The organism is Aeromicrobium stalagmiti (assembly GCF_013283745.1).
Classification (GTDB): Bacteria; Actinomycetota; Actinomycetes; order Propionibacteriales; family Nocardioidaceae; genus Aeromicrobium; species Aeromicrobium stalagmiti.
On sequence record NZ_JABSTZ010000002.1, the window covers coordinates 393136 to 622584 of the forward strand.

Annotated in this window: 209 protein-coding genes and 4 tRNA genes (2 of these 213 cut by a window edge); 119 read left to right on the plus strand and 94 right to left on the minus strand. The window is 68.8% G+C overall.

Annotation, left to right across the window (positions count from 1 at the left end; all coding sequences use genetic code 11):
• Positions 1 to 649, minus strand: partial view of a YhgE/Pip domain-containing protein gene (locus HQK15_RS10940; RefSeq protein WP_173491492.1) — the 5' portion only. Its footprint begins 1361 nt before the window's first position; the window shows 649 of its 2010 coding nt (coding positions 1–649); its start codon is at positions 647 to 649; its stop codon lies beyond the left edge, outside the window.
• Positions 649 to 3543, minus strand: a complete 2895-nt coding sequence (locus HQK15_RS10945) for an MMPL family transporter (protein ID WP_173491493.1) — start codon at positions 3541 to 3543, stop codon at positions 649 to 651. Before HQK15_RS10945 ends, HQK15_RS10940 begins: the two co-directional genes overlap by 1 nt.
• An 88-nt stretch (positions 3544 to 3631) precedes the next feature.
• On the opposite strand from HQK15_RS10945, the gene HQK15_RS10950 reads away from it, so the two are divergent.
• Positions 3632 to 4267: a TetR/AcrR family transcriptional regulator gene (locus HQK15_RS10950; protein ID WP_173491494.1), complete on the plus strand. Its 636-nt coding sequence runs from the start codon at positions 3632 to 3634 to the stop codon at positions 4265 to 4267.
• Here HQK15_RS10950 and HQK15_RS10955 read toward each other — a convergent pair.
• Positions 4248 to 4658 (minus strand): YkvA family protein, encoded by a 411-nt coding sequence (locus tag HQK15_RS10955; protein ID WP_173491495.1) that lies wholly within the window; start codon positions 4656 to 4658, stop codon positions 4248 to 4250. The two genes, HQK15_RS10950 and HQK15_RS10955, sit on opposite strands and share 20 nt — an antisense overlap.
• Before the next feature lie 113 nt (positions 4659 to 4771).
• Here HQK15_RS10955 and HQK15_RS10960 point away from each other — a divergent pair, with 113 nt between their 5' ends.
• Positions 4772 to 5341, plus strand: coding sequence for an HhH-GPD-type base excision DNA repair protein (locus HQK15_RS10960; RefSeq protein WP_173491496.1), 570 nt, complete (start codon positions 4772 to 4774; stop codon positions 5339 to 5341).
• On the opposite strand, the gene HQK15_RS10965 is transcribed toward HQK15_RS10960, so the two are convergent.
• Positions 5330 to 5926 (minus strand): hypothetical protein, encoded by a 597-nt coding sequence (locus HQK15_RS10965; protein WP_173491497.1) that lies wholly within the window; start codon positions 5924 to 5926, stop codon positions 5330 to 5332. The two genes, HQK15_RS10960 and HQK15_RS10965, sit on opposite strands and share 12 nt — an antisense overlap.
• A gap of 72 nt (positions 5927 to 5998) precedes the next feature.
• Here HQK15_RS10965 and HQK15_RS10970 point away from each other — a divergent pair, with 72 nt between their 5' ends.
• Both HQK15_RS10970 and HQK15_RS10975 read left to right on the plus strand, forming a co-directional pair.
• Positions 5999 to 6943 carry a hypothetical protein gene (locus tag HQK15_RS10970; protein ID WP_173491498.1) on the plus strand — a complete coding sequence of 315 codons (945 nt, stop codon included), beginning with the start codon at positions 5999 to 6001 and terminating at the stop codon, positions 6941 to 6943.
• A 74-nt stretch (positions 6944 to 7017) separates the two neighbouring features.
• Positions 7018 to 7704, plus strand: a complete 687-nt coding sequence (locus tag HQK15_RS10975) for a class III extradiol ring-cleavage dioxygenase family protein (protein ID WP_173491499.1) — start codon at positions 7018 to 7020, stop codon at positions 7702 to 7704.
• A gap of 13 nt (positions 7705 to 7717) precedes the next feature.
• Here the strand turns inward: HQK15_RS10975 and HQK15_RS10980 are convergent, their stop codons facing one another.
• Positions 7718 to 7936 (minus strand): antitoxin, encoded by a 219-nt coding sequence (locus HQK15_RS10980; protein WP_173491500.1) that lies wholly within the window; start codon positions 7934 to 7936, stop codon positions 7718 to 7720.
• A 75-nt stretch (positions 7937 to 8011) separates the two neighbouring features.
• Here HQK15_RS10980 and miaA point away from each other — a divergent pair, with 75 nt between their 5' ends.
• From miaA to hflX, 3 genes are read left to right on the plus strand one after another with little or no spacing between them, the layout of a single operon-like run.
• Positions 8012 to 8929 carry a tRNA (adenosine(37)-N6)-dimethylallyltransferase MiaA gene (miaA, locus tag HQK15_RS10985; RefSeq protein ID WP_173491501.1) on the plus strand — a complete coding sequence of 306 codons (918 nt, stop codon included), beginning with the start codon at positions 8012 to 8014 and terminating at the stop codon, positions 8927 to 8929.
• 10 nt (positions 8930 to 8939) lie between these two features.
• Positions 8940 to 9773 carry a diaminopimelate epimerase gene (gene dapF / locus HQK15_RS10990; protein ID WP_173491502.1) on the plus strand — a complete coding sequence of 278 codons (834 nt, stop codon included), beginning with the start codon at positions 8940 to 8942 and terminating at the stop codon, positions 9771 to 9773.
• A complete protein-coding gene (gene hflX, locus HQK15_RS10995; protein WP_173491503.1) occupies positions 9770 to 11176 on the plus strand; it encodes a GTPase HflX in 1407 nt (468 codons plus the stop codon). Before dapF ends, hflX begins: the two co-directional genes overlap by 4 nt.
• Here the strand turns inward: hflX and HQK15_RS11000 are convergent.
• Positions 11158 to 12267 (minus strand): SLAC1 family transporter, encoded by a 1110-nt coding sequence (locus tag HQK15_RS11000; RefSeq protein WP_173491504.1) that lies wholly within the window; start codon positions 12265 to 12267, stop codon positions 11158 to 11160. The genes hflX and HQK15_RS11000 overlap by 19 nt on opposite strands.
• A gap of 93 nt (positions 12268 to 12360) precedes the next feature.
• Between HQK15_RS11000 and HQK15_RS11005 the strand changes: the two genes are divergently transcribed.
• From HQK15_RS11005 to galE, 5 genes are all read left to right on the plus strand, one after another.
• Entirely contained in the window at positions 12361 to 13290 is a 930-nt protein-coding gene (locus HQK15_RS11005; protein WP_367649142.1) for a LysR substrate-binding domain-containing protein, read from the plus strand.
• A gap of 129 nt (positions 13291 to 13419) precedes the next feature.
• Positions 13420 to 15288: an ATP-dependent DNA helicase gene (locus tag HQK15_RS11010; protein WP_254450959.1), complete on the plus strand. Its 1869-nt coding sequence runs from the start codon at positions 13420 to 13422 to the stop codon at positions 15286 to 15288.
• Positions 15289 to 15330: 42 nt separating this feature from the next.
• Positions 15331 to 17274 carry a carboxypeptidase-like regulatory domain-containing protein gene (locus tag HQK15_RS11015; protein ID WP_173491505.1) on the plus strand — a complete coding sequence of 648 codons (1944 nt, stop codon included), beginning with the start codon at positions 15331 to 15333 and terminating at the stop codon, positions 17272 to 17274.
• Positions 17275 to 17361: 87 nt separating this feature from the next.
• A complete protein-coding gene (locus tag HQK15_RS11020) occupies positions 17362 to 19299 on the plus strand; it encodes a carboxypeptidase-like regulatory domain-containing protein (protein WP_173491506.1) in 1938 nt (645 codons plus the stop codon).
• A 24-nt stretch (positions 19300 to 19323) separates the two neighbouring features.
• Positions 19324 to 20289 (plus strand): UDP-glucose 4-epimerase GalE, encoded by a 966-nt coding sequence (gene galE, locus HQK15_RS11025; RefSeq protein ID WP_173491507.1) that lies wholly within the window; start codon positions 19324 to 19326, stop codon positions 20287 to 20289.
• Between the two features lie 18 nt (positions 20290 to 20307).
• Here the strand turns inward: galE and lexA are convergent, their stop codons facing one another.
• The gene (gene lexA, locus HQK15_RS11030; RefSeq protein ID WP_173491508.1) at positions 20308 to 21045 is read right to left on the minus strand and encodes a transcriptional repressor LexA; all 738 of its coding nucleotides are present in this window, start codon (positions 21043 to 21045) and stop codon (positions 20308 to 20310) included.
• An 83-nt stretch (positions 21046 to 21128) separates the two neighbouring features.
• Here lexA and HQK15_RS11035 point away from each other — a divergent pair, with 83 nt between their 5' ends.
• A complete protein-coding gene (locus HQK15_RS11035) occupies positions 21129 to 21965 on the plus strand; it encodes an SDR family oxidoreductase (RefSeq protein WP_173491509.1) in 837 nt (278 codons plus the stop codon).
• Between the two features lie 18 nt (positions 21966 to 21983).
• Here the strand turns inward: HQK15_RS11035 and HQK15_RS11040 are convergent, their stop codons facing one another.
• Complete coding sequence (locus HQK15_RS11040) at positions 21984 to 23009, minus strand: YihY/virulence factor BrkB family protein (protein WP_173491510.1); 1026 nt, start codon at positions 23007 to 23009, stop codon at positions 21984 to 21986.
• A 281-nt stretch (positions 23010 to 23290) separates the two neighbouring features.
• Between HQK15_RS11040 and HQK15_RS11045 the strand changes: the two genes are divergently transcribed.
• From HQK15_RS11045 to HQK15_RS11070, 6 genes are all read left to right on the plus strand, one after another.
• Positions 23291 to 23686, plus strand: coding sequence for a LysM peptidoglycan-binding domain-containing protein (locus HQK15_RS11045; protein WP_173491511.1), 396 nt, complete (start codon positions 23291 to 23293; stop codon positions 23684 to 23686).
• Positions 23687 to 23850: 164 nt separating this feature from the next.
• Entirely contained in the window at positions 23851 to 25083 is a 1233-nt protein-coding gene (locus HQK15_RS11050) for an amidohydrolase (RefSeq protein WP_173491512.1), read from the plus strand.
• Between the two features lie 182 nt (positions 25084 to 25265).
• On the plus strand, positions 25266 to 27179 hold the full coding sequence (locus HQK15_RS11055) for a penicillin-binding transpeptidase domain-containing protein (RefSeq protein ID WP_173491513.1): 1914 nt from the start codon (positions 25266 to 25268) through the stop codon (positions 27177 to 27179).
• Positions 27176 to 28153, plus strand: a complete 978-nt coding sequence (locus HQK15_RS11060) for a hypothetical protein (protein WP_173491514.1) — start codon at positions 27176 to 27178, stop codon at positions 28151 to 28153. The genes HQK15_RS11055 and HQK15_RS11060 overlap by 4 nt, the downstream gene beginning before the upstream one ends.
• Before the next feature lie 14 nt (positions 28154 to 28167).
• Positions 28168 to 28845: a type 1 glutamine amidotransferase gene (locus tag HQK15_RS11065; RefSeq protein ID WP_173491515.1), complete on the plus strand. Its 678-nt coding sequence runs from the start codon at positions 28168 to 28170 to the stop codon at positions 28843 to 28845.
• On the plus strand, positions 28842 to 29069 hold the full coding sequence (locus HQK15_RS11070) for a hypothetical protein (protein ID WP_173491516.1): 228 nt from the start codon (positions 28842 to 28844) through the stop codon (positions 29067 to 29069). Before HQK15_RS11065 ends, HQK15_RS11070 begins: the two co-directional genes overlap by 4 nt.
• A gap of 68 nt (positions 29070 to 29137) precedes the next feature.
• On the opposite strand, the gene HQK15_RS11075 is transcribed toward HQK15_RS11070, so the two are convergent.
• Together HQK15_RS11075 and HQK15_RS11080 are read right to left on the minus strand one after the other, a co-directional pair.
• Positions 29138 to 30409 carry a choice-of-anchor P family protein gene (locus tag HQK15_RS11075; RefSeq protein WP_173491517.1) on the minus strand — a complete coding sequence of 424 codons (1272 nt, stop codon included), beginning with the start codon at positions 30407 to 30409 and terminating at the stop codon, positions 29138 to 29140.
• A gap of 246 nt (positions 30410 to 30655) precedes the next feature.
• Positions 30656 to 31228, minus strand: coding sequence for a Dps family protein (locus HQK15_RS11080; RefSeq protein ID WP_173491518.1), 573 nt, complete (start codon positions 31226 to 31228; stop codon positions 30656 to 30658).
• Positions 31229 to 31386: 158 nt separating this feature from the next.
• Between HQK15_RS11080 and HQK15_RS11085 the strand changes: the two genes are divergently transcribed.
• Entirely contained in the window at positions 31387 to 31647 is a 261-nt protein-coding gene (locus tag HQK15_RS11085) for a GlsB/YeaQ/YmgE family stress response membrane protein (RefSeq protein WP_173491519.1), read from the plus strand.
• A 65-nt stretch (positions 31648 to 31712) separates the two neighbouring features.
• On the opposite strand, the gene HQK15_RS11090 is transcribed toward HQK15_RS11085, so the two are convergent.
• A complete protein-coding gene (locus HQK15_RS11090; RefSeq protein ID WP_173491520.1) occupies positions 31713 to 33284 on the minus strand; it encodes a hypothetical protein in 1572 nt (523 codons plus the stop codon).
• A 105-nt stretch (positions 33285 to 33389) separates the two neighbouring features.
• Between HQK15_RS11090 and HQK15_RS11095 the strand changes: the two genes are divergently transcribed.
• The 7 genes from HQK15_RS11095 to HQK15_RS11125 all read left to right on the plus strand — a co-directional run bounded on the left by HQK15_RS11095 (position 33390) and on the right by HQK15_RS11125 (position 41803).
• Positions 33390 to 33821: an SRPBCC family protein gene (locus HQK15_RS11095; protein WP_173491521.1), complete on the plus strand. Its 432-nt coding sequence runs from the start codon at positions 33390 to 33392 to the stop codon at positions 33819 to 33821.
• A gap of 74 nt (positions 33822 to 33895) precedes the next feature.
• A complete protein-coding gene (locus HQK15_RS11100) occupies positions 33896 to 34756 on the plus strand; it encodes a hypothetical protein (protein ID WP_173491522.1) in 861 nt (286 codons plus the stop codon).
• 16 nt (positions 34757 to 34772) lie between these two features.
• Positions 34773 to 35579, plus strand: coding sequence for a hypothetical protein (locus HQK15_RS11105; protein ID WP_173491523.1), 807 nt, complete (start codon positions 34773 to 34775; stop codon positions 35577 to 35579).
• A 103-nt stretch (positions 35580 to 35682) separates the two neighbouring features.
• Positions 35683 to 36465 (plus strand): DnaB-like helicase C-terminal domain-containing protein, encoded by a 783-nt coding sequence (locus HQK15_RS11110; protein WP_173491524.1) that lies wholly within the window; start codon positions 35683 to 35685, stop codon positions 36463 to 36465.
• Between the two features lie 373 nt (positions 36466 to 36838).
• Entirely contained in the window at positions 36839 to 37339 is a 501-nt protein-coding gene (nrdR, locus tag HQK15_RS11115; protein WP_173491525.1) for a transcriptional regulator NrdR, read from the plus strand.
• A 131-nt stretch (positions 37340 to 37470) separates the two neighbouring features.
• Positions 37471 to 40401 (plus strand): vitamin B12-dependent ribonucleotide reductase, encoded by a 2931-nt coding sequence (locus HQK15_RS11120; RefSeq protein WP_173491526.1) that lies wholly within the window; start codon positions 37471 to 37473, stop codon positions 40399 to 40401.
• A 106-nt stretch (positions 40402 to 40507) separates the two neighbouring features.
• Positions 40508 to 41803, plus strand: a complete 1296-nt coding sequence (locus HQK15_RS11125; RefSeq protein WP_173491527.1) for a DNA cytosine methyltransferase — start codon at positions 40508 to 40510, stop codon at positions 41801 to 41803.
• Here the strand turns inward: HQK15_RS11125 and HQK15_RS11130 are convergent.
• Together HQK15_RS11130 and HQK15_RS11135 are read right to left on the minus strand one after the other, a co-directional pair.
• Complete coding sequence (locus tag HQK15_RS11130; protein ID WP_173491528.1) at positions 41793 to 42215, minus strand: very short patch repair endonuclease; 423 nt, start codon at positions 42213 to 42215, stop codon at positions 41793 to 41795. The genes HQK15_RS11125 and HQK15_RS11130 overlap by 11 nt on opposite strands.
• A gap of 27 nt (positions 42216 to 42242) precedes the next feature.
• Positions 42243 to 42536 (minus strand): hypothetical protein, encoded by a 294-nt coding sequence (locus HQK15_RS11135; RefSeq protein WP_173491529.1) that lies wholly within the window; start codon positions 42534 to 42536, stop codon positions 42243 to 42245.
• Positions 42537 to 42844: 308 nt separating this feature from the next.
• On the opposite strand from HQK15_RS11135, the gene HQK15_RS11140 reads away from it, so the two are divergent.
• Positions 42845 to 43387 (plus strand): HNH endonuclease, encoded by a 543-nt coding sequence (locus tag HQK15_RS11140; RefSeq protein WP_173491530.1) that lies wholly within the window; start codon positions 42845 to 42847, stop codon positions 43385 to 43387.
• Between the two features lie 100 nt (positions 43388 to 43487).
• Here HQK15_RS11140 and HQK15_RS11145 read toward each other — a convergent pair whose 3' ends face one another.
• From HQK15_RS11145 to HQK15_RS11155, 3 genes are all read right to left on the minus strand, one after another.
• On the minus strand, positions 43488 to 44546 hold the full coding sequence (locus tag HQK15_RS11145) for a hypothetical protein (protein ID WP_173491531.1): 1059 nt from the start codon (positions 44544 to 44546) through the stop codon (positions 43488 to 43490).
• Positions 44543 to 47077 carry a Z1 domain-containing protein gene (locus HQK15_RS11150; RefSeq protein WP_173491532.1) on the minus strand — a complete coding sequence of 845 codons (2535 nt, stop codon included), beginning with the start codon at positions 47075 to 47077 and terminating at the stop codon, positions 44543 to 44545. Before HQK15_RS11150 ends, HQK15_RS11145 begins: the two co-directional genes overlap by 4 nt.
• Positions 47078 to 47310: 233 nt before the next feature.
• On the minus strand, positions 47311 to 49998 hold the full coding sequence (locus HQK15_RS11155; protein WP_173491533.1) for a DUF262 domain-containing protein: 2688 nt from the start codon (positions 49996 to 49998) through the stop codon (positions 47311 to 47313).
• A gap of 157 nt (positions 49999 to 50155) precedes the next feature.
• Here HQK15_RS11155 and HQK15_RS11160 point away from each other — a divergent pair, with 157 nt between their 5' ends.
• The 6 genes from HQK15_RS11160 (at position 50156) to HQK15_RS11185 (ending at position 61268) form a co-directional block, all read left to right on the plus strand.
• Entirely contained in the window at positions 50156 to 50725 is a 570-nt protein-coding gene (locus tag HQK15_RS11160; protein WP_173491534.1) for a hypothetical protein, read from the plus strand.
• A complete protein-coding gene (locus HQK15_RS11165) occupies positions 50722 to 51771 on the plus strand; it encodes a hypothetical protein (protein ID WP_173491535.1) in 1050 nt (349 codons plus the stop codon). Before HQK15_RS11160 ends, HQK15_RS11165 begins: the two co-directional genes overlap by 4 nt.
• A gap of 42 nt (positions 51772 to 51813) precedes the next feature.
• Positions 51814 to 52638 carry an HNH endonuclease gene (locus HQK15_RS19115; RefSeq protein WP_173491536.1) on the plus strand — a complete coding sequence of 275 codons (825 nt, stop codon included), beginning with the start codon at positions 51814 to 51816 and terminating at the stop codon, positions 52636 to 52638.
• A 343-nt stretch (positions 52639 to 52981) separates the two neighbouring features.
• Positions 52982 to 55114 carry a GmrSD restriction endonuclease domain-containing protein gene (locus tag HQK15_RS11175; RefSeq protein WP_217361593.1) on the plus strand — a complete coding sequence of 711 codons (2133 nt, stop codon included), beginning with the start codon at positions 52982 to 52984 and terminating at the stop codon, positions 55112 to 55114.
• Positions 55114 to 58434 carry an SNF2-related protein gene (locus HQK15_RS11180; protein WP_173491538.1) on the plus strand — a complete coding sequence of 1107 codons (3321 nt, stop codon included), beginning with the start codon at positions 55114 to 55116 and terminating at the stop codon, positions 58432 to 58434. Before HQK15_RS11175 ends, HQK15_RS11180 begins: the two co-directional genes overlap by 1 nt.
• Positions 58431 to 61268, plus strand: a complete 2838-nt coding sequence (locus HQK15_RS11185; protein WP_173491539.1) for a class I SAM-dependent DNA methyltransferase — start codon at positions 58431 to 58433, stop codon at positions 61266 to 61268. The genes HQK15_RS11180 and HQK15_RS11185 overlap by 4 nt, the downstream gene beginning before the upstream one ends.
• 539 nt (positions 61269 to 61807) lie before the next feature.
• Here HQK15_RS11185 and HQK15_RS11190 read toward each other — a convergent pair.
• From HQK15_RS11190 to HQK15_RS11240, 11 genes are all read right to left on the minus strand, one after another.
• Positions 61808 to 63364, minus strand: a complete 1557-nt coding sequence (locus tag HQK15_RS11190; protein WP_173491540.1) for a GTPase — start codon at positions 63362 to 63364, stop codon at positions 61808 to 61810.
• Positions 63365 to 63485: 121 nt separating this feature from the next.
• Entirely contained in the window at positions 63486 to 65678 is a 2193-nt protein-coding gene (locus HQK15_RS11195) for a GTPase (RefSeq protein ID WP_173491541.1), read from the minus strand.
• Between the two features lie 27 nt (positions 65679 to 65705).
• Entirely contained in the window at positions 65706 to 67610 is a 1905-nt protein-coding gene (locus tag HQK15_RS11200) for an AAA family ATPase (RefSeq protein ID WP_173491542.1), read from the minus strand.
• A complete protein-coding gene (locus HQK15_RS11205) occupies positions 67607 to 70960 on the minus strand; it encodes a DEAD/DEAH box helicase (RefSeq protein WP_173491543.1) in 3354 nt (1117 codons plus the stop codon). Before HQK15_RS11205 ends, HQK15_RS11200 begins: the two co-directional genes overlap by 4 nt.
• Before the next feature lie 503 nt (positions 70961 to 71463).
• Positions 71464 to 74952, minus strand: coding sequence for a TM0106 family RecB-like putative nuclease (locus tag HQK15_RS11210; protein WP_173491544.1), 3489 nt, complete (start codon positions 74950 to 74952; stop codon positions 71464 to 71466).
• Positions 74953 to 74958: 6 nt separating this feature from the next.
• Complete coding sequence (locus HQK15_RS11215; RefSeq protein WP_217361594.1) at positions 74959 to 75984, minus strand: HNH endonuclease signature motif containing protein; 1026 nt, start codon at positions 75982 to 75984, stop codon at positions 74959 to 74961.
• A gap of 75 nt (positions 75985 to 76059) precedes the next feature.
• Entirely contained in the window at positions 76060 to 77085 is a 1026-nt protein-coding gene (locus HQK15_RS11220) for a PGN_0703 family putative restriction endonuclease (protein ID WP_173491545.1), read from the minus strand.
• The gene (locus HQK15_RS11225; RefSeq protein WP_173491546.1) at positions 77078 to 77584 is read right to left on the minus strand and encodes a hypothetical protein; all 507 of its coding nucleotides are present in this window, start codon (positions 77582 to 77584) and stop codon (positions 77078 to 77080) included. The genes HQK15_RS11220 and HQK15_RS11225 overlap by 8 nt, the downstream gene beginning before the upstream one ends.
• Positions 77577 to 78107: a hypothetical protein gene (locus tag HQK15_RS11230; protein WP_173491547.1), complete on the minus strand. Its 531-nt coding sequence runs from the start codon at positions 78105 to 78107 to the stop codon at positions 77577 to 77579. The genes HQK15_RS11225 and HQK15_RS11230 overlap by 8 nt, the downstream gene beginning before the upstream one ends.
• A complete protein-coding gene (locus HQK15_RS11235) occupies positions 78104 to 79198 on the minus strand; it encodes an N-formylglutamate amidohydrolase (RefSeq protein WP_217361595.1) in 1095 nt (364 codons plus the stop codon). The genes HQK15_RS11230 and HQK15_RS11235 overlap by 4 nt, the downstream gene beginning before the upstream one ends.
• Positions 79199 to 79382: 184 nt before the next feature.
• Positions 79383 to 80678 carry a vWA domain-containing protein gene (locus tag HQK15_RS11240; RefSeq protein ID WP_173491548.1) on the minus strand — a complete coding sequence of 432 codons (1296 nt, stop codon included), beginning with the start codon at positions 80676 to 80678 and terminating at the stop codon, positions 79383 to 79385.
• Positions 80679 to 80751: 73 nt separating this feature from the next.
• Between HQK15_RS11240 and HQK15_RS11245 the strand changes: the two genes are divergently transcribed.
• The 5 genes from HQK15_RS11245 (at position 80752) to HQK15_RS11265 (ending at position 86662) form a co-directional block, all read left to right on the plus strand.
• Positions 80752 to 81231: a helix-turn-helix transcriptional regulator gene (locus tag HQK15_RS11245; RefSeq protein WP_173491549.1), complete on the plus strand. Its 480-nt coding sequence runs from the start codon at positions 80752 to 80754 to the stop codon at positions 81229 to 81231.
• An 81-nt stretch (positions 81232 to 81312) separates the two neighbouring features.
• On the plus strand, positions 81313 to 82431 hold the full coding sequence (locus HQK15_RS11250; RefSeq protein ID WP_173491550.1) for a T3SS (YopN, CesT) and YbjN peptide-binding chaperone 1: 1119 nt from the start codon (positions 81313 to 81315) through the stop codon (positions 82429 to 82431).
• A complete protein-coding gene (locus HQK15_RS11255) occupies positions 82428 to 82919 on the plus strand; it encodes a TY-Chap domain-containing protein (RefSeq protein ID WP_173491551.1) in 492 nt (163 codons plus the stop codon). Before HQK15_RS11250 ends, HQK15_RS11255 begins: the two co-directional genes overlap by 4 nt.
• Positions 82920 to 82932: 13 nt before the next feature.
• Entirely contained in the window at positions 82933 to 84591 is a 1659-nt protein-coding gene (locus HQK15_RS11260) for an NERD domain-containing protein (RefSeq protein WP_217361596.1), read from the plus strand.
• A 304-nt stretch (positions 84592 to 84895) separates the two neighbouring features.
• Positions 84896 to 86662: a hypothetical protein gene (locus tag HQK15_RS11265; protein ID WP_173491552.1), complete on the plus strand. Its 1767-nt coding sequence runs from the start codon at positions 84896 to 84898 to the stop codon at positions 86660 to 86662.
• A gap of 39 nt (positions 86663 to 86701) precedes the next feature.
• On the opposite strand, the gene HQK15_RS11270 is transcribed toward HQK15_RS11265, so the two are convergent.
• Positions 86702 to 87295 carry a DUF2510 domain-containing protein gene (locus HQK15_RS11270; protein WP_173491553.1) on the minus strand — a complete coding sequence of 198 codons (594 nt, stop codon included), beginning with the start codon at positions 87293 to 87295 and terminating at the stop codon, positions 86702 to 86704.
• A 21-nt stretch (positions 87296 to 87316) separates the two neighbouring features.
• Complete coding sequence (locus HQK15_RS11275; RefSeq protein WP_173491554.1) at positions 87317 to 87919, minus strand: DUF2510 domain-containing protein; 603 nt, start codon at positions 87917 to 87919, stop codon at positions 87317 to 87319.
• 220 nt (positions 87920 to 88139) lie between these two features.
• On the opposite strand from HQK15_RS11275, the gene HQK15_RS11280 reads away from it, so the two are divergent.
• From HQK15_RS11280 to HQK15_RS11300, 5 genes are all read left to right on the plus strand, one after another.
• Positions 88140 to 88388, plus strand: coding sequence for a FitA-like ribbon-helix-helix domain-containing protein (locus HQK15_RS11280; RefSeq protein ID WP_217361597.1), 249 nt, complete (start codon positions 88140 to 88142; stop codon positions 88386 to 88388).
• Positions 88385 to 88810 carry a type II toxin-antitoxin system VapC family toxin gene (locus tag HQK15_RS11285; protein ID WP_173491555.1) on the plus strand — a complete coding sequence of 142 codons (426 nt, stop codon included), beginning with the start codon at positions 88385 to 88387 and terminating at the stop codon, positions 88808 to 88810. Before HQK15_RS11280 ends, HQK15_RS11285 begins: the two co-directional genes overlap by 4 nt.
• 119 nt (positions 88811 to 88929) lie before the next feature.
• A complete protein-coding gene (locus tag HQK15_RS11290) occupies positions 88930 to 92298 on the plus strand; it encodes a DEAD/DEAH box helicase (RefSeq protein WP_173491556.1) in 3369 nt (1122 codons plus the stop codon).
• A 44-nt stretch (positions 92299 to 92342) separates the two neighbouring features.
• On the plus strand, positions 92343 to 92807 hold the full coding sequence (locus HQK15_RS11295; RefSeq protein ID WP_173491557.1) for a hypothetical protein: 465 nt from the start codon (positions 92343 to 92345) through the stop codon (positions 92805 to 92807).
• Complete coding sequence (locus tag HQK15_RS11300) at positions 92804 to 93724, plus strand: NADP-dependent oxidoreductase (RefSeq protein ID WP_173491558.1); 921 nt, start codon at positions 92804 to 92806, stop codon at positions 93722 to 93724. The genes HQK15_RS11295 and HQK15_RS11300 overlap by 4 nt, the downstream gene beginning before the upstream one ends.
• 33 nt (positions 93725 to 93757) lie before the next feature.
• Here the strand turns inward: HQK15_RS11300 and HQK15_RS11305 are convergent, their stop codons facing one another.
• Complete coding sequence (locus HQK15_RS11305; RefSeq protein WP_173491559.1) at positions 93758 to 94321, minus strand: hypothetical protein; 564 nt, start codon at positions 94319 to 94321, stop codon at positions 93758 to 93760.
• 61 nt (positions 94322 to 94382) lie between these two features.
• On the opposite strand from HQK15_RS11305, the gene HQK15_RS11310 reads away from it, so the two are divergent.
• Positions 94383 to 96140, plus strand: coding sequence for a hypothetical protein (locus tag HQK15_RS11310; RefSeq protein ID WP_173491560.1), 1758 nt, complete (start codon positions 94383 to 94385; stop codon positions 96138 to 96140).
• A 32-nt stretch (positions 96141 to 96172) separates the two neighbouring features.
• Here the strand turns inward: HQK15_RS11310 and HQK15_RS11315 are convergent, their stop codons facing one another.
• Positions 96173 to 96907, minus strand: a complete 735-nt coding sequence (locus tag HQK15_RS11315) for a hypothetical protein (protein ID WP_173491561.1) — start codon at positions 96905 to 96907, stop codon at positions 96173 to 96175.
• Positions 96908 to 97041: 134 nt separating this feature from the next.
• Here HQK15_RS11315 and HQK15_RS11320 point away from each other — a divergent pair, with 134 nt between their 5' ends.
• Complete coding sequence (locus HQK15_RS11320) at positions 97042 to 98052, plus strand: FhaA domain-containing protein (RefSeq protein WP_173491562.1); 1011 nt, start codon at positions 97042 to 97044, stop codon at positions 98050 to 98052.
• A 90-nt stretch (positions 98053 to 98142) separates the two neighbouring features.
• On the plus strand, positions 98143 to 99690 hold the full coding sequence (locus HQK15_RS11325) for a serine/threonine-protein kinase (RefSeq protein WP_173491563.1): 1548 nt from the start codon (positions 98143 to 98145) through the stop codon (positions 99688 to 99690).
• 84 nt (positions 99691 to 99774) lie between these two features.
• On the opposite strand, the gene HQK15_RS11330 is transcribed toward HQK15_RS11325, so the two are convergent.
• From HQK15_RS11330 to HQK15_RS11340, 3 genes are read right to left on the minus strand one after another with little or no spacing between them, the layout of a single operon-like run.
• Positions 99775 to 101622: a carbohydrate-binding domain-containing protein gene (locus tag HQK15_RS11330; RefSeq protein ID WP_173491564.1), complete on the minus strand. Its 1848-nt coding sequence runs from the start codon at positions 101620 to 101622 to the stop codon at positions 99775 to 99777.
• Positions 101619 to 102434, minus strand: a complete 816-nt coding sequence (locus HQK15_RS11335) for a polyphosphate polymerase domain-containing protein (RefSeq protein ID WP_173491565.1) — start codon at positions 102432 to 102434, stop codon at positions 101619 to 101621. Before HQK15_RS11335 ends, HQK15_RS11330 begins: the two co-directional genes overlap by 4 nt.
• Positions 102431 to 103027: a DUF4956 domain-containing protein gene (locus tag HQK15_RS11340; protein ID WP_173491566.1), complete on the minus strand. Its 597-nt coding sequence runs from the start codon at positions 103025 to 103027 to the stop codon at positions 102431 to 102433. Before HQK15_RS11340 ends, HQK15_RS11335 begins: the two co-directional genes overlap by 4 nt.
• A gap of 159 nt (positions 103028 to 103186) precedes the next feature.
• On the opposite strand from HQK15_RS11340, the gene HQK15_RS11345 reads away from it, so the two are divergent.
• Both HQK15_RS11345 and HQK15_RS11350 read left to right on the plus strand, forming a co-directional pair.
• Complete coding sequence (locus HQK15_RS11345; protein WP_173491567.1) at positions 103187 to 103552, plus strand: hypothetical protein; 366 nt, start codon at positions 103187 to 103189, stop codon at positions 103550 to 103552.
• 162 nt (positions 103553 to 103714) lie between these two features.
• Positions 103715 to 105010 carry a DUF222 domain-containing protein gene (locus tag HQK15_RS11350; protein WP_173491568.1) on the plus strand — a complete coding sequence of 432 codons (1296 nt, stop codon included), beginning with the start codon at positions 103715 to 103717 and terminating at the stop codon, positions 105008 to 105010.
• Positions 105011 to 105016: 6 nt separating this feature from the next.
• Here HQK15_RS11350 and HQK15_RS11355 read toward each other — a convergent pair whose 3' ends face one another.
• Positions 105017 to 105994, minus strand: coding sequence for a serine/threonine-protein kinase (locus tag HQK15_RS11355; protein WP_173491569.1), 978 nt, complete (start codon positions 105992 to 105994; stop codon positions 105017 to 105019).
• 45 nt (positions 105995 to 106039) lie between these two features.
• Here HQK15_RS11355 and HQK15_RS11360 point away from each other — a divergent pair, with 45 nt between their 5' ends.
• From HQK15_RS11360 to HQK15_RS11370, 3 genes are read left to right on the plus strand one after another with little or no spacing between them, the layout of a single operon-like run.
• Positions 106040 to 106612 carry an RNA polymerase sigma factor gene (locus HQK15_RS11360; protein WP_173491570.1) on the plus strand — a complete coding sequence of 191 codons (573 nt, stop codon included), beginning with the start codon at positions 106040 to 106042 and terminating at the stop codon, positions 106610 to 106612.
• 33 nt (positions 106613 to 106645) lie between these two features.
• Positions 106646 to 107329: a hypothetical protein gene (locus HQK15_RS11365; RefSeq protein ID WP_173491571.1), complete on the plus strand. Its 684-nt coding sequence runs from the start codon at positions 106646 to 106648 to the stop codon at positions 107327 to 107329.
• Between the two features lies 1 nt (position 107330).
• Positions 107331 to 108254 carry a hypothetical protein gene (locus tag HQK15_RS11370; RefSeq protein ID WP_173491572.1) on the plus strand — a complete coding sequence of 308 codons (924 nt, stop codon included), beginning with the start codon at positions 107331 to 107333 and terminating at the stop codon, positions 108252 to 108254.
• Here HQK15_RS11370 and HQK15_RS11375 read toward each other — a convergent pair.
• On the minus strand, positions 108251 to 108859 hold the full coding sequence (locus HQK15_RS11375) for a DUF2238 domain-containing protein (RefSeq protein ID WP_173491573.1): 609 nt from the start codon (positions 108857 to 108859) through the stop codon (positions 108251 to 108253). The two genes, HQK15_RS11370 and HQK15_RS11375, sit on opposite strands and share 4 nt — an antisense overlap.
• 112 nt (positions 108860 to 108971) lie before the next feature.
• Between HQK15_RS11375 and HQK15_RS11380 the strand changes: the two genes are divergently transcribed.
• A complete protein-coding gene (locus HQK15_RS11380) occupies positions 108972 to 109487 on the plus strand; it encodes a hypothetical protein (RefSeq protein WP_173491574.1) in 516 nt (171 codons plus the stop codon).
• 36 nt (positions 109488 to 109523) lie between these two features.
• Here HQK15_RS11380 and HQK15_RS11385 read toward each other — a convergent pair whose 3' ends face one another.
• Positions 109524 to 110981: an ADP-ribosylglycohydrolase family protein gene (locus tag HQK15_RS11385; RefSeq protein ID WP_173491575.1), complete on the minus strand. Its 1458-nt coding sequence runs from the start codon at positions 110979 to 110981 to the stop codon at positions 109524 to 109526.
• Between the two features lie 144 nt (positions 110982 to 111125).
• Between HQK15_RS11385 and HQK15_RS11390 the strand changes: the two genes are divergently transcribed.
• The 5 genes from HQK15_RS11390 to HQK15_RS11410 are packed head-to-tail and all read left to right on the plus strand — an operon-like array spanning position 111126 to position 116175.
• Positions 111126 to 111902 (plus strand): A1S_2505 family phage non-structural protein, encoded by a 777-nt coding sequence (locus tag HQK15_RS11390; RefSeq protein ID WP_173491576.1) that lies wholly within the window; start codon positions 111126 to 111128, stop codon positions 111900 to 111902.
• A 12-nt stretch (positions 111903 to 111914) separates the two neighbouring features.
• Complete coding sequence (locus HQK15_RS19120) at positions 111915 to 112604, plus strand: NUDIX hydrolase (RefSeq protein WP_367649144.1); 690 nt, start codon at positions 111915 to 111917, stop codon at positions 112602 to 112604.
• A 53-nt stretch (positions 112605 to 112657) separates the two neighbouring features.
• On the plus strand, positions 112658 to 113572 hold the full coding sequence (locus tag HQK15_RS11400; protein ID WP_173491577.1) for an alpha/beta hydrolase: 915 nt from the start codon (positions 112658 to 112660) through the stop codon (positions 113570 to 113572).
• A 31-nt stretch (positions 113573 to 113603) separates the two neighbouring features.
• Positions 113604 to 114881: a histidine-type phosphatase gene (locus HQK15_RS11405; protein ID WP_173491578.1), complete on the plus strand. Its 1278-nt coding sequence runs from the start codon at positions 113604 to 113606 to the stop codon at positions 114879 to 114881.
• Positions 114882 to 114906: 25 nt separating this feature from the next.
• Positions 114907 to 116175: a hypothetical protein gene (locus HQK15_RS11410; protein WP_173491579.1), complete on the plus strand. Its 1269-nt coding sequence runs from the start codon at positions 114907 to 114909 to the stop codon at positions 116173 to 116175.
• Positions 116176 to 116309: 134 nt separating this feature from the next.
• Here HQK15_RS11410 and HQK15_RS11415 read toward each other — a convergent pair whose 3' ends face one another.
• Positions 116310 to 118898 (minus strand): DEAD/DEAH box helicase, encoded by a 2589-nt coding sequence (locus HQK15_RS11415; protein ID WP_173491580.1) that lies wholly within the window; start codon positions 118896 to 118898, stop codon positions 116310 to 116312.
• A gap of 98 nt (positions 118899 to 118996) precedes the next feature.
• Between HQK15_RS11415 and HQK15_RS11420 the strand changes: the two genes are divergently transcribed.
• From HQK15_RS11420 to HQK15_RS11445, 6 genes are all read left to right on the plus strand, one after another.
• On the plus strand, positions 118997 to 119365 hold the full coding sequence (locus HQK15_RS11420; RefSeq protein WP_217361598.1) for a DUF3253 domain-containing protein: 369 nt from the start codon (positions 118997 to 118999) through the stop codon (positions 119363 to 119365).
• 36 nt (positions 119366 to 119401) lie between these two features.
• Positions 119402 to 119704, plus strand: coding sequence for a hypothetical protein (locus HQK15_RS11425; RefSeq protein ID WP_173491582.1), 303 nt, complete (start codon positions 119402 to 119404; stop codon positions 119702 to 119704).
• Between the two features lie 12 nt (positions 119705 to 119716).
• Positions 119717 to 120547, plus strand: a complete 831-nt coding sequence (locus HQK15_RS11430; RefSeq protein WP_367649155.1) for a serine hydrolase domain-containing protein — start codon at positions 119717 to 119719, stop codon at positions 120545 to 120547.
• A 52-nt stretch (positions 120548 to 120599) separates the two neighbouring features.
• Positions 120600 to 120980, plus strand: coding sequence for a hypothetical protein (locus tag HQK15_RS11435; protein WP_173491583.1), 381 nt, complete (start codon positions 120600 to 120602; stop codon positions 120978 to 120980).
• Between the two features lie 62 nt (positions 120981 to 121042).
• A complete protein-coding gene (locus HQK15_RS11440) occupies positions 121043 to 121864 on the plus strand; it encodes a dioxygenase family protein (protein WP_173491584.1) in 822 nt (273 codons plus the stop codon).
• Positions 121865 to 121913: 49 nt separating this feature from the next.
• Positions 121914 to 122702 (plus strand): MBL fold metallo-hydrolase, encoded by a 789-nt coding sequence (locus HQK15_RS11445; RefSeq protein WP_173491585.1) that lies wholly within the window; start codon positions 121914 to 121916, stop codon positions 122700 to 122702.
• A 34-nt stretch (positions 122703 to 122736) separates the two neighbouring features.
• Here the strand turns inward: HQK15_RS11445 and HQK15_RS11450 are convergent, their stop codons facing one another.
• On the minus strand, positions 122737 to 123774 hold the full coding sequence (locus HQK15_RS11450; protein ID WP_173491586.1) for an isopenicillin N synthase family dioxygenase: 1038 nt from the start codon (positions 123772 to 123774) through the stop codon (positions 122737 to 122739).
• Positions 123775 to 123956: 182 nt separating this feature from the next.
• Between HQK15_RS11450 and bluB the strand changes: the two genes are divergently transcribed.
• Complete coding sequence (bluB, locus tag HQK15_RS11455) at positions 123957 to 124646, plus strand: 5,6-dimethylbenzimidazole synthase (RefSeq protein WP_173491587.1); 690 nt, start codon at positions 123957 to 123959, stop codon at positions 124644 to 124646.
• The gene (locus tag HQK15_RS11460) at positions 124643 to 125326 is read left to right on the plus strand and encodes a lysozyme family protein (RefSeq protein ID WP_173491588.1); all 684 of its coding nucleotides are present in this window, start codon (positions 124643 to 124645) and stop codon (positions 125324 to 125326) included. Before bluB ends, HQK15_RS11460 begins: the two co-directional genes overlap by 4 nt.
• Here the strand turns inward: HQK15_RS11460 and HQK15_RS11465 are convergent.
• Both HQK15_RS11465 and trxA read right to left on the minus strand, forming a co-directional pair.
• A complete protein-coding gene (locus tag HQK15_RS11465; RefSeq protein WP_173491589.1) occupies positions 125323 to 125643 on the minus strand; it encodes a putative quinol monooxygenase in 321 nt (106 codons plus the stop codon). The genes HQK15_RS11460 and HQK15_RS11465 overlap by 4 nt on opposite strands.
• Positions 125644 to 125714: 71 nt before the next feature.
• On the minus strand, positions 125715 to 126095 hold the full coding sequence (trxA, locus tag HQK15_RS11470; protein WP_173491590.1) for a thioredoxin: 381 nt from the start codon (positions 126093 to 126095) through the stop codon (positions 125715 to 125717).
• Positions 126096 to 126317: 222 nt separating this feature from the next.
• On the opposite strand from trxA, the gene HQK15_RS11475 reads away from it, so the two are divergent.
• From HQK15_RS11475 to HQK15_RS11485, 3 genes are all read left to right on the plus strand, one after another.
• Positions 126318 to 127964: a DUF7669 domain-containing protein gene (locus tag HQK15_RS11475; RefSeq protein ID WP_173491591.1), complete on the plus strand. Its 1647-nt coding sequence runs from the start codon at positions 126318 to 126320 to the stop codon at positions 127962 to 127964.
• A 280-nt stretch (positions 127965 to 128244) separates the two neighbouring features.
• Positions 128245 to 129354: a PQQ-dependent sugar dehydrogenase gene (locus HQK15_RS11480; protein WP_173491592.1), complete on the plus strand. Its 1110-nt coding sequence runs from the start codon at positions 128245 to 128247 to the stop codon at positions 129352 to 129354.
• A gap of 82 nt (positions 129355 to 129436) precedes the next feature.
• Complete coding sequence (locus HQK15_RS11485) at positions 129437 to 129613, plus strand: hypothetical protein (protein WP_173491593.1); 177 nt, start codon at positions 129437 to 129439, stop codon at positions 129611 to 129613.
• An 85-nt stretch (positions 129614 to 129698) separates the two neighbouring features.
• Here HQK15_RS11485 and cspE read toward each other — a convergent pair whose 3' ends face one another.
• Both cspE and HQK15_RS11495 read right to left on the minus strand, forming a co-directional pair.
• Positions 129699 to 129902 (minus strand): transcription antiterminator/RNA stability regulator CspE, encoded by a 204-nt coding sequence (gene cspE / locus HQK15_RS11490; protein WP_056214575.1) that lies wholly within the window; start codon positions 129900 to 129902, stop codon positions 129699 to 129701.
• Positions 129903 to 130115: 213 nt separating this feature from the next.
• Positions 130116 to 130580 (minus strand): CAP domain-containing protein, encoded by a 465-nt coding sequence (locus HQK15_RS11495; protein ID WP_173491594.1) that lies wholly within the window; start codon positions 130578 to 130580, stop codon positions 130116 to 130118.
• Between the two features lie 218 nt (positions 130581 to 130798).
• Between HQK15_RS11495 and HQK15_RS11500 the strand changes: the two genes are divergently transcribed.
• A complete protein-coding gene (locus tag HQK15_RS11500) occupies positions 130799 to 133195 on the plus strand; it encodes an immune inhibitor A domain-containing protein (RefSeq protein WP_367649145.1) in 2397 nt (798 codons plus the stop codon).
• Positions 133196 to 133381: 186 nt separating this feature from the next.
• On the opposite strand, the gene HQK15_RS11505 is transcribed toward HQK15_RS11500, so the two are convergent.
• From HQK15_RS11505 to HQK15_RS11525, 5 genes are read right to left on the minus strand one after another with little or no spacing between them, the layout of a single operon-like run.
• Positions 133382 to 134671 (minus strand): MFS transporter, encoded by a 1290-nt coding sequence (locus tag HQK15_RS11505; RefSeq protein ID WP_173491596.1) that lies wholly within the window; start codon positions 134669 to 134671, stop codon positions 133382 to 133384.
• A complete protein-coding gene (locus HQK15_RS11510) occupies positions 134661 to 135086 on the minus strand; it encodes a MarR family winged helix-turn-helix transcriptional regulator (RefSeq protein WP_173491597.1) in 426 nt (141 codons plus the stop codon). Before HQK15_RS11510 ends, HQK15_RS11505 begins: the two co-directional genes overlap by 11 nt.
• Positions 135087 to 135107: 21 nt before the next feature.
• Positions 135108 to 136346 carry an APC family permease gene (locus tag HQK15_RS11515; RefSeq protein WP_173491598.1) on the minus strand — a complete coding sequence of 413 codons (1239 nt, stop codon included), beginning with the start codon at positions 136344 to 136346 and terminating at the stop codon, positions 135108 to 135110.
• A 1-nt stretch (position 136347) separates the two neighbouring features.
• Positions 136348 to 137163, minus strand: a complete 816-nt coding sequence (locus HQK15_RS11520; RefSeq protein ID WP_173491599.1) for an exodeoxyribonuclease III — start codon at positions 137161 to 137163, stop codon at positions 136348 to 136350.
• Between the two features lie 33 nt (positions 137164 to 137196).
• Positions 137197 to 137589, minus strand: coding sequence for a DUF1304 domain-containing protein (locus HQK15_RS11525; RefSeq protein WP_173491600.1), 393 nt, complete (start codon positions 137587 to 137589; stop codon positions 137197 to 137199).
• 91 nt (positions 137590 to 137680) lie between these two features.
• Here HQK15_RS11525 and HQK15_RS11530 point away from each other — a divergent pair, with 91 nt between their 5' ends.
• Positions 137681 to 139741 (plus strand): sensor domain-containing protein, encoded by a 2061-nt coding sequence (locus HQK15_RS11530; protein ID WP_173491601.1) that lies wholly within the window; start codon positions 137681 to 137683, stop codon positions 139739 to 139741.
• Position 139742: 1 nt separating this feature from the next.
• On the opposite strand, the gene HQK15_RS11535 is transcribed toward HQK15_RS11530, so the two are convergent.
• The gene (locus HQK15_RS11535; RefSeq protein WP_173491602.1) at positions 139743 to 140567 is read right to left on the minus strand and encodes an aldo/keto reductase; all 825 of its coding nucleotides are present in this window, start codon (positions 140565 to 140567) and stop codon (positions 139743 to 139745) included.
• 20 nt (positions 140568 to 140587) lie between these two features.
• Complete coding sequence (locus HQK15_RS11540; protein WP_173491603.1) at positions 140588 to 142240, minus strand: FAD-binding dehydrogenase; 1653 nt, start codon at positions 142238 to 142240, stop codon at positions 140588 to 140590.
• Between the two features lie 70 nt (positions 142241 to 142310).
• On the opposite strand from HQK15_RS11540, the gene HQK15_RS11545 reads away from it, so the two are divergent.
• Together HQK15_RS11545 and HQK15_RS11550 are read left to right on the plus strand one after the other, a co-directional pair.
• Positions 142311 to 142838, plus strand: coding sequence for a hypothetical protein (locus tag HQK15_RS11545; protein ID WP_173491604.1), 528 nt, complete (start codon positions 142311 to 142313; stop codon positions 142836 to 142838).
• A gap of 139 nt (positions 142839 to 142977) precedes the next feature.
• Positions 142978 to 143589: a hypothetical protein gene (locus HQK15_RS11550; RefSeq protein WP_173491605.1), complete on the plus strand. Its 612-nt coding sequence runs from the start codon at positions 142978 to 142980 to the stop codon at positions 143587 to 143589.
• A 155-nt stretch (positions 143590 to 143744) separates the two neighbouring features.
• Here HQK15_RS11550 and HQK15_RS11555 read toward each other — a convergent pair whose 3' ends face one another.
• Complete coding sequence (locus tag HQK15_RS11555) at positions 143745 to 144998, minus strand: geranylgeranyl reductase family protein (protein WP_173491606.1); 1254 nt, start codon at positions 144996 to 144998, stop codon at positions 143745 to 143747.
• A gap of 45 nt (positions 144999 to 145043) precedes the next feature.
• Between HQK15_RS11555 and HQK15_RS11560 the strand changes: the two genes are divergently transcribed.
• Positions 145044 to 145769, plus strand: coding sequence for a queuosine precursor transporter (locus HQK15_RS11560; protein WP_173491607.1), 726 nt, complete (start codon positions 145044 to 145046; stop codon positions 145767 to 145769).
• A gap of 249 nt (positions 145770 to 146018) precedes the next feature.
• Here HQK15_RS11560 and tgt read toward each other — a convergent pair whose 3' ends face one another.
• From tgt to HQK15_RS11620, 12 genes are all read right to left on the minus strand, one after another.
• A complete protein-coding gene (gene tgt / locus HQK15_RS11565) occupies positions 146019 to 147224 on the minus strand; it encodes a tRNA guanosine(34) transglycosylase Tgt (RefSeq protein WP_173491608.1) in 1206 nt (401 codons plus the stop codon).
• A 4-nt stretch (positions 147225 to 147228) separates the two neighbouring features.
• Positions 147229 to 147900, minus strand: a complete 672-nt coding sequence (locus tag HQK15_RS11570) for a M50 family metallopeptidase (protein WP_173491794.1) — start codon at positions 147898 to 147900, stop codon at positions 147229 to 147231.
• Positions 147897 to 148301, minus strand: a complete 405-nt coding sequence (locus HQK15_RS11575; RefSeq protein WP_173491609.1) for a tetratricopeptide repeat protein — start codon at positions 148299 to 148301, stop codon at positions 147897 to 147899. Before HQK15_RS11575 ends, HQK15_RS11570 begins: the two co-directional genes overlap by 4 nt.
• 50 nt (positions 148302 to 148351) lie before the next feature.
• Positions 148352 to 149014, minus strand: a complete 663-nt coding sequence (locus HQK15_RS11580; RefSeq protein ID WP_173491148.1) for a hypothetical protein — start codon at positions 149012 to 149014, stop codon at positions 148352 to 148354.
• 10 nt (positions 149015 to 149024) lie between these two features.
• Entirely contained in the window at positions 149025 to 149645 is a 621-nt protein-coding gene (locus HQK15_RS11585) for an NAD(P)H-dependent oxidoreductase (RefSeq protein ID WP_173491610.1), read from the minus strand.
• A gap of 39 nt (positions 149646 to 149684) precedes the next feature.
• Complete coding sequence (locus HQK15_RS11590) at positions 149685 to 150347, minus strand: DUF998 domain-containing protein (protein ID WP_173491795.1); 663 nt, start codon at positions 150345 to 150347, stop codon at positions 149685 to 149687.
• Entirely contained in the window at positions 150344 to 151513 is a 1170-nt protein-coding gene (locus tag HQK15_RS11595) for a cystathionine gamma-synthase (protein ID WP_173491611.1), read from the minus strand. The genes HQK15_RS11590 and HQK15_RS11595 overlap by 4 nt, the downstream gene beginning before the upstream one ends.
• Positions 151510 to 152883: a cystathionine beta-synthase gene (locus HQK15_RS11600; RefSeq protein ID WP_173491612.1), complete on the minus strand. Its 1374-nt coding sequence runs from the start codon at positions 152881 to 152883 to the stop codon at positions 151510 to 151512. Before HQK15_RS11600 ends, HQK15_RS11595 begins: the two co-directional genes overlap by 4 nt.
• Before the next feature lie 16 nt (positions 152884 to 152899).
• Positions 152900 to 153508, minus strand: a complete 609-nt coding sequence (locus HQK15_RS11605; protein ID WP_173491613.1) for a hypothetical protein — start codon at positions 153506 to 153508, stop codon at positions 152900 to 152902.
• A gap of 128 nt (positions 153509 to 153636) precedes the next feature.
• The gene (locus HQK15_RS11610; protein ID WP_173491614.1) at positions 153637 to 154167 is read right to left on the minus strand and encodes a DUF6318 family protein; all 531 of its coding nucleotides are present in this window, start codon (positions 154165 to 154167) and stop codon (positions 153637 to 153639) included.
• Positions 154168 to 154450: 283 nt separating this feature from the next.
• Positions 154451 to 156748 carry a protein translocase subunit SecD gene (gene secD / locus HQK15_RS11615; RefSeq protein WP_173491615.1) on the minus strand — a complete coding sequence of 766 codons (2298 nt, stop codon included), beginning with the start codon at positions 156746 to 156748 and terminating at the stop codon, positions 154451 to 154453.
• A gap of 56 nt (positions 156749 to 156804) precedes the next feature.
• The gene (locus HQK15_RS11620) at positions 156805 to 157146 is read right to left on the minus strand and encodes a hypothetical protein (protein WP_173491616.1); all 342 of its coding nucleotides are present in this window, start codon (positions 157144 to 157146) and stop codon (positions 156805 to 156807) included.
• Positions 157147 to 157315: 169 nt separating this feature from the next.
• Between HQK15_RS11620 and HQK15_RS11625 the strand changes: the two genes are divergently transcribed.
• Entirely contained in the window at positions 157316 to 158293 is a 978-nt protein-coding gene (locus tag HQK15_RS11625; RefSeq protein ID WP_173491617.1) for an aldo/keto reductase, read from the plus strand.
• Between the two features lie 325 nt (positions 158294 to 158618).
• On the opposite strand, the gene HQK15_RS11630 is transcribed toward HQK15_RS11625, so the two are convergent.
• From HQK15_RS11630 to HQK15_RS11645, 4 genes are read right to left on the minus strand one after another with little or no spacing between them, the layout of a single operon-like run.
• Positions 158619 to 159209: a hypothetical protein gene (locus HQK15_RS11630; protein ID WP_173491618.1), complete on the minus strand. Its 591-nt coding sequence runs from the start codon at positions 159207 to 159209 to the stop codon at positions 158619 to 158621.
• A gap of 52 nt (positions 159210 to 159261) precedes the next feature.
• Positions 159262 to 160134, minus strand: a complete 873-nt coding sequence (gene efeU, locus HQK15_RS11635; RefSeq protein ID WP_173491619.1) for an iron uptake transporter permease EfeU — start codon at positions 160132 to 160134, stop codon at positions 159262 to 159264.
• Between the two features lie 54 nt (positions 160135 to 160188).
• Complete coding sequence (locus HQK15_RS11640) at positions 160189 to 161448, minus strand: ribonuclease D (RefSeq protein ID WP_217361600.1); 1260 nt, start codon at positions 161446 to 161448, stop codon at positions 160189 to 160191.
• The gene (locus HQK15_RS11645; protein ID WP_173491620.1) at positions 161445 to 162038 is read right to left on the minus strand and encodes a DUF3000 domain-containing protein; all 594 of its coding nucleotides are present in this window, start codon (positions 162036 to 162038) and stop codon (positions 161445 to 161447) included. The genes HQK15_RS11640 and HQK15_RS11645 overlap by 4 nt, the downstream gene beginning before the upstream one ends.
• A 70-nt stretch (positions 162039 to 162108) precedes the next feature.
• On the opposite strand from HQK15_RS11645, the gene hemE reads away from it, so the two are divergent.
• The 3 genes from hemE to hemQ are packed head-to-tail and all read left to right on the plus strand — an operon-like array spanning position 162109 to position 165204.
• On the plus strand, positions 162109 to 163146 hold the full coding sequence (gene hemE / locus HQK15_RS11650) for a uroporphyrinogen decarboxylase (protein WP_173491621.1): 1038 nt from the start codon (positions 162109 to 162111) through the stop codon (positions 163144 to 163146).
• Positions 163147 to 163150: 4 nt separating this feature from the next.
• Complete coding sequence (gene hemG, locus HQK15_RS11655; RefSeq protein ID WP_173491622.1) at positions 163151 to 164482, plus strand: protoporphyrinogen oxidase; 1332 nt, start codon at positions 163151 to 163153, stop codon at positions 164480 to 164482.
• Complete coding sequence (gene hemQ / locus HQK15_RS11660) at positions 164479 to 165204, plus strand: hydrogen peroxide-dependent heme synthase (RefSeq protein ID WP_173491623.1); 726 nt, start codon at positions 164479 to 164481, stop codon at positions 165202 to 165204. The genes hemG and hemQ overlap by 4 nt, the downstream gene beginning before the upstream one ends.
• A gap of 34 nt (positions 165205 to 165238) precedes the next feature.
• On the opposite strand, the gene msrB is transcribed toward hemQ, so the two are convergent.
• Genes msrB through HQK15_RS11675 form a run of 3 tightly spaced genes read right to left on the minus strand, consistent with a single transcriptional unit; the run spans position 165239 to position 166885 of the window.
• Positions 165239 to 165667, minus strand: a complete 429-nt coding sequence (gene msrB / locus HQK15_RS11665) for a peptide-methionine (R)-S-oxide reductase MsrB (RefSeq protein WP_173491624.1) — start codon at positions 165665 to 165667, stop codon at positions 165239 to 165241.
• 51 nt (positions 165668 to 165718) lie between these two features.
• Positions 165719 to 166207 (minus strand): hypothetical protein, encoded by a 489-nt coding sequence (locus HQK15_RS11670; protein ID WP_173491625.1) that lies wholly within the window; start codon positions 166205 to 166207, stop codon positions 165719 to 165721.
• A gap of 27 nt (positions 166208 to 166234) precedes the next feature.
• Positions 166235 to 166885 (minus strand): pyrimidine reductase family protein, encoded by a 651-nt coding sequence (locus HQK15_RS11675; RefSeq protein ID WP_173491626.1) that lies wholly within the window; start codon positions 166883 to 166885, stop codon positions 166235 to 166237.
• A 54-nt stretch (positions 166886 to 166939) separates the two neighbouring features.
• On the opposite strand from HQK15_RS11675, the gene HQK15_RS11680 reads away from it, so the two are divergent.
• A complete protein-coding gene (locus HQK15_RS11680; protein ID WP_173491627.1) occupies positions 166940 to 167779 on the plus strand; it encodes a PPK2 family polyphosphate kinase in 840 nt (279 codons plus the stop codon).
• Position 167780: 1 nt separating this feature from the next.
• Here the strand turns inward: HQK15_RS11680 and HQK15_RS11685 are convergent, their stop codons facing one another.
• The 7 genes from HQK15_RS11685 to HQK15_RS11715 all read right to left on the minus strand — a co-directional run bounded on the left by HQK15_RS11685 (position 167781) and on the right by HQK15_RS11715 (position 175799).
• On the minus strand, positions 167781 to 168839 hold the full coding sequence (locus HQK15_RS11685) for an AbrB family transcriptional regulator (protein ID WP_173491628.1): 1059 nt from the start codon (positions 168837 to 168839) through the stop codon (positions 167781 to 167783).
• Between the two features lie 15 nt (positions 168840 to 168854).
• Positions 168855 to 170330, minus strand: coding sequence for a metallophosphoesterase family protein (locus HQK15_RS11690; protein ID WP_173491629.1), 1476 nt, complete (start codon positions 170328 to 170330; stop codon positions 168855 to 168857).
• Between the two features lie 122 nt (positions 170331 to 170452).
• Positions 170453 to 171211, minus strand: coding sequence for a sirohydrochlorin chelatase (locus tag HQK15_RS11695; protein WP_173491630.1), 759 nt, complete (start codon positions 171209 to 171211; stop codon positions 170453 to 170455).
• A 49-nt stretch (positions 171212 to 171260) separates the two neighbouring features.
• Positions 171261 to 171422: a hypothetical protein gene (locus HQK15_RS11700; RefSeq protein WP_173491631.1), complete on the minus strand. Its 162-nt coding sequence runs from the start codon at positions 171420 to 171422 to the stop codon at positions 171261 to 171263.
• 88 nt (positions 171423 to 171510) lie between these two features.
• Complete coding sequence (locus HQK15_RS11705) at positions 171511 to 173196, minus strand: nitrite/sulfite reductase (RefSeq protein WP_173491632.1); 1686 nt, start codon at positions 173194 to 173196, stop codon at positions 171511 to 171513.
• A gap of 327 nt (positions 173197 to 173523) precedes the next feature.
• On the minus strand, positions 173524 to 174150 hold the full coding sequence (locus HQK15_RS11710) for a hypothetical protein (protein ID WP_173491633.1): 627 nt from the start codon (positions 174148 to 174150) through the stop codon (positions 173524 to 173526).
• Positions 174150 to 175799 (minus strand): acyl-CoA dehydrogenase family protein, encoded by a 1650-nt coding sequence (locus HQK15_RS11715; RefSeq protein ID WP_173491634.1) that lies wholly within the window; start codon positions 175797 to 175799, stop codon positions 174150 to 174152. The genes HQK15_RS11710 and HQK15_RS11715 overlap by 1 nt, the downstream gene beginning before the upstream one ends.
• 17 nt (positions 175800 to 175816) lie before the next feature.
• Here HQK15_RS11715 and HQK15_RS11720 point away from each other — a divergent pair, with 17 nt between their 5' ends.
• Positions 175817 to 176713: a YihY/virulence factor BrkB family protein gene (locus HQK15_RS11720; protein WP_173491635.1), complete on the plus strand. Its 897-nt coding sequence runs from the start codon at positions 175817 to 175819 to the stop codon at positions 176711 to 176713.
• Between the two features lie 4 nt (positions 176714 to 176717).
• Here HQK15_RS11720 and HQK15_RS11725 read toward each other — a convergent pair whose 3' ends face one another.
• The 5 genes from HQK15_RS11725 to HQK15_RS11745 all read right to left on the minus strand — a co-directional run bounded on the left by HQK15_RS11725 (position 176718) and on the right by HQK15_RS11745 (position 178020).
• Positions 176718 to 177029, minus strand: a complete 312-nt coding sequence (locus HQK15_RS11725; RefSeq protein ID WP_173491636.1) for a hypothetical protein — start codon at positions 177027 to 177029, stop codon at positions 176718 to 176720.
• A gap of 369 nt (positions 177030 to 177398) precedes the next feature.
• Positions 177399 to 177629, minus strand: a complete 231-nt coding sequence (locus HQK15_RS11730) for a hypothetical protein (protein ID WP_173491637.1) — start codon at positions 177627 to 177629, stop codon at positions 177399 to 177401.
• 126 nt (positions 177630 to 177755) lie between these two features.
• Positions 177756 to 177827, minus strand: a tRNA-Val gene (locus HQK15_RS11735).
• Positions 177828 to 177850: 23 nt separating this feature from the next.
• Positions 177851 to 177921 (minus strand) — tRNA-Cys (locus HQK15_RS11740).
• 27 nt (positions 177922 to 177948) lie between these two features.
• Positions 177949 to 178020, minus strand: a tRNA-Gly gene (locus HQK15_RS11745).
• Positions 178021 to 178102: 82 nt separating this feature from the next.
• Between HQK15_RS11745 and HQK15_RS11750 the strand changes: the two genes are divergently transcribed.
• The 3 genes from HQK15_RS11750 (at position 178103) to HQK15_RS11760 (ending at position 180646) form a co-directional block, all read left to right on the plus strand.
• Positions 178103 to 178936, plus strand: a complete 834-nt coding sequence (locus tag HQK15_RS11750) for an aminotransferase class IV (protein WP_173491638.1) — start codon at positions 178103 to 178105, stop codon at positions 178934 to 178936.
• Positions 178937 to 178992: 56 nt separating this feature from the next.
• Positions 178993 to 179064 (plus strand) — tRNA-Val (locus tag HQK15_RS11755).
• 247 nt (positions 179065 to 179311) lie between these two features.
• On the plus strand, positions 179312 to 180646 hold the full coding sequence (locus HQK15_RS11760) for a sigma-70 family RNA polymerase sigma factor (RefSeq protein ID WP_173491639.1): 1335 nt from the start codon (positions 179312 to 179314) through the stop codon (positions 180644 to 180646).
• 3 nt (positions 180647 to 180649) lie between these two features.
• On the opposite strand, the gene HQK15_RS11765 is transcribed toward HQK15_RS11760, so the two are convergent.
• The 4 genes from HQK15_RS11765 to HQK15_RS11780 are packed head-to-tail and all read right to left on the minus strand — an operon-like array spanning position 180650 to position 183739.
• Positions 180650 to 181045, minus strand: coding sequence for a hypothetical protein (locus HQK15_RS11765; protein WP_173491640.1), 396 nt, complete (start codon positions 181043 to 181045; stop codon positions 180650 to 180652).
• Positions 181046 to 181104: 59 nt separating this feature from the next.
• Positions 181105 to 181704, minus strand: a complete 600-nt coding sequence (locus HQK15_RS11770) for an acetoacetate decarboxylase family protein (RefSeq protein ID WP_173491641.1) — start codon at positions 181702 to 181704, stop codon at positions 181105 to 181107.
• Positions 181701 to 183143: a flavin-containing monooxygenase gene (locus HQK15_RS11775; RefSeq protein WP_173491642.1), complete on the minus strand. Its 1443-nt coding sequence runs from the start codon at positions 183141 to 183143 to the stop codon at positions 181701 to 181703. The genes HQK15_RS11770 and HQK15_RS11775 overlap by 4 nt, the downstream gene beginning before the upstream one ends.
• A complete protein-coding gene (locus HQK15_RS11780) occupies positions 183140 to 183739 on the minus strand; it encodes a TetR/AcrR family transcriptional regulator (protein ID WP_173491643.1) in 600 nt (199 codons plus the stop codon). The genes HQK15_RS11775 and HQK15_RS11780 overlap by 4 nt, the downstream gene beginning before the upstream one ends.
• A 56-nt stretch (positions 183740 to 183795) precedes the next feature.
• Between HQK15_RS11780 and HQK15_RS11785 the strand changes: the two genes are divergently transcribed.
• The 3 genes from HQK15_RS11785 to thrS all read left to right on the plus strand — a co-directional run bounded on the left by HQK15_RS11785 (position 183796) and on the right by thrS (position 189798).
• The gene (locus tag HQK15_RS11785) at positions 183796 to 185508 is read left to right on the plus strand and encodes an FAD-dependent oxidoreductase (protein ID WP_173491644.1); all 1713 of its coding nucleotides are present in this window, start codon (positions 183796 to 183798) and stop codon (positions 185506 to 185508) included.
• A gap of 118 nt (positions 185509 to 185626) precedes the next feature.
• Positions 185627 to 187699 carry a PhoX family protein gene (locus HQK15_RS11790; RefSeq protein WP_173491645.1) on the plus strand — a complete coding sequence of 691 codons (2073 nt, stop codon included), beginning with the start codon at positions 185627 to 185629 and terminating at the stop codon, positions 187697 to 187699.
• Positions 187700 to 187821: 122 nt separating this feature from the next.
• Positions 187822 to 189798: a threonine--tRNA ligase gene (gene thrS / locus HQK15_RS11795; RefSeq protein ID WP_173491646.1), complete on the plus strand. Its 1977-nt coding sequence runs from the start codon at positions 187822 to 187824 to the stop codon at positions 189796 to 189798.
• Positions 189799 to 189808: 10 nt separating this feature from the next.
• On the opposite strand, the gene HQK15_RS11800 is transcribed toward thrS, so the two are convergent.
• Positions 189809 to 190531: an SGNH/GDSL hydrolase family protein gene (locus HQK15_RS11800; RefSeq protein ID WP_173491647.1), complete on the minus strand. Its 723-nt coding sequence runs from the start codon at positions 190529 to 190531 to the stop codon at positions 189809 to 189811.
• A gap of 113 nt (positions 190532 to 190644) precedes the next feature.
• Between HQK15_RS11800 and HQK15_RS11805 the strand changes: the two genes are divergently transcribed.
• From HQK15_RS11805 to HQK15_RS11950, 30 genes are all read left to right on the plus strand, one after another.
• Positions 190645 to 191190 carry an HIT family protein gene (locus HQK15_RS11805; protein ID WP_173491648.1) on the plus strand — a complete coding sequence of 182 codons (546 nt, stop codon included), beginning with the start codon at positions 190645 to 190647 and terminating at the stop codon, positions 191188 to 191190.
• A 9-nt stretch (positions 191191 to 191199) separates the two neighbouring features.
• Positions 191200 to 191838: a phosphatidylinositol phosphate synthase gene (pgsA, locus tag HQK15_RS11810; RefSeq protein WP_173491649.1), complete on the plus strand. Its 639-nt coding sequence runs from the start codon at positions 191200 to 191202 to the stop codon at positions 191836 to 191838.
• Between the two features lie 138 nt (positions 191839 to 191976).
• Positions 191977 to 193659, plus strand: coding sequence for a sigma-70 family RNA polymerase sigma factor (locus HQK15_RS11815; protein WP_173491650.1), 1683 nt, complete (start codon positions 191977 to 191979; stop codon positions 193657 to 193659).
• A gap of 109 nt (positions 193660 to 193768) precedes the next feature.
• A complete protein-coding gene (locus HQK15_RS11820; protein ID WP_173491651.1) occupies positions 193769 to 194377 on the plus strand; it encodes a class F sortase in 609 nt (202 codons plus the stop codon).
• Between the two features lie 145 nt (positions 194378 to 194522).
• A complete protein-coding gene (locus HQK15_RS11825; protein ID WP_173491652.1) occupies positions 194523 to 195149 on the plus strand; it encodes a hypothetical protein in 627 nt (208 codons plus the stop codon).
• A 159-nt stretch (positions 195150 to 195308) separates the two neighbouring features.
• Positions 195309 to 196334, plus strand: coding sequence for an AurF N-oxygenase family protein (locus HQK15_RS11830; RefSeq protein ID WP_173491653.1), 1026 nt, complete (start codon positions 195309 to 195311; stop codon positions 196332 to 196334).
• A gap of 4 nt (positions 196335 to 196338) precedes the next feature.
• Positions 196339 to 198003, plus strand: coding sequence for an FAD-dependent oxidoreductase (locus HQK15_RS11835; RefSeq protein WP_173491654.1), 1665 nt, complete (start codon positions 196339 to 196341; stop codon positions 198001 to 198003).
• 90 nt (positions 198004 to 198093) lie between these two features.
• Positions 198094 to 198990 carry a pyridoxal 5'-phosphate synthase lyase subunit PdxS gene (pdxS, locus tag HQK15_RS11840; RefSeq protein WP_437340248.1) on the plus strand — a complete coding sequence of 299 codons (897 nt, stop codon included), beginning with the start codon at positions 198094 to 198096 and terminating at the stop codon, positions 198988 to 198990.
• 249 nt (positions 198991 to 199239) lie between these two features.
• Positions 199240 to 199806, plus strand: coding sequence for an alternate-type signal peptide domain-containing protein (locus HQK15_RS11845; RefSeq protein WP_173491655.1), 567 nt, complete (start codon positions 199240 to 199242; stop codon positions 199804 to 199806).
• Between the two features lie 85 nt (positions 199807 to 199891).
• On the plus strand, positions 199892 to 200461 hold the full coding sequence (locus tag HQK15_RS11850) for a signal peptidase I (RefSeq protein WP_173491656.1): 570 nt from the start codon (positions 199892 to 199894) through the stop codon (positions 200459 to 200461).
• Positions 200458 to 201102 carry an LPXTG cell wall anchor domain-containing protein gene (locus HQK15_RS11855; protein WP_173491657.1) on the plus strand — a complete coding sequence of 215 codons (645 nt, stop codon included), beginning with the start codon at positions 200458 to 200460 and terminating at the stop codon, positions 201100 to 201102. Before HQK15_RS11850 ends, HQK15_RS11855 begins: the two co-directional genes overlap by 4 nt.
• Entirely contained in the window at positions 201089 to 201691 is a 603-nt protein-coding gene (locus tag HQK15_RS11860; protein ID WP_173491658.1) for a SipW-dependent-type signal peptide-containing protein, read from the plus strand. The genes HQK15_RS11855 and HQK15_RS11860 overlap by 14 nt, the downstream gene beginning before the upstream one ends.
• A gap of 2 nt (positions 201692 to 201693) precedes the next feature.
• On the plus strand, positions 201694 to 202671 hold the full coding sequence (locus HQK15_RS11865; protein ID WP_173491659.1) for a signal peptidase I: 978 nt from the start codon (positions 201694 to 201696) through the stop codon (positions 202669 to 202671).
• A gap of 73 nt (positions 202672 to 202744) precedes the next feature.
• Positions 202745 to 203284 carry a signal peptidase I gene (locus tag HQK15_RS11870; protein ID WP_173491660.1) on the plus strand — a complete coding sequence of 180 codons (540 nt, stop codon included), beginning with the start codon at positions 202745 to 202747 and terminating at the stop codon, positions 203282 to 203284.
• 395 nt (positions 203285 to 203679) lie between these two features.
• Positions 203680 to 204201: an alternate-type signal peptide domain-containing protein gene (locus HQK15_RS11875; protein WP_173491661.1), complete on the plus strand. Its 522-nt coding sequence runs from the start codon at positions 203680 to 203682 to the stop codon at positions 204199 to 204201.
• 84 nt (positions 204202 to 204285) lie between these two features.
• Positions 204286 to 204843 (plus strand): signal peptidase I, encoded by a 558-nt coding sequence (locus HQK15_RS11880; protein WP_173491662.1) that lies wholly within the window; start codon positions 204286 to 204288, stop codon positions 204841 to 204843.
• The gene (locus tag HQK15_RS11885; RefSeq protein WP_173491663.1) at positions 204840 to 205499 is read left to right on the plus strand and encodes an LPXTG cell wall anchor domain-containing protein; all 660 of its coding nucleotides are present in this window, start codon (positions 204840 to 204842) and stop codon (positions 205497 to 205499) included. The genes HQK15_RS11880 and HQK15_RS11885 overlap by 4 nt, the downstream gene beginning before the upstream one ends.
• Positions 205492 to 206097 (plus strand): TasA family protein, encoded by a 606-nt coding sequence (locus HQK15_RS11890; protein ID WP_173491664.1) that lies wholly within the window; start codon positions 205492 to 205494, stop codon positions 206095 to 206097. The genes HQK15_RS11885 and HQK15_RS11890 overlap by 8 nt, the downstream gene beginning before the upstream one ends.
• Positions 206097 to 207125 (plus strand): signal peptidase I, encoded by a 1029-nt coding sequence (locus tag HQK15_RS11895; protein ID WP_173491665.1) that lies wholly within the window; start codon positions 206097 to 206099, stop codon positions 207123 to 207125. The genes HQK15_RS11890 and HQK15_RS11895 overlap by 1 nt, the downstream gene beginning before the upstream one ends.
• A gap of 35 nt (positions 207126 to 207160) precedes the next feature.
• Entirely contained in the window at positions 207161 to 207760 is a 600-nt protein-coding gene (gene pdxT / locus HQK15_RS11900) for a pyridoxal 5'-phosphate synthase glutaminase subunit PdxT (protein ID WP_173491666.1), read from the plus strand.
• A 61-nt stretch (positions 207761 to 207821) separates the two neighbouring features.
• Positions 207822 to 208583 carry a YebC/PmpR family DNA-binding transcriptional regulator gene (locus tag HQK15_RS11905; RefSeq protein WP_173491667.1) on the plus strand — a complete coding sequence of 254 codons (762 nt, stop codon included), beginning with the start codon at positions 207822 to 207824 and terminating at the stop codon, positions 208581 to 208583.
• 93 nt (positions 208584 to 208676) lie between these two features.
• Positions 208677 to 209216 (plus strand): crossover junction endodeoxyribonuclease RuvC, encoded by a 540-nt coding sequence (ruvC, locus tag HQK15_RS11910; RefSeq protein WP_173491668.1) that lies wholly within the window; start codon positions 208677 to 208679, stop codon positions 209214 to 209216.
• Positions 209213 to 209803 carry a Holliday junction branch migration protein RuvA gene (gene ruvA / locus HQK15_RS11915; protein WP_173491669.1) on the plus strand — a complete coding sequence of 197 codons (591 nt, stop codon included), beginning with the start codon at positions 209213 to 209215 and terminating at the stop codon, positions 209801 to 209803. The genes ruvC and ruvA overlap by 4 nt, the downstream gene beginning before the upstream one ends.
• On the plus strand, positions 209803 to 210873 hold the full coding sequence (gene ruvB / locus HQK15_RS11920) for a Holliday junction branch migration DNA helicase RuvB (protein ID WP_173491670.1): 1071 nt from the start codon (positions 209803 to 209805) through the stop codon (positions 210871 to 210873). The genes ruvA and ruvB overlap by 1 nt, the downstream gene beginning before the upstream one ends.
• A gap of 117 nt (positions 210874 to 210990) precedes the next feature.
• The gene (gene yajC / locus HQK15_RS11925) at positions 210991 to 211296 is read left to right on the plus strand and encodes a preprotein translocase subunit YajC (protein WP_367649147.1); all 306 of its coding nucleotides are present in this window, start codon (positions 210991 to 210993) and stop codon (positions 211294 to 211296) included.
• On the plus strand, positions 211296 to 212939 hold the full coding sequence (secD, locus tag HQK15_RS11930; protein ID WP_173491672.1) for a protein translocase subunit SecD: 1644 nt from the start codon (positions 211296 to 211298) through the stop codon (positions 212937 to 212939). The genes yajC and secD (HQK15_RS11930) overlap by 1 nt, the downstream gene beginning before the upstream one ends.
• Positions 212939 to 214039 (plus strand): protein translocase subunit SecF, encoded by a 1101-nt coding sequence (gene secF / locus HQK15_RS11935; protein WP_173491673.1) that lies wholly within the window; start codon positions 212939 to 212941, stop codon positions 214037 to 214039. The genes secD (HQK15_RS11930) and secF overlap by 1 nt, the downstream gene beginning before the upstream one ends.
• Before the next feature lie 80 nt (positions 214040 to 214119).
• Positions 214120 to 214602, plus strand: a complete 483-nt coding sequence (locus HQK15_RS11940) for a hypothetical protein (RefSeq protein ID WP_173491674.1) — start codon at positions 214120 to 214122, stop codon at positions 214600 to 214602.
• Between the two features lie 81 nt (positions 214603 to 214683).
• A complete protein-coding gene (locus HQK15_RS11945; RefSeq protein WP_173491675.1) occupies positions 214684 to 215214 on the plus strand; it encodes an adenine phosphoribosyltransferase in 531 nt (176 codons plus the stop codon).
• 172 nt (positions 215215 to 215386) lie between these two features.
• Positions 215387 to 217693 carry a RelA/SpoT family protein gene (locus HQK15_RS11950; RefSeq protein WP_173491676.1) on the plus strand — a complete coding sequence of 769 codons (2307 nt, stop codon included), beginning with the start codon at positions 215387 to 215389 and terminating at the stop codon, positions 217691 to 217693.
• Between the two features lie 67 nt (positions 217694 to 217760).
• On the opposite strand, the gene HQK15_RS11955 is transcribed toward HQK15_RS11950, so the two are convergent.
• The 7 genes from HQK15_RS11955 to HQK15_RS11985 all read right to left on the minus strand — a co-directional run bounded on the left by HQK15_RS11955 (position 217761) and on the right by HQK15_RS11985 (position 226593).
• The gene (locus HQK15_RS11955) at positions 217761 to 218711 is read right to left on the minus strand and encodes a type IV toxin-antitoxin system AbiEi family antitoxin domain-containing protein (RefSeq protein ID WP_173491677.1); all 951 of its coding nucleotides are present in this window, start codon (positions 218709 to 218711) and stop codon (positions 217761 to 217763) included.
• Between the two features lie 131 nt (positions 218712 to 218842).
• Complete coding sequence (gene opgC / locus HQK15_RS19125) at positions 218843 to 221242, minus strand: OpgC domain-containing protein (protein ID WP_173491678.1); 2400 nt, start codon at positions 221240 to 221242, stop codon at positions 218843 to 218845.
• Between the two features lie 92 nt (positions 221243 to 221334).
• The gene (locus HQK15_RS11965; RefSeq protein ID WP_173491679.1) at positions 221335 to 221769 is read right to left on the minus strand and encodes an ATP-binding protein; all 435 of its coding nucleotides are present in this window, start codon (positions 221767 to 221769) and stop codon (positions 221335 to 221337) included.
• On the minus strand, positions 221762 to 222100 hold the full coding sequence (locus HQK15_RS11970) for an STAS domain-containing protein (RefSeq protein ID WP_173491680.1): 339 nt from the start codon (positions 222098 to 222100) through the stop codon (positions 221762 to 221764). The genes HQK15_RS11965 and HQK15_RS11970 overlap by 8 nt, the downstream gene beginning before the upstream one ends.
• Complete coding sequence (locus HQK15_RS11975; protein WP_173491681.1) at positions 222097 to 224055, minus strand: glycosyltransferase family 2 protein; 1959 nt, start codon at positions 224053 to 224055, stop codon at positions 222097 to 222099. Before HQK15_RS11975 ends, HQK15_RS11970 begins: the two co-directional genes overlap by 4 nt.
• A 3-nt stretch (positions 224056 to 224058) precedes the next feature.
• Positions 224059 to 225249 carry a PP2C family protein-serine/threonine phosphatase gene (locus HQK15_RS11980; RefSeq protein ID WP_367649157.1) on the minus strand — a complete coding sequence of 397 codons (1191 nt, stop codon included), beginning with the start codon at positions 225247 to 225249 and terminating at the stop codon, positions 224059 to 224061.
• Between the two features lie 108 nt (positions 225250 to 225357).
• Positions 225358 to 226593, minus strand: a complete 1236-nt coding sequence (locus tag HQK15_RS11985) for a DUF349 domain-containing protein (protein ID WP_173491682.1) — start codon at positions 226591 to 226593, stop codon at positions 225358 to 225360.
• Positions 226594 to 226657: 64 nt separating this feature from the next.
• On the opposite strand from HQK15_RS11985, the gene HQK15_RS11990 reads away from it, so the two are divergent.
• The 3 genes in view from HQK15_RS11990 to aspS are tightly spaced (each overlapping or abutting the next) and all read left to right on the plus strand, a layout consistent with a single transcriptional unit that may run on beyond the window.
• On the plus strand, positions 226658 to 227353 hold the full coding sequence (locus tag HQK15_RS11990) for an MBL fold metallo-hydrolase (RefSeq protein ID WP_173491683.1): 696 nt from the start codon (positions 226658 to 226660) through the stop codon (positions 227351 to 227353).
• Positions 227353 to 228663 carry a histidine--tRNA ligase gene (gene hisS / locus HQK15_RS11995; RefSeq protein WP_173491684.1) on the plus strand — a complete coding sequence of 437 codons (1311 nt, stop codon included), beginning with the start codon at positions 227353 to 227355 and terminating at the stop codon, positions 228661 to 228663. The genes HQK15_RS11990 and hisS overlap by 1 nt, the downstream gene beginning before the upstream one ends.
• A protein-coding gene (gene aspS, locus HQK15_RS12000) for an aspartate--tRNA ligase (RefSeq protein WP_173491685.1) crosses the window boundary here: on the plus strand, positions 228660 to 229449 show its 5' portion. It continues 977 nt past the right edge of the window; the window shows 790 of its 1767 coding nt (coding positions 1–790); it begins with the start codon at positions 228660 to 228662; the stop codon falls past the right edge of the window. Before hisS ends, aspS begins: the two co-directional genes overlap by 4 nt.

Consider the following 229449-nt stretch of genomic DNA (forward strand, 5'->3'; position numbering starts at 1 on the left):
CGGCGAGCTGGTCAGCGCCGTCGGCCAGCTTCGCCGCCCCGTCCGCCGCGTCGTCGAGCGCGATCTTGATGTCGGAGAAGCTCAGGTAGACGTTGTCGAGATAGGTCTCGGTGACCTGGGCGTTGAGCGCTCCCTTGGCGGCCCGCAGGATCGTCTGCGCGATGGTGCCGTTGATGTAGTTGACGGCGTCGTTGGTCTGCAGGTCGAGATTGCCCTGGATCGCGTCGGCCGGGTCGCCGCTGGTCGAGGTCGCCGCCTTCGACAGGTTCTCGGGGATCGTCAGGACCGCCTTGTAGTCGCCGTCGGCAAGCCCCTGCTGGGCGTCCTTGGCGTCGGTCAGCACCCAGTCGTAGTTGTCGTCGTCGTCGTTGCTCACCAGGTTGCCGGCGAGCTGGCGCCCGACGGCGACGGGCTGCTTCTTGCCGTCGCGGCCGGTGATCTCGACGAGCTTGTCCTCGTTGACGACGGCGGCCTTGACGTGGTCGAGCCGCCCGGTCGGGTCGAGGTTGGCCCAGACGTACATCGCGCCGTAGAACAGCGGCACCAGCATCACGGCGACCACGGCGGCGCGGGTCAGGCGGCTGCGGCGGAACCGCGCGAGCTCGAACCAGGGGAGCGTGGGGGACGGCCAACGATTCAGGAACAGCATCAGAGCATCAACTCGTGGAGGGTGCGGGAGGTGTCCAGCTCCAGGAGGTGGAGCCGGCTGGGCGCGGTGTCATCGGGTGGTGAGGGAGCGGCGGAGGCCGACTGGACGCTCGCGACGAGCGTGACGTCGCGGTCCTCGAGCAGCCATGCCAGGGCCGACCAGAGCAGGTCGATGTTCTCCGACGACCGCAGGTCGTCGGCGTCGTCGACGATCACGATGCGCGGGTCGTCGGTCAGGGCGAGGACGACACCGAGCAGCTTGCGCTCGAGCCGGGTCAGCGACGACACCAGGGCGGTGCCCGCGAGCGGCTCGTACGGGACGCCCGCGTCGTCGTGCGCCCGTTCCAGCGCGTCGTTGAGCTCGGCGAGGATCGGGGAGATCCGGCCGCGACTGACCCAGAGCCCGAACGAGCGGATCGAGAGGCGTTCGGCGATGTGCTGGTCGATGCTGAGGTTGTCCTCGAGGTCGTTGAGGCCGGTCAGCTCGGCGAGCGCGACGCTGTGCCGCACGCCGGAGGCCTCCTGTGGCAGCAGGAAGCCGTTGACCCGCAGCCGCCCGCTGTCGTACGCCATGCGGCCGGCGAACGTCAGCAGCAGCGCGGTCTTGCCGGCGCCGCTGGGACCGTGCACGACGAGCCAGTCGCCGCGATCGACCTCGACCGAGACGTCGTTGTAGACCAGGCCCTCGGGCCCCGACACCGTGAGCGCGGCGGCGGAGATGGCCGCGGTCGAGTCGGGTCGCGGCCAGGCCTGCAGCTCGACCCGGCGGTGCAGGCCCTCGCCCTCGACGTCGACGTGGGGCAGGCGACGGTCCAGCGCGGCGGGCAGCGTCCAGGCCCGTCGGCCGAACAGCTCGAGCACGGCGGGAGCGAAGAGCATGCGGATCAGGAACGCGTCGACGAACACGCCGACGGCCAGGGCGAACGCGATGGGCTTGATGTTGGGGTCGCCCTCGGGCACGAACGCGGCGAAGACGGCGAGCATGATGACCGCCGCGGCGGTCACGACCCGTGAGCTGCCGACGAAGCCGTCGACGATCGCGCGGTGCGGGTCGCCGGTGCGGACGTACTCCTCCTTCATGCGGGCCATGAGGAAGACCTCGTAGTCCATCGACAGGCCGAACAGCACGGCCATCAGGATGATCGGCAGGAAGCTGATGAGGGGCCCGGTCTCCTCGAGGTGGACGAGGTCCATCAGCCAGCCCCACTGGAACACCGCGACCACGGCGCCGAACGACGCCCCGGTCGACAGCAGGAAGCCGAGCGTCGCCTTGAGCGGCACGACGATCGAGCGGAAGACGATCATCAGCAGCAGCACCGACAGGCCGACCACGACGATCCCGAACGGCAGCAGCGCGCTCTGGAGCCGGTCGGAGACGTCGATGCCGCCGGCGGTCAGTCCGGTGACGGCGACCGGGACGTCGTACTTCTCCTGCCACTCGGGCTCGCGGTCGCGGATCTGCTGCACCAGCCGGGTCGTGCGCTCGTCGGTCGCGCCTGTCGACGGGATGACCTGGATGATGCCGGTGTCGGCCGTGCGGTTCGGCGTCGCGAGGCCGATGCCGTCGACGCCCTTCATCGCGCGCAGGTCGGCGGCGATGCCGTCCACGACGCCGACCGGGTCGGTCGAGGAGATGATGTCGACGCTGACCAGCAGCGGGCCGTTGTAGCCGGGGCCGAAGTGCTCGTCGACGAGGTCGTACGCCACCCGCTGCGTGCTGCCGGCCGGGGCGGTGCCGTTGTCGGGCAGGGCCAGCTGCAGGTCCTTCGACGGGATCGTGACGACGGCCAGGCCGACCACCACGATGACGATCGCCAGCAGCGGGAAGCGGGTCGTGACCTCGGCCCAGCGCCGCGAGAAGCCTCCCGGCGGGTGGTCCGCGCTGGGCGTGAGGCGGGCGCCGGCGCGTCCGAGCAGTGCAGGCAGCACCGTCAGCGCGACCGCCACGGCGACGACGACCGACAGGGCCGCGACGGCGCCCATGATCGTGAGGAACGGGATGCGCGCGATCGCGAGGCCCAGCAGCGCGATGACGACCGTCACCCCGGCGAAGACGACCGCAGACCCGGCCGTCGCCACCGATCGGGCTGCCGCCTCCTCGGGCTCGACCCCGTCGGCGAGCTGCTCGCGGTGCCGCGACACGATGAACAGGGCGTAGTCGATGCCCACCGCCAGCCCGATCATCAGGGCCAGCAGGGGAGCGGTCGCCGAGATTGTGATGAAGCCGGTCGCGGCGATCGTGATCGCCGTCGTGACCATGACCCCCAGCAGGGCCGTGACGATCGGCATGACGGCCGCGCGCAGCGACCGGAACATCAGGTAGAGCACGACGAACGCGACGATCACGCCGATGACCTCGGTGATCGACAGCTGCGGCCCGGTGCTGGTGAAGACGTCGCCGCCGAACGCGATCGTGTAGCCGGCCTTCTTCAGCGCGTCCCCGGTGTCGACCAGCTGGGCGCGGTCGTCCGCGGTGACGGCGGTGAGCTTGCGGTCGAACTGCACCTGCACCTGCGCGGCGACCTTGTCCTTCGAGACGCCGATCGACGTCATGTCGGAGTAGGGCGACACGACGTCGCTGACGCCGTCGACCTTCTTCATGTCCGTGATCGCGTCGTCGATCAGGCGCCGGGTGCGCTGGTCGTCGACGGTCCGCCCGTCCGGGGCGACGACGACGAGATAGGCCGAGGCGCCGCTGAGTTCGGGGAACGTCCGCCCGAGCGAGTTGATCGCCTCCTGCGACTCGGTGCCGGGGATGTCGAAGGAGTTCTGGGTGCCGCTGCCGAGGCCCAAGGCGGCGACGCCGGAGACCAGCAGGATCGCGACCCACGCTCCGAGCACGCGACGGGGATGGCGGAAGGCCCAGCGGCCGAGCGAATAGAGGGAGGTCGACACACCAACACGATACGGTTGTGTATCCAATACGTCAATGTATCGAGTATGATGTCCACGTCACAGCGAGGTCGAGGTCCAGGAAGGCGTCATGGCACAGGTGTCCACCGAACGGCCCGCGGTCCGTCGCCGAGCGGCGACCCGCGAGCGGCTGCTCGACGCTGCCCGCACCGTGCTGGCGCGCGAGGGCATCCAGGGCGCGTCCGTCGAGCACATCTGCGAGCAGGCCGGCTTCACGCGCGGCGCGTTCTACTCCAACTTCGCCAGCAAGGACGAGCTCGTCCTCGCCCTGTTCGACCGCGAGCGTGAGCAGATGTTCACGGTGCTGCGCGCGGCCGCCGACCCGTCGTCGTTCGAGGGTCTCGACACGCTCGACGCCGTCGGCGTCATCATGGACCGCTTCCTGCTGGGCCAGCAGCAGGATCGCGAGTGGTACCTCGTCCACGCTGAGTTCGAGCTGCGCGGCGTCCGCGACGACGCGGTCGGCCGTGAGTTCGTGGCGGCGTCCCGTCAGGTGCGCACCGACTTCGAAGCCTTCCTGACGTCGGCGCTCGAGGCGTTGGGCCGGCGCCTGACGATCGAGCTGTCGCACGCCGCGACGATCGTGATGGGCACCTACGACACGGCCCTGCGCGAGGCGCTGCTCGAGGACCGACCGATCGACCTCGGGCTGCTCAAGGGCACGCTCCCGGCCCTCCTCCTCGCGGTCACGGAGCCGGTGGGCTGACCCCAGCCAGGCGCCTGATCACCGCGAGTCCGTCGGTTGTCCCGCGCCAGTGCTGCTCCAGTGCGTCCGCGCCGGCGCGACGCACCACCGACCGCAGGGCGAGCGCGACGACCACGACGTCGTCGGCGTACCCGATCACCGGGATGAAGTCCGGCACCAGGTCGATCGGCATCAGCAGGTAGCCGAGCAGCAGCCACAGGCGCACCCGCACGCCGCGGGGGAGCGACCTGTTGCGGGCGAGACGTCCCAGCAGGGCGAGCACGTCTGGCACCAGCCGCATGGCGTCCCGGACCTGCGCGTCGCCGGGACGGCGCCACCACAGGGCGACCAGGAGCAGGAGCCACAGGACGAGCAGGCTGACGGCCACGGAGATGGCCACGTCCCGGATCACGCCGTCATCGTCCCACCCCAGCGCGAAAGTGTGCGTGTCTGCCCCAGAATGGCCGCCGGAACGGTGCAGACGCGCACAGTTTGTGGCTGGTGGGTGGATGGGAGGATGGGCGCATGCCGATCCAGATCGCCCAGGACCCTCACGCCGACGAAGTCCTGACCAACGACCCGTTCGCCCTGCTCGCGGGGATGCTCCTCGACCAGCAGTTCCCGATGGAGAGGGCGTTCGCCGGACCTGCCAAGGTGCTCGACCGGTTCGGGACGCTCGACCCTGCGGCGATCGCGGCTGCCGAGCCCGAGGCTTTTGCCGACCTGTGCGCGACGCCGCCGGCGATCCACCGCTACGGCCGCTCGATGGCCGGACGCCTGCAGGACCTCGCGCGAGTGGTCGTCGACGAGTACGACGGCGACACGACCCGCATCTGGACCGAGGCCAAGACAGGTGAGGCGCTGCTCAAGCGTCTCAAGGCGCTGCCGGGGTTCGGCGAGCAGAAGGCCAAGATCTTCGCCGCGCTGCTGGCCAAGCAGCTCGACGTCAAGCCGCGGGGCTGGACGACGGTGGTCGGCGACTACGGCCGCAAGGGCTACCGGTCGGTGGCCGACGTCGTCGATGCGGACTCCCTGGCCAAGGTCCGGGCCTACAAGCAGGAGCAGAAGAAGGCCGCCCGCGCGTCAGATGTCTGACGGCGCCTGGTCGGGATAGGGCGACAGCAGGGCCGCCGGCACCTCGCAGACGGTGGCACCCAGCCACACGTCGTTCATGCGCAGGTAGACCGGGTCGCCGTCCGCGTCGAGCGGCAGCTCGAAGTCCTCCGCCCCACCGGTGACGAGGTCGGCGGCGAAGCGGCTGCGGGCGTCGAGGATCGTCTGCCAGTCAGCGAGCCACTCCTCGGTGGGACGGTCGGCAGCGATCGCCGCACCGCCCCGGGCGCGGATGCGCTCCAGCATGCCCTCGACCGCCTCGTTCTGGTCGCCGATCGTGCGGGCCTGGCGCGTGGCGGAGCCCGAGAGCGGCATCGACTCGACGGTGGAGCGCATGAGCTCGCACTCGCGGTCGACGATCGACACGAGCGTGCCGTCCTCGATCAGCCCGGGGGCGTCCTTCCGGTCGAGCTCGACCAGCACGCTCACCAGGACCACTGCCACGACGAGCCCGAGCACCATCGCTGCGACGGCGATCCACTTCCACCGCTTCTGCACGGGCGGCGGCGGAAACTCCCAGACGTTCCTCGCAGGCGGGTAGGGCGGCAGGCCCTGGGTCTCCAACACGGGTGCCATCGTGCCATGCCGGCCGTCGAGACCTGCGACAATCAGGTCACGTCACGAGTCTCGGGGGACCTCATGCGACACATCACCGCGCTGCTGACCATCGCCGTGCTGGCACTCACGTCGGCCTGCGGGAGCGACGAGGCCGGCGGCGGCACCGCCATCGTGGGCGACCAGGGCCTCGACGTCTGCGGCCTGGTGTCGGACGAGACCGTGGCCGACCTGCAGGAGGGCTTCGGCGACGAGCCCGTGGCGCCCGCGGAGACCCTCAAGTCCGGTGCCGAGCTCTTCGTCGAGTGCCGGGTCGTCCCGAGCCCCGCCGTCGGGTTCGCCGTCCGAGCCGCGATGGGCGGTCCCGACCTGACGGCCCTGAGCGCGGGGACGGGCGTGAGCTCCGGCGTCGCGGCCGAGCCTCTCGCGGGCATCGGTGACGAGGCAATGATCTCGACCAACTCCTACGACGGGGTGCGCATCGTCGCTCGGGTCGGCGACCAGGACCTCATCGTTGACAGCAACGTCTACGACAACGGCGACTCCGACACGATCACCCGCGACGACGTCGTGGCACTGGCGAAGGAGGTGGCCGCCAACCTCGGTGACGAGAAGCCCGGGGCGGTGCGGCTGCCGAAGGCCTGCCCGTCCGCGACGGGCTCGACGGTGCAGGAGGCGGTGGGGACGGTCCTGGTGGCCCGCGGCTCAGCGGCGTCCAACGGCTCGTTGACGTGCACGTACGTCAGCGAGCAGCGCACCGCGACGCTCGCCTCGGTCGTCGGCAACCAGGGCATGAGCGTCATGGCCCAGGCCGACAGCCCGCCCGAGAACCGGATCGAGGTCGACGGCGAGCCGGCGCTCTACGACGACTCCGACGGCGTCGCGGTGTTCGTCGGCGACGAGTGCGTGATCGGTGCCTCGGCGAGCCCGGTCGGCTGGGCGCTCGCCGACCAGCGCCCGGAGTCCGAGCAGAAGGCCGAGGACGTCGCCCTCGCGACCTTTGTCAAGAAGGAGATCGGCTGCCCCTGACAGGGGCGTGACGAGAGGTCCGGCGGGCGCCGAGTGGACGGGCCGAGCCTGGCCGGCTGGTCTAGGCTCGCCAGGTGATCCTCGCCGCTGCCGTGTGCCCGCATCCTCCGGCCCTCGTCCCCGAGGTCGGTCCGGGCGTCGACGACGAGCTCGGCGCTGTGCGTCAGGCGTGCGACGACGTCGTCCGGACGCTGCTCGACTCGTCGCCCGACCGCGTCGTCGTCATCGGCGCCGGGCCGCAGGGTGCCGATCGCGACGAGACGGCCGGCGGCACGCTCGGCGCGTACGGCGTCGACGTCACGGTCGGCGGACCGACCCGCGAGCTGCCGCTCAGCCTGACGGTCGGGGCATGGCTGCTCGACCGCGCCGGGTGGACCGGGCCGCGGACGTACTCCACCGGGCGGCCCGCCGTCGACGGTCGGGTGGCCCTGCTCTTGATGGGCGACGGCAGCGCGCGGCGCTCGCTCCAGGCGCCGGGCTTCCTCGACGACCGGGCCGAGGCGTTCGACGCCGGCATCGCCGCGGCGCTCGCGGCAGGTGACGCCGGGGCGCTGTCGAAGCTCGATCTCGACCTCGGCGCCGAGCTGGCGGCCGCCGGGGCGCCGGCCCTGCGGACGCTGGGCGAGCTGGCCCTCGACCAGGCAGCCCACGATCACCCGGGCTCCGGTGGCACGAAGAAGGGCGCCGACGTCACCGCGCGGCTGCGGGTGGACGTGGCGCCCTTCGGAGTCGGCTACGTCGTGGCCGACTGGCTGTTCTAGCGGGTCGTTCCGGCTACTTCTTGCCGTCCTCGGCGAGCTTGTCGGCAGCGTCCTTGGCCTTCTCGGCCGCGCCGTCGATCTTCGAGTCGTACTTGCCCTTGGTCGCCTTGCTGGCGAGGTCGGCGGCCTTGTCGATGCCCTGGTCGATCTTGTCGTTCTGGCTGGCGGCGAGATCGGCTGCCTTCTCCTTGAGCTCAGGAGCCTTCTTCTTCAGCTTGTCGAGGAAACCCATGGCTTCTCCCCTTCGGTCCGGTCAAGGGCGCGACCGCCCCCGTGTGGGCATCAGACTACTGCGACAATCCGGGGTATGTCTGTGCCCGATCGCATCGTGGCCGTCGTCGGCCCGACGGCGTCCGGCAAGTCGTCGCTGGCCGTCGAGATCGCCCGCCGACTGGGCGCGGCGGAGGCGGTCAACGTCGACTCGATGCAGCTCTACCGCGGCATGGACATCGGCACCGCCAAGGCGCCGCTCGCCGAGCGGGGCGGGGTCGTCCACCACCTGCTCGACGTCCTCGACGTCACCCAGACAGCGAGCGTCGCGGAGTTCCAGCAGCTGGCCCGCGACGTCGTCGCCGACTGCCACTCCCGCGGCGTGACCCCGGTGCTGGTCGGCGGATCGGCGCTCTACGTCCGCGCGGTGCTCGACCGGCTGGAGTTCCCCGGCACCGACCCGGCCGTGCGCGATCGCTGGAAGGCCGAGCTCGCCGAGCGGGGGCCCGACGCCCTGCACGCCGAGCTCGCCCGCCGCGACCCGGCCGCCGCGGCACAGATCCTGCCGACCAACGACCGCCGCGTGGTCCGTGCACTCGAGGTCATCGAGCTGACGGGGGAGCCGTTCACCGCCACGATGCCCGGCCACGAGTCGATCTACGACGACGTCGTCATGATCGGGCTCGACGTGGCGCGCAGCGTCCTCGACGCACGCCTCGCCGAGCGGGTCGACGTCATGTGGGCCGACGGGTTCGTCGACGAGGTGCGCCGCCTGCTCCCGCTGGGGCTCGAGGACGGGATGACCGCGTCCCGGGCGCTGGGCTACCAGCAGATCCTCGCCCACCTGCGGGGCGAGACGACCGAGGGCGAGGCCCGCGACGCGACCGTCACCGGCACCCGCAAGTTCGCCCGGCGTCAGGACCGGTTGTTCCGCAAAGACCCCCGCATCCACTGGCTCCCGTACGACGCGGACGACCTCGTCGAGCAGGCCATGGCCCTCGTCGACGCCGAGTAGACTGGGAGACATGACCTTTCCATGGCTCAAGGGGCACGGCACGGAGAACGACTTCGTGCTGCTCCCGGACCATGACGGCTCCGTCCACGGCGATCTGGAGGGGGCCTTCGTGGCCGCCCTCTGCCACCGTCGGCGCGGCATCGGGGCCGACGGCGTCCTGCGCGTCATCCGCACGTCCGCGCTGGGCCGCACCGACCCCGGCATCGAGTCCGCGGGCGAGTGGTTCATGGACTACCGCAACGCCGACGGGTCCGTCAGCGAGATGTGCGGCAACGGCATCCGGGTCTTCGCCCTGCACCTGGTGCAGGAGGGGCTCGTCGACCCCACGACCCCGTTCGTCGTCGGGTCGCGCGACGGCGACAAGGTCATCACGATCGACGGCGACGCGATCAGCGTCGACATGGGGGTCCCGGTCGTGCAGGGCGTCTCCAAGGTGAGCGCCGACGGCACGACGTGGGAGGCCCAGGACGTCCGCACCGGCAACCCCCACGCCGTCGCGTTCGTCGACCGCCTCGACGACGCGGGCACCCTGCTCACGCAGCCCGACTACGACGAGTCGGTCTATCCCGAGGGCGTCAACGTCGAGTTCGTCGTCCGCGAGGGCGAGCGCCACGTCGCGATGCGGGTGCACGAGCGCGGCTCGGGCGAGACGCGATCGTGCGGCACCGGTGCCTGCGCCGTGGCCGTCGCGACCGCGGTGGCCGACGCCGCCGCCCACCCCGTCACCTACCGGGTCGACGTGCCCGGCGGCACCGTCCACGTCACGTGGGGCGCCGACGACCACATCACTCTCACCGGTCCCGCCGAGATCGTCGCGCGGGGCACCATGGATTGGACTGCATGACCGACACCTCGACGGGCTCCACGTACGAGCCGCAGGGCACCGAAGGCCTCGAGCTGGAGGAGCGCCACTCGCTGCGACGCGTCGCCAACCTGCGCACCGAGCTCGAGGACATCACCGAGGTCGAGTACCGCCAGCTGCGCCTCGAGCGCGTCGTGCTGGTCGGTGTCTGGACCGAGGGCACCGCCGAGGACGCCGACAACTCGATGGCCGAGCTCAAGCTGCTCGCCGAGACGGCCGGCTCCGAGGTGCTCGACGCCCTGATCCAGCGACGCCAGAAGCCCGACCCCGCCACCTACATCGGCTCGGGCAAGGTCGAGGACCTGCGCGCGGCGGTCGAGGCCAGCGGCGCCGACACGATCATCTGCGACGGCGCGCTCGCGCCGAGCCAGCTGCGCAACCTCGAGGACCGGTGCAAGGTCAAGGTCGTCGACCGCACCGCGCTGATCCTCGACATCTTCGCCCAGCACGCCAAGTCCAAGGAGGGCAAGGCGCAGGTCGAGCTGGCCCAGCTGCAGTACCAGACCCAGCGTCTGCGCGGCTGGGGTGGCAACCTCTCCCGTCAGGCCGGTGGTCGTGCCGCCGGCGGCGAGGGCATCGGTGGTCGTGGCCCCGGCGAGACCAAGCTCGAGACCGATCGTCGTCGCATCCAGATGAAGATGACCAAGCTGCGCCGCGAGCTCAAGGAGCTCGGCAAGGCCCGCGAGACCAAGAAGGGCAACCGCCAGCGGCACGAGATCCCGTCGGTGTCGATCGCGGGCTACACCAACGCCGGCAAGTCGAGCCTGCTCAACCGCCTCACCGACGCGGGCGTGCTGGTCGAGAACGCACTGTTCGCGACCCTCGACCCGACGACCCGGCGCACGCAGACCTCCGACGGACGCGTCTACACGCTCTCCGACACCGTCGGTCTGGTCCGCAACCTGCCGCACCAGCTGGTCGAGGCGTTCCGCTCCACGCTCGAGGAGGTCGCCGAGTCCGACCTCATCCTGCACGTCGTCGACGGGTCCGACCCCGATCCCGAGGGTCAGATCGCGGCCGTCCGCCAAGTCGTCCTCGAGGCCGGCGCCGCCGAGATCCCCGAGCTCATCGTCATCAACAAGGCCGACGTCGCCGACCCGCTGGTCATCAAGCAGCTGCTGGTGCGCGAGCCCCACGCGATCGTCGTCAGCGCCCGTTCGGGCGAGGGCATCGACGAGCTGCTCAGCGCGATCGAGGCCGACCTGCCGCAGCCGTCGGCGCACATCGACGTGCTGCTGCCCTATGCCCGTGGCGACCTGCTCAACCAGATCCACGTGCAGGGCGAGATCGAGTCGCTCGACCACGAGGCCGACGGCACGCACGTCGTCGCGCGGGTCAACGGCGCGCTGGCCAGCGAGCTCGAGCCCTACGCCGTCGAGGGCTGACCCGGGCCCAGCAGCCGACCGTTGCACGTGTCGCGCACGGTGAGGGCGGCCACGGTCGTCCAGGCGCCGAGCAGCGCCACGAACAGGACGGTGGCGACGACTCCGAGGGCGGGGGAGCCGGTCGCGGCGGCGACCGCCGAGGTGCCCGTCACGACGGTCCCGACCGGAAACGTGAACGACCACCAGGTGAGGGTGAACGGCAGCCCGGTGCGCGCCGTGCGCGCGACGATCGTCGCGGCGACGAGCAGCCACACCACAGCGAGGGCCAGCACCGGCACCCCATACGCAAGACCGAGACGGGCGTACGCCGGACCGGCCGCGTCGGTGACGGCGTGCGCCGCCGTGACCGACTGGCCGAGAGGCCCGAGCACGATGAACAGGGTCGGCACGGTCGCCGCTGCGCCGAGCTGTCCGCGCAGCGTGCGCCGCACGATCGTCACGAGCACCGGTGCGCTGGCGGCCACCGCCACGACGAACAGCACGGTGCACAGCGTGAGCATCGGCGTGCGGAGAGCGGTCGGCAGGTGAGGGACGGCGAGCGGACCGGTCGCGGCGCTGACCATCGGCGGCACGACCGGCATGAGCCAGCCGCCGAAGGCCGGGCCGCCGTAGGGGTCGCTGCGTCGTCGGGTCCGTCGGGGGATCGCGACCGTCGTCCAGAGACCGAGCGCAGTGCCGATCGTCCACAGCACTGCGTAGGTCACGAGGGCTGTCGCGTCGCCGACCAGGTCGTGGCCGACGAGCAGGGCGCCCGCGCCGACGGTCATGAGCGCCATGGCCGGTGCGCCGTGGAAGTGCGAGAGCACGGGGTCGTCGAGATAGGAGCGCGCGATGCCGGGATGGGCCAGCCAGTGCGCGACCGTCGCGGCGATCAGCACCGCCAGCAGCGCCGCCGCGCCGACCCACGCCGTGTGCGCGAGCAGGTCGAGGCCCGGCAGCCGCCGGGGGAGCGACGTCGCCGCGACGGCGACGATGCCGGTGCCCATCACGGCAGCGAACCAGTTGGGGCCGAACGTGACGACCCGGTCCGTGATGGGGGCGGTGCCCGGCGTGGTGCCGAGCGTGGTGCCGAAGGTGTCGATCGTGGCCATGGCTCCAGCGTGGTCCGCCGCCGTCCGTGCCGGTAGAGATCGCGATCCTGTGAGTCCACAGCCTTGGCCTGTGGCTGCTGTAAGGTCTGGCCTGTGACCCTCAGTCCGCACATGCCCGACCTGGCCGGGCTCGCCCTGCTGCTCGAGGTCGCGCGCGCCGGCAGCATCGGTGGGGCCGCGCGGGCGCTCGAGATCACCCAGCAGTCCGCGTCGGAGCGGCTGCGCACGGTCGAGGCCCAGGTCGGTGTCACGCTCGTACGCCGTGGTGCCCGCGGATCGACCCTCACACCGGCCGGCACCGTGCTGGTCGAGTGGGCGGCGCGGCTGCTCGACCTGGCCGACGAGGTCGACGGCGCGATCGGTTCGCTGCGCGCCGAGCGCAGCCGCGAGCTGCACCTCGCCGCCAGCATGACCGTCGCCGAGCACCTCGTGCCCCGCTGGCTCGTGCAGCTGCGCCAGCGACAGGAGGCCGAGCGGCGGCCACCGACGTCCGTCAGCCTGCTGGCGACCAACAGCCGCCACGTCGTCGAGATGGTGCAGGACGGGTCCGCCGACCTCGGGTTCGTCGAGGGCACCGGCGCTCCGGCCGGGCTCCGCAGCCGCGACGTCGGCCACGACGACCTCGTGCTGGTGGTGTCGCCGTCCGACCCGCTCGCGGCGCACCGGGTGAGCCTCACGCCGCAGCAGGTCGCGGCGATGTCGCTCACGAGCCGTGAGGTCGGCTCCGGCACCCGCGACGTGCTCCAAACCGCGCTCGCCGAGCACGGCCTGACGATGAACGACGCGGCCGTGGAGCTGACGACGTCGAGCGCCGTGCGCGCCTCCGTCCGCGCGGGTGGGGCACCCGCCGTGGTGAGCCGGCTCGTCGTCGGTGCCGACCTCGAGTCGGGGCAGCTGGTCGAGGTCCCGACCCCCGGGCTGCGGATGCGCCGGACGTTCCGGGCCGTCTGGTCGGGGCCCGCCGCCCCGCCTGCCGGGCCCATCCGCGAGCTGCTCGGGCTGATCGGCCGCTCGCGCGGGTGAGGGCTGTGGACTGCCCGACACGGCTCGTCGAGCCGCAACGATAACCTTCGGACTGTGCCTGACATCCGCGACGTCCTCCACGCCGCCGTCGAGGCCGTCGGGGGAGCCGACCGTCCCGGCCAGATCGAGATGGCCGAGGCCGTCAAGCAGGCCCTCGACTCCGGTGAGCACCTGCTGGTGCAGGCCGGCACCGGCACCGGCAAGTCGCTCGGCTACCTCGTGCCGAGCCTCCTGCACGGCAAGCGGGTCGTCGTCGCGACGGCGACCCTCAACCTGCAGCACCAGCTCGTCGAGCGCGACATCCCCGCGCTCAAGGAGGCCGCCCGCGCGACCCTCGACACCGTCCCGCACCACGCGGTCGTCAAGGGGCGCAGCAACTATGCCTGCCTGCACCGCGTCCGCGAGGGGGCGCCCGACGACCAGGGCACGCTGATCGACGTCCCCGAGGGATCGCTCGGTGCCGAGGTCGTCGAGCTGCGCGAGTGGGCCGAGGAGCAGGCGGCAGGCGGTCACACCGGCGACCGCGACTCCGCCCCGTCCCACAACGAGCGCGCCTGGCGTCAGGTCAGCGTCAACCACCGCGAGTGCCTCGGCGCCTCCCGTTGCGCGCACGCGCTCGAGTGCTTCGCCGAGCTCGCGCGCGAGGACGCCCACACCGCCCAGGTCGTCGTCACCAACCACGCACTGCTGGCGATCGACGCGATCGACGGCGTGCCGATGCTGCCGGAGTACGACGCGGTGGTCGTCGACGAGGCCCACGAGCTGGCGGCCCGCGTCACCCAGGCGTCCACCGACGAGCTCGACCCCGCGGTGGTCGAGCGCGCCGCGCGCCGCGCCCGCGCCCAGGTCGAGGGGCCCGAGGCCGACGACCTCTCCGACGCGTCCGACGCCCTCGCCGACGTGCTGGCGCGCACCGAGGAGGGTCGCATCGACGACCCGCCGCAGCCGCTGCGCGAGGTGCTGGCCTTCGTCCGCGACAGCGCCCGCGCCTGCCTCTCGGGCTTCCCCAAGGAGAAGGACAAGGGTGAGCCCGACGCCGCCAAGCTGCAGGCGCGCGGCATGGTCGACGACGTCCGCAAGATCGCCGAGCGCATGGCGGCCAAGGGCGACACCGAGGTGCTGTGGCTGAGCAGCGACCGCCGCGGCGACAAGCGGCTCCACGTCGCACCGATCGACGTCTCCGCGGCCCTGCGCGACAAGCTCTTCGCCGACAAGACGGTCGTGCTGACGAGCGCCACGCTCAAGCTCGGCGGCGGCTTCGAGCCCGTCGCGCGGTCGCTGGGCCTGTGGGGCGACGACCCGCCGTGGCGCTCGCTCGACGTCGGCTCGCCGTTCGACTACCGCAAGCAGGGCATGCTCTACGTCGCCCGCGACCTGCCGCTGCCGGGCCGCGACGGCCTCGAGGAGGCCCAGCTCGCCGAGATCACGACCCTGATCGAGGCGGCCGGCGGCCGTACGCTCGGGCTCTTCTCGTCGCGTCGCGGCGCCGAGAAGGCCGCCGAGCAGGTGCGCGAGCGCCTGCCCGACATCGACATCTGGTGCCAGGGCGACGCGCAGCTGCCCGAGCTGGCTCGCCGGTTCGCCGAGACGCCGAGCACCTGCCTGTTCGGCACGCTGAGCCTGTGGCAGGGCGTCGACCTGCCCGGCGACACCTGCCAGCTCGTGATCATCGACCGCATCCCGTTCCCGCGGCCAGACGACCCCCTGATGAGCGCGCGCCAGCGGCTCGTCGAGAAGCGCGGGGGCAACGGCTTCATGACGGTCGCCGCCAACCACGCCGCGCTCCTGCTCGCCCAGGGCACCGGACGGCTCATCCGTCGCTCGACCGACAAGGGGGTCGTCGCGATCCTCGACCCGCGCATCGTCACGGCCCGCTACGGATCGTTCCTCGCCGCGTCGCTGCCCGACATGTGGCGCACGACCGACCGCGACATGGCACTGGGTGCGCTTCGCCGGCTCGACGCCGCCGCAAATGCCTCTGAAGCCGCGGCCGACTGATAATCTGAGCCGGTTGCCCATCGAGAGAGTCCCGGGGATTTCATGAAGCACCGCATCATCCTGCTCGTCCCTGCGCTGATGGCCCTGGTGGCCGGGCTGCTCGTGGCGGCACCGTCCGAGGCGGCGAGCTACAACGCGTTCCTCAAGTCCAAGAGCATCGCGATCTCCACGGCGGGCAACGGCAAGGTCGCCATCTCCTGCCACTCCAAGAGCACCTGCAAGGGCAAGCTCCGCTTCCTCGGCTCGACCAAGATCACGAGCTACAGCGTCCCCGGCAACAAGACGACCTACGAGAAGGTCGCCGTCAACGACAGCTCGGCGGCCAACCCGCACAACGGCGGTCAGTCGGTCAACGGCGAGTACGACCGCAAGACCGGCGTCAAGCTGCGCATCGCCGAGAGCTCGCCCAAGAAGGTCACGCACGACTACACGGTGACCACCGAGACCTACAAGGCCAGCCAGCAGATCACCGGCACGGCCCAAGGCGTCGGTGGCAGCCAGGTCAGCCAGCTGCGCGTCGAGCTGCTCACGGTCGAGCGCGGTGGCAACACCCGGGTCAAGAAGTTCGACGACGACCTCAGCGACGGCTACTCCTTCTCGGTCCCGCTCGGCACCAACAACTCGCCGTCCGACACCTTCCGGCTGCGCATCAGCGGCAAGGACCAGGACGGCATCTCCCGCACCTGGTTCTGGCGCGGCAGCGACGACCAGTTCACCGGCGGCGGACGCTACCTGCGTGAGGCCAGCCCCATCCACGCCGTCAAGACCAGCAACTTCGATGCCGACTTCTTCTACTCCTCGATCCGCGGCAGCGCCGAGACCGGCACCAGCGTGACGGTCGTGGGCCAGCCCCGCAGCTACAGCGGCGGCACCGCGGTGCGCCGCGAGCTCGACTTCGTCGGCTGCGCCAACGTCTTCGGCGAGACCACCGCGACGGGCGGCAGCTACCGCATCGACTTCCTGCCCTACAGCACGACGTCGGCCGACAAGCGCTACATGGTCTCGGCCCGCAAGGGCTCGGTCGACGCCTGGTACGGCAGCCCGGCCACCGAACGTTTCGGGAGCTGCTTCGACGTGCAGGACTACGACTACTCGCGCAGCAACCTGCTCGCGATCGGTGGCGGGGCGTCCACGGTCCGCAACGTCGTGGTGACCCCCAGCGACAACGAGGTCTACGTCGACGGCAAGTTCTCGGGCTTCACCGGCACCAGCCAGGGCGACCGCTGGCTGCGCCTGCGCGAGAAGGTCCCCGGTGTCCCGATCCTCGACGCCCCCGTCGTCGCCGAGCGTTCCGCCAACTCCGCCGGCAACGGCCTGTTCAGCGACGTGCCCCCGGGCAAGTACTACGTCGAGATCGCCCGTCGTACCGGCTGCTCTGACTGGTACCCCAGCCGTTTCGCCGACAACGGCGCCTACTTCAAGGGCATCGACCGCACGTCGGAGAAGTGGAAGGCCTTCCGCACCCTCTTCTCGCTCAACAGCGGCTTCCGCGCGATCGCGCGCAACGCCAGCCCCAACCCGGCCGGCAAGGCCCAGGAGAAGAAGCCGTCCGGCTACGCAGGCTGGATGTATCGCGGGTTCTGCAAGGCCAACGGCGCCGGCAGCTACGTGACGGTCAACGTCACGGACACCGGCAACTCCGGCGCCGACCAGAAGCGCATCTCGGTGACGACGCTCAAGGGTGCGACCGTCCGCGGTCGCGTCACCCGCACGGGCGGTCGCACCAACAAGGAGATGATGGTGCGCCTGTCGTCGACCGACGGCAAGCGGGTCATCCGCACCGCGATCTCCAACGGCTCCGGCAGCTTCACGGTCACCGGACTGCCGTCCGGACGCTGGACGATCTCGGTCAACCCCGACTCGTGGCGCGGCATCGGCCGCTCGTTCTCCGGCAAGCACTCGATCTCGGTGACGCGCGGCAAGAGCTACAGTGTCGGCACGCTCCGCTTCAGCGGCAACGAGCGCGACTCCTCGTCGACCGACTGACCTGCCCGTCGTGAGTCGGTCGGAGTGCCGGAAGTTTGTTACCCTGCTGACATCCTGTCTGCTCGCACCACGTTCTCGGGGAACTGAATGAGACTCCGCACTCCCATCGTCCTGACTGCTCTTTTCGCTGTCGTCGCAGCGCTTTTGGCAGCCCTTCCGGCCGAGGCGGCGAGCTACAAGCTCTACGTCAAGTCATCGCGCATCGCGATCTCGTCGTCGGGCACCGGCAAGGTGGCGGTGAAGTGCTCCGGGTCCAAGACCTGCAAGGGCAAGATCTCCTTCGCCGACGACACCGGCACGCCGCGCACGCGCAGCTACTCGGTCAAGGGCGGCAAGTCCGTCTACGTCGCGATCGCGCTGCACACCAACGCGCCCGACAACCCGCACAACGCCCCGGCCGTGCCCGGCCGTGACTACAAGTCGGTCAGCAACGTGTCGGTCAAGGTCGACGAGGACTCACCGCGCAACATCACGCACTTCTACAACAAGATCTCCACCGAGACGCTCGTCTCGCGCCAGGAGATCACCGGACAGGTCACCGGCGTCGGGTCCGTGCTCGCCAAGAACATCCGTGTCGACCTCATCAAGACCCTGCGCGGCGGCAACGTGCAGATCGTCAAGGGCCAGGACGTCACCAGCAACGGCGGCTCCTACTCGCTGGCGGTCAACCTCGGTGCCAACAACTCGCCCAGCAGCTCCTACCGACTGCGCATCAGCGGCAGCGACCAGGACGGCATCCGCCGTTCCTGGTACTGGCGCGGTGCCGACGACAAGCCCACCGGTGGTGGAGCGCACCTGCGTGACGCCGTCGTGGTGCAGGCCACCAAGTCCAGCAACTTCGACGCCGACTTCGTCTACGGCTCGATCTCGGGCACCACGGCCGAGGGCGCAGACATCACGGTCGCCTCGCTGCCGCCGTCCTACAGCGGAGGGTCGTCGGTGCTCCGCGAGCTCGACATCCCCTACTGCGCCAACGTCTTCGGCCGCACCGAGGCCTCGGGCACCGGCAGCTACGCCGTGACGTTCCTGCCGATGACGTCCTCGCTCAACAACCGCTACATGGTCGGTGCGCGCAACGGCAAGACCCAGGCCTGGTACGGCGAGGGCAACGAGCGCTACGGCAGCTGCTACGACGCCACCGACTACAAGCCGACGCGGGCCAACCTCATCACGCTCACGGCACCGGTCACCGGCAAGTCGATCAGCGCCTTCCAGAGCGACAACAACATCAAGATCAACGGCGTCTTCTCGCCGTCCTACAAGCCGACCAGCCAGGGCGACCGCTGGATCCGTCTGCGCGAGAAGATCCCCAACCTGCCGATCCTCGACTCGCCGGTCGTGGCGGAGGGCCAGGGCGACAGCTCGGGCAACCGCACGTTCAGCAACCTCGCACCGGGCAAGTACTGGGTCGAGGTCGGACGTCGCACGGGCTGCTCGGACTGGTATCCCAGCCGCTTCCCCGACAACAGCGCCTACTTCAAGGGTCTCGACCGCAGCTCGGAGAAGTGGAAGGCGTTCAAGCGCCTGCGCGACCTGTCGGGCAACGCCGACGGCGGCTTCGAGTACATCGCGCGCACCGTGCAGCCCAACCCCGCCCGCGGGTCCGAGCAGAACCGGATCGTCAGCGGCTACAAGGGCTGGATGTACCGCGGCTACTGCAAGGCCTACGGCGCCGGCACCATCAACACGATGGACGTCAACGGCACCGGACAGTCGTTCACCAAGACCACGAGCCGCAACGGCAAGGGCGCCGTCGTCAAGGGTCGCGTGACCCGCACCGGTGGTCGCACGCCCAAGGAGATGATGGTCCGCCTGTCGTCCTCGGCCGGCACGCGGGTCATCCGCACCGACATCACCGACGGCAGCGGCGTGTTCTACATCGCGGGCCTGCCCTCGGGTCGCTGGACGATCTCGGTCAACTCCGACTCGTGGCGTGGCATCAGCCGCTCGTTCAGCGGACGCCACTCGGTGACGGTCAGGGCCGGCAAGGGCTACAACGTCGGCACCCTGCGTTTCAAGGGCTGACGCTCCACCTGAGAAGGTGGAGTCATGACAGTCCTCGTCACCGGCGGTGCCGGCTACATCGGCTCCCACATCGTCCGTGCGTTCGGTCTCGCGGGGCTCGAGTGCCTCGTCGTCGACGACTTCTCGAGCGGCCACCGCGAGTTCGTGCCTGATGACGTCGAGCTGCTCGACAGCAACATCCTCGACACCAAGATCGTGGCGAAGGCCATGGTCGAGCACGAGGTCGACGCGGTCGTGCACCTGGCGGGGTTCAAGTACGCCGGGGTCTCCGTGCAGCGTCCCCTGCACACGTACGAGCAGAACGTCCAGGGCACGGTCAGCCTGCTGCACGCGATGCAGGAGGCCGAAGTCGACAAGATCGTCTTCTCCTCCAGCGCGGCCGTCTACGGCACGCCCGACGTCGACCTGGTGACCGAGGAGACGGCGACGACGCCGGAGTCGCCCTATGGCGAGAGCAAGCTGATCGGGGAGTGGCTGCTGCGAGACAGCGCTCGCGCGTTCGAGCTGCACCACACCTCGTTGCGCTACTTCAACGTCGTGGGCTCGGCCGTCCCCGACCTCTACGACACCAGCCCGCACAACCTCTTCCCGCTGGTCATCGAGGCCCTGCTGGAGGGGCGGACGCCGCGCATCAACGGCGACGACTACCCGACACCCGACGGCACGTGCGTGCGCGACTACATCCATGTCGCCGACCTCGCCGACGCCCATGTCGTCGCGGCGCAGAAGCTGCTCGCCGGTGGTTCGCTCGAGCGGGTCTACAACCTGGGCAGCGGCGACGGCGTCTCCGTCCGCCAGATCATGACGGCCGTGGCCGAGGCGACCGGGATCGCCTTCGAGCCGGAGATCACCGAACGACGTCCCGGCGACCCGGCGCGCATCGTGGCATCGGGCGAGCTCGCGTCACGCGACCTCGACTGGACGATGCGCCACTCCGTCGAGCAGATGGTGCGCAGCGCCTGGGACGCCCGCCAGGCGCACCCCGTCTGAGGCGCGCCCGACCGAGAGTCAGACGCGGCGGATGACCGCTGTGACCTTGCCCAGGATCGTGGCGTGGGTGCCGTCGATGGGGGAGTAGTCGTCGTTGTGCGGGAGCAGCCAGACCTGGCCGTTCTTGCGCTGGAACGTCTTGACCGTGGCCTCGCCGTCGAGCATGGCGGCGACGATCTCGCCGTTCTCGGCGTTGGGCTGCTGGCGGATGACGACGTAGTCGCCGTTGCAGATGGCCGCGTCGATCATCGAGTCACCGGAGACCTCGAGCATGAACAGCGTGCCGTCGCCGACGAGCGACTTGGGCATCGGGAAGATCTCCTCGACGCGCTCCTCGGCCAGGATCGGCCCACCGGCGGCGATGCGACCGACCATGGGGATGTTGACCGCCGACGGGGCGGCGTCGTTGATGCCGGTCTCGTCGAAGCCGGCATCTCCGTGCTGGGCCTCGGGTGCCGCGCTCATCGAGCGGCGGGCCGCCATGACGTCGGGCAGGAAGATCTCGAGCGCCCGGGGACGGTTGGGATCGCGCTTGACGTAGCCGAGGCCCTCGAGGGCGCGCAGCTGGTGCGCGACCGACGACGTGCTGGTGAGGCCGACGGCCGCACCGATCTCGCGCATGCTGGGGGGATAGCCCCGCTTCTCGATCTCGTCGCGCAGGAACTCGAGCACCTTGCGCTGACGCGCGGTCAGTCCGGAGGAGTCGGCCGGCCCGTCGGGGAGCTCGGTGACGTCTGCGTTGCGATCATCGGTCATGCAGGCAGGCTAACCCGGATCACACCCCATGTTCAAACATATGTTCGATGGCGTGTCGCGGGGCGCGACCCTAGGTTGTGACGATGGCCAAGACCCTCGTGAAGCCCGGAAGCCCCCGTTCAGCCGTCGTGACCGGAGGGGCCCGGGGCATCGGCCGGGCCATCGCGATCGAGCTGCTCGGCCGTGGCTACGACGTCGTGGTCACCGACGTTGACGCCGCGGGTGCCGAGGCGACCGCGCACGAGATCGGCGCCTCCCTGGGCATGGGGCTCGACGTCACCGACCCGGCCGCCAACCGCGAGGTCGCCGCCCGCGCTTGCGAGATCGCGCCGCTCGGTGCGTGGGTGTGCAACGCCGGCGTCGCGACCGACGGCGACCTGACGTCGCTGTCGATCGACCAGGTGCGGCTGATGGTCGACGTCAACGTCCTGGGTGTCATGTGGGGCGTCCGCGCGGCCGCCGACGTCTTCCGCAACCAGGCGACCGAGGGCGTCAAGGGTGGCGAGATCGGCATCCTGGCCTCGCTCAGCTCGCACGCGCCGGTGCCCGGCCTCAGTGTCTATGCCGCCACGAAGGCCGCGGTCCTGTCGCTCGCGACCTCGGTCGCCGCCGAGGTGCACGCCGACAAGGTGCGGGTGCACGCGATCTGTCCCGACGGCGTCGCGACCGCGATGGTCGACGGCTTCGACGTCAACGGGGGAGCCCGCGAGATCCTCGCGGCAGGCGTCATGCTCACGCCTGCGCAGGTAGCGTCCGAGCTCGTCGGCATGTTCGGCACGCGCCGGGTCTACAAGACCCTCCCGGCCTGGCGCGGCGTCATCGGTCGGACGGCCTCGTTGTCGCCGGCCGTCGCCGTGCGGGTCGACCCGCTGATGCGCAAGGTCGGCGCACGTCGGCTCCGCAAGGCGGGACTGCGCTAGCGACACGGGCTGCGAGCGTCACCGGCGCGAGTCGGCCTGCTTGCGCCTGAACGGGTTGGGGATGCGCTTGAACACCGGAGTCGGGCCGGGCGGGGGCGTCTCGTCGACCGGCTCGTCGACGACCTCGACCTGCACCGCGTCGCCGTTGGCCTCTGCGCCGCGCAGGTCGGCGATCTCGGAGTCCTCCGCGACGGTCTCGGCGGTGACGACGTCCTCGCGGACCGCCTCGATCGTGGCCCCGAGCAGCACCGCGTAGATGCCGATCCAGAGCCACAGCAGCAGCACGACCACGCCGGCGAGCGCGCCGTACGTCTTGCCGTAGCTGCCGAAGTTGTCGACGTAGAGCGAGAAGCCGAGCGACACCACCAGCCACAGGGCGCTGGCGACGAGCACGCCCTTGGTGACCAGGGCCGTGGTGGGGGCGCGGTCGGGCGCGACCCGGAAGAGCACGCCGATCGCGACGGCGAGGGCACCGAGCAGCACCGCCCACCGGGCCAGCTCGAGCAGCACCCGGATGCCGGGCACGATGTCGATCGCGTCGAACACGGCGGGCGCCGCGGCCACGAGCGCGATGATGACGATGAGGAACACGATCGCCCCGCCGGTCAGGGCCAGGGCCACCAGCTTCTTCTTGACGAAGTTGCGCCCGTCGCGGATGCCGAACATCGCGTTGATCGCGGTGACCAGGTTGCCCACCCCGCCCGATGCGCTGTAGACGGCGAGCACGACCGCGATGACCAGACCCAGGCCGAGCGACCCGTTCGACGTCGACACCAGCGAGTCGAGCTGGCCGGTCACGAGCGACGCGGCGTCGGCCGGCAGCGCGTCGGCGATGTCGGCCGACTGGCGCTGCACGGTCTCGGGCGAGGCCACGATGCCGTACGTCAGCACGCCGGCGATCAGTGCCGGGAAGAGCGACAAGAACGTGTAGAACGCGACACCGGCCGCCAGCAGGGGAGCCTGCTGCGCCGACGCCTGCTTCCAGGCGGTCAGGAGCGTCTGCTTGAGGGCCGTGCTGTCCAGGGTTGCGCCTTTGATGGCCATGCCTCGACCGTAGTCGGGGCCGGGGACGAGTGCCTCCCGGCGAGCGCCGAGGCTGTGACGTGGGACAAATGTTCGACGACTTCTCCCTGCAATGACAGCAGATGGACATGGCCGTTCGAAATTCTGTTCGACAGGCGCTTCCTTTTGTCAGAGGCGTCCCCTATCGTCGTACATGTGTTCGATCGAACGCCTGTTCGCACCATCGAATGACATCGAGAGCAGCGTTCGCTCGAACACACCAAGACCATCCACACCGTCTCACTTCCCCCACGGAGGCACTCATGAGCACCATCACCCTCAACCAGTTCGAGGCCCGCGAGATGCGCCACCTGCGCGCCGTCCGCGCACCGCAGCCGGTCGCCCGGCAGGCGGGGTCCGCGCACGTCCGCCTGACCCGTCGCGGCAAGCTCGTCATCCTGTCCGTCGCGGTCGCCGCGATCGCGGTCCTGGCCGTCATGTTCGGCCCGTCCTCGACGGCGACCGGCGAGGCCGGCACGCCGCAGGAGACCACCTCGGTCCGCGTGATGGCTGGTCACACGCTGTGGGAGATCGCTGCCGAGGCCAACCCCAACGGCGACATCCGCAAGACCGTCGACGAGATCATCGAGCTCAACTCGCTCCCCAACGCCTCCGCCCTGCAGATGGGCTCGGAGATTGCGGTGCCCGTCTACCAGTAGACAGGTCCGTCACCACCGACGTCCGCGGCGCCAGCTTGGGGAAGATGGCATCGCGGACGTCGGCGTCTGTGCGCGTGTGCTGACCCGCTCGGTCGCTATCGTCGAGATGTGGGCCGTCCACGAGGACGCCGGCGGAAGATGGTGCCGTGGTGACTGTTGAGCCGATGAGCCTCGATCTGGCCGATCTCTACCGAGATCTCCATGCCCATCCCGAGCTGTCCTTCCAGGAGACGCGGACTGCCGATCTCGTCGCAGCCAGGCTCAGGGCGTCCGGACTGGAGACGACGACGGGAGTGGGCGGCACGGGCGTCGTCGGCGTGGTCCGCAATGGTCCCGGGCCCACGGTCATGCTGCGCGCCGACATGGACGGTCTGCCCGTCGCCGAGGACACTGGCCTGGCCTACTCGAGCACGTCGCGGGGCATCGACCTCGACGGTCGCGAGGTGCCCGTCATGCACGCGTGCGGCCATGACGTCCATGTGACCGCCTTGGTGGGTGCTGCCGAGCAGCTGGTGGCCGATCGGCGGACCTGGTCCGGCACGCTGGTCGTGGTCTTCCAGCCCGCCGAGGAGCTGGGACGCGGCGCGAGGGCGATGCTCGACGACGGTCTGCTCGAGCGTTTCGGAGCACCTGATGTCGTGCTGGGCCAGCACGTCGCGCCGCTGCCGGCCGGGATGCTCGCCCTGCGTGCAGGTGCCGCGTTCGCCGGCGCAGACTCGATCAAGGTGACCATGCACGGGCGGGGTGCCCACGGATCCCGTCCTGAGACGTCGGTTGATCCGGTCGTGATGGCTGCGTCGACGATCATGCGCCTGCAGACGGTGGTCTCACGGGAGGTCGCGGCGTCTGAGACCGCGGTGCTGACGATCGGCTCGGTGCAGGCTGGCGCGACCGGCAACATCATCCCCGAGCAGGCTGTCCTGCTCCTGAGTCTTCGGACCTTCGACGAGCAGGTCCGCGATCGCGTGCTGGCGGCGGTGAGGCGGATCGTCCAGGCAGAGGCAGTCGCCTCAGGGGCAGAGCGTGAGCCCGAGGTCGAGGTGCTCGACTCGTTTCCGGCGGTCGTCAACCACGTCGGTGCCTCGGCGCGAACCCAGATCGGCTTTGACGCGGCATTCGGCCCCGGGCGGGTGGTCGACCCCGGTCCGGTCACCGGCAGTGAGGACGTGGGCCTGCTGGCGACTGCGGCCGGGGCGCCGATCGTCTACTGGTTGTTGGGGGGCGCGGATCCGGAGCTGTTCGGCACGGCCGCCGACGTCGACGGCTTCATGCGGGTGATGCGCGATCTGCCGTCGAACCATTCACCACATTTCGCGCCGGTGATCGAGCCGACGCTCACGATGGGCGTCGGTGCGCTCGTCAGTGCTGCACGGACGTGGCTGGCTCCGGTCGTCTGAGGCCGGTCCACTGACTGGACGATCTCGTTCGCCAGACGATGCCGGTGGCCACAGGCCTGACGGTCTGCGTGCCGCTCGCGACGACGGACAAGGTGGTGCTCGGCGCAGCGTCGGCAGGCACGGAGCGACGAAACGTATCGGCGAACGTATCGGTGACGGCCTGCGCCGTGCAGAATGACCGGATGGGCATCACGGGGGATGGGTCATGGCACGCACGGCGACACGGCGGACAGCGGTTCTTCACGCTGGCGTGTGCCGCCCTGCTGGTCGCGACGACGGCGGCCGCGTGCTCGTCGGGTCGGCCGGATCCGCGCGACACCGCTGAGAATCTCGCGGCCGCACTGTCGAAGGCGTCGGTCAAGGGCGTCCCCGGCGCTGCGCAGGCGCAGGACGACCTGACCACGATCGTGCAGGGCATGAGCACCACCCGGGCGACGGTCACGGTCGGTGACGTCAGCACCGACGGCGACACCGCGACGGCAGACCTCAAGACCCGGTGGTCGTTCGCGGGCGACGACTGGGCCTACACGACACAGGCGAAGCTCTCCTACGTCAAGGACGCCTGGCAGGTCGACTGGAGCCCCGACATCGTGGCGCCCGACCTCGCCGCGGGCGAGCGCCTCACCATCAGCTCGGCTGCCGCGGCCCGTGGAGAGATCCTCGGAGCTGACGACGAGCCCATCGTCACCGAGCGCACGGTCGAGCGCATCGGCATCGACAAGTCACGGATCACGGCTGCCGAGGCGGCCGGCTCGGCGAAGGCGCTCGCGCGACTGATCGACATCGACCCCGACACGTTCGCCGAGCGGGTCGAGGCCGCCGGGCCACAGGCCTTTGTCATCGGGATCGTCGTCCGTGCTGACTCGGGCGCAACGCTCAGCGACGACGCGCTCGCCGGCATCCCGGGCGCGGCACAGCTCCAGGCGCAGCTGCCTCTGGCGCCGACGCGAACCTTCGGGCAGCCGATGCTCGGCGTGGTCGGCGAGGCGACGGCCGAGATCGTGGAGAAGTCCCAGGGCGCCGTGCGCTCCGGCGACATGGTGGGGCTCTCCGGGCTGGCCCGGCGCTACGACGCCCGGCTGCGCGGCACGCCCGGCGTCAGCGTCATGGTGCTGCCGGCCGACGACGGGGCGAAGAGCCGCGAGCTGTTCACCTCCGAGCCCGTCGCCGGCAAGCCGCTGCGCACCACGATCGACCTCGACCTGCAGGGAACGGCCGACGAGATCCTCGCCGACGTGAAGCCGGCGAGCGCGATCGTCGCGATCAGGCCGTCGACCGGCGAGATCGTCGCGCTCGCGAGCGGCCCGGGCGGCAAGGGAGAGGACACCGCGGCGGCCGGTCGCTATGCGCCGGGGTCGACGTTCAAGCTCGTGACGTCGTTGGCCTTCCTGCGCTCCGGTCTCGAGCCGTCCACGACGGTGCCGTGCACGGCGTCGATCACGGTCGACGGGCGCGCGTTCACCAACTACTCCGACTACCCGAGCAGCGCCATCGGTGACATCCCGCTGCGGTCGGCCATCGCCAACTCCTGCAACACCGCGATGATCGCGACCCGCGACCAGGCGCCGCAGGACGACCTGGCCGGGGCCGCTGCCGCGCTCGGTCTCGGTCCTGATCTCGACCTCGGCTATCCGGCGTTCCTCGGCTCGGTGCCGGCGAAGGCGTCCGGCACCGAGCGTGCCGCGTCGATGATCGGGCAGGGACGCATCGAGGCATCGCCGTTGTCGATGGCCGTGGTCGCCGCCTCGATCGCGAAGGGTGAGCGGGTCACGCCGACTCTGCTCGCTGATGCCTCGACCAAGCCCGCCGAGGCGGCCGCCGACCCGCTGACGAGCGGTGAGGCCAAGCAGCTGCGCGAGCTGTTCCGTGCGGTCGTCACCGACGGCAGCGGACGGTTCCTGTCCGACGTGCCCGGCGGACCGGTCTCGGCCAAGACCGGCACCGCGGAGTACGGCAGCGACACCCCGCCCCGCACCCACGCGTGGATGATCGCGACCCAGGACGACCTGGCCGTCGCGGTGTTCGTCGGTGACGGCGAGTCCGGGTCGCAGACGGCCGGTCCGCTGCTGGAGGAGCTCTTGAGGAGCGCGTCGTGACCACCGAGATGCCGGGCGTCGACCCCACCCAGCAGGTGCCGCCGGTCGGGGAGCGACCCATGGAGCGATCCCGACCGGCCGTGCCGCAGCTGCCCGCACCCGCGCTGATCCCGATCGCCGCCGTCGTCTGGTGGGTCGTCGGCTTCCTGCCGTGGATCCTCGACGGCCTGGGCGGCTCGATCCTCGGACGCATCGGCGTCTCGCGGACCGCTGTCCCGCTGTTCGCCGGCAACGTCTCGGCGCTGGTGATCGGTGGTGGACTCGGCGGGGTGGCCGCAGGCCTCGTCGTGCTGCTGGGGCGGGACGGGCGTGCCCGCAGTGCCCTGGCCATGGCGGCCGGTGTGGCGATCGCGCTGGTCGTCACGGTCGTGCAGTCGCGCGGCGTGCTGAGCGGCGCGGCCGACGGACGCTTCGACTCCGACCCCCGGGTGCTCAACGGCCTCACGACGGGTCTCGTCGCGATGACGGTGCTGGGCCTCGCGCTGGGGCTGCTCGCCCTGACGGGGTCGGTCGGCCTCGGGGTGGCGCTTGCCGCCGTCGCCGGTGCCGCGCCGGTCTGGACCTCGTCGGTGCTCGACCAGGTCGGGCTGTTCGGTCCCGGCAGCTACGACCAGGCAGCGACCCTCGCCCGCTGGGTCGGGGCGGCGTTCCTGGTGGCTGCTCTCGTGGCGATCGGCCTGCGACCGGCGCTGCGCCTCGTGGGGTGGCCCGTCGCGATCGTCCTGGCGTGGATCGTGGGTCCGTCGGTGACCGCCGCTGCGTACATCGAGCCGCTGCTGCGCCCCGGCATGGGTCTGCCCGACATGCTCGGCGACCACGTCTCGGCGTCGCTCGACGTCTGGCGGATGGCGGCATCCTTCGAGGCGCGGCCACTCACCCCGTGGGTCGTCGCGATCATCGCCGCGGCCGGCATCGCGTTCGCGCGGTCCCAGATGGCGAAGGACGGCAGGACGACGGACGCACTCCCGACGTAGGAGACAATGGGTCCATGCGGATTCACGTGGTCGCCGACGCGGCTGACAAGGACGGCGGCTACGTCGTCGACCGGCTCGTCGAGCGCGGGGGAGAGATCGTCGAGCTCGACCGCGACGAGCTGACGCCCTACGCCGACCTCGGTGGCACCGACCTGGTCCTGCTGCTGGGCTCCGACAAGTCCGCGCACGACGAGAAGTGGACCGAGTCGGTCACGGCCGAGATCCGGCTCGTCCGCGCGGCACTCGCGGCCGGCACCCCGGTGATGGGCATCTGCTACGGCGCTCAGGTCATGGCGCGGGCGTTGGGTGGCACGTCGTGGCGCGCCGACCAGGCCGAGCTCGGCTGGGCGCGCGTCGACACCACCGACCACGTGCTGTGCCCCGAGGGGCCGTGGGGCCAGATGCACAAGGACGTGTTCGCGCCCGGTCCGACGTCCCGTGTCATCGGCACGTCGTGGCGGGGCCCGCAGTGCTTCGTCGACGATGCGTTCGGCGCGCGGGCGATCGCGTGGCAGTTCCACCCCGAGGTGACCCCGCAGACCTATGAGCGGTGGGTCGACGAGGCCTACTTCGGCGACACGGGGCAGGACCCCAAGGACCTCGTCCGCCAGGCGTACGCCCATGCCCCCAACGCCCGCAACCTCGCCGACAAGCTGACCGACGCGGCGCTCGACTACCTGGGTGTCGCGTGAAGGGCCGGCCCAGCGGCTTCGAGTGGGTCGTGCGCGGCAAGGAGGTCGTCATCTCCCACCACGGCGTGGTCGCTGCGGTTCTGCGCGGCGAGAAGGCGCACCAGTTCGTCCGTGACGCCGAGTCGAGCGATCCCCAGCTGCTGATGGCGCGCCTGACAGGCAACTACAAGCGGGGCAACGAGCGCACCGCGAAGTCGCACCCGCGCAACCGCCGTCAGGGCTAGGCGGACCCAGACGTGAAGAGGCGCCCCCGGCCGAGTCCGGGGGCGCCTCCGCCTGGGGGAGCGGCCGATCAGTAGATCTGCGAGCTGGCGACGGCGACGTAGATGTCCGCGCCGGTCCTCAGGCCGCCCTTCGGCGCCAGCAGCGTCACGTGCAGCGCGGAGACGAGGTTGCCCGTCGCACTGGTCGACTGCTCGTTGACGACCACGCGGGCGACGCCCGGGATCGTGATCGCGGTGTTCGGTGCCACCGCGATCGGGATCTTCTTGCCGGCGATCACGAGGTTGACGATCTCGGTGGTCGGCGTGTTGATGCGCTCGCCGCCGGGCAGCTTCTGTGCCCGCGACGTCGCCTGGACGGCGTCGGCCCTGATGAGACCGCTCAGCAGGTTGACTCCGGCGACCCGGTTGCTGTGCGTCACGTCAGCGGCCGTCGGCGACGTCGTCGAGCTGGTCCTGGACTCGACGACGCCGACCTTGAGCAGCAGCGGCACGTTGACGGCGGCGGTGCTGTTGACGAGCTCGTAGCCGAAGGTGCCGCTCGGCGGCGAGGAGATCAGGGCGGTGGGGCCCGAGACCACGTTGACGGCGTTGGCGACGGTGGCGGTCACCTGGGTGCCGAACGCGTAGCCGCCGACGCCGATGCTGTCGGACGGCACGGACGGGGCGAGCGTCGCGGAGGTCGGGTTGACGATGACCGTCGTGCCGATCGGCGAGCCCTCATAGCCCTTGAGAAGCGTCACCTTGAGCGCCGATCCCGTCGTCGTGACCTTGCCGCCGACGATGTCGACCTTCTTCTCGTTGAGCACGACCGAGGCGATGCCCGGGATGTTGACGCCCGTGTTGTTGCCGACGGCGACCGGCAGCTTCTTGCCGTTGATCGTGACCCCGAGCAGCTCGGTGTCGCTGTCGCCGGTCAGGACGGTGCCGGTGCGCCTGGACTCGGTGACGGTCTTGACGGCGTCGACCTTGATGAGTCCCTTGAGCAGCGACACGTCGGCGGTCTCGGCCGACGACGTGGCGGTGATCGTGGTGCCGACCTTGTCGGCGGAGGCCTGGGTGGAGATCGCGCCGACCTTGAGCAGGGTGCCGACGTTGGACGAGGCCAGGGTGTTGGCCTGCGAGGCCGGATAGGTGGCTCCGCTGACGCCCGACGCCGACGTGAGGTCGGAGGAGACGACGCCGCCGACGAGTCGCACGAACGTCCCGCCGGCGGAGGCGGCGTAGCCGTACGGGGTGTCAGGGTCTGGGTCGGCGGCGTGGGCCGGCATCGCTGCCACGGCGAGTGTCACGGTCACCGCGGTGGCGGCCGCAGCGAGGATCTTGGGTCGTCGGCTGGACATGGGCGGACCTCCGGGAGTGAGCCTGCGCGGGCGGCACAGCGGGAGCGGAGCCGCGTACACCCTGTGCAACGACGGTCGTCGACTTATGTGACGGCTTGTTGCATGTGTTTTTTCGACGGTCGTACGACGTTCACGCGTGCGAGGGTCGTCGCGGCGGGTGCCCAGGTCGAGGTCGTCGTCGCGTGGTCCTCCGGACATGACGAAACCCCGACCCAGCGCATGGGTCGGGGCTCCGAGTCTGGTGTGTCAGTCGGTGACGTCAGCGGCGTCGTGCGCGGCAGCCGCGGCCTTCTTCTCCGACGTGGCGTCGGCCGTCGACAGCGTCCCGCCGGTGCTCTCCAAGTGGGCCCGGATGAACCAGTGGAACAGCTCGAGCTGACGCTGCTGGCCGATGATCATGTCCTCGGTCACCGGGTCGAGGTCGGAGGTGGCCTCCTGCGCCTTGCGGTGGTCCTTGAGGAGGTTGATGTAGACCTCGTCAAGGGCGCCGAGGTGCTCGTTGGTCGTGGCGCGTCCGAGGGAGTAGTCCTCCCACGTGCGGCCGTTGACGATCGCGCCGGGCGTGCCCAGCGGGGAGACGCCGAGCGTCGCGATGCGCTCTGCCGTCTCGTCGACCATGTCGCGGACCTCGTCGACGTGCGGGTCGATCATCTCGTGGACCGCGATGAAGTGCGGGCCGACGACGTTCCAGTGCACGTGCTTGAGCGTCAGCTGCAGGTCGTTCAGTGCGTTCAGCCGGTCCTGCAGGATGCCGGCGAGCTTCTCGCCCTCGGCGTTGGTGAGGCCGGGAATCGTGAATTTCGGGGTAGAAGTAGCCATGTCTGCCTATTACCCACGTCCGCCACGTTCACACGTCCTGCTGGATTGATGTGTTTGAGGTTGGCGCTGCGGTGTACCTGCCTTCTCGGCACCACAGGCCGCCGCGCGCTCACGAGGCGCATCCGCGGCGGCTTCACCACCAGGGAGGGAACCCCCCAATGGGCATCATCGGATTCATCATCGTCGGCCTCATCGCCGGATTCATCGCTCGCGCCGTCGTGCCGGGCAACGACAACTTCGGCATCATCGGCACGATCATCCTCGGCATCGTCGGCTCGTTCGTCGGTGGCTTCCTCGCGTCGCTGATCCAGGACGGTCCGGCCGAGCTCGGCGCCGCCGGCATCATCGGCTCGATCGTCGGCGCCATCGTCGCGCTGGTCGTCTACAACCAGGTCACGGGTCGCAAGAAGGTCGTCTGACCTCGCCGCACCACCCACGAACCGGGCCGCTCCTCACGAGGAGCGGCCCGGTTCTGCGTGCAGTCTCAGCGGATCGTGCTGGTCGACCGTGACAGCGACTTCGCCGTGACGTAGCCGGCCTTGCTGTTGGTCATGCCGAACGTCAGGCGGTGGCCGCGGTCGGCGCTGCGCACGACGTACGTCTTGCCGGTCGCGCCCGTGATCGGCTTCCCGTCCCGGTACCACCGACGGGTGTAGGAGCCGGGCCTCGACCACTCGCCCGACTGGCCGGTGAGGGTGCGTCCCGTGGCCCGGGCGCCCGTGATGACGGGTGCGCTGAGGGCCACCAGGCCGTCGCTCACGACGATGTCGCCGAGGTCGACGAGCTGGGACGCCTTCGGCGTGACCGGATCGGCTGTGGTCCGGCTCGACGTGCCGCCGACCCACTTCTGGACGAACAGGTTCTCCGCATCCGTGATGCGGATCTCGATCGGCTTCTCGGGCAGGGCGCTGAGCTCGAACCTCCCGGTCTCGTCGGTGCCCGCATACGCGAGCGGCTTCGCCGACCCCGGCTCGTACGCCGTGACGAGCAGTCCGCCGAGGCCGAAGCTTGCCCCACGGGTGCTCCGCACGCGGCCGGCGACGTCCCCGTGCGGCGGGACCGTGAAGTCGGCCCGCACGTCGGTCTCACCGAGGGTGAAGACCGTGGCGTCGGCGTGCGACGTCCCACCGACCCACGTCCCGTCGCCGAACCGCAGCTTGTAGCGGCCGGCGGACAGGTCGCGGATCACGAACTCGTTGTGGTCGTCGTCACCGATCTCGTCGCCGTCGGTGTCGATCGAGTAGAGGCTGCTCCAGTCGACCCAGTTGGTGTCGTCGTCGGCAGGGAAGGCGAACACGCCGGGACGGCCATAGTCGCCGTCGGACGTGCTGATGATGCCGCGCAGGTCTCCGCCAGACCGTCCTGCGGGGGCAGGAGTGGGGAGGGGGAGGATGCGCTCGAGGTCGAGCGACGGTGACGGGTTGGAGGTCGGCCCGTACGAGGCGAACGAGCTGCGCGGGCTCATCCAGCGGGACTTGTAGCGTCCGGTCGGATCGATGAGCAGGGCTCGGCGGGCCGGGCCGGCGGATGCGGAGATGGTCCCGGTGGGGCCTCCCGTCGCGCGTCCGAGCGCCTCGGTCGGGTCGACGCTGTCGTAGAACACCATGCGGACGAACGGCACGTGGACGCCGTTGCGATTGGTCGCCGCCTGGTAGACCGTGCCGGAGATCGGCACGTCGAGGTTGATCTTCGTGCGGCCTGGCTTGACCGTGATGACCTTGGCGGTCCGGAAGCTCTTGCCGCCGTACCAGCTCGTGCCGTCGACGACGAGCTTGAACGTGCCGGGGGCGACGACCAGCTGGCCGTCAGGCAGGTTGCCCGACACCAGGGCGGACGAGGCCGGGCCGTCGGGGTTGTCGGCGAAGAAGGCCGCCACATCGATCCCGATGTAGCCGGGGAGGTCGGTCGTGACGTGCACGTCGATCACCGCACAGGCCTGGTTGGACGGGTCGCCACACGTGGCAGCAGCGGCAGGCCGAGGCGCAGCGAGGAGCGCGGCGCCGACGACGGCGACGAGGGTGAGGACGAGGGCGCGGGGGGAGCGCGTACGGATCATGCGGGGGGTCCTCCGAGACAGGTTGTGTCATAGCAGGCTAGGGCCGCGCGGCGTAATCCGCACGAATTGCCCGATGGGGTGTTTGAGCCGGGGTACATCACTGTCATGAAGACCATCGAACGCATCGTCGCCGTCAACAAGCCCGCCAGCCAGGTGTGGGGCTATCTCTCGGACTTCCGCAGCACCAACGACTGGGACCCCGGCACGAAGGAGACGACCCGGGTCTCGGGCGACGGGGGAGTCGGCACGGTCTACAAGAACGTGTCGGAGTTCGCCGGCAAGGAGGTCGAGATCATCTACACGGTCACGGACTTCACGCCCGGTGAGTCGTACACGCTCGTCGGTGAGACGGACGCGCTCACGTCCACGGACACCATCACGGTGACCGGCACCGACGCGACCGCCGAGGTGACGTACCGCGCGGAGTTCGAGTTCCACGGCCTCACCAAGCTCGCCGACCCGTTCATGGGCCCGCCGGTCAAGAAGCTCGGTGACGACGCCCAGGAGCAGCTGCAGCAGGAGCTCGAGAAGCTCTAGCTACCAGACCCCCGCCCGCCCGCCGGTGCCCGGCTGCGGGCGGGGCGTGGGGGTCGACGGCATAGATTGGGGACGTGGCCCTGATCGTGTGTCCGTTGTGCGTCCGCGAGGACGACGTCTTCCTCATCCGCACCCTGCCGGACGGTCGCAAGGAGGCCCGGTGCGACGACTGCGACTTCGTGTTCACCTACGGCGCTCCGACGCCTGAGCCGAAGCCTGCGGCGACTCGCCCCAAGGCGGCGCCGCGGTCACGCGCCGCCGCACCGGCCAAGCCCGCGGCGCTGCCGATCGTGGTCGCGCGCAAGCAGTTCCCGACCGCCGCCGACGTGCCGCTCGAGGCCTCGCAGCGGGCGCTCCTACTCAAGCAGCAGTTCCTCGCGACGGTCGCCTACGCGCCTGACGCCGTGGTCGCCTCGCACTGGAAGAAGTACGGCTGGGTGTTCTCCGAGGCAGGCCTCGACAAGGCCGCCAACTACGACCTGCAGCAGTTCGTGCACGACCCCACCGGCGGCAGCCCCGGCAGCACCACCGAGCTCGACAAGGCCTGGAACCTCATGGGCGAGCTCGAGGGAGCACGCCGCATCCGGGCCACGATCCAGCACCTGCTGCGCGGCACCGGCAACGTGGAGGACCGCTTCACCGACCTGGCCGACGGCACCTGGTCACAGGCCATGACGGGCTTCGGCGAGGCGCTGCTGACCAAGACCCTCGCCGTCGCCGAGCCCTACCGGTTCCTCCCTGTGCTTGGCCTCGACGAGAAGCGTGCGATCGCCGAGGCGGTCTACGGCCTCGAGATCCCCGCCGCCGGTGTCGGCTCGTGGACCCTCGGACGCCTCGTGGTCTTCACCAACGACCTGCTCGTCGAGCTCGCCGGGGACGACTTCGACGACCTGCACCACGCGGCGCATTTCTTGCGCTGGGCGAAGGCGCAGTAGCGCGTACGGTGAGCGGATGGCTTTGATCGTCTGCCCGCTGTGCGTCCGCGAGGACGACGTCATCCTTCTCCAGACCTTGCCGGACGGTCGCAAGGAGCTGCGCTGCGAGGACTGCGACTTCGTTTTCACCCACGGCGAGCGTGCGGCTCAGGTCAAGACCGCCCCGACCGACACGGCCGCGTTGTTCAACCAGTTCCCGACCGCTGCTGACGTGTCGCCCGACCTGCTGGGCAGGTCGGGTCGTCTCAAGGCTTCGTACCTCACCGAGGTCAGCCCGCGTCCCGATCCACGAGTTGGGCCTTACTGGGCGAAGTACCGCGACCTCTTCAGTGGTGACGAGCTGGCGAAGGCGAGTCCGACGGACTTGAAGGCCTTCGGCAACGATCAGACCGGCCTCTATGCGGGGTTCATGACGGTTTTCAACAACTCGTGGAACTCGATCGGTGACGAGGAAGGCGCACGCCGCGTCCGAGCGGTCACGGAGCACCTGCTGCGCGGACCAGGAGACTTGGAGGACCGCTTCACTGCCTTGGTGAAGGGCGAACATCCTCGATCCATGGCTGGGTGGAAGGAGGCCTTGCTGACCAAGACGCTAGCGGTGTCTTTTCCGGATCGGTTCCTGTCGATCGTCACGTATGACCAGAAGCGCGAAGTGGCCGGGGCGGTGTACGGGCTCGATCTTCCGCCGGCCGACAAAGTGTCGTGGACGATTGGTCGACTCAGCATCTGGAGCAACGACCTGCTTCGCGAGCTTGTCGGCGACGGGTTCGCCCATGGCCAGCACGCTGCCGCCTTCTTGTGGTGGGCGAAGGACCAGCGCTGACGCGATCTGTCCCTTGTGATCCCTAGGCTCGACGGAATGACAGAGCATCTCGCGCCGTGGCGCGCCGCAACAGCCGATGACGTGATGGACGCGGCGCACGCGCATGAGCGACCTGCGGAGCTGGCGGGACGTCCGCTACCCCTATCCCGACCTGGACGCCGTGCTCGGCCCGATGATCCCGGGACAGGTCGTTACCGTGACGGGTTCACCCGGCTCCGGACGGTCGATGTTCGTCCACGACCTCTGTCGGGCCGCGGCGATCGCCCAAGGGCGCTCAGTTCTCTTGGTGACCGGACGGATCCCGGTCGCCGAGGTCGGCGTCAGGCTCCTGTCAGCCGAAGCCAGGGTGTCGCGGTCGCGTCTGCGCTCGGGTGAGCTGCACCAGCCCGACGACAACAGACTCGCCGCGGCCGAGGCAGCGATCCGAGCGTCCCGGCTCGTGGTGCTCGAAGCGCCGCCGGACGCCCGTCGGCTGATGAGCAGCATCCATCATGCGTGGCTGGCTCACGATCTCGACCTCGTGGTGATCGACGACGCCGACGACCTCGCGGCAGGCGGGCACGACCAGCCAAGCGTCGTGGCGGCCTTGGCTCGCGGAGCTACGAGCATGCAGCTGCCGATCGTCGCGACCGGCGGCCTCCGCCGTCTGGAGCCGGCGCCCGAGGAGCCGACCGAGCGCGAGGTGTGGGGTCCACCGGGTGACGACGGGGTCGCGGTCTCCGTCGCCATCCATGTCCCCGATCTGTTCAAGGGTGAGTCGGCCAGACCGGGGGAGGCGGACCTCGTCGTCCGTCGTCGAGACGCTGATCCAGTGACGATCTCCCTGTCCTTCCAAGCCCACTACTCACGTTTCACGGGCATGGCGCGTCCTAGTGGCGGCAGCTAGGGGTTGTCCCCAGATGTAGTGGTGCCCCAGATCACATCCACAGGTCGAAAGCCTGCAATGTGGCCGACACGGGAGTGATGAAAGTGGCCCGAGGGAAGATCGACACGCCGCGATTCTCGCCGCCAAATCAGGCCTGACCTGCGCAAATGCGAACCCGCAGAAAAAGTGTCGGGACCTTCGGCAATGGTGTTGCACGGGGTCACCTCGGCCGCGTACAGTTCCACTAGATCTAGTAGTTACACAGGTGTAGTTCTCCACATCTAGTTGCACAGGATGGCCGGGGTTACCCACCAAATGAGGTCGAAATCCACACGGTTTCCACACCTCTTGTCCCCAATAGGGGACAAACCGACACCCAGGAAGGAGCAGCCCGATGCACTGTCCGTTCTGCAAGCACCACGACACCAAGGTTCTCGACAGCCGCGTCGCCGACGAGGGCGGAGCGATCCGCCGGCGTCGTGCCTGCTCCGCGTGCGAGAAGCGCTTCACCACGATCGAGCAGATGCAGCTCACCGTGGTCAAGCGGTCCGGCACCACCGAGCCCTTCCTCCGCGACAAGGCCGTGTCCGGCGTCCGCAAGGCCTGCAAGGGCCGACCGGTTTCCGACGACGACCTGGCGCGTCTCGGCCAGCAGGTCGAAGACACGCTTCGCGACTCCGGATGTGCGGAGGTGCCGGCTCACGAGGTCGGTCTCGCCATCCTCGAGCCACTGAAGTCACTCGACGAGGTTGCCTACCTGCGGTTCGCCAGCGTCTACAAGGCGTTCGACTCCGCAGACGACTTCGCCGCCGAGATCGCCAGCCTGATGGCTGCCGGCGCCGACGGTGAGCTCGCCGAGCAAGCAGCACAGAACAAGCAGCACAAGAACACCTAGAACTTCTGGTGGTCCAGTGCCCGCGACGAACGGGCGCGCCACGACCACGCAGCAGCACAGCACCAATGAGCACGGCACGATCCAGCACCACCCTTCACCCACCGCGCACGACGTACACAAGGAGCACAGCAATGACGGAGACGGTCAACGGGCCTTCGGGGACCCCGCGCAAGACGGCTGGCAAGGCTGCACCCAAGGGCCTCAAGATCCAGCGCGTCTACACGACCGAGGGGGTGCACCCGTACGACGCCGTCACCTGGGAGCGTCGCGACGTCGTCCAGACCAACTGGAAGACCGGCGAGAACGTCTTCGAGCAGCGCGGCGTCGAGTTCCCCGACTTCTGGAGCGTCAACGCCTCCACGATCGTCACGACCAAGTACTTCCGTGGCGCCGTCGGCAGCCCCGAGCGTGAGCAGAGCCTGCGCCAGCTGCTCGACCGCGTCGTCCTGACCTACACGGCCGCTGGCCGCGAGCACGGCTACTTCCTCAACGAGGGCGACGCCGAGATCTTCGAGCACGAGCTGACGCACATGCTCCTGCACCAGGTCTTCAGCTTCAACAGCCCGGTGTGGTTCAACGTCGGCACGTCGAGCCCCCAGCAGGTCAGCGCCTGCTTCATCCTCGCGGTGGATGACTCCATGGACTCGATCCTCAACTGGTACAAGGAGGAGGGCCTGATCTTCAAGGGCGGCTCCGGCGCCGGCCTCAACCTGTCCCGCATCCGTTCGTCCAAGGAGCTGCTCCGCTCCTCCGGTGGCACGGCCTCGGGCCCCGTCTCCTTCATGCGCGGTGCTGACGCGTCCGCCGGCACCATCAAGTCCGGTGGCGCCACGCGTCGCGCGGCCAAGATGGTCGTCCTGGACGTCGACCACCCCGACATCGAGGAGTTCGTGGCGACCAAGGCCAAGGAGGAGGACAAGATCCGCGTCCTCCGCGACGCCGGCTACGACATGGACCTCGGCGGCGCCGACATCACCTCGGTGCAATACCAGAACGCCAACAACTCCATCCGCGTCAACGACGAGTTCATGCAGGCCGTCGAGGACGGCAAGGAGTTCGGCCTCCGCGCCCGCACCACCGGCGAGATCATCGAGACCGTCGACGCAGTCAAGCTCTGGAAGGACATCGCGCAGGCCGCCTGGGCGTGCGCCGACCCCGGCATCCAGTACGACGGCACGATCAACGACTGGCACACGTCGCCCGAGGCCGGACGCATCACGGCGTCCAACCCGTGCTCCGAGTACATGCACCTCGACAACTCGAGCTGCAACCTCGCCTCGCTCAACCTGCTGAAGTTCCTCAAGGACGACGGCTCGTTCGACACCGAGACGTTCGTCAAGGCGACCGAGTTCATCATCACCGCGATGGACATCTCGATCTGCTTCGCCGACTTCCCGACCGAGGCCATCGGTGACACCACGCGTGCCTACCGCCAGCTCGGCATCGGCTTCGCCAACCTCGGCGCGCTGCTCATGGCGTCCGGCCTGGCGTACGACTCCGACGGCGGCCGCGCCCTCGCCGGTGCGATCACCTCGCTGATGACCGGTACGTCCTACCGTCGCTCGGCCGAGCTCGCCGGCGTCGTCGGCGCCTACGACGGCTTCGCCCAGAACGCCTCGGCGCACGAGCGCGTCATGCGCAAGCACCAGGCCGCCAACGACGAGATCCGCACCGTCCACGGCATGGACATCGCCGTGCACCGCGCCGCTGCCGCCCAGTGGGCCGACAACCTCAAGATCGGCTCCAAGAACGGCTGGCGCAACAGCCAGGCCTCCGTCCTCGCGCCGACCGGCACCATCGGCTTCATGATGGACTGCGACACGACCGGCATCGAGCCGGACTTCTCGCTGGTCAAGTTCAAGAAGCTCGTTGGTGGCGGCTCGATGCAGATCGTCAACCAGACGATCCCGTTCGCGCTCAAGAAGCTCGGCTACACCGGCGAGACCATCGAGGCGATCGTCGAGTACATCTCCGAGAACGGTCACGTCGTCGACGCGCCCGGCCTCAAGACCGAGCACTACGAGATCTTCGACACCGCCATGGGCCAGCGCTCCATCAAGCCCATGGGCCACGTCAAGATGATGGCTGCCTGCCAGCCGTTCCTGTCCGGTGCCATCTCCAAGACGGTCAACCTGCCCGAGACCGCCACGGTCGAGGAGATCGAGGACGTCTACTTCCAGGGCTGGAAGCTCGGCCTCAAGGCGCTCGCGGTCTACCGCGACAACTGCAAGGTCGGCCAGCCGCTGTCCGACGGCAAGGGTGCCAAGGAGTCGGGCTCGACCAAGGTCGAGGAGGTCGTCCGCGAGGTCATCGTCGAGAAGCCGATCCGTCGTCGTCTGCCGAAGTCGCGCCAGTCGATCACGACGTCGTTCTCCGTCGGTGGAGCCGAGGGCTACATGACCTCGGGCGCCCACGAGGACGGCTCGCTCGGCGAGATCTTCATGAAGCTCGGCAAGCAGGGCTCGACCCTCGCCGGCATGATGGACGCCTTCTCGATCGCGATCAGCATCTCGCTGCAGTACGGCGTGCCGCTGGAGACGTTCGTCAGCAAGTTCACCAACATGAAGTTCGAGCCCGCCGGTCTGACCGACGACTCCGACATCCGCATGAGCCAGTCGATCATGGACTACACGTTCCGTCGACTCGCCCTGGACTACCTGGACTTCGACACCCGCTCGGCTCTCGGCATCTTCTCGGCCGACGAGCGCCAGCGCTACCTCGACACCGGCTCCCACCAGCCGGTCTCCAACGGTGGCACCACAGCAGCCGAGCTCATCGAAGAGCCCGTCTCGGCCCCCAGCGGCAAGGATTCGGCCCCTAGCGACGAAGTCGCGGGAGGGAGCGCAGCGACCGAAGGGGCAATCCACCTCTCCGGTGACAGCCACCAGGCATCGGCCTCCAAGCCCGCGCCGGCCACCGCCCACACGAGCGCCGAGCTCCTGGAGTCCCTCACCGGCTCCGCGGTCGACTCCCCGCTCTGCATGACCTGCGGAACCAAGATGCGCCCCGCTGGCTCCTGCCACGTGTGCGAGGGCTGCGGAAGCACCAGCGGCTGCAGCTGACCAAGCAGTGAACGTGGATGAGCCCCGACCGGAAGGTCGGGGCTCATCCACAGACACCCCCAGTTCAATCCCAGCAGCTGTCCGAGGCGAGGAATAAGGTTCGAACATGAGCTCGAAAGACCCAGCCTTCACCTTCATCGACCTCTTCGCCGGCATCGGTGGCTTCCATGCCGCGCTCAGTGCGCTGGGCGGCGAGTGCGTCTACGCCTCCGAGATCGACGAGGCGGCTGCGAAGATCTACCAGCACAACTGGGAGATGGAGGTCCACGGCGACATCGTCCCGGAGACTGACCCGGTCGTGAAGGTCCCGAAACACGATGTCCTCGCGGCCGGCTTCCCGTGCCAGCCGTTCTCCAAGTCTGGGTTCCAGCGGGGGATGGACGAGGCCCGCGGCACGTTGTTCTGGAACATCTGCCGCATCCTCGAGGAGCACCGCCCGTCGCTGGTGCTGCTCGAGAACGTCCGCAACATCGCCGGACCGCGACACGCCCACGAGTGGGACGTCATCATCCGCAGCTTGCGCGACCTCGGCTACCAGGTCTCGTCGACGCCGGCGGTCTTCTCGCCGCATCTTCTGCCGCCGTGGATGGGAGGCGCCCCCCAGGTCCGCGAACGAGTCTTCATCGTCGGCACCTACGTCGGCGACGAGACTGCTTGGGACGAGGTCGATCCCATCGTCACCAACAAGCCGGTCGGCTCCTGGAACCCACAGGACTGGCGCCTGTCGGAGATCCTCGAGGCAGAGGACGAGATCGTCGACCGGGCCAACTTCGACCTCACGCCCGCCGAGCAGACCTGGGTCGCGGCCTGGGCCGACTTCGTGCGTCGGTTCCGCGAGCTCGATATCCCGAAGTTGCCCGGCTTCCCGATCTGGGCTGATGCCTTCGTCCACGAGGACGACCTCGTCATTCCTGACGAGACGCCGGCCTGGAAGGCAAACTTCCTCCGCAAGAACGCGGAGTTCTACACCCAGTACCGCACTGTGATCGACGCTTGGCGCGACGCGCACGATCACCTTGCAGGCTTCCCTCCGTCGCGTCGCAAACTCGAGTGGCAAGCCCAGGACGCCGCGACCCTGGCCGAGTGCATCATGCACTTTCGTCCGTCCGGCATCCGGGTCAAGAAGGCCACGTACGTGCCCGCGCTGGTGGCCATCACGCAGACGACGGTCCTCGGCAGTCCACTCCGCCGCATCACTCCTCGCGAGGCGGCGCGCCTCCAGGGCCTGCCTGAGTCCTACGAGTTTCCCGGCCAGCCAGACTCGGCGACTTACAAGCAGTTGGGCAACGGCGTAAACGTTGGCGTGGTCCGCCACGTGGCTCGAGTCCAGATGGCCCGTTCCGGCGACCGATGGGCACAGGTCGCCGCGTCAGCCGGCGTGACGGACAGCGTCACGGCCTGAGGAGTTCTACGATCCGCTCAGCCGACTGGTCCGGATCTTCGTGCTCCCAGACGCGGACGACTCGCCACCCGTGGTTTGCCAGGATGGGGTTCGTGTCGGCGTCACCTTCCTGCTTGCGAGCGATATTCCAGTCCCACCACTCACGCTTGGTCTTGGGCTGAGTCGCCTGCTCCAGGTACCCGTGTTGGCAGCAACCGCCGACTAAGACGGCGACCTTCGCCTGCGTGAAGGTGATGTCGACCCTTCTTCGCCGGCTTCCCGGCATGCGAGCCTTTACCCGAGACCGGAGTCCTCGGCCGTGCGGCGCCCGCCGCAGGGCCATCTCGGGCGCAATGCTCGAGCGACGGAACGGCGACATCTTTTGAGACAACGCTCCGCCGGGCGGCACACGATCCGGCTCCTTCTCAGCCACGTGCTCACAGCTGCTCGGCCGAGGATGTCAGCCCAGCAGTTTCTCTACGGCTCTTCGGATCTGTCGAAGACCTTCGAGGGTGACGGTCGAACCGCCAGCCGACGGTGTCCCTCTGCTGTCGAAGAATGTGGAGTCGTAAGGGAGGTTGGCAGTGGTGACAATTCTCTGAGCTTGCTGGGGCATGGACCCATTCGGATCGATGCCCAGACGAATGCAGGTACCGTCAAAAAGCGCCTTGTACACGGACGAGCCGCTACCGCGTCCCGGGTCTGGAATGCCGACAAGCTTCGAGATTGCCGTGATCTCTGATTCTTTGCTCATGGGTAGCATCTTAGAACTCCGCGCCGTGGCACGGGACCCTGATCGGTGCCGGTCGGCCGGCAGGAGCCGGGTCTCCCAGAAACGGACTTGGTCGGGCATCTCTAGAAGGATGGAAAGGTCGGCGGCAATCGATGAACGATGGTGGTTGGAAGAAGAGAGACCTTCCGTTTCTGATCGGAGATGCTCTGGGAACTGGCGTGGATGACCCAGCGTCCTGGGTGTCCCCGGGTGACACCGTCGAAGTCGCTTGGCACGAGGCCGTCGGGACTGCGTGCGCCGTCTTTTACAAGCCGACAAAGCATCGGCACATGAAGGAGCTGCTTCGCACGTTTCGCGTCGTCTGGGACGAGGATCGACACTCTTCGGCCAACGCGCCGAGCAAGGGCGGCGGAAACCTAAAGCGAGAGGCGTACCTGGACCTCTACCTTGCGATTCTTGAAGCTGTCGAACCGGAACCCGACCTGCCCACGGACTCGTGGCTCTTGAGGTCGATCCGAGCCCGAAGGGGGCAGGCCCAGTTTCGCCAGGAATTGCTGGCGGCCTATGGCGAGCGATGTGCAGTCACGGCTTCGGGGGCCCGGTCCGTGCTCGAGGCGGCGCACATCGAACCCTTCGCGGCCGGAGGCAAGCCCCACGTATCCAACGGGCTTCTCCTCAGATCAGACATTCACACGTTGTTTGATCTTGGACTGCTGAGAATCCGGCCGGACCTGACGGTCGAGATCGACAATGAGCTCGATGGGACGGAGTACGAGGAGCTAGAAGGTAGGGGCCTTCGCCTCCCACAGGACATCGAGGCGCAGCCGTCACAAGCGGCTCTGGCACAAAGGTGGAATGGCGCCACGAAGTAGCGCCGGGGGTGAGGGCTGACGACGGGCGAATGGAAGCGCCCGGTGAAGTTGTGCGGTCGGACCACCCAGGAAACGAAGCACCAGACATCATCATTGGCGCCTACCGATTCTGGATTGCAATCGCAAGTTGACGGGCAAGCTCGTTCAGGGAGTGTGCTGGGTCTCCATGCACAGGTGCGTCCCTAGTTCGGATCTTGTAGGACACGCTGCCCGGAATGACCGCGGGATACGTGGCCAAGTCAGATGTGCGGAGCACGCCGGCCGACTGGGAAGCAAGATTGATCGTGCTGGCTGAATCAAGCGAAAATTGACGGCCGTAGAAGGCGCTGTCACGCGAGTCGTCGTGCACGTAGCCGAAAGTATCGGATCGACGAAAGGTCTCGACCCAGGAGATGAAGGGATTCACCCATTCGTGAGCTGCGGTTCGCAACCGGGCGACCAGCCTGTCCACAAGCTCCGGAATGTCGAACCCGTCCCCCGCAAGGCCTCTTGAGAGCACCAACTGCAGCAGGGTCAGGGAGCTTTCGTCGTCGTCCAGAGACACCTCAGCAGGGTGGTTGATATCCACGGCGCTCGCCGACTGATCTGAGGTTCGGACGATGACGCCGTGCCCTTCCGTACGGAGGTCACGATATGCGGGGGAATTGCAGAATGCTTCCATGATCCGAGGCAGTGCAGTGTCCCCAGAGTTCTCGACGATTCTCGACAAGAGCAGAACCCTCGCCGCAAGCGCGTGCAGGGAACGTTCTGCGGTCCCGTGCTGGGTAAAGGCCAGCTCGATCAGAGGTTCAGTCGCGTGGAACGAAGACTCAAGGTCGGTTTCGGCTCCTTGCCTCAGCATCTCCGCGCAGATGAAGGCTACGAACTGGTCAAAGTGCGCAAGCGGAGGCAAGGAGAGCATTGTCGTCTCCGTGGCGGCGACGACGCCCGCCCGGTAGATCGGCTGCTGATGGCAGTGTCGGGCCACGACAGCTGACTGGGGGCTCAACTCGTCACTTCGGAGGACGACGACTACCTCACCCAACGGAGAGCGACAGAGACCCAACTCTCCTGGCACGACCCAGCTGATGTCCCGAAGATCCGCATCGGAGTTCGAACGAATCTCTTCGACCAGAAGAACGAGGTCTGAGTAGCCGGGCGAGTTCGGGGGGGCGATCACGATGCGGGTCCTCGTGCGGCAATCTGGTTTGGACCCCCGACCGGGAGCGAAACGCCCACGGCCGTGACTGGGTGTCTGATGCCGTCCGGGTGCGTGATGTTGAACAGGATCAGGCCAGGTCGCCCAGCAGCGCGCGACTTCAGTTGGAGCTCGGTCTCGGACGGCGGATGATCAAGATCGTAGAGATCAAACCACTCGTCACCAGCCCAAGGCCCCGCGTTGTGGCTTCCCCAACCCCCAGGCATCTCTCCGTCTCGCACGGCTCGATTCATCACAGGGCAGTCGAACGCGAGCGTATCGAACGGTGGGGTTGATGGTGCGGCGCCAGAGCCGAACCGAATGCCGATGTTAAATCGCGGTTGCTGGTTCCGCTTCTCCTCGAGGTCGACCATTGACCAGACCTCGCTCAATTCGCCCGTCGTGGTGAAGAAGTCAGATCTGATGTCCAGACAACTGGCCCATAGTCGCAGGTAGGCCGCCACGCTGTAGGGACACCTCGTTCTTTCTCTTGCGAAGTCGATCGATTCTCCGGCGTTTGCCGGGGTGCGAAAGAACGGCCGTAAATCCTGAGGACTTGAGTCGTCGGAGAACAAGTGGGACTCGATGGCGCCCCATCGAGAGGCCTGCCAACCTTCCGGGCTTGGCGTGTAGTGGTCGTACCGCAGCGCATCGAGGAGATCAGCTGCTTCCTGCAGATCGAGTGACTTGTCGAGCATCCGGCCGCGGGGGCCACTGACATCCACCACGTGCGACGGTTGATCTGCAAACAGCGACACGACGAGTTGCGTGTTGGGGTCTGGCAGGCCGCCATCGTTGACCAGCTCGATGAAGGGGTCGGCGCCTGGCCATGCTGGGACGCTGCGGACGTCGGCGATCTTGTTTGTAGCTCGGTACTGCTCGGTCTCCAGCACGATCGGATTCGGAGCACCCGCCTGCTTGCTCATCTCGATGAAGACCTGCCGCCGGAGTGCCTCATCGGCGTCGTGATACGCGCGAAACAGGTCGATCTGCTTCTGCTCGGCGAACAGTCTCACCACGTCGAGATGAGCGCCGCGGTAGCCGAACCACCGCTGCATCTGGGTCTGCGTGTCCGCCACTGGGTTGTCGCTAGGGCGCAAGAAGAGTGTGGTCGTCAGGCCTTCCAACGTGAGGCCTCGCGACATGACGTTGCCCGCCACGAAGATGGTGAGGAGGTTAGGCGAGCATCGCCAGCCGTCCTCGCCACGAACGGGATCGAAGCGGGGCCGATCATCAGAAGCTGGGTCGCTGTTCACCACGGCGATGCGGACGGCCGGAAGTACCTCGTCGATGATCAGTGTCTTGATCTCTGGCCAGTTGGACGGCTGCGCCACTGCATACCCGAGCGGACCAAGGACCTCCTCCAGCTCCGAGCCGGTGTCGGCAAACTTCGAGACCCACGTCGACCACTGGTTCTCGTTCGACTCGAGGTCGTGAGTGACCTGTTCGACGGGTAGGTGCCGCTCGCCGGCATTGATCCGGGCACGAGATGCCTCGACGGGTTCGTCATGAGCCCACGCGAGCAGCCGCGCTGCGCCGTCGAAGTGGTCTTCCATCGAGGCTGACGGATGAAAGAGCATCGAGTGGGGGAGCGGGCTCTGCGCCTTCGCGGCGATCGCGTCCGTCCATGTCATGCTCTGGGCCTGACTAGGCAGGAGGCGGCTTCCGCGACGCCACAGGCGGATGGCGCCCGCCACCAGAAAGGCGCGCACCGCGTCGGCTAAAGAGTCGTCGGCCGGACCTCGGGCCTCGAAGAGTGGCGCCCTCGTCAGGGACTTGTAGAACAGCTGCCCTCCGACGTAGTGACCGCTAGGACCTTGTGGCTCGCGGTAGGTCGCCGATCGAGGGGTGAGCTCCCCTGCCTGGCCAGGAGTTCGGAGGCTCACGACAAACTCGTTTGGAGCAAGCGGGTTTGTTCGGCGCTGCAGAAAGTTAGCCTGAGGCGTGGCGGTGTAAGCCATGTAGGTCACGAAGAGACCCTTGTCGCTCGTCCCGTGGGAACGCGGCCGAGAGTCCCAGAGGTCAACGATCGAGTCAGGAAGTTGTCGCGCGGCTGTTCCGAGTGGGCCGGGATCGTTGATAGACCCGTCGTCGGCCTCGTCGTCGAGGACGAGCAGATGAAATGGGCGGTCAGCGCTCCTGACACCCGCCATGATGCTCTCGCTGATCGTCGTTGCCAGGGATCCGAGGTGATGGACGTTCTTCAAGGCCACGACCAGGATGGGTCGCGACTTCGCCACGGCCCTCTTGGCCGCCGCGACGTTGAGCTGGTACAGATCGGCGGGCGTACCGGTGTAGCCGTCTTGTCCGAGCAGCGCGCTTGGTGATGGCATCAGCACCCGACCCAGAACTGACGTCTGCAGGTCAAGCTGGGAGTGCGTGCGATCGAAGGTCTGCTTCCAGAGACCGACCTGAGTGCCACCCAGCAGCACAATCGCATCTACCCCGGCGTCCAACCCCTTTGCGGCGACTCCAAGCATCGAAGCGGTCTTGCCGGACTGGACGGACCCCATGACAAGTCCTCGTCGGACGCGACTCTCGGGCCATGAGCCTTCATCAGGGCTGCCGGCACCAAAGACGCCAGCAGTGACGAGGTACTCGCAGTCGTCCGCGATGGCCTGGTGAGCTGTCGGCGAGACCTGCTCGGCAAGATGGCTCGAGTATCGAGCCCACCACGACGCCGTCTCAAATTCTGGATCAGGCGGCTCCGGCCAGGGGACTAATGAAACTGTCTCCAGCACGTGCGCTACCCACCATCCCAGACGTGCAGAGATCGAGCGATGTCGTGCCCCCGCACGCCGGACAACCCGAACCGCTGGCGCAGTGCAGCATCCGCTTCATGAGCCTGGACGCCGAGCATCTCCATCGTGTTGAGTGCGACGAACCCGATGTAGGAGGCTTGCGAGCGGCTCTGAGTCTTCTTCGGCCGCTGCCAGCGCAAGGGGTCGGTCGATGCCACCGTCCGAAGTTTTTCAGCGATGTCCTCGAGGGCGTCAGTCTGGTCCCGCTCCTTGACGATGGTCGCGAGCGCAACTCCCGTGATCGTGGCTACTAGCTGCAGTTCCTGCCACTTGTCCCCGGGAGAGATCGGCGTCCAGACGCTCCCGTCCTTTGCGTCGCAAGCAGCATGCGCCGACACGGCGTTGTTGATCAGGTCGGCGAGGGCGGCGACCGTCGCCGGGCGACGGAGCGGATGCCGTGCGTCTGCATCGACCTTGTCGAACAGTTCTGTGATCAACTTGGCTGTTGACTTGGCACCTGCGGAGTTCGGGTCTACTTGCTGTGGCGCTGCGTACGGTTCGTCGTCGCGGAATGGTGATCCCTTGATGGACGTCGAGTCGACAAGAAGGGACGCTGCGATCCAGCAGACGAGCTTCGTCCTCTTGTATCGGGACGTTCCTACGTTGTAGTCCTCGATCATGGCGGGAAGCGCCGAGATTCGAGCGGAGATTGGCCGGAGGAAAGGGGCCACTTCTTCCAGGTTGGGGTTGTCCCCTGAGGCGACGAGAAGTCCTCGCATGAGGTCGAGGTTGTGGTAGACCGCGTTCCTGATCTCCTCTGCGTTCAGGTGCTTGCCCTGCTTGTTGTAAAGATTGAAGACTTCGTGAATCTGGCGCCTCGTCGCGTTCGAGTATTCCAGCACAGGGATCTGGTACTCATTGCCGATCTCGAAGAGGTCTTCGACGGTGGTGTGACGGCCTGCGATCCAGATCCGTTGGGGCTTGACCTGTGTGTAGTACTTGCCTTCGAGTACTTTCAACTCACCCGAGAGCGCTCCCTTGCTGTCAGACCTGAGCCGGTAGGGGAGCTGGAGTTCGCGCTCGCGAGCAGAGGAGAGGCGCCATGGTGTGTGCTTGTTGTACGCCTTGCGAAACGCGAGGTAGTCGCTTCGAAACAAGTTGCTGAAGCCCACGCTGGGGTATTGCTCATCCAGCTCGGCAACGTGACGAAGTGCCGTGGGGTGGCGACCCATGAATCGCAGAATGGCGGTCAGCCGCTGCTTGCCGTCGACGATCTCGTAGGTGCCACTTGCCTCCGTCGGTGTCAGGACGATCACCGAAGGGAGAGGAATTCCCCGGAGCACCGACTCGATGAGAAGTTGGGCGTCCGCGGTGGGCCACACGTCCGCACGCTGATAAGAGGGGGCCAGGTCGAGCTCTCCTCGTGCGGCCCGAGAAGCGAAGGTGTTGATCGACCACTGGTTGGCCTTCGCGACGAAAGGTCCGGTGGGCTCCTCGTCCTCGTCGTCGGCGATGTCCTCCCAGGCCGCGAACCATTGAGCTGTTGCGAGATCGAGGTTGGAGTCCTCGGACTCGAGATCGGCCGAGAACGTGTGCTTGAGGTCGAGGGCGCGTTCACACCGTGCGTGGAGCAGCTCCATGCCGATGTCTGTCAACTGAGGGCGTTCGGCCGGGGCCTGCGGGTCGATCAGGTCCTCGAGCGGGTCGAGCGCAGATGCCAACGACGCGATGCCTGCCATGGGAGAGGTGTTGACCATCCTCGTCCCGAGGTTGAGCCATCCCTGGACCTGAACAATCGAGGCAAGCCAACCGTTGGTGCGGAAGTCGACCGCGTCTGAATCGACCTGACTAGCAGGATCCACTCCTATCGGTGTCGCGCTAGGACGAGACAGGTCGACGACTAGCTGGACGAGATCCTCCTGCAAGTCGGATGCCACCGACGCGTCCGTCGACTGCGCATCGCCGTCCACGTGTCGTCCCTCCCCGGAGAATGATGGTGATGACATCTCGATGTTCCTCTCGTGAATGACGGCGGTGGCGGTGGTTGAGGCCTCAAGAGCCGCTCGAAGCTCCTCGTTCAGCTGGTCCACGTCGCGACGCGACGCACACGACCGGCAGAGCAGGTGCACATCGGATCGTTCGCGTCGCAGCAGCAGGGTGGGATCGGCGACGACAGCAGGAATCTCACCTTTGCGGTAGGCGTCACACCCACGGCACAAGGCGTCGGGCGGGTCGCTCGCTGGCCTCTTCTCGGCGTCCCGGAGCAGCCGGTAAAGCAGCTGGCCACCCTCGAATTGCGCTTCTGCGGCTTCGTGGGTCGGAGCGAGGGTGAGCCCTGCTGCTGTTCGGACGGCCAGCGCAAGTTCTCGCCGTCCTGTTTCGTCGCTGGACCAGCGGTGCCACGCCCAGGTGTCGCCGGCCCCTGCGTTTGCCATGCCCGCGCCGGCGTAGGTCGGATCGATCGACGCGAAGTTGTGAAGCTTGAGGGCGACGCTGGACGGACTCCTGAATGACGGCCCGGACCGGATCGATGGGTCGAAGACGGGGAGATGCCGAAGAAGCGTGCTCAACTCGATCACGGCTGGATTCGACGCGCTGAGGCCCACGGTTCCACCCAGCGAGCGATACAGGTCGAGCGCGAGCACGAGCTCATCGCGACTCCAAGGCGGACTCTTTTGGAGGTTCTCGGTCAAGTTCCCGTCCCTGTCGTGCCGAAGACCCGGCTGATCGCTGTGACCTGGACGACAATACATACTGTCTGAGTCGGCAGTGGTCGGTTTGGTCTCTACCCCGCTTGTCTGATCTAAGAAGTCGACGATTCCCGAGCCACGAGAGCAGCGAGGACCTGAATTGAGCAATCATCAGATAGGCCCGGTCAAGCTGCTGACGTCGGTGCTGGCAAGCCGAGAGGACGTGGTGGTCGGTACGGACGGGTCCGAGCACGAGGCCTGGATCGTGCCTGCGGTCGTGGTCGGGCCACACCAGACGTTGCTCGAGATCGAGCTTCGGCGATGGTCTGGCGGCGGTGAAGTTGTCACGGCATCGCGGGGCGACAGCCACCCGTATTTCCAGCGTCTCGTCCAGGGTTGCCGGCTGGGAATTAGGGACACAGAGGATGGGGGAGCGGGTGCAGCAATGGTGGGGATCGTCGAGTGGGATGTCTCGAAGCAATGGGCCAGCGTGAAGAAGGCCTCTCTCGAGCGCCTCGGCCAGGCGATTGGCGCCTCGGCACGGGACGAGCTGGTCGCCCACGGGGTCGATGAGATCGGCACCCGCAAGGAACTGTGGGGCGACAGCAGCCCCCGGCAAAACTTTCTCGAGGCTCGTTTCGATCCCGACGAACCAGTGGTTCCGCTGGCCATTTACGTGATGACGAGGGTCCTCCCCGTGCTGGCTGCGGTCGACGAGGTTGCACGATGACCCGGCCGTTCTCTGTGTACCTCCCAGTGTCTCTCGGGATGGACCAGCTGATTGCGACACAGTCAACTGTCTTGGCCGCTGCTGGGTGGGATCTTGGGCATCACTACGACGCCTTCATGCGGCCCGTCCACGGAACTAGTTGGTTGGAGGACCTTCGCCACCAGCGTTGGGCAGAAACGAGCGCGAGCCTCTACAAGTACAAGCTCACGTTGATCGACCCGTCCTTCACGATCACTGAACCGTTGAAGAACTCATCGTCGCCGCTCCGCGAGTGCCTTCCTTCTGGCCACGACTTCTACGACTGGCTCCATAAGGCATGGAACATTCGCAACGCCGCGCAGCACTTCGATCCGCCGATGACACTTGAGCTGTTACGGGAGCGGGTGAAGGCCTTCGGCATGCTTGGAGTGCTCGTCAAGCTTGACCTTGCTAACGACTGCAAGCTCTTGATGGAGCGGCTGAACCACCTCGCTCAGGGTGGGGTGGTTCAGCCTCCTGGAGTGATTGTCGAGCAGCTCGAGCTGTCCCTGGCAGGCGAGAAGGCTAAGGCGAAGGAACTAGCCCTCCAGGTCGAGGCGGTGCGCCGGCAGCTCTCGGTAGCCGCGAGCGCACAGACTGACGTCGTCGCGTCTGAGATCGAGTCGCTGAGAACGGATCTCCTGGCGGCTGAGGCTGAGAAGGCGCTCGCGGTCGAGCGACTAGAAGTCATGCAGACGGCCATCCAGGTCTCGAACGCGGACGTACGTGGTAGCGCGAACGATGTCATCGATGGTCTGACGCCCGGAGACCCTTGGCCAGCCGCTCCTGGCACACGCATCGTTCGTCTGCTGCCGCACGTGGGCGACCTATTCGATCCGTTGCGCGAAGAACTTCTCTCTGACTCCGTGGGAAAGTCTGCCGTTGATTCCAGCGTCCTCTGGCGACAGTTCTTGCCGAACGGAGGCCCGGTGCATCTCAACCAAGCCGGTCAGGCATGCGCGCTCGTCGGCGCCCAGTACATCTATCTTGGATCGCTCGACCACCGCGCAATCCACTACTCCGACTAGATCAGACGTCTGACCGGCGCCGCATCGAGGCAAGGTTGAATCGTGGTCATTGACTTCATCTATCCCATCAACTCGCGGTCTAACTATCATCTGATCGGCAACGACGGTGCCGAACAACCGATCACTCCAGAGAACTTGTGGCGTGAGATCGCGAGCTCTCGGCCCGATCGGGTCGATTCGTTCGTGCTCGGGTCGTCGTTCAAGGTGATGCAGCCCTTGGATCGCGTGTGGATCTACTCGGTCGACGCGCAGCAGGTCGTCGCCCTTGGAGAAGCGCAGAGGGTTTACAAGACTCTCGATGGGTGGTTCGTCGATCTTGTCTGGGACAGGGAGATGACCCTAGGATTGGAGTCCGATCCTATTGCGCGCGGCGACCTGTGGACGAGAGTGCAGACCACGGCAAGGGCGAACAGTCGAACGATAGCCGTGCTGCGCCGGCGACTGAAGGGGGCCGCCACCGCAAAAGTTGAAGTCGACGTGCGGAGCGACGAACGCCGGCGGGTGCTGCGTGAAGTTGTGGCTCGTCAGGGCCAGGGAGTGTTTCGTCAAGCCCTGCTTGAGGCTTACGACGGCAAGTGTGCTATTAGCGGGGAGTCGTGCGAGGCGGTATTGGATGCGGCCCACATTGACCCCTACAGCGGACCCAAGAGCAACCTCGTGTCGAACGGTTTGCTGCTTCGTACCGATCTGCACACGCTGTTCGACTTGGGCCTTCTTCGTGTGGATCGAAACTATCGGGTCCGCGTCGACTCCGCCGTTGTCGGAACGACGTACGCGAAGCTTGATGGCAAGCAGATCGCGCTGCCTGCGATGAAGTCGCAGATGCCCTCGCTCGCCGCACTCGGCCGCCGTCTGGAAGGCCATTAGGCGTTGACTCAAGTTCCACGCCCAACGTCAGTCAGGAGCCTGCGGCAAGTGCCTGTCGCAGAACCTGCATCCCATCGGTGGATCGAGCGCCTTGGGCATCTTCGGCAGCACACCCCCCCACTGAGGCTCATGGCCATGGCCCAGATCGCCTTTTGGCCCTCCGCGCGTTGAGTACGCCGAACTTCGACTGTGGAGCCGGTGATGGAGGATGCTGCACGATTGAGTGACAGGTCAGGGTGTCACTCGATTCTGCAGCAGCGTTTACATGCGGAAGTCCCGATGAAACACAGATGAGCGCAGACAATAAGACGATCTGTCGCCCGGAGAGGGCAAGATGACACCTGTGAAGACCGACGTCGTGACACCCATGCAGATCTTCAATCTTCCGCAGCACTTCGTGGTGCCGCTGTTCCAGCGCCCGTACGTCTGGGAAGAAGAGGAACAGTGGTATCCGCTCTGGGCTGACGTGCGGCGAATTGCAGAACTGCGGATCGCTGAGCCCCATCGCGATGCGCACCACTTTCTCGGTGCCGTGGTGCTCCAAGCGCAGGAGGGCGCTGTCCACGTGGTCCAGGCCCGCAACGTGATCGACGGCCAGCAGCGTCTGACCACGCTCCAGATCTTGATGGATGCCGCCAGCGCAACCCTCGACGAGTCAGGTCAAGACCGACTTGCGTCGCAATTGGAGCGCTACACGCATAACAGCGAACTTGATATTCCTCCCGGCGATGAACGACTCAAGATCCGCCACAGCAACCGAGATCAGGGGGCCTATGACGAAGTGATGTCCGCCGATATCCCGGTCGCATACGACGCGCTCCAGCATCACGGCACCCGCATCGTCAGGGCCCACCGGTTCTTCAGCGGGGCATCACGTGAATGGCTCGGAAGCCCTGAGGAGGACCTCTTCAAGTCCAGGGCCACCGCGCTTGTCTGGGTGCTCACGCAGGGCCTACAGCTCGTGGCCATCGACCTCACCGCTCAGGAGAACTCGCAGGAGATCTTCGAGACGCTGAATGCGCGCGGGACCCCGCTGACCGCTGCCGATCTAATCCGGAACTTCGTGTTTCAGCGGCTCGACAGTGAGGGCGGCGACACCGCGAAGGCGTATGAGAAGGACTGGCCCTTCGAGTCGACGTTCTGGGAGGAACAGGTCGGCGTTGGTAAGCAGTACATCGGCCGCAGTTCCCTGTTCCTGAACCAATGGCTCGTCTCGCGGACAGGTGACGAGATCAGCCCTTCGTCAACATTCACCCGGTTCAAGCACTACGTCGAACACGAGTCGAACCTGCCGATGGCTGATCTGTTGCCGCTGATTAAAGAGGAAGCCGACAGCTACGAACAATGGGTGAAGGCGGCGAAGGACTCGGCTCGCCAGCTGGGTGTCGTGGAAATGGCTGTGTATCGAATGACGGCAGCGCAGTCACAGGTCCTCATGCCACTGCTGATCTGGTTGCACCAGCCGGGTCGCAATCTAGATGCCGGCGAAATTGGCCAGATCGTCACTGCCGCCGAGAGCTGGCTGATTCGGCGTGTCCTGATGCGACAGGCCCTTGGCGGGGAGATGGGTCGGACCATCGAGTCCATGATCAAGGCTTACGACCACGTGCCGGCGCCGGAAGTTGCGGATCGTGTAGTTGCTCACCTGTCGCGCCTCAACGTCACCAGTACGTACTGGCCGGGCGACCATGAACTGCGTCGCAATCTCGAGGAGACCAGCGCCTACAACGCCTATCTGCGTGCTCGCTTGCGGATCGTGCTGGAAGCCGTTGAAGACTCCTATCGGAGGAAGATGAAGGAGTCCCAGCTCGAGCGCAAGGGCTACCCGATTGAGCACATTCTTCCGCAGTCGTGGGAGGCACATTGGGCTGTGGCTGGCGACGAGGCCGTTGAACTACGGCGCTCGCGAGTTCACCGGCTCGGGAACCTCACGCTCTTGACGGCCAAGCTCAATTCGACGGTGTCGAACTCGAACTGGTCGAAGAAGCGCAAGGCGCTGCTGAAGCACAATACGATCAAGCTCACTGGTCTGCTTGTCGAGCGAACCGAAGATCGAGACTGGGACGAGACCCTCATTGACGCGCGAACTACTGAGTTGATCGAAGCGATCTTGAAGATTTGGCCGGTGCCAGCTGGACACACGGGCGAGGTAGTAGACCCGAAGTCGAAATCGAACGACTGGGTCAAAGTCAAAGACCTAGTTGAGTCAGGCTTGATCAGCATTGGTGCGGTACTTCGACCCGGGTACGGCGAGTACAAGGGACTTGCGACCGTAGCCCGCGACGGTGGGCTCGAGTTGGACGGCGAGAGTTTCAAGACGCCGTCTGGCGCGGCGAAACACGCCACGGGCCGTCCGACGGTTGACGGTTGGCGATACTGGCGGTTAGACGACGGTCGATCGCTCAAGGACGTCCGTGCAAGTTTCACCGGAGTGCAGCCCGAAATGATTGATCTCGATGAGAGGGGCGAAGCCTAGTGCCCGACATCTTCGACAACCTGCAGACAGAGTCCGCGATTGGTCCTGCCCTCCAATCCGCGCTGTCCAATTTCGACACCTGCGATGTGGCGACCGGATACATAGACCTGCGCGGATGGGCGAGTTTCGCTGACATCGTCGACGGTAAGCTCGAGAATCGTCAGCCCGGTGGCCCCTCCATCGCACGCGTATTGGTTGGCATGGTTATGCCCGCTGACTCTGCACTCATGCTGTCGGCGCTGCAGGACGCGGTTCAGCCACCGCCTTACGGTTCCGACATGAACGACATGGGCAAGGCTCTCGCAGCTAAGGAGCAGTTGGTCAAGCACCTGCGGACCCAGCTCATGCGTGGGTTGCCGTCAGACACCGAGCAGCGCACGCTTCAACAGCTCAAGAGCCATCTTGAGTCAGGGGCTATGGAGATGAAGGTCTTCACGAGTGCACCGTTGCACGGCAAGACTTACATCTTCCACGCGCCCGGCAATGAGATGGCCGAGCGGCGCGCGTACGTCGGCTCTTCTAATCTCACGAATGCGGGGCTCTTCGGGAACCTGGAACTGAACATCGACGTCAAGGACGACGACGCCTCGAAGAAGCTCGCAGACTGGTTCGCGGACCGATGGGATGACCACTTTTCCCTCAAAATCACAGCAGAGATCATCGAACTGATCGAAGAGTCTTGGGCATCTGACTTTCAGCCGACGCCATACGAGGTCTACCTCAAGGTCTGCTACAGCTTGTCGGAAGACGCCCGTGAAGGGATGGGCTACGTCCTGCCGCCATCAATGCAGAACCTCCTCCTTGACTACCAAGAGACTGCTGTGCGCACGCTGGCTCGACGGATCGTCAGGCGCGGCGGCACGATGCTGGGCGATGTCGTCGGCCTCGGCAAGACCCTGACCGCCGTCGCAACGGCGCTCATGCTCGAAGCCGCGGAGGACTACACGACCCTGGTCCTGTGCCCGAAAAACTTGGTCCACATGTGGGAGGAGCACCTGGAGAGGTATGGCCTCGGTGGCGCCCGTGTCGTGCCGTACTCGATGGCTGACAAGAAGCTGCCGGAGCTCAAGCGGTTCCACCTCGTCATCTGCGATGAGTCACACAACCTCCGCAACAACAGCACGAAGGCCTCTGAAGCGATCCAGGACTATGTCCGTCGCAACGGCTCGAAGGTCCTCCTGCTCACCGCGACTCCGTACAACCTCGCCTTCGCGGACGTGGCGAACCAGATTGGCCTCTACATCGACGATGACGAGGATCTCGGCATCCAGCCCACTGCTGCTATGGCCAAAGACCCCACTCTCGTCGACAAGGTCGACGGCAAGATCACGACGTTGGCCGCGTTCCGCCGATCCGAAGAGCCTGAGGATTGGAAGCGCCTAATGAGCGATCACCTCGTTCGGCGTACCCGCTCATTCATCAAGCGCACCGCCAAGAAGGAGACCGTTACGCTCCCGAATGGCAAGACTGAGGAGCGCGAGTATCTTCAGTTCGCCAACGGTCAGCGCTTCCACTTCCCGACCCGGGTGCCTCGCCCGTTGAGCCACGACTTCGCCAATGACGACCCGGCCAGGCTGATGGAGGAAGAGGACACCCTTGACGCGGTCCGTGACCTCACCCTGCCTCGCTATCGCCTCGCCGACTACGACGACCCCAAGGCAGTTCACTCGGACAACGACGCCAAGATCTTGGCTGACATCCGATCAGGCCGCGGCAATGTCAGTGGGTTCGTCCGGATCGGCCTCTTCAAGCGACTGTCGTCTTCCGGCCACTCGTTTATCCTCAGCTTGCAGAGACAGCGCGCACGGAACGAGCTCTTCATCTTTGCGATCGAGAACGATCTCGACGTGCCGCTCGGAAGCTTCAGCGACCACCAGTTCGTGGTGTCCGACGACGACCTCGAGGAGGACGAGGACATGTACGGCAGTTCGGAGTCGCAGTATCGCGAGCTCAAGCGCCGCCTGCCGTCCTCGACGAAATGGCTGGGAACGAAGGTGTTCAAGACGACGCTGAAGAAGGATCTGCAGCGTGACAACCGGATCCTCACCGAATTGCTTGACAGCTTCGGCACGTGGGACGCAGCCAAGGACTCGAAGGTCAACGCGCTGGTCGACCTTCTCCGCGACCAGCATGCCGGTGACAAGGTCCTGGTCTTCACCGAGTACGCCGACACTGCCGCATATGTCGCTCAGGCACTCAAGGACGCCGGCATCCCGAACGTCGGACTTGCCTCTGGGGATTCCGACGACCCTGCCGCAATTGCTCGAAGGTTCTCGCCGAACAGCAATCGGCTGCCCGGCGAGGAAGACGATCCTGAGGAGGTCGCCGACCCGATTGACGTTCTCATCGCGACGGACGTGCTGTCCGAGGGACAGAATCTCCAGGACTCCCACATCGTCGTGAACTACGACCTTCCCTGGGCCATCATCCGCATCATCCAGCGTGCTGGACGTGTCGACCGCGTGGGCCAGAAGTCAGACTCGGTCTTCATTTACCTCATCACCCACGAGAAGGTCGAGCAGGCGATCCAGCTTCGCCAACGGATCAGGCGGCGTCTCGGTGACAACGCCGCCGCGTTCGGCTCCGATGAGCGCTTCTTCGGGGATGCCAAGGAAGTGAACATGCTGGATGACCTCTACAAGGGGGCCGTCCCGTCGGAGGATGACCTCGATCAGGACGAGGGCGAGGCCGATGCCGTCAGCGAGGCCTGGCTGGTCTGGTCCCGCGTGAAGGACGACAAGCCAGACCTGGCAGGAAAGATCCTCAAGATGCAGGACCTCGTTCACAGTACTCGCGCCCCGTACGACCACGAAACGAAGACCGGAGTCACGACTTTCGCCAGCACCACGTCGGGCGTCGACGCCTTCGCTGCTTCGTTCGACGCCCCTGATGGCGGCGACACGATCGATCGGTTGCTGACCCCACTCGAAGCACTCCAAATCTTCCGTGCTCAGGAGACCACTCTGACTGCAGCCCTGCGTCCCGACCACTTCGGTCGTGAGTCGGATCTGATCAGAGGCAAACTCAGCAACGAGATGGTGGCCATCGGAAACCTTCGCGGCGTCCGCAAGTGGGCAGTCGAGCGGTTGGGAGGAACCATCTACGGAGCTGAGGCGAGCGCGGCGCTGGAGGCCATGATGGACCGGCCCCTCACCGAGCACACCAACATCCGCCTCCGGCAGGCACGACGCAGCAAGTATTCCGACCAAGATTTGGCCGACATGGTGAAGCAGCTCCATGATGAGGAGCGCCTCGTGATCGGTTCAACCGAGAAGGACGAGATCAAGATCGTGTGCTCGATTGGGGTGACCCCGCGATGACCGCCGACATCATCGCTGAAGCCGACAAGGGAGACTTCAGCAAGCTCTTCCGTGTCGACCTTTCCTGGCACAGTCCAGATCAGGCACCCATCGAAATCGAACTCGATGATGGTTCCAAGGTCAAGGCGACCAACGTCTCTTCGTTTAAAGGGGTGCGGGTCTGGGAAGTCCCTGCCCTGCCCGGCTCCGCGGGGGAAGCCAAGCTCGACCAGGCCATCGCGAAGAACTCCACCAATCGACTGGTGATCTTCCACGATGGCGACAAGCAGGTGTGGCGTTGGCCGTCGCGCACCGCAAAGGGGGCGGGAGTTATCTCTCGGCCTGCGCGGCATGTACACAAGGTCGGGACTCCCGACCTTCAATTCGAGTTGAAACTCGATGCGATTCGCCTGCCGAGCGACGCCGTGCTCGATGTCAACGACTTGCTCTCGCGAGTTCGTGGCGCATTTGATGTCGAGACAAAGAACGAGACAAAGCGTGCATCCAAGCTCATGGCGCAGATGTACGCCGCGGTTGAGAAGGGATATTCTTCAGGGTCGGACCCTAAGAAGCGCGACCATGAAATCTCGGTCAGCCTGGCCCGTGTCCTATTCCTGCTCTTCGGAGACGACACCGAGATGTGGAAGGACGCCAAGGCCGAGCCGATACCAAACCTGTTCCAAGACTTCGTCAAGGACCACACCGAGCGGGACGGATCAGACATCGCCGACCGTTTCAACGCACTGTTTGAGGTGCTCGACACTGCTCCGGATGGTCGGAGCGGGCTGCCGGCCGAGCTAGCGGCCTTCCCGTATGTCAACGGCGGGATCTTCGACGAACACATCATCCTGCCTCAGCTCGACAATGACTTCCGCGACGCGATCCTCGCCGCATCAGCTGTGGACTGGTCGACAATCAGCCCGGCCATCTTCGGATCGATGTTCCAGTCCGTCCGTGACGCGCAGACTCGACGAGAGCTCGGAGAGCACTACACGTCCGAGGAGAACATCCTCAAGACGCTAAATCCGCTGTTCTTGGACGAGCTTTGGGCAGAGTTCGAGCACATCCTCACACTCCAGAAGGGGAAGCGCCAGAAGCTTCACGACCTTTGGAAGCGGCTCGGTGAGATCCGATTCATGGACCCAGCGTGTGGCTGCGGGAACTTCATCATCGTCGCCTACCGCGAGTTGCGTGGCCTCGAGCTTCGTCTCATGGACGCTCTGGCAACACTCACCGACGGCGAAGAGACGGTTGCCCTGCCCGCCGACTGGACGCACCTGCTGAAAGTTAGCCTCGACCACTTCTTCGGGATCGAGATTGACGAGTGGCCTGCGCGGATCGCAGAGACCGCAATGTTCCTTATCGACCGGCAAAGCGACCTCAAGATGAAGGAGCGATTCGGGATGGCGCCCGAGCGCCTACCGATTCAAAAATCTGCCCGGATCGTTGTTGGTAGCGCACTCCAGGCGGACTGGCCGAGCATCCTGCCGCCGTCGCAGGACGTAGTTGTCGCTGGGAACCCACCCTTCCTGGGGCACAAGGAACGAACGCCCGAGCAGGGCGATGAACTCAGGGCCGTGTGGAAGCGGACCAACATCGGCCACTTGGATTATGTGACGGCCTGGTACGCGAAGGCTAGCGAGTACTTCACGGGCGTAGATGGAAAGTGGGCGTTCGTGTCGACGAACTCCGTCGTCCAAGGCGAAGCGGTCCCCATCCTTTTCGGTGCCCTGCATCTGGCGGGGTGGCGGGTCAAGTTTGCGCATCGGACTTTCCAGTGGTCATCCGAGGCGTCAGGTCAAGCCACCGTGCAATGCGTGATCATTGGGTTCTCGCGGGCCGTAACAAAACCACGGCTATTCCTTTACGACTCTCCCAAAGGTGCACCTAGGGAGCACCCTGCGCGCAATATTAACCCTTACCTTGTCGATGCCGACGACATCCTTGTTGTGCCCCGCTCAATCGGCTTGTCACCTGATCTACCTGAGATCAACGCGGGCTCGACACCCATCGATTGGAACTATCTCTGCGTCGACGGTTCCCAAGTCGACGCAGTGAGGGCCGACGCCGTGGCAGCCAAGTACCTCCGGAAGTATGTTGGGGGCAAGGAACTAATCCATGACCTCGAGCGCTGGTGCCTATGGATGGATACACCTGGATTCAACCCAGATGACATTCTGAGTAGCCCGGTACTGAAGGACCGCGTCAAGGCTGTCCGGAAAAAGAGAGCTGAAAGCGGCCGCGCCGCGACGAATGCCCTGGCGGCGACACCGCACCTTTTCGGCGAGCGTCGCCAGCCTCCCGGCCACTACTTGGGTATGCCGCAAACCTTTAGCGAGAACCGGCCATTTGCCACGGCCGCGCGGCTGGATTCGCGCACCATTGCCTCCATCAAGTTGTTCACCGCGCCAGATCCTGATGGGTTCCTATTCGCCATCGTGTCGTCCTCGATGTTCATCACGTGGCAGAAGACGGTGGGCGGCCGTCTGGAGTCTCGCCCGTCGTTTTCAAGTAGCATCGTTTGGCACACGTTGCCGCTCCCGCCGCTGCTCGCTCCAGAGCGCGTGGCCATCTGCAAGGAGGGCGAGCGGATCGTCGAGGTTCGTGGCAGGCATCCCGGTCGGACGCTCGCCGAGCTGTACAACCCGCAGAAGCTGCCTGCGGATCTCGCGGCTGCTCACCGCGATCTCGACAAGTTGGTAGATGTCGCATTCGGTGCTCATGAGCTATGTGCAGACGAGGAAGCGCGGCAAGAGATCCTCTTCAGGCGGTACCAAGAGCTCTCGGCCGCCGAAACCCTTCTGCCGTTAGGGGTCAAGAGGTCATTGAGCAAGAAGGGACAAAAGCGTGCATGAGGGCGGTTGATCGCGGATGTGAAGGCACTATCTGATGCCGTTCGGTGCATAGTTCTCCATCACCGAGGGTCTTACGGTTCCCGTTTGATGACAACAAGCAGATCCTCGGCGCCCTCGGCCGCGAACTAACGATCGTTTGGGACGCGCGCGCCCACGGTGACCCGTTCACGCGACCGGGAGCGTGTAGAGCACACGACTTCCTCGTGAGGCTTCTTGAGTACTTCGGCGACATCGAAGGGTGATGCGAGCCCCTCCCGTTCGTCAGCCCCGTCGAGATTGCCGACCCGATGAGGTTTCTCAAGGGGCGCATGGCGAACATGACGGACGCACACCTCGACGCAGAAAGGCTGCGCACTTTCGGAGGCAAGAGGCGTACGAAGCAGTTCGCTGCTCATCTTGCACTCGTCGAAAACGAGATCTCGGCCTGCATAGCCGGTGATGCGCCGTGGAATTTGGTGGGCGCTAGGTCAGAATTCGTTGTGAAACCAGGGGTTCTGATGAGGTGGGTGTTGAAGCGAAACTGGACCTCTTGACCACGTTCAAGAACTCAATCCAAGGAGCCGATCGGCCTCGCCTGCGATGGCATCGAGTTCGGCCACTGCGTCGTTCCGTACACCCTCGGACCTGATGATCTGGTCCTGTGCCGATGTGACCTCCGCCAGGAACGCGTCGAGCGGCGGATCGACGATGGACCAGAGCTGATTTCTGGCATCTGCTGCGATCCGGTCGGCGTAGCCCATCATCTCCGTGACGAATGCGCTGTGCTGTCGCTCGCTCTCGATCTGAGCACGGTGTGCGTCACGCTCGTTCTTCCACACGTCGTAGCCTGCGCCGCCGATCTGGATGACGAATCCGCCGACCTTCGCAGCCTTGCCCACCTTGTCCGCGATCTTGACGGCCTCCCACGGCTTGAACTTCTTTCCGAAGCGATGGCCGATGTCCAGGACGATCTGATGACCATTCGATCCTGCCGCAGAGCGGACCCCGTCGCCGGCTCCCCACCACGCTCGGCTGTTCTTGATCTGCTTGCTGGCACTTCGCCAGTCGAGGGAAGGTCGCGGACCGCCGCCGGGAGGCCGACCGTCAACGGTCCCGAATGAATCGGGAGCGGCGAGATTGACGTCGCCAACTGGTCTGTCGAGCTGCGTCGCTCGATTACTGTCACCGATCTCGATGAGCTGTTCATCGAGTTTGTCGAACTGCGACTCCGCAAGTCGTGCGATCGAACGGCCAAAGGCGTCAGCGTGTCGTTCAAGCGCCTCCACGAGGCGTGTCTCGGCGCCTGCAAGAACCTGCTGTGCATTGTCGGAGTCTTCAGGAAGGCTTGTTGCCCGGTCAACGAACGCCTTAACATCCACGAGACTTGACGACTTGAAGTCGGCCTCGGATGTTCTGAAGGTTTTCTCGATCATGAGCCGCCGCTCAGAGACGGCTGAGCGTTGACTCGCGAGAAGGGACAGCGCGAGACGGGCTCGTTCATCTGCGATGAACAGCCCCTGCGCCTCGTCACACAGCTGCCGGGTCAGGTGCAGCGGTTGCCTCAGTCGTGCCAGCTCGCCACGGTCCTCGCTGATCTGGTTGATCGTCGCGCGGAGGTCGTCAATGCCCGAACGCGTCCGAAATGCCTCGGCTCGTGGCCCGCCTTCAAGGCTGCGGAGATAGTCGACAGAGTCCACCTCAACCACGGGGAGGTTGAAAGTCGTTGTGCCCAAGGCTGCTTTCACGGCTTGCTGACGAATCCCCGGTGCTGCTGCCTGCTTGCCCACCTGGGTGATGACCACGATCATTTGCCCAAACAGCTGAAGATCGTTTGCGAGATGACGAAGGAAGTCACGGGAAGCGTCGTCAAACAGTCCTACATGGATCACGAAGAGAATGAAGTCGGCGTCCCCGATAGCGCTGAGGGCCAAGTCGTCGTGCGAACGCAACCCAGACTGTACGCCCGGTGTGTCGACCAGCACGACAGCGCCATCCCACGGGTATGAGGTAACCGTGTCGGTGGCGATGTCAGCGTCGCTCGCAGGCTCCACCGCCCTGTCCGTCAGTGCGGTGATCAGCTTTGACTTGCCGCTGCTGAACTGACCGGTCAGCACCATCTGTGGAGTGTCCCGGTCCTCTGCGTGCGCACGACTGAGGAGTGAGGCGGCTATGGGCCCATCGCTGGACTCGAGGACGCGTCTCAGACGGGCAAGCAACACCTGTGAATGCTCGGGCAACTCATGGATGAGAATCGTGGACATCGGGCTCACCTTCCAAGGGTCTTTCACGGATCGTGACATTCGCGCCCGAGTGAATCTGGGCGAGCGCAACCCAGGCTTCCCGCGTGCCACCGGGTGCGGGTTTGCTCAGATCGACGACTAGTCGCCGTTCGCTCATCGATTCGACCGTCAGCGGGGCGGTCGTCATGCAACGGAGCACCTGGAGCGCATTCGATTCTGGGCGGCCCGTGCTGCGCGTCGGCACGATTCGTTCAACCCCGCCTGTGGCGGGATAGAGAACGACTTCGGCGAATTCAGCTTCCGGGAGTGCGACGGCGATGCCCGCACCACGCCACCGATCGGCGCGCGAGACCGCTGACGCGACCCGTGTGAATCCGTTCATGCGAAGGAGTTCCCGACAGAGTTCGGTGTCCAGATTGGCGACTGCAGACTCCAACTCCCGAGTAGCGGTCTCGAGACAACCGATCGCTAGATCAAGCGCTTCCTCTCGTGCAAGCCGGCGCTCATGATCGGACTCGACCGCATCGAACCAGTCCTGCTGCACCTTCGTGCGGATCTTGTCGACTTCGGCCTTGAGCTGCACGAGCAAGGGACTCAACTGCTTGCTGATCTTCTTTCGTCGCCGCTCGCGAACCTTGGAGGGACTCCTGAACAGTTGGTCACCAAGCCAGTCGATGGCCCGGTCGACGCCGAGAAGGCTGCCTGTCAGACCGATCAACGCACCGACCCCGGTGCCGATAGCGGTTCCTGGTCCCGGACCGAAGAGAGTACCGACGAGGCTCCCCACCTTCGCGCCGGCAGCGAGCCCGCCGACGCCGGCGGCCATCCGGCCGCCCACCTTGACCACTCGATTGCCCCAGATCTCGCCTCGTCCGCCGAGCCCGGCGAATCCGTCGCTGTCGACGTGAGCCCAGTCCGCGGCGACGTCGTATGCGATGATGTTGAGATCTGCTCGCAGGCGGAGGCCGATCTCATTGATCGCGTCCTCCAACTCGTTCCGTAGGCCCTTCAGCTCGTGATTCCACTTTTTGTTGATCTGGTCCAAGCCCAGGTCCGGGTCGACCTGCTCGATCCATCGTTCACGTCTCGATATCGCGTTGGTCGTAGCGGACTGAATCTCGTCGCAGGCGTCGTCAATTCGGCGATGAGCTCGCTTCCGCAGCGACGTCCGAGTCCCTTGGTACGACGCGGCGGCCGACCGCAACTCCGACACCTGGGTGTTCGAAGAGGTTGCAGCCTCGAGGAGGTCAATGCGCGGAGCGTCAAACGCACTCACGACTCGACGCTGGGCGGCCGTCTGCTCTTGCTGGTGGCGGAGCGACTCCAGCAAGGTGTCGATCCGGCTGTTCGACCTAAGCACATGGGCGACGTCGGGTTCCAGCAGTCCAGACGTCGAGAGGAGCGCCGCCTGAGCGTGGACCTGAAGTGCGCAGATGTACTGACCGCCAGCTCTCGCGAGGTGCCGTTGGACTGGTACGAGGTTACCCGTGGCGTCGCCCCCAAAAACTTGATCGGGCTCGTAGAGCATGTCCTCCAGGCCAAGTTCGTCGCTCACGTCAGCGAGGCAGTTTAGGGCGACCAGGATCGGCTTCCCCAAATCGGAGAGTCGCTCGAGTGCACGGCCTGTCTGTTCCTGAGTCGCCTGATCTGTTGCCACCCACAAGATCAGATCCGCGCCCGCTACCTCTTCGAATGCTCTCGCATAGTCATCCTCGCCATCCATGGCACCGACGCCGGGGGTGTCGACGACATCGATGGCGAGTCCCTGCACGGCGCGCGAACAACTCTCTCGCGTAGTCCGTTGTCCGCCGACGCCGATGCGCGCTCCGTCTCCGCCAGACAAGAACTCGAACAACGTGCTCTTGCCGGACATCGTCCGCCCCATGAGGACAACCCTGAACGGTCGATCGACGTCCTGATCTGCAATTTGAAGTGATCTGTTTCGCAGGTCAGATGCTGCGTCGTCGAGCGCATTGCAGATCGGCTCGATGATGTCGCCAGTCTCATCCCGGAACCCGACAAGGCCGTCCCTGACTCGAGCGGTCACACGGGTCAGGAGGTCAGCCCCGTTGGCCGCTGCGGCGACAAGGCCTACGCGCAAGTCGTCCAATGAGGTGAAGCTGGCGTGGTCTGGGCCGAAGATGAGTCTGCGACCATCGTCGTCGCCAGCGCGCATGGGCTGGTTGGGCACTGTGAATCTCATGCGGACCATCGGCGATCACGTACGGTTGGCACGACGCAGCGGATCCGGCAGTGGCTTCTCGTGGACGACGATCAGCTCGCGGTTGGCGCGGGTCAGGCTCGTGTAGAGCGGGCCGTGGCGCCCGGCGAATCCGGCGGGAAAGTTGGCGGGTTCGACCACGATGACTGCGTCGAACTCGATTCCGCGACTGGACGTTGGCTCGTGAAGACTGAGTGTTTGCGAGCCTCGACGCCACTGAGTTCGGGGGCCGTCGGCCGACGACCAGCCCGCCTTGATCAGCAGCGGCGTGAGGCTGCCTGGGGTTGTGGTGATAATCGCCGTCGTCCCGAGGAGGTGCCTCGGCAGGAGGTCTTCGAGAGTGTCGATGACGATTCGATCGAGACTGGTGTCGCTGCCTGACCGGCGAACCGCCTTCACAGGCGGCCCCTGCTGGACACAATTGCTCACCCGCTGCTCCCGAGGAAGCAGCTTGTTGGCGAAGACCATGATCTGCTCGGTTGAGCGATATCCGCGGCGCATCACTTGGGGCTTCAGGGGGGTTTCGCCGTCGTCCAGCGCGAGATCATTCCCCAGTTTCTCCCAAGACGGATGGGTGTGGTCGACGCGACGCTGGTTCACGTCGCCGACGAGCGTCCACAACTGGCCGGTGTTGATGGCGTCCAGCACGCGCCACTCGAGCGGCCGCACGTCCTGAGCCTCGTCGATCACCATGTGGTCGCAGCTCCAGGGTCCGACCGGGTTGGCGAGCACCCCGCACCAGGCCATGAAAGGGGCGAACCTGGCCTTCCGCCGAGCGTTCGCGAAACGAGGCAGGTCGCGCAACCACTGCTTCCACTCCGCGTCGTGCACTTCCGCAAACATCGAACGAGCCGCTTCGTAGATCGACTCGATGTCGACCGGCTTGTGGCTGAGAACTAGTCGGTTCTTTGCCCTGACTGCGAAGTCGCCCGCCTCCCACCGCACGTCGAGGTCGGCTCCGTCAACTGCGCCGTGCGCCATCGTCGTGCTCCCGGCCAAGCGGAGCATGAGGCTGGAGATGTCGGAGATCTCGACCTGGTCCAAGACGCCGAAGCTGTCCAGCAATGGTGTGACGTGTCGGACGTGGCCAGCGGTCGGCCCCACGAAATGAACTCGACTGGCTCGATCGGCCCCACGTTCCTCGCCAACCAGAAAGACGGCGCGATGGATCGCGACCACTGTCTTCCCCGTACCGGGATGTCCTTGGACCACGAGGTTGTCGATCGGGTCCCAGGTGACGAGGCGGTACTGATCGGGTTGCAGCGTTGCCAGTACCGATGTCAAGGACTGGGTGCGCGGCGCCGACACGATCTGCGCGACTGCCTCTGCGGCTCGCATCGGAGGGAGTCCAATGCATGTCTGTCGTGCTGGAGCGGGAGCAGTGACGGTCTCGAGCGGAGGCGTCGCTGAATCAACTGGCGGCGATGGACGCTCCGTCGGCCGAACCCGACGGGTCGGTGCGGCAGGCACGGTCAGGGTCGAGACGGTGTGGAAGGGAGATGGGTCGACGGTGCAGCGCCATTCGTCGCTGACAGCGACGACATCGTCTCCACGTGAGACGAGAGTTCGCCGGACCGCGAGGTTCTCGTTCGTGGTCTCGTCGTCTACGAAGAACTGGCGAGCGAATCGAGAGTCCCACGACAAGACGGTTCCTGCCTCTAGCGCGATAAACCGGGGGCCGACGTAGAAGGCAGATCCGAGATCTTCATCGGCGGACACAAGACCGATTCGCCCGACCAGAGGATGCCGGACGATCTTGGGCGACCTCGCAGCGCCAGCCTTGGTCCAATGGGTGCTCGCGTACTGCGCGATGGCTGGTGCCTTCGCGAGTTTTCGCTCCAGGGCCTCCAGGTAAACCTGGTTGATGCTTCGCTCGAACGTGACGTCATCGGCGGTCGTCATGACCTCACCTCCAGGGTACAGACAGCGAGGTACTCGACGGACATGTCCGAGGCAGCACCCTCTTCGATCTTGCGGAGCGCGGCCTGCGCGGCGAGCGTGGCTCGTTTCAGCTGCGCTTCGTGGAGAGGGATGGTCGCCGGCTTGTTCTCGTGACGCAACGTGGCGATGCGAGACTCGATCAGTCGTTGACGTCGACCACGAACCTGCTCGACGCTGGCTCGCCGGGTCGACGCCAGCGCGTCATTGTCGCGGTCTCGCTCGATCCTCGACTCCTCCAGTCGCGTCAGGAGTTGTTCCTTGGCCACGTCCACGGCGTACCCGAGATCTGCTCCTGAGGCGTCTCCATCAGTCAGACGTGCAGCAGCGAGACGGGCGAGGACGAGGTTTCCGACGTGAGGAGGCGCGCCGAGGTATGACTCGAGATCAACACCCGCGGTCCACAGTTCGTTCGCGGGCCGGATGCCCTGCCACTGGGAAGTCGCCACCACGACGAGGTAGGTCCCAGCCGGGACCGATGGCTGAGCGTCGACCTGAAGGTGGGCGAATCGGACGTTGCGATGTCCGGGAACCATTAAGGCAGCCCGCACCATCGGATGATTGCTGGTCAGTAGGTCGACTGATCCGGTGCGCGAATCTTCTTGGTCCAGCGACAGATAGATCGGTGACTCAGCCGCCAGTGCGCTGGCGACCGCCTCGACTTCGAGTCGCGATCGGTATCCGCGCGCGACAAGTCCGCGGACACTTCGAGCCATCTCGGCGTTCCCCACGACGCGGACGGTGCGGGGCTCAGGTGTGGTCACTGCTTCAGCAGGGGCGCCAAGCGTCTCAGCCCAGTCCTGGAGGAGTAGCCGGAGCTCGTCCTGGCCGACATATCGCCCGGTTGACTCGAGGTCCTGCCCGAGCCCGTCGACGTCGACACCATCGCTGGAGAGCAGGTACTGGCTGGCGTTCTCCACGTCGCTGCGCGTCATCTCAACCTCTTCGATCGCCGCGAGCTTCTGCTCGGCGGTCGTTCGTCGTTCCTCGGGAGTGAGTTCGAAGTTGAGAAGTGTTTGCTGGAGGTCACTGATGCGAGACTGCAAGATCGGCTCAAGGTCGCCGATCGACTGCTCGAAGACCTTGATCCGGCCGAGCAGACGGTTCATGATGTCGTCCTCGATGGCACTCTCGGTGACCAAGTTGATGACGTGGATCTTCGACTCGCGCTGCCCGATGCGATCGATGCGTCCGATCCGCTGCTCGACCTCCATCGGGTTCCACGGCAGGTCGTAGTTGATGACTGCCGAGCAGAACTCGAAGTCGAGGCCTTCGCTGGCGACCTTGGTCGCGATGACCAGATCGAACTGGCCGTCGCGAAAGCGCGTCATGACATCATGCCGCTCGCGCTTGTTCAAACCGCCGTGCAAGACCGCCACCCGCGCCTCGCCGGCGAACTGGCGCTGCAGGTACCCCAACGTCTTGCGGGAGAAGGTGAAGAGAAGCGCTTGACGCCCTTCGAGAGCGAGGCGAGACACCTCGGGACGCAAGAGGTCAACCTTCGAGTCCAGACCGACGACAGCGCGTGCCGCTGAGACGAGCCCCTCGTGGGGTGGAATGAGCTGCGACTCAGTCGTTGCGGAAAGATCGTCGAACTCGTCGGAAGCGAGTCTTTTGCCCCAGTCGAGAACATCCCGGGTGGCCATTGGCAGGCAGCTGCCTACGAGGCGCAGCGGCATCTGCATCGAGAAGTTGAGGGCTGTACCGCTCGCACGGGCGCGCTCCCTGCACCACATCACGAACTCCTCGTAGAAGTGCTGCTCCTCGGGCGACCAACGGACCTTCAGGGATTGCGGCTCGCGGATGACGTTGTCGCCAACCTCGACCTTCCGAGTTCTGGTGATCGCTGACGACAGGCCGTGAAGCTCTGCGACGAGTCGGCGTACACGAGCCCGCTCCCTGTTGTTGAGTGCGTCCTGGCTCAGCAACTCGCGCAGCGCGACGAATTCATGCCGCCCGGCGAGCAGCGATCCCATCCGCATTTGGAGCACCGCGTCGAGCATCGATCGCCGATCAGCGTTGGTCGAGACGCCGTCGAACAACGATCGAACGATGGCGTTGAGGGGTGCGTTCGGTTCAAGCACCTCTTGCAGTGCCTCGGCATCTCCAAACTCACCAGGCGTCAGGATCTCGAGCAGATTTCTGAGATCCGAGCTTCGCAGGTTGAGCGGGGTCGCCGAGAGGAGTATAAGGGACTCCGACCAGTCGGCGATCAGTCCACCGAGGGCGTTGCTCTTCGTCCCCAGGTTTCGAAAAGCGTGCGCCTCGTCGACTATGACGAGGTCGAAGTGGATGCCGAGTTCATTCGCTCTCTCGAGTCCCGACCACGAGCGAAGGCTCTCCAGAGAAGCGACGTGCGCTCCGCGTGGTTTCGGCCGGCCGGCCTCCAGGTGCTCGAGCATCTCGTCGAGGGAGGCGCGGTCGAGTTCGACCAGGTCGAAGCCGAACCGCTCGTCCATCTCGCGCCGCCACTTCGACACGAGCACAGACGGACAAACGATGAGCACGGTGTCTGCCGATTTTCGAGCCTCGAGCTCGGTCCAGACCAAACCAGCTTCGATCGTCTTGCCTAGACCGACCTCGTCGGCGATCAAGAGCCGATCGGACCCCGTCGACAGCATCTTCATGACCGGTTTGAACTGGTACGGCTTGAAGATCGTGCGCGAGGCTCGGTAGGAGAAGACGAGGTCAGTGAATGTGCTGTCGAGCTTTGCGCGTGTGAGGGTGGCCGCAAAACGGTCCGCGCTCGCCGCATCCCGTTGGACCCACTCGGACGGATCGTCATCGACGGGAGGTGGGAGCAGTGAGTCCTGTCCGACCTCACGCGCGGATCCGTCGACGCGGACAGTGTAAAACCACCCGCTGGCGCGGAAGGCACGTCGAAGGACGTGCGCATCCTGACCTGTCTGAGCCATGATCACCGGGTCCTGCGGTCGATACAGCGGGGCTGGCATCTGCGTGGCAGTCGGCCATAAGTGATGAAACCAGTCTGCGGCGTTTGCCAGCGGCGTTCCGTCATCCGCAGGGGCCGTCACCCGCTCGGGTGGTACAGGGGACCCTGGCATGGTCACGAGCAGAAGGTCGGTCGAATCCTCGTCAAACCAGTACACGCCGGGTGCCAGCCTCACATCCGGTGAGGCGATGCGCCGAGCCTCGGCGGCATGTTCGAACACGTCAGGCACACGGGCGCCAAGTACCAGAACGCGAGCAGTGGGTATGTCCGCTGCGATGCGCACGGCGTCGTCGACAATGGGGTGGTAGCCGCAGGTACCTGCTGTGGCGATCGAGGCCGATTCGGGGTCGATCGCCGTCACGACCTTTGCTCCCCGCGGCAAATGCAATCGATACTTTGCTCGTTGACCATGTGTCCCTCCCGAGAATTGTCACTTCCATGATCGTTGAGTGTGGCTCAGAGCACAGCGATTTGCGACAAGATGGCTCGATCGGGCCACCGTGACGCGGGCGATACCCCTTTTTAGTTCTGCAGGGCAGACTCGGCCACCGGCCGCTATCAATTGAACGACTCTCGAGGGACCTTTGCGCGGGCAGGTGCGGTGCCATCCGAACGTCGGTCAGTCGACTCGCCGCGTCGGCATCAGGGACCCACGAGTACGAACGCCGCTACAATTGACTAGGTCTTGCCGTGAACAAGGGACAGATGTCCGGCAATGTCCGTGGGGACATTCCCATGATCGCCGCCGACAATTCGTCAGGCGCCATGCTGGAACAGTTTGCTTGGATGCATCGGCAGCGGATGACCAGACCTTCGTCCGGACTGACCCTGTTGATCGACGAGAGTCGCGGTGAAGCCGGTCGGTCAACGAGCGTCAGATCGTTCGATCTGACGGGATACCAAACCTATGAGGCCCCCGATCTCCTCTAGCCCTAACGGTGTCACGGGTAGGTAGTCAGTCAAGGATGCTGACCGCACGACATACGCAGCCCACTGACCTCGTGAGATCGCGACATTCAACCGGTTGCGGTTGAGCAGGAACTCCATGCCGCGAGGCACGTCCTCAGCGCTGGAGGCGGTCATCGACACGATGACGACCGGCGCTTCCTGGCCCTGGAACTTGTCGACCGTGCCGACTCGGGTCTCGCTGAAGCCGGCGGCGTCCAGCTCGCGGCGAAGCAGTGCTCCCTGAGCGTTGTAGGGCGCGACGACGAGCACATCGGCGGGAGTCATGTTGCGAGACTGGTCGAGGGACGAGGCGCGCCACGTCCCTGCCTGCAGCGCGGCCACCAGGGAGACCACCGTCTGGGCCTCCTCGATCGACTGCACGTCGTTGCCGACGTGGTCCACCGTGACGACGTGGACGCCAGGCTCGACGCCACTGAGCTCGCGAGCGTCGGTCACCTCGACCGCTGAGAGCAGCCGGCCGGCATACGAGAGCCGCGACACCGATGCGGTGAGCGCGGAGTGCATTCGCCACGTTCGGTCGAGGAAGTATCCGCGATCGGCCGGGAGCGTCTCGTGGCCGTCGGCAATCCACTCGAGGGCTGACATGTCGACGGGCTCGGGGTGCGTGCCTTGGCTGACCTGCGGGAGCTGCCGTGGGTCGCCGAGCAGGAGCATCCGCTGGGCGGCGGTGGAGACCGCGAGCGTGTTGGCCAGTGAGAACTGGCCTGCTTCGTCCACGACGATGAGGTCGAGCTGCTCGAGACCGACCGTCTTGCGGCTCGAGAACGTCCACGCCGTCCCGCCGACGAGGCAGCCCGACGTGCTCTGTTCGATGAACCCCTGCAGCTTGTCCCCGTTGAGGTCCGACCATGGTGCGTCCTTGGGGCTGCGCGGCTTGGCGATGAGCGCAGGGGAGAGACCCGCGTCGACGGCACCGGAGAGGAAGTTCTCGACGACGGCGTGGGACTGGGCGACCACGCCGACACGCCAGCCGGTGTCGACGAGGTGCTTGATCACGCGTGAGCCGACGTAGGTCTTGCCCGTGCCGGGTGGGCCCTGGACGGCGAGATAGGAACGGTCGAGTGCCAGCACAGAGTCATGGATCGCGTCTTCAGGATCCACGTCGACGCTCGCAAGTGACCCGCTGGTGAGTCGAGGAGGCACGCGGCGCAGGAGGTCGAGACCGGGGGAGCGTGGCCATTCGGGAAGTCCGTCAGCGGCTTCCCGCGCCAGCTGGAGCAGCGTCGCCTCGATCGAAGCTGTTGGTATGGGCGATGCCACGCACAGTCCCATGGGCAGCTCGTCCCATGCCGCGACGCCCGACACGACCTTTTCCCGCAGGGTCAGCACGTCGAGCCCGTCAGCGGTGGTCTCGACCTCCTCGATCGTGGCGTAGCCACCGACGCATCGACCACCCTCGTCGGGCGGGAAGAGTCCGTCGGGAATGTCGTCGTAGATGCCCTTGACGGTCGTGCCGGAGGTGAGGTTGGAAGCAGGTTCGAGCCGGCCGACGAGGCGCAGCGTGCGGGCGGTCGCCCTCTTGCCTTCCTGCGCCCATTGATCGACCACCTCGACGCGCGAGGCGTGGAAGCAGTCACGGGGCTCGAGCCACTCGCCCGGCCAACTCTTGAGGCGGTCGAAGAACGCCCACCAGAACGGCTTGTGCTCGCGCCGGTGGTAGCCGACGGCCGCCGCGACCATCGCGGCGGCCTGCTCGTCCGTCGAGCGGTTCTCCGGATCTCCTGCGTGCGCGATCAGCGCATCCATGATCGGAGAGATCTCGTCGATGGAGTCGGTGGTCAGCTCGGGGACGTCGGGGTCCTCGGGGGATGGGGCGACCGGCGCAGCGGAGGTGCCGTCGTCGTCCACCAGGGTCAGCAGCCAGTCTCGGAGACGCCACGTCGACACGCAGTCATACCGGTTGTATTCCTCAATGCCCTGCAGGGTCACTGCCGCAGCGGGAGCGTCGAGGAGCAGCTCATCCACGTACTTCTGGTATTCGACGATCGAGTCAGCGGCATTGTCGAGGCCGGTGCGGAGCTCGTCGCCCATGTAGAGCGGCTCGAGCTTCTTGATGCTGTAGGACCTCGTCCCGGCGCGGATGCCCTGTCTGACGGTCTGGTAGAGGTCGACGAACACGCCGCCTCGCAGCAGCCTGTCGAGAACGTCCTCGTGCGTGCCATGACGACCGACGAGCCTCTTGAGAGCGGTCACCTCGTACGGCGCGTAGTGGTAGACGTGCATGTCGGGGTGCTCGTCGCGGCGGTCCTGCACGTAGTCGAGGAAGCCGATGAGCGCCTCGCGCTCCTGCTTGCGATCGTGCGCCCACCACGCCTTGAAGACTCCGTCGCCGTCAGGCTCGATGACGCCAAAGAGATATTCCAGACCCCAGTCGGTAGCGGCTGCATCGGACCACAGCGGGTCACCCTCGAAGTCGAAGAAGATGTCGCCTTCGGACGGTACCGGGAGTGATCGGATCGCCTTCCCGTTGCCGATGACCGTCGACGCTGGCACCTCTCGCCCGCCCACCATCTCCGGCGGTGCGATCTGGAGGGTCGCCTGCTCGCGGAGCGCCTCGAGGATGTTGGGGTTGAACGCGTCGACGTGGCCGGTCGACGCCGCGAGCTGCTCGATGGTCTCGATGCCGGCAGCACGCAGCTTGGTGCGCTGGGTCTTGCGCATCCCGGCGACCAGCAGCAGGTCGTGGTGGGACTCAACCTCGGGCGCGCAGACGTCGCACGACCCGCAGAAGGAGTAACGGGGGTCGTTCCACTGCACAGGACTGTCCTCGGCGACGTGCTCGGTGAGCATCGCCTCGAGCTTGGCGCGACGCTCGAGGTAGACCGGGATGATCTCGGTGAGGTCCTGCTCGAACACGGAGCCGTCTCCGAGCACGAGCTTGCCGATGGGGGACCGCGGGACCTCCTCGAGATCAAGCTGGTGCGCATACGCCGCGATCTGCAGCAGAGCAGGGACCTTGGCGCGCCGCGCGAGCTTGGTGTCACGGACCTCGTACCGGTCAAGCTCGTCCTTGACGATGAAGTCAGCCAACCCTCCGAAGGTGCCGTCGAAGAAGGCTGCCTGAAACACGACGTCTGCGCCTGACCGCAGATGCGCGATGGTCGCGTCATGAGCCTCGGCAAGAGTGCCCTTGTCATACGGCTTGAGGTCGGGCATCTGCACGACACCGTCGCCGTAGGTGTCGATGAGCCTCTGGAGCTCGCGCGCCTCGTGCGCGAGGCCCAGCTCAGACGTCCGCTGGAGCATGACGTCCTCCTCGGCGGCCACGGCCGTCGCGCGGCCGAGCTTGACGTCGACACGGCGCATCCAGGCGAGCTCGCACGACGCTGAGCTGGTGATGTCGGAGGGGCTGAGGACGAACGTGCCGCCCTCCTTGGCGATCATGACCATCTAGGCGACCACGCTGTCGCCGTGTCGATGAAAGGAGACCCAGCCCGGTCCGAGCTCTGTCAGCCTGCGCATCTTGTCTTCTGCGCGCTTTCCCCAGACATTGCTGGCCAGCACCCAGGTGTTCCCATCTTGATGAATGGGAGAGTTGATGAACCAATTGCTCCGCTTGGATCGGTCAATGTCGTGTGCGGACGTGAAGGCATTCCAGAGGGCGTCGCCCGACAGCGTGCCGTCGACAGGCCGGAAAGTCGCAGGACTCAATGCCGCGCGGATCGTCGAGCAGGGCACCGCGTGACTGAGGGCACGCACAAGTGCCAGGACTGCATGGCTCTTTGCCAGCGGCACGGACTCATCTACTGGGGTGGTGACGACAAAACGGTCTGCGCCTGCCGCGCCGTTGCCCGACCTGGCCACGATCTGTCCTGGGTGAGGATCGACCTTGCTCAGCTCGGCAAGGTAGGTCTCGGCGATTCGTTCTCGCATGACGTCCGCAAAACCTTGTGCTTCCTTCATCAACGCAATGATCTGAGCGTGGCGTTGCCAGTGCTTGTCCCAGACGTCAGACCCGAGGAGCTCTCCGAACTGCACAACTGTCGGCGGCACCCAGGCTTCGTACTCAACGAGCCGCGCAGCTCGGGCATCGATGTCGTCGACGCCGCGGCTCTTGGGGGACTTGGCGGCCGGTCCGAACATCCATGCTCGCCACTCCTTGTTGCCCTTCGACTGATTGCACTTGCCGCAGCTGGGGACGAGGTTGTGAATCTCGGAGATGTGTCCGGTGGGCTGCTTGTCCACGATCAGTGGCCGCAAGTGGTCCCACTCACTCATCGGGTCCCCGCAGTATGCGCACTCGGGCCCGTCGTGCATGCCCAAGATGTGCAGCGCCTCCTCGACCTGCTCCTTCGTCGGCTTGACGACCGGGATGAGGCCGTTGACAAAGGCGTTGGTGATGGTTGCGGTCTTGGCGGTGATCTTGATGACCTTCGGCATCAGGAAGGGACCGGCGATCTTCTGGATAGGAGGCACAGGGAGGCCCTTTCTTGCTGGTGGGAAAGATCGTGAATTGTTGCGCTCTGGGTGCCTGGTCTGGCTCGCTGACCGTCAGCCGGTCCCTGCCGAGGAGGCCCGTGCAGCCGCCTGGGTGTCGAAGATGGGACGCCCGAGAACCGGCCCCAGCGGATCGCGCGCCGCGGAAGGATCGTCCGGCAGGTCTCCGCGAAGGTAGCGTCTGCGAAAGCTCGTGGCCCACCAGCTCAGCTCGGGTGCCATGGCGTCGATCGCGGCGAGGACCGTCTCGATCGAGACAAGGCGAAGTCTGTCGATGTGGGAGTCAGCCAAGGTCGAGCCGACGAGCTCAACGGCTGTCTCTGCCCCGGAGTCGCCGTCCAGGGCGACAACTGCGACCGAGCCACGGCCGTGCTGCCCGGAGCTGTCGAGCGCGGCTGCGAGCAAGACATTCCGCCACAGCTGGTTGCTCTTCGGACCTTTCAGGGAGTCCGCCGCGGACTCGGGATGGACGAACCATCCGCACCCCGCGGTGACGTCTGTGTACCGCTGGCTCTCGTAGACACGTCGGCTGAAAGGCTCGGTGTATTTGGTCTCGATGCCGATGAACCTCTTCTGGTCACCAGCCTCGTAGAAGATGACCGCGTCGAACGCCGTGCGATCACCAATCCGGGCGTCCGCGTCCGGTGGTGCCCACTCGCACACGATCTCGGAGATTGCGGTTGCCTCGTCGTCGAAGAGTGACGTGAAGACAGGCAGGAATGCGTCGTGCTCGCCGCGCATCGCACCGAAGAGGTTGAAGCACATCGGCATGCTCGAGAGCATGTTGTGAAACAGGCGCGTCGGATCGAGGGCTCCACCTTCAGCCTGCACCTCGATGCTGCGGGTCTCGGCGTGCTCGTAGGCAGAGGGGTGCAGGAAGTTGAGGTCCCGCTGTTGCTTGACCGCCTTCGGGTCGAGGTAGCTGCCGAGCGGGTCGTAGCTTCCGAACTTCCCGGCTGGCGCGCCGAGCTGGACTTCGCGGTACCAGGACTGGAGCCGCCGATACCGAGCCACACGCTTGGGCTCGGACGGGGGGAGCAGTCCCGGGGCGTCCCAGCTGTCGTGTCGAGAATCAGTCATCGAGGTCGTCCCATCCACTCGGGCTGGGCGGAATCGGCGGCAGGTTCACATCGGCGGTCCGAAAATGAAGGTCTGGCTGGATCGCGACCAAGCAAGACTCAACGGCACGCAGCACCTCGTCCTCCCATGCCTCGGCTGCCTCTCCGATCGGACTTGAATGGTGCTGAATCAGCGAGATGATGAACTCGGGGGCCTCGAGAAAGCCGGCGAAGGGGTTCGAGGGACGTTCGAGCAGCAGGAGCTTTGGCAGGAAGTGCCAGCCCCAGCGGGCGTCCTCAGACATCGGGCCACCGCGCGATGCGGTGGGCTCGTGACCGTCCTGCCACCGGTCGCTGCCAGGCTCGATCCGTGCACTCGCGAGCTCCCAGGCATTCAGAGAATAAAGCGTCGCCTCCATGCGCTCGCGAAGCCTGTCCGCGTCTGCGCTCTCCCTGCTGGCAGCCACGTGAAACTCCCGCATGGCACGTGCTGCCGACCGCACATCGACGACCTCACTCATGAGCGTCCCCTCTCGCTTTGACCCCATCCTTGCGTGACAGGGTGTCGTTGGCCATGAAATTGGCGATCTTCCGCAGCTCGGCGGACGTCAGTCCCTGCTCGGTCGCAGGTGCGATGACCATCGAGGGCACCTCGACCGAGCTGCGGAACCATGCGATGTCGATGTCGGTGATGTCGTCGTCGGTCCAGATGATCGGTCGTCGTTCGTCCTTGACGGAGGTGGCGACGACCTCGGCCTTCCACCAGCCGTCGCTGTCATACATCTCGTACGCAGTGAAGTCATCGAGCCCCACCGCGGGAGCCAGCGACGTGCGGGCGTCCTGGCTCCAGGTGGTGAGCCATCGCACTTCGGCGAAGCCTGCGCGGTGAACCATGTTGATGAACTCGATGACGTCGGGGGAGTAGTGGATCGGCCAGGCCGTGCCGGCGGTCGTGGCCTCGGTGCGCGCGAGGTGCGGGGGCAGGTCGGTGCCTGCGGCGTTGACGACCCCGTCGATGTCGAGGAACCAGATGGGGGTGCTCACTGGTCCTCCGCGATGACGCAGTTGAAGTAGCCGCCGGCGAGCCCGGCAGGCATGAAGGAGCTGGGCTCGATCGCAGCGATCAGTTTCACGATGGCCTCGACGATCGGCGTGGTCGCCGGCTCGACCAGCTGGAAGTGCTCGTCCATGTAGAGGTCGCGCCGCAGCTCGACCATCAGGGCGTTGACCAGAGAGCTCTTCCCGTAGTGCACCAGCGGCACGTAGCAGCCGGAGAACGGTGAGTCGGTCGCCCTCTCAAACCCGCTGAAGGCGTGCAGGGCCTCTGCGAGGAGGATCTTTGATGTGTGAAACGCGTCGGTCCCCAGGCAGATCTGCGGACGGGTGCCGTCTCCGTGCAGCTCGTACGGGAGTGCGTTGAGCGGGAACGAGTGCAGGTCGAGAATGGTCACCGAACCGATCGCTGCCAGGCGCTCGTCGACGAGGTCGGCGAACGCTGCCGCGTACGGCTCGAAGTAGCGGCTGATGAGCCCGTCCTCGTCGTAGGCGTCCGTCTCGCGCAGCGGCTCCCCGGTCGAAGTGCGGGTGTAGACGACGCCCATGCCGACCGCGTTCATCTCCTCCGACTCGTCGGGGAAGCGCTCGGGGTCGACGACCAGGCGGGACTGTTCGTTGACGAAGAGCCACGGGCGCTTGCCGCTGGCGGCTGCCGCGTGCTCGGCGATGACGTCGGTGAAGGCGTCGGTCATCGCGTCCAGCTCGTGCTCCAGCGCCTCGTCGTCCAGGACGATGTCCGAGCGGACGTCGTCGGGGATCTCCCTCGACGAGTGGGGCACGTGAATGATGACGCTCGAGTCCGGATCTCCCGCGATGATGCGGAAGGTTGCGTCTTCCTCCGCGTTCAGGCGCTCGGCCTCAGCGGCGAGTGCGAGCACCTCATGGACAGTCGTGGGAAAGGTGATCTCGATGCCCCGAGAGCCGACTCCGACGTGCACGCCGGGACCGAGGTCGTCGATGAAGACGGTCTCGCCATCCTCGATGTCTGCGGCTTCCTCGATCGCGCGGGCAAGGTCGGCCACAGTCATGACATCGAAGGCACGGACGAGCTCTTCGAGGTTGTTGACGGGGTCCTGCATCGGTTCTCCTCTGGTGTGGTGTGGGTGGTCTCGATACACCGCCTCGTCCCTCGGCGGCACTCGACCAACGAGGCACTTGGCTTGGACGGCAGTCGACCACCGGGGTACTCGGCTTCGGCGGTACTCGACCACCGGGGGGCGGGCGGGTGGGCGTCCAGCCTCTTGAGCTGGACGCCCACCGACCTCAGCAGGCGTTGGGACGGCGGCGGTCCCGCGTGCGCATGTTGCCGGCGATGTCGGCCGACATCCTCTTGCTGGCGTACGACACCGCCATCGGGCCGGAGTCGATCTCGAGCCCGGCGAGCGTGCTCTCGATGAGTGCGCGGTCCTTCTCGAACTCGGGACGCCGCTCGCGCGGGATGGTGTCCCAGTGCCGACGGATGCTGCGCAGCGCCCGCTCGTACCGGCGCTTGGCGGCGTCGATGTCACCAACCTGCAGGGCATCGGTCGCGCGGCGCTTGTGGCGCTGGACGCCCTGGAAGATGACCTCCGCGGCGACGTCGCGATCGATCCGGGCCGGACGGTCGTTGGGCCCGGCCACCTTCGCCCACACGGTCTGGGACGTCGAGTAGTCGCCCAGGTCGTCCGCCAGCACGTACGTCAGCCGCACCGTCGCGACCTTGCGGCGTCCGGGCTTGGGCGCCTGCTTGGGGTCGAACTGCAGGACCACGCTGCGGGTCTGCTCGGCGGTGAAGCTGCCGAGCTCGATCTGCACGCCGTCGTCGGTCGACCGGACGTTGAGGTCGCCGAGCACCCGGACGTCCTTGACCCCGTTGCCGGGCACGACGCTGAGGCGTACGGACAGGAACCGCTGCGCGAGCAGCTCGCCGCACTCCGCGCCGATGGCCGCGACGGCGTCGCCGACCTCCTGGGCGAAGTAGTTGTTGCCGGCGCCGCTGCGTGAGACGGCCTCCAGCAGCACCTCGTCGTAGCCGAGACCCATCCCGAGCGCTGAGGTCGAGATGCGCTGGTCGAGATACTCGCGGGCCTTGCGCCCGATGACGTCGGGGTCGGTGACGCCGGCGTTGGCGTGGCCGTCGCTGACGAGCAGCACCCGGACGCCGTCGGTGGCCTCGAGACGGTGCGCCTCCTTGAGGCCACGGACGAGACCGGCCGCGAGGTCGGTCGAGCCGCCGGGACGCACCGACTGCACCAGCGCCTTGAGGCGGGTGCGGTCGGTGACCGGTCCGGCGGGCACGACGACGTCGACGGTGTTGTCGAAGGTGACGAGCCCGAACGTGTCGGTCGGCGCCAGCCGGTCGATGACGTCGCAGAGGGCACGCTTGGCGTGCTCGAGCGGGTCGCCGCTCATGGATCCGCTGCGGTCGAGGACGACGACCAGGTTGGTCGCGACGACGCGCTCGCTGCGGGGGAGCGGCGGTGCCGTCACCTCCACCAGCATCGAGGCGCGATCGCCGGCGGTGAGATCCCGGGACATCCAGGTGAAGCGATCCCGGTCGAGACGAGTGTTGAGTTCCATTCTCGGCTCCTTTCGTCTAGGCTTGTGCAAGCAGCATAATGCAAAGAGCAGAGATTATGCAAGGAGTATTTTCATGAACTCGCTTCCGCCGTTCGCGCGAGTGATCAAGGAGCAGCGTGATCGCCTCCACATGTCGCGAGCCCAGCTGGCCGAGGCCTCCGAGCTCTCCTACCCCTACATCTCCCAGCTGGAGACGGGCCTGCGCAAGCCGTCCCGCAAGGCTGCGCACGCCATCGCCGGCGCACTGGGTCTGAGCGTCGAAGAGCTGGAGCGGACGATCCCCGCGGACGGGACCAACCCGGAAGAAGTACGGAAAGCAGAGGTCTTTTCCGACTCTCTGCTGAGTTCGCGCACGCGGTCCGCCGGGCCCGTGGAAGGGATGGCGATGGCTGCTCCGCCCTCCCTCGAGATATCGGCGCCGGGATCGCGTGACGACCTGATCGGCGACATGATCGACCTGCTCGAGGAGTTCGACTCCTCCGAACGGCTCGACGTCCTGGCAGAGGTCCAGAAGCGCGCGATGCAGCGCATGCTCGACGAGCGCAACCGCTGAGAGTCGATACTCGTTGCATAAAAGTGTCCGACCCGGCGCCTAGCGTTGCCCTCATCGGTAGTCGAGAGGGAGGACGTGCACATGGGCAGCTACGAAGAGATGGTGGTCGACAGGATCGTCGACGCCGCCTGGCTGGACTTCCGCGTCCGCCTCGCCGACCACGTCGCGGCGATGGAGGTCGGCGACGTCCTGACCCTCGGCCTGCGTGACGGCGACGACGACTGGACCGTCGAGGTCCTGATCACCGGGGCGTCCGCGGCATGCGACGTGCTGTGGGAGTGGGCCGACGAGACCGATCGCCGGCTGGCCCGCCACGGCCGCTCCTTCCGCGTTCCCGGCGGTGCGACCGACGCATACGTGATGCACCTCAGCGACGTGCTGATCGACGCCGGCGCCCCGCACCCGTCGTTCGTCGACGTGCTGAGCGGTGACCTCGTCATCGTCGACCCGCCCAAGCCGCTCGTCGCGACTGCCGCGGCGCCGGAGATGCCCGAGTCGGTGACGCCGGCGTCCCACGACGACCTCGTCGCCTGGGTTGACCGCGTCATCACCCAGCGCCTCGGCCGTGAGCCCAAGAAGCTCGACAGCGGCAGCATCGGCCTCGCTCGCGACGACGATCGGCTGCAGGTGCGGGTCAGCAGGAGCCGGCCCATCATCGAGGTGTGGGCGACGGTCGCGCGCAGCGTCGACGTCCGCAAGGCACGCAAGATGCTGCCCCGGCTCAACGCGTCGTTCCACTTCTTCAGCTTCTCACTGGCGGGGGACAGCCTCGTCGTCTCGACGACCGTCAACGCCAAGCCGTTCTGTCCCGCGCACGTCGACCGGGCGATCGACTCGACGTTCACCTATCTCGCCGACGAGGCGGGCAAGGTCCGGGCCAAGCTCGTTCGCAAGCAGCCCAAGGACGCCGCGACCGACAACGCCATCAACTCCGACCTGCTGCTGGTCTACGGGGCTGCGGGCGACCGCAAGGCCATGATCCAGATGGCGCGCGGCCTCACCGGCGACTCGCGCACGTCCCTCGGCCAGTGGGCGAAGGCGGCGGTGAAGGCCGGACGCCTCGCTCGCGAGAAGGCCGCCGGTGCGAAGCACGGCCCCGTGCAGAATGCGCTGATCGACCAGGTGATCGCCTGGACCAGCGTCGCCGACGCCATGTCGGACGCCCTGGAGGAGATCCTCATCGAGGAGGAGTCGGCATGAGCGGGCTCACCTGGCACGACCTCGAGTTCTCCCTCGGTCGGCACCTGCAGGTGATGCCCGACGACGAGATCTTCACCCTCTATGTCGACGAGCCCGACCGTCCGGGTTTCGACCCCGACTTCGACAGCTGCGCGCGTTACGTCCAGTTCTGCTCGTACGACCAGGGCTGGGTGCGGTGCGAGGTCGTCAGCAACAAGTACCTCCCGCACGACCTGAAGCACTCGGTCGACGACCTGATCGCGATGCGGGTCGACGGCTGGACTCTGCCGGGGGACGAGGACGGATCCGGCTCGCCCAACATCTACCTGGACGTCGAGGTGTGCGACGCCGCTGCGGCCTCGGCGAGGGTCATGCGGGTGTTTCGCGAGGTGTGGCACGTCGCGGACGCTGGGGGAGTGACGTGCGACGCCGACGCCCTGCGTGGACGCCACGCGTTTCGGGTGCTGGAGGCACCGGTCGATTTCCGAGCAGATGCACCACTTCACTGAGAGGATCTGAGACATGCCGACTCCCATGTTGTGGCCTGCCGACCCACAGTTCGTCAACCGCACCGAGCGCAAGGTGTGGGAGGCGCTGCGAGACCAGCTCGGGCCCAACGACTTCCTCATCGCGGGCCAGCACTTCACGACACGCGAGCGCGACTACGAGCTCGACCTCATCGTCGTCCTCGACGGCGGGGGAGTCGTGGTCATCGAGGTCAAGGGCGGCAAGGTCTGGAACACGGGCGGTCACTGGTGGCAGCAGGGCTCAACGGGCCAGCACGAGATCTGGCCCGTGCGGCAGGCCGAGAACGGCAAGTACGTCCTGCAGGACTGGGTGTACGACTCGCCGGACTGGGGCAGCAAGGGCAAGGTCCGATGGGCGCACGCGGTGTGCTTCCCGGACATCGAGGTCGAGCTCGCCTTCGACACCCCCGACTGCCACCGCGGGATGGTGATCGACCGCCACAACATGAAGGACATCGTCAGCCCGCTGCGCAACCTGGTCGGGCTGCAGACGAACGGCCACCGTGCGTGCGACGGCACCGACATCGCCGCCATCTACGACGCGTTGAGCGGTCGGTTCCTGCCGCAGAAGAACGCGTTGCTCCCCGTCGACCAGCGCGTCGCCGACCACGACGAGGTCGCCGACCGGCTGAGCGAGGAGCAGGCGACGATCCTCGGCGCCATCCAGCTGCTCAACCGTGTCGAGATCCGTGGCGGAGCCGGCAGCGGCAAGACCTGGCTCGCTGTCGAACAGGCTCGTCGGCTGTCGCGGGCCGGTCAGCGGGTCGCGCTGCTGTCGTACTCGCGTGGCCTCGCCGCCTGGATGAAGCGGCGCGTCGGGACGTTCGAGGCCGACGAGCAGCCCGCCTACGTCGGGACCTTCCACGGCCTCGGCCAGGTCTGGGGAGCGCCCGAGGGCAGCGACGACGACTCCGACTTCTGGGAGGTCGAGCTGCCACGGCTGATGGTCGACCTCGCCACTGGTCTGCCGATGCCCGACCAGTTCGACGCGATCGTCATCGACGAGTCGCAGGACTTCGCCGATGCCTGGTGGCCGGCGATCATGGCGTCGATGAAGTACGAGGACAGCGGGCTCTACGTCTTCTCCGACGAGGGGCAGCGCATCTTCTCCCGCTTCGGCGACGCGCCGGCCGGACTGGTGCCGTTGGTGCTGGAGCAGAACCTGCGCAACACCCGCCAGATCAGCGAGTCGTTCACGACGATGGCCCCCAATCGCCTGGTCCCGAGCGTCTACGACGGTGACCCGGTGCGTTTCGTTCCCTGCTCGATCGAGGACGCGATCGCGACCGCCGACGACGTCGTCGACCAGCTCCTCGACGAAGGGTGGCAGCCGTCCGACCTGGCCCTGCTGACGACGCAGTCGCGGCACCAGGAGCACCGCAACCGCGAGGAGATCGTTGGCAAGCAGGGCTACTGGGACTCGTTCTGGGACGCCGATCAGGTCTTCTACGGCACCGTCCTGGGTTTCAAGGGGCTCGAGCGGCCGGCCATCGTTCTCGCCGTCAACGACACCCGCGAGATGGAACGGGCTCGCGAGCGGCTCTATGTCGGCCTGTCGAGGCCACGCGACCTGCTCGTGGTGTGCGGCGATCCCGCGCACATCGAGGCGGTCGGTGGCGCCGACGTCCTGAAGAGGCTGAGGGGCGGAAAGTGATCATGGTCGAGCCCGGAACAGGGCCTTCCTCGCCGCGCAGATACCCATCGCCCCGCGGTCGTTGTCCCCGGTGCGACAGCCGGTCGGTCACGCACCTGGTCATCGGCATGCCGGCCAGCGTCGACGACATGGTGTGGACGCAGTCGTGGGTCTTGTCGATCGGCTGCATCCACAACGGATATGACCGCGAGTGCGGAGACTGCGGCCTGGGATGGGCGGGTGGAGCTGAGCAGGACCGCACCAGGTGGATCGAGCTGACGCGGCGGTACTAGCAGGCAATACGTCGATCGAGGTCAGGGGAGACATGGCTCAGGAACCCGCGGTTCGCCGCATCACCACAGCGGACGAGGCTCGTCTCTTGGCGGCGCGTCTGCTGGAGACGGGCCGGGCCAAGCCTGTCGTCGTCGTGGCCTCCGTCGACGGGGATGAGCCGTTGCTCGATCCAGCAGTCGTGCAAGACGGTGTCGGTACCTACGCAGACGTCTACTGGATGCCCAATGGCGACGTGACGTGGGCGTTCACGGCCGCCATGCCGCCCTTGACCCAGGTCTACGGCGATGCGGGCCGTGTCTACTCGGTCGACAACTCGTGGCACGACGATGCGCGCAAGTCACGGCTGCACTTGTTCGCCACTGCGCACAGAGCGAAGGGGGTCCAGGACGAGCTGATAGCCGAGGCGATGCACGCGGCGGCGGCGGCCGGACTCTTCGCTCGAAAGGCCACAGGACTCCGCGAAGTCACAGCCACCGTCAAAGGCTTTCTCTCGGCGGGTCGCGCCTACGTCCGTGGCGACTTCGGAATTGGATACGTCCGTGGCGAGATGACCGTGAAGGACGTCCCGCTGGAATCGGTGCTGCGGGCAGGGATGATCGTGAAGGGGCTGTTTGACGACCGCGACAAGCTGCTCGACATCTCGGACTGGCTTTGCTCGCCGGACGAGGCTCTCGCCACCTATGAGGTGGGTGAGGTCGTGCCGGTGCGGGTGCGGACGGTCGGCACGTCGAAGGTCACTGTCGAGCTGTACCCAGGCAAGCATGTCGACATCGGTGCAGGTCAGGTGACGGGCAACCACGGTGATGATCTGCACGGCCTGTTCACGCCCGGCGAGGTTGCGGAGGCGAGGGTCGAGCGGACCGGGCGCTGGATCTTGAGCATGCATGACATCCACGTCGGCGAGGTCGCCCGCGCCGCCTGCGCGCTCGTCGATGGCGGTCCGCCGTGGATCGAGATCCCGCCTGAGCCATCGCCGGATCGGCCAGATTCTGCGGAGCTACCGCTGGAAGTGGCGCCAGCTATGGTGCCCCCGATGCCCCTTGCTGCCTCGGTAGCCCCGCCAGCCCCTGCCGCTGTGGACGAGCCGCAAAAGGTTGTCTTCCCGAGCCCGATGCTGCTGGACCCCCGTCGACGTCACCAGGCTCGTCCTCCAGTGACAGCACAGCAAGTGGCTCCATTGGTGGAGCCATCGACTCCAGTGCTGAGTCCCGACTCAAGGATCGTCGCGGGCCAACGTGAAGAGCTGGGCCGGATGCGAGTAATCGTGGAACAGCTCGAGGTCGAGCGCGAGACGCTTCTGGGCCGAATCGAGAAGTACAAGACCGAGAAGCGCAAGCTGCTGGCCCGCGCCAGAAGGCCCATTGGTGATCAGGGCCTTGCGCCACGCGGAGGCTTTCTCGATGCCAAGGAGCAGCTGCGGCACGAGGTCTACCTGGCATGGGTGGAGAGGATCCCGGCGGGCGAGAAGGCGGCCCGTCCTCTACCGATGTCCTGGGCCATGGGCCCCGACTTCATCGCGTCCCTCGCCGAGCGGCCCAAGGAGGTGAGGCCGAAGGTCGTCTCAGTCATGGTGGAGGTGTTGCTCGACATCGTCCGGGAGTCATCCGGACGGGATCTGCACAGGCTGCGGTCCGACGCTGGAGGAGATGCGCCTCATGTTGAGCGAGCGCCCGGGGAGTTCTGCTGGCGCTGCGCGGTGCAGCAGCACACTCCGGGAGCCCCTCGTCTGCACTACTGGAAGGCCGGCACGGCTATCGAGTTCTCTCGCGTGGTCCATCACGACGACATGACGCCGTAGGTCACGCTTGACCGGGGTCCCGTGCAGTCCAGCCCCACCTCACCCGCCCAGGCGCCAGGTGATCGACCCGGTGGCCCACTCCGCGGTCCCGGAGTAGCGGTAGCCCGACAGGGTGCCGTCATCGTTCTCCTTGTTGACCGCCAGGCACTCGAACGTCCCGGTGAGCGAGGTCAGGTCGTCGGTCGAGCCGCCTCCCATAGCGGTGCACTGCGAGCTCTTGATGGGGCCGTCGAGCAGCCCGTCGTCGACCTTCTCCTTGGCGTCCTTCGTGACTTCCTTCTCCAGAGCCCTGACCAGCCGGCGCCGCAGGCTGCGCTCGGTGTCGTCCGCCGCCTCCTGGGCGTCCGCCTCGGCCTGCGCCTCGTCCTCGGCGGACTGCTGCTCCGCGCGAGCCTCGGCTGCCGCCACTCGATCACGCTCTGCGGCGTCGTTGTGACGCTTCACCGCCACGCCCGTCCCGACGCCGGCGACGAGCACCAGCGTGACGAGCGAGACGATGACGGCCTTGCGCGGTGGGCGGCGCGACCGGCGTACGTACGCGGTCCCGCAGCTCGGGCAGAAGTCGCCGTTGCTGGAGCTCTGGACGCTGCACTTGCGGCAGATGCGGCTCTGCGGCTGGTCAGGTGTGCTCATGGTTCCCCCTGGAGCTCCGGCTCAGAACGAGTCGTTGATCGTGATGCGGTCGTACTCGGTGGTCAGCTCGTCCGCGCTGAGGCACGTGAGCGTCGTGGTCTGTCCGACCGCGACCGGCTCCGTCGAGCAGTCCGCGAGCGCCAGCACCTCGGTGCCCTTCATGAACTTGATCTCGACCAGGGCCGAGTCCTTCTCGTCACGGTTGTTCGTGACCTTGAGCCCCTTGATGTCGGGGCTGCCGAGGCCGTCGTCCGAGACCTTCCAGCCGGCGGCGTAGTCGAAGCCCGACACGGAGAACTTCTTGCCCTCGACGATCGTCAGTGGGTTGTCGGGGCCGCCGGGCTCCTTGTCCTTCTTCTCCGCGGCGTCGATCGACTTGCCGACCTCGTTGGCAGCTCCGCCGACGAGCGCCAGGCACCCGCCGATGAACAGCACACCCACCGCGATGATGCCGAGCATGGTGTTGCGGAACGTGTGGCGCTTCTTCGCCGGGGCGGCGACCTGCACGGGGCCGGCCTGCTGCAGATGGTCGGTCCAGGCGTTGCCGTCCCACCAGCGCATGGCGCCGGTCGAGTCGGGATAGAAGCCGGGCGGCGTGGAGCCGCTGGGAGTCTGATCGGTCATGGGATGCCCCTCTGTGATGGACGACCCCTGTCGCCCGCCGAGCCAGCATCGGGCACGATCACGGCGAAAAACGGGCTGTGGGGCGTACGTGGTCACAGCGAGCCATGGACGTGGCTCCTTCGAGCCGTGCGTGCTCGTCCACAGGCGCTGGCAGATCTCTTGAGGGCGTGATCAGGGACCCATAGAATGGCTGAATGCATTGCATGCATACGAAGCGGAGGTGGTCGAAGTGAGCATGTTGACGGTGCGTGACCTCGACCCGGTGGTCAAGGCAAAGCTGAGGGAGCGGGCGGCCCGCCGCGGGCGATCGATGGAGGCCGAGGTGCGACAGATCCTCGCGGACGCAGTCGCGACCGACGGGATTCGGCCCAGCCTCGCGGACAGCGTCCTTCAGCACTTTGCGGGCATCGATGTCGAGCTCGACCTGCCCGACCGGTCTGCAGACGTGCAGCATCCAGTCGAGCTGTGATCATCGTCGACACGAACGTCGTGTCTGACCTGATGCGAGGTGGAACGCCGCAGGTCCTCGCGTGGCTCTCGACCGTGGCCGGTGAAGACCTCTACACGACCGTCATCACGCGCAGCGAGATTCGCTATGGCATCGCCCGCCTGCCGCAAGGCAAGCGACGGGACGACCTTGATCGGCGCGCGAGCGCGTTCCTCGACGAGGTGGCCGATCGAACCCTGCGTCTCGACGTCGCGGCCGCCGACCGCTACGGATTCGTAGTGGCGGAACGCGAGTCGGCCGGTCGCCCGATCCCACGGTCCGACGCGCAGATCGCGAGCATCGCCTACGTCCACCGGGCGACCGTCGCAACACGCAACACTCGTGACTTCGAAGGCTGCGGCATCTCGCTCATCGACCCCTTCGTCTTCGGTGACCCGGCCTGACCAGTCCCGAACTGATTTGGCCCAGCAGCGCCATCCACAGGCGCGTGCGAGGATCCGGCTTGTCCCCAGCAGCGCTGAGCCCGCTGGCTCGTCGGCCGGGCCCGAGCCACGCTGGATCGATGACCGATCGAGAGGGCTGGCCCGGCTGGTACGACAGCCGCCGCCTGCTGCGCGAGGTCGTGTCGGCGGGCCCGGCTAATCTCGCACACGTGCCGCCGACCATCAGCTCCCTCACCGACGCGGAGCTGCGGCGCACGTTCGACTCCGGCTCGTTCGCGCGCGGCAAGGCCTACGCACACGCCGGGCGGGTCACGGTGCAGGACATCGATCCCGACGGCGACTCGGCGACGGCGGAGGTACGCGGCTCCGACCCGCAGACCTACTCCACGACGGTGCAGGTCCGCGAGAGCAAGGCCGGCAGCACCCACATCTCCGGCACCTGCACCTGCTTCGTCGGGTTCAACTGCAAGCACGCCGTGGCGCTGATCATCGCGGTGCGCGGCGCGATCGAGGCGTCCGAGCCCGAGCCGGAGCCCGTACGCCAGGTGCTGCCGCAGGACTCGTGGCGCCGTCGCCCGCAGGCCCGTCCGTCCGAGCCGCAGTGGCGGGCGGCCCTCGCCCCGCTGGTGGGGGCGCCGTCGCCGACGACCGCGACCGACTGGGCGCTGCGCATCGACCTCGCACCGTCCTACTACCAGGGCGACGCGATGATGTCGGCCCGACCGCTCAAGCGCGGCGCCAAGGGCAAGTGGATCAAGACCGGCGCGACCTGGCCCGACGTCGAGGCGACCGCCCGTGGAATCAGCGGCGGCAACCCCCAGGTCAACGCGCTGGCCGAGCTGCAGGTCGCTGTCCGCACCCACTACGCGCACGTCCGCCGGTCCGACGGCTCCATCGACCTCAGCGGCCTCACCCGCGACGCGTGGCGGGTCTTCGACGAGCTGCTTGATGCCGGCGTCACCCTGCTCGGCCCCGACGACGCGCAGGTCACGATCCTCGACCAGCCCATCTCCGTCAGCATCGACGTCGCACCGCGCGACGACGGGCTCGTCGTCGCGGCCAGCCTGTCGGACGACGACGTCGCCGAGGCGTGGGCCTACGACCGCACGATGCTGATCGGGCAGCCCGCCCACGGCATCGCCGCATGGGACGATGACCACCCGAGCCGCCTGTGGCTGGCGCGGTTCGACCACCCGCTCGACCAGCCGCTGCGCACGCTGCTGGTCAACCGCCGCGGGGTCCGGGTGCCCGGGGGCGACGCCGCCGAGTTCCTCCGCGACTTCTACCCACGCCTGCAGCGCGCGGTCGGCTCCGTACGCGTCGACCCGAGCATCGACGTCCCCGAGATCGTCCCGCCGCGCCTGTCGGTCACCGTCAAGCACGACGGGCTGTCAGCCGAGGTCGAGTGGGGCTTCGCCTACGACATCGACGGCGAGACCGTCCGTACGTCGTGGGGCCCCGGACGCGAGCCGTTCCGCGACCACCGCGCCGAGCAGGAGCTCGCCGACGCCTTCGCGCCGCCGCCGGGCCTGCCCGTCACCACGACCGCCTCGGGGCAGCTGCGCCTGGTGCCGCAGGCGAAGGTCGACGGCTACCCGGCGGTCGTCCTCAGCGAGGAGGTGGTCCCCGCGCTCACCGCCGCCGGTGTCGACGTCAACACCACGGGCGACCGTCCCGACTACCGCCTCGCCAACACCGCGCCGGTCGTGCACATCTCGCTCGAGGACGGCAAGGACCCCCGCAGCGACTGGTACGACCTCGCGGTCACGGTCACGATCGAGGGGGAGAAGGTCCACTTCGGGCCGTTGTTCGCCGCCCTCGCGGCGGGGGAGTCGCACGTCGTGCTGCTGAGCGGCACCTACCTGTCGATCGACCGTCCCGAGCTGGTGCAGCTGCGCGAGCTCATCATGGAGGCCCGCGAGCTCACCGACCGTCGCAGCGAGCAGCTGCGCGTCAACCGCTACCACGCAGGTCTCTGGGAAGAGCTCACCAAGCTCGGCACCGTCGACCGCCAGGCCGCGAGCTGGCAGCAGTCGGTCGACGCCCTCGCCTCGATCGACGAGATCCCCGTCCCCGACCTCCCGGCCGGGCTCCACGCCGAGCTGCGTCCCTATCAGCGCGACGGCTACGCCTGGCTGAGCTTCCTCGCCGACCAAGGTCTCGGCGGCATCCTCGCCGACGACATGGGCCTCGGCAAGACCGTGCAGGCGCTGGCGATGATCGTGCGCCAGGTCGAGCGCGGCAGCGGTCCGTTCCTCGTCGTCGCCCCCACCAGCGTGGTCGGCAACTGGGCGCGCGAGGCGCAGCGGTTCGCGCCGGGGCTCAAGGTCGCGACCATCTCGGGCACCCGCGCCCGCCGAGGCACCGACCTGGCCGACGCCGTCGAGGGCGCCGATCTCGTCGTCACGTCCTACGCGCTGTTCCGCATCGAGAACGACGCCTACCGCGAGCGCACGTGGGCCGGTCTGCTCCTCGACGAGGCGCAGTTCGTCAAGAACCACCAGGGCAAGACCTATCAGTGCGCCCGTCGCCTCGACGCCCCGTTCAAGCTCGCGATCACCGGCACCCCGCTCGAGAACTCCCTGATGGACCTCTGGTCGATGCTCTCGATCGTCGCGCCCGGGCTCTATCCCGACCCGCAACGGTTCGTCGAGAGCTATCAGCGCCCCATCGAGGCCGGCCACGGCAAGGACCGGCTCGAACGCCTGCAGCGCCGCATCCGCCCGCTCATGCGCCGCCGCACCAAGGAGGAGGTCGCCTCCGACCTGCCGCCCAAGACCGAGCAGGTGCTCGACGTCGCCCTCAGCCCCAAGCACGCCCGCATCTATCAGACCCACCTGCAGCGCGAGCGCCAGAAGGTCATGGGCCTGCTGGCCGACGACTCGTCCGACCACCGGTTCGAGGTGCTGCGATCGCTCACCAAGCTGCGGCTGCTCAGCCTCGACCCGGGGCTCGTCGACGAGCAGTACGACGACGTCGGCTCCGCCAAGATCGACGTGCTGCTCGAGCACCTGCAGGAGGTGACGTCGGAGGGCCACGCGGTGCTGGTGTTCAGCCAGTTCACGTCCTACCTCGCCCGGGTGCGGGCGCGCCTCGACGACGCCGACATTGCCTACTCCTACCTCGACGGACGCACCCGCAATCGCGCCGCCGCGGTCGACCAGTTCACCTCGGGCGAGACCAAGGTGTTCCTCATCAGCCTCAAGGCCGGCGGCGTCGGGCTCAACCTCGTCGAGGCCGACTACTGCTACGTCCTCGACCCGTGGTGGAACCCCGCCGCCGAGGCCCAGGCCGTCGACCGAGCCCACCGCATCGGCCAGACCCGCCCCGTCATGGTCTATCGCCTCGTGTCCGCCGACACGATCGAGGAGAAGGTCATGGAGCTCAAGGCTCGCAAGTCCGCCCTCTTCGACGCCGTCATGGACGAGGGCGCGGCCCTGTCGGGTGCCCTGAGCAGCGACGACATCCGAGGTCTTCTCGGGCCGTGAGACACCGGGAGGTTGCGCCCGTGCCGGCTGGGTACGGTCGACGCATGCGCATCTTCAAGCACCCCATCAAGAAGCTAACCCTCCTGGCCGCGTTCGGAGGTGGGTACGTGCTGGGCGCCAAGGCCGGCCGCGAGCGCTACGAGCAGATCAAGCAGACCGCGCAGCAGGTCAAGGACGATCCCCGTGTGCAGCAGGCGACCGCCCAGGCCGAGGACCTCGTCCGTGAGGCAGCCACCAAGGTCACCGAGGACCCGCGCGTCAAGGACGTCGTGTCCCGCGCCGAAGACGTCTTGCGCGACGCCGGTCTCAAGACACCCGAGCAGACCGGCGTCCACCCGTTGCTCGCCGACGAGCACTACGAGTCGCAGGACGAGGTCGTCTACAGCAGCGGCCCCGACATCGAGGAGACGATCGACGAGCTCGCCGACACCCAGCTCGACGAGCAGCCATTCGCCGAAGGACCCGATGTCGACGGACCCGTCGGTGGCGAGCGGAGGGGCGACGCGTGAAGGCGATCACCTACGCCGCATACGGCGAGCAGCTCGAGCTGACCGACGTCGACGAGCCCAAGGTCGGGCCTGACTGGGTCAAGGTGCAGGTCAAGGCGACCTCGGTCAACCCGGTCGACTGGAAGATCGCCTCCGGCGGTCTCGACGGAGCCCTCGACACGTTCTTCCCGGTCACCCCGGGCTGGGACGTCGCCGGCGTCGTCGAGGCGGTCGGTCCGGCCGTCACGTCGCTGGCGCCCGGCGACGAGGTCTTCGGCTACGTCCGCAAGGACGCCGTGCACGGCGGCACCTACGCCGAGAAGGTCGCTGCGCCCATCCGCACCCTGGCCAAGAAGCCGGCCAACGCTAGCTTCGCCGAGGCGGCCGCCATCCCGCTCGCCGGTCTGACGGCGTTCCAGGCCCTCGTCCACGCGCTCGACGTGGCGGGCGACGACGTCGTGCTCATCCATGGCGCATCGGGCGGGGTCGGCTCGTTCGCCGTCCAGATCGCCCGGTCGCTCGGCGCACGGGTCATCGGCACGGCGTCGGAGGGCAACCACGACTACCTGCGCGATCTCGGTGCGGAGCCGGTGGAGTACGGCGACGGGCTCGTCGACCGGGTGCGTGCGATTGCGCCCGACGGCGTCACCGCGGTGCTCGACCTCAACGGGGGAGACCTCGACGTCAGCCCCGAGCTGCTCGCCGACGGGTCAGCTGGCCGCATCGCCTCGATCATCGACCCTGCGGTCAAGGACCTCGGCGGGCACTACGTGTTCGTCCACCCCGACGCCGCTGACCTCGACGAGCTCGCCGAGCTGTTCGACGACGGCACGCTGACGGTCCAGATCGCCGAGACGTTCCCGCTCGCCGAGACCCAGAAGGCATGGGAGCTCAGCCAGGAGGGTCACACCCGCGGCAAGATCGTCATCACCGTCTGAGAGTCGCCGTCTGGGTGGAGGGCGACGGCCGGCTCAGGCGCCGTCGTCAAGGCTGTGCAGCACCTCGTGGGCGTCGTCGTACGCGTCGAGGGGCAGGCCCAGCTCTCGGCGCACGCGCCACCGGCCGTTGAGGCAGAGCACCGGCATGAGGTGCACGTCGCCGGGCTGGATGTCGCGCAGCGGGATCGTGAACCACCGCAGTGCCTCACGCAGACGTCCCGCCTCCTCGAGCGACTCCGCGATCCACTCGTAGTCGCCGAGCACGAGCTCGTCGGCGCGGCTGCTGACCATCAGCCGGGTCAGCAGCTCGTCGACACCTGCGCCGTCTTCCGCGGCGAGGGCGATGTCGAGCAGCCCGGCCCGCGGGTCGAGCACCGTGCGGCCGCCGTCGTCCAGCGCGGCCTGATAGGTCGCCCGCGCGTCGTCGACCAGCCCCTCGGCAAGCAGGTCGTCGGCGAGGTACATCTGCACCTCGGCCCAGCCCTCCTCGCCGGCGCTGACCTGGTCGAGGAGGCGCCGGTAGTCGGCGATGCGCTGCGCCCGGTTGGTGATGTCGCCGATCGTGTCGAGCTCGTCGCCGAGTGCTTCCCAGTCCATGACGACGAGTCTGGCAGGGTGACGCATTCCGTGAGGCAGCAGGGAATCCTAGGATCGGGTCATGGCCAAGAAGCGAGACCGCAGAACACCATCGAGGACGCGGGCCCGGAGCAGGCCGTCGGGTCAACAACCACGCGAGGCTTCGGGCAAGCCTGCCGGTGACGAGGTCGAGGTCGAGGTCGAGGTCGACCCGGCCCGGCTTGATCTGATGGCCTGGGTGCAGGAGGCAGTCGACTCATCGGACGTGCTGGAGCTGCTGCGCCTCGTGAGCATGATGGCCTCGACCGCTCACCGTTCGGGGGGCTCGGTCGAACCCCATGAAGCCCGCGACAGCATGACGTACGACGAGCTGCTCGACAGTTTCATGGAGGTGTCCATCCCGCCGACCAGCGCGATTCTCGCGGTGGCCGCGGCAACCCACCTCGACGAGCTTCGCCGAGGCAGGATCAGACGTGAGCTGGTCAGACGACGCCACCCGCTGCCCGGCTGGCTGCGCCAGCTCGACCTTGTCACGAGCGGCACCTACCGGGTCACCGAGCCGTTTGGAGACGGCGAAGACATCGTGGTGGGCGTACGTGTCGGCACCAGCCGCGAGTTCACGCTCATCGTCCTGGTCGACCATCACAACGGTTCGGCCATCAAGGATCTACTCATCTCGCCACGCCCGTTGGACGAGACGATTCTCGACATGCACGGCATCGAGGGAGTCGGTGACCTGACGTTCACGCCCATCGAGCGTGCCGACGCTCGAGCGAAGCTGCAGGATGGCATCGAGCGGGGCGACCGTCTCTGGCCCCCCTTCGAGGCCGAGTCGTGGCCCGCGGCGCGCCCGTTGCTGGAGTGGGTGCTGGCCACGATGCCCACCGGCGGCCAGGGCTGGGAAGACCGTGAGTGGTCCGACAAGGAGCGCGAGGCCCTGGTCGACGAATTCATGAGGTCGCCTAGCGGCCGAGAGCTGGTCGGCGACGATGACCGCGACATCGTCGACACGCTGGTGTGGTTCGGCGCGGACCACGGAACAGGAGACCCGCGCCGGTGGAGTCCGACGAGTCTCGAGCTTCTGCTGCTCGACTGGGTCCACCGCAAGGTGATGGCCGACGGGTCATACCTGGCACGCCTGCCTCAGGTGTTGCGTCTGCTGATCGTGTTCGGCCACCAGCGAGCGGGAATCGACGATGTGATGACCGGGGAGTCCCTCGATGCGCTTGCTCGTTTGGAAGGCGCCTACCTGGCACGCCTGATGAGCTCGTCTGGGGACGTTCTCGACGACATGTCACATGAGGAATACATGCTCACGGTGCTCGAACGGGTGGTCGGAGGATCGAGCCACTTGTGGGGCCTCGACGATCTGCCGTTGCCGGACGAGGCGATGGAGCTGGCCGAGGTGCCAGCCGACATCCGTGCCCGCGTGAGCGAGGTGCAGAGCCTGCTGGACCGGGTGAGCGAGGAGCGCCTCGACATCGAGGTGCGAACCGTCTGGCGGCGGCTGCTGCACGACATCGCTGTTGGTGATCCGCAGATCTTTCGGCGGAAGTCGGCAGTGACACGTACGGCCGCAGCCATTGCGTGGATCGGTGCCAAGGCGAATCATGTCGTCGGTCACGGGGGAATCATGTCGGCAGAGGATCTGCTGGGGGCTTTTGGTGTCAAAGGCTCAGTGTCACAGCGCGCCGAATCGATGCAGCGAGCGATCGGCGTCGATCCATTCAGGCAGTACGGCGGAATGGACCTTGGAACCGTGCGCTATCTGACGTCAGTTCGTCGGGCCGATCTGATCAGCTCGCGGGACTTCTGGGAGGAGAGACGGCCGCAGCGTTGATCCGCGTCTCGTAGGTGCAGCGGTCGTCGCCGTCAGCCCGACAGCCGCGCGAGCCGCTCCCGCACCTCGTCGAGCAGCCGGGCCGGGAACTCCGAGGTCCGGCGACACCGCTCGACGAGATAGACGATCTTGTTGAGTCGCGGCCCCGGCATCTCGAGCCCGCGCGACTCGATCGCCGGACGCATGACGTTGCGGTCGAAGCCGCCGTCGCTGGGCACGTGGATGCCGCGCCAGTCGGCGAACGCCTGCTTGAGGTCGCCGTGCGCCACGACGCCTTGGTCGGGCGAGAGCGCCACCGCGATCGCCCCGACGAGCCATGCGTTGGAGCGCTGCAACGAGTCGAGGTCGAGCTGCATCGTGCCGGAGTCGGGCGGAGCCGTCGCCGGCGCGTCGAACGTCACGACGGCGCTGAACGTCAGGTCAGGGAACCGTAGCTCCACCCGCGACCCGCTGTGCGTCAGCGAGATCTTCTGACCCGGGGCGGGTGTCGTCGACCCGCCGAGGGGAGTCGTGAGCTCGACCACCGCACCGTTGTCGCGCTGGCCACGGTGCACGACCGGCTGGTTGGCCGTGGCGGTGATCACGAGCGACGGGTCGCTGACGTAGGGCAGGCGCACGAAGACGTACGTCGACCCGTCGATCGTCTCGGCGACCAGCGGCTGCTGCGCCGGCAGGTTCATCCGCCGGGCCAGGACGAACGCGCGTCCCACCTCGAGCGAGGCCTCACCGGCGTGCTGATCGCCGGCAGACCAGGCGATGTGCAGCACCGGGGCTCCTCCGTGGACTCTGGACTGGGACTGGGGGACTGGGACTCTGCAAGGGGACTGGGTGACCGGCCTGGCGGTGGAACACGTTCCGCCGTGGCTCGACCCAGGTCACCCGTGACCCTGACGATGATGCCATGGGCACTCTCTCGTCACTCACCATGAACCTGCTGATCCTCGTCGTCTTCGTCGCGGTCGTGTACGTCGCGCTCCGGGTCGCGCAGAGCATCTTCGGGACGAGCTCGAAGAAGGCCGCCGCGACCGAGGTCGCCGCCAAGCTGGTGTCGTACCCCACCGGGTCGTCCGCGGTGCTGCGTCGCCGCTTCGTCCGTGCCCTCACCGCGCAGCACGTCGTGATGCCCAGCGGCGAGCGCCTGGCGTTCGGTGACCTGACGGTGCGCGTCGCCCCGGAGGACCTCGAGCGCCTCGACCCCGACGGCGACCTCGAGCGCCTCGGCGACGACGGCGCCCGCCTGTATGCCGCGCACGCCGAGCGCGCCGGCTGGGCCGTGCCCCGCCAGGTGCGGGTCACCGTCGAGGTCGACCCCGGTCTGCGCTCCGGCTGGATCCCGCCCGCGCGGGGCAGCGGACGGGCCGAGCCGGCCCAGCGTGACGCCAAGCCGGCCGTGGGCTGGGACGCCGTCCCGGCGGCTGCAGCTGCCGCCCCCTCCGTCCGGCCCGCCCCCGTCCTGGCCCCGGTGCCGGCGGCCGCGCCCGTCCAGCACCCGGCGCTCCGACCGGCCAAGGTCGACCCCGACGCGACGATGAACTTCCCGGCACTCGTGCCCGACCTCGAGGACACGTCGCCGACCATGAACGTCTCCAGCGGTCTGAGGCTCGAGCGCGACGGCACGACGTACACGATCGGTCGCGGCGGCGCCGTCCTCGGCCGACTGCCCGAGAGCCCCGTGACGTTCGCCGAGCCGGAGGTGTCCTACCGCCACGCGGCGATCCGCGTGCAGGGCGTGCAGTGGCAGGTCAAGGATCTCGGCAGCACCAACGGCACCACGGTCGACGGTCAGCGCATCGACGGCGACGACTGGACGACGGTCCACGCCGGGTCGGTGATCGGCCTCGCAGGCGTCCGCATCACGGCGGCGCTCGACACCGCCGGCACCGTGCACCTGCAGGACGTCAGCAAGCGCTAGGGCCACGTAGGACAATGGACGGGCAGCGCGCCGCATCGTGGTGAGTCTGCAGCCATGAAGCTCAGGCCGAGGAGAAGGGGGAACAGCGACATGCCGGACCCTCTCGCGACGACCCCTGTGCCGGGCGTCTCGCCGCCTCCACCCCCCGCGACCGTGCCCGTCGGCGAGCGGTTCGAGCTGCTCAAGCGCATCGGTGCGGGCAACCACGGCGTCGTGTTCCGCGCCCGCGACAGCCAGCTGCAGCGCGAGGTCGCGATCAAGCGGTTCTCGCACTTCGTCGCCGACGACCCGCGGGCCATGCGCCGCATCGAGCGCGAGGTCGCGACCCTCGCCCGGGTGTCGCACCCGCACGTCGTCACGGTGCACGACCTCGTGCACATGGCCGACGGCGACGGCGAGGTCACCCCGCACCTGGTCATGGAGCTCGTCGACGGCACGTCCCTGCGCGACCTGCTCGCGACCCAGGGCCCGAGCCTGCGATCGGTGACGGTCGTGCGCGGCGTGCTCGAGGGCCTCGCCGCCTGCCACCACGCCGGCATCCTGCACCTCGACATCAAGCCCGCCAACGTCCTGGTGACCCCCGACGGCGCGATCAAGATCGTCGACTTCGGCATCGCCCGCGCGGCGTCCGACGCGACGGCGACCGTCGCCGGCACCCCGCACTACATGGCGCCGGAGCAGTTCGACGGACGTTCCGACGAGCGCAGCGACATCTACTCCGTCGGCTGCCTGCTGTACGAGTGCCTGACCGGCAAGCCGCCGTTCGAGGGCACGATGGCCGCCCAGTTGCTGGCCCACCGCAACCACCCGCGCCCCGACCCGCGCGCGCTTGCTCCGCAGGTCTCGCCGTCGCTGGCCGCCGTGGTCCAGCGGGCGATGGCCGTCGAGCCTGACCACCGCTACCAGACGGTCGAGCAGATGCTGGGCGCCCTGGCGGGGGCCGACCTCGCGCCGGCCGTCGCGGTCGCGTCGCCGGTCCCGGCCGCAGAGCGGACGTCCGTCGCGCCGGCGGCAGCCGCTCCTGCTGCGCCCTCGGCCGTGCCCGCCAGCGACGTGGTCACCCGGTGGACCAAGCTCGAGTCGTACGCGACCGGGCTCGGCCTCAGTGCGTTCATCATCGCCCTGCTGCCCGGCCTCGTCTGGGTGACGACGGCGTTCGTCCCGTACGACTACCGCCCCGCAGCCTGGCGTGACACCCACGCCACCACGTGGTGGATGCTCGCAGTGGCCGTCGCCGGCGCGTGGCTGCTGCTGCGGCGTCAGGCCTTCTTCGCGGCGCTCGGCGGCCCGGCGACGGGGGAGCAGCGTCCCGGCTCACGGCTGCACCCGTCCCTGCGATCCGGTCTCTGGATGGCGACGGGAGCCGCGCTGCGTGGCTCGATCCCCATGCTGTTCCCCTGGTACGTCCTGCTGGTCGCGACCCTGGTCGGCGGCGCCGGTGAGTCGTGGCCGTCTGACGTGTTCGACACCGCGTGGGGCATCGGCTGGGTGCTGATGCCCGCCGCCGCGCTGGCCCTGACCGTTCGCGGGATCACCCGCCTGCGCCTGCGGTTCGGGTCGCTGTTCATGGCGATGATCTACTTCGGCGGCGCCGTCCTCGCGATCATCCTGTTCGTCCTCTACCCCCAGGCGATCTGACCCCCGGCCCTTGCGTCATGACGATCGAGGGCCAGGGGCCACGTTCGTGATGACGCAAGGGGGGCTGGGGGTAGGGGGCTGGGGCTACTGCTGCGCCGCGGCGTCCGGGGGAGTCCCGCCGCCCATCCGCCCGCCGCCCATGCCGCCGGCAGCGGCCTCTCCGGCGGTGCCGGTCCCGGCCTCGGTGGCCGAGTCGAGCGAGCCCGATGCCGCGAGGCCGCCGGTGCTGGTGCCTGACGCGGTCCCGCCGACGTACGCCGTGTAGGTGTCCCCGTCGACGATCGCGTCGGAGGAGTAGACGACGTTCTGCATCGCCTTCGACGCCGTGAAGGTGGCGACGACGTCACCGGCGGAGTCGACGACCTGGACGACGTCGCCGGCCTCGGCCGCTGCGTCGAGCGTGATCGAGACGAAGCCCTGCTCGGAGTCCTCGGACGGCGTGACGACCATGCCCGAGCTGCCCGCGGCGAGCAGCTCGCCGCCATCGACGGTGAAGGTGCCGTTGACGTCGAGCGCACCGTTGCCACCGTTGGTCGGACCGTTCACGACGACCGTGCCGCCGCTGATCGTCGCGGTGCCGTTGGAGTCGAGGCCGTCGCCCTCGCTGTCGATGACGAGCGTCCCGCCGGTCACGACCAGAGAGAAGTTGCCGACGGTCTCGCCGCCACCTCCGCCGGGACCCTGCTGCTCGGTGCCGTCGGCCTCGGCCGCCTCCTCGGTCGTCTCGGCCGCGTCGCCGGACGCGTTGACGCCATCGTCGCTGGCCGTGACCGACACGTCGCCGGCGTTGACCGCGATGTCGGCGCCCTCGAGCCCCTCCGACGCCTTGGAGACGGTGACGGTGCCGCCGTCGATGGTCAGTCCGCCCTCCGCGTGCACGCCGTCGTCGCCGGTGGCGAGCTCGATCGTGCCGTCGACCAGGTGCACCGCGCCGTCGCTGTGCAGCGAGTCGTCGGACGCGTCGACCGAGATCTCGCCGCCCTCGACGACCGTGATGACGCCGGACTTGAGGCCCTTGGTCGACACGTCGTCCGCAGGGGCGGTGGAGCTGCCGCCGCCGGAGACGACGTCGATCGTGCCGTCCGTGACGAGCAGGTCCGTCGCGGCAGAGACGCCGTCGCCGTCGGCCTCCACCGTGATCGATCCGCCGGTGACGAGCACGTAGCCGGCGTCGGCGTCGTCCTCGTTGTCGGCCTTGAGACCGTCCCCAGCGGCGGTGACCGTGACCGTGCCGTCGTTCACGACGAGGTAGTCCTTGCCGCGGATTCCGTCGTCAACCGCCGTCACGGTGATGTCGCCGCTGTCGATGACGAGCCCGTCCTTGCTGGCGATCCCGTCGTTGCCGTTGCCGGTGACGGTCAGCGCGCCCTCGCCGGTAATCGTCATGTCGCCGGCGCTGAACAGGGCCGCGTTGACGTCGGCGTCGTCGGCGTACGAGTCGGCGTCGCTGAGCGAGCTGGAGCTGCCGTCGGGCAGCACGACGACCAGACGGTCGACCTCGGTGGCGGCGATCGCAGCGGTCGACGACGAGCTGATGTCGGCGTCGTCGAGGATCAGGGTGACGTCGGCGCCCTGCGCGTCCACGACGACGTTGCCGTCAGTGAGGGTGCCGCTGAGCCGGTACGTCCCGGCTGCCGTGATGGTCACCGTCGACCCGTCGAGCGTGACCCCGTCGCCGTCCGACGAGGCGCTGGAGCCGTCCAGGCTGATGTCGACGACGTCGTCCTCGGCATAGTCGCCGTCCGACGACGTGTCATGAGCCTCCTTGTCGTCGGCGAGCACCTGGGCGACGGTCTGGCTCGCGTCGACGGTGCTGACGGCGGTGGCCGCAGCGGCCGTCGACGAGCTGTCGGACGAGCCGCAGCCGGTGAGGGCGAGGGCGGTCAGGATGGCGCCGGTGGTGCCGGCGACGATGTGCTTGCGGATCTTCATGAGACGTTCTCCTGCTGGATCGGGGCGTATTGGATCGGGGCGTGGTCGGTGAGGGTCGTGCGGTCGAGGGTCGAGAAGTGGCGGCGGATCACGGGGTGCCACCTGTGGGACGGGAGGTCGGGGCGCATCACGGCGAGCCCGGTGGCGTACTTCGAGACCGACCGGGGCCGCTGGCGCATCGACCAGAGCAGCCGGTCGACCTCGGAGGCGCTGCCGGTCGACTTGGTCTCGACGATCGCCAGGTCGCGCGGGGTGAACCCGCCACCGCCGGGCAGCTGCCAGTGCAGCTCGGTGTCGATCGTCGTCCGGCCGCCGCTGACGGGGGAGTAGAGGGTGCTGCGGTCGTACTCGGTGGTCAGCACCGGCGCCAGCGACCGGACGTCGGCCTCGATGCCGCCGGCGCGCAGCGCCTCCCGGACGTACGCGCGATCGTCGGGGTCGAGCCGGTCGTCGCGCCAGGCGGGCACCCGTTCCTTGACGGTGGAGCCGCGCTGGCCCCGGGTCTTGACCTCGACGAAGCGGTCGCCGCTGTCGAGATAGGTGCGGATGCGGACCTTGAAGCGTCGCCGCCGTCCCTGCGCCGCGCCCAGATAGCTGCTCAGCGCCGGGGTGTCGAAGTAGACCGAGCGGTAGCCGAACTCCCGTGCGCCGTCGATCTCGAGCACCATCGCGCGGTCGTCGAGCTCGGTGACGAGGCGGTCGGCGATGGCGCGGGTGACGAGATACTTCCGGTCGATGCGTGTCAGCAGCTCGGCCCGAGCCGTGAGGTCGTCCAACGAGATGGGCTCGAGGCCGGCGAGCGGGCCGATCATGCGCGGACCCGGGTAGCGAGGTGGCTGACGTCCTCGTGGCGGACGGGTGTCGGCTCGACCTTGTAGCGGACCTCGACGAGGGTCGTGTCGTTGACGAGGTCGACCTCCTTGACGAGCAGGTTGGTGACCCGGCCACCGAGCAGGGGCTCCAGGTGCAGGCGCAGGGCGGTCTCGTCGACGTACGCCACGTCGAGCCGCATCGACTGCGAGCGGTGCTTGCTGAACAGTCGCGGGTGGTCGCCGACGAAGAGCGTCGCGACGATCAGCGCCATGAGCGCCACGGTCAGGCCGGTCAGCGTCTGCTCGAGGCCGGAGAGCAGCCCAAGCGCGAGCGCCGCGAAGTAGTACGCCACCTCGTGCTGGGCGATCTCATCGGACCGGAGACGGATGATCGACAGCACGCCGAACAGGCCGAGGCCGAGGCCCGCGCCGATCGTCGACGAGCCCAGGGTCGTCGCCACCGCCAGCACGCCGACGTTCACCCCGAGGAAGGCCACGACGAGGTCTCGTCGGTGGTGCCGGGGGAAGTAGACGGCGAAGGTCAGGATCGCGATGGCGATCAGGTCGGCGGCGATGACGGGCAGGTGGGTCACGAGGAGCTCCTGGGCTTGGCTGGTCGGTGCTGGTCACGGGGACGTTGTTCATCCATGAGACCGCGCGGGCTTGTACGTTTCCTGTGAAGGCACTGAGCGCCGCCGAGGAGTCGAGGCCGTGGACGTGCGGGTGCCGCGTCCCGCCCGTAGCGTCGAGGCATGAAGAAGCCGAGCTACAGCCTGATCATGTCCGCCGCGACCGCCGGCTACGCGGTGTTCGCGCTCGCCAAGCCCCGCCACCTCGGCGCCGCCCTGACGAAGAGCCCGTTGAAGCAGCCCGAGTACGACGTCGTGGCGCGGCTGTTCGGCCCCCGTGACCTCGCCGTCAGCGCGCTGGCGATCCTGGCGCCGTCGGCCGCCGTGCGGGAGCAGGCGATGGTCGCTCGGGTCGTGCTCGATCTCTCCGACGCGGCCTTGCTGACGCCGGAGGCGACCACGGTCGGCGCCAAGGCGAAGGTGCTCGGAGCGACCCTGACGTGGGCCGGTCTCAACGTCGCGGCGATCCTCGCGGACCGGAAGCGCTGACGACGCCACGACCCGTGTCAGAGGCATCGTCTAGGCTGGGAGTGACGACTATGTTGTTCGATTAATCGCTGAAATAGCAGGAGAAAAGCACGAGAAGGCTCTTGCGGCTGGCGGCCTCTTCGGGGTAGGATCGAACATACGTTCTAGTCCTCCCGGAGTGCCATGATCCTCGACCAGCTGTCGTCACTGACCGACGATGCCGCTGCGGTCGAGCCGTGGTCACTGACGGCCGCAGAGCTGCGTGAGGTGGCGGTCGCCGTCCAGCGGGCGCGCACCGGGCTCGACGCGCTGGCGTCACGACTGGTCGGTGCCGCCGACTGCATGGGGCTTCCGTCCGAGGAGGGCGCAGCGTCGACATCGGCGTGGTTCGCCAACCTGACCGGGGTGTCGAAGGCTGAGGCCGGACGGCTGCTCGGGCTGTCGCGCGTGACGACCTCCAACACCGAGGCCACCCGCGCCGCTTGGGCCGCCGGCTCGATCTCCACCGACCAGGCCGGAGTCATCATGCGGGCCATCGACGGCCTGCCCGACTGGTGCGGCGACGAAGAGCGCGGCGACGCCGAGGCCCATCTGATCCGGCTCGCGGGTGACTACAACCTCGACGACCTGCGGCGACTGGCCAACCGGGTGATCGAGGTGATCGATCCCGACGGCGCCGACGAGGTGGTCGGCAAGCAGCTCGAGGCGCAGGAGAAGCAGGCGTGGAACGCCACGCGGCTCGTCATGCGTGGGCGCGGCGACGGCACCACCCGCGGCACGTTCGTGATCCCTGACCAGCATGCCGACACCCTGCGCGCCGCCGTCGAGGGCATCGCGGCCCCGCGGCGCAACGCCGCCAACGCTGCTCGCCACGACCTGAGCGTCGACTCCCTGAAGGCCCTGCCGCACGCGCAGAAGCTGGGGCTGGCCCTCCTCGAGCTCATCGAGCACCTGCCGCAGGACGCGCTGCCCCAGGCCGGCGGCCTCGCTGCGACCGTGACGGTCAACGTCGACCTCGACGCTCTGCGGACCGGTCGGGGCACGGCCACGACGTCGTCCGGCACCGAGGTCTCAGCGGCCACGGCCCAGCGGCTGGCCTGCAACGCCCATCTCGTGGCGCTCTACCTCGACTCCGACTCGCGCGTCGTCGACCTCGGCATGTCGAAGCGCCTCTACGACCGTTACCAGCGCTACGCGTTGGCCGCCCGCGACCAGGGATGCGTGTGGGCGGGTTGTGATCGGCCACCGGCGTGGTGCGAGGCGCATCACCTCACGTTCTGGTCCGAGCAGGGGCCGACCGACCTGGCCAATGCCGCACTGTTCTGCCACTTCCACCACCACCTGCTGCACGAGGGGGAGTGGACCGCCCACATGGCGCCCGACGGAGTGGTCGAGGTGGTGCCGCCGAAGCGGGTCGACCCCGAGCAGGTGCCGCGGCGGCACGCGAGGTTCATCCCTCAAGAACCCCGGGCAGCGTAGGGGCTGTCAGCGCATCACGAACCACGTGACCACGGCGGTCGCGACGAACACCGCGGCCGCCAGGGGCACGACGATGCGCGCGCGCCAGCCTGTCGGCCCAGAATCGTTGGAGCCAGAATCGTTGGAGCCAGAGCCGTTGAAGCCAGAGCCGTCGGAGTCGGACCCGCCGGAGGCCACGTGGGCCAGGGCGTCGGCGAGCTCCTCGGCGGTTCGGGGGCGTCCCGCGGGGTCGAGCGCCATCGCCCGGGCGAGCAGCGAGTCCAGCGACGTCCGGTCGAGCGGCGGCGGCAGGTGCCGTGCTGCGACCAGCCTGGCGGGTCGGTCGGCCGCGGTGCGGGTCACCAGCGTCATCGGGTCGCTCACGTCGAACGGCAGCGACCCGGTCAGCAGCACGTACGACACGACGCCCAGCGCATAGACGTCGCACCGCTCGTCGATCGCCCGGCCGAGGGCCTGCTCCGGCGCCATGTACGACGGCGTGCCGGTCGTGACCGTGATGCCCGATGCCTCCGCGAGGCGCTTCGCGCTGCCCAGGTCGGCGACGAGCACGTGCTCGGTCCCGTCGGGGTCCACCGCGACCAGCAGGTTGCTCGGCTTGATGTCGCGGTGCACGACCCCGGCGCCGTGGAGCACGCCGACCGCGCGCGCCGACTGCTCGGCCAGCCTCAACGCGTACGCGGGGTCCAGCGAACCGTCGGCGCGCTCGGCGAGGGTCCCGCCCGAGATGAAGTCCATGACGAAGAACGGTCGATCCTCGTGGGTGCCGACGTCGTAGACGCGGACGACACGCTCGCTGGCGATGCGCCGCAGCAGCCGCGCCTCGGCGAGGAACCGCTCGCGCACGTCGGCGTTCTGCGACCAGTTGTCGGCGAGGATCTTGACCGCGACAGGGATCTCCAGCTCGGTGTCGAAGCCGCGCCACACGGTCGCGAACGCTCCCGACCCGTGGACGGCGTCGAGTCGATAGCGCCCGATCTGCCTCATGACGAGTCAGTATGTAGGGTCAGCGCACCGAGACCGTGGAGGGGCATGGACACGACCGACTGGGACGACCTCGTCGCCCGCGCGCGCAACGGCGAGCCGCACGCGATGGAAGACCTGCTCGCCGCGGTGCGTCCGCTGGTGCTGCGCCGGTGCTCGAAGTTCCTGCCCTACCGCCAGGACGCCGAGGAGGCCGCGCAGGAGACGCTGCTGACGATCGCGACGAAGCTCGACGACTTCAGCGGTCGCGGGTCCTTCGCCGGCTGGGTCACGGTCATCGCGTCCAACACGGCGCTGATGACGTACCGGTCGATGAAGAAGCGGTTCACCGACACCACGACCGACGCCATCGGCGAGACGCCCGACCCCCGCACGACCAGCGTCATCGCCGGCACCCGGCTTGACCTCCTCGACGCCCTCGAGCAGCTCGAGCGGGACCACCCCGCTGCGGCCGCGGCGTTCGTGCTCCGCGACCTCGGCTCGCTGCCGTACGACGAGATCGCCGAGCTCACCCAGACCCCGGTCAACACCGTCAAGACGCGCATCCACGCCGCTCGCGTGCACATGCGCGAGAAGCTGGGAGTTCCGGTGGAGAACTTTTCGGACGGTCCGCGCATCTAGGTCGTGAACGGACATCCAGAACGGAGCACGACCATGATGAAGAAGCAGATCGCCGGCATCGTCTTCGCTGCCAGCGTCGTCGGCGGGGTGGGGGCGGGCGTGCTCGCCAACGCGCTGACGTCGGACAGCCCAGCGACGGCCAGCCCGGGCGCGACCAGCGCCACCACCGGCGCGACCCCCGCGGCAGATGGCACGGGGGGCACCGGCACCGGGACGCCGCAGGAGTCGCCGGTGTCGACGCCGGGCGAGCCGTCCGACCTGAAGATCGCCCACGGCGCGATCGGCCCCGTCAGCGCCGGCATGAGCAAGAAGGACGCCCTCGCGACCGGGCTGTTCAACACCGACCTCGAGGCGCCCGTCGAGGGCTGCCCGGCCCCGCCACTGGAGTGGAAGGTGCCCTTCTCCGACGCCTTCGACGTGCTGACGGTCGGCAACGGCGAGATCATCAGCCTCGGCGTGCGGGAGAAGGGTCCCGTGACCCAGGACGGGATCGGCGTCGGCAGCTCGCTCGCAGACGTCGAGGCGACCATCGAGGAGCCCACCCCGGTTGAAGCGGGCTACGGGCAGACCGGCCTGTACGACTACGAGCAGCAGACGGGTCGCTGGATCGGCTACCTCTTCGACGCCGCACCCGACGCGGTGAAGGCGACCGACCCCGTCACCTTCGTCGAGGTCACCAAGGGCGCGCAGCCCGGACTGATGCGAGACGGCTGCTGACATGAACAGGAGGATCGGGGGGATCGTCCTGGCTGCGAGCGTCGTGGGCGGGGTCGCGGTGGGCGTCGCAGCCGGCGCGATGACCGGGGAGAAGCCGTCGCGGCCGGAGGCGAAGGTCTCCGCCGCGTCGAGCCCGACTCCGTCTGCCACGCCGTCCGCGCAGCCGGCCAAGAAGCCGACGGTCGAGGTCAAGGACCCGATGCTGGTGACGAACCGCGACGGGTCGGCCACGCTCTCGGCGACGCTGGTCAACCACACGGACCAGTCGGTCGACATCAACAACGCCTCCGTGAAGGACCACCGGGACGCCTCCCTGCTCGTCTACGGGCGCAACGCCGCTCTCGAGCCGGGCTCGTCGATGCGGATCGGTGGCGTCGACGACGACTACCGGATCCGTCTCCGCGACCCGTTCCCGTATGACAGCGCCAGGCTGGCCCTGGAGTTCATGGAGCACGACGGCATCGACGCGGGCCCCACGGTCACGTTCCGGTCGAAGGTCGTCGAGCGTTCCGCCGCACATGCGGACGTCGCGAACAACGGCCCCAACACGGCGGTCACGGTGCACGACGCCAAGATCGTCGTGGTCCCGGGACAGTCGAAGGCGTACGTCGCCGGGTGGATCACGTCGACCATCGAGGACTATGCGTATGACCTCCCGACGGCGATCGACTCCTCCGGCGGACTGATTGCCTATCGGCACCAGACCGCGACCGGTGGGCCGTACGGCATCGGCGCCGTTCCCGGTCAGGAGATCCAGCTGGGCTCTCCGCCCTATCTCGACCGGGAGCCGCACGGCGACGCCGACTACTTCCGGGCGAAGGAGGTGACGGTGGGGGAGACGGTCATGGTCACGATGAAGTTCCCGTCCGGTGACCTGGTCACCCCGTTCGAGGTGGTCCGGGGCAACGCCGACGGGACGATCTAGGTGGTCGGGGCCCTGGGGCGGGTCGTCCGGTCGACGATCAGCGCGCCGACGAACGCCCCGAGCGTGCCGAGCAGCTCGTCGCTGAGCGTGTCCTCGTACGCACCGTCGAGCTCGGTGCCACGGCGGATGAACGTGTACCACTCGCCGAGCTCCCAGCCGACCGCGAGGATCGCGCCGAGTCCGGTGATGGCGACGACGAGCAGCCATCGAGGCTGCACGTCGGCGCGGGCGATCAGCAGCCCGCAGCCCCAGAGCAGGAGCAGCCAGTTGGCGAAGTGGTTGATGTTGTCCCACGGCTCGATGGAGTCGTAGAGGTCGAGGGTGTTGCCGGTGACGTCGATGAAGAACGGAGCCATGATCAGCGCGAACGCACCCCAGGGGAGCGCGTTGACGCTGGTCGTGGCCCCGTCCTTCGATCCGGAGCGGGTCCTCCACCACCAGATCGCCGGCACCAGGAGCATCAGGAACGGGTAGAACCCGAGGCGGTAGCCGAAGCCCTTGCCCTCGTACTGCTCGAGCCCGCCGAACGCGCCGACGGCGAGCTGGACGACGGTGAGCGCGAGGATGACGACAGCGGCCCAGAACGTGCGGGGGCGAGATGACATGCGCTCAGACTGGCACAGCCGCGTCGTCCACAGCCGGACGTCGGACGCCGCGCATCCACAGGCCCGTGCTGGGCGATGGGTTCGAGGTGCGCGCGGGCCTAGCGTCGACGACATGATCCATCCGTCCCGGCAGAGCCGCCACGACCAGGCCCTTCCCGCGCTCGCGCGCTTCTTCGACGAGCAGGCGCGCGGACGGTCCGAGCCGACGCGGATGCGCTACGACCGCGTGCACCAGCGCTTGCTCAAGTTTCTCGCCGAGGGTGACATGAGCCGCTGCCTCGACCTGCGGGAGAACGCGTGCCTGGCAGAGGCCCGCCAGCGTGGACAGGGGTTCTTCGAGGTGTTCGGGCTCGAGGAGATGCTGGTCTGCCTGCTGCGGTTCGTCGACGACGACTGGCTGCTCGACCCCGTCACCGACGCCCGTGCCCAGGTGATGCTCGCCGGGCGGTTGGCCACGTCGCTGCAACGGTCGGGGCTGCTCGACCGCGACCTGCTCGGCTGCTCGGTCTATGAGTCGGAGGCGGCGATCCGCGCTGCGCAGGAGCGGCTGCGTCCGCCGTCGCGCCGGGACGCGGCGGTGGGACCACCCGCCTTGCGGCTCATCCGTGGTGGGCTGGCCGATTCGTGATGCCGATCCCGATGCCGTCCCCGGTGCCGAGGTCGATCAGTCGCCGGCCGGACGGACGAGCGCGGCACGGTCCCACACCAGCCCCCGGCCACGCAGCCGCGGCAGCACGGCGCGGAGATCGGACTGCGCCTGGTCTGCCGGGACGCCGAGCAACCGGGCGTACGCCACCGCCACCGAGGGCGTCCGCTGCTGCGCGGCGACGCAGTGGACGAAGACCGTCCTGCCCGCGTCGCGCAGGTCCTTGATCACGTGCGCGGCGTCGGCGAGCAGGAAGTCGAGGTGCGGGTTGTCGTCGGGGTCGTCGGAGTCGACGAGCCACACGGCCGCGTGATCGTCGACGTCGGCGAAGTCGTCGGCGCCGACCCGGCACAGCGAGACGACGGCGTCGCAGCCGTGGGCGGGGGAGCGATAGGTCCCGAGCTTCACGCCGTCGTCGTGCGGGTGGGTCACGAGGTCATCCGGTGCCTCGACGTAGTCCCTGCTCGTCATGTGGGGCGCGACCGGCCATCCGGTCGAGGTGCCCCGGTCGGCCGTGCGAAGGGCGAGCGCGACGAGCCCGCGGGCGCGGTGCCCGCCATAGCCGTGGACCCGCCGCGACCAGTCTGCCGGGATCGCCGACGCACCCCAGACGGCGCCGAGCAGTCCACCGGCGATCGCCGCGACGGTGTCGGTGTCGTCGCCCGCCCGTACGGCGTTCATCAGCGCGAGCGCGAAGTGCTGGGCGGGGACCGTGCCGGCGGCGGGGTCAGGCTTCGGCGTCGGGGTCCACGTGATCGCGGCCCACGCAGCCTGGAGTGCGTAGACGGTGAAGCCGTTGCGGGCGAACGTCCGCGGGTCGACGTCGGTCGCCTCGTCGATCCACTCGTGCCACTGGTCGCGGCGGGTCTCGGGGATGAGGTCGAGCCCGGCGAGCAGCTCGAGCCGGCCGGTCGTGACGGCCAGGCGGATCGCCTCGCTCCACAGCACGCACGACTCCAGGCCCAGCGGGTCGTTGTGCGTCAGGGAGGCGACGGCGCGGGCTGCGGCCGCGGTGGCGTCGCGGTCGTCGAGCCGCGAGAGGGCCACGACGGACGTCCGCATGAGGGCCCCGTTGCCCACACGTCCGGGGAGGGCGAAGGCGTGCTCGGCCGACACGTCACGCATGGCCCGACCACGCGAGCCGCCGCGGACCCGGGTCTCGGCGAAGATCGCCCGGGTCTGGCTGCCCACGTCCTTGGCCGTCGCCGCCCAGGCGAGGAACCGCTCGGCGATCTCGTCGAGGGCCTCGTCCGACGTGAGGTCGGCGCCGGTCGCTGCCACCTCGGCGATGCAGACCGCCATCGAGGTGTCGTCGCTGTACTCGCCGGGGTCGAAGCCGAAGGGCCCGCCGCCGGTCATCTGCGGCACGAGCGGCTCGGGCAGGGCCGGTCCGAACTCGTACGGGACGCCCAGCGCGTCGCCGCACGCCTGTCCGAGCAGCACGCCGGCTGCCCGATCGTGTGACTGTCGTGCCATCGCGACCACCTCTTCCTGATGTGTCGACCGCCTGTCGACTACATTAATACTCACTTCTACTAATAATGTCGGGCGGGTCTGACAGATTGGTGGGAGTCGACGAGTGGGACGAGACCGAGTGCGTCCACGGAGCAGGGGGCAGACATGAGCGACGACGACCTGACAGGCCTGGCCGAGCGGGCCGAGGCCGCACTCAAGGAGGCCTGCGGCGCCGACGACCTCGCGGTCGACGACGACGGCGACTGGCCGATCGACGTGCAGGGCACGCAGATGTACGTCAGCGTGGTCGACGAGCCACGACCGCACGTCCACGTCTTCGCGCGCATCGCGACCGATGTCTCGAGCGACGCCTGGGCCGAGATCAACCACCTCAACAACGCGATGCTGTGGGCCAAGGTGATCCTCGGCGACGACGGCGGGGTCTTCCTGAGCTCACGCCTGCACCCGTCCGCCGTGACGGCCGAGGTGCTCGACACGACGCTCGAGGCGATCGCCGAGTATGCCCGCGACTGCGGCTCGATGCTCGAGGCGGTCTATGGCACCGGGCCGATCGACCCCGCGCAGCAGCGCACGACACCCGATGCCGTGACCGCCCTGGAGCCCGGTGCTGTCTTCGTGTTCGGCAGCGGCGCGACGGGCGGGCACACCGGTGGTGCGGCGCGGCTCGCGGTGGAGCGGTTCGGCGCCGAGCGGGGAGTCAGCGAGGGCCTGCGCGGAGACAGCTATGCCATCCCGACGATGCAGGGCTTTGCGACGTTCGAGGATGCCGCCGGGCGCTTCGTCGTGTTCGCCGCCGAGCATCCAGAGCTCGAGTTCTGGCTGACGCGCGTCGGTTGCGGACACGCTGGTTTCGCCGAGTCCGCCGTCGCCGAGCTGTTCGCCGGCACGCCGGCCAACGTGATCAAGCCACCCGGCTGGTGACGACGTGACGACGTGGTGAGGGAGCAGGGCCCGCCGCAGCACCCGTGGGCGTACGTGGCGGTCGACGTCGTGGTGCTCACGATCCGCGACCGGCAGCTGCAGGTCATGACGATCCGGCGCGCGATCGCTCCCGGGCAGGGCGGTCCCGCGCTGCCCGGCGGGTTCGTCCGTCTCGACGAGGACCTGGAGGCGGCCGCGCGGCGTGAGCTGCGCGAGGAGACTGGCCTGGAGGTCGACTACCTCGAGCAGGTCAGGACGTACGGCGCACCCGGTCGCGACCCGCGGGCCCGGACGTTCGCCGTCCTCTACCTCGCCGTGATGGCGGACCTTCCCGACGGGGCGGCCGGCACCGATGCGTCCGCCGCGTCCTGGGTGCCGGTCGACGAGCTGCTCGCCGTCGACCTGCCGTTCGACCACCACGAGATGCTCGTCGACGCGGTCGAGCGGGCCCGCTCCAAGCTCGAGTACACCCCGATCGCTGCCTCGTTCTGCCGCACCGCGTTCACGATCGGCGACCTGCGCCGCGTCTACGAGATCGTCTGGGGCAAGCGGCTCAACCCCGCCAACTTCGCCCGCAAGGTGCAGTCGGTCGAGGGGTTCGTCGTCGAGACCGGTGACGTGGTCTCCGAAGGACGCGGCCGGCCCGCCAAGACGTTCACCCGGGGCGACGTCACCCGCCTGCATCCGCCGCTGCGACGCTGAGCGGCCGCTGACTTCGAGTGGCCGAGACGGCGTGCCGGCCAGATGATCGGTGCATGCGCACCGACGTCGACATCATCAGCCACGGCACCCGTCTCTCCGCGTGGCACTACACCGCGGAGTCCGAGGCGCTGGCGTCCGTCCGCGGCAGGCCGTGCGTGATCATGGCGCACGGCTTCGGGGCGACGAAGGACGCCGGGCTCGAGCCGTTCGCCGAGAGGTTCGCCGAGGCAGGCGCTGACGTCCTCGTCTTCGACTACCGGGGGTTCGGGACGTCCGACGGTGACAACCGACAGGACGTCGACCACCGTCGGCACCGCCAGGACTATCGCGCCGTCGTCGCGCACGCGCGGGCGATGCCCGGCGTCGACCCCGACCGCATCGTGCTGTGGGGCAGCTCCTACTCCGGTGGGCACGTCATCGCTGTCGCGGCGGGCGACCCCCGGATCGCCGGGGTCATCTCGCAGGGAGCGGCGATGGACGGGCTGGCCGCGGTGCTGATGATCTGGGGCTACGCCGGGCCGCTGCAGCTCCTCAAGCTGACCGGACACGCGCTGAAGGACGTCGCCCGCGCCGTCACCGGACGGCGTCCGCACCTCATCCCGATCGTCGGACCGCCCCGGAGCATCGCCGCGATCTCGAGCCACGACGGCGAGGCGGGCTACCGCACGATCATGGGCCCGACGTTCCGCAACGAGATGCGCGCCCGTGGCATCCTGCCGATCCTGGCCAACCGGCCGGTCACGCAGGCCAAGAAGCTGCGCATGCCGGTGCTCCTCGTCGTCGCGGCCCAGGACACGATCGCTCCGGTCTCGGCGGTCGAGCGGGTGGGGCGCAAGGTCTCGGGCCCGGTGACGGTCAAGCGGTTCGACGTGGGCCACTTCGACATCTACGCCGGTGAACCCTTCGTGAACTCCGTCGCGGCGCAGGTCGAGTTCGTCCAGGAGCTCGCGGCGGTGCGCCTACGCTGAGAGCGACCTGTCACGACCGGGACCCGAGGCCATGTTCTCCAGCATCATCACCTTCCTGCTGACCGTCCTGTCGACGGTGGTCCCGCCGACGTCGGCGACCGGTGGGCCAGGCGCGGACAGCGCGGCGTACAACCAGCACTACTACGCCAACCAGACGCCGTACGGCGACGCCGCCACGGCGCCGGTGATGGAGGCGCCCGACGGCTATCGGCTCACCTTCGTCGAGACGGTCGGACGCCACGGCGCCCGCACGCTGACCAGCTCGGCCCGTGAGCGCCGATCGCTCGCAGTCTGGTCCGCGGCGAAGAAGCAGGGCGCACTGACCGACCTCGGTGCGCAGTACGCCGACGACGTCACCCGGTTCCAGAAGCCGGAGCAGCAGATCGGCTACGGCAACCTGAGCTCGATCGGTGCACAGGAGTGGCAGGGCATCGGACGCCGCACCGCCGACGCGTACGGCGACTTCCTGCGGCAGGCGACGAGGGCCGGGGACCAGGTCGTGTTCAAGACGTCGCCGGTCCTGCGGACGATCGAGAGCGCTGACGCGATGCGCTCGAGCCTGCAGAAGGCGGTGCCGGGGCTCGAGGTCGCCGACTACGTGACCGACCCGGCGACGCTGCTGATCGGCAACGGTGCGTCCATCAACGGCAACCGTGCCGTCGAGCAGGTGCTCGCGCGCCCGGAGGTCGTCGCCGCGGCCGAGCACCTGCTGGGCCGTCTGTACGACGCGTCGTTCGTCGACGCGCTGGCCGATCCGGTCGAGGCTGCGCTCGACGTCTACCTGCTCTACTGCACCGCCCCGGGCATGGCGGCCGACACCGACGTGACCTTCGAGCCGTACGTGCCGCTCCGCGACGCCAAGGTGCTGGCCTATGCCGTCGATGCGAAGAACTTCTACCAGTACGGCCCCGGCGTGGCCGGTGAGGACAGCTCGTACCGGGCGGCGCGACTGTTGCTCGACGACTTCTTCGCAGCCCTCGACGACCGGCTCGCCGGTGGCGACACGGCCGCGGTGTTCCGCCTGGCCCACGGCGAGACGACCATGCCCTTCGCGGCGCTGATCGACCTGCCCGGCAGCCAGGAGCAGGCACCGGCAGGCAGCGTCTACACCTACGACGACAACGACTGGCGCGGATTCGTCGCGGGGCGGCTCGGCGGCAACATCGAGTGGGCGGCGTACGCGAGTCGCTCGGGCAAGGCGCTGGTGACGGTCCGCTACAACGAGCAGCCGGTCAAGCTCGCCTCCGGCTGTCGCGCCACGACGCCGTACTTCTACCGACCCGCCGAGCTGCGACGCTGCCTCGACTGACCGTCGCCAGACCTACAGTGGACGGATGCGAACCCGGCGCCGTCTGCTTGCCCTCACCGTCGCGATGACCGCGCTGGCGGTGCCGCTGTCGTCCGCCCGCGCCGACGTCAGCAATGCGAAGTTCTACGCCAACCAGACGCCGTACGGCAATCCTGCGAGCAGCCAGGTCAAGGCGGCACCGAGCGGGTACGACCTGTTCTTCCTCGAGACCGTCGGGCGTCACGGCTCACGGTCGATGACCAACACCGATGGCGAGAAGCGGGCGCTCGCGATCTGGACGACCGCATCCCGCCGGGGACTGCTCACGACCCGCGGCCGGCAGTTCGCCGCCGACCTGCGGTCGTTCCAGGCCGCGGAGAAGAAGCTCGGCTACGGCCATCTCAGCTCGATCGGCAAGGACGAGTGGCAGGGCATCGGCCGTCGCACCGCGACCGTCGCTGGCGACTTCTTCGCCGAGGTCGCGCGCTCCGGCGACAAGGTCGCGATGACCACCTCGCCGATCTACCGCACCAAGCAGAGCGCCCACTACATGGAGGTCGGTCTCTCGCGGGCGGTGCCGGGGCTGCGCTACGCCGCCCGGACGACGGACGACGACCTGTTGATCGAGGACGGCTCGTCCCGCAAGGGCAGGGCCGCGATCGCTGCTGTCGAGCGTCGCTCGAGCGTCCGCACGGCGGCCAAGGACGTCCTGCTGCGGATGTACCGTCCGTCGTACGTCGCGTCGATCAAGGATCCGCTGCAGGCGGCGCTCGACGTCTACCTGCTCTACTGCATCGGCGCCGGCATGAGGGACGACACCGACGTGACGTTCGCCGACTACGTGCCGCTGTCGGCCGCGGCCAAGCTCGCCGAGGTCAAGGACGCGCACAACTTCTACCGCTACGGCCCCGGCGTCTCGGGGGAGCGCAGCTCCTACAAGGCTGCCGACCCGATCCTCGACGACTTCTTCGCCCGGCTCGACCGCCGCACGCGCGGCGGGCACACCGCAGCGGTGTTCCGGCACGCCCACGGCGAGGTGACGATGCCGTTCGCGGTGCTCAGCCGGATGCCCCGCAGCCAGAAGCAGGCGAGCAGCGGATCACCGTTCACCTACGGCAGCAACCCGTGGCGCGGCTACGTCGTCGGACGCATGGGCGGCAACACCGAGTGGGCCGCCTACAAGAACGCAGGCGGCTCGGTGCTGGTCACGTTCCGCTACAACGAGCAGCCGGTCACCCTCACGTCGTGCACCCCGTCGGGCGCCGGCGGCGGCTACTTCTACCGGGTCTCCCAGCTCAAGAAGTGCCTCGGCTGACGTCGGTCCTGGACGGATCCCGAGACATTCGGACGGCTCAGCGACCTCAACGTCTCATGATCCGTCGCACCGGGGACCGACGATGAGACATCCGGGTCGCTCCGCGGGCGAGATGTCTCAGGACAGGTGCCGCGCTAGCGCTTGAGGCGGACGAGGTCGGCCAGCGCAGCGTCGGACAGCTCGGTCAGGGCGCCCTCGCCGCCGTTGACGACCGCGTCGGCCAGCGAGCGCTTCGACCGGATGAGCTCGGCGATCGACTCCTCGATCGTGCCCTCGCTGATGAGGCGGTGGACCTGGACGTTCTTGGTCTGCCCGATGCGGTGCGCGCGGTCGGTGGCCTGGTCCTCGACGGCGGGGTTCCACCAGCGGTCGTAGTGGATGACGTGGTCGGCGCGCGTGAGGTTGAGGCCGACGCCGGCGGCCTTGAGCGACAGCACGAACACCGGCAGCTGACCGCTCTGGAAGGCGTGGACCATCTTCTCGCGGCCGCGCACCGTGGTGCCGCCGTGCAGGAACTGGTTGCCGATCTTCTTCTCGTCGAGGTGCCGCGTGAGCAGCCGGCCCATCTGGGCGTACTGCGTGAAGACGAGTGTCGCGCCCTCCTCGGCGACGATCTCCTCGACGAGCTCGTCGAAGACGCCGAGCTTGCCGGAGCGACCGGTCAGGCGGCCCTCGGGCTCACGGAGGAACTGTGCGGGGTGGTTGCAGATCTGCTTGAGCTGCGTGAGCAGCTTGACCACCAGACCGCGGCGCTGGATGCCCTGCGCCTGCTCGATCTGCGCCATGGTGCTGCGCACGACCGCCTCGTAGAGGCCGACCTGCTCGCGGGTGAGGTTGATGCTGTGGTCGGTCTCGATCTTGGGCGGCAGCTCCGGTGCGATGCCGGGGTCGGACTTGCGGCGGCGCAGCACGAACGGCCGGATGAGCTGAGACAGGCCGGTGGCCTTCTCGGTGTCGCGACGTGACTCGATGTCGCGCGACCAGGTGCGCCGGAACTGCTCGTAGGTGCCGAGCAGGCCCGGTGTCGTCCAGTCGAGGATCGCCCAGAGCTCGGAGAGGTTGTTCTCGACGGGCGTGCCGGTGAGGGCCAGGCGGGCGACGGCGGGGATGTCGCGGATCGCGCGCGCCGTGCGGGCGTGCGGGTTCTTGATGTTCTGCGCCTCGTCGGCGACGACGAGGCCCCAGCCGGGCTCGTGCTCGGCCAGCAGGTCGGCGTCGGCGCGCATCGTGGCGTAGGTCGTGACGAGGAACCCGTCCTTGACGTCGACGAGGTTGCGACGCGCCCCGTGATAGCGGTGGACGGGCACGCCGGGGGCGAATCGCTTGATCTCACGCTCCCAGTTGCCGAGCACCGAGGCAGGGCAGACGACGAGGGTCGGCGCGGTCGACTCGACCGCCCGCTGCAGGTGCAGCGCGATCAGCATGACGGTCTTGCCGAGGCCCATGTCGTCGGCGAGGATGCCGCCGAGCCCGAGGTCGACGAGCTGGGTCATCCACTGCAGGCCCTGCAGCTGGTAGTCGCGCAGGTGACCGTCGAGGTCGGACGGCTGGCGTCCGGGCTGGATGTCGCGGTCCTGCACCGCGAGCCGCTTGCGGACGTCCTCGAGCCACCCGACGGTGTCGACCTCGGTCGTGTGGCCGTCGACCTCGAGCTGGCCGGTGACGGCGGCCCGCAGCGCGTCGAGCGCGGAGATGTCGCGGGTGCGCTGCTCCAGCACCCGGTTGAGGCGTGACTTGTCGACGAAGACCCACTTGTCGCGCAGCCGCAGCAGCCCGCTCTGCGACTGCGCGAGCTGGTCGAGCTCGGCCGCCGAGAGGATGTCGGCGCCGAGGGCGACCTGCCAGTCGAACGAGAACAGCTGGCCCTGGGTGAACGCCGAGGGACGGTCGGATCCGGGCGTCTCGCGACGCTGGACGACCGCCGACGTCGACAGCTCGCGGACGAGCTCGGGCGGCCACCGCACCTCGACGCGGTTGGCCATGAGCGTCGGCGCCAGGCTGCGGTCTCCGAGACGGGCCAGGTCGTCGGGGCTCACGGTGACGGCGCCGCGGGCGTGCGCGTCGCGCAGGGTCGCCGCCGAGGCCCACCACGGCTCGAGGCGGCGCAGCATCGCGGCCGTCGGCTCCTTGGCGTCCTGCGCCATGGGGTGGGACGAGCCGTTGAAGAGGTCGCCGGCGTCGAAGGCCGCGAACGAGCCGGAGCGGGGGTGGACCCGCAGCCGGACGACGGCCGCCTGGTCAGGGGTGGGTCGCTCGAGGAACGACACGATGAGCGACCACGAGAACGTCGTCTCGCGCGTCCGTTGCGGGGCGGCCTGCGGCGAGACGTACGGCTGGCGCTGCGGGGTCGAGGCGGCGGCGGGCGCGTCGACCGCGAGGGCCTTCATGAAGGCGTTGATCGACGCCTGGCCGGCTCCGGCGTTGGGGCCGATCGCGGCGCCCGAGTTCTGCAGCTGGTTGAGCTCGGCGGCGTCGGGGGAGCCGAGCGCGCCGCGCGCCATGATGCGCAGCGCGAGGATCGCCGGGGTCGCCCAGGCGCGCACCGACTTGTCGGCCGCCATGACCCGGATGCCCTGGCTGAGCGCGCCCACGGCCTCGTTGGCGGTGGCGCTCTGGTCGCCGTCGGGGGCGTGGAAGACGAACCGCGAGTCGGCCGGATCCTCTGCCGCGACGAACTCGACCGGATAGCGCAGCAACAGGCGCAGATCCATCGCGGTGGGCATCCCTTTATTGTCGCCCACGCCTCCAAGCAGCGGGCAGCGAGGTGGGGTGGGACATGTCACGGTTGGCGCTGGTGCCCGCCACGGGGGAGGCTGTTCAGGTGCCTCCTGCCAGCAAGACCTGTGTCGCCTGCGGTCGAGCGATCAAGTGGCGCAAGAAGTGGGAGCGCGACTGGGACCAGGTCCGCTTCTGCAGCGCCGCCTGCCGCAAGCGGGGTGTCAGCGCCGTGGACGTCGACCTCGAGCGCCGGATCCTCACGATGCTTGGCTCGCGAGCCCGCTCGTCCACGATCTGTCCGTCCGACGTCGCCCGCGAGGCGGCGCCTGACGACTGGCGTCCGCTGATGGAGCCCGTACGCCGTGCTGCTCGCCGACTCGTCGACCGTGGCGAGGTCGAGATCACCCAGGCAGGGGCGGTCGTGGACCCGTCCACGGCCAAGGGGCCGATCCGCATCCGGCTGCCGCGCTGACGGCACCCATCCGCACCGTTCTGAGAGGGTGGGCACATGAGGTGGGGAGCGGGGGCGGCTGTCGCTGTGGTGCTGCTCGCCGCCGCGTGCTCAGGGACCGACGGCCGTGGCACCTCGCCGCGAGCGTCGGCGACGACCACCACGACGTCCACCCCGACCGCCGAGCCCGCGCCGACCCCGACCTATCCGGGACGTGAGTGGGCCCGGGCCGAGCAGGGTGACTGGGAGGCGCTCGACGCCGAGCTCGCCGCCGACGGGTCGACGTGCGTGGCAGTGGTCAAGGACGGGCGGCTCGTCCACGACGCCTACTGGAACGGCGGGGCGCCCGACGCCCGCTAGAAGGTCTACTCGATCACGAAGTCGCTGACGTCCCTGCTCGTCGGCATGCATGCCGACGACGGTTCCCTCGACCTCGACGACACCGCGTCGGAGTCGGTCGACGAGTGGCGGGGGAGCCCGGCCGAGGCGGTGACCGTCCGCGACCTGCTCGCGATGACGTCCGGGCGCCGGTGGGACGAGGTCAGCGACAGCCGCATGATCCGCAGCGAGCCCGACAAGACGGCCTTCTCGACCGGCCTCTCCCAGGTGCAGCGCCCAGGCGACGAGTGGGTCTACGACAACAGCGCCGTCCAGACGCTCGAGTCGGTGCTCGACGACCTCGACGAGTCCGACGACGTCGTGGCCAACGCCGAGCGGCGGCTGCTCGAGCCGCTCGGGATGCGCGACACGGAGTGGGGTCGTGACGCCGCTGGCAACGCCCTGACGTTCTCGGGCGTGGAGTCGACGTGCCTCGACCTGGCCCGGGTCGGGCACCTGATGCTCACCGACGGCACGTGGAAGGGCGAGCAGCTGATCTCGGCCGACTACGTGGCGCAGGCGACGAGCACGTCGTCACGCCTCAACGCGGCGTACGGGCTGCTCTGGTGGGTCAATGCCGAGGGGCGGGTCGTCGAGGTGCTGCGCCAGGCGGGCTTCCAGACCGACAAGGCTCCGTACGAGGGGCGGCTCGCGCCCAGCGTGCCGGACGACGCGTTCTGGGCGTTCGGCTACGGCAACCAGTACGTCGCGGTGGTCCCGAGCGAGGGCGTCGTCGCCGTGCGCCTGGGCGCCCGTCCGTCCTCGCCCGACCGGGTCACGTTCGACAGCTTCACCGCGGGCGTCCTCGCGTCGCTCGACCGGTAGCGCGTCAGCAGCGCCGGCCCGGAGTGTCCGACCCTGCTGATTGAGTGCAGCCATGGACCTCGACGAGCCGGGCTGGCCGCTGATCGACGACTTCTTCCACGACCTCGCCGAGGGCCGCAAGGCCGAGACGGTGCGACGCTATGCCCGGGTCCGCCTGCGGACGTACGACTTCCTCGACGTCGACGACATGACCACGTGGCTCGACCCCGACGACGCCGTGCTGCTGGCGGCCGAGCGAGAGTTCCTGCGCGAGGGTGCGGTCTGGACGCTCCTCGGCATCGACGGCGTGCTGCGCTGCCTGCCGGGACTGCTGACGCCGGAGCGCCTGCCCACGTCAGCGGCCGAGGCCCGCATGCAGGTCAGCGTCGTCAACCGGTTGGCCGACCACCTGCGCCGACACCTCGCGGTCCCGCAGCAGCCGGGCTCCTCGTGACGCTAGGAAGTCGGTGCGCCATGGGGTATAGTTGAAGCATCAACTAATCCCGAAGGACTGTCATGGCCACGTACTCGATCTCCGATCTCGACAACCGGCTCACGCCGAGCGACCTGATGCCGGCGATGTTCGTCGGCCACGGCAACCCCATGCACGCGATCTCCGACAACGCCTACACGCGCAAGTGGACCGCGCTCGGGAAGCAGCTGCCCGAGCCGCAGGCGATCGTCGTCATCAGCGCGCACTGGCTCACGCCGGGCGCCACCCACATCACGGACGCTCCCAAGAACCCGATCATCTACGACTTCGGCGGCTTCCCCGACGAGCTCTTCCAGGTCACGTACGACACGTTCGGTGATGCCGACGTCGCGAAGCTGCTCGCGAAGCAGCTCGTCGAGTACGAGGCCGAGCTCGACAAGCAGTGGGGCCTCGACCACGGCACCTGGAGCGTCCTGAAGTTCCTCGCGCCGCACCCCGACGTGCCCGTCCTGCAGATCAGCATCGACTACTCCATGCCGCTGCCGAAGCTCTACGAGCTCTATGGCCGGCTGCGCGCGATGCGACGCCGCGGCGTGATCTTCATCGGCAGCGGCAACATCGTCCACGCGCTCGGTCGTGCACGGTGGGAGCCCGGCGCTCCCGCGTGGGACTGGGCGCAGCAGTTCGACGCCGACACCGCCGTCGCCCTGCGCGACCGCCAGATCGGCAAGCTGCTCGACCCCTACGGCACGTGGGCGGAGGCCCGCATCGCGGTGCCGACCGACGACCACTACCGCCCCATGGTCGCCGCGCTGAGCCTGCTCGAGGACGGCGAGGACATCAGCTTCTTCAACAGCTCGATCGACATGGGCTCGATCGGCATGAGGTCATTCGTCACGTCGTGATCGTCCGTCATGGTCGACGCGGTGGCGTGGAGGGCACTACGGTCTCGGCATGACTGACGCGACCATCACCCACATCGGCGGCCCGACGGCCCTCATCGAGGTGGGTGGTTGGCGCATCCTCACCGATCCGACGTTCGATCCTGCGGGACGTCGCTACTTCTTCGGCTGGGGCACGACGTCGCGCAAGCTGGCCGGTCCGGCGATCAGCCCGGCCGATCTCGGACCGATCGACGCCGTCCTGATCAGCCATCACCACCACGGCGACAACCTCGATCCCGCCGGCGTCGAGCTGCTGCCGCGCCTCGGCACGGTGCTGACGACCGTCAAGGGCGCTGCGAAGCTCGGTGGTGGAGCTGTCGGGCTCGCGGCGTGGGACACCTGGACGCTCCAGGCCCCGGGCAAGGAGACCATCACTGTCACGGCGACGCCGTGCCGCCACGGCCCGGTCGGCAGCGAGCCCATCACGGGGCCTGTCATCGGCTTCGCCCTGCAGTGGGCCGGTCAGGCCCACGGACAGCTCTGGATGACCGGCGACACCGTGCTGTACGCCGGCCTGCGCGACGTCGCCGAGCGGATCGACGTGGGCACCCTGCTGCTGCACCTCGGCGCGGTGAAGTTCCGCTACCTCTCGGCGGGGCTGCGCTACACGATGGACGCCCGCGAGGCCGTCGAGCTGCTCGGGCTCGTCGACCCCACGACCGTCGTGCCCGTCCACTACGAGGGCTGGTCGCACTTCAGCCAGGGACGCGGGCCGGCCGAGGCTCGGCTGGCCGCGTCTCCGTACGCCGACCGGATCCGCTGGATCGACCCCGGGGAGTCGACGGACCTCGAGATCTGAGGGCGGGAGGCGCCCGCGCCCCCGACGACTGCGCCTAGCGCTGCGACTGCAGCACCCGTTCGGCCTCGCGCACCGCATCGGTGTTGATGCGGCCGGCGCGCGACCCGGCGAGCTTCGCCGCGACGTGCTCGGCGACGGTCACCGGCGCATACAGGTCAGGGTGCTCGGCGTCGACGCACGACGGCAGGGTCGTGATGACCGCATCGGCGTTGCCGTCGTGGAAGAACGCCGCGGAGCGCCGCCGCTGGATCGTGCCGTCGACGATCGGCGGCTTGACCCGGTGCAGGGTCGACATCCACTGCTCGTTGGTCCAGCGTGCCATCAGGTCGCCGATGTTGACGAGCAGCGCGCCCTCGGCTGGTGAGACGTCGTGCCAGCCGCCGTCGTCGCCCAGCACCTGCAGGCCGCGGACCTGGTCGGCCCACAGGATCGTCACGATGCCGAAGTCGGTGTGCTCGCCCATGCCGGTGAGCTCGCCGTCGAGGGTCACGTCCGTGCCCGCCGGAAGCGCGTAGTTGTTCATCCGGAGCACGTTGATCGAGTGGTCGGTGAAGGCGTCGAAGTAGCCGGCCGGCAGTCCCAGGGCGTCGGCGAAGATGCCGACCATCGTCTCGGCGACCCGTTCGGCCTCGTCGAGATAGGTCTCGACCCGGCTCTCGAACCCGGTCAGCTCGGGCCAGGTGTTGTCGGCGTAGTGCTCCGGCATCGTGACACCGGGGTGGTCGTGGATCGTGCGCCCGACGTTGAAGGCCTCGAAGAAGTCGGCCATCCGGCCCGCCGACTCGACACCCAGGCTCAGCGAGAGCGACTCCGACTTCGGCGCCGAGTAGCCGCGGTTCTCGCCGGGAGGGCGCACGTAGGAGGTCTTCTCGTCCATGGTGCAGCCGAAGAAGCCGTCCATGGCCTCGCCGAGGCCGGCGACGACCTCGTCCGGCACGCCGTGCCCGACGACCTGGATGAATCCGACCTCTCGGCAGGCGCGGTCGACCTGGGCGGCGACCTCGCCCCGGTCGCGCGGGCTGCCGCCCTGCACGTAGGCGCTGATGTCGACGGTGGGAACGCTGAACGTCATGTCTTCTCCTTGAACGGGTGCGGTGGGCGGTGCGTGTCGTGAGGAGGTGTCCGCTGTCAGGTCCAAGGAGTTGGGCCGGCTGTCTGTTGAACTCTCGCGACGAGCAGAGCGTAGCGGCGCGGTGTTTCGGCGATGTGAAACCTCACAGCGGCGCCGGCGGGCCGACGTGCGAGGGTGTCGGGGTGAACGACCACGCCTTCGACGACGACGAGCGGGCAGCCGTCTACCGCGCCATCGCCGAGCGACGCGACATGCGGCACTTCAGCGGCGGCTCGGTGCCCGAGGCGGCGCTGGCGCGGATGCTCGAGGCGGCCAACTGCGCGCCCAGCGTCGGGCTCATGCAGCCGTGGCGGTTCATCCGCGTGACCGACGTCGGCCTCCGCTCCGCGATCCACGCCCTGGTCGAGGACGAGCGGGTCAGGACCGCCGAGGCGCTGGGGGAGCGGTCGGACGAGTTCATGCGGCTCAAGGTCGAGGGGGTGCTGACCTGTGCGGAGCTGCTGGTCGTCGCCCTGACCGACGGCCGCGAGCGGCACGTCTTCGGACGACGCACGATGCCGCAGATGGATCTGGCGTCGGCGTCGTGCGCGATCCAGAACCTCTGGCTGGCCGCGCGCGCCGAGGGCTTCGGTATGGGGTGGGTCTCGCTGTTCGACCCGCCCGACCTGGCCGACCTGCTCGGCATGCCCGACGGCAGCGAGCCGATCGCGGTGCTGTGCCTGGGACCGGTCGACGCCTTCTACGCCCATCCGATGCTCGAGGAGGAGGGCTGGGCGAGGGTGCGGCCGCTGTCGGAGCTGCTCATCGAGAACAGCTGGGACGCGGGCGCATCGGCCACCGACTTGGGTCTGGCCCGGACACTGGACGGGTGAATCGCTCCACCCTCCTGCTCGTCGTCTCCGGTCTCGCCGCGGCCGCCCTCCTGCTGGTGGTGCTGCGCCCCGACACCGAGCGGTCGTCTCGGCTGCCTGTGGTGGAGCGTCCGACGGCGGCGGCCAGCCCGGGCGACGACGAGGTGGCTCGCGCCAGCCGTGACACCGGCATCCCGGCACGGGCCCTCACGGCCTATGTCGACGCGGCCGAGCGGCTCCGGGAGTCCGTCCCCGGGTGCGGGCTGGCGTGGAACACGCTGGCCGGCATCGGCTCGTCCGAGAGCAGTCACGGCGCCTTCGGCGGAGCGCGTCTGGACGACTCGGGAGTGGCGTCTCCCCGGATCATCGGCGTCGCGCTCGACGGCACCGGAGGCAACCGGGCGATCCGCGACACCGACGGCGGATCGCTCGACGGCGACACGACGTGGGACCGCGCGGTCGGCCCCATGCAGTTCATCCCCACCACGTGGGAGCGGTGGGGCGAGTCCGCCGACGGTGGAGAGCCCGATCCGCACGACATCGACGACGCCGCGCTGGCGGCGGGTCGTTATCTCTGCGACGCCGGGGGAGACCTCAGCACGTCGCAGGGCTGGTCGCGGGCCGTCCTGACCTACAACCAGAACAGGGCGTACGCCGAGAAGATCGCGCAGACCGCCTCGACGTACGCCGACCAGCTCTAGGAGACCGACAGCTCGCCCATCTCGCCCCAGCCGTCCTGGTCGACGGTCTGGCTGACGATCAGGGGAGTCTGCTGGAGCGCCTGCGGCATGGTCGCCATGGCCTCCTGGAAGTGCGCGCTGGTCACGTGCGCCTCGGCGGCGTCGTCGTCGAATGCCTCGACGAGGACGAACTCGTCGGGGTCGTCGACGCTGCGGGACCAGTCGAACCAGCGGTTGCCGGGCTCGGCCCGTGTCGCCTCGGTGAACGGGCGGACGTGCTCGAGCCAGCGATCGGTCCACTCGGGCTTGGTGCGGAACTTGACGACGATGAAGATCATGTCGCCACGGTATCCAGACTCGTCAGGCTCCGCCCGCTCCAGGACGGCCGCTCAGCTCAGGACGGCTCGCCTCAGGACTGGGCAGCCTCGGCTGCCTCCGCCTCGGCGACCTTGCGGCGGACGTCGTCCATGTCGAGGTCGCGCACGGCCTGGATGACCTGCTCGAGTCCGGCAGCCGGCAGGGCGCCGGGCTGGGAGAACACCAGCACGCCGTCGCGGAACGCCATCAGCGTGGGGATGGACGTGATCTGCGCGGCCGCGGCGAGCTCCTGCTGGTCCTCGGTGTCGATCTTGCCGAAGACGACGTCCTGGTGGGTCTCGCTGGCTGCCTCGAAGACGGGGGCGAACTGGCGGCACGGGCCGCACCACGACGCCCACCAGTCGACGAGCGTGATGCCCTCGGCGCCCAGCGTGTCGTCGATCGTGTCCTTGGTCAGGGTGACGGTGCTCATGATTGCCTCTCGTGGGATGACTCCGTACATCCCTCTCAACGGCCCAGCACCGGCGGTAATTCCCGCGTGAGTCCGCACGGACGCGCGCCGGCGAAGAGTGTCGATTTCAGTGGGAGAAACCTCGTCATACCGACACACGGACAGACTCTCTCCGTGTAGAAGCAGTGCGCGCGGGCCGTCCTGGACCCGTCGCGCAGGGAGTCTCGGAACGGGAGCTGGGTCGTGAAGTACGACAGACCGGTGTGGCAGATCATGCATCAGTGCGCCGATGCGATGCATGAGGTCTTTCGTTACGAAGACGTGCGCAACTGGTTCGCCGACCACTATCCGGACGTCAACGAGGCGACGATCCGGGCCCACCTGATCGGCCTGACCGAGGGTGGGCGCGCCAAGCACGTCCAGTTCGCGCAGCGGTCTCCGGTCTTTCGCCGGGTCGCCCGCGGCGAGTACGAGCCGATCCCGATCGACGAGCGCGGCGAGGACCCCGACGGACCGCAGCCCTCGGCCAGCAGGATCAAGATGTCCGGCAACGGCGCGCACCGCCAGACGCTGCACGAGGGCCCGGCGCACGAGCCCGTCGTCGGCCGGGAGGCGGCGACTCCCGCCGCCGACCATCCGGCGGGCCAGGAGTCGACCGCCGAGGCGCAGCGGTCGGAGCCGTCGTCCGAGCCGGACGAGGACCCCGAGCCTGCGGCGTCAGGTGAGTCCGACCAGGCGGACGAGCACGAGCAGGAGCAGCACATCCCCGACGTGATCCTGCTGGGCAGCGTGGGGGAGCGGGTCAACGTGCCGGCTCCCGCCAAGGAGGTCTTTCGCGAGGTCTCGTTCCAGCTCAGCCGCCTCGACGCCGAGCTCGCCGGCAGCGAGTGGTTCGTCCTGTCCGCCGAGCACGGTCTGCTCGCCCCCAACGAGTGGATGTCGCCCGATTCACGGACGCTGGCCGACATGGAGCCGGAGTACCGCCTCGTCTGGGCGAGCTGGGTCGTGACGCGGCTGCAGTCGTTGGTGGGCTGCCTCGAGGGGATGTTCGTCCGGGTCGACGCGCCGAATGCCTTCGTCGGGCCGCTCTTCGCCCACCTGCAGGAGGCAGGCGCCGTCGTGGCATCGGGCGACGTGGGCGCCACGATCGCACCCCGTCAGGCCGCGTACGTCAGGCCGGACGCCGCTGCCCAGCGGCGCGCGGCCGAGTCGCTCGCCGCTGAGCGGCTGTCGGTGCACGCGCAGGACGACGACCAGGGCGGCCACGAGCCGTACGACATTCGCGAGGAGACCATGCCCGACCACGACGCAGCCGACCACGACGCACCGGACGAGGAGGAGCTCGCCGAGGTCGTCGAGATCGACGCGGGTGCGTCGATCGCCGCCCACCTGGCCGACGAGCGACACGCCGTTCCGGCGACCGACCTCTCGTCTCTGCCCGAGGCGCCCGGTGTCTACGGCTGGTTCGTCGACCAGTCCGGCGCGCGCGAGCTCAACAGGTGCCTGCGGCTGCCCGTGCGGGCAGGGCTCGTCTTCGTCGGCCAGGTCGGCGGCTCGAGCTGGCACTCGATGGCCGATCCGGTCCTCACGCTGCGTGGTCACGTCGAGCGCATCCAGCTCCACGGCCGCTCCCGCGCGTCGACGTTCCGGATGACGCTGGCGACCGTGCTCAGCGAGCACCTGCGCATGACGTCGGTCGAGGACCCCAGGCTCACCGACTGGATGCTCGAGCACCTGTCGGTCTCGTACTGGGCGAGCGACGACTTCGGCGACCTGCGCGACCTCGAGCAGCGGCTCGTCACCGAGCTCGATTCTCCGCTCAACGTCGACCACCTGCCGGCGACCGAGTACCGCGCCCGCCTGACCCAGATGCGCAGCGCACTGGCCTGAGCCGGAGCGGTGAAGGGTGCCGTCTGATCCCAACGGACTAGGACGTTGGACCCATCTTGTGGCGGAAGGGGCGATTCAGGTTCCGTAAGTCGACTTTGCTCGTCACACTCAAGGAGCACTGATCGCAGGGAGGGAGTCCCAGTCGCCTCGAGCGACGGGCGTTGAGTGCGAGGCGCCCCTCGGCGTCGCCCGGTACGAGGCGGGCAGGCGCCGAGGGCCCTTCCTCGTCCGGCCGGGTCGACGACGAGCCGGGCTTGCCGTCGGCGGGCATGATCGGTGCATGGAACGTCGAACGCTGTTGACCGGATTCGCCGCTGTCGGTGCCGTGACGCTGCTCGGCTGCAGCCGCGACCGGGACGACCCTGCACCCACGACGAGCGCGACGCCGTCCACACCCGAGCCGACCCAGTCCGCCTCACCCCGCGCCGGGACGCCCACGATCGCGGCCACGATCGCCACCGGGCTCAACGTGCCATGGGGGATCGCCTTCCTCGCCAGCGGCGATGCCCTGGTCTCCCAGCGCGACGACGGCAGCATCGTCCGCATCGCCACGGACGGCACCGTCACGACGCTCGGCTCCGTCGACGGGTCCAACGGCTCGCCCGGCGGTGAGGGGGGCCTGCTGGGCATCGCGGTGCCACCGGACGACGAGAGCGTCGTGTTCGCCTACGTGACCACGGCAGCCGACGACCGGATCGTCCGCATGAGCCTGGACGGCGACACCCTCGGCGCACCGAAGCCCGTCCTCACCGGCATACCGATCGGCTCGCGTCACCATGGTGGCCGTCTGCTGTTCGACGACGACGGGTCGCTGTTCGTGTCGACCGGCGACTCCGGTGTCGGCGCTCTCGCCCAGGACCGTGACTCCCTCGCGGGCAAGGTGCTGCGCATCGGTCAGGACGGCAAGGCCGTCGACGGCAACCCGTTCGACAACCGCACGTGGTCCTACGGCCACCGCAACATCGAGGGCCTCGCCTTCGACGAGGAGGGGCGTCTGTGGGCCGCGGAGTTCGGCGAGAAGAGCGCCGACGAGCTCAACCTCATCGAGCGCGGCGGCAACTACGGCTGGCCCGCGGTCGAGGGCACGGGCGACAACGACGACTTCATCAACCCCAAGGTCACCTGGGGCACCGACGAGTGCTCACCGGCCGGCGTCGCCATCACGAAGTCGACCGCCTACGTCGGCGCGCTCCAGGGTGAGTGCCTGTTCGCCGTGCCGCTCAGCGGCGAGAGCGCCGGCAAGCCCGTCGCCCACTTCGGCGGCGACCACGGCCGCATCCGCAGCGTCGCCGTGGCGCCCGACGGGGCGCTGTGGGTCACCACGTCCAACACCGACGGTCGAGGCGACCCTGCCAAGGGCGACGACCGGATCTTCCGCGTGACGGTCTGAAAACTACCTGCGGGTAGGGCTGTCGGTGGGCAAAACATGAGGATAACCTCATGTCATCGCCGCCTATCGAAGGAGAGCCGTCATGGACGAGTCATCGTTTGCCATCGACTCCACCCAGCTGGCCGAGGCCTCGCGTCTCTTCCCGGCCCACCGCCTCGCCCCGGCGAGCCCGCACCCGGTCAGTGACGTCAGCTACCTGGCGTCCACGCCGGGCGTCGAGTTCGCCCGCCACGCGTGGGACGAGGGCGGACACCTCTAGCCCGCAGCAGGCATGAAGAAACCCCCGGAGCACTGCTCCGGGGGTTTCTCACGAAGTCAGCAGCTGCTGATCCGGTCTCCGATGATCAGAGAGGACGGATGTTCGCGGCCTGCAGGCCCTTCTGGCCCTGCTCGACGTCGAACTCGACCTTCTGGTTCTCGTTCAGCGAGCGGTAGCCGCTCGACTGGATGGCGGAGAAGTGCGCGAACACGTCCTCGCTGCCGTCGTCCGGAGCAATGAAGCCGAAGCCCTTGTCCGCGTTGAACCACTTCACGGTTCCTGTTGCCATGTCCAACTCCTCTTGGCGAGATGCCACCCACGCCTTTCGCGAGTGGCTGTCGCGACGTACATCCAACCTTCGAGAAGAACTAGACACCCCGAGAGGCAAACCCATTCATTCGTACGGCCCAACGTCGTGCAACTGATTCAAGCCTAGGGCACGGATCGGGCGTTTGGGAAAGGCTTTCTGGCGCGAAATGCTAAATCTGGATGAACTCCTGAGCTACTTGCGGGTGCCGAACACCTGGGCGACCCACCACACGCCGTCGCTGTCCTTGACGGCTCCGACACCGACGTAGCGCATCTTCGTGGCAAGGATGTTGCGGCGATGACCGGACGAGTCCATCCAGGCGTTCACGGTCTTGTTGCCCGAGGAGAAGCCCATGGCGATGTTCTCCGAGACGCCCGTCAGGTTGCAGTCCTTGAGGATCTTCTCCATGCGTCCCTTGCGGTGCTCGAGCGTGCCGCGCGCCGCCATCCACCTCGCCTGGCCCTCGGCCCAGCGGTCGACGCACGAGTGCGCCTTGACCTTCACCTTGTCGTGGGCGACGCGATAGGTGTTGGTGCGGTCGATGACCTGGGTCTCGTAGGTCGAGGACGACACGGCCGAGGCCGGCGTGATCGAGACGAGGAGCAGGAGCGCGGCGATCGCCACGACCCGCAGGGCGCGGTTCCGAGAGGCAGTCATGGGACGAGCGTAGAGGGTGCCGGGGTCACGCCACTAGTCACAAAGAACTAGGTCCGTATAGTCCTTCCGGACCAAAGTCAAGACTGCCGTTCTTCCTGAATGTTCCATAAGTTGGCCGGGTTGCGTCGGGCGCACCTCACGAGGGTGCGCCCAAAACGCGGTGGGGCGATCGCCCCAACGTCATTCGAAGGATCCACCAAGGGGGAACAGTGAAGCGTGTGACTTCAGGCCTCGTCGGCCTCACACTCGCAGCCTCGCTCGGTCTGGCGTACGCCTCACCGGGCACTGCAGCACCAGCACCGCCGGTCAATGCCAGTGACAAGCCGGCCAAGGTCGGCAAGGACGACCTGCCCAACCCGCTCGAGTCGAAGCGTCGCGCGCTGCGCGAGGCGGGCATCACCTCGGTCCTCGACGGTGACGCCAAGGCCCAGCAGCGCTCTGGCAGCACCGTGGTCAAGGTCGGCAAGGGCTACAGCCCCGCCGATGCTGCAGCGCTCGCCAACAAGAAGGCGACCGCGAAGCAGCTCAAGGCGATCAAGGGCAAGAAGAAGAAGGATCAGTACGTCGAGCTCGAGCAGGAGCGCGCCGACAAGATCTTCGTGATCCTCGCGGAGTTCGGCAACGAGCGTCACCCCGACTTCCCCGACCAGGACACCGACCCGTCGGTCCCCGGTCCGACGACCTTCGAGGGTCCGCTGCGCAACAAGATCCCCGAGCCCGACCGCGCCAAGGACAACTCGACCATCTGGCAGGCCGACTACGACCGCCAGCACTACCAGGACCTCTACTTCGGCACCGGCAAGGGCCAGGAGTCCGTCAAGACCTACTACGAGACGCAGTCGTCGGGTCGCTACACCGTCGACGGCCAGGTCCAGGACTGGGTCAAGGTCCCCTACAACGAGGCGCGCTACGGCCGCGACGAGTCCTACCGCACGGTCTGGAACCTCATTCAGGACTCGCTGACCGCCTGGGTCGCCGACCAGAAGGCCGCCGGCAAGACCGACGCCCAGATCAAGGAGACGATCGCGTCGTACGACAAGTACGACCGCTACGACTTCGACGGCGACGGCGACTTCAACGAGCCCGACGGCTACATCGATCACTTCCAGATCGTCCACGCCGGCGGTGACGAGGCCGACGGTGATCCGCAGCAGGGTGAGGACGCGATCTGGTCGCACCGCTGGTACGCGTTCGGCACCGACGCCGGTCTGACCGGCCCCGCGCAGAACCCGCTTGGCGGCACCCAGGTCGGCAACACCGGCATCTGGGTCGGCGACTACACCGCCCAGCCCGAGAACGGTGGCCTGTCGGTCTTCGTCCACGAGTACGGACACGACCTCGGCCTGCCCGACGACTACGACACCAGCGGCGGCGGAGACAACAACAGCGAGTACTGGACGCTGATGGCGCAGTCCCGCCTCAACGGCAAGGGCGAGGCCCTGGGCACCCGTCCCGGCGACCTCGGCGCGTGGAACAAGCTGCAGCTCGGCTGGCTCGACTACGAGGCGATCGCCACGAAGCAGAAGAAGACGCTCGACCTCGGCCCGCAGGAGTACAACTCCAAGAAGGCCCAGGCTGCGGTCGTGGTGCTCCCCGACAAGGAAGTGACCAAGGACAACGGTGCGCCTGCCTCGGGCACGAAGCAGTTCTTCTCCGGATCCGGTGACGACCTGGCCAGCTCGCAGACGACGGACGTCGACCTGACCGGCAAGACCGGGGGAGAGCTCACCGCCAAGGTGCGCTACTCGATCGAGGCCGGCTACGACTACGCCTACGTCCAGGCGTCGACCGACGCCGGCAAGACGTGGACGTCGCTCGACGGCACCATCGGTGGCACGGCCATCCCCGACGACGCGTCGGGCTCGCCGGCGATCGACGGTGAACAGGCCACCTGGGCGGACCTCAAGGTCCCGCTCGGCGCCTATGACGGCCAGAAGATCAAGCTGCGCTTCTACTACAAGACCGACGGCGGAGTCGCCGAGGCCGGTCTGTTCGTGGACGACGTGGCGATCAAGGCCGGTGCCGAGACGTTGCTGGCTGACGGTGCGGAGGACGGCGGAGCCGCCTGGACCTTCGACGGGTTCTCCATCGCCGGTGCGACCTCGACGGAGCTGTTCGACAACTACTACATCGCCGGTCACCGGTCGTACGTCTCGTACGACAAGTACCTGCAGACGGGGCCGTACAACTTCGGGTTCACCAACACCAAGCCCGACTTCGTCGAGCACTACAAGTACGGCCACGGCCTGCTGGTCTCCTACTGGGACACCTCCCAGCAGGACAACAACACCAACGTGCACCCCGGCACGGGCCGCAACCTGATCATCGATGCCAACCCGACCCCCATCACGAACATCGTGACGGGTGCGCCGTGGCGTTCACGCGTGCAGATGTACGACGCACCGTTCTCGCTGCACAAGGCTGACTCGATGACGCTGCACACCAACGGCAAGCCGAGCTACATCCGCGGTCAGGATGCCAAGCCGGTGTTCGACGACACCAAGAAGTACTGGTTCGCCGAGCTGCCCAACCACGGTGTGAAGCTGCCGGCTGCCGGCGTCAAGGTCCGTGTCCTGCAGGAGAAGGGCACGGGTCTGAAGGTCAAGTTCAACTAGACCTTCCCACGATCGGGGGGCGCCCATCAGGGGGTGGGCGTCCCTCCCACGTACGGGGGCACGCATCAGGGGGTGCGTGCCCCCTTCGGCGTTCCCGGAGACGCCGAGAGCGGTGCGCTGGCGTCCAGGACCTGACCTGGTGTGGACGCCGGCGCACCGCCCTGGGGTTGGGGGTGGTGTACGGGGCTACCGCGCGTTGACGACCTCGTCGATCGCGCCGGACGCTCCACCGAACTCGTCGGCGATCTCGCCCTCGACGTCGTCGACGTCCTCGGCCTGGTGACCGTCCTCGTCGAGGCCGGCGTCGGCGTTGGCCAGGAGGCGGTGACCCGTGGCCAGCACGGCGATCGCGGCCAGGACCGCCACCGCGGCGATCGCGAACGGCACGTGCACGTTGAGGTGCTCGACCAGCTTGCCGGCGGCGAACGGCGCGAGACCGCCGCCGATGAACCGGACGAAGCCGTAGGCCGCCGAGGCGACCGGACGCTCGACGGGCGAGACGATCATGACGGCCTGCGTCATCAGGGTGTTGTTGATGCCGATGAAGATGCCCGCAGCGATGACGGCGCCGATCATGAGTGTCTGGTTGGTGGGGCTGATCGCCATGACCGCGAGGTCGATCGCGAAGAGGCCGAGCGAGCCGTACAGCGAGGCGGCCGTGCCGAACCTGCGCTGCAGCCACGGTGCGCCGAGGACCGAGAAGAACGCGACCAGGATGCCCCAGCAGAAGAACACCCAGCCGAGGGCCGTGATCGACAGGTCCATCGGGAACGGCGCGTAGCCGAGCATCGTGAAGAAGCCCCAGTTGTAGAGCAGCGCTGTGATGCTCATCGTGAGCAGGCCGCGGTGGGTCAGGGCCTTGAGCGGAGCACCGAGGGACGTCGGGTGATCGGGCTTCGGGGTGGCCGGCAGCAGGAAGAACGTCGCGACCAGGGCGATCGCCATGAGCCCCGCCACGCCGAAGAACGGGCCGCGCCAGCTGATGTTGCCGAGCACGCTGCCGACGAGGGGGCCGGCGGCGATGCCCAGGCCGAGCGCTGCCTCGTAGAGGATGATCGCGCCGGCGAAGCCGCCGCGAGCGCTGGAGACGATGGCAGCCAGCGAGGTCGCGATGAACAGCGCGTTGCCGAGGCCCCAGCCGGCACGGAAGGCGACGATGCCGGAGATGGTGTCGGTCGACCCGGCGAGCGCGGCGAAGATGACGATGATCACCAGGCCCGTCAGCAGGGTGCGCTTGGCGCCGAGGCGGCTGGAGACCCAGTTGGTCGCGAGCATCGCGACGGCGGTGACGACCAGGTAGCTGGTGAACAGGAGCGTCACCTGGCTCTCGGTCGCGTCGAGCTGGCTCTTGAGGGCGGGCAGGATGGGATCGACCAGGCCGATGCCCATGAACGAGATGACGCAGGCGAACGCGACCGCATAGACGGCCTTCGGCTGCTTGAACAGGCTGCTGGTGTGGCTGGTGTCAGACGACATGAGACTCCATGAGGTGGGTGATGGCGGGAGCGGCCGCGGCCAGGAGCGCGCGGTCGTAGCCGGAGAGGGTGGTCAGGCGGGCCGTGATGGCCTCGTCGTGGGCGAGTCGGCGGGCGGCGAGCTCCTTGCTCCCGATCTCGGTGATCGTGATCAAGGTGGCTCGGCCGTCGACGGGGTCGGCGCTCCGACGGACGAGTCCGGACGCCTCGAGGCGTTGGACCAGGCCGGTCATCGCCGGCTGGCTGACGGACTCGTGGTCGGCCAGCGTCGTGATGCGCTGGGGCCCGAGCCGCTCGAGCACCGAGAGCGTGGCGGCCGCGGTGCGGCTGAGCGAGCTCTGTGGCGCGTCGCGCACCAGCGAGAGGGCGAACTCCCGCAGCGACTGCGCGAGCTCTTCCAGATGAGGTTGCGTCATGCAACCAAATATATCAGGTCCTTATGTATGTGCGCTGTCTGGTCGATCACGTCGGGTGCGCAGGGCGTAGGACACGGCGCCGAGGGCGACGACGGCCGAGCCGGTGACGACCGTGCCCAGGGGCAGCGAGAAGGCCAGCGCGAAGCAGCCGACGAGGCCGACGACGGGGATCGCCCTGGTCAGGGGGGACGGCGGCAGGGTCAGGGCAGAGGCGTTGGCGATCGCGTAGTAGAGCAGCACGCAGAACGACGAGAACGCCACGCTGGTCGCCAGGTCGCCGAGGAGCACGAGCCCGGCGACGACGGCAGCGACGGCCAGCTCGGCGGGCCACGGCACGCGGCGCTCGGCACCGACGTGCGCGAGGACCCCCGGCAGGTGCCCGTCGCGGGCCATCGCGAGCGCGGTGCGTGAGACCCCGAGGGTCAGTGACAGGATCGCGCCACCCGCGGCGAGTGCGGCGGCGGCCACCACCACGGGGACGAGGCCGTCGGCCCCTGCTGCCTCGAGACCGGCGACGAACGGTCGCGACGACGCGGCCAGCGTCGAGGTGCCCAGCACGTGCAGCAGCGCAGTGGCAGCCGCGGCATAGACCACGACGACCACCACGACGGCGATCGCGATGGCCCGGGGGATCGTGCGCTCGGGGCGGCGCACCTCCTCGCCCAGCGTCGCGAGGCGGGCGTAGCCGGCGAACGCGAAGAACAGCAGCCCGGCGGCCTGCAGCACGCCGCGGCCGTCGGTCGGCACGCTGGTCGTCGGGGCGCTGCGCGCCGACCACATCGTGGCGACGGCGACGGCGACGACGCCCAGCACGACCACGGTGATGACGATGCCCACGCCGGCCGACTTCTGGACTCCCAGCAGGTTGACTCCGGTGACGACGACGATCACGGCGACGGCGAGCAGCCGGTCGTGCTCGGGCGAGACGTAGGCGCCGAGGGCCAGCGCCATCGCGGCGCAGGACGACAGCTTGCCCGCGATGAACGACCACCCGGCCAGGTGCCCCCAGAACGGTCCGAGACGCTCGCGGCCGAAGACGTACGTGCCGCCGGCGGCAGGGTAGCGGCTGGCCAGACGGGCGGACGACACCGCGTTGCACGCCGCGACCACCGCCGCGACGGCGAGCGCGACGATCAGGGCGTCGCCGGCGGCCCGCGTCGCCGGACCGAAGACCACGAACAGCCCTGCGCCCACCATGGCGCTGACACCCACGGCCGTCGACCCGGCCAGCCCGAGGCGGCGGTCGAGGGTGCCGGTCATGTCAGAGGTCGTAGTCGACGACGAGCGGAGCGTGGTCGGACCAACGCTCGGCCCAGCTCTCGGCGCGGTCGACCGTGGCCTCGCGGGCGGTGGCAGCCAGCTCGGGTGTCGCGATCTGGTAGTCGATGCGCCATCCGGTGTCGGTGTCGAACGCCTGCCCGCGCATCGACCACCAGGTGTAGGGGCCGTCGACGTCGCCGGCCACGCTGCGGTGCACGTCGACCCAGCCGAGCTCGTCGAAGAACCGGTCGAAGTAGGCCCGCTCCTCGGGCAGGAAGCCCGCCTTCTTCTGGTTGGCCTTCCAGTTCTTGATGTCGCGCTCGGTGTGGCCGACGTTGAGGTCGCCGGTGACGACGGCGTGGGCGCCGGTGGCGCGGATCTCGGCCAGGCGGACCGTCATCTGCTCGAGGAAGCGGTACTTCTCCTCCTGGCGCGGCGTTCCCGCCTCGCCGGAGTGGACGTAGGCCGAGACGGCGGTCAGGGTCGAGCCGTCGGCGAGGGTGATGTCGGACTCGATCCAGCGACCCGAGTCGTCGAAGAAGGTGTCGCCGTTGCCGACGCGGTGGGCGGTGGGCTCGGTGCGGCTCAGGACTGCGACACCCGCGCGTCCCTTGGCCGCGGCCTCGGTGTGGACGACGTGGTAGCCGCTGCCGTCGAGGATCTCGCGCACGATTGCATCGGGCGCACGGACCTCCTGCAGGGTGACGACGTCGGCCTCGCGCTCGGCGAGCCACTCGCTGAGGCCGGAGGACTGTCCGCGGGTCTTGTTGTGGGCGGCACGGATGCCATTGACGTTGACGGTCGCAATACGAAGCACGGCCTCACCCTAACGAGCGCCACCGACGCTCGCTCAGGTGGCGGCGACCAGGCTGGTGACGACCGCGAGGAGCGCCGGAACACCCTGGATCGCGGCGGCGCGGGCGTACGACACGCCGGTCGAGATGAGCACCAGAGCCGCCGCGAGCATGCTGCCGCACGCGAACACGATGAGCGTCCAGCCGATCGTGTCCTTCGTGTCAGACAGGGCGACGACGAGGATGCCCACGATCGTGCCGACCGCGAGGAACAGGTTGTAGAACCCCTGGTTGTAGGCCATGGGCGCCGTGGTGTCCGCATCCTCCTGCGATGCCAGGCCGAACGTCTTCCAGGTCTTGGGCTCACGCCAGCTGAGCGACTCCAGCTTGAAGAACAGGACGTGGAGCAGTGCGGCGACACCGGCGAGCACGAGTGAGACGACAGTCATGGTGGCAATCTAGCCTTGCCGAGCCCCGGACCGGGCACAATGGCAGGCGAGCCCGAGCGGGCGAGCAGTCATGACCCCCAGGAGGCCGGGCGTGGAGCCTGAGATCTTCTCACGCACCGACGACGAGAGCACGATGCTCCGTCAGATCATCGAGGCGACGCCCAACGCGATGCTCATGGTCGATCCACGGGGACGCATCACGCTCGTCAACACCCAGACCGAGGCGCTGTTCGGCTACTCCCGCGACGAGCTGCTGGCGATGGACGTCGAGCAGCTGATCCCCGAGCGGTTCCGCGAGCACCACACCTATCGCGACGGCTTCTTCGACCGACCGGACCGCCGTGAGATGGGCGCCGGACGCGAGCTGTTCGGACGTCGTAGGGACGGCACCGAGGTGCCGATCGAGATCGGCCTCAACCCCATCCAGATCGCCGACGAGCAGCACGTCCTGGCGTCGGTCATCGACATCACGGAGCGACTGTTCGTCCAGGCGATCGAGAGCGCGAAGCACGCTGACCGTATGCGGCGGTCGATCCTCGACAGCCTGCCGTTCAGCATCATCGCGTCGGACGCCGACGGGACGATCGTCACGGCCAACCCGGCCGCGGAGCGGCTCCTCGGCTTCGATCGCGACGAGCTGGTCGGGTCGCCGATCGGGGCACTGCGCGACAGCGTCGACATGCCGCTGCTGGCGACGCGTCCCGACGCGGTCGACGAGCGTGAGGTCGACTACAGCCGCAAGGACGGCACGACGATCCCGGTCAACGAGGCGATCTCGCTGATCGCGAGCGACGACGCGGAGGTCACCGGTGTGCTGTCGGTCGCCTACGACATCACGCAGCGCCGTGAGGCCGAGGCGTTCATCCGGCACATGGCCCACTTCGACTTCCTGACCGACCTGCCCAATCGCACCCAGCTGTTCGAGCGGCTCGACCACGACCTGCGACTCGCCGTCCGCCACGGCCGGGGCGTCGCCGTCACGATGATCGACCTCGACCACTTCAAGCGCGTCAACGACTCGCTCGGTCACCACGTCGGGGACGAGCTGCTGGTCAAGATGGCCGCGCGCCTGCGTGCCCAGGTGCGTCCCGACGACATGGTGGCCCGGCTCGGCGGCGACGAGTTCGTGATGGTCTTCACGGGCTTCGACAGCTCCGAGCAGCTGCAGCGGCGGATCGCCTCGGTGCTGAAGGCGATCCCCGAGCCGATGGTCTGCAGCGGCCACGAGATCATCGTGACCGCGAGCCTGGGCATCGCGACCTACCCGCTCGCGGGCAGCGACCCCACGACGCTCCTCAAGCACGCCGATGCCGCGATGTACCAGGCGAAGAAGGCCGCGCGGAACTCCTACCGGTGGTTCGAGCCGTCGATGCTCGACGCCACCAACGACAAGCTCGCGATGGCTGCCGCCCTGCGGCACGCGCTCGACCGCGACGAGATCTCGGTGTCCTACCAGACGCAGGTGAGCCTCGAGACGGGTCGCGTCGTGGGGGTGGAGGCGTTGGCGAGGTGGCACACCTCCGACGGTCGCGACATCGGCCCGGACCGGTTCATCCCCGTGGCAGAGGACAACGGGCTGATCATCCAGCTCGGCGAGTGGGTGCTGCGGCGGGCCTGCGCCGACACGATGACGATGTCGCAGGAGGTCGGCTTCCCGCTCACGCTCGCCGTGAACGTGTCGCCGCGCCAGTTCCACGACCGCTCGTGGCTGGACGTGCTGCAGCGGGCGCTCGACGAGTCGGGCCTCCCGGCGGACCGGCTCGAGCTCGAGATCACCGAGGGCATCTTCATGGACGACCCGCTCGACACGATCGACGTCATCCAGACGGTGCGCTCGCTCGGCGTCTCGATCGTCGTCGACGACTTCGGCACGGGGTTCTCCAGCCTCGCCTACCTGACCCGCTTCCCGATCGACAAGATCAAGATCGACCGCTCGTTCATCTCCGACGTGGTCGTCGACGCCGCGGACGCGGCGATCGTCAACACCATCATCGTCATGGCCCACACGCTCGGCATGACGGTCGTGGGCGAGGGCGTCGAGACGTCCGCGCAGGAGACCTACCTGCGCGACCGGGGCTGCGACGTCGCCCAGGGCTTCCGCTACAGCAGGGCGGTGCCGCCGGACGCCATCGCCGCCGCGATCGGCTCCTAGGTCAGTACTCCTCGTGCGTGCGCGGGTCTCCGCCGATGCGCTGACCGGTCTCGAGGCCGGCGATGTGCTGCAGGTCGTCCTCGTCGAGGTCGATCTCGAAGATCTCGAGGTTGCTGCGGAACCGATCGGGGGTCGCCGACTTGGGGATGGGCGCGGCACCGATCAGCGTGTGCCAGCGGAGCACGACCTGGGCGGGGGAGACGTCGTGCTTCGCGGCGATCTCGGCCAGCACCGGGTTCTGCAGCAGGTCGCTGCCGCGACCGATCGGCGTCCAGCTCTGGGTGATCGTGCCGAGCCGGTCGTCGGCCGCGCGCTGCTCGGCCTGGGGGAAGTAGGGGTGCAGCTCGACCTGGTTGACCGCCGGTGCGACCCCCGTCTCGGCGACGATCCGGTCGAGGTGCTCGGGCAGGAAGTTGGAGACGCCGATCGACGTCGTCAGGCCGGCGTCGCGCAGCTCGATGAAGGCCTTCCACGTCTCGACGAACAGGTCGGCGCTCGGGTTGGGCCAGTGGATGAGGTAGAGGTCGACGTGGTCGAGGCCGAGGCGCTCCAACGACGCCTCGAGCTCGCGGCGCGGCCCGTCGGTGCCGTGCGCGTTGCCGGGCAGCTTGGTCGTGACGAACAGCTCGTCGCGGGGGACCGGGGCGTCGGCGATGCCCTGACCGACCTGGGTCTCGTTGTCGTAGCGGGTCGCGGTGTCGAGCAGCCGGTAGCCGGCGGCGACTGCCTCGACGAAGAGGGCGGGGTCGTTGATCGAGTAGGTGCCGAAGCCGAGGACGGGCATCTGACGTCCGTCGTTGAGCTCCACGAGGGGTGCGAGAGTCATGCTTCGAGCGTACGAGACACCTAGTCGACCTGCTGGGCTGCAGCGCGTCCGGCGGCACGACCGCTGAACAGGCAGCCGCCCAGGAAGGTGCCCTCCAGGCTGTTGTAGCCGTGGACACCGCCGCCGCCGAACCCGGCGACCTCACCCGCGGCAAACAGTCCCTCGACCGGCTGCCCGTCGGTGCCGAGCACCTGCGAGTCCAGGTTGGTCTCGAGGCCGCCCAACGACTTGCGGGTCAGGACGTGCAGCCGCACGGCGATCAGCGGGCCCTTGCCCGGGTCGAGGATCTTGCGCGGCTTCGCGACGCGGATCAGCCGGTCGCCCCGGTAGGCCCGGGCCTGGCGCAGCGCCGCGATCTGCAGGTCCTTGGTGAAGTCGTTGTCGAGCTCGCGGTCACGGTCCTCGACCTGGCGGCGGACCAGCTCGAGGTCGACGGGGGAGTCGGGCGTGAGGGCGTTCATCCCGGCCACGAGCTGCTCGATCGTGTCGGCGACGACGAAGTCCTCGCCCTTGCTCTTGAAGGCCTCGACCGGGGTCGTCGCGCCCTTGGAGAGGCGCTCCTTGAGGAGCGTCCGGACGCTCCTGCCGGTCAGGTCGGGGTTCTGCTCCTGCCCGGAGAGGGCGAACTCCTTCTCGATGATGGCCTGGGTGAGGACGAACCACGAGTGGTCGTGGCCGCTCTGGCGCAGCAGCTTGAGCGTGCCGAGGGTGTCGAAGCCCGGCAGGCCCGGGACGGGCAGCCGGCGGCCGGCGCCGTCCAGCCACATCGACGAGGGGCCCGGCAGGATGCGGATGCCGTGCATCGGCCAGATGGGGTCCCAGTTCTTGATGCCCTCGACGTAGTGCCACATGCGGTCGCGGTTGATGTGGCTGGCGCCCGCCCGCTCGGCGATGGCGAGCATGCGGCCGTCGACGTGGGCCGGGACGCCGGAGATCATGTGCTCCGGCGGCGTGCCGAGCCGGTCGGGCCAGCTGGCGCGGACGAGGTCGTGGTTGCCGCCGATGCCGCCGGACGTGACGATGACGGCTTGCGCACTCAGGGTGAACTCGCCGATCGACGTCCGCGACGTGGGGGCCGCCCGTTCGGCGTCCGTGGGCTCGAGGACCTGCCCGCGCACGCCGGTCACGGCACCGCCGGTGACGACCAGCTCGTCGACCTGGTGCCGGAACGCGAGCTGGACCAGACCCTTCTCGTGTCCCTCGCGGACCATCTTCTCGAACGGCTCGACGATGCCCGGGCCCGTTCCCCACGTGATGTGGAAGCGGGGCACGGAGTTGCCGTGGCCGCCGGCGAGCCCGCCGCCACGCTCGGCCCACCCGACGACCGGGAAGACGCTGTGTCCCTTGGCCTTCAGCCACGACTGCTTCTCGCCGGCGGCGAAGTGGACGTAGGCCTCGGCCCACTGCCGGGGCCAGTGGTCCTCCTCGCGGTCGAACTGCGCACTGCCCATCCAGTCCTGCAGCGCGAGGTCGACGGAGTCCTTGATGCCCATCCGGCGCTGTTGCGGGGAGTCGACGAAGAAGAGCCCTCCGAACGACCAGAAGGCCTGGCCGCCGATGCCCTGCTCGCCCTCCTGGTCGACCAGGACGACCGAGCGTCCGGCCTGCACGAGCTCGGCGGTGGCGACGAGGCCGGCCAGACCGGCACCCACGACGATGACGTCTGCATCCATGCCGCGATTGTGTCGCACGGCCTCGGCGAACCGGCCTCGCGGGGGCGTTCCGGGCGGTAGCCTGCCGGTCATGCGGATCGTCAGCCTCTCCCTGCGCGCCGCAGCGTTGGTCATGACCGGGCTCGCGTTCCTGCTCGGATTCACCTCCGACTTCCTCGAGGCGACCGTCACGGCCGACCTCGGCGAGGGCAGCACGGAGTTCGCCGAGACGAGCACCCAGTCCGCGTGGCACCAGGTCGGCATCCTGGCCGAGCTGGGCATCGCCGCGGGTCTCGTCCTGCTCGCCGTCGGCACCTCGCTGTTCGCGGCACGTCACCCCAAGCGGCAGACCGTCGACCTGATGGCGGCCGGGGCGCTGGCCGGGTCGCTCGTGCTGCTCGGCATCTACGTGCTCACCGTGGGGCCGTCCACGCAGGGCAGCGCCAACCTCGACGTGAGCGTGACGCCGGGCGGTCCGGGGGTCTTCGCGATCATCCTGCTGGTCACCTCGACCCTCGCCGCCGTGGCGGTCGGCGCGTTCCCGCGGGACGACGACGAGCTCGACAGATCGGTCGACCACCTCGGCGAACGGTCCGACAGCGTCCCGCCGACGCCCTGAAGTCGACCTCGGGTCAGCCGCATTACCACACTCCCGACCTGCGACTCGCCACGTAAATAGGGCGTGAAATGACTACTTGTGGGGGTCCATCGGGACTAGATTCGACCCGTAGACATTCATCGTTGGGAGAAGAAGAACCATGGCCTTTGATTTCAAGACGGTCGGCAAGAACGACCAAGTAGCACTGGTGGCGGGTGCCATCACGGTGGTGCTGACGTTCTTCCCCGCCTATGCCAAGGCAAGTGTCAGCAGCGGGACGTTCAGCGTGTCCCAGACCGAGAACGCGTGGATCGAGTGGGCGACGCTGGGCACCCTGCTGCTCATCGCGGCCTTCGTGCTCGTCGTCCTGCGGGTGGTCGTCGGCAACGTCCTGCCCGACGGTCTGCCGTGGAACCTGATCACCGCGGCCGTCGCAGGCCTCGGAACCCTGATCCTGGTCCTCTACGTGTTCACGTTCGGTGGCGACATCCCCTCGGGCGTCGACGCCAGCACCGGTCCGGGCTGGTCCGGCTGGATCCTGATCGTGGCGGCCATCGTGTTCACGGTCTTCGCGTTCCTGGGCTTCAAGGACTCCGGCGAGAAGGTTCCCGAGTTCAACAAGCCGGGCACGGCCACCCCGCCCGCCGCGCAGACGCCGCCCCCGGCCACCCCGCCGGCCCCGCCTGCCGCTCCGGCTCCGCCCGCGCCGCCTGCCGCGCAGACGCCGCCTCCGACCGAGCCCCCGGCTCCGCCCGCACCGCCGGCGAGCTGACGCTCGCTGCACCACACTGCACGACATTGGCCGGCGTGATGCCGGCTGCACGATGAAGGGCCCGGCCTCGGCCGGGCCCTTCATGCGTCGTCAGGCGATGCCTGCTGAAGGGGTCAGGACGAGATCGGCTTGTCAGGCGAGGCCTGCTGAAGGGGTCAGGACGAGAACGGCGGGCGGTCGTCGAGCCGCACCGACTGGCGCCCGGCCCAGCGCCACAGGCGGGCGGTGAGGTCTCGGTCCTCGTCGGTGACCAGGTTGCCCATGACCCGCAGGGCGAACGTCATCAGCGTGTGCGAGCGCATGCCGAACGGTCCGGCGGTCGGCAGCAGACGGGGAATCGTGATGAGGCCCGCGAGGCGTCGTGCGATCGAGAACGCCTCGCCGTACTGGCTGGTGAGCAGGGCGGGCCACGCCCTGGCGAGGTCGGCGCGTGCATGCAGGAGGTCGGCGATCTCGCGCCCGGTCTCCATGCCGTAGTCGATTCCCTCGCCGTTGAGCGGGTTGACGCACCCGGCGGCGTCGCCGATCAGGGCCCAGTTGGGGCCGGCGACGCCGGAGACGGCGCCTCCCATGGGCAGCAGGGCACTGGTCGGGATGCGCAGCTCGCCGCTGAGGTCCCACTCCTCGCGCCGCAGTGACGCGTAGTACTCCATCAGCGGCCGGATCTGCAGGTCGGCGGGACGCTTGGCGGTCGCGAGGGCTCCGACGCCCAGGTTGACCTCGCCGTCGCTCAACGGGAAGATCCAGCCGTAGCCGGGCAGCAGCTCGCCGTCCTCGCCGCGCAGCTCGAGGTGGGACGAGATCCACGGATCGTCGCTGCGGCCGGACTTGACGTACGAGCGACCGGCGACGCCGTAGGCGGTGTCGCGGTGCCACTCGCGTCCCAGCACACGACCCAGCGGCGAGCGGACGCCGTCGGCGACGACGAGGCGCTCGCACAGCACGGTGTGGGGCGTGCGGTCCTTGCCGACGTTGAACACGACTCCGGTGACCCTGCCGTCGCCGTCGCGCACGGCGTCGACGGCGCGGGCGCCCTCGAACGGCGTCGCGCCGGACTCGACCGCGACGCGGAAGATCTTGTCGTCGAGCGTGGTGCGGGGGACGGCCGAGCCGTAGTCGGGCAGCGAGCCGCCGGGCCAGGGGAGCAGGAGCTCCTGGCCGAAGCCGGCCGCCCGGAGCCCGCGGTTGGTGCCGTGGCTGCGGACCCAGTCGCCGAGTCCGAGCCGCTCGAGCTCGAAGATCGCCCGCGGCGTGAGGCCGTCGCCGCACGTCTTGTCGCGCGGGAACGTCGCGGCGTCGGCGAGCACGGTGTCGAGCCCGGCCCGAGCCGTCCACGCGGCGGCGGCGGAGCCTGCGGGACCGGCGCCCACGACCAGGACGTCGGTGCGGGTCGGCCACTGGTCGCTCATGGATCGATTCTCCCAGAGGGGTGGGCGACTGGCAGGATGGGGCGCATGAGCTCTGCGGCCACATCGGCACAGCCCGACCACGAGGTCCACTTCGCGTCGCGCGGATCGTCCTACTACGACGTCCTGCTCGCGGTGTTCTGCGTCGTCCTCGTCGTCTCCAACATCGCGGCGACCAAGGGCACCCAGTTCTTCTCCGGCGACGTCTCGCTCGGCCCGGTGCAGATCATTCCGGTGTTCTCCGACGGCGGGGCGGTGCTGTTTCCGCTCGCCTACATCATCGGCGACGTGATCTCCGAGGTCTACGGTCTGCGGGCCGCGCGGCGGGCCATCCTCGTCGGCTTCGGCACCGCGATCATGACGTTCCTGACCTTCCTGGTGGTCATCGAGCTGCCGAGCGCGGAGTTCTACGAGAACCAGGCTGCGTTCGAGAGCGTCGTCTGGTCGGGCCTGCAGATCGTCGCGGCGTCACTCATCGCCTACGTCGTGGGCCAGTTCCTCAACTCCTACGTGCTGGTGCGCATGAAGGCCCGTTCGGCCGAGCCCGGTCTCTGGCGTCGTCTCGCCGGGTCGACCGGTGTCGGCGAGGCAGCGGACACGTTGATCTTCTGCGCGATCGCAGCCTCGGCGATCGGCATCTCGACCGGCGGTGACTTCCTCAACTACTTCGTCGTCGGGTTCTTGTTCAAGTGCGCGGTCGAGCTGCTCGTCATGCCGCTGACGATGGTCGTCATCCGCGTCCTCAAGCAGCGCGAACCCACCTACTTCGCCTGACCCTAAGGTTTCGCCTGACCCCACGTACTTCGCCTGACCCCACCTTTTCGGTTTACCACGGTCCCTACGCAGTTTGCGTCGGGCGGACGGTCCTCCCGGGGCAAACCTCGTCCTCCCGAGGACAATCTGCCGCGGGCGGACGATGACTGCCCCGGGCGGAGAGCATCTCCCCCGGGCGGACGCCTCCGCCCTACGCAGTTGTCGTAGGGACCGTGGTAAACCGAAAAGGGTGGGGCGGACCAGGCGGGGTCAGGCGTAGAACCGGGCGAGGAAGTCGTCGCGGAAGTCGGTGAACGTGCCGGCGTCGATGTGGTCTCGCATGTCGTCGACGAGGCGCACCGTGAACCGCTCGTTGTGGATCGTGCAGAGCGTCGCCGCGACGTACTCCTTGGTCTTGAACAGGTGGTGGAGATAGGCCTTGGAGTAGTGCGCACAGGTGTAGCAGTCGCACTCCGGGTCGATCGGGCCGAAGTCACGGCGCGACGCCGCGACCATGACGTTGTAGCGACCCGTCATCGCATAGACGCGCGACGATCGGGCCACTCGTGACGGCGAGACGCAGTCGAACGTGTCGCAGCCGTTCTCGACCGCGGTGAACAGGTCGTCGGGCTCGCTGATGCCGAGCAGGTGACGCGGCTTGTCGTCGGGGAGCTCCTCGTTGACCCAGCGCACGATCGTTCCGAGGTTCTCCTTCTCGATCGCCCCACCGACACCGAATCCGTCGAAGCCTCCGCCGTCACGGTCGAGGCCGACGAGGCCGCGCGCGGCCTGACGGCGCAGGTCCTCGTGCTGGGCGCCCTGGACCACGCCGAAGAGGGCCTGTCGCGGCTTGTGCGACCGCTCCTCGTCGAGCCGCCGGTGCTCGACGAGGCAGCGCTCGGCCCACGCCTGGGTACGAGCCAGCGACTGCACCTGGTAGTCCTTGGTGTTCATCAGCGTCGTCAGCTCGTCGAACGCGAACATGATGTCGGCGCCGAGCTGGTGCTGGATCTGCATCGAGACCTCGGGCGTGAACCGGTGCATCGAGCCGTCGAGGTGCGACTTGAACGTCACGCCGTCGTCGTCCACCGTGGCCAGGCGGTCCTTGCCCTCGGCGATGACGTCGTCGGCCTCGACCCCCTTGGAGTCCATCGACAGGGTCTTCTGGAAGCCCGCTCCGAGCGACAGCACCTGGAAGCCACCGGAGTCGGTGAACGTCGGGCCCTGCCAGTTCATGAACGTGCCCAGCCCGCCGGCCTCGTCGACGATGTCGGCGCCGGGCTGCAGGTAGAGGTGGTACGCGTTGGACAGCAGCGCCTGCGCGCCGAGGTCGGCCATCGCCTCGGGCAGCACGGCCTTGACCGTGGCACGGGTGCCGACCGGGATGAACGCCGGCGTGCGGATCTGCCCGTGCGGGGTGGAGATGGTGCCCGTACGCCCGAGGGCACCTTCGAGCTCGGTGCCGACGGAGAACATGCCCCTATCCAACCAGCCAGACCGCGCCGGCCAGCGCCCCGCCGGTCAGGACGATGAACAGCCCGTTCCACACCGCTGCCGGCAGGACCGTCAGCCGCGCCAGCACGTCGGCGTCGGTGGTGCGCGTACGAGCCCGCCGCCGGTGGCCCCACAGGTCGAAGGCGGTGCGCGGTGCGGCGACGAGCAGGAACCAGGCGAAGGTGAGCGCGGCGAAGTCCTGCACGCGGTCGGGGGCGCGCCACACGAGCAGCGAGACCGCGGCGCCGCTCAGCAGCACGACGAGCAGGCCGAACCAGTTGCGGATGAAGACGAGCATCAGGGCGAGCGTCGCGATGCCGGCGTAGAGCGCCCACGCGGTGCGGTCGTGCTCGACCAGCACGACGGAGACGAGGCCGAGCGCGGCCGGCGCGAGGTAGCCCGCCGCGGCGGTCGCGATCATGCCGGCACCCCGGGGCTTGCCGCTGGAGACGGTGAGCCCCGAGGTGTCGGTGTGCAGCCGGATGCCGTTGAGCCGCCGCCCGGTGAGCAGAGCCACCAGGGCGTGCCCCGCCTCGTGCACGAGGGTCACGACATGGCGGGTGACGGCCCACGCGGGCGGCACGACGATCAGCAGGACTGCTGCCGCCGCTGCCGCCCACGTGGGGTCGAGGCCGTCCAGTGCGTCCAGGACCGTCAGCCCGTCTGACGATCGACGAGCTCGACGCGGGTCGCGTCGCGCGGGGAGGCGCCCATCGCCGCGGCCATGCGGTGGTGGACGGCACCGTCACGGTGACGGCTCTGCCGGTCGAGCGACAGGCCGAGCGCGGTCCGTGCCCAGGCGCTGGTCGGCTCGAGGTCGACGAGACGCTGGAACGCCTGCTCGGCGGGGGCGAGCTGCGCCGCGGCGAAGTGCGCCCGGCCGAGCAGCTCCCACGCGCCGGCGTGGGCCGGCTCGGCGTCGACGACCTTGCGGAGCACCCGTGCAGCGTCACGCGGGAACCGCGAGTCGAGCAGCTCCTCACCGAGGCGGAAGGCGTCGAAGATCTCCATCTCGGCGATCTTCTCGTCGGAGATGTTGGGGGTCATGTAGATGGTCATGGTGCGCTCCTCTCAGTGAGTTGCTGGCGTCAACGTCGCAGGTCAGGCGTTCATTCCGCGGGGGTCGCCGTCGACTCCGTGGGGGTCGGCGTGCTGGCGGTCGGCGTGGGTGTCGGCGTCGAGGCGGTCGGTGTGGGAGTGGCGGTCGACGACGTCGGATCGGGGGTCGGGGTCGACGTGGTCGCGGTCGGCGTGGGCGTCGGGTCGGGGTCGGCCGGCTCGTCCTTGTCACCCCTGGTGCCGCCGAACGTGTCGCCGATCGTCGTGCCCCCGGAGCCGTCGAGGGTCTTGCCTGACACGAGCTCGATCGCCGAGATGGTGCCCAGGGCGAGGGCCACGACGGCGACCGTCGTCACGATGATCGTCTTCCAGTGCAGCCGCGGCTTCTCGTCGGTGACGACCTCGGCCCGCTCCACGGGGGAGTGCTCGGCCTCGGCGACCTCCTCGAAGGCCTCGGCGATGTCGCCGTCCTGCACGGCCTTCTGCACGATCGTCCCGCTGGCGGTCTGGACGATGAGCGTGCGGCTCTTCTCGAGCGTCCGGCCGTAGAGCGCCGATCCGATGGTCGAGACGAAGCTGGCGACCGCCACGCCGATGAGGGTGCCCGCGACACCGAGGCGGGACGCGAGCCACGCGGCGGTCACCGCCGCGAGGGCGCTGGCGATCACCTGGAACCAGGACACCTCTCCGAGGAGGCTGCGACGTTCGGACATGCCGACCAGACTAGGAGACGGCCCCGAACGTGTCGGCGGCGAGCGTGCCGACCTCGTCGATCCACGCGGCCCGCTGCTCGTCGGAGGAGTCGGTGACGGGGCGCAGCACCCGCCGGGTCACCCGCGGTCCGCCCAGGTAGGGCGCCACGCAGCGTCCCCAGATCGAGGCCAACGGATCCTTGTAGAGGGTCTCCTCGCGCTCGTCGGTGGTGTCGGAGGTGTTGACGACCAGCAGGTCCTGGATCGGGGCGAGCGGCTCCGGATAGCCGGTGGCGTCCTCGAGCCGGTAGGCGACGCCGGGCACGACGATCCGGTTGATCCATCCGGTGAGGATCGCCGGCGGCATGCCCCACCAGTTGGGGTGCACGACGGCCAGACCCTCCGCCTGGCGGAGCTCTTCACGGTGCAGGGCGATGGTCGGGTCCTCCTCGCGGGCCAGCACCGACTCGATCTCCTCGCCGCTGGTGTGCGACTCGTACGTCGTGAGGATCGGGTCGAACCGCTCGGCGTACAGGTCGTGCGACCGCACCTCGTGGCCGAGACCGATCAGCTGCTCACCGATCCGCTCGGCGAGGGCGTGGCAGTAGCTGGTCGGCCGAGGATGGGCCAGCAGCAGCATCACGAGACTCATGACCAGATTCTGGCAGCACCGGGTGTCGTCCGCCGAGGATCACGCGCCGTCGAAGACGGTCTGTCGTCGTCCGGGCGGCGACGGTGGGTCGCCCCGGCGCGGGAAGACCGCCAGCGCGATCACCGCGACCCAGAGGTAGCCGGGCCACAGGGCGAGCCGCTCGAACGCGCCGACGTACGCGGTGCCGTCGGCCAGCAGCACCGCGGCGAATCCCACGACGCCCGCCGCCGAGAGGGCGGCGACCCCCATCGTGCTCCGTGACCGCAGGCTGAGGCCCATCAGCAGCAGGGCGAGCGGCTGCGCCACGAAGATCGGCACCGCGACCAGAGAGTGCAGGGCGCCGTCCTCGTTGACCGGCACCAGCCCGACCCCGATCGAACCGAGGCCCGAGACGCACCAGAGCGCGACCGCGAGTCGTCCGGTCAGTCCCGACATGGCCTGGCGCCCGAGCAGCAGCGCGCCGAGCAGCAGGGTCAGGCCGAACCACATGAACCCGAGGTTCATGCCGGCGTGCCAGTCAGAGCACAGCACGTCACCGCGGATCGTGCGGCACGCGGTGTTGCCGAGGTCGCTGATCGTGCTGTCGGCCAGCGAGTAGTCCGACGACGTGCGGGTCGAGACGACCAGCTCGGTGACGACGTACAGGGGCTGGAGGGTCCAGAGCGTCGCCCCGAGCAGGGCCGCGCGGCGTGCGGTGATCAGCTCAGTGCCTGCTCGAGGTCGCCGATCAGGTCGGTGACGTCCTCGATGCCGACCGACAGGCGTACGAGGTCGTCGGGCACCTCGAGCAGCGAGCCGGCCGTCGAGGCGTGCGTCATGGCGCCGGGGTGCTCGATCAGCGACTCGATGCCACCCAGGCTCTCGGCCAGCGTGAACAGCTCGGTGCGCGCACAGAAGTCGAGCGCCGCCTGCTGGTCCTTGAGGCGCACCGAGACCATGCCGCCGAAGCGCTTCATCTGGCGCGCTGCGACCTCGTGGCCCGGGTGCTCGGGGAGCCCCGGATAGAGGATCGACGAGATCGCCGGGTGGCCCTGCAGGAAGTCGACGACGGCCTCGGCATTGCTGCAGTGCTGCTCCATGCGGACCGCGAGGGTCTTGGCGCCGCGCATCGTGAGGAACGCGTCGAACGGTCCGGGCACGCCGCCCGATCCGTTCTGCAAGAACGCGAACGCGGTGTCGAGCTCTTCGTCGTCGGTGACGAGCGCGCCGCCGACGACGTCGGAGTGACCGCCGAGATACTTCGTCGTCGAGTGCAGGACGACGTCGGCGCCGAGGTCGAGCGGCTGCTGCAGGTAGGGCGACGCGAAGGTGTTGTCGACCACGAACGTCGCGCCGGCCGCGCCTGCGATCTCGGCGATCGCCGGGATGTCGCCGACGTTGAGCAGCGGGTTGGTCGGCGTCTCGATCCAGATCGCCTTGGTGGTGTCGCGGACGGCGGCGCGGATCGCGTCGAGGTCGTTGACGGCCGCCACGGTGTAGGTGATGCCCCACTGGCTGAAGACCTTGTCGATCAGCCGGAACGTGCCGCCGTAGGCGTCGTCGGGGATCACCAGGTGGTCACCGGGGCGCAGCAACGACCGCAGGGCGCAGTCGGTCGCCGCCATGCCCGAGCTGAACGCCCGGCCGTACGTGCCGCCCTCGAGCGCCGCGAGGTTGCCCTCGAGCGCCGTGCGGGTCGGGTTGCCGGTGCGGGCGTACTCGTAGCCGCCACGCATGCCGCCGACGCCGTCCTGCTGGAACGTCGAGCTGGCGTAGATCGGCACGTTGACCGCGCCGTTCTCGGCGTTGGGGGCATATCCGGCGTGGATGGCGCGGGTGGCGAAGCCCTGCGTCGTGCCCTCGTCGGCGGTGCTCTTGCGGGTGCTCATACGTGGACTCCGAGCAGGTCGTGGCGGGTGAGGACACCGAGCGGCTTGCCGTCCTCGACGACCATGACGGCGTCGCTCTCGCTGAGCGCCTTGAGGGCGTCGTCGAGGCTCTCGCCCGAGCCGAGCAGGGGGAGCGGTGGCTCCATGTGCTGGGACACGGGGTCGGTCAGCTGGGCGCGTCCCTCGAACACGGCGCTGATCAGTGCGCGCTCGTTGACGCTGCCCGCGACCTCGCCGATGACGACCGGCGGCTCGGGACCGACGACCGGCATCTGGGAGACGTTGTACTCGCGGAGGATCTCGATCGCGTCGCGGATCGTCTCCGACGGGTGCGTGTGGACCAGCGCCGGCATGCCGCCGGACTTGCTGAGCAGCAGGTCGCCGACCGTCATGGCGTGCGGCTTGCCGTCGAGCGGCTCGCGCAGGAACCCGTACGACGACATCCAGTCGTCGTTGAAGATCTTGGACAGGTAGCCGCGGCCGCCGTCGGGCAGCAGCACGACCACGAGGGCGTCGGGCCCGGCCTCGGCCGCGACCTGCAGCGCCGCGACCGTCGCCATGCCGCAGGACCCGCCGACGAGCAGACCCTCCTCGCGGGCGAGGCGGCGTGTCATGTCGAACGAGTCGGCGTCGGAGACGGCGATGATCTGGTCGGGGATGCTCGGGTCGTACGCGCTGGGCCAGAAGTCCTCGCCCACGCCCTCGACGAGGTAGGGGCGCCCCGTGCCCCCGGAGTAGACCGAGCCCTCGGGGTCGGCGCCGATCACCTTGACGTCGGGGTTCTGCTCCTTGAGGTAGCGCCCGACGCCGGTGATGGTGCCGCCCGTGCCGACGCCGGCGACGAAGTGCGTCACCTTGCCGTCGGTGGCTTCCCAGATCTCGGGGCCCGTGGTCTCGTAGTGGCTCTCGGGGCCGGCAGGGTTGGAGTACTGGTCGGGCTTCCAGGCACCCTCGGTCTCGCGGACGAGCCGGTCGGACACGTTGTAGTAGCTGTCGGGGTGCTCGGGCGGGACGGCCGTGGGGCACACGACGACCTCGGCGCCGTAGGCGCGCATGGTGTTGCGCTTGTCCTCGCTGACCTTGTCGGGGCACACGAAGATGCACTTGTAGCCGCGCTGCTGGGCGACGAGCGCGAGGCCGACACCGGTGTTGCCGGACGTCGGCTCGACGATCGTGCCGCCGGGCTTCAGGGCTCCGGATGCTTCGGCGGCGTCGACCATCTTGACCGCGATGCGGTCCTTGGCGCTGCCACCGGGGTTGAGGTACTCGATCTTGGCGGCCACCGTTGCCGATCCGGCGGTGGTGACGGAGTTGAGTCTGACCAGCGGGGTGTTGCCGATCAGCTCGACGATGTGGTCTGCAATGGGCATGCGGCCATTCTTGCACTCACGGCTTGGTGAGGACGGGCGCCGCTTCCTTGACGTCCAGCTCGGCGACCGGACCGGACGCGACGAGGGTCTGGCCGAGGCCCTGCCACGCCCCGCCGTCGACGCGATAACGGACGCGGTAGGTCACGTCGACCCGCGCGCGGACGCCGTCGGCGGCCTGGCGATAGCGGTGCGTCACGTCCATCGCCGGGTAGGGCCTGCCCGGCCGCGACGTCGACCGGGTCGTGCCGTCGCCGTGCACCCAGCGGTAGCGGACAGGTGTGGCGTCGAGGTCGACGTCGAACCCCAGCAGGTCGATGCTGCGCTGGAACGGCTGCGGCTGGGTGTAGAAGATCGTCGCCACGTTGACGAGGGTCTCCTCGCCCGGCTGGATCTTGACCTCGAGGCTCGGGAGCCCGATCTCCCGGGCAGCTCGCAGGATGTCGCCCTCGGTGAGCTCCGGACCCTCGGGGTCGGTGGGATCGGTGGGTCGGGCGGTGCGGCAGCCGTAGATCGAGTTCTCGGGGTCGACCCGGCAACGGGTGAAGGTGGGTGTCGGGCGGTTTCGGGACTTGGGGTTGCTGGTGACGGGGGAGGTGGTGCGGTCGATTGACGGAGCCTGACGCACGACTCTGACGCCTTCGAGTCTCAGCGATGGCTTGCGCTTGGACGGGTTCACATCGACGTCGGCTTGAGCAGACATTGGCGCGAGTGAAAGCGCTAGGGACAGAGACACGACCTGTACCCAGAGCGACTTCATTTCACGTCACCTAGTCCCAGTTGCTGAACGCGCCAACCCTCGGAATCACGAGCCGCGGCGAAGCTGACTCTTGTGGTTTCGCCAGATTCAGCTGTCTCAGTCGAATCCGCGCTTGATCGGCCGCGGCCGTCGGCGACATCGACTCTGGTGGTCAGGAAGGTCTGTTCTGATTCGATCTCCAGGCTCAGATCGCCGATGGTCCAGTCGCCGCCCTTGAAGTAGCCGCCCGCCTGGTAAGTGTCGCGGTAGAGGTCGATATAGCTCTGACACCCCTCGCAGGCAGGGGAGGACAGCCTGCTCAGCTCTTCCACGTCTCCGGTGCTGGCGGCGTAGTTGAAGACGTCGACGTAGTGCTTGACGAAGGCTGCTGCGCCCTCGGGGGTGTCCTCGCGGGCCTGGTCGGGCATCGCCGGCGGAGTGACGGTCGGCGTGGGCGGCGACGAACGAGTGGGCTCGACCGGCTCTGGATCAGACGAGCAGGCACCGAGCAATAACGCCGTGACGAGAACAATTCCCCCGAATCGCATGGCCAAAAACTACCGAAGCACCGGCGTTTCGGTAAGTCCCGGCGCCAGATCTGTGGACAACTACGTCGATCGACTGATCTTGAGACATTGGGGTCGCCAGAAGGGCCGAATGTCTCAGGGTCGGTCGGGGGGTCACGGATCCTGAGACATCGGGGTCGCCAGGAGGGTCGAATGTCTCAAGATCAGTCGGGGCGTGGCGGACCCTGAGACATCGAGGTCGCCGGAAGGGCGCAATGTCTCAGGATCCGTCCGCCGGGCGGAGACCCGGGTGGGGCCGGTCAGGTCAGATGACGGCCCCGGTGGACTTGCCGTCGTCGACCGCCGCATACGGATCGATGACCTTCTTGGGCGCAGCCGTCGGGTCGTAGGGCCAGCGCTCCTCCAGGACGACCGCCAGCGCCGAGGCGGTGAAGATCGTCGAGAGGATGCCGACCGAGAGCCCGATGAGCAGCGCGATGGCGAAGTCCGTCAAGGAGTCCCCGCCCAGCACCGCGAGCGCGGCGAGGATGAACATCGCGCCGAGACCGGTGTTGATCGTGCGGGGGATGGTCTGCAGGATCGCCTCGTTGACGACCGCGCGGAGCGGTCGCTTGCGGTTGTCGCCGGTGTGCTCGCGGATGCGGTCGAACACCACGATCGTGTCGTTGACCGCCAGACCGATGATCGAGAGCACCGCGGCGAGGAACACGCCGTCGATCGGCTTGCCCCACCAGGCGAACACACCGACCACGGTCAGCACGACCGACGACATCGACAGGACGGCCGCGGCCGCGTACGTCCACCGGAACCGCCACGCGAGGTAGAGCATCTGCGCGGCGACCGCGATCGCGAAGGCGATGAGGGCCTTGTCGCGCAGCTCCTTGCCCAGGCTCGGGCCGATCAGCTCGTCGCGCTCCTTCTCGACGTTGCCGGCGACGGTGGCGAGTGCCTCCTCGACCTCGACGGCCTCGTCGTTGGTGATCTCGTCGAGCCGCACGCTGATGTTCTCGCGACCCTCCTCACCGGACGACGACTGCACGACGGCCTGGGTGAAGCCGGCGTCGCTGATGGCCACGCGGGCCTGCTCGGCGTCGACCTGCTGCGACGTGGAGTACTCGAGCAGGCGTCCGCCCGTGAACTCGACACCCAGGTTGAGCCCGCGCAGCGCGATGCCACCGATCGAGACCACCGCGACGACCAGCGTCACGACGATCCAGGTGCCGCTGCGCTTCATCAGGTCGGGGCCGCTCTCGGTGAGCCACTGGCGGATGCGGCCGGTGCCGGCGATGCCGCTGATCGCAGGACGACCGCGGACGTACGACCGCTTCATGGCCCACTCGCACAGCACGCGGGCGATCACGAGCGCCGACACCATCGAGGCGATGACGCCGATCGAGAGGGTGACGCCGAAGCCCTTGACCGGGCCGGACGCGAAGAAGAACAGCAGCGCCGCGGCGAGGATCGTCGTCACGTTGGAGTCGATGATCGCCGACCATGCCTTGTTGAAGCCGGTCGTCAGGGCCGGTGGCAGCCCGGCCGCCGTGCGTTCGGCGTACTCCTCCCTCGCTCGCTCGAAGACGAGCACGTTCGCGTCGATCGCCAGACCGATCGCGAGGACGAAGCCGGCGAGACCGGGCAGCGTCAGCGTGGCGCCGAGCCAGACCAGCAGGCCGTAGGAGATCAGGGCGTACGTGCCGAGCGCGATCGTGGCGAGGAAGCCGACGAGGCGGTAGACGAACATGATGAACAGGCCGGTGAGGATGATGCCGATGATGGCGGCCTCGATCGAGGCGTCGATGGCGACCTTGCCGAGCGTCGGGCCGACGGTCCTCTGCTCGATCGTCTCGACCTTGACCGGCAGGGCGCCGCCCTTGATCAGCGCGGCGAGGTCCTTGGACGACTCGCTGGTGAAGTCGCCCGTGATCTGCGTCGTGCTGCCGCCACCGGACGCGCACAGGTCGGGCTGCACCGCCGGCGACGAGATGGTCTCGTCGTCCAGCAGGATCGCGACGCGCTGACCGGCGGACGGGTTGGCGCAGGCGTCCGACACGAGCTGCTTCCAGCCGCCGCTGCCCTCGCCGTTGAAGTCGATGTTGACGAGCCACTGGCCCAGCGACTGCTCGCTCTGGCCGTTGCTGGCGTCCTTGACGCCATTGCCGTCGAGCAGCTGCTCGCCGATGAGGATCGGGTTGCCGTCCTCGTCGTCGACGATCTTCTCGCCGTCACCGGGCTTTGCGTCGGCCTCGGGGATGGAGAGCACCTCGTGGAACGAGAGCTGGGCGGTCTGGCCGATGACGGCCGCCGCCTCGCGCGGGTCCTGGATGCCCGGGAGCTCGATGATGATGCGCTTCTCGCCGGACCTGGCGAGGGTGGGCTCGGAGACGCCGAGGGCGTCGACGCGTCCACGCAGGACGTTGAGGGCGCGGTCGGTCGACTCGGCGTCGGCCTTGACGCGGCCGGTGTCCTGGGTCTCCAGGACGATCTGGGTGCCGCCCTTGAGGTCCAGGCCGAGCTTGGCGGGACTGGTCAGGGCGAGCAGGAGCGACACGGCAACGACGGCGAAGGCACCGACGGCGCGCCACAGGGGAGCACGGGATGTCATGGAAGGTCTTTTCAGGGTGGCGCCGAGGGGCGCGGGACGGACTGGTGGGCGCGGGCTCAGGGAGCCGGCGGCGCCCGTCCGGTCGGCGTCACGGGCGAGGCGTCGACGTACGGCGTCTGGCCGTCGGCGCTCGAGGTCCCGACGGTCACCAGGGGTGCTGCGTCAGGCGACGGCGGTGTCGAGGCAAGGTCCAGCAGGTGGGACGGCTGATCGTGCTGCACGGGCGCGGGGACGTCCACCTGACGCCCGGTCTGGGGCGCGGCGGCCGCCGCGCCGTTGCCGGCGCTGACCCGGTGCTGCGTGCCGCGAGCCGGTCCGCCCGTGGCGACGAGCAGCATCGCGACGAGGGCGATCATGAGCACGGCGGCGGTCCTGCGACCCGCTGACCTCATGAGCATTCGGCGAGTCTACGGGAGGTCGACCCGCCGGAGTGAAATCCCGCGTCGTCCCACCACCCCCCTGGAACCGGTGGTGGGACGACTGCAGGAGTGACGGTGCGACGTGCGTCACGTGACGCGGTCACGGATGTGAAGCAGGTCACACTCGGGCCGTGCCTAGGCTGGACGTATGAGCACCTCACCTCGCACCCTCGGATCCAGCGACATCGCCGTCTCGACCGTCGGCATCGGCTGCAACGCCTTCGGGTCGCGCATCGACCAGGCCCAGACGACGGCCGTCGTCGACGCGGCGTTCGAGCACGGCGTCACGTTCTTCGACACGGCCGACAGCTATGGCCACGGCCAGAGCGAGGAGCTGCTCGGCGCGGCGCTCGCCGGACGCCGCGACGAGGTCGTCATCGCCACGAAGTTCGGCATGGACATGGGCGGAGTCAATGGGGACGACGGTGGCCGTCGCGGCACTGCGTCGTACGTCCGCACGGCCGTCGAGGCGAGCCTGCGCCGCCTCGGCACCGATCACATCGACCTCTACCAGTTCCACACCCCCGACCCCACGACACCGCTGGAGGAGACGCTGGGCGCCATGGACGCGCTCGTCACCGAGGGCAAGGTGCGGGCGATCGGGTCCTCCAACCTCCAGGCCTGGCAGGTCGTCGACGCGGCGTGGATCGCGCGCACCCACGGCTTCGCGTCCTACGTGACGGCCCAGAACGAGTACTCCCTCTACAACCGCACGGCCGAGGTCGAGCTCACGCCGGCGTGCCTCGAGCTGGGCGTCGGGATCCTGCCCTACTTCCCGCTCGCGTACGGGTTGCTGACGGGCAAGTACCGCCGCGACCAGGCGCCGCCGGCCGGCTCGCGTCTCGACCTCGCCTCGCAGGCCGAACGGCTGAGGACCGCCGACTGGGACCGCATCGAGCAGCTCGAGACGTTTGCCGAGGCGCGGGGCATCAGCATCCTCGAGCTGGCGATCGGTGGCCTGGCCGCTCAACCGGCCGTGACGAGCGTGATCGCGGGAGCGACCCGTCCCGAGCAGGTGGCCGCCAACGCTGCCGCCGCCGACTGGATGCCGTCCGCCGCTGACATCGACGAGCTGGCGCAGATCGGCGCGCCGCAGCACTCGTACACGACCTTCGCGCCCAGATGACGTCGGCGGGACGAGGGGTCCAGGCCGACCGGTGGTCGCCCCCGGAACCGATCACCGGCCGGCGATCGTGGGCCCCTCGACCCCCGAACGTCCCACGCTAGGCGATGAGAGACAGGCCGTCCTCGAATTAGCGGAAGATGACCCGGATCTGGTCCTGGCGGGCCATCCGAGATGGCGAGGAGGAGGGGTCGCGCCGGGCTGGGAAGCGCCTCACGGCGCATGGCCGCTCGTAGCGGCTAATTGTGGGACCCGGGGCTACCGCAGCCCGACGCGTCGACAAGCCTAACCGCTGACGGGTGCCACACAAGCCCGTTGCGTGTGACCTTCAGTGGAGCTCGCCGGAACGCTCCAGCTCGGCGGCCCGACGCAGGTGCATCGCGGTGTCGACGAGCTTGGCACCGCTGTGCGGATCGCCGCTGTCGAGCTGGGCCCGACCGACGCCGACGATGTGCGCGAACGCGGCGGCGCGGTCGAGCGTGACGTCGAAGTCGCTGCCGACGATGCCGCGCACGACCGTGTCGACCAGGGCGATGACCTCGCCGGGCCCGGGCGGGTCGACCACGCCCGCCAGGACCTCGTTGACCGGTGCGTACGCCTTGCCGGCCGCGTACTCGCGGGCTGCCTGGTCGGGCTGGCGGTGCACCCACGTGCGGAGCAGGTAGAGCCGCCAGAGCGCTCCGGCGAGGCTGTCGGCCGCTGCGTGCGACCACAGCTCGGCGATCGCGCCCAGGCCCTCCTCGTCGGCGAGGTGGAGCACCCGATCGACCAGCCCCTGGTCGTCGTCGCTGCGCGGGCCCCGGACCAGCAGGTTCGCGATCCGGTGGCCGGCGGCCGTCGCCTCGGCCGGGTCGCGGCCGTCGGTCTGCGCCTCGAAGAGCGCAGGACCGGGCAGCGAAGGCTTCTTGAACTCGCTCATCGAGCTCCGTCGGGGGCCGAAGTCATGGGGACACGGTAGCCCCGACGATCAACTACTGGCGGGCGTCGACGGGGGTCTGGGGCGCAGGTGCAGGGGCCTTGGCCGCGGGCTTGCGGGAGTAGAGCCACAGCACCGGGACGAGGTAGAGCGCCCAGCCGATGACCTGGAGCCACGACGGGTTGGGCTGGAAGTTGACGGTGCCCTTGAGCAGCGTCCCGTACCAGCTGTCGGGCGGGATCGCCGACGAGATGTCGAAGATCGCGTTGCCGAGGTTGGAGATGCCACCGACCTCGAACGTCAGGCGGGGGAGGAAGCCGGCCTCCTGCAGGTCGTAGATGCCGTAGGCGAGGACGCCGGCGGCCACGACGATCAGGAGGTAGCCCGTCACGGTGAAGAACTTGCCCAGGTTGACCGAGATGGCTCCCCGATAGATGAGGTAGCCGAGCACGACGGCGACGAGCAGGCCACCGGCCGCACCGAGGAACGGCTGGGGCGTGTAGGCGTCGGCCACGGTGCCGTACATGATCGCGGCGGTCTCGAGACCCTCGCGACCGACGGTGAGGAAGGCGACGACGGCGACGGCGAGCGGGCCGAGGGCCACGGCGTCGGCCAGCTCGCTCTCGAGCTCCTTCTTGAGCCCGCGCGCCGTGCGACGCATCCAGAAGATCATCCAGGTCACCAGTCCGGCAGCGAGGATCGACAGCGTGCCACCGACGAGCTCCTGGGTCCGGAAGGGCAGCGACCCGATGGCGATGTTGACCACCGTGAACACGCCGACGACCAGCGCGACGGCGGTGCCGACGCCGTACCAGATGTAGCGGACGTCGTGGCGCCGGTTGGTCTTGACCAGGTAGGCGATGAGGATGCTCACGACGAGGCTTGCTTCGAGGCCTTCACGCAGACCGATCAGGAAGTTGGCTAGCACCCCTTGAGTGTAAGGCTAGGCAACACTCACTTGCAGGGCCAGTGGGGTGTGATCTCAGCCAGAAGCAGGTGAGAGGGCGTCGCTCAGGGCATCGGCCACGAGTCCGATCTGCCACTCCCGTGCGCCCTGGTCACGCAGGATCGCGCTCACCGACTCCAGCGTCACCTCGGCGGGCGGCTCCCACGCCAGGTTGCGCACGAGCTGGGGGGAGATGAGGTTCTCCGGCGGCAGGTCGTTGGCCTCGGCGATCGCCGTGACGGCCTCGCGACTGCGCCCCAGACGGTCGGCAGCCTCGGGGTTCTTGTCGGCCCACGCACGCGGCGGCGGGGGGCCGTCGGTGCGCTGGTTGGTGGTCGGCAGCTTGATCTCGTCGAGGGCGAGCCCGCGCTCGATCGCGTCGAACCACTCGCTGACGAAGCGGCGCGGCCCGCGGTTGCGCATGATGCGCATGCTCTTGAGGGCCGAGACGTCCTGCGGCGGCGACGTCGCCAGCTCGAGGATCGATGCGTCGGGCAGGACGCGACCCGGGGTCGTGTCGCGCGACTCGGCGATGCGGTCGCGCGTCTCCCAGATCTCGCGGACGATGCCGAGTGCTCGGCGCCCGCGGGCCTTGTGGATGCCCGACGTGCGACGCCACGGCTCCTTGCGCTCCGGCGGTCCCTGGAACAGCAGGAGGGACTCGAACTCCTCGGCGGCCCACTCGCGCTTGCCGGCCTTCTGCAGGTCGGCGTCGATGAGGTCGCGCAGCTCGACGAGCACCTCGACGTCGAGCGCGGCGTAGACCAGCCACGGCTCGGGCAGCGGACGCGTCGACCAGTCGGCGGCCGAGAACTCCTTGGCCAGGCTCAGGCCGAGGTAGTGCTCGACGAGGGCGGCGAGGCCGACTCGCGGGAGGTTGAGCAGGCGACCGGCGAGCTCGGTGTCGAACAGCTTCTCGGGGTAGAGACCGACCTCGGCCAGGCACATGAGGTCCTGCGTGGCGGCGTGCAGGATCCACTCGTTGCCGTCGAATGCCGTGTCGAGCGGCACGAGGCTGTCGAACGCGATCGGGTCGACGAGGTGCGTGCCCGATCCCTCCCGGCGGATCTGGATCAGGTAGGCGCGCTGGGAGTAGCGGTAGCCGGAGGCGCGCTCGGCGTCGAGCGCGATGGGCCCGGTGCCGGCCGCGATGCGCTCGCACGTGTCCTGCAGCTGCTCGGGGGTGTCGACCACCGGCGGCAACGGGTCGCGGAGCTCGAGGCGGGGTGCTTCGGGCTCGACCGGCTCAGGCGCCTCGTTAGTCGCCTCGATGTGGTCGTCGTGTGGTGCCGTCAACGGACACCACGCCTGCGCTGCAGGGGGATGACGCCGGGCGACAGCGGTGGCAGGCCGGCGATGGCGCACAGCAGGTTGGACCACGCCGCGGCGTGACCGCCCATGTCGGCGGTGGGGGAGTCGGTCTGGGGTGTCCACGAGGCACGGACCTCGATCTGCGCGTCGGCTCCCTCGGCCTCCATCCCGCCGAACGCCTCGGACCGGACGACGGTCACGCTGCCGCTGGCCGCGTCGTAGGCGCTGCCGTACGCGTCGAGCGCCTCGGTGAGCCAGCTCCAGCCGACGCTCGGCAGCACGGGGTCGGCGGCCATGTCGGCCTCGATGTCGGCGCGCGCGAACGTCACGCAGCGGAACGTGCCGCCCCAGGCGTCGTTGCCGGCCGGATCGTGCAGGAGGATGAACCGCCCGGTGGCCAGCTCGTCGTCGCCGACGAGGACGTCGCCGCTCGACGCGAAGGCGTAGGGGGCGATGCGTTGGGGCGCAGGCATCTCGTCCACCACGACCTCGGGTCGAAGGACGGCGTGCCGCACCTGCTCGACCGCGGCCGTGAACTGGGCGGGTGTGCGGTCGATCTCGCTTCTGACTGCCACCCTGCGATGGTAGGCGTGTCGGGGTCAGGCCTCGGCCACGACACTCCGCACGACCTGAGAGACTGAGGGCGTGACCTCCACCCTGACCGACAGCGCGTTCCTGCAGGCCTGCCGTGGCGAACGCCCGGCTCACACCCCGGTCTGGTTCATGCGCCAGGCCGGCCGCTCCCTTCCGGAGTACCTCGCGATCCGCGAGGGCACCGCGATGCTGGAGTCGTGCTTCCGCACCGACATGGTCGTCGAGATCACGATGCAGCCGGTGCGCCGCTACGGCGTAGACGCCGCGATCTTCTTCTCCGACATCGTCGTGCCGCTCAAGGCGATCGGCGTCGACCTCGACATCGTGCCCGGCACGGGCCCCGTCGTCGCCGAGCCGATCCGCTCGGCCGCGCAGCTCGAGCAGTTCCGCGACATCGAGCCCGACGACATCTCGTCGATCACCGACGCCGTCACGGCCCTGGTGGGCGAGCTGGGCTCGACGCCGCTGATCGGCTTCGCCGGCGCACCGTTCACCCTCGCGTCCTACCTCGTCGAGGGCGGCCCGTCCCGCGACCACCGCCTGACCAAGCAGCTGATGTACTCCGATCCCGAGCTCTGGCACGCGCTGCTGGGCCGCATGGCGGTCATCGCCGGGCAGTTCCTGCGGGCCCAGGTCGAGGCGGGGGCGTCCGCGATCCAGCTGTTCGACTCGTGGGCCGGGGCGTTGTCGCTCGCCGACTACGAGACGTACGTCAAGCCGCACTCGGCGGCCGTGCTCGCCTCGGTCGCCGACCTGGGCGTGCCCCGCATCCACTTCGGTGTCGGCACCGGTGAGCTGCTGCACTCGATGGGCGACGCGGGAGCCGACGTCGTCGGCGTCGACTGGCGGGTGCCGCTCGACGAGGCCGTGCGCCGCATCGGGCCGGGCAAGGCCGTGCAGGGCAACCTCGACCCGACCGTCGTGTTCGCGCCGACCGAGTTCATGCAGGCTCGCGCCGCCGAGGTGCTCGACGCCGGTCGTGCGGCCGAGGGCCACATCTTCAACCTGGGCCACGGCGTCCTGCCGGCGACCGACCCCGACGCGCTCGCGCGGTTGGTCGACTTCGTCCACGGCTACGAGTCCGCGTAGCGCCGTGAGGGTCGCTGTCGTCGGAGGGGGCATGGCCGGACTGGCCGCCGCGTACGAGCTGGCGACCTCGGGCGCCGAGGTCGTGGTGCTCGAAGGGTCGGACCGCATCGGCGGCAAGCTGCGACTCGGCGAGGTCGGCGGGCTGACGCTCGACCTCGGGGCCGAGTCGATCCTCGCGCGCCGGCCCGAGGGGCTCGACCTCGTGCACGGGGTCGGGCTCGACGACCGCGTCGTGCATCCCGAGACGATCACGGCGTCCATCTGGACGCACGGAACCCTGCGTGCCATGCCGCCGACGGTCATGGGCATCCCGGCCGACGCCGCTGCACTGGCCGCGTCGGGCATCGCAGAGATGCCGTCACCGCGCATCCTCCCGGTGCCCGACGAGGACGTCTCCGTCGCCGACTTCGTCACCGAGCGCCTCGGGCGCGACGTGCTCGACCGCCTCGTCGAGCCGCTGCTCGGCGGTGTCTACGCCGGGCACACCGACCAGCTGTCGCTGCGCGCCACGACGCCCCAGATCGCCGCGCTCGGCGAGGACCTCATCACCGCAGCCGCCGAGCACCGCGCCGCGGCGACCGCCACGGGGCCCGTCTTCGCCGGGCTCGTCGGGGGAGTGGCGCAGCTGCCCGCAGTCGTCGCCGCGACGCCGGGCATCGAGGCGCGGGTCGACGCGACCGTGCGTGCGGTGACCCGCACGGCAGACGGCTGGCGACTCTCCGTCGGCCCGACGACCGACGTCGAGCAGCTCGACGTCGACGCCGTCGTGGTGGCCGCCCCGGCCCCGGCTGCGGCGCGACTGCTCGCCCAGGAGGCACCCGAGGCGGCGTTTGCCCTCGCCGCGATCGACTACGCCAGCATGGCGATCATCACCTACGTCTTCGACGACGCCGAGGTGCCGGAGGGATCGGGCTTCCTGGTGCCACCCGTCGACGGCACGTTCATCAAGGCGGCGACCGTGTCCTCCAACAAGTGGGCGTGGGTCGCCGCGACGGGTCGCACGGTCATCCGCACGTCGGTGGGCCGGGCGGGGGAGACCACGCTGCTGCAGCACGACGACGGGCACCTCGCCACCCGCGCGCTCGCCGACCTGCGCGACGCGTTCGGCGGGCTGCCGGAGCCGACCGACTGGGTCGTGCAGCGCTGGGGCGGAGGCCTGCCGCAGTACGACGTCGGTCACCTCGACCGGGTCGAGACGGTCGAGCGCTCCGTCGCCGGGGTGCAGGGTCTCGAGGTGTGCGGAGCGGCCTATCGGGGCGTCGGCATCCCCGCCGTGATCGCGTCGGGTCGGGCGGCTGCGCGCCGGTTGCTCGACGCTGGGACACTGGACTCATGAGCGACCACATCCCCGCAGAGCGCATTCCTAACGTGGGCAAGCTGGCCAAGGAGATCAACGAGACCATCCGCTACACGATGTGGTCGGTCTTCCGCCTCGACCGGGTGCTCGGCGACGCCGACCGTCAGGCCGAGGCCGCCGAGGTCGAGGCGCTCTTCGCCAAGCTGGCGGCCGACGACGTCGTGGTCCGTGGCACCTACGACGTGAGCGGTCTGCGCGCCGACGCCGACCTCATGGTCTGGTGGCACGCGCCGACGAGCGACGCGCTGCAGGCCGCCTACAACGCGTTCCGCCGCACCGCGCTGGGCTCGCGCATGGCACCGGTCTGGTCGCAGATGGCCCTGCACCGTCCCGCGGAGTTCAACCGCTCGCACATCCCCGCCTTCATGGCCGACGAGGAGGTGCAGGCCTATGTCTGCGTCTACCCGTTCGTGCGCTCGTACGAGTGGTACCTCCTGCCGGAGGAGGAGCGTCGGGCGATGCTCAAGGAGCACGGCATGCAGGCGCGCCCCTACCCCGACGTGCGGGCCAACACCGTCGCGTCGTTCGCGCTGGGCGACTACGAGTGGATCCTGGCCTTCGAGGCCGCCGAGCTGCACCGCATCGTCGATCTCATGCGCGACCTGCGGGCCAGCCAGGCGCGCCGCCACGTGCGCGAAGAGGTGCCGTTCTACACCGGCAAGGTGCACACCGTCAGCGAGCTCACCAGCCTCTGGCCCTGAGGCTGAGCCGGCGAGGGTGCCGAGACTGTCAGGGCTACTTCGGGTCGGCCTGCAGCTTGAGGCTGACGCCGTTGATGCAGTAGCGCTGGTCGGTGGGGGTGCCGAAGCCCTCGCCCTCGAAGACGTGCCCGAGGTGCGAGCCGCAGGTGGCGCAGCGCACCTCGGTGCGGACGCCGCCGAACAGCGAGCGGTCCTCGATGTACTCGACCCGGTCCTCGGCCAACGGCTGGTAGAACGCCGGCCAGCCGCAGTGCGCGTCGAACTTGGTCTCGCTGCGGAACAGCTCGGCACCGCAGGCGCGGCACGCATAGACGCCGACGGTGGGGTCGGTCTCGTAGGACGAGCTGAACGGACGCTCGGTGCCGGCCTTGCGGAGCACCTGGTACTCGGCGGGGCTCAGCTCGGCCTTCCACTGCTCGTCGGTCTTGTCGACGGCGTACGTCTTGTCGCTCTGCTTGCTCATGCCTCAAGCCTACGTCGGCACACCAGCGCCGACCCGCTCAGCGACGACGACTCAGCGCTGGGCGTCGAACGGGACGTGCTCGAGCAGGTGGACGCTCGGGACGTCTAGCTTGCGCTGGGCGCGTGAGGTCCAGTCGATCTGGAGGAACTCCTTCACCAGGTGCGGCTCGGTGAGGATGATGACCTCGGACGAGGCAGTCTCCTTGACGAGAGCGAGGAGCGCGTCGATCGGGTCGTCCTCGGTGAGGGTCGCCGAGACCTGCTGGCCCCGGGCGGTCAGCAGCGCGGCGCTGGCCTCGAGCTCGGACTGTCCGGCGCGCACGACCTCGTCCTGCACCTCGTCGAGGAGGGCCGGCTCGGTCATCGGGACGACCTGACCACCCAGGGCGCCCATCGACGACGCGAGGACAGCCGAGTCGCTCTCGACCGGCAGTAGCAGGTGGTAGCGGACGGTGTCGTCGAGTCCCTCGTGAAGGGCGACGATCTGGTCGGCGTCGAGATCCTTGAGCTCGCGCTCGATGAGCAGTGCCACGTCAAACATGTGCGGTGTCCCTTCGTTGGTTCAAGCCTACGTGCGGTCGCGCACCCATCGGGTCAGCAGCACCCCGTCGACGTCGAGCGCGTGTCCGAGCGTCATGGGGCGGTCGACCGCGGTGGGGCTGTGGGCGATGCGGGGTGCCTCGCCGGCGGCGAGGACGGGGGCGACGGTCAGGCAGATCTCGTCGACGAGGTCGAGGGCGACCAGGTCGCCGTGCAGGGACGGACCGCCCTCGCAGAGCACTCGGGTCAGGCCGCGGGCGGCGAGCTGCTCGAGCACCTGCGTCCAGTCGATGGAGCCGGTGCCGGCCGCGATGACGTCGACGACGTCGCGCAGACGCGCGAGGGCTTCAGCAGGGGCGTCGGCCGTCGTGATGACGATCTGGCCCGGCACGAGCAGGGCGTCTGGAACGTCGAGCCTGCGGCTGACGATGGCGATCGGGACGCTCGACGGCCCGTAGCCCTCGTCGCGAGCGGTGCCCGCACCCACGACGACGACGTCGGCCAGCGAGCGCAGGATCGAGAAGACGTGTGTGTCGATGTCGCCGCCGAGCGATCCGGAGCGGCCGTCGGACGCGTGCGCCGCGCCGTCGAGCGTCGCGACGAAGTTGCTGCGCACCCACGGACGGTCCGAGGCCGGGTACGCGTAGAGGCGCTCGATCTCCGCGTCGTCGGGCTGCATGCCTGAACCCTACGGAACCACGAACCGCTTCGCGTGGTCGGGCATACTGCCGACATGGCTCAGGCACTTGGCTCCCAGCTGTCCGTCTCCGGCGCGATCGACCTGTCGTCGTTCGACTCCCGCGCCACCCCAGGCTTCGAGCGGACCAAGGAGGACGCGGCAGACGCACTCGTAAAGATCGGCGCCGAGATGAGCGACCTGCAGGAGCAGCTGTTCGCGGCGGGACGGTCGGAGTCGACCCGGGACCGGGTGCTCCTCGTGCTCCAGGGCATGGACACGTCGGGCAAGGGCGGCATCATCCGCCACGTCGCCGGCCTCGTCGACCCGCAGGGTCTGGCGGTCACCTCGTTCAAGAAGCCCACGGCCGAAGAGCTCGAGCACGACTTCCTGTGGCGGGTCGAGAAGGCCCTTCCCGACGTCGGCATGATCGGCGTCTTCGACCGCTCGCACTACGAGGACGTGCTCATCGGCCGGGTGCGGTCGCTCGCGACCCCCGACGAGATCGAGCGCCGCTACGACGCCATCAACGCCTTCGAGCAGTCGTTCGCCGACTCCGGAGGCGTCATCGTCAAGTGCTTCCTGCACATCACCAAGGAAGACCAGAGGGACCGGCTCGCCGCGCGACTGGACGATCCGACCAAGCGCTGGAAGTTCAACCCCGGCGACCTCGACGAGCGGGAGGTCTGGGACGACTACCAGGCCGCCTACGCGATCGCGATCGAACGGTGCTCCACCGACGCTGCGCCCTGGCACCTCGTGCCGAGCGGCCGCAAGTGGTATCGCAACTGGGCCGTCGCGACCCTGCTGCTCGAGCAGCTGCGCGAGCTCGACCTGGGCTGGCCGCCCGCTGACTTCGACGTCGAGGCCCAGAGGGCCCGGCTCGCGGCGATGTAGGTCAGCGTCCGCGGCTGGTGAGCCACCGCCCGAGCAGCGGCGCCGCGAGCAGCACCAGCAGGAGTCGGATGAGCTGGACGGCCGTCACGAACGTGACGTTGCCGCCGGTGTCGGCCGACGTCGCCAGGACGGCGTAGAGACCGCCGGGAGTCGTGGCGAGGTAGGCGTCGAGCTCGGAGACCCCGGTGAGCTCGGCCAGCAGCAGCCCGAAGGCGGCGCAGATGCCGATGATGAGCGCGATGACCAGCAGCGCCGTGGGCAGCATGCGGCCGATGGCCTTGAGGCTCTCGAGCGTGAAGCGGAGGCCCACCTGCAGGCCGATCAGCAGGAACCCGAGGCCCTGGATCCACACCGGGACCTTCACGTCGTCGAAGACGGGCAGCGTCGCGAGCGCCACGGAGGCCAGCAGCGCGCCGAGCACCGCGGGTGACGGCAGCCGGAGCAGCCGCCCGAGACCGATGCCGAGGCCGACGGCGAGCGCGGCGTACGCGACGCCGGTCCACGTCGTGACGGGGGCGGTGACACCGGCCGCGTCGCCGGTCTCGGCGTCGAAGATCCACGACACGGCCGCCGGCATCGCGAGCAGGATGACCAGCACCCGGAGGTACTGGATCACGGTCACGACACGGTCGTCGGCACCGAGGTCGTTGGCGACCGCGGCCATCCCGGAGGCGCCGCCGGCGACGGACGCGAACGAGGCCGTGACGGGCGTGACGCCGCGGTGCAGCCTGAGCAGCTGCCCGGCGACGACGCTGAGGACCAGCGTGACGACGGAGATGACGAGCACGGCGGGCCAGTCGCCACCGAGATCGGCGAGGGTGTCGAAGTCGACCGACGCGCCCACCGTGACGCCGATGATGCCCTGGCCGATCGTGAACGTCCACGACGGGACGCTCACGCTGCGGCTCGAGCCGAGCGCGAACGCGAGGCCGCCCAGCAGGCCGCCGAACAGCACCGGCGAGGGAAGGCCCAGCGCACCCAGGAGGGCCGAGACGCCGGCGACGAGGGCGCCGAGCAGCACCCACGAGACCGCGGACTCGCGGCTCGGTCGTGGACTCACCCGTCCAACGTATGACTACGGGACGAGCGAGCTCATCGCGAGGTCGAACGTCATGTCGGGCGAGGCCCGGTAGTTGCTGTGCACCTCGGCGGCGATCACGTTGGTGCCGTCGTGCAGCAGGCCGTCCGGGACGGTGAACGTGACAGGTCGCTCGACCGCGTCCTGGTGGCTCCTGGCCTTCGTGGCGTAGGTGCCGGCCGTGATCGTGCCGTCGGGCATGTTCGCCCGTCCCACCTCGGTGCCGTTGACGTAGACCACGACACCGTCATCAGCCTGGACCGTGAGACGTGGCCCGCGCAGCGCACTGGCGTCGTCGAGGTCGACGTAGCGACGCAGCTGGGCCGTCAGGGGGCGTTGCTCGTCGGTGACCTCGCCGGCGAGGTCGGTGGTCGGCCGGTAGCCGCCGAAGCCGAGCGAGGCCTGACCCTTCCGCCACGCTCCTGCGTCGAACCCGGGGGCCGTCCAGTCGTCCGGGGGCTCACCCTCGGCGAATCGGTAGCGCCACTGCGCGCCCGTCGGCACCACGACGTCGAGCAGGTCGTCGTCGGGCGAGCTCATGGCGTAGTCGAGCGTGAACGCGCTGTCGGCGTCGGTCTCGAAACGATCGAGGGTGGGGGAGTAGGTGCGCGCGACGATCGTGTCGGCCGCCGGGTCGAAGGTGTAGTAGCGCAGCCAGCCGTCGCCGCCGTGGGGTCGTCCCTGGTAGTTGCTGAGCACCTGGTGAACGGGCTGCCCGCAGGCGTTGGGGTCGGTGCGGCGTCCCTCGCCCTGCGTGGGGTCGGTGCGGCTGGTCCAGTGCCCGCTCACGACCATGAAGATGTTGCAGTTGCCGACCACGAGCTTGTCCCACACCTGTGGGGCGGTGTTGAGGTGCGGGTCGGACCGCGTCGTGAAGTCGGACCGGACGCTGTCGGTGTTGACGAACCCGTGGGTCGCCAGGATGACCCGGCGGTCGGGGTGCGCGTCGAGGACGCCCTGGGCCCACGCCAGCGTCGCGTCCGGCGACTCGTACTCGAGGTTGAGCATCATGAAGTCGAGCCCGCCGGCGCTGAAGAGGCTGTAGCTGTCCTGGTTGCCGCGGTCGGCGAAGTGCCCGCCGTACGTCGCGGAGCGCGGGGTCCAGCCGGCGTCCTCGTAGCGGCTCGGCGGGAAGTAGCGGTCGAACATCGCCGCCTCGCCGGTCGTGACGTCCATGTCGTGGTTGCCGGTCAGGACGCTGTTGGGCACACCGGCGTCGTCGAGCACCTTCATGGCGCCGCTCACGCGCTTCCACATGAGCTCGTTGGGGTGCGACTCGACGAGGTCGCCGACCTGCACGGCGAAGGCCGTGTCGAGGGTGCTGCGGGTGTCTCGGATCCACCGGGTCTGCCGCGACATCGTGGCGGCCAGCTCGTCGTCGACGGTGTAGCTCTGGGTGTCGGGGATGACGACGACCGTGAACGACTCGTCGGCAGGGGTCGCCTCGGTCCCGGCGGCGCACCCGGCCACCACGGCGGCCGCGGACAGGGCGAGGCCGAGGAGCGGGAGTCGCAGGTGGCGGGAGATGAGCAGATCCTACGGGCGAGTGTCCCGGGGTGGTCGAGTGATCACCCGACCACCCCGGGGCAGGTGGCTCAGGCGAACAGTGCCTCGAGCGGCACGAGGTCGACTGCGCCCACGGCGTAGCGGGCGAGGACGACCCGGGCAACCTCGACGTCGACGCCCAGTGGCTCGGCGACCGCGACGGCGCCGGCCTCGTAGGCCAGCTCGGCCACCCGGTCGGGCAGGACGCCCGGCGCGAGGAACAGCTGGCCCACCGCGATGTGACGGCGACCGTCGGCTCGGTGCTGACGGACGGCCTCGCCCGCGGCCGGCGGCACGCTCGAGGCGAACGCCGCGATCGTCGGGAGCTTGTGGTGGGCACCCCACGCGCGGGCCGCTCGCGAGATCGCTGCGTTGGCGAGCGGGTCGGACGATCCGGCTCCGGCCAGGACCAGTGCGTCGAGCTCACGCACGCGGTTCTTGGACAGTGCCTCGCGCAGTCGCTTGTCGAGCACGTGGAAGAAGGCCGACTCGATGCCGAGCACCTTGGTGGCGTGCACCTTGATGCCGACGTGCCGCTCGAGAGCGGCCGCGACGACGTTCGGCACGTCCACCGTGGCGTGGAACGCCTCGCTGAGCAGCAGCGGGACGACGACGATCTCCTGGTGACCTTCGGCGACGAGCTGGTCGACGGCCTCGTCGAACGACGGTCCGACGTGGTCGAGGAACGCGGCCTCCACCCGGAGGTCGGGGCGCATGCACGCGACCATCTCCGTGAGGGCTGTGATGGTCTGGGCAGAACGCGGATCGGTGCTGCCGTGCGCAAGAGCAATGAGTGCTGGTGCGGTCATGATGCTTGCCTCCTTCCTGGGGGTGGTGCGATGGGTCGTGCTGGGGTGGTCAGTGGGTGGTGAGGTCGCCGGGTGCGAGCTGGCCGACGAAGCCGAGCCGGAACGCCCTCAGGCAGGAGCGGCACTCCCACTCGCCGTGCTTCTCGCCGTGCGGACGCAGGTCCTCGTCGGCGCAGTAGGGGCAGTGGAACGGGACGGCGCGCCCCGTCATGACGTCACTCTCCCTCGTCGTGGCCGGGGCGAACCCGGCCGAGGGCCGTGCGCACCACGCAAGTCGGTCGTGGTCTGCGGCTCCTTCATCAGCGCAGCACCTCCTCGTCGGCACGGGCGACCCAGCGGGCGAACGACTCGTCGTCGTCACGCTGCTCGAGATAGGTCCGCGAGAGCTTCTCGACGTAGCCGGGCAGCTCGCCGGCGGCGACCTTGTGGGCGCGCAGCTTGCGTCCGAAGCCGGCCTCGAGGCCCAGGGCGCCACCGAGGTGGACCTGGAAGCCCTCGACGGTGTTGCCGTCGGCGTCGTTGACGAGCATGCCCTTGAGGCCGATGTCGGCGGTCTGGATGCGGGCGCACGAGTTGGGGCAGCCGTTGACGTTGACCGTGATCGGCGTGTCCAGCTCGGGGACGCGCTGCTCGAGCTCGTCGATGAGGGTGCGCGCGGTGTCCTTGGTGTTGACGATCGCGAGCTTGCAGTACTCGATGCCGGTGCACGCCATGGTGTTGCGACGCCACTGCGACGGGCGGGCGTACAGGCCGAGCTCGGCGAGGGCCTCGACGAGCGACTCGACCCGGTCCTCCTCGATGTCGAGGACGACGAGCTTCTGCATCGGCGTCAGGCGGATGCGCGTGCCGCCGTGCGCCTCGACGACGTCGGCCAGGTTGTTGAGCAGCGTGCCGGAGATGCGGCCGACGGTGGCGGCGGCGCCGACGTAGAAACGTCCGTCGGTCTGCGGGTGGATGCCGACGTGGTCGAGCGGCGTCTCGGGCATCTCGGGAGCCTCGAGGTCGGGCAGGGTGCGCTCGAGGTACTCGTTCTCCAGGACCTCGCGGAACTTCTCGATGCCCCAGTCGTCGACGAGGAACTTCAGGCGTGCCCGGGTGCGCAGGCGGCGGTAGCCGTAGTCGCGGAAGACGCTGACGACGCCCTCCCACACCGCGGGCACGTCGTCGAGGCCGACCCACACGCCGACGCGCTGCGCGAGCCTGGGGTTGGTCGACAGGCCGCCGCCGACCCACAGGTCGAAGCCGGGGCCGTGCTCGGGGTGCCCCGCACCGATGAACGCGATGTCGTTGATCTGCGGCACGACGTCGTGGCCGGGGTGGCCGCTGATGGCGGACTTGAACTTGCGAGGCAGGTTCGAGAAGTTGCGGTCGCCGATGTAGCGGCTCTCGATCGCGTCGATCGCGGACGTGCCGTCGATGATCTCGTCGGCGGAGATGCCGGCGACGGGGGAGCCCAGGATGACGCGGGGGCAGTCGCCGCAGGCCTCCTGGGTCGAGAGGCCGACGCTCTCGAGGCGCTCCCAGATCGTCGGGACGTCGCGGACGTCGATCCAGTGGTACTGGATGTTCTCGCGGTCGGTGATGTCGGCGGAGTCGCGGGCGAAGTCGACCGAGATGCCGGCGACGGTGCGCAGCTGCTCGAGGTTGAGCTGCCCGCCGTCGACGCGCACGCGCATCATGAAGTGCTCGGCGTCGAGCTCCTCGGGCTCGAGCGTCGCGGTCTTGCCGCCGTCGATGCCCTCCTTGCGCTGGGTGTAGAGGCCCCACCAGCGGAAGCGGCCGCGCAGGTCGCCGCCGTCGATCGAGGCGAAGCCGCGGTGCGCATAGATGTTCTCGATGCGGGCGCGGACGTTGAGCGGGTTGTCGTCCTTCTTGGACTGCTCGTTGGCGTTCAGCGGCTCGCGGTAGCCCAACGCCCACTGGCCCTCGCCGCGCTTGGGGCGCGGACGACGGGCGGGTGTGTCGGTACCGGGTGCTGATGCCATGAACGTCCCTTGGAGACAGGGCGCACGGCGATCAGGACAGGTTCGTCACGGGAAGGTCGCCGCGCGCCTGGATTGATTCGACGGTGTGGTGCTTCGAGATCAGTGCAGAGGTCGCGCGTTGATCAGCGACACATCATGTTGCGGGCACGACCGAGGTCAACGTGGAGACGTCCCACGAGCCAGAGTGTCTGTGCCGAAAGCATGTGATCAGTCTGGACGCGGGTCGCGCTCAGGACAAGCAATCGTCCCGCTATCTGGGACGTCTGTCCGCATCGTGGACACGCTCTGCGGGATGCCGCAGAAAACCCGTGCTGCTTGTGGTCCGGGTCACTCGCCCGGGACGAGGACCGACACGGCATAGGCGCCCACCACGGCAGCCAGCAGGGTCGCTCCGGCGGCCACGAGAGCGGCGTCCCACGGCATGAGGCCGGCCGTCGCGAGGCCGATGACGGCCGCGGGGTGGAAGACCGTCAGGAGGCCGAGTGGCAGGACGGCGCCGCCCACCACGGCGGGCACACCCGCCAGCGCCTCCGGGCCGCCGCCGTCGACGCTGAGCGTGGCCCAGGCCCCGATCAGTCCCACCAGTGCCGCACCGACACCGGCAACGACGAGGCCCGGGTCGGCGTAGACGAGCGTGTCGCCGAGCCGGTCGTCGAGCGTCAGGGCGAGGAGGCCGCCGATCACGCCACCGACGGCGTGAGCCGCCACCGTGGGCAGGAGCGTCGACCAGGGGCCACGGCCGACGACGGCGAGCGCGACGGCGGAGGCGGGGTTGACCATGCCGGCACCGGAGCGCTCGTCGGTCGTGTGCAGCTGCGCGTACCAGGTGAACAGGACCGCGACGGCGGCTATCGCGACGACGGCGAGCGTCGCATCGGCTGCCCGGAGGGCGAATGCGGCGACGAGCGTGGTGATCGCCGACGTGAGGACGGCGATCGGGACGGTGCGGCCCATCAGGACTCCAGGTGAGGCGTGGTGCGGGCGACGATGCCGGCGAGGTCGAGTCCTCGGGGCAGGGTGCCGAACGTACCGCCCCAGTCGCCGCCGAGGCGGGAGGCGCAGAACGCGTCGGCCACGGCCGGGTCACCGTGCTGGAGCAGGACGGTGCCCTGCAGGACGGCGGCCATCTGCCCGGCGATGCGGCGGGCACGGGTCTCGATGTCGGACAGGTCGGCGAGCTCGGTGAGCACGGTCTCGGCCATCGCGTCGAGGTGGCGGTTCTCGCCGCGCACGGTGCCGACCTCGGTGATCCACGCGTCGAGGCTCTCGGGCTCGCGCCCCAGCGCCCGCAGGACGTCCAGGGCGTTGACGTTGCCGCTGCCCTCCCAGATGGAGTTGAGGGGCGACTCGCGGAACAGCAGCGGCATGCCCGACTCCTCGACGTACCCGTTGCCACCGAGGCACTCCAGCGCCTCGGCCACCATGAAGGGGGTGCGCTTGCAGACCCAGAACTTCTCGAGGGCCAGGCCGATGCGGCGCAGCGCCTGCTCGTGGGCGTCGTGGGGCTTGTCGACCGCCGAGGCCAGGCGCAGCGACACCATCGTGGCGGCCTCGCTCTCGACCGCGAGGTCGGCGAGCACGTTGATCATCGCGGGCTGGTCGGCGAGCGTCGCGCCGAAGGCCTCGCGTCGCGAGGTGTGCCACGCGGCCTCGGCAACGGCCTTGCGCATGATGCCGGCCGATCCGAGGATGCAGTCCTGACGCGTGGCCGAGACCATCTCGATGATCGTGCGGATGCCGCGGCCCTCGTCGCCCAGGCGCATGGCCCAGGCGTCGGTGAACTCCAGCTCGCTCGACGCGTTGGAGCGGTTGCCGAGCTTGTCCTTGAGCCGGACGATCGTGAGCCCGTTGCGGGTGCCGTCGGGGCGGATGCGCGGCACGACGAAGCACGTGACGCCCTCGGGCGCCTGGGCGAGCACCAGGAAGATGTCGTTCATGGGTGCCGACGTGAACCACTTGTGACCGGTGAGGAGGTACTCGCCGTGCGTCTCGGTCGGACGCGCCTGCGTCGTGTTGGTGCGCAGGTCGGAGCCGCCCTGCTTCTCCGTCATGCCCATGCCGGCGAGCAGGCCGGCCTTCTGGTCGGGGGCCCGCAGGCCGAAGTCGTACGTGCGCGAGGCGAGGCCTGTGGTCCACTGCTTCGCCACGGCGTCGTCGACCCGCAGCGCGGGGATCACGGCGTACGTCATGGTGATCGGGCACATGTGGCCCTGCTCGGTCTGCCCCCACGTGAAGAAGCCGGCCGCACGCTGCAGGTGGGCCACGGGGCTCTGCGACGTCCAGGGCTCCGCGGTGAGGCCGAACCCGACACCCTGCGTCATGAGCCAGTGCCACGACGGGTGGAACTCCACCTCGTCGATGCGGTTGCCGAAGCGGTCGTTGGTGCGCAGGACCGGCTCGTTCTCGTTGGCCAGGTGCCAGTGCTCGCGGGCCTCGGCCGACCCGGCGAGGGACCCCATCGGGGTGAGCTCCTCGATGATCCGGGGGGCGTGGTCGCCGCCGAAGGCAGTCACGGCGTCGAGGAGGGCTCGGTCGGCCGTCGCGACGTTGTGCCCGACAAGTGGCGACGCCTGGTTCGCAGGTGCGCGCTGGAGGGGATCCATGTCGCTACGGTAGAGCCATGGCGGTGGAACCGGTAGACCGACCGGGCATCCCCGAAGCGGTCAGCAGGCTCGTCGCGCGGACCGTGAGCAGCTGCTTCCGCTATCGCGTCACGGGCCTCGCGGCAGAGGCGGCGTTCTTCGCCATCCTGTCCCTCCCGCCGCTCGTCTTCGGCCTCGCGGGCACGATCGGGTTCATCGCCGAGCGCTATGACGTGGCTCAGGTCGACGTGCTCAAGGACCGCATCATCGAGCTGGCCTCCAAGGCGCTGACCGACAGCACCGTCGACAAGGTCATCGCGCCCACGCTCGACGAGGTGCTGGGCGGCGGCCGCATCGACGTCATCTCGATCGGCTTCGTCCTCGCCCTGTGGTCGGGATCGCGGGCACTCAACGTCTTCCTCGACACGATCTCGATCATCTACGGGCTCGGCGGCCACCGGGGCATCGTCAAGACGCGCGCGCTGTCGTTCTCGCTCTACGTCGTGGCACTGATGATCGGCATCATCCTGGTGCCACTGGTGCTGACCGGGCCCGAGCTGGCGGCCGACATCCTGTCGGACCGCTGGTCGTTCCTGCGGATGTTCTACTGGCCGGCGGTCCTGGTGCTGTCGATCGGGTTCCTCACGACGCTCTACCACCTGGCCGTGCCGGTCAGGAAGAAGTGGCGGGTGGGACTGCCGGGGGCGGTGTTCACCCTGACGATGTGGATCCTGGGCAGCTACTTCGTCCGCTGGGCTCTCGGCTTCTCGACCGGCGGCATGTCGATCTACGGGCCGCTCGCTGCGCCCATCGCCGTCCTGCTGTGGCTCTACGTCTTGTCGATCTCGGTGCTGATCGGCGCGGCCCTCAACGCCGCGGTGGAGCAGGCGATCGACGACTCGCGGTGGGGCCACCGCCTTCCGGTCGACGACTGAGAGGTCAGGCGTCCTCGGGGTCGGTCGCCGGCGTCGTCGGCGGACGTCCGTGCAGTCCCGTGGCGGTCCAGCCGTCCGCGGGGGAGTAGCGCTCGAGGGCCCATCCGTGGAGACAGAGCCTGGTCACCTCGCGTGCCGCGGCCCGCGCAGCATCCTCGCCGCGGACGTGGAGCGCCAGCAGGTCGCCGTTCTCAAAGCTGATCCGGAACATCCCGTCGTAGGGCTTGTCGAGACCCAGCGTGAAGAGGGGGTTGCTGCGGCCGCGCTCGAGGTCTTCCTCGGTGTGGAAGCGCGAGGGAGGTTCGGGACCGGTCACGGGGACATTCTCCGTGGTGGGAGGGCGAACGTGTGGCGGACATGACGAAGCCCCTCGGCCGGGTGGTGGCAGCCGGGGGGCTCGGTCGCGACGGGGACACATGGAGGGATGCCCGCCAGTCGCTGTGTGCACCGGTCGTGCGTGACCAACCGGCTCGTCCTCGACACTACGGACGTGGCGCGGGGCGGTCCACCAACGACAGACAAACGATCGGTAAACCGTCGCAACGGCTCGATGCGTGCGGTGGCAGGGGGTGTCGCCCCTGCCTTCCAGGGGAAGCCGACAGGGGCGACCCTCGCACCATACGTTCGGGCCGTCGCAGAGACCTTGCGAGTTCGCTACAGACTGTCTGCTTCCTCCGTGCCTGAATCAGCCGATGTGGAGGGCGTAGTCCTCGCGGTCGCGGATGTGCTGAGCCCAGGCACGCACCGTCTCGGCCGGCAGGTCGACATCGAGCTGGGCGAGGGACCGCTCCACCTCGGGCACGATCTCGTCGAGGCCCAGGCCGGCGAAGCTGATCCGCAGCGACTCGTCCGCCGCCTCGACCTTCTGGGCCAGGTCGGCGTGCTGTTCGTCGTTCACGGTGACTGTGGTGCGCATGCCACGAACGTACGTGGGCTCGGCGATCACTGCATCCTCGCCGGCCGTGCGCGGCAGGTCGGCGGGGGAGAGGCGGCTTGGTTCGCACATGCAGAAAACCCCCGGCAAGCCGGGGGTTTTCGTCTGTGGGCGATACTGGGTTTGAACCAGTGACCTCTTCCGTGTCAGGGAAGCGCGCTACCGCTGCGCCAATCGCCCGTGATTATTCAGTTGTGCTGAAGAGGTGGGTACGGGATTTGAACCCGTGTAAACGGATTTGCAGTCCGTTGCCTCGCCTCTCGGCCAACCCACCGCTGGATGGGTATGGAGACCCTCTCCGAGCGGACAACGAGATTCGAACTCGCGACCCTCACCTTGGCAAGGTGATGCTCTACCACTGAGCTATGTCCGCAGCGGCCTCTTTGCGAGGCCGAGAAGAAACATTAGCCGATGGTTCACGCTTGTCCCAAACCGGGGTCACGTAGCGTGAAGACATGAGGACATGGTTCAACGGCGAACTCCTGCAAACCCCGGACGAACCGGTGATCAGCCCCCTCGACCACGGCATGATCGTGGGCGACGGAGTGTTCGAGACGGTGCAGATCAACGGCAACCGACCGTTCGCGCTGACGCGTCATCTCGACCGCCTGGTGCGCTCGGCCCAGGGGCTCGGCATCGGCACGCCGGACGTCGGCGCGATCCGTGAGGGCATCGCCGCCACGATGGACGGCCAGGACATCGCGTTCGGTCGGATCCGGGTCACGGTGACCTCCGGCAGCGGTCCACTGGGATCGCCGCGCGGTGGGGGCGACCTGACGCACGTGGTCATCTCCGAGCCGTCGACGCGCCCTCCGGACGTCGCGAGCATCGTGACCGTCCCGTGGCCCCGCAACGAGCGTGGAGCCGTCTCAGGGTTGAAGACGACGTCGTACGCCGAGAACGCCCTGATGATCGAGCACGCGCTCGCGCGGGGGGCGTCCGAGGCGGTCATGCCCAACACGCGCGGCGAGCTGTGCGAGGGCACCGGGTCCAACATCTTCTACGTCGTGGGGGACAGGCTCATCACGCCGACGCTGTCGGCCGGGCCGCTGGCCGGAGTCACGCGTGCCTTGGTGCTCCAGTGGTGCGCCGGCGAGATCGACGTCGTGGAGCAGGATGCGCCCATCGAGGTGCTGCAGACCGCGGACGAGGTGATCCTCGTCGGCACCACCCGCGACGTGCAGGCGATCTCGAAGGTCGACGACCGTGAGCTGGCCGCTCCGGGGCCCGTCACGCGCCGGGCGCAGGAGATCTGGGCACGCGAGGCAGCCCGGGGGATCGACCCGTAGACGACCGGGTTCGATCCTCGCAGGGTCGATGGGCTAGAGTTTCCGTCGCACGTCACGGGCGATTGGCGCAGTGGTAGCGCGCTTCGTTCACACCGAAGAGGTCACTGGTTCGAACCCAGTATCGCCCACCCCGCGAACCCCTGCTCTTGCAGGGGTTTTCGCATATTTAGGTCCGCGCAGGACAGGATGTGCCATGGCCGCGTCGAATCGCGACCTCGGTGCTCGGTGGCCATGGCGCTATGTCCGGGATCACAACGATTTGTGGTGCGAGACAACCAGTTACGTGTCAGTATTTCTCTTACTGCAACTTGCAGTTACACCGAGATGACGACGCCATCCATGTCCGAGTCTCACCGTTCCAGGGGAGTAGTACTCGTGACGATCCAGCATGCCCTCGCGGCGCCGTCAGACCATGGCCTGTCCATCGACGAGCTCGAGGACAACGACCTTCTGCAGATGACCCGGCAGGGGAGCAGCGAGGCCTACGCGGTGCTGTATGACCGCTACATCTACGGCGCCCGCCGCCTGGCGCGCCACCTCGGCCAGCGGGAGGAGTCGGACGACGTAGTCTCCGACGCCTTCGCCCAGATCTTCGACCTGCTGCAGCGCGGCAAGGGTCCGGACCGCGCGTTCCGCGCGTACCTGTTCACGTCGATCCGCCACGAGTGCGGACGTCGCGCCAAGGCCAGCAAGCGCGTCATGCCGACCGACGACGACGCCCAGATCGACACGGCCGTGCCGTTCGGCGACGGCAACCTCGACGACTTCGAGAAGAACGCGATCCGTGCGGCGTACGAGTCGCTGCCGGATCGTTGGCGCACCGTCCTGTGGCACCTCGACGTCGAGGGACGCAAGCCCAACGAGCTGGCGGACGTGCTGGGCCTGAAGCCCAACAGCGTCTCGGCCCTCGTCTACAGGGCACGCTCGGGCCTGCGCGAGGCCTATCTGCAGCAGCACGTCGGCACCACTGACGCCGAGGTCGGACGGGCGTGCTCGTCCACCCGCGGGCACCTCGCCGCGGTCGTCCGGCGCACCGCCACCTCCCGCGACCAGGAGAAGGTCCACGCTCACCTGGAGACGTGCGACGCCTGCATGGCGGCCTACCTCGACCTGCAGGAGGTCAACCGCGAGGTCGGTGCCATCGTCACGCCTGTCGCCCTCGCCGCGGCGATCGGTGGCGGCTCGGTGCTCGCTGCGACGGCATCCGGCGGCGCGCTCCTGGCCAACGTCGTCGGTGGCATCAAGGGGCTGCTCGTGACAGCCGCGGTTCCCGCCGCAGCGGTCGCCGTGACTGGTGCCGCCGTGATCTCGGCCAGCGCGCCGTCCTCAGCGCCCGTCGAGGCCCCGGACCGACCGGTCAGCTCGACGATCGCGCCGGTCACGACGGTCGCCCACTCCGCCGCCGAAGCCGATGACAAGGCTCCCGCGACGGCCGCTGCGGTCGAGGCCCCGAAGCCTGGTGCGGCCGGCGCCCTGCCGACCGCGGCTCCGACGCGGACCGCACCGGCGACCACCCCCGCGGCGTCCCCGGGCTCCCCGGCTGTCGACCTCGACCTCGGACCGGCCAAGGTCGCCGTCGGCCCCGACGCGATCGAGGTCACGGCGGGCCCGATCGTGGTCTCGACGAAGCCGGTCAAGGACCTGTTGGAGACGGTCGCCCCGAAGACGACCACGGCGCTCGGCCAGGTGCTCGGGGCAGCCGCGAAGTAGCTGCTACTCCTCGCCGGTGCAGCTGCTGTAGACCGTCCCGTACTCCTCGGTGTCCTGCAGCGGCGCGACGTCGGGCTCGACGATCTCCTGCCCCGTGACGGCGTAGAGGGTGTCCTCGAACGTCACGAGCTTCGAGCCGTCCTCGCACGGGATGACGTCCTGGGCGCCGAACTCGCCGTCGGCGACGCACTGGTCGTAGTCGGCGGGCAGTGTCTCGCCGGCCTTCCAGACGTCGCTGCAGTCCGGGCCGGTCGGCGTGGGCGTCGAGTCGGTTGCCGATGGAGCCTTGCTCGACGAGCCGCCACCGGCGCTGCCGCCGCCGGAGGCATCGTCGTCGCTGCCCGAGGTGCAGCCAGCGAGGAGGAGGACGGTCACGGACATGATCGCGAGTCGACGCATCCCCCGAGCCTAGGCGCTGTCGAGCCGCCGCACGAACGGGGCGAGCGCCCCGCGTGGCGTCACCGACGACCGAAGAGCAGCCGGAACGGGCGTGCGGCGAGCGTCAGCAACGGCTTGCGCCCGGCGAGGAAGGCGAGGGGGCCGTCGCCCGAGAACGACCACCGCCCCCGTGCGAGCCCCATCCTGATGCGCCCCGTGACCGGCGAGACCAGGAGATCGCCGGCGCGGTCCTGGGCTATCCGGAAGCCGAGGGGCAGGCGGAACGGCAGGCGTCGGACCCGCTGGACGGTGAGGGAGCCGATGCCCTGCGCGGTGTAGGAGGTGTGAGGCACGACGTCGAAGTCGGCGAGGTCCTTCGGGATGGCCCAGAGGTCACGTCCGCCGTCGCGCGACGCGGCGCTGTTGACCCAGATGTGCGTGATCGACACGCGGGGCCGCCAGCCCTGACGCACGAGCACCGTCGACATGATCTCGTCGTACGTCAGCGGGCTCGGCTGCTCGTAGACGAAGAAGGCGGCCGAGACGATGCCGCGCCCGAAGATCGTGATCGGGCGGGTGGCGGCCGAGTGGGGCGGTGGCAGGTGCGTGCGGGGGACGAGCCACACACCGATGTAGGCGTGGCCGTGCAGGTCCCACGGCTCGGCCGGATAGCCGGTCATGCCCACGTGAACGCGTCGGGGTCGAGGACCTTGGTGGCCTTCGCGAACGGCAGCGTCGCGCCCGGCCAGTTGGACGTGATCCGGCCCGACGGGTGGCGGTACCAGTTGTCGCACGACCCCCAGACGGAGTCGTCGAGCTTCTGGGTGAGCTCTCGGTCGTACGCCTGCTCCGCCTCCTCGGTGACGGCCACGGACCGGTAGCTGCCGGCCTCGAGCCGGTCGACGGCCTGCCGCATGTGGCGGGCCTGGGCCTCGAGCATGTAGATGATCGAGCCGCCGCCGAGGTTGGTGTTGGGCCCGTAGGTGACGAAGAGGTTGGGGAACCCCGGGACGTACATGCCGAGGTAGGCGTGGGCGCCGTCGGTCCACTGCGTCGCGAGCTTCTGGCCGTTGGCGCCGGTGATGTCGATCGACTCCAGGAAGTCCTGGCTGTCGAAGCCGGTGCCGTAGACGATCGCGTCGACCTCGTGCTCGACGCCCGCGTCGTCCACGACGCCCGTGGGGGTGACGCGGGTGATGCCGCGGGTCACCACGTCGACGTTGGGCTGGGCGAGAGCGGGGTAGAACTCGTTGCTGAACAGGATGCGCTTGCACCCGATGGGGTAGTCGGGCGTCAGCTTCGCCCGAAGGGTCGGGTCGGTGACCTGTCGGTGCAGGTGCCGCATCGCGATCGCCTTGTTGACGCGACCGACCTTCGACGTCGCATCGAGACCCCGCGCGAACTGCTCCATGATCGTCCAGATGCCGCCGCGCTCGAGGCGCTGGCTGAAGGGCAGCGCCTTGAACAGCCCGCGGTGGAACGCCGTGTAGGGCTTGTCGGGCTTGGGCATGAGGTAGTTGGCCGAGCGCTGGAACACCACGAGCTCGGCGGCGTCCTTGGCCAGGTGCGGGATGAACTGGACGGCGCTGGCGCCGGCGCCGACGACGGCGACGCGCTGCCCCGTGGCGTCGAACGAGTGGTCCCACTCCGCGGAGTGGAACGAGGTGCCGCCGAACGACTCGACGCCCTCGATGTCGGGCAGTCGCGGCCGGGAGAGCTGGCCGACGGCGCTGACGAGCACGTCGACGGTCTCGACCGTCTGGTCGGCGAACGTCACGGACCACTGGGCGGCGTCGTCGTCCCACGCGGCCGCGACGACCTCGGCACCGAAGCGCACCAGCGGGCTGACACCGTGCTTGTCGGCGACGGAGCGGATGTAGGCGTGGATCTCCTTCTGCAGCGCGTAGCGCCGGGTCCACTGCGAGTTGGGCTCGAACGAGAACGAGTAGAGCGGCGAGGGGACGTCGCAGCCCGCGCCGGGGTAGGTGTTGTCGCGCCAGACGCCGCCGAGGTCGTCCGACCGCTCCCAGAGGCGCAGGTCGGTGTGACCGGCCCGCTTGAGCTCGACGGCGACGGCGATGGCGCCGAAGCCGGATCCGATGATGCCGATGCGGGTCATGGGCGTTCCTTCGTCATGGGAGCTTCTTTCTGGACGAACAGCAGGACGCTGTCGGTGAGCAGGTCGAGTGCCTCGTCGCGCGTGAACGTCTGGCGCTGCAGCCACTCGCGGCACACGGCCTTGGTGAGGGCGGCCGTCGGGCGCAGCCGGGCTCGCAGGTGGGGGGAGTCGGGCAGCCCGAGGGCGTCGAGCACCAGGCGTGCAGCACGGTCGTCGGCCTCGTCGACGATCGCCTGGACGTCGGACGCCCCGTGCAGGTTGGCCGCGCCGCTCGCGGCGACCCAGGCCTGTCCGTAGGTCGTGGCGGCGTCGAGGATCCAGTCCATCGTCAGGCGGGCCCGCTCCTCGAGGGAGCGTCCGTCGTAGTCGGGCAGGGCCTGGGCCGGCATGAGGATCGAGTCGCGCATGACGTCGAGGAACAGCTCGCGCTTGTCGCCGAAGTAGTGGTTGATCAGCCCACGTGCGACACCGGCGGCCTCGGCGAGCTCGGCCGTCGACACGTCGTCGTACGCGCGGTCGGAGTAGAGCACGCGGGCCGCGTCGATGATCTGCTGACGGCGCTCGGCAGGCGCCAGGCGTAGGCGGGTGGTGGACACGGATCAAGTCTCGCCCGCTATTGGCAGAGTGTCAACAAGCGTCGTACGATCGGTGCATGACCAAGAACGACTTCGACTACGACGTCCTGGTGGTGGGCTCCGGCTTCGGCGGGAGTGTCGCTGCGCTGCGCCTGACCGAGAAGGGCTATCGCGTCGGCGTGATGGAGGCAGGACGGCGATTCGCCGACGACGAGCTGCCCCAGAGCAGCTGGCGCGCCACGCGCTACCTCTGGGCGCCGTGGGCCCGCTGCTTCGGCATCATGCGCATCACGCTGCTGCGCGACGTGCTGATCGCCAGCGGCACCGGCGTCGGCGGCGGGTCGCTGGTCTATGCCAACACGCTGTACGAGCCGCTCGACGCGTTCTACCGCGACCGCCAGTGGGCCCACATCACCGACTGGAAGGACGAGCTCGCACCGCACTACGCCCAGGCCAAGAAGATGCTGGGCGTCACGACGTATCCCGGCTGGAGCCCGGCCGACGACCGGCTGCAGGCCCTCGCCAAGGACTACGGCGTCGAGGACACGTTCCACCCCACCGACGTCGGCGTGCTGTTCGGCGACGGTCATGGCGTGGAGCCGGGCGAGACGATCGCCGACCCGTTCTTCGGCGGTGCCGGGCCCGACCGGCGCGCCTGCATCGACTGCGGTGCCTGCATGACGGGCTGCCGCCACAACGCCAAGAACACCCTCGTCAAGAACTACCTGCACCTCGCCGAGGGGGCCGGGGCAACGGTCCACCCGTTGACGACCGTCACCGACGTGCGACCCCGTGCCGAGGGCGGCTACGCCGTCCGTACGCGGCGCACCGGCAACCCGCTGCGCCGGCGCACGTTCACCGCCGAGCAGGTCGTCTTCGCCGGCAACGCGCTCAGCACCCAGCGCCTGCTGCACCGCCTGCGCGAGTCGTCGCTGCCCCGTCTCTCGCCGCGCATCGGCGAGCTCAGCCGGACCAACTCCGAGGCCGTGCTGACGGCGCGCTCGATGCGGGGGGACGCCGACTACACGCCGGGCGTCGCGATCACCTCGTCGTTCCACCCCGACGAGCACACGCACGTCGAGGTCTGCCGCTACGGCCACGGCTCCAGCGCGCTCGGGCTGATCAACGCACCACTCGTCGACGGCGGGCACGACGGGTCGCAGCTGCGGGCTGTCTGGCGGGCGTACCGCGCCCTGGGCCTGCGGCGGGCCGTGGCGATCCACAACCCGCGCCGGTGGGCGGAGCAGTCGATCGTGGTGCTCGTCATGCAGACGCTGGACAACTCGATCACGACCTACCTCAAGCGAGGCCTGCTCGGACGACGCATGACGAGCAAGCAGGGTGTGGGCGACCCCAACCCCAGCTGGATCCCGATGGCCAACCAGGTCACGCGAGACCTCGCCCGCGACATCGGAGGCAACGCCGGCAGCTCGACCGCCGATCTCGCCGGCATCCCGATGACCGCACACTTCATCGGGGGCTGCGTCATCGGCGAGACACCGGAGACCGGGGTCATCGACCCCTACCAGCGGGTGTTCGGCCACGAGGGTCTCCATGTCTCGGACGGGTCGGCTATCACCGCCAACCTCGGCGTGAACCCCTCGCTCACGATCACCGCCCAGTCGGAGCGCGCCATGGCGCTGTGGCCCAACAAGGGCGAGCCGGACGCGCGCCCGGCGCTCGGCGAGGCATACGTGCGGGTCGCTCCCGTGCCGCCGCAGGAGCCTGCCGTCCCGGCGGGGGCGCCGGCTGCGCTGCTCCTGCCGGTGCCGAAGGTTCCGCAGCGCTGACGCGGCGGCGTCCGGGCGGACTGTTCACCCGGGCGTCGCGTCGGTGTCGCCCGCTCGCCATGTGGGTCGTCGACGGTCTTCCCAGACCACCGAGACCTGACCCAAGGGGCCCCCTGACATGACCTTGCTGCCGGAGACCGACCGTACGACCGACCACCGCCGGCTGCTGCCGATGGTGGGTCACACCAAGGCGGGCCGCAGCCCCGTCACGTGCCACCTGAGGTGCGGCGACGCGTGTGCGCAGCCCGTGCCCAACCAGACCGAGGGCCCGACGTTCCGTGACGTCGTCGAGCAGACCATGAGCCGTCGCTCGGTGCTGCGCGGCATGGGTGCCACGGCAGCCGTGGCCGCGATCGGTGGCGCCGGGACGGCGCTGGCTCCACCGGCGGCGGCGGGCACGCGTCCCGTCGGCGGTGCTGCCCACGGCACGCCGAGGACCTCGCTCAGCTTCATCGCCATCGCGCCGGTCACGTCGACCGTCGACGAGCTCACCGTCCCGTCCGGCTGGCGCTGGGACCCGATCATCCGCTGGGGCGACCCGGTGCTGAAGGGCGCACCGCAGTTCGACCCTGCGAACCAGTCGTCCCGCGCCCAGGCCGCGCAGTTCGGCTACAACAACGACTACCTCGACATCATCGTCACCGATCGCCGCGGCACCAAGGCGCTGCTCGTGTGCAACCACGAGTACACCAACGAGAACATCATGTTCCCGCCCGGCATCGACGCCTCCGAGCAGGCACGCATCGCCTGGGCCGCCCACGGCATGTCGGTCGTCGAGCTGCGGCGCCGTCACCGCGGCGAGCGGTGGACGTACGTCCCCGGAGCCCGGCTCAACCGGCGCATCACCCTCGACACGCCGTTCGCCGTCGACGGTCCGGCCGCGGGGTCGCCGCTGCTGCGCACCAAGGCCGACCCGACCGGACGCACGGTCCGCGGCACGATGAACAACTGCGCCGGCGGCACGACGCCGTGGGGGAGCGTGCTGTCCGGCGAGGAGAACTTCAACCAGTACTTCAAGGCATCGGGCTCCACGCCGCGCGAGACCCGCTACGGGCTCAGCGCGACGCAGGACTCCCGCAACTGGCGCGCCGTCGACCCCCGCTGGGACGCCACCACCGCCGACTACGCCAACGAGCCGAACCGCTTCGGCTGGATCGTCGAGGTCGACCCGTACGACCCGACGGCCGCACCGGTCAAGCACACCGCGATGGGTCGCTTCAAGCACGAGGGCGCCAACGTCATCATCAACCGTGACGGCCGCGTCGTGGCCTACATGGGCGACGACGAGCGCTTCGACTACGTCTACCGGTTCGTGTCGAAGGAGCGCTACCTCCCCGGTCCGGGCAGCCGGCGCCGCAAGCACAACCTGAAGCTGCTGTCGCAGGGCGACCTCAGCGTCGCCCGCTTCACCGGTGACGGCCTGGACGACGGCGTCTCCGACGGGTCCGGCGAGTGGATCCCGCTGACGCGGGACGGGCGCTCGATGGTGCCCGGCTTCAGCCTCGAGGAGGTGCTGGTCTTCACCCGGCTGGCGGCCGACGCCGTGCAGCCGACCAAGATGGACCGCCCCGAGGACGTGCAGCCCAACCTCGCGAACGGCCGGATCTACATCGCGTGCACCAACAACACCGATCGCGGCGAGGTCGGCAAGGAGGGGCCCACCGAGCCCAACCCGCGCGCGGCCAACAAGGACGGTCACGTCGTCGAGCTCATCCCCGCCAGGGGCGACCACACCTCCACCGGGTTCACCTGGAACCTGCTGCTGGTGTGCGGCGACCCGAAGAGCGCCGGCACGTACTTCGGCGGCTACACGGGCGAGGTCTCGCCGATCTCGTGCCCGGACAACCTGGCGTTCGACAGCCGCGGCCAGCTGTGGATCTCGACCGACGGCGCACCGAGCACGCTCGGCACCAACGACGGCCTGTTCCACGTCACGCTCGAGGGCCGCGACCGGGGTCGGGTCCAGCAGTTCCTCTCGGTGCCGACCGGCGCCGAGACCTGCGGCCCGGTGGTGCACGATCGCGACGGGTCGGTGTTCGTCGCTGTCCAGCACCCCGGTGAGGACGGCTCGTGGTCGGCGCAGAAGTCGCTGTTCCCCGACTACGTCACGCCGGGCACGACGCCCGATCGGGGCGACTTCGCCGGTCCGCGCCCCTCGGTCGTGCAGGCCACGCGCGCGCGTCGCCGCTGAGCCACGGTTCCCGTGCCGCGGCCGAGGTGGCCCACCCACCTCGGCCGCGGCGTGACGTTAGGGTGGTGACAAGCAGCACGCGCCATCCGTAGGGCGCGTCGAGACCGAACGAAGGAAGCACCGTGTCCGAGATCCAGATCACCGTCGAGTCCACGTCACGATCGGTCGAGCAGGGCACGAAGGCCTGGCAGCTGTTCGCCGACAACCCCGAGATCATCGCGGCGCGGGTGGGCGACGCTCTCAGGGACCTTGCCTACGAGCTGGTGGACGGCGACGCCGTCTCGGGCGTGGCGATCGACTCCGCCGACGGGCGCGACATCCTGCGGCACTCGACCGCCCACGTCATGGCGCAGGCCGTGCAGGAGCTGTTCCCGGCCGCCAAGCTCGGTATCGGCCCGCCGATCACCGACGGCTTCTACTACGACTTCGACGTCGACGAGCCGTTCGTGCCCGAGGACCTCGACAAGATCGAGTCGCGCATGCGCAAGATCGTCAAGGAGGGGCAGAAGTTCGACCGCCGCGAGATCAGTGACGACGCGGCGCGGGCCGAGCTGGCCGACGAGCCCTACAAGCTCGAGCTCATCGGGCTCAAGAGCACCGCGGGCGACGCGGCGGAGGGCGCGAGCGTCGAGGTCGGCGAGGGCGGCCTGACGATCTACGACAACCTCAAGCGTGACGGCTCCGTGGCGTGGGGCGACCTGTGCCGTGGTCCGCACCTGCCGACCACCAAGCGCATCCCGGCGTTCAAGCTGATGCGCAGCGCGGCGGCCTACTGGCGCGGCAACGAGAACAACAAGCAGCTGCAGCGCATCTACGGCACCGCCTGGGAGACCAAGGAGGCGCTCGAGGAGCACCTGCACCGCATCGAGGAGGCCCAGCGCCGCGACCACCGCCGCCTCGGCACCGAGCTCGACCTGTTCAGCTTCCCGGACGAGATCGGGTCCGGCCTGCCGGTCTTCCACCCCAAGGGTGGAGTGATCAAGCGCGAGATGGAGGACTACGTCCGTCGCCGTCACATCGAGGAGGGCTTCGAGTACGTCGGCACCCCCCACATCGCCAAGGAGGGCCTCTTCTACACCTCCGGTCACCTGCCCTACTACGGCGAGGGGATGTTTCCGGCCCTCGACGTCGACGGACAGGACTACCGCCTCAAGGCGATGAACTGCCCGATGCACAACCTGATCTTCCGGTCGCGCCAGCGGTCGTACCGCGAGCTGCCGCTGCGGCTGTTCGAGTTCGGCCACGTCTATCGCAACGAGAAGTCCGGCGTGATCCACGGCCTGACCCGCGTGCGCGGATTCGCCCAGGACGACTCGCACTCCTACGTGACCCCGGAGCAGGCGCCCGGCGAGATCCGCCACCTCCTGAACTTCGTCCTGAGCCTGCTGCGCGACTTCGGCATGGACGACTTCTACCTCGAGCTGTCGACCCGCGACGACTCCAAGCCCGACAAGTTCATCGGCTCAGACGACGACTGGGCCAATGCGACCCAGGTCCTCGAGGACGTGTGCCTCGAGACGGGTCTCGAGCTGGTCCCCGACCCGGGTGGCGCGGCCTACTACGGCCCCAAGGTGTCGGTGCAGGCCCGTGACGCGATCGGCCGCACCTGGCAGATGTCGACGATCCAGTACGACTTCAACATGCCGTCGGCCGAGCGCTTCGGCCTCGAGTACGTCGCGGCCGACGGCTCGCGCCAGCAGCCCGTGATGATCCACTCGGCGAAGTTCGGCTCGATCGAGCGCTTCATGGGTGTCCTCGTCGAGCACTACGCCGGCGCGTTCCCCCCGTGGCTCGCCCCCGTCCAGGTCGTCGGCATCCCGGTCGCCGAGCGGCACGCCGACTACCTCTACGAGCTGACCACGCGGCTCAAGGCCCTCGGCATCCGCGTCGAGGTCGACGACTCCGACGAGCGCATGCAGAAGAAGATCCGCAACGCGCAGCTGCAGAAGGTGCCGTTCATGCTGATCGCCGGCGACAACGACGTCGAGGCGGGTGCGGTCTCGTTCCGCTACCGCAGCGGCGAGCAGGAGAACGGAGTCACGCTGGACGACGCCGTCGCCCGGATCGTCGAGGCGATCCAGAGCCGCGTCCAGGTCTGAGGCGGGCCGCTCAGGGGTTCAGGCTGCTGCGGTAGAACAACCGCTTGGCGATCTCCTGGTTGCCGAACCGGTTGGGGTGGATCCCGTCGATCGTCCGGTGGGGGTGGCGGATGGCCTCGGTCGCGGTGTCGACGTACTCGAAGTCGTGGTCAAGGGCTGCTGACCGGACCAGGTTGGTGACCCACCAGCGGCTCGAGCTGATGCGTCGGCCGTTGCCCCACGGCACCGTGACGATCACGGTGGCGTCGGGACGGGCGAGCTCGTCGACCCGGGCGAGCGTCGCGCGCACGGCGTCGTCGACCTGCTGCGGCGAGCTGCGCGCGTCGCCGCGGCCGTTGCTGCGCACGGCGAGGCAGTGGCGGCGGTCGTTGACGCCGCCCTCGACGATCACCACGTCGGCGGTGCGGATGACCTCGGGATGGGCGTTGACCCTGTCGAGGAAGCTGGTGCCCGTGCACCGCACGCCGCGGCGCAGGTAGCCCGACCCGCCCTCGGCCAGCACCACCGGCTCGACGTCGATCCGATCGGCGAGGATCGACCACCAGGCGAGCTTGTCGCCGACGCCGTCACGGCTGTAGGACGAGCTGATCGAGTCGCCCACGACCACCATCGTGGTGCGCTCGGCAGGGCGCGGCGCCGCCGGCGGCGCGTCGTCGTTCTTCGCCAGGGCAGGCACCGCGAGCACGCTCGACGCGACGAGGCCCACGAGGGCGACCCCGATGGAACCCTTCATGCGCAGTCTCCCTTGCGAGCGGATCCTCAGGCTATCGTCGCGCGCCGATCGCGGCCCGCAGAATCGCCCACGTCGGTGCAGGGCCACAGGCGCCGGGCGACTAGGGTACTTGCGTGACGGACGAGCGCGAGGTGCAGGACGGAGTGGGGGAGCCCGACGCCTTCGAGCGGCTGTGGACCCCCCACCGGATCGTCTACATCAAGGGCGAGAACAAGCCCGAGAGCTCCGCCGAGGCTGACTGCCCGTTCTGCCGGATCCCGGGGATGGACGACGCGGACGGCCTGATCGTCCACCGCGGCGAGGTGGCGTACGCCGTGCTCAACCTCTACCCCTACAACGCCGGGCACCTGCTGGTCTGCCCCTACCGCCACGTCGCCGACTACACCGAGCTGACGCAGGAGGAGACGGTCGAGGTCGCCCTGCTGACGAAGCAGGCGATGCAGGTCATGCGTGCCGTCACGAGCCCGCAGGGCTTCAACCTGGGCATGAACCAGGGCAACATCGCGGGGGCCGGCATCGCCGCGCACCTGCACCAGCACATCGTCCCCCGATGGGGTGGCGACGCCAACTTCCTGCCCGTCATCGGGCACACCAAGACCATGCCGCAACTGCTGGGCGACACCCGCGAGATGCTCGCGGCCGCCTGGCCCAAGGAGTAGAAGAAGCCCATGCTCGAACGTTTCCGCCAGTTCTGGACCAACGTCTGGTCCCCGCTCGCCGACCTGCTGCTGAGGCTCGGCGTCACGCCGAACCAGGTGACGGTCGTCGGCACGCTGGGCGTCAGCGGCGGCGCGCTGTTCTTCTTCCCGCGAGGTGACTTCTTCATCGGCGTCATGGTCGTGACGGCATTCGTGTTCAGCGACATCATGGACGGCTACATGGCCCGCAAGCTGGGCACGTCGTCGAAGTGGGGCGCGTTCCTGGACTCCACGCTCGATCGCGTCGGCGACGCAGCGGTGTTCGGCGGCATCATGCTCTACTACACGACCTCCGACGCCGAGGCCGATCTCGGCGACCCCAGGATCTACCTCTACCTGAGCCTGGCCTGCCTGGTGCTGGGCAACCTCACGTCGTACGCCCGTGCGCGCGCCGAGTCGCTCGGCATGACGGCGAAGGGCGGCATCGCCGAGCGGTCCGACCGGCTCGTCTCGATCCTGGTGATGACGGGCTTCGCCGGCCTGCTGGACCTGCCGTTCCTGCGCGAGATCACCCTCTGGGCGCTCGCCCTGGCCAGCCTGGTCACGGTCTTCCAGCGGATGCGGATCGTCTACAAGCAGGCGGTCGTCAACCCCGAGCTCGGATCCTGACCGCTCAGAAGCCGTAGGACAAAAGGTGTAAGAAACGGGGCCCTCGGGCCTCCTACTGGTGCACACCACACCGGGAGGAGGGCGAGGCGATGGCCGAGAATGTCGCAGTCATGCCCGGTTTCCTCCTAGGATGCGAGCGTGACCGAGCCGACGGGGCTGCCCGGACCGACCGATGCGGAGCTCGTCGCCCGCGTGCTGGCGGCCGACCGCGAGGCGCTCGGCACGATGTACGACCGCTACGGCGGCAAGCTCTACGACTTCGCCTACTCGATGCTGCGCCAGCGCGAGGACGCCGCCGACGCGGTGGCCGACTCCTTCGTGATCGTCGCCGAGCGGCTCGGTCAGCTGCGCGAGGCCGATCGGCTGCGCCCCTGGCTCTACGCGATCGTGCGGAGCGAGTGCCTGCGCAGGCTCAAGGCGCGCAAGCGGATCGCCTTCGGCGACGACGAGCAGCTGGTCGCCATGGCTGACGACCGTCTGACCCCCGACCAGGAGGCCGAGCGCGCGGCCGCGCAGCAGATCGTCTGGGACGCCGCCGCCGGCCTCACGGACCGCGATCGTGCCCTGCTCGACCTGCACCTGCGCCAAGGCCTGGAGGGAGCCGAGCTCGGGGAGGCGATGGGCGTGACGGCCGCCAACGCGTACGTCATGGTCAACCGGCTCAAGGCACAGGTCGAGCGCTCCCTCGGCGCGTTGCTCATCGCCCGCATGGGCCGCGACGACTGTGACGAGCTCGACGGGGTGCTCGCCGACTGGGACGGCACGTTCTCGCCCCTCATCCGCAAGCGGGTTGCTCGCCACGTCGACGACTGCGATGTCTGCTCGCGGCGGCGCAAGAAGTTCCTCAGCCCCTGGATGCTGCTCGCCACCGTGCCGGTCTTCACCGCGCCGCTGTCGTTGCGCGACCGGGTCGTGGCCGACACCGAGCTGGTCGCGTTTACGACTCCTGCGGGCGAGCCCCTCGCCGCTGCGCCGCTGGCTGCCGCGACGATCCCGTCGGCGACGCGGCGACGACCGCGTGCTGCCGTCGCGGCGATCGCCGCAGCCGTCGTGCTCATCGGGGGCGGTGGGGCGGCCCTGCTGTGGCCGGGTGGTGACGACCCCACGCCGCAGTCGGCCGACGTCGCGACGCAGGCGCCCACGCCCACCGAGCCGGCGGCCACGCCGAGCGCACCGCCGAAGGACGTCAAGGACAAGAAGCCCAAGCCGACCCCCAGCGCCACGACACCGGCGGCCATTGCTCCGGGCACCCTGACGCTGTCGACGTCGTCGATCTCCCTGGGACGCAGCGACAGCGCGGGGAGCTTCACGGTCACCAACACGGGTGACGCTCCGGTCGCCTTCCAGCTCTCGGACGGCGCGGGCTGGCTGACGACCGCTGCTGCCAGTGCCACGGTGGCGCCCGGAGGCTCCACCACGGTGTCGGTGCGTGCTGACCGGGGAGCGGTGGCGGAGGGGGAGTCGTCCGACTCGGTGCGGGTCGCGTGGCCCTCGGGGCGGGCGTCGGTCAGGGTCTCCCTGACCGAGGAGCGCCCGCCGTCGGTGGGTCGACCGTCGACCGGCGCAGACCCGTCGTGCGAGGTCCCGGTCTCGGTCGCCGTGTCCGACGAGAGCCGGTTGACGTCGGTCGTGCTGCGCTGGAGCGGCCCGAGCGGCTCCGACAGCGCGACGATGACCCGGTCGGGCTCGCGGTGGACGGCCCAGATGGGCACGTTCTCGGTCGGCGGGTCGGTGACGATGCGCGTGACCGCCCGGGACGCACGCGGCAACCAGGCGACGGGCCCCAGCCGGACGGTGTCGGTCAACCCCTGCCCGCAGTAGGGGTTCGTCGCCGCTGACAGGCCGGTGGCCGCACGGCTCGGCCGATAGTTGCAAGACCGGGGACCCTCGGTGCTCCCACTCGTGTCCGACCACGAGCCCGGAGGCCCCGATGAAAGACCTGCTGAGACACCGGCTGCGCCGCGCCACGGCCGCCCTGACCCTGGGCGTCGCCCTGTGGGGCGCGGGCGGTCGAACCGGTGAGACCGTGCCGGCGGTCGTCGCGCCCCAGCCCACCCGAACGGTGCTCCCGCAGGTGCAGGTGGCGCCGGCGGCGCGCGACGTGGGGGAGCCCACGCGGCTGAGGATCCCCGCGATCGGGGTCGACGAGCGCCTCCACGCCGTCGGCCTGCTGCCCAGCGGAGCGATGGAGACGCCGGACTTCGGCGATGCCGGCTGGTACGAGCCGGGTCCGCGGCCGGGGGCGCCCGGTCCGGCCGTGCTCGTGGCGCACGTGCACGGTCCGGCCGGCGACGACGTCTTCGCCGGGCTGCACGAGCTCAGGCGGGGCGACCGGGTGTCCGTCTCGCGGCACGGCGGGGGAGACACGTTCGTCGTGACGGACGTCGAGCAGGTCGACAAGGACGCGCTGCCGTACGACCGGATCTGGGGACCGACCCGCCGGCCGGTCCTGCGGCTCATCACCTGTGGCGGATCACCGGATCCGATCACTCGCACCTACCCCGACAACACGATCGTCTACGCCGAGAAATCACTCTGACGACGGGCAGAAGCCGGCGCGAGACCTGCCGACGAAAAGGATTCTCGGAAAAGCTGCAAGAAACCTGCGGCCGGGTTGCTCCTACTTCCGAACGAGCACGAACCACCCACCCACAGCAGCACCTCGACCTCACAGGAGACACGCCATGAACACCACGATCCGCAACCTCGTCATCGCCGCCCCGCTGGCCACCGCCGCCTTCATGATGGTCCCGGCCGCCGCCATGGCGACCGAGCCCGGCCCCGTCATCGTCATGCCGCCGGCCGAGCCCCAGCCCGACATCGACGACATCGCTCCGGCGCCGAAGCCCGAGAAGCCGAAGGGTCCGAGCGACATCGCTCCGGCGCCGAAGCCTGACAAGCCGAAGGGTCCGAGCGACATCGCTCCGGCGCCGAAGCCCGAGAAGCCGAAGGGTCCGGGCGACATCACCAACCCGGAGCCCGAGCCGACCCAGCCCACCGGCCCCGGCGACCTCACCAACCCGGAGCCCTGCCCGACCCACGGCGTCGACTGCACGCCCGACGGTGGGTCCGGCTCGGGCGACGACGACAGCGACCAGGACGAGACCGATCCCGATCCCGTCGACGGGTCCGCCGACCCCGCTGACGACGCGGTCGACACGATCGCCGTGCCCACCCGCGTCGACGCCGGTCTGGCCGCCGATGGTCAGGACGACGGCGGCATGAACCTGTCGTGGCTGCTCGCCGGTGGCGCGGTCGTGAGCGCCTCGGGCGCGGCGTTCGCGGCCCGCAAGTGGGCGCGCAGTGCCTGAGTCGTGGGCGCAGAAGGACCCCGACCTCCCCGAGGCCGGGGTCCTTCTGCATGCCCTGACCTGCGGGAACTACGTGACACGCCCTATGTGACATCAACGTTGACACATACCCCGGGTATGACGCATGCTGGTCGGACCGACCGACCACGAGGAGCACCGATGTCGCAGACGATGGACCACCAGAACGCCGAGCTGCCCGACATCCCGGTCGACGTCAGTCCCGAGCAGTACGCCGACATCCTCCGCGGGCTGTCGCAGGCCTCGGTCGATCGTCACTTCGACGCCTTCGTCGACGTCCCGTGGGACCACCCCGACTTCCAGGTCCGGTCCGACGACCCGCGCTGGGTGCTGCCGACCGACGTCGATCCGCTCGGCGCGCACCCGTGGTACCAGGCCCAGTCGCTCGAGCGTCAGATCGCGATCGGGCAGTGGCGCCAGGCCAACATCCTCAAGGTCGGTCTGCAGTTCGAGAACATCCTGATCCGCGGGATCATGCAGTACGTCTTCACGCTGCCCAACGGCTCGCCGGAGTACCGCTACCTGACGCACGAGGCGACCGAGGAGTGCCACCACACGCAGATGTTCCAGGAGACGGTCAACCGCATCGGTCTGCCGGTCGAGGGCATGCCGTGGCTGATGCGCCGCATCGCGGGCATCCTGCCGTGGGCGGGCTCCGCGGTGCCCTACGCGTTCTTCATCGGTGTCCTCGCCGGCGAGGAGCCGATCGACCACACGCAGAAGGGCATCCTGCGCAGCGGCAAGGAGCTGCCGCCCGTCCTGTCGCGGATCATGGAGATCCACGTGGCCGAGGAGGCCCGCCACATCTCGTTCGCCCACCACTACATCCGCCGCAACGCGCCCCGGCTCGGTCGCGTCGAGAAGCTCGTCATCTCGGTGCTGTTCCCGGTGATCATGCGGGTGCTGTGCGACGTGATCATGGTGCCCTCGAAGTCGTTCCGCCGGGAGTTCGGCATCCCGCGCAGCGTCATGAAGGACCTCTACTGGCGGGCCCCGGAGTCGCGCGAGCGCCTCCAGGAGCTGTTCGGTGACGTCCGGATGCTCGCCGACCAGGCCGGTCTGCGCCAGAGCCGGGTGTCGCGCCTGATGTGGAAGCTCTGCCGCATCGACGGCCGCGCCTCGCGCTACCGCAGCGAGCCGCCGGTCACCTTCGCGATCGCGGACTGAGCCGGTGGCCCACGTCGTCACCCAGGCGTGCTGCGGCGACGCCTCGTGCGTCTTCGCCTGCCCGGTCAACGCGATCCATCCGACGCCCGACGAGCCGGACTTCGCCCTGGCGGAGATGCTCTACATCGACCCGGTGTCGTGCGTCGACTGCGGTGCCTGCGTGACGGCGTGCCCCGTCGGCGCGATCGCGCCGCAGGACAAGCTCACCGAGGCCCAGCTGCCCTTCGTCGACATCAATGCGGTGTTCCACGCCGAGCCGCGCAACCACCCGGCCCAGGCGCCGGTGGCGCCGGTGACCGGCCGGACCTCCCACGACGACCTCCGGGTCGCGATCGTCGGGTCCGGTCCGGCCGCGCTCTACGCCGCCGACGAGCTGCTGAAGCGTCCGGGCGTCCACGTCACCGTGATCGACCGCCTGCCGACCCCGCACGGGCTGGTGCGCTCGGGGGTCGCGCCCGACCACCAGAGCACCAGGTCGATCGACGGGCTGTTCCGTCAGATCGAGGACCAGCCCGGCTTCTCCTACGTCCTGGGCGTCGAGGTTGGCACGGACATCTCCCACGCCGAGCTCGCCGACCACCACCACGCGGTCGTCTACGCGACCGGTGCGTCGAGCGACCGACGCCTCGGTGTCCCGGGGGAGGACCTCCCGGGCAGCACGACGGCGACGGCGTTCGTCGCCTGGTACAACGGCCATCCCGATCACGCAGACCACACCTTCGACCTGAGTGGCGAGCGGGCGGTCATCGTCGGCAACGGCAACGTCGCCCTCGACGTCGCCCGGATCCTGGCCACCGAGCCCGACCGGCTGGCGTCGACCGACATCGCCGACCACGCGCTCGAGGCGCTGCGCGGCAGTGCGGTCCGCGAGATCGTGCTGCTCGGTCGTCGCGGCGCGGCCCAGGCGGCGTTCACCCTGCCCGAGCTGGTGGGTCTCGTGGCCCGCGACGACATCGAGATCGCCGTCGAGGGTGACGACCTCGTCGCACCCGTCGACGACCCCATGACGCGCGAGAAGATCGCGACGCTGCGCGCCGCAGCGTCGCGTCCGGCACGAACCGGTGCCCGCCGGATCGTCTTCCGCTTCGCGGCGTCGCCGGTCGAGGTGCGCGGCGACGGCGCTGTCGAGGGTGTCGTCGTCCGGCACAACCGGCTCGTGACGACGGAAGGCGTGGTCAGGCCTGAGCCGACCGACGTCACGGAGACGATCAGGACGGGCCTGGTGCTGCGGTCGATCGGCTACCGCGGCGTGCCGATCCCCGGCGTCCCCTTCGACGAGCGGGCGGCGGTCGTCCCGCACCGGGCCGGCCGGGTCGACGGACTGGCGGCGACCTACGTCGTCGGCTGGATCAAGCGTGGACCGAACGGCTTCATCGGCACCAACAAGTCGTGTGCCCAGGAGACGGTGGAGAGCCTGGTCGCCGACGCCAACGCCGGAGTCCTTCCGGCACCCGCACGCACGCACCGCGAGCTGCGCGCCCTCGTGCGGTCACGCTCGGCGGCCGCGATCGACGCTCGAGGCTGGCGAGCCATCGACCAGCTGGAGCGGCTCGAGGGGGCGAGTCGGGGTCGTCCGCGCCGCAAGCTCGTGCGGCTCGCCGACCTGCTCGAGGCGGCCGCGGTCGCCGCTCCGGCCCGGCGACGGCGTCGCGGACTCGTCCGCCGGTAGTGACCTGTCCGTCATGTGTCCGGCGGGCCGGCCCCGTGGCCCCGGGAGTAGAATGAGGTGCACGTTCCCGGCACAACAAAGGACATCTCAGTGAGCATTGATGCAACAACGGTCGGCACCTCTCGCGTCAAGCGCGGCATGGCGGAGATGCTCAAGGGTGGCGTGATCATGGACGTCGTCAACGCCGAGCAGGCCAAGATCGCCGAAGACGCCGGCGCGGTCGCCGTGATGGCGCTCGAGCGGGTCCCGGCCGACATCCGTTCGCAGGGCGGCGTGGCCAGGATGTCCGATCCCGACCTGATCGACGGCATCATCGAGCAGGTCTCGATCCCGGTCATGGCCAAGGCCCGCATCGGTCACTTCGTCGAGGCACAGGTGCTGCAGAGCCTGGGTGTCGACTACATCGACGAGTCCGAGGTGCTGACCCCGGCCGACTACGCCAACCACATCGACAAGTGGAACTACACGGTCCCGTTCGTGTGCGGAGCGACCAACCTGGGCGAGGCGCTGCGGCGCATCACCGAGGGTGCGGCGATGATCCGCTCCAAGGGCGAGGCCGGCACCGGTGACGTCTCCAACGCCACGATGCACATGCGCAAGATCGGTGGCGAGATCCGCCGGCTGCAGTCGCTGTCCGTGGATGAGCTCTACGTCGCGGCCAAGGAGCTGCAGGCGCCGTTCGAGCTGGTCAAGGAGGTCGCCGAGGCGGGCAAGCTGCCCGTCGTGCTGTTCACCGCCGGCGGCATCGCGACCCCGGCCGACGCGGCCATGATGATGCAGCTGGGTGCCGAGGGAGTGTTCGTCGGCTCGGGCATCTTCAAGTCCGGCAACCCCGCCGAGCGTGCTGCCGCGGTCGTCAAGGCCACCACGTTCTTCGACGACCCCGACGTCATCGCCAAGGTCTCGCGTGGCCTGGGCGAGGCGATGGTCGGCATCAACGTCGACGAGATCCCCGAGCCCCACCGCCTGGCCGAACGCGGCTGGTGATGCTCGCGCGGCCCACGCCGCGCAGCTCGACCGACGACCAGACACCCCCGAACATTTTCGGGGGTGTCTGTCTTTTTTTGTTTGTTTTCCTTGGCGCGCACGTGAGAAAAGGCGCATGGTTCAAGGGAGGGATCCGCTGAGGGGCGTGTAGGGAGCAAGCATGACCATCGATGTCATGTGCCCGCGGGTCGTTCGTTTCGTCCTTGCAGCCACTGGGGTTGCGGGGAAAAACAAGACCGGGAGAACACCATGAAGAAGTCCACCAAGGGCGCCCTCGCGGCGTCGGCTGCAGGCATCCTGCTGCTCGGCGGCGCGGGATCGCTGGCCTACTGGACGGCCGACGGCACGGCCGACGGCGGTTCGGTCAGCTCCGGCGAGCTCAAGCTGAGCGACGGCACCTGCGACGCGACGTGGGTCTATGGCCCCGACAACGCCCAGGCCGGCCAGCCGGTCGCCCTCATCGTGCCGGGCGACACGATCACGAAGGACTGCGACTTCGAGATCACCGCCAAGGGCGATAACCTGGCCGCGACGCCGACCCTGCCGGCGACGATCACGCTCAACCAGACGGCGGGCGACGAGAACCCGGCGCCGACGCTCTCGGCCACGGCCGCGGCGTCCTACTCGGTCACGCCCGACGCGCTGGTCGGTGGCAAGGTGACGTCGCTGCACGACGGCGACACGCTCACCGCTGCCATCACGGTCACGTTCCCCTACGGCAACGCGACGACCTCGAACGCCAACGACACGCAGAACCTCGTCGCCCAGCTCGACACGCTGACGGTCAGCCTGGTCCAGGACGACCCGAACGCCTGATCGACCTCCCGGTCCTGACGGGGCCGTGGTGGGCCCAGGGGTCTCACCACGGTCCCGTCTCCCGACCGGCAGGTCGGTGCCGCACATGTCGAAGCGTCGAGCAGAGCACCTCACCGTCCACGGATGGCTGACCCAGGTCGTGGCCTGGTTCGTCATCGCCGCCGTGGTGGCTTCGCTTGCCCTCTCGGTGCTGATTCCCCGGCTGGCCGGCGCCACCCCCTACACGATCCTGACGGGCTCGATGAAGCCCGGCATGCCGCCGGGCACCCTCGTGGTGGTCAAGGCGATCGACGTCGACGACCTCGATGTCGGGGACGTCGTCACCTACCAGCTCGAGTCGGGCCAGCCGACCGTCGTGACCCACCGGGTCGTGGCGGTGGGAGTCGACCTGGCGGGGCGCACCGTGCTGACGACCCGAGGCGACGCCAACGACGCGACCGACGAGAAGCCGGTCATCCCCGCCCAGGTCAGGGGCGAGCGGTGGTACTCCGTGCCTTATCTCGGACACGTCAGCACGTGGTTCACCGATCGACAGCGCGAGTCCGCGACGGTCATCGTCGCGGCGGTGCTGCTCGGCTACGCGGTGACGATGTTCGTCGGCGCCGCTCGGAGCCGTGGCGACCGTGTGCGCCGCAGGGAAGGAGTGCGCACATGATCGACGTCACGCGATCCGGCGCGCTCGCGCTGGTGCTGATCCTCGGCGCCGCCCTGCCGGCAGCCGCCGACCCCGAGGTGGGGCTCAGCGACGACGGGGTGACGTTCGGTCCCCGGCTCACCGAGCCGCTCTACGACCCCGCCGTGGTCTGGGTCCCCGGTGACGAGCGGGTCCGCACCTTCTACGTGCGCAACGAGTCCGACGACGACGCACGCCTGTCGATCGACGTGCTCGGCTCGACCGTGGACTCGTTGATGGACACCGGTGACCTGTCGGTCTCGGCCCGCGGTGACGGTGGACCGTGGCAGGGGGTGTCGACTGCGGGGACCCATCGGCTGGTGTCGGGCGTCGACCTGCCGTCCGGTGACGTGTCACGGGTCGACGTCGAGGTGGCGCTCGACCCGACCTCCGTCAACTCCTCGCAGCGCCGACGCCTCGACGTCGACTTCCGGGTGCGTCTGGTCCAGAAGCCGGCCGGTGTCGAGGACGCCGGCGAGACCGTCGATCCTCCCGACGGCCTCCTGCCCGACACCGGAGGACCCGTCACCTGGGTCGTCCTCGTCGCCGCCTGCCTCATCGGCGGCGGAACCATCCTGACGTCGCGGCGTCACGAGAAGGAAGACTCCCATGTCCAGTCATAAGTCGACCCGCCGAGCGTCTCGCACGTCATGGTGGCGGTCCGCCCGGCTGCGAGCCGTGCTCAGCCTCGGCGTCGTGCTGGGGGTCGGCACGACCGGCACGATGGCGTCGTGGTCCGACACGGCCGTCGCGACCAGTGGCACGTTCACGACGGGCCAGCTCGACCTGAAGCTCGGCAATCCTGCGGTGGACGCCAACCCGCCTCAGTTCACGACCGACTTCGCGATGACGGGGATGGTCCCGGGCAGCACCAAGGACGGCGTCCTGCGCATCACCAACGCCGGCACGGTGCCGTTCACCTTCAAGGCGTCCGGCTCGGCGACCAACAGCGGCGTGGGCACCGACCAGCTCGGGGCGGCGCTGCGCATCTCGGTCTACCCGTCGAGCAGCGCCGGCGTCTGCACGGGCACGGCCATCGTCACCGACCAGCCCGTCAACGGCGCCTTCCTGCCCAGCCAGGCGTCGCTGGCCAACGCCGCTACCCGTGACCTGTGCTTCCGGGCCACGCTGCCGTCGGCTGCCTCGACCGACCTGCAGGGCAAGTCGAGCGTCCTGACGCTGACGTTCACCGCAGACCAGGTGGCTCCCTGACCATGACGACGCCGCGATCCGCCCGACGAGGCGCACACGCGCTCGGTGAGATCGCCCTGACCGTGGGCGCTCTCCTGGGGGTGCTGTGCGTCGTCGTGGCGGGTCTGGCCCTGGTGCTCGACGTCAAGCCCCTGATCTTCCGGTCCGGCTCGATGACGCCGACGATCCAGACGGGTGCCCTCGCCGTGGCGCGGTCCGTCCCGGCCTCGGACATCCAGGTCGGCGACGTCGTGAGCGTGGTGGGCGCCGGCGACGTGCGGGTCACGCACCGCGTCACCGGGGTCGAACGATCTCGCGACCGGGCCCGGCTGACCCTCAAGGGCGACGCCAACGAGGCAGCCGACCCCCTGCCGTACGACGTCGCGAGCGCGGACCGCGTGCTGTTCGACGTCCCCCGGCTCGGCTACGTGCTGTCGTGGCTCTCGGGGCCGGCCGGTGCCTTCCTGGCCGGGATGCTCGTCGTCGTAGCGGTCCTGGTGATCGTGCGGCGCAGGCCGACCGACGATGGGGGAAACTCCGGTGCCGCGTCGCCGCCGGGCGGGCGCGGGGGAGCCCGCAAGGGCGCCAGGAGCAGACGCTCCCGCGTCGTCTCGCGCAGCACCGTCGCGGTCGTGGCGACCGTCGCCATGGGTGCGCCGGCCGCCGCGGCGGGCTGGATCGACACCGGCACGGCGACGAGCGGCACGTTCAGCACGACGACCATCGCGGTGCCGGCCAACTTCAGGTGCGGCGCCCTGGGAGTGCTGTCGGTGACCTTCAGTTGGGACGCCGTGCCGGGTGCCACGAGCTACACCGTCCACTACGGGGCCGGCGGTGCTCTCACCCGGGAGGTGACCACGACGTCCACGACGTTCGTCAGCGCCATCTCGGGCGGAACCGCATGGGTGAGGGCCAACCGGGCCTACACGAGCACGACCTGGACCTCGGCGGCCTCCAGTACGCGGTCCTACACAGTGGCCGTCGTCAGCCTCTGCAGCTGAGGTATCCGGCCGGTCGGGGTGGAGCCCCCGCTAGGCTGCTCCGTCGAGGGAGGGACACCTCGAAGGGACATCGATGGACCAGTTCGGCCGTCGGCGGGCGAGTGGCCCGCTGCGCTCCGGGTGGTTCTGCCGCACCCTGGGCCTGCGGGTCGGGGCGGTCCTCGGAGCGCTCTGCCTGCTCGCGGCGGCGGCCGTCGTGGTGCTCGGCCTGAGCCCGATCACCCATCGATCAAGCTCGATGGCGCCGGCGATCTCCTCCGGCGACCTCTCGTTCGCCCGCACCGTGTCAGCCGGCTCCGTCGGCGTCGGCGACGTCGTCAGCGTCACCAACAGGTTGGGGCAGCGGATCACCCACCGGGTCACGCTCGTCGAGCCGTACGGCAGCAGCATCCGGCTGACCCTCAAGGCCGACCGGTCCGCGGTGCCCGACGCCGAGACCTACGAGGTGACCGAGGTCGATCGGGTGGCGTTCTCGGTGCCGTGGCTCGGGCTCCTGGTGAAACCGCTCGACGGCCTGCTCGCGGTCGTTGTCGGCGGTCTGCTGATCGCGTGCCTGGGTCTGGTCGTGGCCTCGCCGCACCGGCGCGGGGGCGGTTCTCGGCGCTCGGCATGAGCGTCTCGCTGAATGGGCCTTCCGCGGAGTATGATGATCATGTCGCCGCGCGCGAGGTATGGGAGTGCCTCACATCGCGTGACGACTCAAGAGGGAGCTCGGCCCGTCCGACGTTCGTCGTCATGGATGGTCTGCTCACTCCGTTGCCCCGATCGGGAGGGATATCCGAGAGGGAGCGGCGGCGGTGGCGTATCCCCTGGAGATTCGTCTCTCACGCCACCGCCGTCGTCACGCGGATGAGACGGTCGCGGGCTCATCGGCCGATGTGATCATGCCGTCTGGTCCCTTCGGGCCATCTTTGCTGCGGCAGCGTGTCCTGGTCGATTCGTGGTCGTTACAGGAGACGAACCACGGATCGTTCGGTGGTTCCCACTCCCACCTGAACGGACTCCCGCATGAAGAAATCGACGAAGGGCGCGCTCGCGGCCGCCGCGGCCGGAACGCTCCTCCTCGGAGGCGCCGGCTCCCTCGCGTTCTGGAACGCCACCGTCACGCTCGAGGGCGGCGACATCAACGGCGGCAAGCTGACCCTGACCCTCGATGAGTGCTCGGACTTCGAGTACGAGGACGGGACTGCGTACGACCAGGCGATCGTGCCCGGCGACCTGCTGACGAAGGTCTGCACCTACACGATCGGCGCCAGCGGCGACAACCTCGCGGCCACCCCTTCGGTCGACGACGGAGACGGCTCGACCGGCACCCTCAACCCCTTCGTGACCGTCGACGCCGACTTCGACGTCGCCGGCGCGCCGCTCGGCGGGGCAGGTCAGATCACGTCCGACAACGAGGGCGACACGCTGACGGCGACCATCACGGTCGACTTCCCGTTCGGTGCGGCTGTCGACAACGCGAGCAACGACAGCAAGACGCTGACGCTCGACGACTACGTGGTGACGCTGACGCAGGACGTCAACTGACCCGTTGAACCCGTCCGTTCCCGCAGGGGCGTCGGCCGTCGCCGGCGCCCCTCCCGGGTACACCTTCCATGAACCGAGGACTTCGTGAAGAGCATCGCCGGATGGATCGGCCAGGTCGTCTCCTGGCTCGTGATCTTCGCGGTCCTCGGCGTGCTCGCGATCTGCGTGCTGGTTCCCCGCCTGGGTGGCGGGACGCCCTACACGATCCTCACCGGGTCGATGGCGTCGTCCTACCCGCCGGGCACTCTTGTCGTGGTCCGGCCGACTCCCATCGACGAGATCGCCATCGGTGACGTCATCACGTACCAGCTGGAGCCGGGCAAGCCCGCGGTAGCCACGCACCGCGTGATCGGCGAGAAGATCGCCGACGACGGATCGACCCGACTGCTGACCCAGGGCGACGACAACTCGGCCCCCGACCTCGGGTCGGTCCGCGCCGAGCAGATCCGGGGCACGCTCTGGTACGCCGCGCCGTACCTCGGTCGGGCCAACCAGCTGCTCGACCGGTCCCAGCACCAGGCGGCCGTGGTCGCGGTCGGCTCCGGTCTCGTGATCTACGCCGCGTTCATGCTGGTCTCCGCTGCCGTGGACGTCCGCCGCCCCGCAGCGACCGAGCGTCCGAAGCAGGACGTGGCCGCATGAGGATCCTCATCACCGGTCTGCTGACCGTCGTGGGTCTCGTGCTCGGCGCCGCGACACCGGCCTCGGCTGCGGACGAGATGGGCCTGAGCCATGACGGCATCACCTTCACCCCGACCCTCGGCGGCACCGTGTTCGACGACGGCATCGCGTGGGTTCCCGGCGACACGCGGACCGAGGTGTTCTACGTCCGCAACCAGGGCAATGCGCTCGCACGGCTGACCATCGACGTGCTCGGTGCCCGAGTCACCGATCTCCTGGACTCCGGCGACCTCAGCATCACGGCGAGCGCCGAGGGCCGGTCACGAACCGTGGTGGACGCCGACGAGCACCGCCTGCTCACGATCGAGGACATCGAGGACGAGCAGATCGTGCCCGTCACCGTGACCGTCTCGTTCGACGAGTCGTCGACCAACGAGACACAGCTCCTGGCCAGTGACGTGTCGTTCCGGGTCAACCTGCGACAGACCGGCGCGGTGCTCGACGACTCCGCCGGGGCCGATCCCGGCGACCCGGGTGTCCAGCCCGACTCCGGGCTCCTGCCCGACACCGGCGCGCCCGCGATGGGGTGGGCCGCCCTGGCCGCGGCCCTGATCGGCGCCGGCTCCGCACTCATCGCACGACGACGTACTCACACAGAGGGAGCCTCCCATGGCTAAGCACTCCACATCCCGACTTCGTCAGGGCCTGCGCAGCCTGCGCAGCGCGCCCGTCCGGGCGCTCCTCAGCCTCGGGGTCGTGCTCGGCCTCGGAGCCGTGGGCACCCTCGCGTACTGGACCGACGCCGCGACGCTCACCGGCGGAACGTTCCAGGCGGGCACTCTCGACATCAAGCTGGGCGGCGCCGACAACGACCCCACCGCGTTCACCACCAGCTTCGCGATGAGCAACATGCAGCCCGGTGACAGCAAGTCGGCGACCGTGGCCGTCCAGAACGCCGGCTCGCTCGACTTCACCTACACGGCAACCGGCACCGCAACCGGCGGCCTCGCGTCGAGCCTGGTCTTCCGGGTCGTCCCGGGTGGCACCTCGACCGGCACGGCCTGCACGGGCGGCACCCAGACCTACAACGCGGCTCTCAGCACCACGGCCACGGGCGTGATCACGGCCAACCGTCCGCTGGCACGCAGCGGCCAGCCCGGGGACAGTGAGTCCTTCTGCGTCGTCGCCACCATCCCGACCGGCACCACGACCGGTCAGGGCCTCTCTGCCACGGCCGCATTCACGTTCAGCGCTAAGCAGGTCGGAGCCCCGTAATGTCCGACCCCCAGATGCGGCTCGGCTACGTGGAGATCCCCGAGACACGGGCCGAGCGACGCCAGCGCAGACGCCGCGCGGTCTTCTCGTTCCGCGCCGTCCGTGAGGTCACCCTGACGGTCGGCGCCGTCCTGGGCGTGCTGTGCGTCCTGAGTGCCGTCGTCGCCGTGGCGTTCGACGTCAGGCCGGTGGTGTTCAGGTCGGGCTCGATGGCGCCGGCGATCGACACCGGGGCCCTGGCGATCTCCCGAACGGTTCCCGCCTCCGAGCTCGCCGTGGGTGACGTCGTGACGGTCAGGACGGGGACCGGTGTGCGCGTCACCCACCGCATCAAGGACCTCTCCCGGTCCGACGGCAAGGCCACGCTCGTCCTCAAGGGAGACGCGAACGGGGTGCCCGACGAGAACGTCTACGTCGTGGACTCGGCCCCGCGCGTGCTGTTCGACATCCCGAAGGCCGGGTACGTCGTCTCGTTCACGTCCGGCCCGATCGGGATCTTCGCCGGCGGGCTCCTCGTCGGGGTGGTGCTGCTGACCATCTTTCGGCCCCGGACGCCGCGCGCCCCGGACCAGGGGGGCTCACGCAAGGGATCCGGGCGCCGGAAGGCGGCGTCGATCACGTCGGTCATGATCGTCGGCACCTGCGTCACCGGAGTGTTCTCGGGCGCGCAGACCCAGGCCTACTACACCGACACCGCCACGGCGACGTCCGGCACCTTCACCCGACCGGCGGCTGTCACGATCACCGGCTGCACCACGAGCGGCAACAGCCTCACCATCACCTGGACTGCTCCGGTGAGCCCGACCACGTGGGAGTTCCGCTACTCGTACAGCACGCCGGCCGGTCAGACCGAGGTGGACTCCTTCTCCGGAAACCTGCGCACCAGGACGTCCACGACCAACCTCAACAACAAGGCCGGCACCCTGACGCTCGTCGGCCTCTTCCCCTCACCCACGGGAGAGCGCACATCGTTCACCTACGCGTTCAGCGGCAACGGCTCGGGACGTAGCTGCACGCTCGTCCCATGACGTGAGGCGGAGCGCACCGTCGATAGACTTCCGCGGTGGCTTCCCCCTCGATCGGCGTCTTCGCCCTGCAAGGTGACGTTCGCGAGCACCTGCACGCCCTGACAGCACTCGGCGTCGACGCGTTCAGCGTCCGCCGGCCCGAGGAGCTCGCCCGCTGCGACGCCCTGGTGCTGCCGGGTGGGGAGTCCACGACGATGTACAAGCTCGCGCGGACGTTCGAGCTGTTCGAGCCACTCGTCGACCGCATCCGCGGCGGCATGCCCACCTTCGGCACGTGCGCCGGGATGATCATGCTCGCCGACCGCATCGAGGACGGCATCGTCGGGCAGGAGACGCTCGGCGGGCTCGACATCACGGTGCGGCGCAACGCGTTCGGCAGGCAGGTCGACTCCTTCGAGGGCGACATCGCGTTCGACGGCTTCGCCGACCCGGTGCACGCGGTCTTCATCCGCGCTCCTTGGGTCGAGGCGGTCGGTCCGGAGGTCGACGTCCTTGCCACGATCCCGACGGGCGAGGCAGCCGGTAGAATCGTCGCGGTCCGACAGGGCAGCCTGATGGCGACCTCGTTCCACCCCGAGGTGGGGAGCGACGATCGCATTCACCGCTACTTCGTCGACCAGGTCTTGCAGGCCTAGCGCCGGCAGCCGAGGACCAGTCAGCCGTACGACCCGCCAGTCATCAGTTAGGGGCAGCGCCATGTCAGGCCATTCCAAGTGGGCGACCACGAAGCACAAGAAGGCCATCGTCGACGCCAAGCGCGGCAAGATGTTCGCCAAGATGGTCAAGAACATCGAGGTCGCTGCGCGGATCGGTGGACCTGATCCTGACGGCAACCCCACGCTCTACGACGCGATCCAGAAGGCCCGCAAGTCGTCGGTGCCCAAGGACCACATCGACCGCGCGGTCAAGCGCGGCGGAGGCGTCGGCGACGACGCCGTCGACTACGCGACGATCATGTACGAGGGCTATGCGCCCGGCGGCGTCGCGCTGCTCGTGGAGTGCCTCACCGACAACCGCAACCGTGCCGCCATGGAGGTCCGCACGGCGATGACCCGCAACGGCGGCACCATGGCCGACCCGGGCTCGGTCTCCTACATGTTCCACCGCAAGGGCGTCATCATCGTCCCGCAGGAGCAGGAGGGCGGGCCGACCAACGAGGACGACGTCCTGATCGCGGTGCTCGACGCCGGTGCCGAGGAGGTCAACGACCTCGACGGGTCGTTCGAGGTGCTCAGCGAGCCGACCGACCTGGTGGCCGTGCGCACGGCGCTGCAGGAGGCCGGGCTCGACTACGACTCGGCCGACGCGTCGTTCGTGCCGACGATGACCGTCGACGTCGACGTCGACGCCGCCACCAAGATCATGAAGCTGATCGACGCGCTCGAGGACTGTGACGACGTGCAGAACGTCTTCGCCAACTTCGACGCCTCCGACGAGGTCATGGCCCAGGTCGAGTGACCTCGGGCCGGCCGTCCCTCGGCGCGTCGCCCGCGGCGTGACGGGGGAGCCGTCTAGGCTGTCGAACATGCGTTCTATCTGGGTGGCGCGGCCATGAGGGTGCTCGGGATCGATCCGGGCCTCACCCGCTGCGGTGTCGGCGTCGTCGACGGCACGGTCGGACGCCCGCTGACGATGGTGCACGTGGGAGTCTTCCGCACCCCGGCCGACCTCGACACGGCCCGTCGGCTGCACCGGCTCGAGCAGATGGTCGAGGCGAGCGTGCTCGAGCACCGGCCCAACGTCGTGGCGGTCGAGCGCGTCTTCAGCCAGCACAACGTCCGCACGGTCATGGGCACGGCCCAGGCGAGCGGCATCGCGATGCTCGTGGCCGCTCGCCACGGCATCCCCGTGCACCTGCACACGCCCAGCGAGGTCAAGGCCTCGGTGACCGGCAGCGGACGGGCCGACAAGGCGCAGGTCACCCAGATGGTCACCCGCCTGCTGCGGCTGACCGAGGCCCCCAAGCCGGCCGACGCGGCCGACGCCCTGGCGCTCGCGATCTGCCACATCTGGCGCGGTGGCGCCCAGAACCGCCTCGAGATGGCGGTCGCGGCCGCCGCGCGCGCCACCCCGACGAGAGGACCTCAATGATCGCCCACGTCCGCGGCCCCGTCGCCGCCGTCACGCTCACCTCAGCCGTCATCGACGTCGGGGGAGTCGGCATGCAGGTCATGTGCACGCCTGCCACGATCGCGGGCCTGCGCATCGGCACCGAGGTGCAGCTGGCAACCTCGATGGTCGTCCGCGAGGACTCCTTGACGATCTTCGGCTTCGCGACGCCCGACGAGCGCGACATGTTCGAGCTGGTCCAGACCGCCAGCGGGGTCGGCCCCAAGGTCGCCCAGGCGATGCTCGCCGTGCTCGATCCCGACCGGCTGCGCCAGGCGATCGGCCAGGGCGACCTGACGACCCTGACGTCCGTCCCCGGCATCGGCCGCAAGGGGGCCGAGCGCATCGTCGTCGAGCTCAAGGACCGCGTGGGCGTCACCACGACGGTCGCGGCAGGCGCACCGGCCTGGCGGTCGCAGGTCAACGAGGCGCTGCTCGGCCTCGGCTGGTCCACACGCGACGCCGAGGCTGCGCTCGACCGCGTCGCGGCCGATCTGCCGCCGGGCAGCGAGCCTGACGTCTCGACGATTCTGCGCGACGCGCTGCGCTCGCTCGCCAAGGCCCGCTGATGCGCGACGACACCGACTTCGGCGACGACGACATCGATGCCTTCGAGGCGATCGTCGCCGACGCCCGGCCCGAGGACCGAGCGTTCGAGGCCGCGCTGCGCCCGCGCACGCTCGACGAGCTCGTGGGGCAGGAGCGTGTGCGCGAGCAGCTGTCGCTGATGCTCGAGGCAGCGATGGGACGTGGTCGCACACCTGACCACGTCCTGCTGTCCGGACCACCCGGCCTCGGCAAGACGACGATCGCGATGATCATCGCCACCCAGCTGTCCGCGCCGCTGCGCATCACGAGCGGTCCGGCGATCCAGCACGCCGGCGACCTGGCGGCGATCCTGTCGGGCATCAACGAGGGCGACGTCCTGTTCATCGACGAGATCCACCGCATGTCGAGGCCGGCCGAGGAGCTGCTCTACATGGCGATGGAGGACTTCCGGGTCGACGTCATCGTCGGCAAGGGGCCCGGCGCCACCGCGATCCCGCTCGAGATCCCGCCCTTCACCGTCGTCGGCGCGACGACCCGCGCGGGTCTGCTCCCGAGCCCGTTGCGCGATCGTTTCGGGTTCACCGCACAGCTCGACTACTACGACGCCGAGGAGCTGCACCGCATCGTGGTGCGGTCCGCCGGCCTGCTCGACCTCGAGGTGACCGACGACGGCGGCCGCGAGATCGCGTCACGGTCCCGCGGCACGCCCCGCATCGCCAACCGGCTGCTGCGCCGGGTCCGCGACTTCGCCGAGGTGCGGGCCGGGGGAGTCGTCGACCACGACGTCGCCCGCGAGGCCCTCTCGCTCTACGAGGTCGACGAGCTCGGCCTCGACCGGCTCGACCGGGCCGTGCTCGACGCGCTGTGCCGCAGCTTCGGCGGCGGACCCGTCGGCGTCTCGACGCTGGCCGTCGCGGTCGCCGAGGAGCGCGAGACCGTCGAGGAGCTGGCCGAGCCGTTCCTGGTGCGCCTGGGATTCCTGGCCAGGACGCCGCGAGGTCGCGTCGCGACACCCGCCGCCTGGCGCCACCTCGGGCTCGCGGCGCCGGCGGGAGTCGACCAGCTCGCGCTGCCTGACGACCCTGCCTGACGGACACGGAGTGAGGCGCGGCATGCTGGAACGGTTGCCGGGTTAAACTATCCGACGGCCCTCCGGCCGTTCCTGAGCCGAGCTCAGGTCACTCACACTCGTACGGGAGCTTTCACCGTGGAAAACTGGGCGTCCACCGTCTTGCCCATCGCGATCTTGGTCGTGGCCTTCTGGTTCCTGGTCCTGCGGCCCGCCCGCGCCCGCCAGCGCGAGTTCCAGGGGCTCCAGAGCCAGCTGGCTCCCGGCCAGCAGGTCATGCTCGCCAGCGGCATCTTCGGCGAGACCGTCACGATCGGTGACGAGACGATCGAGCTGCGCGTCGCGGCCGACACCGTCATCGTCGTCAACCGTCACGCCGTCTCGCGCATCATCCCCGACCCGGTCGACGCCGGGACCGACATCGAATCGGGCACCGACGACTGATGGCCAGCTCTCCCCAGCGCAGCGCGAACCTGCCTCGGCCCAAGCGCACGCTGACCTTGTTCATCGCGGTGCTGATCGCGCTCTACGGCCTCGTCGCCCTGATCGACCTCAACGCCGACAAGGGTGACGGCAGCGCCTGGCACCCCAAGCTCGGTCTCGACCTCGAGGGCGGCACCCGCATCTCGTTGCAGGCCAAGGCGACCGAGGGCGACGTCACCCCTGACAAGCTCGAGCAGGCCCGCAACATCATCGACCAGCGCGTCAACGCAACGGGCGTGGCCGAGGCCGAGGTCACGACGCAGGGCAGCGACCAGGTCATCATCGAGATCCCGGGCGAGCGCAAGGCCGGCATCGTCGACGAGGTCGGCAAGACCGCCCAGCTGAGGTTCCGTCTCCTGTGGACCGGCGACCTTGGCAGTGCTGCGAAGCCGGCCTCGGAGAAGGACGCCGCGGCGCAGCAGAAGATCATCGACGACATCGACTGGAGCAAGCTCACGCTCGACCAGATGATCACGGCCGAGACCCAGGGCCTCGACACGCTCCCCAAGACGTACCAGAAGGGCATCGAGGCCCTCCAGGCGCAGGCCGCCTCGTTCGTCTGCTCCGCGGACGGCGTCAACGTCGACGACGTCGCCGGCAAGCCGCTGGTCACGTGCGACACGACGCGCGGCGAGGTGCAGATCCTCAGCCCCACGGTCATCCCCGGGTCCGACATCAAGAGCGCCGATCCGCAGTACGACTCGCAGCGCGCCGAGTGGAGCGTCCGGATCGAGCTCAAGGGTGACGGCAAGGGCGCCTTCAAGACCGTCACGACGGCCCTCACCCCGGCGCAGAACCGGTTCGCGGTCGTCCTCGACGGCGAGGTCATCACGGCCCCGGCGTCGCAGGCGGCCATTACCAACGGCGTCTCGTCGATCACCGGTGGGTTCAACGCCACGACGTCCAAGGCCCTGGCCAACCAGCTGAAGTTCGGCGCGCTGCCCCTGACGTTCGGTGTCAACGGCAGCGAGGAGATCGGGCCGTCGCTCGCCGGCTCCCAGCTCGACGCGGGCCTGCTGGCCGGAGTCATCGGCTTGATCCTGGTCGTCGTCTACTGCCTGTTCTACTACCGCGGCCTCGGGCTCGTGATCATCGGCTCGCTGCTCGTGGCGTCCGCACTGACGTACGTCATGGTGCTGCTGCTCGGCAAGGGCGTCGGGTTCACCCTGACGTTGCCAGGCATCGCGGGACTGATCGTGGCGATCGGCATCACCGCCGACTCGTTCATCGTGTTCTTCGAGCGCATCCGCGACGAGGTGCGTGACGGCAAGTCGCTGCGACTCGCGGTCGAGGCCGGTTGGGTCCGCGCCCGCGGCACGATCCTCGCCGCCGACGCGGTGTCGATCATCGCGGCGCTGACGTTGTTCATCTTCGCGATCGGCGTGGTGCGCGGCTTCGCGTTCGCGCTCGGCCTCACGACGCTGATCGACGTGTTCGTCGTCTTCTTCTTCACCAAGCCCCTGGTCTCGTTGCTGGCTCGGACGAAGTTCTTCGGGCAGGGGCACAAGCTCTCCGGCCTCGATGCCGGTCACCTGGGCATCACCGGCCGCAAGGTCTCCGAGATCTCGCGCACCGGCGCCAGCACCGTGAGGAAGGCCAACTGATGGGACGCATCAGCACGTTCGGACAGCACCTCTACGAGGGCCGCGTCTCGTTCGACTTCATCGGGCGCCGCAAGCTCTTCTACGTGATCTCGGCCGTCATCGTGCTCGTGGCCGCGCTCGCCTTCGTCCTGCGGGGGTTCAACCTGGGCGTCGAGTTCAAGGGCGGTGTCGAGTTCACGGCCAAGGTCCAGGTCGCCAACGCCGCCTCGACCGACGCGATGGTCCAGGGCGTCGAGGACGCCGGGGTGCCCGACGCGGGTGACCCGACGGTGCAGACGTCGGGCAAGGACACGATCCGGATCCAGACGCGCGCCCTGACCCAGGACGAGGCGACCCAGGTGACCGCGTCCCTCAAGGAGGCCGGCGCCACCGAGGTGAGCCAGAACCTGATCGGTCCGACCTACGGCAAGCAGGTCGCGACCAAGGCCCTGACGGGGTTGATCGTGTTCCTCGTGATCATCGTGATCTTCATCTGGGCCTACTTCCGGGAGTGGCGCATGTCGGTCGCGGGCATCGTGGCCCTGGCGCACGACCTGGTCATCACGGCCGGCGTCTATGCGCTGTCGGGCTTCGAGGTCACGCCGGCCACCGTGACCGGCCTGCTGACGATCCTCGGCTTCTCGCTCTACGACACGGTCGTCGTGTTCGACAAGGTGCGCGAGAACACCAAGGGCATCCTCAAGTCGTCGAGCCGGACCTATGCCGAGCAGGCCAACCTGGCGCTCAACCAGACGCTGGTGCGGTCGATCAACACCTCGATCACGGCGCTGCTGCCGGTCGGCGCGCTGCTGTTCGCGGGCGTGTTCATCCTCGGCACCGGTCCGCTCAAGGACTTGGCGCTGGCGCTGTTCGTCGGCATGCTGGCCGGCGCGTACTCGTCGATCTTCATCGCGACCCCGTTGGCCTCGCAGCTCAAGGAGCGTGAGCCGGCCATCAAGGCCCAGGCAGCGCGCGTGCTCGCCCGGCGGGCCAAGGAGGCTGAGGCGCCGGTCGCGGCCGGTGCGGCTCCGAGTCGTCCGGTGCAGGCCTCGGGCGCCGCCAAGCGGGCGCAGCCGAGTCGCAAGCCCCGCTCGCAACGCGGCAAGGGCGGCTCGTCCTGAGCCCTGGCCGCGTGCCATGCTGATCGCACCCCACTGCGGCGCGGGACGGGCCCGGCATCGTCGCGACCAGGAGGACAACCATGAAGATCTCACTCGCAGTCGCAGGCGCCGTCCTGCTCGGCAGCTCGCTCGCGGCCTGCGGCGGGGGTGACGGCGGCAGCTCGGGCGGCTCTGGCGGCTCCGAGGCCGACTACTGCAAGGACATCAAGTCGGCAGCCACCTACATCAAGGGCCTCAACGGCGGCGACGTCTCCCAGTTCAACGAGGCGTTGGACCAGTTCAAGGCGCTGGGCGACGAGGCACCCGACGCCGTCAAGGACGAGTGGGTCACGCTCGAGAAGGGCATCTCGACGGTCGAGAAGGCCTTCGAGGACGCCGGTCTGAAGCTGTCCGACCTCGGCAAGGTCCAGGCCGGAGAGATCCCCGAGGGCGTCGACGTGGCGAAGCTGCAGAAGCTTCCCCAGACGCTCCAGGGTCTCGACAGCAAGGAGTTCACCACGGCCAACGACGCCATCACCAAGCACGCCAAGGACGTCTGCAAGGTCGATCTCGACGCGTCCTGACGCACCAGGCTCGGCAGGTCTCGTGGGCTTCGCCCGCGGGACCTGCTGACGTCCCGCCGTTCCACCCCTGAGGAGTCCTGCATGACCGACGTCCACGCCACGATCGACCGCCTGGTGCGCCCGATCGCCGACTGGCCCGAGCCCGGTGTCACGTTCCGCGACATCACGCCGCTGCTCGGCGACGCCGACGCGTTGGCCGCGGTGGTCGACGCGATGGTCGACCTCGCCGGTGAGGTCGGCTCGATCGACGCCGTGCTCGGCATCGAGGCGCGCGGCTTCATCTTCGGTCCGGCGATCGCCCTGCGGCTCGGCGCGGGGTTCGTGCCGGTGCGCAAGGTCGGCAAGCTCCCGGCCGACTCGCTCTCGACGTCGTACGACCTCGAGTACGGGTCGGCGACCCTGGAGATGCACGTCGACGCCCTGAGGCCCGGCGCGCGGGTGCTCGTGGTCGACGACGTCCTGGCGACCGGCGGCACCATGGAGGCGGCCGCCGACCTGGTGACCCAGGCCGGGGGTTCCGTCGCCGGCAACCTGGTCATGATCGAGCTGGCGCCCCTCGGCGGCGTCGAGCGTCTGTCGCCCGTCGGATGCGTCGCCGTCCGTACCTACTGAGCCTTCCTCCACGAATCGAGAGCCATGAATCCCCATCAGGTCCGCATCGTCGCCCTCGTGCTGGTCGCGATCCTCGTGCTCGGCGCTGCGGCGACGCTGCTCGGCGAGCTGGTCTGACCGCCCGCCATGTGCACACCCTCGGACTAGACTGGACGAACAGTGAGGAGAGCGCGTGGCTGATCGGATCGAAGCACCGCCGGCTGAGTCGAAGAACACCGACTCGGCCCCGGCTTCTGCGCGCGTGCGCAACCGTCTGGCGCGCATCGGTGGCAGCAAGGCCGCATCGCCCGACACGGTGCTCGACCCGCTGATCAAGATCTATCGGGCGACCCATCCCAAGGGCGACATCTCGGCCATCCAGAAGGCCTACGAGATCGCCGAGCGCATGCACGACGGGCAGAAGCGCAAGAGCGGCGATCCCTACATCACGCACCCCCTCGCGGTCACGACGATCCTCGCCGAGCTCGGCATGACGACGCCCACGTTGTGCGCGGCACTGCTGCACGACACCGTCGAGGACACCCCCTACACGCTCGAGCAGCTGACGGCCGACTTCGGTGAGGAGGTCCGTCACCTCGTCGACGGCGTGACCAAGCTCGACAAGGTCAAGTACGGCGACTCGGCGCAGTCCGAGACCATCCGCAAGATGGTCGTCGCGATGAGCCGCGACATCCGCGTCCTGGTCATCAAGCTCGCCGACCGCCTGCACAACATGCGCACGCTGCGCTACCTGCGCCAGGACAAGCAGGAGCGCATCGCCCGCGAGACGATCGAGATCTTCGCGCCGCTGGCCCACCGCCTCGGCATGAACACCATCAAGTGGGAGCTGGAGGACCTCGCGTTCGCGACCCTGCACCCCAAGGTCTACGACGAGATCGTCCGGCTCGTCGCCGACCGTGCGCCCTCGCGCGAGCAGTTCCTCGAGCGGGTCGTCGGCGACGTCGAGTCCGACCTGCGCCACGTCAAGCTCAAGGCGACGGTGTCGAGCCGGCCCAAGCACTACTACTCGATCTACCAGAAGATGCTGGTCGGCGGCCGCGAGTTCTCCGACATCTTCGACCTCGTGGGAGTCCGCATCCTCGTCGACTCGGTCGCCGACTGCTACGGCGTCCTCGGCGTGCTGCACGCGCGCTGGAACCCGATCCCCGGACGCTTCAAGGACTACATCTCGGTCCCGAAGTTCAACATGTACCAGTCGCTGCACACCACGGTCATCGGCCCGCAGGGCAAGGCTGTCGAGCTGCAGATCCGCACCTACGCGATGCACCGTCGCGCCGAGTACGGCGTCGCGGCGCACTGGAAGTACAAGGAGGACTCGTCCGCCGGGGTCAAGGGGGGCAAGGCGCCCGACGGCAACGACATGCTGTGGCTGCGTGAGCTGCTTGACTGGCAGTCCGAGACCGAGGACTCGGTCGACTTCTTGGACTCCCTGCGCTTCGAGATCAACAACGCCGGGGTCTACGCCTACACCCCGCGCGGCGACCTCATCCAGCTTCCGGCCGACGCGACTCCGGTCGACTTCGCCTACGCCGTCCACACCGAGGTCGGTCACGCCTGCATCGGTGCCCGCGTCAACGGTCGTCTGGTCTCGCTGGAGTCGACGCTCGAGAGCGGCGACGTCGTCGAGATCTTCACCTCCAAGTCGCCCGACGCCGGCCCGAGCCGTGACTGGCTCGACTTCGTCGCGAGCCCCCGGGCCCGCAACAAGATCCGCCAGTGGTTCACCAAGGAGCGTCGTGAGGAGGCGATCGAGCGGGGCAAGGACCTGATCGCCAAGCAGATGCGCAAGGAGGGCCTCCCGCTCCACCGCCTGTTCAAGCACGAGACGCTCGCGACGGTCGCCCAGGAGCTGCACCTGCCCGACGTCTCGACGCTCTACGCCTCGGTGGGCGAGAGCAACGTCGGGGCGCAGAGCGTCGTCGACCGCGTGATCGACCTCGCCGGCGGACGCGAGGGGGCGCAGGAGGACCTCGCCGAGGCCACGACCCTGCCGGGGGTGGGCTCGCGTCGTCGCGCCGACACGGGCGATGCCGGGGTCATCGTCGAGGGGCTCGAGGGCGACGACGTCATGATCAAGCTCGCTCGCTGCTGCACGCCGGTGCCGGGCGACACGATCCAGGGCTTCGTGACCCGCGGCGCGGGTGTGTCGGTGCACCGCACCGACTGCGTCAACCTCATCTCGCTGCGCTCGCAGCCCGAGCGTCTGGTCTCGGTGCGGTGGGCGCCGACCGGCAAGAGCACGTTCCTCGTCGCGATCCAGGTCGAAGGGCTCGACCGGCCGCGTCTGCTCAGCGACATCACGCGGGTCATCTCCGACCAGCACGTCAACATCTTGTCGGCCTCGCTGTCGACGGGCCGCGACCGCGTGGCCAAGTCGAAGTTCACCTTCGAGATGGCCGATCCCAAGCACCTGGGCCACGTCCTGAGCGCCGTGCGCACCGTCGAAGGCGTCTTCGACGTCTACCGCCTCACCCAATAACGCTGACGAGACCCTTTCCGCCCCTCGGCGAGAGGCTTCTTGCCCCTCGAGGAGACCGTTGCCGCCCTCAGGCGGCAGGTCGGCGGGACTTCGGCGCCAGCATGCCCCAGCGCCGCGGAAGCGGCGTGATGCCCAGCAGGGCTCCCAGCTCGTCCTCGAACGACGTGTCGGTCCCGAAGATGCGCGGATGGTTGCCGAGCACCCACCGCCACCCGAGGACGTCGCTCAGGTAGGCGCGTCGCTCGAGGTCGTGAGCCGCATGCTCGTCGTCGGTGTGGAACTCGCGACCGTCGTACTCCGTGCCGATCAGCAGCTCGGGATAGGGCAGGTCGATGAAGTACGACCGACCGAAGTCGTCGACGACCTCGAACTGGGGCTCGGGCGGGGGGAGGCCCGCGTCGAGGATGCGCAGCCGTTGCCACGACTCGCCCGGCGACTGCGCCCGTGGGTCGACGATGGCCGCGAGGCTTCGTGCCTGGACGATGCCGCGATAGCCCTTGCGCCGCGCGACGTAGTCGACGAGCTCGGGCACGTCGACGAGTCCGGCACGTGCCACGGCGTCGCCCGCTGCCAGGGCGTACGGCCTGTACATGCGTCTCAGCAGGTCGGACGTGGTGCGCAGCGGCGTGGTCAGCTGGACGCCGTCGACGACCTCGATGTCGTCATCGGTGAGGATCGCCTGGCGGCCGCGAGACCCGGTGCGCTCGACCCTGGCTCCGCTGTGCCGGACGACCATCGACGGCTCGAAGTCGTGGCGCCGCCCGGGTGCGAAGACCTCGACGCCGCGGACCCAGGCCGCTGTCTCGTCGCACACCACCGCGTTCGGCGGAGTGACCAGCCGGAGCGCCCGGAGCCTGGTCGCGCGGGAGTCAGGGACCTTGGCATCGAGGTAGACGCCGCGGAACTCGCGCCTGACCAGACCCTGCTCGAGGTGCAGGCGCAGGGCCTTGGCGGTGAGACCGAGATCGCGGGCCTGGGCCGGCGTGAAGGGATGACCGTCGTTCAGGAGCCATGACATGCATGGGATCTCATCGTCATCGCGCGCCGGCGTCGAGTCGTCCGTCCACAGGGAGCCCATCGAGGGGCGGGAACGCTCTCGCGAAGGGGCGGCAACCCTCTCCTCGAGGGGCGGGAACGGTCTCGTCAGCGTCAGGTGGGGATGAGCTTGAAGAGGAACCTGCGGGTCACCATGAGCCAGATGGCGGCGAGCACGGCGGTGTGGACCAGGGTGCCCTGCCACCAGCTCATCCGGTCCAGACCGGGGACGTTGCCGACGGCCAGCACGAAGAAGACGTGCACGATGAAGACGTAGAGGCTCGCCGTGCCCAGCGGCACGTAGAACCAGCCGAAGACCCGGTTGAGCGGCAGCCAGCACGCCGTGAGCAGCGCGTAGGCCGTCACGAGCACCAGGACCAGGTCGAGCAGCCGGCCGGCCTGCAGGTTGGTGCGCTGGTAGAGGTGGGGATAGAGCCAGTCGTACGTGCCCTGGTCGGTGAACGGCACCGTGAACCCGAGATGCTGCCCGGCCCACAGGAGGGCGAGCGTGCCGGCGTAGCCGGCGACGAGCACCGAGACCAGCGCGATGCCCCGGCGGGTGACGAGCGCTGCGGTGATCTGGCGACGGTAGTAACCGATGACGAGGCCGTGCGTGAAGGCGATCTGCCACGACAGGAGCGGGAAGACGACCTCGAACTGCGACGGCAGCGGATGCCAGTGGGTCTGCGCCTCAACGAGGTAGAGCACCCAGCTGACACCGAGCACGATCCACCACATCCGGCGGCGGATCAGCCACATCAGCGCGGGCACGAGCAGCGAGAGCACCACGAAGAGCCCCATGATGTTGAAGACCCACGGGCCCATCTCGAGCAGGAGGAACTGCTGGACGGCGTACCACGGTGGTGGGTAGTCGAACAGGCGCGGGAAGTTGCCGTAGAGGTCGTAGACCTGGCCGGCCGACGTGGTGCCGTCGGCGCCGGTGCCGCGGTCGGTGAAGGTCGTGACGACGCGGGCCGACACCCCCGGGAGCAGCCCGATGAGCCACACGAGCGTCACGACGGCGAGTGCGGTGACGTACTGCTTGCGCGCACGCCGCAGCGCCCCCACGGCCGCGCCCCACTCGCCGAGGCGCTTGACGCCGATCGGGTAGACCATGCCGAGGACGACGCCCGACAGCAGGACGAACATCTCCGCGCCGGTGATCGCGCCGATCGCGTTGAGGGTCACGTACGAGTAGGGGCCCGCGACCTCGATGTGGGTGACGACGACGGCCACGATCGTCCATCCGCGCAGGAAGTCGAGGCGTCGGTCGCGCGGGTCGTCCTCGGGGGAATAGCGCCACTGGGGCCGCCAGCGCGTCGCGGCCCCGGCCAGCATGAAGAGGCCGAGCGCGAGCACGGTGCACGCGACGATCCAACCCATCTGGTCGGTCGTGCCGGGCCGCTCGCGATACTGCGTCGTGGCCTCGTTGGCCGTCTCCTGGTCGAGCGCCCGGGTGACCGGCCCCGTCAGCAGGCCGTCGCGCGCCAGGTCGGTGCGCAGGGCGTCGGCGAGCTCACCGGTGTGGGTCGCACGCCAGTCGACGACCAGGCCGTCGACCTCCTCCTCGGGTCGCTGCTTCTCCAGCCAGGCGAAGGCGGCGATGTTGGGGTGGGTGAGCCGGATCGTCGGGTCGAACAGCTGGCTCCACCAGTCGCGCTTGACCGTGAGCTCGGGATCGCCGCCCTTGCTGCCGGGAATCGTCAGGATGCCGGTCTCGATGGCGAACGGCGCCCCGGTGTCGCGCGAGAACCGGTCGTAGAACGGCACCCGGTCGCTCGGTGCGTCCGATCCGTAGCCGTAGGTCTCGGCGAGCCTGGCCTCGACCTCGCCGGGACGAGCCTGCAGGCCGTCGCCGAAGTCGGGTCGTCGACCGAAGTGGTACATCGTGGTGCCGACCCAGTCGACGGCGTCGGCGCCGGGGTAGTAGGGGCCGTACGGGTCGTCCCGGGCGTCGACCTTGCCGTCGCCGGACGTGTCGAGCTGGGCTGCGACCCGCGGACCCGATCCGGGCACAGCGCCGTACGCCTTGCCGAACGGGTAGCCGGCACCGTAGGCCACCGTCCAGAGCATCGCCGAGTGCGGCGCCAGGCCGTGGACCTGCTTCGCCACGGTGCGGAAGGCCGCCCTGTAGGCGTCGGGCTGCTGGCCCCACGTGGTCCACGAGCCGTTCATCTCCGGGGCGAACCGCACCAGGAAGATCGTGCCGTGCCGTTGGTGGAGCCGCTCGAGCTGGCGGGCCAACGACCGGGCGTCACGGCCGGTGAGGTCGTCGAGCGGCTTCGTCGGCTCGAGCGTCAGCTGCGCGACGCTGCCGTACGGGGCGGCCTGCTCGACGAACTGCCGCAGGTAGGTGCTGTCGTCGCTGGACAACGGGTAGCGGACGGCCTGCCCGTACAGCGATGGTCCGGTGCCGAGCCGCTCGGCGTACTGCGTGGCGCCGTCGGTGGTCCAGTCGAGGACCGGCCCGAACCACGGCTCGCGGGTGGGTGCCGGCACGGGACTGGGGCTCACGGCACCGGCCGACACAGGTGCGAGGACGAGCAACGCAGTCAGCAGCGCGAGCAACGCTGCTGGTACGCCGTGCCGGCCCCCCGATCGACGAGTCATTCCGATCGGCGGCAGGTGATGCGCCAGATGTTGAGGCCGTCATGGCGCTCGTGCGAGATCTCGTCGACCGTGGCCAGCGCGAGCGCCAGCCCCCGTCCGTCCTCGGCGTCCTCGCCGGGCATGGAGATCTGCTCGAAGTCGATCTGGACGGGTCGCCCGTCGTCGCGGAACTCCGCGGCGAGCTCGCCTCGATCTCCGCGCAGGACGATGTCGAAGCTGCGCGGCTCGTCGCTGGGGGGATCGGTGCGCCTGGAGTGCTCGAGGATGTTGCCGGCGACCTCGATGACCGCGGTCTCGAACCGGATGCGGTCGACCATCGACGTGTCGGGCACCTCGTCGAAGAGGCGGGCGACGAGGTCGTGCACCTCGTCGAGCGACGCCGGGCCGAGGGGCGCGACCATCGTGAGCGTCACGGCCGATTCGTCAGCCACGGTCGAAGGCCTCCTCCACGGAGTCGCGCGGGCGCAGGACCTTGTCGAGGTTGGTGAGGCGCAGGATCGTCAGGACCTGCTCGTTGGGTGCCGCGATGCGCAGGTCGCCTCCGGCCTGTCGGGTCGACTTGAGACCGGCGATCAGCGCCCCGAGGCCTGAGGAGTCCATGAACTCCGTCGCCGAGAGATCGACGGCGATGCGCGGGGTGCCGCTGTCGACGAGCCCGGCGATGGCCTCGGTCAGCTGGCGAGCCGACACCATGGTCAACCGGCCGACAGGGCGGATGACACCGACCCCCTGATCGCTGCGCTCGACCGTGAACTCCGTCATGAAGGCTCCTTCTCGTGGATGTCGTCGGGCTGGTAGCCGCGGTAGAGCGCGGCCTGGATGAGGACGCTGAAGATCAGCAGGTCGAACACGACCCACACGATGTTGACCCAGGTGCCGAGCGGGTCGGCCTCCCCGGTTGCCAGGCGTGCAATGCCGGCCGCCGAGGCGAGCACCAGCAGCGCCATCGCCCACAGCTGGGGCTTGATGAGGTGCCACGGCGGGCCCTGGCGTTCCTGGCGGGTCTTGGGAGTCACCGCGAAGTCGAGGCTGCGACCCAGGAACACGTTGCCGAACGCCGAGGTGAACGACTTGATCCACACCGGGAACAGGGCCAACGAGTACTGCTGCCCGCGCCAGGTCTTGGCGCCACGACCGACGACGAAGAAGAGCAGCTGGTTGACCACGAGGAACGGGATGAGCCGCGCGAAGAAGTCGCTGCCGAGCGAGTCGACCGGCAGGACGCCGATCGTCAGGTAGACGATCGGCGCGGCGATGTAGACGAGTGCTGCGAACCCCGACAGATAGCTCCACATCGTCGACCAGTACATGAGGCGCTGGGCGATCGTCAGACCACGCTGCGTGAGGGGGTTCTCGCGGAACATGACCTGCACGGTGCCCTGGGCCCAGCGCAGGCGCTGGGTCAGCATCGTGCCGAGGTCCTCCGGCGCGAGGCCGTAGGCGAGCGTCTCGTGGTGGTAGACCGAGCGCCAGCCCATCGTGTGCAGGCGCATGCAGGTCGCCATGTCCTCGGTGACCGAGATCGTCGCCAGCGGCATGATGGGCTGGGCCTCGTGCCCGCGATCGACGTCGATCGCCCCGATCAGCGCGCGGACGGTCTCGAGCGCGCCGAGTGGCGACCAGTCGCGGTGCGACATCTGGTCGAGCGCCGTCATGTCGATGACGGCCAGACCACCGTCGATGTCGTCGATGTGGTCGGACATGGTCTCGATCGCCGCGAGGTCGGCCTGCAGGGCGCGCATGTCGGACTCGACCAGACCGCGGCTGATGGCGTCGACCCGCTGCTGGAAGCGATAGGTGACGTCGGCGATCGCCAGCCCGCGCCGCAGCTCGCGCTGCGCCCGTCCGACGTCGTAGGCGACCTCGTCGAGCGAGGCGCGCAGGTGCTCGTCGGCGGGCGTCAGCTGCTTCGTGGCCTTGGCCAGGACAGCCTTGGACGTCCGCAGGGCCCGGTTGACGGACACCTCGACCTCGCCGACGTAGCGGGCCACGCCGAGCTGCATCAGTGCCTCGCGGCGGATGACGGCGTTGGAGCCGCAGAAGAACGCGGCGTTCCAGCCGTCCTTGCCCTGCTGGATGGGGCCATAGAAAAGGGGAGCCTGGCTGCCGAGCGGATCGCTGTCGGGCACGTTGGTGAAGACCTGGGGCGTCTGGACCAGCGCCACCTGCTCGTCGCGGAAGTAGCCGAGCGTGCGGTCGAGGATGTTCGGCTCGGGGATCTGGTCGGCGTCGAGGATCAGGAGGAACTCGCCCTCGGTCGCCATCAGGGCGTTGTTGATGTTGCCGGCCTTGGCGTGGCGCGGCCGGTCGATCCAGTCCTCGGAGCGCCGGATCCAGCCGATGCCGTTGGCCTCGGCCCACGCGCCGAGCTCGGCCCGGTTGCCGTCGTCGAGCAGCCAGGTCTCGTGCGGGTGGGTGATGGCCTGGGCCGCGAGCGCGGTCTTCTGCACCAGGTCGAGCGGCTCGTTGTAGGTCGTGATGAACACGTCGACCGTCGCGCCCTCGGGCGGCGCGTCGGGCTCGCCGCGACGCTTGACGCGCCACATCGTGAGCCCGAAGAGCAGGGAGTCGATGAGGCTGTAGGTCTCGGCGATCACGAGGGGAACGGCGATCCACCACGCGTCCCAGTTGAGGGAGAACAGCCAGCGCCACACGACGTAGTTGATGCCGAGCATCGCGGTGACGAGCACCAAGAGGCGCAGGAGCCAGGTCCGCATGGTTCAGCCTGCCTCCGGCAGACGACGGATCGCGAGCATGGTGACGTCGTCCAGCGGAACGGCGCTGTCGGCCATCGACCGGACGGTCTCGACGAGGTCGGACGGGGTGGGGTGCAGGTGGGCGAGGTCGGCGATGACGCCGAGCACCTCGGGGGTGCCGCCGAGCAGGTCGAACAGACCGTCGCTGAAGCACACGAGCATGTCGCCCGGCATCAGGTCGACCTGACGCTCGGTCCACTTCCACTCGTCGGTGATGCCGAGCGGCAGGTCGCTCGTGGCGAGGTGCTCGTGCGACCCGTCGGCGCGCACGACCAGCGTCAGGCCGTGCCCGGCGTCGACGTAGCGGACCTGGCCGGTGGTGGGGTCGGCCCAGCCGAAGAAGCCGGTGACGAACGCCGAGCTCGCGGCGAGGTCGGCGAGCAGGATCGTGTTGACCTCGGTCAGGGCCGTGCCCAGGTCGGCGTCGTCGCCGAAGCGGCCGGCGGCGAACGCGCGGTTCTCCGAGCGCACCACGGCGCGAGCCGTCGCCATGAGGATCGCGGCGCCGGTGCCCTTGCCCATGACGTCGGCGACGGTGAAGCTGTGCTGGCCGTCGATCTCCTGGTGGTCGAAGAAGTCGCCGGCGACTGCGCCGGCGGCCAGGCAGACTGCGGACGCGTCGTAGCCCTCGATGACCGGCGCCGTGCTGGGCAGCAGCGACTGCTGCACCTCGCGGGCGCGGTCCATCTCGTTGGAGCTGCGCAGCTCGGCCTCGACCCACTGGCTGAGCTCGAGCATCAGGTCGAACTCGCGGGCGCTGAGCGTGCGCGTGCGGCGGTCGTAGAGGCAGAACGTGCCGATCGCCGTGCCGTGGGCGTCGTGCAGGGGGAAGCCGGCGTAGAAGCGGATGTGTGGCTCACCTGCGACACCCGGAAGGTCGCGGTAGTGAGGGTCCGTGGAGGCGTCCTCCACGATGACCGGCTGGTCGAGCAGGACGGTGCGGGCGCAGAACGTCGCGTCGCGCGGGGCCTCGACGACCTCGAGGCCGATGCACGACTTGAAGTAGGCGCGATCGCGGTCGATCAGGGTGATCGTCGAGATCGGGACGTGGAACGCGATGCGCGCGAGCCGGGTGAACCGGTCGAAACGCTCCTCGGGGGGCGTGTCGAGGATCTGGAGCACGTCGAGCCCACGACGACGTGCCTGCTCCACCACGTCCAGCAATGCGAACACCTCCGAGAGCAGCACCAGGACCTTGGTCCCAGCCTAGCCGCGGAGTGGGTCAGCGGCAGTGCCCTGCGTCCGGAGTCGGGGCGAGGCGGGTCAGGAGAAGTCGGCCTGGGCCTTCTGGGCCATCGCGAGGAAGGCCTGCTTGGACTCCAGGTCGGCCGTCAGGTCCTTGACCTTCTTGGCATCGCCCTTGGCCTCGGCGGCGGCGATCTTGGCGGAGACCTCGTCGATGGCGCGCTGCAGCTTGCCGATCATGTCGTCGGCGCGGGCAGACTTCTCCGGATCGGTCTTCTTCCACTGCGTCTCGGTGGCGTCCTTGACGGCCTGCTCGATCGTGCGGATCTTGGCCTCGAACTCGCCGATCTTGGCGCGCGGCACCTTGCCGGCGGCCTCCCAGCGGTCGGCGATGTCCAGCCACGCCTTGCGGGCGGCGTCGACGTTCTTGATCGGGAGCAGCTTCTCGGCCTCGGCGAGGATCTCGAGCTTCTTGTCGGCGTTGACCTCGTACTCGGCGTCGAGCAGCGAGTTGGCCTCGTCGCGCGCGGTGAAGAAGGCGTCCTGTGCGGCGCGGAACCGCTTCCAGAGCTTGTCCTCGACGTTGCGGGGCGCGGAGCCGGCCTTCTTCCACTCGGTCATCAGGTCGCGGTACTTGCCGGCCGTCGGGCCCCACTCGGTGGACGTCGACAGTGCCTCGGCCTCGGTGATCAGCCGTTCCTTGACGACCTTGGCGGCGTCGCGCAGCGTCGACTGCTCGCCGAAGTGACTCTTGCGACGGCGCGTGTAGGTCGTGCGGGCCGAGCTGAAGCGGTGCCAGAGCTCGTCGTCGGCGGACTTGCTGAGGCGGGGGAGAGCCTTCCACTCGTCGAGCAGGGCGCGCAGCTTGTCGGCGCCGGCCTTCCAGTCGGTGCCGGCGGCGATCTTCTCGGCGGCCTCGGCGATGCGGGTCTTCTCGGTCGCGGCCTCGGCGACCTTGGCGGCGCGCTCGACCTTGCGTTCCTCGCGCTGCTTGTCGATCGCGGGCTGCAGCGCGTCGAGACGGGTGACGAGCGAGTCGAGGTCGCCCATCGCCTGGGCGTCGACCAGCTGCGAACGCACCTTCGTCACGGCCTTGGCGGCGTCGTCGGGCGAGACCGTGCCGCTCTCGAGACGCTTCTCCAGCAGGTCGACCTCGACCTCGAGGCCCTCGAACCGGCGGACGTACAAGGCCATCGCCTCGACGGGGTCACCCCCGGGCCACTGGCCGATCAGTCGTTCGCCGTCGGTGGTCTTCACGTAGACGTTGCCGTCATCGTCGACACGACCCCAGGGGTTCGTGGGCGCAGAGCTCATGGCGGACAGTCTAGGGCGACGACTGCGTGGAGCGCGCCCGCCCGCCTCGCGTACCCTGTCGGACGTGCTTCTCACGTCATTTCCAGCCGGTCCGCTGCAGGCGAACTGCTACTTCGTGTCCCGGGGTCCCGGCACCGGCTGTGCGATCGTCGATCCCGGCATGGACGCGATCGAGGGCGTCCGCCAGGTCGTCGCCGAGCACAACCTGCGGCCCGAGGCGGTCCTCATCACGCACGGCCACTTCGACCACATGTGGAACGCCCAGGACGTCGCGGCTGCGTACGACTGCCCCGTCTGGATCCACCCCGCCGACCGCCATCTGCTGAGCGACCCGATGGCCGCGATCTCGGGTGAGTCGGCAGCGATGCTGCGCACCCAGCTCGGCATGACCGACCTGCCCGACTTCGTCGAGCCCGCCGACGTCCGCGATGCCGTCGACGGAGCCACGATCGAGGTCGACGGACTGACCCTCACGGTCGACCACGTGCCCGGACACACGCCCGGCACCGTCGTCTACCGCGTGCCCTACGTCGGGCCCGAGGACGTCTCGCAGGTCATGTTCTCCGGCGACTTCCTGTTCGCCGGCTCGATCGGTCGCACCGACCTGACCGGTGGCTCGCACCCGCAGATGCTGGACAGCCTGCGTGATCGCGTGCTGCCCCTGGCCGACGACATCGTCGTCCTGCCGGGCCACGGCGGACAGACCTCGATCGGCCGCGAGCGGGCGACCAACCCGTTCCTCGCCGAGGTGGCGTCCTGATGGCCACCAAGCTGTCGGGCTTCCCCGAGCTGCTCCCGCGTGAGCGGATCGTCGAGCAGCAGGTCCTCGACCACCTGCGCCGCACGTTCGAGCTGCACGGCTTCGCCAACATCGAGACCCGCGCCGTCGAGCCGCTCGACGTGCTGCTTCGCAAGGGCGAGATCGACAAGGAGGTCTACGCCGTCAAGCGGCTGGCCGCCGCCGACTCCGAGCCGGCCGAGCTGGCGCTGCACTACGACCTCACGGTCCCGTTCGCCCGCTACGTGCTGGAGAACGCCGGCCAGCTCGACTTCCCGTTCCGCCGCTGGCAGATCCAGAAGGTGTGGCGCGGCGAGCGGCCCCAGCAGGGACGGTTCCGCGAGTTCACCCAGGCCGACATCGACATCGTCGCCCGCGACGTCCTGCCGTTCCACTTCGACGTCGAGGTCGCCCGGGTCATGGCCGAGGCGCTGGCCGGGCTGCCGATCCCCACGGCGACGCTGCAGATCAGCAACCGCAAGATCCTCGAGGGGTTCTACCTGGGCCTGGGGCTGGCCGATCCGGCCGCGGTCATGCAGGTCGTCGACAAGCTCGACAAGGTGCCCGCCGACAGGATCCACGGCCTGCTCGTCGAGCAGGGCCTGACGACCGACCAAGCGGCCAAGGTGCTCGCGCTGGCGGAGATCGTCACGACCGACACGTCGTTCGTCCAGCGCGTCGAGGCGCTCGGCGTCGAGCACGAGATGCTCGCCGAGGGCCTGTCCGAGCTCGCTCAGGTCGTCGAGGGTGCGTCCGGCGTCGACGGCGTCGTCGTCACCGCAGACCTGCGCATCGCGCGCGGCCTCGACTACTACACCGGCACGGTGTTCGAGACCCGGCTCGCGGGCTGGGAGCACCTCGGCTCGATCTGCTCCGGCGGACGCTACGACGAGCTCGCCCAGGACAAGCGGTCGACCTATCCCGGCGTCGGCATCTCGCTCGGCGTCTCCCGCCTGCTCGTCCCGCTGGCGCTGGCCGCCGATCGTTCGGTGCCGTCCGCCGTGCTGGTGGCCGTCGACGACGAGGAGTCGCGTCCGGCCAGCAACGCCGTCGCGCAGCAGCTCCGCGAGCGCGGCATCCCGACCGAGGTGGCCCCCAAGGCCGCCAAGTTCGGCAAGCAGATCCAGCACGCCGAGAAGCGCGGCATCCCGTACGTCTGGTTCCCGCCGACCTCCGTCAAGGACATCCGGTCCGGCGAGCAGATCGACGTGGACCCCACCACCTGGGCACCGCCCACCGACGACCTCACGCCCCAGATCCTGGGGCACCAGAGCAAGGAGCAGAACACGTGATCCGCACCCATGACGCCGGAAGCCTGCGCGCCGACCACATCGGCCAGCAGGTCACGCTCGCCGGATGGGTCGCGCGACGGCGAGACCACGGCGGTGTCGCGTTCATCGACCTGCGCGAGGCCTCGGGCGTCGTCCAGGTCGTCGTCCGCGAGGAGGTCGCCCACCAGCTCCGCGCCGAGTACTGCCTCAAGATCGTCGGCACGGTCCAGCAGCGGCCCGCGGGCAACGAGAACGCCGGCATCCCGACCGGTGACATCGAGGTCATCGCCGACGACGTCGAGATCCTCAGCGCCGCCGCGCCCCTGCCGTTCCCGATCGACGACCACGTCGACGTCGGCGAGGAGGCGCGCCTGAAGTACCGCTACCTCGACCTGCGTCGTTCGGCGCCGGCCGCCGCGATCCGCCTGCGCAGCAAGATCAACGCCGCGGCCCGTGAGGTGCTGTCCGAGCGCGACTTCGTCGAGATCGAGACGCCCACGCTGACCCGGTCGACGCCCGAGGGCGCCCGCGACTTCCTGGTGCCCGCGCGACTGCAGCCCGGCAGCTGGTACGCCCTGCCGCAGAGCCCGCAGCTGTTCAAGCAGCTGCTCATGGTCGGCGGCATGGAGCGCTACTACCAGATCGCGCGCTGCTACCGCGACGAGGCGTTCCGCGCCGACCGCCAGCCCGAGTTCACCCAGCTCGACATCGAGATGAGCTTCGTCGAGCAGGCCGACATCGTCGAGCTCATGGAGAGCATCCTCACCAAGATGTGGGCGCTCATCGGCCACGAGATCCCGACCCCCA

What these genes read in the sequence shown, in the direction of transcription:
- hisS (WP_173491684.1), top strand. Translation starts at nt 227,353, where the DNA reads ATGGCCACCAAGCTGTCGGGCTTCCCCGAGCTGCTCCCGCGTGAGCGG.
- HQK15_RS11445 (WP_173491585.1), top strand. Translation starts at nt 121,914, where the DNA reads ATGACTGACGCGACCATCACCCACATCGGCGGCCCGACGGCCCTCATC.
- HQK15_RS11035 (WP_173491509.1), top strand. Translation starts at nt 21,129, where the DNA reads ATGGCCAAGACCCTCGTGAAGCCCGGAAGCCCCCGTTCAGCCGTCGTG.
- HQK15_RS11875 (WP_173491661.1), top strand. Translation starts at nt 203,680, where the DNA reads ATGAAGAAATCGACGAAGGGCGCGCTCGCGGCCGCCGCGGCCGGAACG.
- HQK15_RS11465 (WP_173491589.1), bottom strand. Translation starts at nt 125,643, where the DNA reads ATGATCTTCATCGTCGTCAAGTTCCGCACCAAGCCCGAGTGGACCGAT.
- HQK15_RS11425 (WP_173491582.1), top strand. Translation starts at nt 119,402, where the DNA reads ATGAGGTGGGGAGCGGGGGCGGCTGTCGCTGTGGTGCTGCTCGCCGCC.
- HQK15_RS11050 (WP_173491512.1), top strand. Translation starts at nt 23,851, where the DNA reads ATGAGCCTCGATCTGGCCGATCTCTACCGAGATCTCCATGCCCATCCC.
- HQK15_RS11680 (WP_173491627.1), top strand. Translation starts at nt 166,940, where the DNA reads ATGGCTCAGGCACTTGGCTCCCAGCTGTCCGTCTCCGGCGCGATCGAC.
- HQK15_RS11350 (WP_173491568.1), top strand. Translation starts at nt 103,715, where the DNA reads ATGATCCTCGACCAGCTGTCGTCACTGACCGACGATGCCGCTGCGGTC.
- HQK15_RS11750 (WP_173491638.1), top strand. Translation starts at nt 178,103, where the DNA reads ATGAGGACATGGTTCAACGGCGAACTCCTGCAAACCCCGGACGAACCG.
- HQK15_RS11135 (WP_173491529.1), bottom strand. Translation starts at nt 42,536, where the DNA reads ATGAGCAAAGAATCAGAGATCACGGCAATCTCGAAGCTTGTCGGCATT.
- secF (WP_173491673.1), top strand. Translation starts at nt 212,939, where the DNA reads ATGGGACGCATCAGCACGTTCGGACAGCACCTCTACGAGGGCCGCGTC.
- HQK15_RS11125 (WP_173491527.1), top strand. Translation starts at nt 40,508, where the DNA reads ATGAGCTCGAAAGACCCAGCCTTCACCTTCATCGACCTCTTCGCCGGC.
- tgt (WP_173491608.1), bottom strand. Translation starts at nt 147,224, where the DNA reads ATGTTCTCCGTCGGCACCGAGCTCGAAGGTGCCCTCGGGCGTACGGGC.
- HQK15_RS11400 (WP_173491577.1), top strand. Translation starts at nt 112,658, where the DNA reads ATGCGCACCGACGTCGACATCATCAGCCACGGCACCCGTCTCTCCGCG.
- HQK15_RS11720 (WP_173491635.1), top strand. Translation starts at nt 175,817, where the DNA reads ATGGCGGTGGAACCGGTAGACCGACCGGGCATCCCCGAAGCGGTCAGC.
- HQK15_RS11365 (WP_173491571.1), top strand. Translation starts at nt 106,646, where the DNA reads ATGATGAAGAAGCAGATCGCCGGCATCGTCTTCGCTGCCAGCGTCGTC.
- HQK15_RS11295 (WP_173491557.1), top strand. Translation starts at nt 92,343, where the DNA reads ATGCGCATCTTCAAGCACCCCATCAAGAAGCTAACCCTCCTGGCCGCG.
- HQK15_RS11090 (WP_173491520.1), bottom strand. Translation starts at nt 33,284, where the DNA reads ATGATCCGTACGCGCTCCCCCCGCGCCCTCGTCCTCACCCTCGTCGCC.
- HQK15_RS11015 (WP_173491505.1), top strand. Translation starts at nt 15,331, where the DNA reads ATGAAGCACCGCATCATCCTGCTCGTCCCTGCGCTGATGGCCCTGGTG.
- lexA (WP_173491508.1), bottom strand. Translation starts at nt 21,045, where the DNA reads ATGACCGATGATCGCAACGCAGACGTCACCGAGCTCCCCGACGGGCCG.
- HQK15_RS11705 (WP_173491632.1), bottom strand. Translation starts at nt 173,196, where the DNA reads ATGGCATCAGCACCCGGTACCGACACACCCGCCCGTCGTCCGCGCCCC.
- HQK15_RS11855 (WP_173491657.1), top strand. Translation starts at nt 200,458, where the DNA reads ATGATCGACGTCACGCGATCCGGCGCGCTCGCGCTGGTGCTGATCCTC.
- HQK15_RS10970 (WP_173491498.1), top strand. Translation starts at nt 5,999, where the DNA reads ATGCGACACATCACCGCGCTGCTGACCATCGCCGTGCTGGCACTCACG.
- HQK15_RS11830 (WP_173491653.1), top strand. Translation starts at nt 195,309, where the DNA reads ATGTCGCAGACGATGGACCACCAGAACGCCGAGCTGCCCGACATCCCG.
- HQK15_RS11305 (WP_173491559.1), bottom strand. Translation starts at nt 94,321, where the DNA reads ATGGACTGGGAAGCACTCGGCGACGAGCTCGACACGATCGGCGACATC.
- HQK15_RS11380 (WP_173491574.1), top strand. Translation starts at nt 108,972, where the DNA reads ATGATCCATCCGTCCCGGCAGAGCCGCCACGACCAGGCCCTTCCCGCG.
- HQK15_RS11885 (WP_173491663.1), top strand. Translation starts at nt 204,840, where the DNA reads ATGAGGATCCTCATCACCGGTCTGCTGACCGTCGTGGGTCTCGTGCTC.
- HQK15_RS11275 (WP_173491554.1), bottom strand. Translation starts at nt 87,919, where the DNA reads ATGACCGATCAGACTCCCAGCGGCTCCACGCCGCCCGGCTTCTATCCC.
- HQK15_RS11065 (WP_173491515.1), top strand. Translation starts at nt 28,168, where the DNA reads ATGCGGATTCACGTGGTCGCCGACGCGGCTGACAAGGACGGCGGCTAC.
- HQK15_RS11865 (WP_173491659.1), top strand. Translation starts at nt 201,694, where the DNA reads ATGACGACGCCGCGATCCGCCCGACGAGGCGCACACGCGCTCGGTGAG.
- HQK15_RS11820 (WP_173491651.1), top strand. Translation starts at nt 193,769, where the DNA reads ATGAAAGACCTGCTGAGACACCGGCTGCGCCGCGCCACGGCCGCCCTG.
- HQK15_RS11150 (WP_173491532.1), bottom strand. Translation starts at nt 47,077, where the DNA reads ATGGGGTCCGTCCAGTCCGGCAAGACCGCTTCGATGCTTGGAGTCGCC.
- HQK15_RS11110 (WP_173491524.1), top strand. Translation starts at nt 35,683, where the DNA reads ATGAGCGACCTGCGGAGCTGGCGGGACGTCCGCTACCCCTATCCCGAC.
- HQK15_RS11710 (WP_173491633.1), bottom strand. Translation starts at nt 174,150, where the DNA reads ATGGGCCGCACCGTCCCGATCGCCGTCCTCACGTCGGCGATCACCACG.
- HQK15_RS11375 (WP_173491573.1), bottom strand. Translation starts at nt 108,859, where the DNA reads ATGTCATCTCGCCCCCGCACGTTCTGGGCCGCTGTCGTCATCCTCGCG.
- HQK15_RS11410 (WP_173491579.1), top strand. Translation starts at nt 114,907, where the DNA reads ATGCGAACCCGGCGCCGTCTGCTTGCCCTCACCGTCGCGATGACCGCG.
- nrdR (WP_173491525.1), top strand. Translation starts at nt 36,839, where the DNA reads ATGCACTGTCCGTTCTGCAAGCACCACGACACCAAGGTTCTCGACAGC.
- HQK15_RS11325 (WP_173491563.1), top strand. Translation starts at nt 98,143, where the DNA reads ATGCCGGACCCTCTCGCGACGACCCCTGTGCCGGGCGTCTCGCCGCCT.
- HQK15_RS11245 (WP_173491549.1), top strand. Translation starts at nt 80,752, where the DNA reads ATGAACTCGCTTCCGCCGTTCGCGCGAGTGATCAAGGAGCAGCGTGAT.
- HQK15_RS11525 (WP_173491600.1), bottom strand. Translation starts at nt 137,589, where the DNA reads ATGACTGTCGTCTCACTCGTGCTCGCCGGTGTCGCCGCACTGCTCCAC.
- HQK15_RS11600 (WP_173491612.1), bottom strand. Translation starts at nt 152,883, where the DNA reads ATGCCCATTGCAGACCACATCGTCGAGCTGATCGGCAACACCCCGCTG.
- HQK15_RS11560 (WP_173491607.1), top strand. Translation starts at nt 145,044, where the DNA reads ATGAGCTCTGCGGCCACATCGGCACAGCCCGACCACGAGGTCCACTTC.
- HQK15_RS11495 (WP_173491594.1), bottom strand. Translation starts at nt 130,580, where the DNA reads ATGACTGCCTCTCGGAACCGCGCCCTGCGGGTCGTGGCGATCGCCGCG.
- HQK15_RS11700 (WP_173491631.1), bottom strand. Translation starts at nt 171,422, where the DNA reads ATGACGGGGCGCGCCGTCCCGTTCCACTGCCCCTACTGCGCCGACGAG.
- HQK15_RS11255 (WP_173491551.1), top strand. Translation starts at nt 82,428, where the DNA reads ATGAGCGGGCTCACCTGGCACGACCTCGAGTTCTCCCTCGGTCGGCAC.
- HQK15_RS11220 (WP_173491545.1), bottom strand. Translation starts at nt 77,085, where the DNA reads ATGACTGATTCTCGACACGACAGCTGGGACGCCCCGGGACTGCTCCCC.
- HQK15_RS11945 (WP_173491675.1), top strand. Translation starts at nt 214,684, where the DNA reads ATGACCGACGTCCACGCCACGATCGACCGCCTGGTGCGCCCGATCGCC.
- HQK15_RS11390 (WP_173491576.1), top strand. Translation starts at nt 111,126, where the DNA reads ATGAGCGACGACGACCTGACAGGCCTGGCCGAGCGGGCCGAGGCCGCA.
- HQK15_RS11370 (WP_173491572.1), top strand. Translation starts at nt 107,331, where the DNA reads ATGAACAGGAGGATCGGGGGGATCGTCCTGGCTGCGAGCGTCGTGGGC.
- secD (WP_173491672.1), top strand. Translation starts at nt 211,296, where the DNA reads ATGGCCAGCTCTCCCCAGCGCAGCGCGAACCTGCCTCGGCCCAAGCGC.
- HQK15_RS11320 (WP_173491562.1), top strand. Translation starts at nt 97,042, where the DNA reads ATGGGCACTCTCTCGTCACTCACCATGAACCTGCTGATCCTCGTCGTC.
- HQK15_RS11975 (WP_173491681.1), bottom strand. Translation starts at nt 224,055, where the DNA reads ATGCGGACCTGGCTCCTGCGCCTCTTGGTGCTCGTCACCGCGATGCTC.
- pgsA (WP_173491649.1), top strand. Translation starts at nt 191,200, where the DNA reads ATGCTCGAACGTTTCCGCCAGTTCTGGACCAACGTCTGGTCCCCGCTC.
- HQK15_RS11775 (WP_173491642.1), bottom strand. Translation starts at nt 183,143, where the DNA reads ATGACCCGCATCGGCATCATCGGATCCGGCTTCGGCGCCATCGCCGTC.
- HQK15_RS11265 (WP_173491552.1), top strand. Translation starts at nt 84,896, where the DNA reads ATGGCTCAGGAACCCGCGGTTCGCCGCATCACCACAGCGGACGAGGCT.
- HQK15_RS11355 (WP_173491569.1), bottom strand. Translation starts at nt 105,994, where the DNA reads ATGAGGCAGATCGGGCGCTATCGACTCGACGCCGTCCACGGGTCGGGA.
- HQK15_RS11405 (WP_173491578.1), top strand. Translation starts at nt 113,604, where the DNA reads ATGTTCTCCAGCATCATCACCTTCCTGCTGACCGTCCTGTCGACGGTG.
- HQK15_RS11630 (WP_173491618.1), bottom strand. Translation starts at nt 159,209, where the DNA reads ATGAGCGAGTTCAAGAAGCCTTCGCTGCCCGGTCCTGCGCTCTTCGAG.
- HQK15_RS11595 (WP_173491611.1), bottom strand. Translation starts at nt 151,513, where the DNA reads ATGAGCACCCGCAAGAGCACCGCCGACGAGGGCACGACGCAGGGCTTC.
- HQK15_RS11335 (WP_173491565.1), bottom strand. Translation starts at nt 102,434, where the DNA reads ATGATCGGCCCGCTCGCCGGCCTCGAGCCCATCTCGTTGGACGACCTC.
- HQK15_RS11120 (WP_173491526.1), top strand. Translation starts at nt 37,471, where the DNA reads ATGACGGAGACGGTCAACGGGCCTTCGGGGACCCCGCGCAAGACGGCT.
- HQK15_RS11310 (WP_173491560.1), top strand. Translation starts at nt 94,383, where the DNA reads ATGGCCAAGAAGCGAGACCGCAGAACACCATCGAGGACGCGGGCCCGG.
- HQK15_RS11670 (WP_173491625.1), bottom strand. Translation starts at nt 166,207, where the DNA reads ATGTTTGACGTGGCACTGCTCATCGAGCGCGAGCTCAAGGATCTCGAC.
- HQK15_RS11200 (WP_173491542.1), bottom strand. Translation starts at nt 67,610, where the DNA reads ATGACGACCGCCGATGACGTCACGTTCGAGCGAAGCATCAACCAGGTT.
- HQK15_RS11585 (WP_173491610.1), bottom strand. Translation starts at nt 149,645, where the DNA reads ATGAGTCTCGTGATGCTGCTGCTGGCCCATCCTCGGCCGACCAGCTAC.
- HQK15_RS11225 (WP_173491546.1), bottom strand. Translation starts at nt 77,584, where the DNA reads ATGAGTGAGGTCGTCGATGTGCGGTCGGCAGCACGTGCCATGCGGGAG.
- HQK15_RS11905 (WP_173491667.1), top strand. Translation starts at nt 207,822, where the DNA reads ATGTCAGGCCATTCCAAGTGGGCGACCACGAAGCACAAGAAGGCCATC.
- HQK15_RS11040 (WP_173491510.1), bottom strand. Translation starts at nt 23,009, where the DNA reads ATGGCCATCAAAGGCGCAACCCTGGACAGCACGGCCCTCAAGCAGACG.
- HQK15_RS11210 (WP_173491544.1), bottom strand. Translation starts at nt 74,952, where the DNA reads ATGATCGCCAAGGAGGGCGGCACGTTCGTCCTCAGCCCCTCCGACATC.
- HQK15_RS11165 (WP_173491535.1), top strand. Translation starts at nt 50,722, where the DNA reads ATGACCCGGCCGTTCTCTGTGTACCTCCCAGTGTCTCTCGGGATGGAC.
- dapF (WP_173491502.1), top strand. Translation starts at nt 8,940, where the DNA reads ATGACCTTTCCATGGCTCAAGGGGCACGGCACGGAGAACGACTTCGTG.
- HQK15_RS11765 (WP_173491640.1), bottom strand. Translation starts at nt 181,045, where the DNA reads ATGCGTCGACTCGCGATCATGTCCGTGACCGTCCTCCTCCTCGCTGGC.
- HQK15_RS11000 (WP_173491504.1), bottom strand. Translation starts at nt 12,267, where the DNA reads ATGGCCACGATCGACACCTTCGGCACCACGCTCGGCACCACGCCGGGC.
- HQK15_RS11715 (WP_173491634.1), bottom strand. Translation starts at nt 175,799, where the DNA reads ATGGATCCCCTCCAGCGCGCACCTGCGAACCAGGCGTCGCCACTTGTC.
- HQK15_RS11085 (WP_173491519.1), top strand. Translation starts at nt 31,387, where the DNA reads ATGGGCATCATCGGATTCATCATCGTCGGCCTCATCGCCGGATTCATC.
- HQK15_RS11020 (WP_173491506.1), top strand. Translation starts at nt 17,362, where the DNA reads ATGAGACTCCGCACTCCCATCGTCCTGACTGCTCTTTTCGCTGTCGTC.
- HQK15_RS11620 (WP_173491616.1), bottom strand. Translation starts at nt 157,146, where the DNA reads ATGCTCATGAGGTCAGCGGGTCGCAGGACCGCCGCCGTGCTCATGATC.
- HQK15_RS10960 (WP_173491496.1), top strand. Translation starts at nt 4,772, where the DNA reads ATGCCGATCCAGATCGCCCAGGACCCTCACGCCGACGAAGTCCTGACC.
- HQK15_RS11450 (WP_173491586.1), bottom strand. Translation starts at nt 123,774, where the DNA reads ATGACGTTCAGCGTTCCCACCGTCGACATCAGCGCCTACGTGCAGGGC.
- HQK15_RS11575 (WP_173491609.1), bottom strand. Translation starts at nt 148,301, where the DNA reads ATGACCATCTACATGACCCCCAACATCTCCGACGAGAAGATCGCCGAG.
- HQK15_RS11440 (WP_173491584.1), top strand. Translation starts at nt 121,043, where the DNA reads ATGGCCACGTACTCGATCTCCGATCTCGACAACCGGCTCACGCCGAGC.
- HQK15_RS11555 (WP_173491606.1), bottom strand. Translation starts at nt 144,998, where the DNA reads ATGAGCGACCAGTGGCCGACCCGCACCGACGTCCTGGTCGTGGGCGCC.
- HQK15_RS11235 (WP_217361595.1), bottom strand. Translation starts at nt 79,198, where the DNA reads ATGCAGGACCCCGTCAACAACCTCGAAGAGCTCGTCCGTGCCTTCGAT.
- HQK15_RS11415 (WP_173491580.1), bottom strand. Translation starts at nt 118,898, where the DNA reads ATGCCCACCGCGATGGATCTGCGCCTGTTGCTGCGCTATCCGGTCGAG.
- HQK15_RS11890 (WP_173491664.1), top strand. Translation starts at nt 205,492, where the DNA reads ATGGCTAAGCACTCCACATCCCGACTTCGTCAGGGCCTGCGCAGCCTG.
- HQK15_RS11045 (WP_173491511.1), top strand. Translation starts at nt 23,291, where the DNA reads ATGAGCACCATCACCCTCAACCAGTTCGAGGCCCGCGAGATGCGCCAC.
- HQK15_RS11770 (WP_173491641.1), bottom strand. Translation starts at nt 181,704, where the DNA reads ATGACCGGCTATCCGGCCGAGCCGTGGGACCTGCACGGCCACGCCTAC.
- cspE (WP_056214575.1), bottom strand. Translation starts at nt 129,902, where the DNA reads ATGGCAACAGGAACCGTGAAGTGGTTCAACGCGGACAAGGGCTTCGGC.
- HQK15_RS11675 (WP_173491626.1), bottom strand. Translation starts at nt 166,885, where the DNA reads ATGCAGCCCGACGACGCGGAGATCGAGCGCCTCTACGCGTACCCGGCC.
- HQK15_RS11055 (WP_173491513.1), top strand. Translation starts at nt 25,266, where the DNA reads ATGGGCATCACGGGGGATGGGTCATGGCACGCACGGCGACACGGCGGA.
- HQK15_RS11480 (WP_173491592.1), top strand. Translation starts at nt 128,245, where the DNA reads ATGGAACGTCGAACGCTGTTGACCGGATTCGCCGCTGTCGGTGCCGTG.
- HQK15_RS11540 (WP_173491603.1), bottom strand. Translation starts at nt 142,240, where the DNA reads ATGGATGCAGACGTCATCGTCGTGGGTGCCGGTCTGGCCGGCCTCGTC.
- HQK15_RS11185 (WP_173491539.1), top strand. Translation starts at nt 58,431, where the DNA reads ATGACCGCCGACATCATCGCTGAAGCCGACAAGGGAGACTTCAGCAAG.
- HQK15_RS11330 (WP_173491564.1), bottom strand. Translation starts at nt 101,622, where the DNA reads ATGAAGATCCGCAAGCACATCGTCGCCGGCACCACCGGCGCCATCCTG.
- HQK15_RS11510 (WP_173491597.1), bottom strand. Translation starts at nt 135,086, where the DNA reads ATGACGCAACCTCATCTGGAAGAGCTCGCGCAGTCGCTGCGGGAGTTC.
- HQK15_RS11800 (WP_173491647.1), bottom strand. Translation starts at nt 190,531, where the DNA reads ATGAAGGGTTCCATCGGGGTCGCCCTCGTGGGCCTCGTCGCGTCGAGC.
- HQK15_RS11940 (WP_173491674.1), top strand. Translation starts at nt 214,120, where the DNA reads ATGAAGATCTCACTCGCAGTCGCAGGCGCCGTCCTGCTCGGCAGCTCG.
- HQK15_RS11075 (WP_173491517.1), bottom strand. Translation starts at nt 30,409, where the DNA reads ATGTCCAGCCGACGACCCAAGATCCTCGCTGCGGCCGCCACCGCGGTG.
- hemQ (WP_173491623.1), top strand. Translation starts at nt 164,479, where the DNA reads ATGAGCGACCACATCCCCGCAGAGCGCATTCCTAACGTGGGCAAGCTG.
- galE (WP_173491507.1), top strand. Translation starts at nt 19,324, where the DNA reads ATGACAGTCCTCGTCACCGGCGGTGCCGGCTACATCGGCTCCCACATC.
- HQK15_RS11010 (WP_254450959.1), top strand. Translation starts at nt 13,420, where the DNA reads ATGGCCGAGGCCGTCAAGCAGGCCCTCGACTCCGGTGAGCACCTGCTG.
- secD (WP_173491615.1), bottom strand. Translation starts at nt 156,748, where the DNA reads ATGACATCCCGTGCTCCCCTGTGGCGCGCCGTCGGTGCCTTCGCCGTC.
- ruvA (WP_173491669.1), top strand. Translation starts at nt 209,213, where the DNA reads ATGATCGCCCACGTCCGCGGCCCCGTCGCCGCCGTCACGCTCACCTCA.
- HQK15_RS11515 (WP_173491598.1), bottom strand. Translation starts at nt 136,346, where the DNA reads ATGACCGGCACCCTCGACCGCCGCCTCGGGCTGGCCGGGTCGACGGCC.
- HQK15_RS11785 (WP_173491644.1), top strand. Translation starts at nt 183,796, where the DNA reads ATGACCAAGAACGACTTCGACTACGACGTCCTGGTGGTGGGCTCCGGC.
- HQK15_RS11290 (WP_173491556.1), top strand. Translation starts at nt 88,930, where the DNA reads ATGACCGATCGAGAGGGCTGGCCCGGCTGGTACGACAGCCGCCGCCTG.
- HQK15_RS11095 (WP_173491521.1), top strand. Translation starts at nt 33,390, where the DNA reads ATGAAGACCATCGAACGCATCGTCGCCGTCAACAAGCCCGCCAGCCAG.
- HQK15_RS11895 (WP_173491665.1), top strand. Translation starts at nt 206,097, where the DNA reads ATGTCCGACCCCCAGATGCGGCTCGGCTACGTGGAGATCCCCGAGACA.
- HQK15_RS11695 (WP_173491630.1), bottom strand. Translation starts at nt 171,211, where the DNA reads ATGACCGCACCAGCACTCATTGCTCTTGCGCACGGCAGCACCGATCCG.
- HQK15_RS11360 (WP_173491570.1), top strand. Translation starts at nt 106,040, where the DNA reads ATGGACACGACCGACTGGGACGACCTCGTCGCCCGCGCGCGCAACGGC.
- HQK15_RS11550 (WP_173491605.1), top strand. Translation starts at nt 142,978, where the DNA reads ATGGCCTTTGATTTCAAGACGGTCGGCAAGAACGACCAAGTAGCACTG.
- HQK15_RS11240 (WP_173491548.1), bottom strand. Translation starts at nt 80,678, where the DNA reads ATGGAACTCAACACTCGTCTCGACCGGGATCGCTTCACCTGGATGTCC.
- HQK15_RS11545 (WP_173491604.1), top strand. Translation starts at nt 142,311, where the DNA reads ATGCGGATCGTCAGCCTCTCCCTGCGCGCCGCAGCGTTGGTCATGACC.
- HQK15_RS11850 (WP_173491656.1), top strand. Translation starts at nt 199,892, where the DNA reads ATGTCGAAGCGTCGAGCAGAGCACCTCACCGTCCACGGATGGCTGACC.
- HQK15_RS11790 (WP_173491645.1), top strand. Translation starts at nt 185,627, where the DNA reads ATGACCTTGCTGCCGGAGACCGACCGTACGACCGACCACCGCCGGCTG.
- miaA (WP_173491501.1), top strand. Translation starts at nt 8,012, where the DNA reads ATGTCTGTGCCCGATCGCATCGTGGCCGTCGTCGGCCCGACGGCGTCC.
- HQK15_RS11625 (WP_173491617.1), top strand. Translation starts at nt 157,316, where the DNA reads ATGAGCACCTCACCTCGCACCCTCGGATCCAGCGACATCGCCGTCTCG.
- HQK15_RS11610 (WP_173491614.1), bottom strand. Translation starts at nt 154,167, where the DNA reads ATGCGATTCGGGGGAATTGTTCTCGTCACGGCGTTATTGCTCGGTGCC.
- HQK15_RS11505 (WP_173491596.1), bottom strand. Translation starts at nt 134,671, where the DNA reads ATGTCGTCTGACACCAGCCACACCAGCAGCCTGTTCAAGCAGCCGAAG.
- HQK15_RS11385 (WP_173491575.1), bottom strand. Translation starts at nt 110,981, where the DNA reads ATGGCACGACAGTCACACGATCGGGCAGCCGGCGTGCTGCTCGGACAG.
- HQK15_RS11485 (WP_173491593.1), top strand. Translation starts at nt 129,437, where the DNA reads ATGGACGAGTCATCGTTTGCCATCGACTCCACCCAGCTGGCCGAGGCC.
- HQK15_RS11825 (WP_173491652.1), top strand. Translation starts at nt 194,523, where the DNA reads ATGAACACCACGATCCGCAACCTCGTCATCGCCGCCCCGCTGGCCACC.
- HQK15_RS10980 (WP_173491500.1), bottom strand. Translation starts at nt 7,936, where the DNA reads ATGGGTTTCCTCGACAAGCTGAAGAAGAAGGCTCCTGAGCTCAAGGAG.
- HQK15_RS11260 (WP_217361596.1), top strand. Translation starts at nt 82,933, where the DNA reads ATGCCGACTCCCATGTTGTGGCCTGCCGACCCACAGTTCGTCAACCGC.
- ruvC (WP_173491668.1), top strand. Translation starts at nt 208,677, where the DNA reads ATGAGGGTGCTCGGGATCGATCCGGGCCTCACCCGCTGCGGTGTCGGC.
- HQK15_RS11190 (WP_173491540.1), bottom strand. Translation starts at nt 63,364, where the DNA reads ATGGTGCTGACCGGTCAGTTCAGCAGCGGCAAGTCAAAGCTGATCACC.
- hflX (WP_173491503.1), top strand. Translation starts at nt 9,770, where the DNA reads ATGACCGACACCTCGACGGGCTCCACGTACGAGCCGCAGGGCACCGAA.
- HQK15_RS11270 (WP_173491553.1), bottom strand. Translation starts at nt 87,295, where the DNA reads ATGAGCACACCTGACCAGCCGCAGAGCCGCATCTGCCGCAAGTGCAGC.
- msrB (WP_173491624.1), bottom strand. Translation starts at nt 165,667, where the DNA reads ATGAGCAAGCAGAGCGACAAGACGTACGCCGTCGACAAGACCGACGAG.
- HQK15_RS10950 (WP_173491494.1), top strand. Translation starts at nt 3,632, where the DNA reads ATGGCACAGGTGTCCACCGAACGGCCCGCGGTCCGTCGCCGAGCGGCG.
- HQK15_RS11140 (WP_173491530.1), top strand. Translation starts at nt 42,845, where the DNA reads ATGAAGGAGCTGCTTCGCACGTTTCGCGTCGTCTGGGACGAGGATCGA.
- HQK15_RS11845 (WP_173491655.1), top strand. Translation starts at nt 199,240, where the DNA reads ATGAAGAAGTCCACCAAGGGCGCCCTCGCGGCGTCGGCTGCAGGCATC.
- ruvB (WP_173491670.1), top strand. Translation starts at nt 209,803, where the DNA reads ATGCGCGACGACACCGACTTCGGCGACGACGACATCGATGCCTTCGAG.
- trxA (WP_173491590.1), bottom strand. Translation starts at nt 126,095, where the DNA reads ATGAGCACCGTCACCCTGACCAAGGACACGATCGACGACACGCTGGGC.
- HQK15_RS11435 (WP_173491583.1), top strand. Translation starts at nt 120,600, where the DNA reads ATGGACCTCGACGAGCCGGGCTGGCCGCTGATCGACGACTTCTTCCAC.
- HQK15_RS11105 (WP_173491523.1), top strand. Translation starts at nt 34,773, where the DNA reads ATGGCTTTGATCGTCTGCCCGCTGTGCGTCCGCGAGGACGACGTCATC.
- HQK15_RS11970 (WP_173491680.1), bottom strand. Translation starts at nt 222,100, where the DNA reads ATGACGGAGTTCACGGTCGAGCGCAGCGATCAGGGGGTCGGTGTCATC.
- HQK15_RS11580 (WP_173491148.1), bottom strand. Translation starts at nt 149,014, where the DNA reads ATGTCCGAACGTCGCAGCCTCCTCGGAGAGGTGTCCTGGTTCCAGGTG.
- HQK15_RS11870 (WP_173491660.1), top strand. Translation starts at nt 202,745, where the DNA reads ATGGACCAGTTCGGCCGTCGGCGGGCGAGTGGCCCGCTGCGCTCCGGG.
- HQK15_RS11985 (WP_173491682.1), bottom strand. Translation starts at nt 226,593, where the DNA reads ATGAGCTCTGCGCCCACGAACCCCTGGGGTCGTGTCGACGATGACGGC.
- HQK15_RS11250 (WP_173491550.1), top strand. Translation starts at nt 81,313, where the DNA reads ATGGGCAGCTACGAAGAGATGGTGGTCGACAGGATCGTCGACGCCGCC.
- HQK15_RS11345 (WP_173491567.1), top strand. Translation starts at nt 103,187, where the DNA reads ATGAAGAAGCCGAGCTACAGCCTGATCATGTCCGCCGCGACCGCCGGC.
- HQK15_RS11860 (WP_173491658.1), top strand. Translation starts at nt 201,089, where the DNA reads ATGTCCAGTCATAAGTCGACCCGCCGAGCGTCTCGCACGTCATGGTGG.
- HQK15_RS11955 (WP_173491677.1), bottom strand. Translation starts at nt 218,711, where the DNA reads ATGTCATGGCTCCTGAACGACGGTCATCCCTTCACGCCGGCCCAGGCC.
- HQK15_RS11080 (WP_173491518.1), bottom strand. Translation starts at nt 31,228, where the DNA reads ATGGCTACTTCTACCCCGAAATTCACGATTCCCGGCCTCACCAACGCC.
- HQK15_RS11535 (WP_173491602.1), bottom strand. Translation starts at nt 140,567, where the DNA reads ATGACTCTCGCACCCCTCGTGGAGCTCAACGACGGACGTCAGATGCCC.
- HQK15_RS11730 (WP_173491637.1), bottom strand. Translation starts at nt 177,629, where the DNA reads ATGCGCACCACAGTCACCGTGAACGACGAACAGCACGCCGACCTGGCC.